A 228309-nucleotide genomic window follows, 5' to 3' on the forward strand; every position below is an offset into this window, starting at 1 on the left:
TCGGGAACTCGTTCCACTGCAGTGCATGCGGCGTCGACGTAGAGTCGGAGTGTACCGTCGTCGCCCTCGAAGACTGCTGCGACATGCGACCAGGAATATTTGGGAAGCGGTGATTCCGTCTGGACAGCCACCCACGTGTCTCCCAGTCCGACTTGGAACGAGCACCGGCCGTGTCCGTCGAGTCCAAACTCGAATCCGCGGTTATCGTCGACCGAGTGGTTGCTGATAATCGGGGAGAGACGCTCTGACGACTGACCCTCGAACGCGCGGGGGGCGATCCACGCTTCGACCGTGAGCCGGGTCGTCTCTCCGTCGAGAATCTGCCGGTCGTGTTCGATTTGCGTGGAGTAACCGTCGAACAACAGTCCGCTTCCCGTGACGCCGTCGATCCACCGCGGATCACTATCCGATTTGAACCGTGCGTCCGCGAACGCGTGCTCGATCGCATCCCGGCGTCCGGACACGACTTCCTCGGCGGACGAGCCCTCGCTTTCGTCGAACGGCCAGTACGCTACGACACGGCAGTCATCGCTATCGTCTCGGTCGGTCATATCAGATAGAATGCCTCGTGATCATAAAAATACCACCTGTCTGTCGGACCATCGACGGTGCGCCCGCAGCGGCGACAGCAGAGCGCGCGGACGGTTCCAACGTCGGTACTGACACTCACAAACTACTATACTCCTCTAGTTCTTCGACAAGAGTATGAGTGGGTATGAGAACCTCGACGAATCCGAAATACGCAATTCGCTGCAACGCCACGTCGATATGTCGGAGTACGAGTCGCAGGTGTATCTCGCGCTCGTTCAAAACGGAAAGCAATCGATGCGAGATCTATCCGAGGCGAGCGACGTCCCAAAACAGCGCGTATACGACATCGTCGAGGAACTCAGGGAGCAGGGCTTCGTCGAACTCGACGACAGTTATCCCAAGAAGGCGTACGCGGTCGATCCCACGAAGACGCTTGGCCCGATCCAGACGCACGTCGAACAGGTCCAAAACGCGCTCGAGGAGTTTCACAAGTCGGTGTCCGACGTCGATAGCGGCGTCGCACAGTTCAGGAACCGGTCGACGATCGAGAAGTACATCTCCGAACTCCTCGACAGCGCCGAACGGACGATCTTCCTGATGACGTCCGTCGATCGACTGCGGATCTTCGAGGACGCGCTACGTGACAACTCAGACGTCCAGGTCCGCGTCGTACTCACTGGTCTCGACGAGGGGCACGTCGTCGACGACCGTATCGAACTCAACAGTCCCATCCGCGAGTTTGCCGACTACGTCCGGGGGACCGTTCGTAGCGAACCGCTCGTACTCAGTGTGGATCGAACTGCTGGGTTCTTTTGGCCGAGTACTACCGACGCACGTCGCCAGCCTCAGGAGGGATTCTACGTCACCGATGAGGAACTCGCGTTCATGTTCGATCGGTTCCTCTCGGACACGGTCTGGCCGCTCGGCTATCCGGTCAACCCCGATCAGCGCCGTTCCATCACGCTTCCGCAACGGTACTATCGAATCCACGATTGCCTCTCCGACCTGGAGGTACTCACCGACTCCGTTCCCCTCCGAACCCTGACGGTCCGATTCGAGGGGTACGACAACGTGTCCGGCCAGCAGGTCTCCCGAGAGGGCCGACTCGCCGGGTACTACGCACCGGAGTTCGATGACCAGGCGTACCTCGAAGTCGACATCGTCGAGGGCGACGATGAGCAGTCTCCGACGGTGACAGTCGGCGGCTGGCACTCGCGGCGGGAAGACTACATGGCGACGAGCATCGATCTGGAGAAACACGAAGACTGGTCCGCTGAAGAACTCGATGACGAGACGCTCGCACACATCGAGACGTGCCGGACGGAGCTCCCCGAGGAAATCGCCGGCGAGGTCATCGTCGGCTTCGACGGTTACATCGACTATATCAGATCGCTGGTCGGGGAACGGAAGAGTCCTCGGATGTACGACGAGATCAGCGAGTTCGACACGTTGCGCGAGATGATCACGAGGGCGTCGGCTCAGGACAAGACGCTCCAGTTCGAGTGGGTCGAGAGTAGGCGGTTGCCCGGCGGCCACACCGCCCACGTCGGACAGGTGCTCGATACGGCCGGATACGATACGGAACTCGTCGGGTTCTTCGGGCAGCCGATCCGGGACGAGTTCAGCGACGCGTTCGACGAAAACGCGCTCCTCAGCCTGGGACAGCCGACCGTGACGGAGTATCTACAGTTCGGCGACGGGAAGGTCCTGTTCACCGACTCCGGTGGACATCAAGCGTTGAACTGGGAAACGCTCAGAGAATACGTGCCGCTCGAAGATATCGTCGATCGCCTCGACGAGACTGATCTCGTGAGCATCGGCGGCTGGGCGCTCATCCCCGAGATATCGACGATCTGGGAGGGGATCTACGAGCAGGTGTATCCGCTGCTCTCGTCGCCGCCCGACGACATCATCGTCTGTACGAGCGACGTGCATCGCCTAACGGAGACGACGCTCCGGTCGGATCTGGAGTCGTTGAGCATCCTCGACGATGCGATCCCGGTGACGGTCGTGACGACCAGCGAACAGGCCGCACACTTGAGTGACGCTCTTCTGTCCGGCGACCGGGGGAAGCGAGCGCTCCACGCAACGGCAGAGTCGCTTTGCCGCGAGATCGGCGTGTCTCGGGTCGCGGTGACCGCTGCGAAAGAGTCCGTCCTCGCCGGCCCCCACGGGAGCCAACGGATCCGATCGGCCCTGATTTCCGACCCGGCAGAGGAAGGGACGTTTGAGGATCACTTCAGTGCAGGTATCGCCCTAGGACGCGTCGAGGCTCTCTCGGACACATCGACACTCGCCCTCGGAAGCGCAGTAGCGAGTTACTTCAAGCAGTACCAGGAGACGCCGTCTCTGTCTGATATTCGGACGTTTCTCGATACCTACGAGAATCAGGGCCCGGCCTGAGACGGCACTAGTACTCGGTTCGGCCTGCTGGTTTTGCGGGATAATAGGATCTCGATCAGCGGTCTGTGACGACGAGGAGACCCCAGAGAGCCATGACGACGAGGAGACAGATCCCGAGCGCCAGAGCCGCCGCGCCGAGTAGCCCCGCAGTCTGGTGGGCGAGCTTCGTGCTGTCGGTCAGTGGGCCGGACGCAGCATCGACTGTCGCTCCGAGAACGGCCAATAGGACAGTCACCCCGAAGGTGTACAATAGCGCCCGGTACTGATCGAGCAGGATACGGAACCGGCTGCGCTCCCGGCCACCTTCGGTGTCCCAGTCGGTGTCGTTCACGCTCATCGATCCTCTCTCCGTACGTCCTCGGAGTGATCGTCCGAGGTCCGCTCGCCGCCGTCCGGTGCCGCGCGTTCTTCGGGCGGACAGTCGGGTCCGAAGATGGACTCATCGCCATCGACACTGTCGAGCGGTTCGCTGTCCCAGTAGGGATGGTCACTATCGCACTCGCGGAAGCAGGCGATCGCGTGATCGTCCGAACCCCCGCTCACCGGATCAAGTGACGGACACTCCTCGGTACAGTGTTCGCGGGCTTTCGGACACCGCGTCTGGAACGAACAGCCGCTCGGGGGATCGACGGGATCCGGGATATCGATGTTCCGCACCGGTAGTTCCCCACTGCTATCGTCCGGGTCGATGTCCGCCGTCGACCAGCGAAGAATCTTCGTGTAGGGATGACGCGGATTCTGGATGATTTCCTCGGCGGGACCGATTTCGACGATGTTTCCGAGGTACATCACGCCGATCCGGCCGTCGACCCTTCCAGCGAGATACCGCGCGTTCTCGAAGTTGTGCGAGATGAACAGGTACGACGTATCGAACCGCTGTTGCAGTTCGAGCATCAGATCCATCATTTCGACGCGGAGCGATACGTCCAGTGCGCTCACCGCTTCGTCAGCCAGGATAAGGTCCGGATTCATGAACAGTGCGCGCACGAGCGCAACGCGCTGTTTCTCGCCACCGGATAGCTGGTGTGGGTAACGTTCGGCGTAGTCACGTGCCGGAGAGAGGCCGACGTATTCGAGCATCGCGATGATCCGTTCCCGTCGATCCTTGAAACTGAGGTCGTTTTGAGCCTGCTTGAGCGGTGTCTCGAGGATCTCCTGAACGCTCCTGTTGGGATTTAGCGAACTTCCCGGGTCCTGGTGGATAATCTGTAGCGACGAGCGGATCTCGTCGTAGGCGTCGTCGCCGCCGTCGCGGGCCTCCCAGACGTCGACTCCCCGATGTGAAACCCTCCCACTGGTCGGTCGTTGGACACCGATAGCGGTCTTTCCAAGCGTCGTCTTGCCACAGCCAGATTCACCGACGAGCGCGACCACGTCGTTCTCGTAGATATCGAGGGTAACGTCATTGACAGCGTAGACAGTCTCACTGTCGCCAGTGAGTTTCGACCAAAGCCCCGAGCTCTGTTCGAAGTGGACGTCCACGTCGTTGAGCGAGAGTACCGGATCATCTGACTGGCGACCTGTCACGACGTCTGTTTCGACCTGTTTGGGGCTTTCGGTCTGATCGAACGGGATCTCCTCGCGCGCTCTCTCCCAGTGGTGACAGGCCGTCTCGTGGTCAGCACTGACATCAAAGAACGGCGGGTCTTCGGATCGACACTCGCCGGTTGCCAGCGGACACCGAGACACGTACCGGCAGCCGGTCGCCGTGTTGACCGGATCGGGTGCCTGTCCCTCGATCGGTGTCATCGAGTCTAGTGGTGTCTCGAGGTTCGGGACGGCGTTGAGCAGGTCCCTCGTGTATGGGTGGGCGGGATCGCGGAGGATTTCGTCGGTCGGGCCGACCTCCACCATCTGGAAGGCGTACAGGACGCCGATCCGGTCCGCTAGGCCAGCCACCAGTGGGAGGTCGTGAGTGATGAACACGACGGTGAGATCGTACCGCTCCTGGAGGTTCTCCAGAAGGCCGAGGATCGATCGCTGCATCAACAGGTCGAGCGCCGCGGTCGGCTCATCCATCACCAGCACTCGCGGTTTCAACACTAGCGAGAGCGCGATGAGTGCTCGCTGCTGCATTCCGCCACTCAGTTCGTGGGGGTACGCATCGAGCACCCGATCGGGATCGAGGTGGAGTTCTCGCAACAGCTTACGCGCGTGGTCCATCCCTGACTTGAGGGTATGGTCGTGTGCCTTCAGCGTCTCCGTGAAGTGATCCCTGATCCGCTGGGTCGGATTGAACGAACTCATCGCGCCCTGAAACACCATCGAAATTTCCTTCCAACGGTATCGTTTCAGCAGATCACGATCGGCATTCGCAATGTCGACCGGATCGCCGTCCTCGGGGTGATAGATCACTTCCCCGGTGAGTTGACCCGGATCGACGACCGCGTCGAGGAGCGCCGAAGCGAACATCGACTTCCCGGAGCCCGACTCGCCGACGACGCCGAGGATTTCGCTCTGGCGGATATCCATCGAGACGTCGTCGAGGACCCGCGACGTCCCGCGGCCCATATCGAACTCGACCGAGGCGTTTCGAACCTCCAAAATCACGTCTTGGTCAGCCGACTCTCCGTTCATTTGTCGTACTACTTCGCGTTCGTGTGTTTCGTAGTCGGAACTCATGAGTACACCTTCGTTTGCGACGAGTGGCTATCTGCCGTGACCGTCCATTCGAGCGCAATCATCACTTAGCCTCCCCGCCTTCGTGGCGGTCGCGAACCCTGACATTGACGACACGGTCGAGCCCCTGTGAGAGCATGATGAGTCCCCACGATAGGAGCACGATCGTCAGGAGTGGCCACAACACCGTGTAGTACAGCTGTGGCGACGTGACTGCACCGGCGTTGTACGCCTTCTCCAGCATCACCCCCCAGTTGACGCCCTCGACCGGAAGCACCCCGAGGAAGTACAGCGCTACGGAGTTGAAGATCACTCCTCGCCCCGACATCACGAAATTGACGAGGATGAGCGGGAGGAGCTGCGGCGTGATGTCCTTGCGCAGGATCGATCCGGTCGAGACGCCCATGATCCGCGAGGCCTCGACGTACGCCTCTTCCCGGATCGTGAGGACCTGAGATCTGAGCGACCGCGCCGTCCCGGCCCACGCGTTGATCGACACGAGGATACCGACAAGGATCGGACTGGTCGGCTCCCAGATCGCGCCGACGATGATGATCAGCGGGAGCCCGGGGATCATCATCGCCGTGTCGGTCAGCGTCATCAGTATTTCGTCAGCTCGCCCGCCTTTGTAGCCCGAGACGATACCGACGAACGCTCCGATCCCGGTAGCGAACACTGCCCCACCCATCAGCATTAACAGCATGTCTGGAGTCGCGTGGATCAACAGCGCGGCGATGTCTTGTCCAAACTGGTCGGTGCCGAGCGGGTTCTCGCCGAAGTAGGACGGACTGTCCCACTTATTCCCGTCCTGATACGTCGGTGACTCGACGAGCCAGACGCCGACCGTTCCGGCAAGGACGAACCCGAACAGGATCAGGAATCCGGCCTTGAAACGCCAGTCGGACCACGCCAGCAGGAACGTTTCCCAGTGTCCGCGAAGGTCCTTGGCGATCTGATCGCGTCGGGTGACGTCCTCCACGGAGACGCTCTCAAGCGGGATCTCCGCCGCGTTGATATCGCCGCCGTCGGCCATCGGATTCCTGTCCTCGTCAGTAGGCTTCACTGGAATCACCCCCGGCACCCGCACGCGGATCGATCAGCCCGTAGGTGAGATCGGCGATCGTGACCGCGATGACGACTGCGACCGATATGATGAGGAATCCACCCATCATCAACGGATAGTCGCGCGCCGTGATCGCGTTGAAGAAGTAGTACCCGACGCCCGGATACTGGAAAATGTCCTCGAGGATGATCGAACCCCCGAAGATGAACCCGATCTGGATGACGAAGCCGGTGTAGATCGGGAGGATTGCGTTCCGAGCCACGTACTGGTTCGCGATGCGACTTGTAGGGAGCATCCGCAACCGTGCGACACGGATGTAATCCTCTCCGAGTACTCTGATACTGTTGCTCCGCATCGCGAGCGTCTGGACGCCGAAGCCCGTGATAATGACCGAGAGCATTGGCAGGGTCGCGTGTCGTAGCACGTCTACTATGAACGGGAGGTTGAAGCCCGGTGTGACGCCGAGGCTCGTTCTGCCGGAGAGCGGATACATTCCTAGGTTCGTGACGAAGATCGCGATGAGAACAATCGCCGCCACGTAATAGGGGACGGAGTTCATCACGATTGCGACAGTGCTTACGGCCGAGTCAAGCCGACTCCCCTCCTTGTAAGCGAGGAGCGCGCCGAGCGAGATCGAAATCGCGAACGTCACGAGCATCGCCGTTCCGAGGACGAACAGCGTCCACGGGATCGCCTCCGCGTAGATCTGAGCGACCGGCTCGTTATAGTACGTCGATTCGCCGAGGTCGCCCTGAAGGACGCTGGTGACGTAGTTCAGGTACTGCACGTAGATCGGTTCGTCCGGCTTGACACCGACGTACGCCTGCACCATCTGGTCGATCTGCTCGGACGGCATGTTCGGATTTTGCTTGCGAAGTTTCGCTCGCATGTAATCGACAGGGCCGCCGGGCATCAGACGTGTCAGACCGAACGTGATCGTGATGACCAGCACCAGAGTCACGAACGATCGGATCACACGCTTTACGTAGTAGTTCATCCGCGGCGCCCCTCCGTCGTATTTTTCACTCTCATAGTGCTATTAGTTGTGACAGGCAGAATCACACGATGAAACGGTATATACTTAACGGTCATTATATCAATCAAGGTTTATTTCGGGGTTTGAGGCCGCCTCGGCGCTCGAGCCGTCTGTGAACGCGGACTCCAGCGACCACATGTCTGCAGAGTAGAGTTCGACGGCTCCGCCGACCGCCTCGAGCGAGACGCCGGTGCTATCGGCCCGAGTCGGGTAGATTCGGCTGCTCACACTGGTTCGATCGTTGACGAACACTTCGATGACCGAAGCGTCGATGAGCACGTGCAGGTGAACGATGCCGTCGTCGGACTGGGGTACCTCGTCGATTGACTGCGGATCGGAGTTTGCGGCGTCCGAGAGGCTGGAGTGTTCACGATCGACGATCAGACGATTGCCGTCCGTGTACCGGATCGATGTTCGTTCCTCGCCGTCATCGGAGCACGCGACGACGAGCTCGAACGCGTCAGCACCGTCGAGTTCCAGTTCGAGTTGAATTTCCAGCGCGTCGCCGGAGACGCCGTCACACGGTGACGGATCGTCCGGGGAGAGCGTCTGGCGGTCGATCGTCTCGCGTTCTCCCCGAAGACGAGTGAGTTCCTCGGCCGGCTGCACTACAAGAGTACCGTCGGACGAAAGGGAGAGCGAACGAGGGACAGACATGGCACCAGACCACCCCGCGTCCCACTGCGCGGACGCACTGCGATCCTCGCGGATCCAGCCCCACGAGAGGTACCGCCCGTCGCCGTCGGGGATCGATTGGGCGGCGTAGTAGTTCCCGTGATCGAGCGTCCCCGAGTCCTTTCGGTCGAACGTCTGACCGTCGAACGTTCCGAGAAAGTACGCGACCTTGTCGTAGTTCGAGACCTGCAGCAGCTGCAGGTCACCGAAGTCGAGTAGTTCCGGGCACTCCCAGATCGGCCCGTCTTCGTCGCGGTCTCCGACTAGGATTGGACCGACGTACGCCCAATCGAGAAGGTCGTCCGACTGATACAACAGCGCCGTTCCACCGGCATCCTCGGTCCCGGAGCCGATGAGGTGATACCAGGTTCCGTCCTCCTTCCAGACGTCGTGGTCGCGAAACTCGGCGTTCCAGTCGTCGTTCGCGAGGATCTGCGGCCGCTCGGGAGGGTCGGTGATGATCGGATTCTGTGGGGACTTCTGCCAGGTATCGAGGTCGTCATCGGCCGCGCGAGCGAGACAGGGGAGCTGATCATGTCCGTCGCCGCCGGTGTAGACGAACGTGGGGACGTCGTCATCGAGTACCGTACAGCCCGACCAGCACCCGTGCCGGTCCGGTCCCCCTGTGTCGGGCTCTAGCGCGATGGGCCTATCCTCCCAGTGAACGAGGTCGTCGCTCACCGCATGCCCCCAGTGGATCGATCCGTGGTACGGTCCGGCCGGGTTGTACTGGTAGAACAGGTGATACTCGCCGTTCCATTTGACTAGTCCGTTCGGATCGTTCATCCAGTTTGCCGGCGGCGTGAAATGGTACGAGGGGCGGTGAGGATCGTCGTCGATCTCTGTCCGGACCTGTGTCAGTTCCGCGCCACTCCGCGGTCGAGTGTACATCGCGGCCTCCCCGCGGGCGATGTGCTTGATCGTCCCGCGAAGAATCGTCCGCAGTGTCGTCAGGTACTCCGACGGTACGCCATCGAACGTGAAGTGTTGGCCGATACCGACGACGGTTCCCGCCCCGACTTGCCAACCGATGACGCTGTTCTCTCGGGGGACGTCCGTCTCACCGACAGCGGCGCTCGCGAGAACCGTTCCACGCTTCGGGATCCGGCGTCCGTAGGCCACTCGAGGTGTCGATTCGCTACGGGACGGCTGCGTGTGAACGCGGTTTCCGTCACATGACTCGAACAGGTCGGCGTCGGCGAACCGCGAACCGATCAGGAACCCCGCCGGGCGCTGACCCCACTTGTGGACTGGTTTGTACGTTTCGTCGATGAGGTCCGGCGGCTGCGGATCGATCCCCAGCTCCTTGACGGTCGTGACTCCGTGTAGACTCAACAGAAGTCCGCCGCCCCCGTCGAGATACGCCATCAGTGCGTCGACCGCACCGGAAGGGAACGTTTCGTCCGCGAAAGAGAGATCGCGGTGCCACCAGAGCGCGTCGAACGACGACAGCGATTGTTCCGTCGGTAGATCCTCGAGTGAAACACAGTCCACGCCCGCAATGTCCCGTACAGCTCGAAGCGCTGCGCACTGTTCGTCCGTCAGTTCACCCGCGGTCAGAAACCCAAGGCTGGGAGAGTCTTTCGACTCTGAGTCCTCAGCTTGCATATCTATCACACTGTGTTTATGGTACAAAAGTATTTTGGCGGCTATTGGAATCCGCGCAAAGGTCGCCCCAGGTGCCGGTTTTCATGGGGGAGATAACGATACCTGCGATGTTTAAGTTCTTAACGGGTGCAGCAGCTACTCCACACCGAGGGGCGGTCGGAATCGAGAGCGACACGCTCATGTAACCGATCGTTGCGAGCCGGGACGTTCGCTTATTCGTTGGGCGTCGGCTGGCCCTGGCGGACGGGCCAGTCTTGCACACTCGGTGTCTTCATGATCGCGCTGTCGTTTGCGGGCCAGTTCCAGTTCTCGGTGTTGTAGTACTCAGAGGCGATGTACAGTGTCCATGGTCCCCAGGAAGCGTCCATCCAGTTCCAGGACCACGCTAGCTGCTGGATGTGCGGCCGCTGTTCTTCCTTGCTCTGGCCTCGCGCGATCGCCTGGAGGCGTTCCCGGATGTCCATCTCTCGAAGCTCTCCGTCGGGCTCACCGATCGGCGGAACTTCGACGATGAACTCGCTGGTACCCTCGCCGTTCCACTCCGAGACGGAGGGTACGCCGAGCGGATACGCGGTCACCCATGCCTCGTTGACGAGGTGATTCTGGAACCCCTCGTACGGAAGCGGTGCGGACTGGCCGACCCACCAGTTAGTGAGATCGTAGTCCCGCTCGGGGATCGTCTGTCCGAAGTACGTGGTGTCCTCAACGATGATCGCTTCGGTCTCGATACCGAAGTCGCTGAGGATCCGCGACGCGGTTTCCGTCCGGTTGCTGTGGAAACCGGCGTCTCTGAACGTGAGCGTGAACTGCTCGCCGTCGGGCTTGTACCACGTACCGTTCTCCTGGGTGAACCCTTCGTCCCGAAGGAGTTCGGTAGCTCGTTCGGTCCCGCCGTCGAACTGCATGAACTGACCTTTGACGTCTCCGAGCCACTCATCGATAAGCGGCTGTGACATCCCCGCGGACAGATTGACGCGCTCCTTGTTCACGTCCGAGAGTGGCAGGTTCTGCATCAGCGTGTCGTGGCTCGCTTGCAGCACGTTCGAGAGCGCCCACCGGACCTGCTGGTTGTCGAGAGGCTCGCGGCGACAGTTGAATGAGATCGACTCGCCGCTATGGCTGTAGAACCTGACGGACTCGTAGTTGTCCGGGATCTGGTCTGCCTGCGCCGAGTTGAACGCCACGTTGTGAAGCGCATCCACCTCGTTATTGCGCAGCGATCGGAGCTTCTCCTGAGGCCCCTGGAGCGGCAGCGCCTCCATCGTATCGAACGCGATGTCGTCCGCCGTGATGTGGGGGTTCTGGTAGTCCTCGTACTTCTCTAGGAGGAGCTGGTTCGCCGTCGCCTCCGACGGCATAAACGGCCCGTTCCCGAGCCCTTTCTCACGAGCCTCGTTGAGAGAAACGTTCCACTCGGCGAGTTCTTGGAGGATCGTACTCCGGTCTTCGTCGGACCCAGCATCTTCCATGCGCTCGAGGTAGTCCCTGAAGACGTCGAACTTGAACGTCCAGTTGGTCGGGGCGTCGCCCATCCCGAACAGCGCGTTCTCGAACAGTTGGGTGTCGATCTTCTCTGCGAGCGTCATCTCGACGCTGTATTCGCCCGTCTGCTCGACATCGTCGAGAAAGTCCCAGACGGCATCGTTGTTCACGTTCCGCCAGCGCATTTGGCCCACGAAGTCCTCGGCCGTGTACGCGTCTCCGTTGAACCACGTATACGTATCAGACAGGTCGAACCGAACGGTCGCCCCAGACTGGACCGTCGACGGGTATTCCCAGTTCTCGACGAGTAGTGACACCCATTCTTCCTCGTCGGCATGCCACCGCGCGCCTTGCTCGAAGATGATCTTGTTCAAGACGCCGGGGGTCTGCTGTCCGAAGGGGTTGTAGTTGATCTGATCCGGCTGATTGGCCATCTCGACTCGGAGTCGATCCGAACCTGTCTCGTTCCCATATCCGAAACAGCCAGCAATTGATGCAACACCGGCGCCTGCGATACCTTTCAGCACCTGTCGACGACGAGAGCGCACATGCTCCCTCCCGTCATCTGAGTTACCATCTACCATACACGTATGCGATACTTGTTCATCCCACTTATAAATTTGGTCTGATAATCAGACATCCAGACGTCCGGGTTCGGTACGCAGATCTGGTTTCCCGGCGAGAACGAGACTGATCAACAATATTCACTACGGCTGTGAATCAATGTGATGGTTACTGGACAATCTCCTTCCTCGGGTGAGTGAACTTCTCACCGTCCGGCGCATATCGGAACGTACAGCGCCCGAAGGCCGATTCTAACCTTCATCATAATCAAGGTTGATTATGTATCGTGTAGAATGGGTGTATTCACTGTCTCGAGCAAACTCCTCAGTACGGCGAGAAAGATCGTTCCGCTCCCGGTCGAGAATTACATAAACACAGGTGTAAGACTTCCTCGAATGACGCTATCCAACTGGCTCTCGTCCGATGGGGGCACGGAAAGCGGTACCGGAGACCAACCACTTGACTCTACTGTAATATTATTCCTGCCGCGATTCTAGGTGGGTTTCGGAGATAATCGCGATAAACAATTGCTCTCTCCTTGAATTCCCTGTACTCAGTTTCAGCAAATCATCCATTTCGATGTTTACATAGGTACTATTGTAACGGTAGTGTTTCATCGATAGGTATCCGTTTCATGATGACTACTGTGTGACTGAGTTCATAGTTCGTGTGAACACCTCGTCAGTGTGAATACTGGAATTGATAATCCAGTGAACGAGAGGACGGACGATAATCTATGCTCTCTAGCCTATCACTCACCGGTTTTCCAATCTCCATCTATCTAGTTCTCAAGGGCAATACAACTCATCCTACGTTTTCACGCCTAATTAGAATTATGTCGTCTCAACCGAGGTACTCGCATCTTTTAGAGGTGTTTACAGAAATCACGATCGGTACTCTCCGTCTTTACCGACAAATAGACGAGAATTCCCCGTCCTCAAGGGACGAGGCAAAGCAGAGCGAGTAGGTCAGGGTGGTTCACGGGCTCAAGTCTGGTATTGGAAAGATCCTCTGAGATCGATCTCACCACTCGATTAGTGGCGGTCTGCCTGCAGTTCGTGACCCCGTGAACCGCTCGGGGTCAAACCCCGAGGCACTCAGCCTGCTCCGCCTGTAGATCCGGGCTCTGCTACCTTTCGAGAACCGAACTCAGGTAGGTAGCAGAGCCTTCCGGAGCTAACTCGTTCCCTTACTGATTATTTCCGTTCGTCCCCTTGTTCGATCCACCCGAGGGAAGAAAGTGGCCGTCATTGAGTTCGCTGACGATCCGCGTTTTAGTCCCCTCGAGTTGTAGCTTCAGGCTCGGTGCAAGCGTTCCACCGAACAGTTCCTTCTGCTCTTCGGGGGGCAGATGGCCGACCTCGTCGAGGCTGATCTCGCCCCGAGACGTGTCGTCGAGCCCGCGGAAGTTCTCGAAGCTTTCGATCAGCACGTCGTTCCCGTGGGGCATCGCCAGCCACGAATACGCTTGGAAGGGCGCCGACTCGGGGTTTGCGAGGACCAGTCCGCTCCCGTTGAGCGGTTCGTATTCTCCGTAGAGCGAATCGCTCACGAACCCGTACAGCGCGTCGGGACCGCTGAGGCCGGGAGCGAACGTAAACTCGTGGCTGAGGACGAACAGATACCACTTCCCGTTATTGAAGACGTAATGCGGGCGTTCCAACTGTTGGTTGACCTCGATCGCCTCCAGGTTAGGCGGGAGGAGCTCCCACTCAGTGAGTTCGTCGTTGGTCGCTCGCATTACGCCAACGTTCCCGTTGTAGCTTTGCGGATCATCTGGGCTATCGCCTCCCGTGGGCGTGTTCCCCTCGAACACGACGAGATCCTCGCCGGTCTCGGGATGCTCGAAGTACCACGGGTCACGGAACGCGTAGACGATGCCCTGTTCTCGGGACTGCTCTAGGGTCTGATAGAGGTCCCCGTCGGCTTCGCCGATGATAACGTGCTCCTGGTCACCGGTCAGCTCGACGCCGTGCGGACTGGTCCGGAGGGACGCGCCCTTGCCGAGTGCGAGTCGCTGGCGGAACTCCGGTTCCGGGCTGGTCGCTGTGTAGAAGTGGTAAATCTGGTCCTCGCTCTGATCGTACATCGCAGAGCCGGCCCACTGGTGGTGCCCAAGCGGGTTCTCGAAGGCCGTCCCGCCCTCCTGCCAGTCGTGACCATTCCGGGAGTAGAAGTAGCGAATCGTCGCTTCATTGTGCCGAGCGCCCGGTACGAGGTCCTTTGACGCCGTGAGGGAGAAGACGACCTGCCAGCCGTCGATCTTTGCAATCGAGCCGTCGCGGTATCGAAGCGGCCACGTGTCCCAGATCCAGTAGTCGTCCGAGATTACGTCGGAGTTCTCATCGATGACCGGAGCAGTCGTATCGTCTGTAAGTTCGATACTGTTTGCGTGTTCGCGAGTCCACTGGCTCGCTTCACCTGTCTCGAGAGCGGCTCCGGAGCCAGTCCCAAACGGTAGCGCGAGACCGGCCGCACCAATTGCGCCAGTTGTTTTGAGTATACTGCGCCTGCTTAGCTCAAGATTAGTACTCTTATCTACCATCGCATCTGAGTATTAACTCCCATAGTACTAAAAGATTTCTGGATAGATGAACCATGGAGTATGATCATTATATAATCAATTTACATGCGTTTACACAGCTATGGATTATATTTTAGCCATTCAAATAGTATCTATATGCCAAAATCAAATGCCAAATACGTGTGTTAGCGAACATCATTGAGCACACTAGACTTATATAACTACCTCGTTATAGCATGGATTATGGACGGTAGAGATCTTAGAACAGCTCTTAAGCGATTCGGACTCTCTGAGAAGGAAGTAGCAGCATACCTCACCTCCATCGGGCATGGTAAAATTAAGATGAGCGATCTAGCTGATGAAGCAGACATTTCAGTTCGACATGCGTACAAGGTCGCCGATCAACTTGAACAGCGAGGTCTCATAGTCGTCAATGACCATAGCACACCGACAACATTGAATGCAATCCACCCTTCTGAGGCAATATCTCAATTGAAGGAAAACCTTTCAACAATTGAGTCAGAACTTAACACACGTTTCGAAGAGGCTTCGTTCGAGTCGAAGACAGAGGTCTACAAATCTAAACCAACCCTTTTCAAACGTCTCCGGGAGAGTATTTCGAAAGCAGAAAATGAGGTTTTAGTATCACTTCCAGTCGAAGCGGTGCCTGACATTGCTGATGACCTACGAAGAGCGCTTGACCGAGGTGTATTTATCCTTCTGTTAGTGACTAATACAAAAACAGCAGTCTCTGGGGACAGTACAATCGCATCCGTTATGCGTATATCTGAAGGTGATTTTCCTGCGATGATGTGTGTTGACCGTAGGGATGGAATTTTTTCACCGCCAGACCTGCTCCGCCATGCCTATTCATCTAAGCAAGGTATCTCTCTTCAACAAAACTCCTTCATACCAATTCTAATCAGTGCCTTTCTAGGTAACTTCTGGGGTGCAGGATACGAAGCCTACATTAGTCGGCCGAATGATCTTCCCCAAGAATACACCACGTTTTGTCACGCAATAGTAGATGCTACGTGCAAATTGAGGCAAAATACAGAACTCTACGCAGAAATAAAAGCCCGGGCTGTGTCTGCTGCTGACGGATTTGAAACCATTCGTGGACAAGTTACTAATGTGCAACAGTCAATCATTGCCCCAGAGTCAAGTTCCCGCGCTATCAAAAATACTCTTTTTATAGAGAGTGAGAATACTGTAGTATCTATTGGTGGACCGGGAGCATTTATGGAAGATTTTGAAGCAAAGATGATCAGGTTATCGACAGATGTAGGGACTAGGTGAACTGAATCACTCAGTTGACCCCTTCTCAGTCGCAGGTGTAAGCTTGTAGCGGAATTGTTTCTACATTCGTAGCTGTGATAGTGACGACGAGTCAAAGAAGGTGTTTGGCGCTTCCGGGTCAATTGCCTTGCTGAGCGGCGGCAATTCAGTAGGATCAGAGTCCGTTACTTCTGCAACTGCAGTGATGACTGCATGTACTGGCGTTCCCTCAGCCATTACCTGTAGTTCATCTCTTATTTGACCCCCAACAGATCAAACTCTCCATATTGGGATCTTTGAGACGAGAGTACACTCATAAGATATTATATAAAAGAAGGCAATGGTATCAGTGGAAGAGGAGAGAGCATATTTACACACGTACGTATGTAAATACTCCCTACACAGGAGAGTGAGTACAGATGCCCAACTTGTTGTATGATCTATACTATTATACAGATTTATTCTTTATTTCTACCTATACAAATCATTCATTTTATATTCATATATAATAGCGGGAGTCAGTCGCTAGTTAGCTCTTGAAGTATAGTATCAAACATAAACTCGAAACCAAGTTAATTTCTTAGGCTTATGAGGAGACCAGTCACTCTTTGGTACTGTCTAGTTTAGCACCTTCGCTGGCGTCTGTCCGTTAAGTGATTGGTGCGGTCGCTGTGTGTTATAATAGTGTACGGACTGTTCAAGCCAGTCTCTGACACTCGCCCGACTGCCCACCCACGAGTTGTGGAAGCGATCAACACGCATCTTAACTGTGTGGAACCACTTTCCGATCAACATAGTCGAGTTGACCGCTCAACCCTAATCGAGAGAGGGCAGTCAGATATCCATAGCCATCAACGAGAAACACAGTGTCGGAGAGGTCGTGTTTCTCGGTCAATCGATGGAGAAACGCAGCAGCTGGGTCGGTGCCTCATTGTCTGAACACTGCGACATCGAGAATGAGCCGTGAATCTAGATCTATTGCGGCATACGCCCAAGACCGGTCGGTGTTAATCTTGACAGCAGTCTCATTAATGGCGACCCGTGACAGCTTCGCTGTCGGCGGGTCTGAACCGCTGTCAGCCAGCCGAGGTACCCAGTTCCAGATTGCTTGATGAGTGCGTTCTATGCCAATCAAGCGAAGAATTGCTTGTGTCTCTCGAAGTGAACAACCGGTCGCATGAAGCCGGACGGCGAACGTCCTGACGCAATCGCCGTCCGTTCCTGCTCCCAACCTTCATCAAATTCCTCCGCGTAGCACTCGCTGAGCAGGTCTGTAAGCATCCTTCCAAACTAACTCCACGACCTGCTCGTTCCTCAAACTGACCTAACTAGACACTGCCCACTCTTTGGTCGTAACGTCTCGTCTAGAAATAGAGACATAGTCGCTATAAGGCGGTGTTTTAGCTGAATAGTGTCTTCTTCTCCCTTCAACCATCGTTTCATACTGATGCTACAGTAACGACACTGATGCTCGAACCGAGCTCCGTCTAATTACGTCTGATTTGGAGTCCGGCCGCGGATATGACGGTCTCTATCACTCAGAAGCGAAGCGTGGAGAACCGCATTCCACGCCTACGCGCCCCTCTACGCATGCGTGAACAATTACTACACCTCGGCGATGCGCCGTCTCACCGGCGGCGAAAGATCTAACGAGACAACTGTTGTTCGTCGTGCTCACCCTGCAGAGGTAGGGGAAGATACCGGACGTCCAGACGCTGAGAGAATTACAAAGAAATCACGTACTGCGTTCTCGGACGCGGTCAGCCAGCGTAGCACCAGGTGAGACCTGCGATCACGGTAAACTGTGCCCGAGCAGGTCCGGTATGGTCGACGCGAGTTCGCCAGCGCTGGCTGTTTCGGTGGCGAAATCATAACTATAACTATAGTGAATTCATAGTAATTTACTTACCGCTCGGAAACTATTTTCCACTAAGCATGAACGAAGGATCATACTCTAGAGAGCCGTCACGCGAACCCGAACTACGAACAATTCTGCTCGGCGTTGGCGGGCGCGATGACTCCCGTGTCGACGCACTCGTGGATGTCGTCAAGGAAGTAGCCTCCAGTAACACCACGGTAATCATCGTCCACGTTTTCGATACGGATTCCTACAAAGAAACGGTCAAGCAGGTAGCGGATACGGAGGACGAACACATCGAACCTGACGAACTAGCTGCTCAGATGAGCACTACCGAGGAGATTACCGGCCGCTTGGAAGCTGATTCGATCGATTACGAGGCTCGCGCGACGACCGGCAGAAAGGGAGATGGGGTCGTCGAGATCGCCGAGGAGGTTGACGCTGATCGCGTGATCATCGGCGGCCGGCAACGCTCTCCCGCCGGAAAGGCACTCTTCGGGAGCACGGCGCAGAAAGTCATGCTGAACGCGCCCTGTCCGGTCACGTTCGTCCGCGATCGAGAGTGAGATCGCGATTCTCCTGACGCGCCCGTATTGCGGACCCGGTATCACGGCTCCGAAACCGTACTCATCGCTGTTATCCGACTGAGTTTTCGATCAGCAGAGACGGAGAATGCTCGGTACGTCCCGAACGAATTGATCAGCCAGTGACAGGTCACGACCGCACGAGTGCACATCGCCCAGAAACGCTGGTGCTGACGCCGTTTCGGGATCGACCCGGTTAGTCGTCCGATTTCACGGTGTTAGAGCGCCCGGCTTTCTTGCCGATGGTGGTCTCGCGCAGATTGGATTCGATCTCCTCGAGCGATCGGCCCTTCGTTTCGGGGACAAGCTGGTAACAGAAGACCAGTGCGATGAAACAGAGCCCGCCGTAGAGCCAGAACGTGCCCGACTGGCCGAAGACGTCGACTAGACGGAGGAACGTCAGCGACACGATCAGGTTCGCAGCCCAGTTGAGGACCGTAACGGTCCCCATTGCGGTTCCACGGACCTGCATCGGATAGATCTCGGAGATCAGCAGCCAGAACGCCGGTCCGAGTCCGATTGCGAAGAACGCGACGTACAGCATCAGGCTCCCGGTCGCGACCCAGCCGATGATGCCCGAGAGGCCGGGTAGGAAGAACGTGAAGCCGAGGGCGGCGAGCATCAAGGTCATTCCGCTGAGTCCGCTCAGCAACAGCGGTCGGCGCCCAACCCGGTCGATGAGGAGGACGGCAACAATGGTCATCACGACGTTGACAACGCCGATTCCGGCAGTCGCGAGAATCGAAGCGGTGTCTTCGAAGCCAGTGGACTCGAGGATCGTCGGAGCGTAGTAGATGACCGTGTTGATGCCGGTCACTTGCTGGAATACCGCCAGTCCGACGCCGACGATCAGCATCGGGCGGACCCACGGCTGGAACAGATCACGAAACGAACTGGACTCGACCTGGACCGTTTCTTTGATTTCGCTGAGTTCGGTACCGACCTGGCTTTCGGCGCGGGTTCGGGACAGGACCTCGCGGGCATCCGTCTCACGGCCCTGTTCGTAGAGCCAGCGCGGACTTTCCGGCATGAAGAGCATCCCGACGAATAGGACGGCTGCAGGGACCATTCCGAGACCGAGCATCCAGCGCCATTCACCACCGCCGGCGAACGCGAGATTCACCAGATACGCGATGAGGATACCGCTTGTAATGGTTAACTGGTTCAGCGAGACCAGCGATCCCCGTATCTTCGGGGGCGAGATTTCGGAGATGTAGAGTGGACCGACTACCGACGCGAAGCCGATCCCGACCCCGTCAAGGATGCGGCCGACGATTAGTATTTCGACGGTCGGTGCGATCGCCATGATGAGCGAGCCGACGAAGAAGACGACTGCGCTGACGAGGATGAGTCGGCGTCGACCGAGCCGGTCGGCGAGACGACCGCCGAGCGCTGCGCCGATGATTGCGCCGACCATTGCTCCACTGACGATCACCCCTTCGACGTAGGACGGATTCATCGTATAGCCGAACACTGCGGTGAGTTCGAACGCATCCCGAATGTAGAGCATTGCACCGGAGATAACGCCGGTGTCGAAGCCGAATAGTAAGCCGTTCAGTGCGGCTAACGCCGCGACTACGTAAATAAACGAGTTCTGTCCGTCGGCAGTATCTGTGTGTGATGTCGGCATGGGTGAAGCCTGTAACTATTTATCCAGATTAGAGTTAATAGTGTTTTCGTTCCCAAGGAGGATGCAATAGCTATCTCGAGGTGCACGAAGTCCGTAAATAGATATCGGCGGTCCATACCCCAGTCATCTTCGCATTTGCTCGCATTTCACTGCTGACGATCGTTCGGAGCGCCTCGCGCCGTGCACTCTCTCTTCGCAGTGAGACAGGGCGCTGTTTCGTTAAGCGTGGATAGTGAGGCGGCACGATTTTGTGGTATCCATGCCAAAAATCGCCCGCCTCAGCGGGTATCGCGACTGGATCGATTTGAGTTTTGTAGAGCGAGAGCGGACACCGCGTCAACTGATGGTGCTCGGTATTCAACGCCATCTTGCTGTTTTCTCGATTTTGTATACAGTTCGGCTATTATAGAATTTCGGTGTCGAACGCAGTCACAGGGCAGTCCATGACTGGGTTCACAAGTGCGATCTCCGGTCGACAGAGGATGAGAAGTCAAATCACGTCGCGCTTAACGAGATGGTGATTCAACTTGATGAACACCACTATTGACTGTATACTTCGGTTGATCCATAAACGAACAAATCCACCATATACGGTTGTATTCAACGACTACGACCGCGTTGACAGAGCGATTCCTGCAGGAACTCACGGAGAATCATGATCTTGATGATGCCGTGTTTCTCGTCGATAGAGCAAAACGTCGCCAGACTGTACTCCGTCAATCTGGGTTCCGGTTTCGATACGAAAAACATAGAAATCGGACGCTGCTAAACGTATCTGTCACAAGATAAAACGATGGACCTCTTCGTTCTTAAACTATTTTAGCCACGAAACCGCCAACAGCCGAATCGTGTCTCCAAGCCTTCGCCGTCTGGCACAATGCTACAAACTAAATACGACCGGGAAAGTACTGAAGAGACTGTTGTTTAGTTCAACATCAGAGGCTAATTTCGGTCCAGCACGTCATTCAGGAGGTGCCGCCGGTCTTGGCCAATATGCTTCATACTATACTTTACCTGGCTACAGCGCTCGGCGAAGCAGCCATCGTCCTGACAGACTCAGAAAGGGCGAGGCCGTCTCGGCTATCTCCCGACTCCGCAAGCACCGCAGGTACGAGGAGTGCAGCGGTGGTCGCGGGATGCCGAGCGGCCGAGGCTTTCAAGTGAGGAAGCCGTCGCCCGGACAGTGGCCGAACTGGCAATATCCGCGACCAACTGGCCGTCGACGATAACCCACACCCACAAGACGACCTTGAGCCACGTACCCAGCGCGCTGTAAACGAAGCGATAGACATCTCGTACTCTCGAAAGGTGGTCGGTACGAGGTGCAGTCCGCATTCGGGCTCGAGGTTGCCTGCGAGAGCGCGATCGGCCGCGTCGTGACCGCTCGACCAGGGGAGGGGGGTGCGAGCGGGAGTCGTGGCACTACTCTCCGACCCGTGAGCGCCCACTGGCCGGGTCGAACGTCTCAAGCGCCTGCTCGAGGGCGGTGTCGAGGTGGCCCGCGGCGAGCAGGTCCGCAACGGCGTCGATATCCGGATGGAGTGGTCGGTCGCCGGTGAGCGGCGGAACGACCTCGCGGATCAGGTCGCGAACTGCGCGTGTTCCGACGCCGAGCGAAAGGTCGGTGGCCTCGAACGCGTCGTCGACGTACTCGGTGGCTTCGGTTCCACAGACGAGTTCGGCAGCGACGACACCTCTCGCGTTCTCGATTGCAGTTCGGGCGTTCAGCGCGGCTTGGGCGCTCATACTGACATGATCCTCCTGGTTGCCGCTAACGGGGGTGTTGTCCGCCGAGGCGGCACCGAGCGAGCGCAACTCGTTGACCAAGGCGGCGGCGCTGTACTGAGCGATCATGTAGCCCGATTCGAGGCCGCTCTCGACCGCGAGAAACGGTGGGAGGTGGTCCTCCTGAAGGTTCGGATTGAGGAGCCGATCGATCCGCCGCTCGGAGATCGCCGCGAGGTCGGTCAGCGCGAGGCGGACGTACTCGAGGCGGAGAGCCAACGGGGCGCCGTGGAAGTTACCGCCCGAAAGGGCCGCGCCGCGATCGGTTCCGGAAGCGCGGTCGTCGACCTCGGCCGCCGGGAAGATCAACGGGTTGTCCGTCGCACTGTTGAGTTCGGTCGTGACGCCCTCGCGGAGGTGGCACACCGCGTCCCGGACGGCGCCATGGACCTGTGGCAGACACCGCAGCGAGTAGGCATCCTGCACTCGATCGCAGTTTCGGTGGGCCTCGACGATCTCACTGTCGGCGGTGAGCCGGCGGACCAAGTCCGCGCTTTCCTGCTGGCCCGTGTGGGGCCGGACGCTCTGGATAGCCGGGGCCGAGGTCGCCGTCGTTGCGAGCGTCGTCTCAGTCGTCAGCGCGCCGGCTGCGTCGGCGGCGCGGACGAGGTGCTCCCCGTCGACGACGACCAGAGCCGCGAGCGCCGCCGTCAACTGCGTGCCGTTGATGAGTGCGAGTCCCTCCTTCGGGGCGAGATCGAGCGGCTCGCGATCGATAGTCGCGAGGGCGTTTTGCCCGGACAGCCGGCGAGTCGCCCCGGCTTCCGTGTCGGCACCATCGGTGCCGCCGGCCTCGTCGGCCTCGTCGCGCTCGTCTCGCTCATCGATAGCGACGTCGACGACCGCTTCGCCCTCGCCGATCAATACCAACGACATATGCGCCAGTGGAGCGAGATCGCCGCTGGCGCCAAGGCTACCCTGGGCTCTGACGACAGGGTGGACGCCCGCGTTACACATCGCCACGAGATAGTCGATGACGCGCTCGCGAACCCCCGAGTAGCCCTTGACGAGGGCATTGATTCGAGCGACCAGCATGGCCCGGACTTCCTCGCGCGTGAGTTCGCGCCCCGTGCCGGCGGCGTGGCTGCGGAGGAGGTTGACCTGTAACTGCGCCAAGTCTTCGGACGGGATCCGTTCATCGACTAACTGGCCGAAACCGGTGTTGAGGCCGTACACGACGTTGCCACTCTCCACGATATCCTCGACGCGGGCACGGCACTCGCGAACCCGCTCGCGAGCCGATTCCGGTACGCTGATCGGTTCATCGTCGCGAGCGACTGCGACGACGGCGTCGGGCGTGAGGCTCTCACCGTCGAGTTCGACAGTCACGGGGACTCACCTCTCGCGGTGTCCCATCGATCGAGCGACGATACGTGGGTCACGTCCCTACCTCCCTGCCGTTTTTGACGACCGTCTCGATGGCCGTGGTGTCGAACCGGTACGCGAGGTGGACGTACGATGGCGCTGCCAGCACCGCGGCATCCGCAGGGGCCCCTTCGCGAAGCGTCCCAGTGCCGTCGTCTCGGTCGATCGCGAGTGCCGCGTTGCGCGTCGCTGCGAGCAGCGCTTCGGCCGGCGTGAGGTCCATCTTCATGACGGCGAGGGTCTGGACGAACTCCATCGTCCGTACGTGACAGTTTGGATTGAAGTCTGTCGCGAGCGCAACGGAAGCCCCCGCCTCTAGAAACGCTCGCGCGTCGGCGTACGCTGCACCGAGGCCGAACGCCGTCCCGGGCAAGAGCACGGGAACGACGGCTGCCTCGACGAGCGCCGCGACGTCCTCGGCCGTCGCGTGCAACAGGTGATCGGCGCTCGCAGCCTCGAGCTCGGCGGCGAGCTGTGCGCCCCCGAGACGGGTAAACTCCTCGGCGTGGATTTTCGGCGTGAGTCCCGCGGCTGCACCCGCCTTGAGCACGCGCTGAGACTGGTCGACATCGAACACATCCGCCTCACAGAAGACGTCACAGAACTCGGCGATCCCTTGGTCGGCGACGGCGGGGAGCTGGTCCGAGATGACGCGGTCAACGTAGTCTTCGGTGTCCGTGTCCGCCGGAACCGCGTGTGCTCCCATGAACGTCGGTACGAGAGTGATCGGGTGTTTGGCGGCGGCGCGATCGATCGTCTCGAGCAGTCGGAGCTCGGTCTCGGCCTCGAGGCCGTAGCCGGATTTGACCTCAACAGTAGTGGTCCCGTGGGCGAGCATGACGTCGAGGTGTGATCGCAGGTTCGCGAGGAGGTCGTCGTCGCTCGCGTCGTGGACCGCACGGACGGTTCGGAGGATCCCGCCACCCTCTGCGAGGATCTCCTGGTAGCTCCGGCCGCGCACCTTGGCCGCGAACTCGTCCGATCGGTCTCCCGCGAAGAGAGCGTGCGTGTGCGGATCGACGAATCCCGGGACGACGGCGTTCCCGTCCGCGTCGATCGCGGTGGCGGCATTGTCGGGCGGATACGCCCGCGTGATCTCGTCGGTTGGGCCGACGGCGACAACCTCGCCGTTGATCGCGGCGAACGCCGCATCCTCGCGAATCTCCAGCGGGCCGTCGGTGCGCGCGTCGTCGGCTGGTGCCGTGTCGGCTGTGTCATCGACCGGCCCAACGACGAGTTCCCCCGCGTTGTACACGATACAGAGCGGCCCCCTGGGGTCTGGTGTCGCGGCAGTCATTGTTGTCCCCCCAGAAAGCCGGCAAGGGCGTGCGCAACGGCACGGGCCGCCGCATCGGTCGTCAGTCCATTCCGGTCGAGCGGCGGGGCACATTCGACAACCTCGAACCCCGCGAGTCGCTCGTCGCTCGTAAGCAGTCGCAGGCAGCGAAACAGCTCTCGCGTGGTGATGCCGCCCGGCGTCGGCGCACTCACGCCGGGGGCTGCACTCGCGTCGAGTACATCGCAGTCTACGCTCACGTAGAGTCGATCGACGTCACCCATCGCATCGAGTGCGTGCGTCGCCGTCTCAACGGCGTCATCCGCGACTTCTTCGGCCGTGATGACCGCGCCGCCACGCTCACGGACGAACTCGTGGTACGGGGTTGCCGTCTCGAAGTGTCGCGCCCCGAGGCAGACGTATTGATCGAGACCGGCTGCGAAGAGCTGTCGGTACGGCGTGCCGCTCGTCGGTTCGCCCCGGACCTCGCGGACGTCCAGATGCGCGTCGAGATTGATCACGCCCACGGAGCTCTGTTCGAGTAGCGGGGCGACGTTCGGGTACGTCAGAGAGTTGTCTCCCCCGAGGAAAATCGGTACCGCGTCGCACTCGTGCACGCGGGCCGTCGTCTCACGGAGCGTCGACTGAACGACGGCGACGGACGAGTCGGTGCCGGGCGTGCCAGCGTCGACCAGCGAGCGAACGTCGCCGAGGTCACCGAGTACCCGAAGCGGGCCACAGTCGAAGTGGTGGGTTTTCGTTCGCACAAGCGAGCGGCGGATCTCGGTCGGCCCCTCGCGCGCCCCCGATCGACTGATAACTGCACCGTCGTACGGTTCGCCCACCAGCACCGCGTCGACGTCGGCGTCGTCGACGGCCTCGAGTGTCATTCCCTCGACGATATGGCCGACCAGTTCGTCGTTCGGGTCGGTCGATTGAGCCATTCCGCGCCATTCGTCGTCGGTCCAGTCGGGGGAGATCGTGAACTCGTTCATCGACTCCTCGGTGTCGGTCATAAGGAGTACAGCGCGGATACCACAGGCATCAGCCCGTGTAGGAAGCGCGTCGAATGCGCACCGGCTACCGCGCTCTGGCCGGTGTTGGTTTCACTGGCTATTCGTGTTTGACCGTGGTCCGTGTTCCCACGGATAGTATATCGAGGCCACAAGCGTCTCGGTGTACGGGTTGCCAAGCCACCCCTCGAAGCCGGGAACGTCAAACTCGATGGGACGGAGTGGTCCCGTTCGAGGGGGAGTCCACCGGTAACTAGACGGCGGTGAGACGAACACCGAGGTCGTCGTGAACGTAGCCACGGTCTGTCGCAGGTCGGTAGGGTGAAACCTGTCATGGGTGGAACGTCATGGCTTTCAGGCCGTGGTAGCTTACTTGCGACTCTCCATCGGGATGTGAACGGCCGACTCCTGTGCCTCTGCGAGCGCCTCCTCGTAGCCAGCATCGACGTGGCGGATCACTCCCGTTCCGGGATCCGTGGTAAATACGCGGCGGGCCGTCTCGGCGGCGAGGTCGGACCCGTCAAGGACGACGTGGTTGTTCGCATGGATGGCGTTTCCGATACCGACGCCCCCACCGTCATGGACGCTCACGATGTCTGCGCCGGCGGCGCAGTTGAGCAGGGCGTTGAGGATCGGCCAGTCGGCGATCGCGTCGGAACCGTCAGCCATGGCCTCGGTCTCACGATTCGGACTTGCGACTGACCCCGCATCGAGGTGATCTCGCGTGACGACGATCGGGGCCGAAATCTCGCCGGCGGCGACGAGCTCGTTGATCCGGAGGGCGAAGCGAGCCCGTTCCGTCAATCCGCCCGAATCGTCGGCGCTGGCGTCGTCGCTGCCATCGGTTCGAGACCCGGTCTCCTGTGGAGCCTCACTCGTCTGATACCCGAGCCAACAGACACGCGCCGGCAACCCTTGGAACTCGACTTGTTTCTGTGCGAGATCGATCCAGCGGTGCAGGTGGCCCTTCTCGGGAAAGAGCTCTTTGATGGCTTCGTCGGTACGATGGATATCGGTGGGATCACCCGACAGCGCCACCCAGCGAAACGGCCCCTTCCCACGACAAAAGAGCGGACGAATGTACGCCGGCACGAACCCCGGATAGTCGAAGGCGTTCTCGCGATCGCAGTGCTCTGCGACCTGTCCGCGGATGTTGTTCCCGTACTCAAACGCGATCGCGCCCTGGTCCTGCAGCTCGAGGATCGCGTCCACATGGCGGTCCATCGTCGCGAGGCTCTCCGCAACGTACCGATCGGGCTCCTCTTCACGGAGCCGATCGGCCTCGGCGACCGTATATCCAGATGGGTAGTACCCCTCGAGTTCGTCATGAGCACTGGTCTGGTCGGTCACGACATGCGGAACGAACCCTCGATCGAGCATCGCCTCGAGCATGTCGGCCGCATTCATGTGGACGCCGACGCTGTAGGGCTCACCGGCATCGGCAGCGTCTTCGGCGCGCTCGATCGCCTCGTCGAGGTCGTCGGTTTTCGCCTGACAGTAGCCCGTCTCGATGCGACGGTCGATCCGTGTCGCGTCGACTTCGGCAGCAATGCAAACACCGTGGTTCATTGTTACCGCGAGCGGCTGGGCACCACCCATCCCACCGAGCCCACCGGTGACGACAATCTTGCCGCGTAACCCGTCAGAATCTGGGTAATTTTTGTTTGCCAGTTCCGCCAGCGTCTCGTAGGTCCCTTGAATGATGCCTTGGGTGCCGATATACGCCCACGAGCCGGCAGTCATCTGGCCGTACATGATCAGCCCTTTCGCTTCGAGTTCGTGGAAGTGCTCCCAGTCGTCCCACTTTCCCACGAGATTCGAGTTGGCGATGAGGACCCGAGGGGCTCGCTTATGGGTCTTGAACCGGCCCACGGGTTTGCCGGACTGAACGAGCAGCGTCTCGTCATTGCCGAGGTCGCGGAGTTCGTCGCAGATCGCATCGTATGCGTCCCACGATCGCGCCGCCCGACCTGTGCCACCATAGACGACCAGCTCCTCGGGCTTTTCGGCCACCTCGGGATCGAGGTTGTTGTTCAACAGGCGAAGGGCGGCCTCCTGACGCCAGCCGCGACACTCCCGATCGGTTCCCGTCGGTGCCCCGCGATACTCGCGCCACTGGTCGCTCGGTTCGCTACCGATCGACGCTTGAGATTCTGATTCGCCCATGCGTTCGGTGTTTGACACCAATCCACAAGGTCGTTGCGGTGGCTACACCTATGGAGAAGAGTCCCATGTCACGACCGACCCCTGTAGCTCGGGACGAGCGATGCCTATAGCTTCAACGAGCTCGTCGCCCTGCTCAACGCCGAACTCGGGACGAATATCGAGCCGGAAGACGCCGAGAATCCGATCCCAGCCTAAACCAGTAATCTGGCCAGTAGGCGTGACAGAGAGATCTTAGTTCCGTTCCGCTGGTGGAGGGTGCTGGCCGGAGGAGCCATCCTGTCACTCTTGCTGATGGGGGATTTTTTTGGAACTACAAATATCCCAACGCTTGGGATTCCCACGTCTTCAGGCGCGGTTGGGTGTTAATAAGGAGTACTCTCCTAAGTGCAATTTCGTAACCGATCTTCTATCTATACACTCCGATATTCGGTACTATTATTCGAACCTGAGATAATACCTACCTATGCGACGACGCGCGATACTTGGAGGTGCCGGAACGGTGCTCTCAGTTACGCTGGCTGGGTGCGGAGACCTTATCGAACCAATGGACGACGAAAGCGAAGAGAGCCCCGAACAAAACAATGCGACTGACGAGAACAACGAGGACGACACTGAAAACGAAACTGAACCGGCCAGCGAACCAAGCGACTTAGATGATGATGACTCCAGCAACGAGAGTGATGACTCCGGTAATGAGAGTGATGAATCCGTCAATCCGGCTACGCTGATAATCGACGACTTCGAGGACTACGATAGCGGCGGTCAGCTGGGTCCATGGACACGTGACGGAACCGGCAGTGTTGGCGTCTCCTCGAGCGCGGCCTTACACGAGGACTCGAGTCAGGGTATTCGGCAAAACGGCGACTCGAATATCCGTTCCTTCCCTGGTCAGGGGCTACCGAACTATCCCGAAGACGGCCGCGTGGTTTCGGTACTTATGCGTCCTGACTCGAACACCTCCCAGCCCTGGATCCTTCTCGGAATGGAGGACAACGTGTGGGCCACAGAAACTCCAGGGTGGCGGCTTATTGTTGACCCGAACGGTGGAATTCGGATTGCTCGAGAGACAGGGAATGATGTTGTAATTCTTGACAAGAACACGAGACTTCCAAATTTGGTCGATAGAACTGTTGACTGTCAATTTGTTGCTGACAGTTCTAACGGGGTCGGATTCCGGATCAAAGACCTCGACGGTACCGTACTCGGCACCGTTAGCACAAGTGTGACGGATGGCATCGCGGACGAAATGAGTATTGGCTTTCGGTCGTCACAAGGCGTTGACTGGGATCGGCTGCGATTCGTCGACAGCGAGAGTGACGGCTGAGCGACACAGCTCAACATTCACGATCGTCTCGAGTAACTTCACCAGCGGTCTCTTGGCACCGTCTAGTTAGTCCAAGAATAATGGATCCAATCCATACTGTGACCGAGTATTCTTCTGTCAGACCGTCACTACTGATCTCTACCCCAGATGGTTTCTGTCGGATCCCACACTCTGGGCAAATCTCTGCCTCTTCCCGTATTTCCGCACCGCAGCCCCGACAGTACACAAACCGCTCCTCTTGTTCTATCTGAAGATTTCATATCTGTTCTATCTATTCTTATAAACAAACCTATAACTATGCGGGGGTCTGTTACTACTGTCTCGAACGTCCTTGACGGTCCCGGCGCCGTAGATCGGCTCATCGGTCGATATCGGCCGCGATCCATGCACCGACTCGGTTAACCTCACTGAACAGATATCGGTCACTCTCGCGCTGGTAGAGTCGAAGCGTCGGGCGGTCGTTGAACTCGTTTTCCCGCAGCTGTTCATTCGATCCGATAACCCTTTTCAGTACCGTCAGATGATTTCATGGTCGTTCTCTCCGGTCACACTCGGGCGGTGCTGTGACACCGTTCGGCTTTTCCATACCTCACAAGATAGCCGATCGTGCAGCCATTCCCTGTGACGGAATTGAACCGCCGCAAAGTCCAAACGCCCCCGAGCCGACGCCCCAGCTGAAATGTCACGCCGAGCCGCCAAACCTCTCTGTCAATTTGGTAGGTCCAGTAAAGATAATCTTGTATAGCGTGCGTTTTAGTAATCACGTATAAAGCTCAGCGAGATAGCCGGCCAATCACACTTGAGTTCCCTGATGATCACATGTAGAGTCAGCTGAACTGGAATTCAGTTATTACCGCAACACTCGAGGATGGGGACTCTCAAAGTCCGAATCGCACACTTGTTGGCCAGTCAGCTACGCAGTTGGGGCCGCTTAGTCTCACTCGCTGGCAGGACGTCAGCGAGGATCGAAACAGCACTGGTCAGCGCGAATAGACCTGTGATGAGCGTCACGAGGAACAGCCCAGGGGTCGCTAAAAGGCCACTCACAGTAGCTCCCAGCAGGCCCAGACTGATGCCGAGGGCTATGTGGTAATATCTGGGGAGGGCACTGGAAGCGGACGCACGCGCTGGCTGCTCGCTCTCCCTCTGCAAAGGCTGTGCCTCGAGATAAGGGCGGATCTCCTCAAGGCGATCACCAGGACGCACAATTCCGCGTGTCTTCTCGTATTCGATGATCCCTTTCTTATCAAGTTTCGGCAGGTGTGACTGATAGAGGGGAATGTACACCCGCTGGCGCTGGGTCGACGTTAATTGCTTGACCGTGGTATCGTGCTCTTTCGCTGCAATGTGCTCAGCGATATCGCGCATTCGAACGGCTCTTTCATCCTCGTGATCCAGCAGATAGCGGATACTCTCTCGGCGGCGGTTCGTCTGAAGAAGATGAAAGGCATCGTCTTGGTTAAGTTCCTGTGACTTGTCAGACTGGGACTCGCTGGAGGGCGAACCCGCCGAACGGGACGGATAGTCTAATTCAGGCATAATTTTCTGAACGAGTGATTAGAGTATTCCGACATAAGTTTTATTGTTTGCCTAAGGACTAGATGATACTACAATATAATAAATTAATCAAACAACCACGAAAGATAATATATGTTTCGGAGACATTGTGGAGAAGATATTTTAGTCTCAGAGAAATCCTGTATCCAGTGGTCTGTTGGGGTGAAGGGTTCCCTATATCAGAGAATGTGAGTAACGGATAATAAACAGCATACCACGGAAATTTGGTTTATGTAATAATCTCTATCGTAGGTGTGTAGAGCCGATAATGAAATTTCACATCAGTATTCAGATCAGGAGATTAGTGTTGAAATGACTGTTGAGGAGTACAATATTTCGGTCGAGAGCGACGGGACGATTGTAGTTAGCGATCCCACCGCTGATTCTGAACTCTCAGAGTAGCCAGCGTCCAGCCGAAGATTGGATAAACATCAGCAGCCCCTGCTGTAGGCGGGCAAACAGTACGTAAACAGATTCAGAAACCCGAGATAGATCGACGAGACCAATCTTCTATATTCATGCCATTAACAGCACGCGAGAAAGACGGGAATTGCTGCACATGTACTTTCGATGAAAAAGGTCATGCTGAGATCGCTCGCGTCCCGCGGTAGCCCTGTGGAGTGACGGCTTCGCGTCTTGTCTACCTCGACGGCTATCTCACTTGAGTGAGATACCGTCTTTGTTTATCTCGGTGAATCACTCCGCGCCTGGCCCGTAACCAATTCTACTGGGAACTGAAACGAGTGGCTGTCCTCGGCGACTGTCTGTTCGAGTTTGTCGAGGTCCCACCGGAGGACGAACTTACGTTCCGGGTTCAGAGAGCCGTCGAGAGCGACGTCAAATGCCGGGATGCTGACCGCAAGAGCGGGGAGTTCGCGACTGCTCTCAAGGTAATTCAACTTCGAAAAGCCGACTGCTCGTAGCGGGAGATCGCCGACGAAACTTGTGTTATTTCTGTAATATTGACAGAGTCGTGCTGAATAAAGGGCCTGTATCTCGCATGGAGCAGTGTTCGGAATCGAGGCCGTACGATCGACCTATTCAGGGCTCCAGAAGCGCGACGAACAACATTCTTGTCTCCCTTCTGGGATCATACGGTAATCTCCTCGCTGGGCGATTTATAGCGGTCGTATAACTAATTTTTCATCTTTCAAAGTGACGATTCTGTCAACGGAACCCTTTTTGGCAATTAGGGATGTCTTGAGGATATGAGTTCTGTCTCCCTATCGCCCAAACAGGTTTTAGAGGTGTTTGAAACCCTCGCACCCCCCGGGACACCGCTGACGACCCCAGAAGTCGCCGCCGAGTTCGACTGTAGCCACCGGACCATCTATAACAAACTAGAGACACTCGTCAACAACGGCTCACTCGAAACGAAGAAAGTCGGAGCACGTGGTCGCGTATGGTGGCGACCCCTACAGGAATGCGATCATGAGGATGAAGACGAAGACGAGCGGTTCTATCAATCATTGTTCGATTCGATCGACAAGGGCATCTTCCTCGCAGACGTGATCTTCAACAGGGATGGCGAACCGATAGACGTCCTCTATCGTGAGGCCAATACAGCAGCAACGGAAATGGTCGGCGAAAACTTCGAAGGCCGCTTCTTAACCGAGATTGATCTAGGGTACGAGGACCATTGGTACGAGACCTTCGGCCGGGTGACTAGCACCGGCGAGGGAGAACGTCTTGAAGTATATGCGGAACCGGATGGGCACTGGTATGACGTCTACGTGTTCAAGCCGCCGAACGACGGCAATCGGCGTATCGGAATCATCTTCCAGGATATCACCGAGCGCAAGCGTGCCCGACAGAAATTGGAAGAAGAACGGGATATGTTCGCCGACGGACCGACGGTCGTCTTCCGGTGGACGCCCGAGGCCGATGAGGGATGGCCGGTCGAGTACGTCTCCGAAAACGTCGAGGACGTGTTCGGGTACACGCCTGCGGAACTCGAATCCGGAGATATCCCGTATACCGACCTCCTCCTCGATGAAGAACTCGACCGGATCGCCAGCGAGGTCGCGGAGAACAGCGACGAAACGACCGAGCGGTTCAGTCACGAGCCCTACCGGATCAAAACCAAAGGCGGTGACATCCGGTGGGTGAAAGACATCACAAAGATCGTCCGGAACGGTTCCGGGAAGATTGTCAACTATCTTGGGTACCTTGTTGACATCACCGAGCGCAAGCAGGCCGAGGAAACGCTGAAGCAAACGAACCGATCGCTCAAACGACTCAATAGGGCGAGCGCCGACCTGTTCGACGCCGAGCCGGATGCCATCGCTGACCGCGTCGCCGAACTTACCCAGCATGTCCTCGACATCGAGTACGCCGCGCTGTGGCGCTACGACGAGACGACCGGCGAAATCCGGGAGTACGCCACCTCCGTCGATCCCGAACTGGACGCAGATAGCGTTACGCCTTCCGAGGGATTCCATAACCAGGTGTGGAAGACCTTCATCAGTAACGACGTATCCGCCGATACCGATCTTAACGTCCCCAACAGCGGGGTGATCGAAACAAAAGCCCCACTGCGAAGTTGTGTTCTCGTCCCGCTGGGACGACACGGCGTCATTTGTGCTGGTTCGACGCGAGTCGAAGCGTTCAATGGCCGCGTGGCCGATCTCGCAGAGACGGTCGCGGCGACGATTAAGGCCGCGTGGGACCATGCCGAAGGCGAACAGCAGTTGACCGACCGCAACGCGGAACTCGAACGTCTTGACAGACTGAACGGGCTCATTAGGGGCATCGATCAGGCATTAGTGGATGCTGAGACACTCGAAGCGATCGACCAGTCCGTGTGTGAACTCCTCGCGGACTCCGAGCTGTACGAGTTCGCCTGGATCGGCGAGCGTGATCCAGGCTCTGACACAATCCGGCCCAGAGAGTGGGTCGGTGTCGATCACGGCTACCTGGAAACACTGTCAATTTCGACCGACCAGCATCCCTCAAACGAAGATCCTGTCGCCGCCGCCGTGCGAACACAGCACGTGCAGGTGGTCGAAGACGTTGCCATCGACCCGCGTGCCGCCGACTGGCGAGAAGCAACGCTCGACCGCGGGGCGCGCTCGTGTATCAGCATTCCGCTGGTCTACAACAGATCGCTATACGGTGTCCTGTCGGTATACGCCGCGCAGCCGAAACCCGACGAGCGCGATCATGCGGTGCTTGCCGAACTCGGGGAGACGATTGCCCACGCGATCAACGCCGTCGAAACCAGACGGACGTTGTTGACCGACAGCGTCACCGAGCTCACGCTCGAAATTCACGAGGCCGACGACGTCCTTACCAAACTCGCTCGGAAGACCGACACCGAGATCGAATTCGACGGGCTCGTTCCCCAGAGCGACGGTGCACCCCACCTCTTCTTTTCTGCGCATGATGTCATCGCCGAGGACGTGCTCGCTGCAGTACGACACCTACCTGAAGTAGCGGAGATAACGCTGATCAGGGAGGAGGAGTCACGGTGCGTCTTCGAAGCAACGGTCACCGAGTCCACACTCATATCATATGTCGAGAACGAAGGTGTCGTTCGCTCGCTTTCAACTACACCTGAAACAACCACTCTTATCGTTGATCTCCCTGCAGCCGCGACCGTTCGGGAGTTCGTCGAAACTATCCAAGAGATCTATCCAGGTACTGAACTTGTGACTCGTCAGACATGTGAACGGGAGATTACGACGCGTCAGGACCTGCGCGACGCCCTCACTGAGCGGTTCACTGACCGACAACTCGAAATCCTGGAAACCGCCTATCGGAGCGGGTTCTTCGAGTCACCGCGCGTACGGACGGGGAAGGAATTGTCCGAGGCGCTGGGGATTACGCAATCGACGTTCTCCTACCACCTCCGGGAAGCCCAACGCCGTCTCTGTGAGATAGTGTTCGAAAACTCCTGATCAGCGTCCTAGCCTCGTACCGGATACCTAGCTTTACTATTTCACACCGGAGATTTCCCACACCGTCAGAGAATACCAACGAGTTGGTCCCTATCTAGCGGCCTGAGCGGCGTTTTCGAGGGAGTCCGTGAAGAAAACCACTATCATCGGTCTAGATAATACGTATAGATGTCCGCGACAGTGAGAAAAGTTCGAAATCAGGCTTTCCTTCGTCTCGTTCTTCTTCTGGAGTGATGATCTTGGATGGGACCAAGAGTGCAACTCAGACATCAATGGATACCGTACTAGACATTTTGGCAAACAAGTACCGTCGTAGACTTCTATTCGCCTTACTGGAGCACAATCCACAGGAGGACGATGATATACAGATTCCCTCCGATATCCACATCGAAAATGAGGATCTGAAGGGGCTCAAGACCGAGATGGTGCACGTGCACCTACCCAAGCTCGAAAAGGCGAGCTTCATCATGTGGGACCGGGAAGTGCACGAGGTGCGAGAAGGATCCCAGTTCGAGGAGATTCGGCCACTACTTCAGTTGATGCGCGACAACCCCGACAAACTCCCTGAGGGCTTGCTCTGAGCCCAATCACCGAGTTCAGATAGGCCTGGATCACAGAGCTAACAACCGCCCTGGTTAGGCCGCCCAGCGGCCAGATTCGGCCGACGTAGTTGGCGTATTCGATCTGACTGCCCATGCTGAATGCATCCTCTGTATTCAGTACGTGATTCTTGGCAGTTAGCATATAGATTGATAGCCTTGCTGGTAACGCTCTCTTCTGAACTTAGCAGTAGGGATCTATACCTGTCTCTCACTATACGCGCCATGTGTCGCCGTTTTTCGAAGCCACGAGTCGTTGCTGTTGTTCGTAGTCCTCGACCGCAATCAGGTCGTCCTCAAGGTCGAGTTCAATATCGGCCACAGGTTAGTGTTCAATTATTTGAGAATCGAATGTATCGATAAGTAATCCGTAGGCCAGATCAGTCGCTGCCTACGACGTCGTCGATGACGTTTGCGACGTCCTCGTTTTTGATATCGCTGTAGGCTTCGTGGGTCGTTTCGATTGACTGGTGCCGAAGGGCCTGCTGGGCGTACTCTGGCTTCCCACTGGCGTACAGTTCGTGGCCGAGTCTACGCCGGCCACCGTGCGGTTTCAGGTACTCGCCGTCGATTTCGATGTTCGCCTCGTTGCAGAGCGTTTTCATCACACGACGGCCACCGTTTTTCGTAAGCGCAGGTGGCGGGACCTCCTTTTTACGGAGTAGTGCGTCGAGGATTTCGGTTTTCGTCCTGTCACCCCCATCCTCGAGCCACCGGGATACTGTCTTCTCGTCGTACTCGTCGATCAACGCCTGTCGTTTCGAGTTGTAGTGGGGGCCGTCCGCGCGTTCGAGAGTGATGGTCAGATCGCCGGACTCGTAGTCGGTGTCAAACTCAATGGCAAATGCCTCTGAGTCGTAGGCCGCGTGGTAGGCCCGATACGGTTCGAGCGAGCCGGTCGCCTTGAAGTGGAAGAACGCTGCTGCGATGTAGGGTTTGCTCTGCGTTTCGATCCGCGCCTCGACTGGGGCCGGAAGCGCTATCTGGACGTGTCGGTGTCGATACTGACTGCGAACGCACGCGCCTCCTCGACGGTCGCTTGCGAATGCGCCGGGGTCTCACCGGTGAGCACGTTCACCGGCGTGTCTGTCTCGTCGGTGAATAGGACGTCTTCGAATGTGCGCGTCCCGAGAACCGCGTCGAGGGCCAACTCGCAATCGTTGAATGGAAGTTCCTTTTGGGGTCATCAAATCAGGAGCCTACAGCGGGGCTCAGTCGTTTCACCCCCCGAAAAACAACTTCCGCTGTGAGTACCAGAAAACGGTTCACATTATTCGTGTTCGGCATTCCCGAATCGGTCAGTACAGATATATACGTGGTCGGCCGTTACTACTTTTCTATCTCGTTCACAGGTCGAGTTTGACGCGCTGTCCCCTCTCAGCGGATTCGTAGAGGGCACGGATGACGCGCATGTCGACCATACCGTGTTCGCCGTCGGGTTCGGGGTCGAGACCACGCTGGAGGCGGTTAGCGAAGTAGTCGAACTCCTCGCGCATCTGGTCGACCGGCTCCGGCTGATACTCGCTCTCGATGTCCGTTCCGGATACCCGGAGCACTTTCTGGGTGTTCGGGAAGAAGAGCCCCTCGATGCTCAGTTCACCTTCGGTGCCGACGAACCGGAGGCTCGAGGTCACTGTCGCGCTGTGCGTGACTGTACACGAGGCGAGCTTGCCGTCGGGGAACTCTAGCTGGAACGCTGCGTGCTCGTCGGTTCCCTCGTAGGCGGGCTGTTCGGACTCCGTCCGAGCGTACACCGCTTGGGGATCTTCCTCCAGGATGAACCGGATCGTGTTCAGCGGGTAGATCCCGATGTCGTTGAGCGTCGTCCCGCCGGCGAGGTCGGGGTCGAACCGCCAGCTCGTCTCGTCGGCGGCGTCGAGGATCGTGTCCGACATGTGCCCGAGTATCGAGACGACATCGCCGATTGCGCCGTCCCGGATCAGTTCTCGGGCGCGGCGGGCCACCGGTTCGGTCTGGAGCCGGTAGGCGACCATCAGCGGGACATCAGCTTCCCGGCAGGCGTCGACGAGCGCCTGAGCGTCCTCGACAGTCGCTTCCAGGGGCTTCTCGCAGAGGATCGCCTTATCGCGCGCGGCCGCGGCTTCGACGTGGTCCCGGTGGAGTCCGTTCGGCGTGCAGACGTACACTGCGTCGTAGGCATCGGTTGCCGCGCCGTCGGCATACTCGTCGTAAGTGAGGGTTCCCTCGATCCCCTCCAGGTCAGCCGCGACCTCCTCAGCCTTCTCCGTACTGGAACTGACCAGGACCGTCGTCGCACAATAGTCCGCGTTTTCGACGGCAGGGATCGCGTGCTCGCGCGTCCACCACCCGAGTCCGACCATGGCGAACCGGACCGCATCGGCGTCTGTAGGGCGTTCCCAGTCGCGAGCACTGAAGCTGTCGAGATCGAACTCCATGAGCGAGGATTTGCTGCCCATAACAGATAGTCTTCACGCACGAGGAGCCACCTATCGAGTAGAGACGATTCCTGGGAGCGTATCCGATAATTCAGTCTCCGACGAGTGCGGTCGTAGTACTCGAAGGCCTGAGTACAACGCCTCAATATCGTGCTTCGCGGCCCACTGTAACGAGTTTGCCATGCACTCAGGACACGACGGTGTCGATTGCGACTGTTGCGATGCATCTCGAGTAGAGCGACTGCTGACAGTCCGGTCTGGAGCCATCATTTCTCCAACGAGGCCGCTGACTGGTCGCTCCGCCGTCCCTCCTCGGTGTAATAATTCTCTCTGAGGATGCTACTGGGCTTGACCCGTAGTGGAACCTACCTGAAGGAGAAACTCAGACGGCAACTGACAGTACCGTCTAGTTAGCGCGGTTTGAGATGCGAGCAGGTCGTAGAGTGAGTTTAGGATAATGCTCGCTGAGCAGGTCTGCAAGCTGCCTGTCCAACTCCAACTATGCACCGTGCCTTAGTTTTGATTCCGTTTGGTAGCTGACGTAACTATGATGGCGCTTGTGCCACGACGCAGAAGGGGATCCGCAACTCGGGCTGGCAAGTATACCGTCGTGCACCGAACCTTCTCGTCCAACTCGACTCTGGCCTTGATAGTCTGTTCCTCATTCGAGATTACAACGAGATCCTGATCTCCAATATTTCGGTCTTGGGCGTCTTCTGGATGCATTCTGAGTCGGCGTTTAGCCTCGCTATCATCCCCTTGTGTCTCTCCGACCCGTCCGCCAGCGATCAAGGAGAGCCCACTTGCGGAATCGAAGGTGAATCTCGATTGGTCGTTACTGAAAACTGCCCGTCCGTCAGACGTCTCGAAACTGTCGCGGTACAGTGTCGAGTCGGAGTTGACTGGCCACTGTCGACCGGATAGTCCAAGCTCGGCGAAGGAAAGTCCTTCATACGTAGGTGCGATACGGGTCAATTCATCGAACACGTCGGCTACCGTTTGGTATTCAAAGGCGTTCGAATCGGGGAGTAACAGTGTCCCGAGATCACGAAGGATTTCGAAATCTGAGCGGGCCGAACTAGGAGGGTGTGTCATTGGCGAAAAGCGTTGGACTCGTCGTTCGAGATTTGTTATAGTTCCCCGTTTCTCGAATCCAGCAGCGGCTGGGAGCACAACGTCCGCGTTGCTTGCAGTCTCGCTGAGAAACAGGTCGAGGACAACGAGATGGTCGAGTGTATCGAGCCGCTCACAAGTCCAATCAGGATCGCACTTCGAAATAGCCGGATTCTCGCCAACGACAACCGCTGCGCGGATTTCCTTGCCGCAGGCCGTAAGCATCTCCCGCGCATTCTTCCCATGGTTGGATGGGGGTATCATACCCCACTCCTTAGCGATCCGTTCACGAGCGTCGGTCGCAGTCACCGATTGGTGACCGGGCAGACGATCTGGGACACAGCCGGTATCAGTCGCTCCCTGCTCGTTCGCGAGGCCGCGGAGCACGTACAATCCAGCACCGGGGCGTCCGATGTTCCCAGTGAGAAGGAGGAGGTTGAGGAGCGCTTCGGGGGCATTTGTGTTGTCGCCCTCAATACCTGTTCCGACTAGCGCTGCGACCCCGTCAGCCGTCGCGACAAGTTCTGCGAGGCGATCGATTTGTGTCTCGTCGACACCTGCCGCTGACATTGCTTCTGTTGGATTAAGTCCTCGTATAGATGCTGCGAACGGTTCGAACTGTCGGGTGCGCTCGTGGATGAACTCTCGGTCGATATCATTTCCATCGAGGAGCTGAGTACTCAACAGATCGAACACCAGTGCATCGGTTTCTGGACGAGGAGTTATATGAATCTCTGCGAGGCGAGTCGTTGCATTCCCGATCGGATCGATGTGGACGAGCGTCGCACCGTTATTGACCGCCGGCCGGACGAAGCTATTGAACGCGATTGGCTGCCGTTTCGCGGGATTAGCCCCTGCGATTATAATTACGTCAGCGTCGCTCAGTTCAGCGAGTCCATTCGTTGATGCTGGCCATCCAACACGGGTCTCGAGACACCGAGTCGTCGATTCGTGACAGAGACGGGCCCGATTATCGATGTTGTTCGTTCCAAGCATCCGTGCCAGCTTTTGCAGGAGATAATTCTCTTCGTTGGTACAGTGTGGCGCACCGAAGAACCCCATTGCGTTGGGGCCATGCCGGTCGAGCGTAGCTTCGATCCCGTCGACGATCCGTTCATAGGCTTCGCCCCACGACGCTGGCCGGAGTTCTCCCCGATCTCGGAGTAGTGGTTGCGTAAGCCGATCTTCCGTGTCGACGTCAAGTGCGTTAATGCCCTTTCGGCAGAGCCGACCGTTCGGATTCATTGGACCCGAAACGCCGTTAGCACGCGATCTGTCACCGACTCCCAGCCGACAGCCGACCGCACAGAGTGGACAGACTGTCGAGTGATCGAGATCGTCGTCGTTGGTGGTCACTGCTTAGGATCGGTCCCTAATGCGCTGTCCTTTGGCCTTCAGGAAGCTGATGAGGTATCCGAGGCTGAACCGAATGTCCCGATTCAACAGCGCCGACAACGTTCCCATCGGGCCAATCGGCTCGGAGTCCCGCTGGGCATCGCCGATCGCGCCGAACAACTCGTTCATACCGCGGGCAGCATCCTCGTCAATCTCCAGCGCTGAGAGCGTCTTTGCCGTCTCGGCGAGGTCGTCGAGGTGGCCCTCACGTTGGAGTTCCAGTACAGTCTCGAGGATGGCGACGAGTTCTGACCCGTTGTCTTCGAGCAGTGTCGACAGCTCCTCGATTTCTTCGGGCGAGAGCGATTCGGAGACCGAGGAAGCGACGGTCACGAGGTCTTCAAGGTGGCCCTCGCGCTGGAATGTGAGTATGACGTCGAGCGACTCCGAAAGCGTGTCGGCGTTCTTACCTAACTCGTCTGCGAGCTCCGCTGCGCCGTCGGTCGAGAGGCCGTCAGCGGCGGCGACGAGGTTAGCTGCCGAGTCCGTGACGTGGCCGACCTCTTCGTCGTCGGCACTTGCGATCACGAGGATCGCGGTTGTGATCGCGTCTGCGAGTTCGTCGCTTTGCTCGATCGCTGCGGCGATGTCGTCACCGTGGGTTGCGAGGGCATCCTTAACGGCCGCTTCGCCGTTGCTCTCGGGACGTTCTTTCCGCGCTCCGTTAGTCGCTGACTCGGGGTAGGACGACTGTGGTTTTGCCATCTCAGTCGTCCCCCATTGTCTCGACCGCTTCCGTTCCGGTTCGGTCGATATCGTCCTCGACAGCTGCGATCTTCACGGCTGAAACCTTAAATTCTGGCGTCGATGCGGCCGGGTCGAGGCGGTCTTCGTCGGTGAGGCGGTTCACGGCACTCTCGGCGAAGTGGATCGGAACGAAGAGGTTCTCGGGGCCGACGCGGTCAGTCACCTGTGCGGGGACAGTCGTTTCGCCGCGTCGGGATTCGATCCGAACCGGATCACCGTTCTCGATTCCGTACTCGTTAGCGGTCTTAGGGTTGATTTCGACGAAGTCACTCGGGTTGTACTGCATAATGCCCTCTTCGCGGTGGGTCATCGTTCCGGTGTGATACTGATACAGGACGCGGCCGGTAGTGAGCGTGAACGGGTACTCATTGTCCGGCGTCTCCGCAGGTTCGCTGTATCCGATAGCGTGGAGGTTTGCCATTCCGTCCTCGGTATCGAATTCTTCCGTATAGAGACGCTTTGTACCGGGATGGTCTTCGTCCCAGCACGGCCACTGAAGGCCGCCCTCAGCTTCGACGCGCTCGTGAGTGACACCGCCATACAGTGGTGTGAGAGAATTAACTTCGTCCATAATCTCGGCCGCTGAGTCGTAGTCCCACTCGCGCCCCATCCGGTTTGCGAGGTCTTGGAGAATCTGCCAGTCTGGCCGGGATTCGCCCTTTGGTTCCATCACTTTGTTGACCTTCTGGACCGTTCGGTCCGTGTTCGTAAACGTTCCCGTCTTCTCGACAAACGAACAAGCGGGGAGGACGACGTCGGCGTATCGTGCAGTCTCGGTCATGAAGAGATCCTGAACCACGAGGAAGTCGAGATTTTCGAGAACGTCCTCGGCATGGTTCACCCCGGGCTCTGAGAGCGCTGCGTTCTCGCCGATAATATACATTCCTCGGACGTGATCGTCGTCAGCTTCGAGGAACATCTGGGTGGTATAGTAGCCGTACTCTGGCGAGATTTCGCAGTCCCAAGCGTCCTCAAACTTGGCACGAACCTCGTCGTCAGCAATGTCCTGATACCCCGGGAAACTGTCCGGGAGTGGACCCATATCGCCGCCCCCACCTTGGACGTTGTTCTGGCCCCGGAACGGCGAGACCCCCGCACCGGGCTTTCCGAGATTGCCAGTGATCGCTGCGAGGTTTGCCATTGCCATCACGTTCTCGGTGCCGTGTGAGTGTTCGGTGAGTCCGAGCGTCCACCCGAATATACACCGATTTGCCTCGGCTATCGTCTCTGCGGCGGAAGCGATCGCCTCGGGGCGGGCACCTGTTACCTCCTCAACGCGCTCCGGTGTGAACTTCTGGACTGCCTCCTTGACATCTTCGAAACCAGTGGTCCGTTCCTGAACGAATTCCTCGTCGTAGAGGTCATTGTTGATGATGTAACGAGTAATTCCGTTGATCCAAACGGCGTCGTATCCGGGTTTGATTTGGGTGTACTGCGTTGCGTACTCGGCAATCTGGACCTCCCGCGGATCGAACACGATCAGATCGCCGCCGTCTCTCACGTTCTGTTTGATCCGCGTTGCAAGGACGGGGTGGGCCTCGGTAGTGTTCGACCCAGTTAGAAGGATACAGTCGGCAAGTTCGAAGTCGTCGGTACTGATTGACGCTGCCCCATATCCGTAGGTTTTCGCCAGCCCAGCGACCGTCGAGGAGTGACACAAGCGATTGCAGTTGTCGACACTATTGGTGCCGAGAACCTGTCGAGCAAACTTGCCCATCAGGTAGTTATCCTCGTTTGTCGCCTTCGAGGAGGCGATGACCGAAAGTGCTTCGCCGCCATGTTCGTCGCGGATACTGCCGAGCCCTTCGGCGACCCTCGAGAGTGCTACGTCCCACGTCGCCTCGCGGAACTCACCGGATTCGTCACGGACCAGTGGCGCAGTCAGCCGGTCGTCGGAGTTGACGAAGTCGTAGCTGAACTTCCCTTTCACGCACGTCGAGATACCGTTGACGGGTGCGTCCTCGTCGGTCGGACGCGCTGCGAGGACTTCTTCGCCGTCGGAGTAGAGATCAAACCGACAGCCGACCGCACAGTAGCCACAGGTGGTGTCTTCGACGTTCAGTTCCTCCAGCCGTTTGTCACCGATCGACTGCGCGATCTCGAACAGTTTGCCTTCGGGAAGCGTCTCGGCGGCGACACCCTCGGCGACGTGTTCAACGTTCTCTATTGCCTGGTCCTTAGCTTGCTGCATATATCCCGCGACACCGTCGAGGTCATCGTTCACAACCAGTCACCTCCGCTCTGGGCGTCGTCCCATGTATCGCTCAATGTGTCGTCATCAGTCGGAGAGTCGACCATTTCAGTCGTGGGGGTCTCGAGTCTGTGTTCGGTGCGCTTCTTCGGCGTCATCGGTCCCTTTGACGTTCCAGTGCTCTCGTAGGTCTTCCCAACGCTGTTCTTCTGTGTGAAGCCGGGGAGGGGGATCGTCGTTGCGTTCTCGATCCCTTTCTCAACGAGTGAGCCAGTCGGACAGACGGTCACGCAGTGTCCACATGAGACACAGGTTGACTCCTCCATCGTCTCTGCGTCGCTCTGGAACCCGATTCGGGTGTCTTGTCCAGAACCCTCCATCCGGAGGACACCTTCGACCTGCACATCGTTGCAAGCTTCGACACAGCGGTTACAGAGGATGCACTTGTTGCGATCGATTTGGATGAACGACGAGGAGTCGTCGATCGGCTCGTAGTCGTCGCGGTCGTCACGGACGCCGTACCGCGGTTCTTCGACGTCTTGTTCGATGGCAGCGTCCTGCAGTTCACACCGTCCGTTCTTACCACAGGTCGTACACCGAAGATTGTGATCTGAGAGGACAAGATCGAGGTTGACATCGCGAGCCTCGGCGGCGTCGGCTGCGCCGGTCTGAACGGTGAGGCCATCCTCGGCCGGGAAGCTACACGCCGGTACGACGCCGTGTTCGTCGGTTTCGACCATACAAGTTCGGCATTCACTCCGTGGGCCGATCTCGTGGCGATCGTAGCTACATAATGCTGGGACGTAATCGTCAGTCTCGACCGCTTCGATCGCATCTAGAAGCGTTGCACCGGCCGCCACGTCGATGGTGGTTCCGTCGACGGTCACGGTTGCCACGTCGGTACTCCCAACTGGGGGGTCCGTCGCCGTTCCGGGCGCGATTTCCTCTGTCAGTGGCGGTGCATCGATCTGTTGTGGGTTTTCCGAACTCATAGGTTAGGCCTCCAGTGGCTCGAGACAGGTTCCCGCGGGACAGCGACCCTCTGCGTGCGCCTCGAACTCCGATGTGAACGCTTCGATGGCGGTCCGGGCGGGTCGACCTGCCCGCTCACCGAACGCGCAGATGCTTGAACTAGCCATCACACGACCCAGTTCATCAATGGCTTGAGCGTCGAAATCGCCGTCGTAGACGTTCCGGAGCAACAACGTCAACTGCGCCGTTCCCTCCCGACATGGCACGCATCGGCCGCAGTTCTCCTCGGCAGCGAAGCTCGCACGCTGGCCGACGAACTCGACCAGACACTGGGCGTCAGAGAGGACATCGACGATTCCATCGGTTCCGAGGTCGGCGTTATCGAGGGCTTCTAATCCAATCTCGACATCAAGGTCACGGGTGATCCCGCCGAATCGGCCGCCGACGCAAGCGGCCTTGAACGATCCATCAACACCGACAGTATTGACTAGTTCCGACAGCTTACGTGTCTCCGAGAGCTCCACCGTCGCAACGGCGTCGACATCGCCGCGGACGGTCATCACGCGCGTTTGTTCTTCAATGCCTTCGCGCAGGCCCACGGCGAGGTGTGCAAGCGTCCGCGGCGTATGAACGAGCGTCGGCCGACCGTCGAGCCCCAGGCGTTCTGGTCCTGGAGGTCGGAGGCGAGCTTCCAGTCGGTGGTTCCCCTCTATGGCTTCGATCGCCATCGTCGGCTCGGCTGCCCGGTACTCCTTGGGACCGGTGACGACCTCCATCGGGGCTGCGGGATCCGGGTAGGTGTCGACTGCTGAACTAGCTGTCTTGACCGCAGTATCGTCCTCCGACGACGCGTAGACGACGATTCGGTCGGCGGCGACGGTGTTCGCAAGAACCGACGCGCCGTCAAGGACCTCAAACGGCGCGCTGGAAAGCAAAAGCGTGTCAGCGGGTGATCCGTGACCGTTCACCACGACAACCGGATCGCCATCTGTCGCGCGGGCTGTTCGCCACGTCTCGGCGAGAGAGTCGTCCTGACAGAGATCTTCCCACCCGCGACCGTTCAGGGAGCTGCCGACATTCAATACCGTTTCCGCATCACTCGGAGCGAATCCGCCGGCGGCCTTGTGGTCTGCGACGCTCGTCGGACGTCGCCAGCCGCACGCCCCGAGCACGCGTCGATCGCCAGTTCGCAGTCCCGATAACGGTGCGGTCGGCAGTCGGTTTCGATCCGGAGCGTGCGAAACGACGGCATCTGGGTCTGCACCGTCGATATCCCCAGTTTTCTCGACGCTCGCTGTGATCGACTCGAGATCGGCTGTCGAACAGCGTATATAAAACGCAGTCCGGCCTGCGGCTGTTACTGCGATAAGCGGTTCGAGTGCGGGCACTCCAGTTGGGCCGACGTTGACGATCGAACCGTCGAATCCAGCGGTGGACGGAGAGGGATCACCGTCTGGATCGCCGGAAGCGACCCGGATAACTCGATGGTCGCCCGTTGTGATGGCTGTCATTTGCTTTGTTCTTGGTAGCCCATTGTCGTTCTGTATGATAAATCACTGGGGTGTGAAGAGCGTTTGTTAACCATACATGGTTTCATAATACGTACTAGAACATAAATAGTTTGGATATTGTAACCTATACCGGTATCCATATAAGATATATTATTATACGGTTGCGTAGGCACGGTTTAGTTGAGTCTGTTTGAGAAGTGAGCAGGTCGTTGAGTTTCTTGTCCAAAGATTCTCGCAGACCTGCTCAGCGAGAGCTATGCGGCGGATTTAGAAGAATCGTGGGAGAACGAGCGGACGGCGACGCCCGTCAGGGCGTTCGCCGTCCGCCTCCACGAAACTGGCTGTTCGCTTCGGGAGACAACAACTATTTTAGCTGAATTAAGCGTTGAACGCTCTCATGGGGCGGTTTGGAGTTGGGTACATCGGTTGGCTGATAGTAATTCCGACCCGCCGACGGCGAAGCCGTCAAGGGTCGCGGTTGACGAGACTGCTGTCAAAATCAATGGCGAATGGTCTTGGTTATACGCTGCAATAGACATCGAGACAATGTTGATTCTCGATGTCTCGCTGTTTGGTCGGCACGGCACTGATCCGGCGGCTGCGTTTCTGCATCAACTCAACGAGAAACATGATCTTTCGGAGGCTACGTTTCTCGTCGATCGATTTGGCCATCGGACTGCCCTCTCTCGATTGGGATTGAACGGTCAGGTTAACTATACCGAGCGAAACCTGATCGAAACGTGGTTTCATACTCTCAAAATGCGGATCGACCGCTTCCGTAACTCGTGGGTGGGCAGTCGGTCGAGCGTCCGCGAGTGGCTTGAACAGTTTGTGCATACTATAACCGTCAGAGACCACACCAAGCTCTCGGTGGAAAGACGCCGATTGAGGTGGTGCAGAACTAGACAGTGCCAGTTGCCCTTCTGCAGAAGTGGTGAAGAGAACACAAACTCTTGAGGGGATAGGGATCTATCTCTGATGAGCAGCCACGCTACGTACGGTGACTTAGCTACCTCCGTTGCGGTATTCAAAATTAACTTCTACAGACCGTCGACACCGAGAGCTCGGTCGAACTCAGGAGTGTCCTTTGGATCAGGCCCATCTGGCGTCATCGGTCGAGCACCTTGACGTCGGGATTCGAACCGGCTGGACCAGCGACCGCTTCCGCACGCTCGAGTTCGCGGAGTTCTCGTTGAGTCTGCCGTTCGAGGGCGATTGCCCGATAGCAGCGGTTGATTCTCTTGTTCTCGACGACGTCGTCACTGAGCGCAAACCGTTTGCCACGGTGGTCGATCTGCTCGAACATCAGGGTGCAGCCTCCTGAGCCACGTCTCGAGCGTCCGCCTGTCAGTGTTCGTACCAGACCTCACAGCTGTCCGAGCAGAAGCGGCCAGTGTATCCTGTCTGATCGCGAGCGAGTGCCGAACATTCGGCACCCGACACGCGTTGTGGGTGGTCATCTGACGATACCTCGCTCCCGGAATTGAGTCGTCTCCGCGTCTGGCGACGCTGTCGCTACATCAGTTGTTCACATGGATTGCTGTAGCGGGCGTCAGTCGAGCCCCCGAACCCTCTCTGGGGCGACAAACTATCTCAAACGAACTACCGGTGTAACTCGCAGTTTAGCAGTAGATAGTGGAACAGATGCTTTATCTAGAACGGTCTCTGAATAAGATCGCCCGATTCGGTAACGACAGATGCACGTAGCACCGGAAAATCAACTATAATCAGTCGAGTTGTACCATCTGTTTGTTCGAGGCCTCCGTAAGCTGGATCGTCCGATCCGACTCGCTCGAGCGGTAGATCGCGTCGATCACACGCTGGACGGTCAAGGCCTCCTCAATCGTGTTCGTCTCCGGGACACCTGCCGTTGCGATCGCCTCGAGAAACCGTCCGTCTTGCTCGCCGTAGCCAGTCACAGTGGAGTCACCGTTCAGATTGACGTCAGCGTAATGATCACAACCGGCCGTTCCAGCTTCGAGAATTTGCAGATCCGTATCGCCGATGGTGAACTGAGCCCCTGACTGCGTGCCGCGGATGCGGAAGTCCATGCTCTCTTCACGGTTGGCCGCCCAGGCGGCCTCGAGCGAGATGGTCTGACCGTCGGCACAGCGGATAAAGGCGCTGACGGAGTCGTCGACCTCGTAGGTCTCGCTCTCGGCGTCCCAGTTGTCGCCGAAGCCCTCGGGGTCGGCGTACTCCTCGCTGGTGCCGAACGCAGTTCGTGTGACACCGCTCACTTCGACGACCTCAGGGAAGTCCAGCGCGTAGAGCGCGAGATCGAGCGCGTGGACCCCGATATCGAGCAGGGCTCCGCCGCCGGCGAGTTCGGGACTGGTGAACCAGGATCCGGGGCCGGGGACGCCGCGTCGGCGCACGTAATTGGCTTCAACGTGGGTGAGCTCGCCAAAGCGGCCACTCGCGTGCTGTTCGTCGAACATGGCCATCGACGCGGCGTGGCGATTGTGAAAGCCGACCATACAGATGCCGTCTTCCCGGGCCGCTGCCTCGGCGATCCGTTCGGCACTTTCCAGCGTGTGTGCGAGCGGTTTCTCGACGAGAACGTGACAGCCAGCCTCGAGGGCTGTGACGGCGATCGGTTCGTGAAACCGGTTGGGAGTCGTCACGATGACTGCGTCGACCGCCCCGTCAGTAACGAGTTCTTCGTGGGTCTCATACGTCCGTGCACCGAACTTGTCTGCGAATTGATTGCGCTGTTCCGAGACGAGGTCTGCGCCAGCGACGATAGTAGCGCCGAGTTCCTGTACGCTTCGAGCATGGAGATTGCCCATACCGCCGAGGCCGACGATTCCGATCCCAATCCCGTCGCCGATCATGGCCACACCTCCGATTTCGTCGCACCAGCGATGGAAGCGCACTGGAAAACAAGCCATTTCGACAGTATTTGTTCCCATTCCTGTTCGAGGGAGAACGCGATCAGCGGTCGAAAGAAGGGTAGTGATTGGTTCACCATACTCACTACTAAGCACTACGTGCTTGTGAGTTAGCCCGGTCAGTGGCTCCGGGTTTTAAATAGCACCCTCTCTCGACGCCGAGTAATACCTGCAGATTCTCCACTGAACGCGAGTTTCACAGCTAGCACTGAATAAAGAAAGCGTGCTACTGTCTACTGTTATAAGCGGTACTGTTCAGTCGGCGTTCGCTTCGCTGGGTTCGTCTGCGAACTCTGGTAGCGGACGGAACTCTGATCCCCCACAGGACGCACATTCCTTCCGATTCCCAATCGGACAGATACCGCCGTCTGACATTTCAAAAGAAGAATACACCGATCCACAGTCATCACAAGCCGCCACGAGTCGCCTATGTTCTCCGCCTCTCGTTTCCTCTGAGTTCGAGAACAGCCCCGAAAAGCATTCCGTGAGGCCAAGCGGAGTAACTCGCCTGCTTGTCACAGCAGTAACAACAGGTAGTCGATCACTTCAGCCGGATAGTGACCGAGATCAGTCAGGAAATCCAACGCGAAATAAAGGAAGGACTCCTGATGTCGAGTGAAGCCTCGAGCAGTTCGAAGGAGGTGTATCAACGTGACTGAGGAGACGTTCGTCATCGTCGGCTGCGGCGACAACAAGCGCCGATACAGGACTATCTTTATCGAACTTGCCAACTTGACGGAGCGGTTCGACGCCCTATCTCCGTATGATGACCCATCACGGTGAACTCAATTACCTACGAAAGGGGTATTGTCGGCCCAATTCCCCCTCGAGTAGTGACCACGGATGGTGGTGGGTCTGACCTGCCTTCGGGAGTTATGGGACCGCTCCGAAGACAGGTCGACCAATCTTTGCTAACCATTCACATAGTGGTTGGGGCTACTCTTCGCATGGTGGCTTTGTAAGGGGAGTTCTTCTCGAGCAGAGAAACCTGCTCATCTCAAATTGGTGATTAGGACGCAGAGACGGGGATGCTGGGAGCACGACGGAAGGCAGTCTGGAACCGGTCTCTCAGCGAACCACCCAGACAATTACCCTTCAACACCATCCCCGTCACATAGGACTACCACGCCCTAATCGTTCATAGTTGGCACGCCACACCCATGACTATAGATGCTCTCTCTCTTTAAGTGGTTCTGGGCACAAGGTCATGCTATAGCAGGGAGTCGTTCTCACCCAGGTTCTACGGTCGGTAGTCGCAACTCTCCGACCGGCGTCCTCGAGTAGCAGGACTGATTTTCAACTGAGTTTTAGTTCAGAGTGGTTTATATGCTCTAATACGCTAGTTTGACAACGTACCTGTCATGACAGCAGGGGAGTGTACCGAGTCGGTTTCTCCTGTGCTGATCGCGCCTAATTAATACAAATATGGCTTCGACTTACCTCTGTGAGTGGAGACGCTATTAGGCGATGAGAATTTTGTTCTTTCCCCTCAAATTTCTAACCTTCTACTCAGGAATCCATTCTGACTAAAACGAGAGAGTTCATATATCTCTATGTAGTTTAAAGGGCGTCCTCAAGCGGCTGAAGACTGACTCAATCGCGCGTGCAACGTTCGGCGCGATCTGGACTAGCTTCGCGGTATGCGTGCGAGTTCGTCAACTGCAATCAGAGCTCTCCTCACGCTCGCTACCAGCGAGTAGCCTGTCTTCCTGACGTTCAATCTCTCGCCGCTTTGCGAGACGCTTCGAACCGGGCTCCGAAGTGAATACGGATTGACCAGATACCAAAATAGAGGACTTTATCGACGATCCGACCGGCTGAACGTGTTCGAAGCGCTCCGTGAGTGCAGGTTGATGCCACCGTCGATCATGACTGTAGTGTGCTGACGTGGACGCCTAGCTGTGCCATTCGTGAAATTTTGACAACCTACATTCAGATATATGAACGTGATGAGATGCAAGTCAGTACCGTTGCGAAGAAAACGGATTCACAAACATCTCCGAAACACGATACGGTACGATTACCGTCAGATCTCCGTGATTTGGGTGTCCTCGTCGACCGCCTGGGCGTCCTCGTGCAGCAGCGCCACGACGAGATAGGGCACGTGGGACTCGAAGTACTCGAGCAGCGTCGCAATCCGTTCGGCATCGATCGCCTCGAGAGAGTCGAGTAGCATGAACGGCAGCGTCTCGTAGACGTCGTGGACGAGGTACCCCGCGAGCGCGAACACGAGGCCGATTATTTCGCGTTCGCTCTCGCTCAAGTGCGTGATCGTGTCCTCGTAGGCCGCACCGGAGTCGGTGCTCCGCACGATTTTGAGATCGAACGACGACTTGGTGACTTTCCGGCGGCCCTCGCGGACCTCCTGCGTGGTGCGGTCGATCCAAATCCGGTCGAGGTTTTCGTACTCGAGGATCTCGAGGAGGTTCTCCATGTGCTCGTTGAAGCTCTCCACGGCGGTCTCCTCGATCTGGTCGATCCGCGTCCGGAGATCCGTCAGTTCGTCGGTGACGTCCTCGCGGCGGGCCTCGAGCGTCGATCGCTCCTCAAGCCGCTCCTCGATCGATGCGATTTCGTCGGTAATCTCGTCGCGTTCCCGTTCCTTACGCTCGAGTTCGAACTCGAGCTGGTTGACTTCCTTTTGTTGGTCGAGCACGTCGCTCTGGTCGGGACTCTCGAGGTCGTCAATTTCGGCCTCGAGGTCGTCGATCTCGGTGGTGAGTTCCTCGCGGTCGGCGGTCAGATCGTCGATCCGGTCGTGGCGACGCTCGATCTCGTCGTCGATCGAATCGAGGCGCCGCTGGGTCTGGCGGTACTCGGTGCGATTTTCGTTGATCTTCGACAGCGTCTCCCGGCGCTCCTCGAGTTCGGAACTGATCTCTGAGCGCTCTTCGAGACGTTCCTTGCGGACTTTCTGGAGCTGGTCGACGGTGGTTTCGATCTGTTCCCGGGCGACCGACGAGCCGCAGGTCCAGCAGGTGACCGTCTCCTCCTCGGCGACCAGTTGATCGGTGATCGAGCCGTCGCTCTCAGTGTCGGTACCGCCGTCGGTTTCCGGCAGGACCGACTCACCCTCCTCGAGGAGTTGGTTATTGAACTGGATGGTGCTTTGGAGCTGGGAGATCTCACCGGAGAGTTCGGCCTTTTCCTCCTGGAGCGTCTCGATTTCTGCCTCAATGCGACCGATGTCGTCGTCGTCGCCCGTCGAGAGCGACTCGAGTCGTTCCTGAACCTCCTCTCGTTCGTCCTCGAGGGCATCGATGCTCTCGCGCTCGGTCTCGATGCGCTCGCGGACACGGTCGAGTTCCGAGCGCGTCTCGCGGAGGTCCTCGAGTCGCTCCTCGAGTTCGGACTGCTCCTCGCGTCGTTCGTCGACGTCGACGTTGGCCTCCTCGAGTTCCGCTTGCGCAGTCTCGAGTTCGTCCTCCAACGATTCGATCTCGTCGCTGACGCGCTTGCGCTTTGCCTCGAGATCGGGGAGCCGTGTTTCGAGTTGCTCGAGTTCCTCGAGTTGATCGTCGATTTCGCGTTTGCGCCCCTCGAGACGTTCGATTTCGGCCTGAATTTCGTCGGTATCGACGGGCCGCATGATCAGTTCCTGGAGGTCGTCACCGCGGGCGACAGCCTGTCTCGCCTCGTTCGTCTCGAGCAGGAACGCGAACAGGTCCGCGAGTTCGGGGTCCTTGAGGTAGGGGTCGCCGTCAGTGACGACCGTGCCGTTGCGCCGCTCGAGCGTTCGTCGATAGATTTCGTCACCGAACTCGAGCGCTGCGTGGCCCTCGTCGGCGTCGGCTTTGAGACTGACGCGTTCGCTCCCAAGTGCCGCCATAAGTCCCTGAAGGAGTGACGTCCGATTCGTCGCGTTCCGACCGGCGAGTATCGTCACTCCATTTTGGAACGTCACCTCTGTTTCGTCGATTCCACCGATATTAGTGACTGAAAGCGTCGTACTCCTCGACACGTCCTGTTTCTCTTCGTTCGATTCGTTCATCATACATCGTGTGTCTCACTCAACTATATAGACATTTCCAATTTTATCCTACAAATAATTACCATTCCAGCACGTGATATTACTGAAATCAAGACGCTGTCTAGCTAAGCCAGTTTGAGAAGTGAGTCGGCCGTAAAGTTATATTAATTGCCACTCATAAATTTGCTCGGCGAGAGCTATGAGAAGGATTTAGAAGAATCTCGAGAGAACGAACGGACAGCGAACGCCCCAATGGGCGTCGCTGTCCGCCTCTACCAGACTGACTGTTCGTTTCGGAGATGACAACAATTCTCGATTAATTAGGCGTTGAGAACTCTCACAGTGCGGTTTGGAACGGAATACATCGGCTGGGTGACAACGAACGCGACCCACTGACAGCTGTGCCGTTGGCGGGTCGCTGTCGACGAAACCGCTGTCAAGATTAGCGGTGAGTGGTCTTGGCTATACGCTGCAATAGACACCGAGACAACGTTGATTTTCGGCGTTACATTGTTCAGTCGATATGGCACTAATCAGGCGGTTGCGTTTCTGTAGAAACTCCGCGAGAAACACCATCTCTTCGATGCTTAATTTCTCCCGATCAGTTTGGCTATCGGACTACCCTCTCTCGAGTAGGAGTAAATAGTCAGTTCAACTGCGTCGAGAGAAAGCTGATCGAAAAGTGGTTTTACGCCCTCAAAATGCGAAGCGATCGCTTCCATAATTCATGGATGGGCAGTCGATCGAGCGTCCGAGAGTGCCTTGAACAGTTCGAACATTACTACGACCACCGAAGACCGCATCGATCTCTTGACGAGAAAGTACTAGTAATGGAGATGCAGAACTAAACGGTGCTGTCAGGAGCAATAAGGTGGTCTTACTGATCCATCAACTAATAAACCCGTCGTCGACGCGATACACTGCGCCGTTGACGTAGGACGCCTCTTCGCTCGCGAGGAACGCAATTACGTCCGCAACCTCCGCGGGATCAGCGGCTCGTCCAGATGCGATCCGGTCGTCGGTCACTTCGCCATCATCGATGTGTTCCTCGTACAGCTGGGTATCGACGTATCCTGGCGCGACTGCGTTTACCCGGATTGATCGATCACCGAGTTCACGGGCGACTGCCCGCGTGAGCCCAATCAGACCGGCCTTGCTCGCGGCGTAATTCGCCTGCCCCGTCCACCCGCTGAGCCCCGCGACGCTAGCGACGTTAACGATTCGCCCGCCTTCGCCGCGGAGCATCCGCCGGGCTGCCTCGCGGGTACAGTAGAACGCCCCCGTCAAGTTGGTCTCGAGGACCGATGACCATTGCTCGGGACCCATCCGAACGACTAATCCGTTGTCCATTCGTCCGGCGTTGTTGACTAGCACCGTCGGACGGCCGTGTTCGTCCGTGATTCGCTCGAAAGCCTCGATGACCGACTCGAAGTCGCTCACGTCGAACTGTTTGACTGCGGTCGGTGCGTCGTAGGAATCGAGGGTAGCCGCGGCGTCCGCCGCAGCCTCCTCGTTCGAGTGGTAGGTAACGATTGTCCGTGCTCCGCCGGCCGCGAGGCGTTCGGCGGTCGCTAATCCGATCCCGCGGGTACCGCCGGTGACGACTGCGACCTCACCCGCGAAACGACCCTCACTCATCGGGGGACACCTCCGATGTCGTGTCCCATGGGATAGGCGGTGCCTCGTCGACTTCACAGGCAATCGTCGTTCGCAGCCCTGCTTCTTCGAGGGTAAACCGGGTGATACGGCTGCCACCACGTTCTTCACTATAGAGTCTGTCCTGGGTTTCGGTTCCTATGGTTCCGAGAGGCATCACGGCGCCGAGACCGGTAATCGCGACTTCTCGTTCCATCAGTCACGCTCGCCTGACGACGTCCGCCTTGAGTTCTCCGACAGCCTTCAGATTAGCCAGATCGTCGGGAACGTGGATCTCTACGGTCGCTTCGATGGCCTCGGTGGGCTCTACGGTGTCCAATGACACGACACCGAAATCCTCTACGAAGTGCGTCCTGTCGCCAGATCTCTCCCACTCCAGCGAGAGTCGATCGGCGACGACCTCGTTATCTGTTGATTCGACTTCGGTTGACATACCTATATTGTCTCCGTATATGGCCAAAAATGTTACTTTACATGGTAGATCGGAAACTGATCCTCGATTACGGAACTAGCACCAGCTTGCCGCGGCTCTCTCGCTGCTGGAGGCGTCGATGTGCCTCGCTTGCCCGAGAGAAGGGGATCGTGTCTCCGACGACGACCTCGATAGAGCTATCAGAAACGGAATCAACCAGTTCCGGGATGGCCGAGAGCACCTGTTCGGGTGCGCGTTCGAGCGCCTCTTCGAGGTGATACCCGATGACCGACTTATTCTGAAAGAATAATCGCGGCGTCGCAACCGTCGGGACGCGACCGCTGGCCATCCCGTACGTGACGATGCGCCCGCCAGGGACGAGCGCCTCGACAGCATCAGTAAACGTCCTGCCGCCGACGCCGTCTAGCGCGAGGTCGACCGATACGCCGTCGATCGCCGAGTATTCAATGGCTCGGTTCGCGCCGAGATCGCGGACGAGATCGCGCTTCTCTTCGCTGCTCGCCGCCGCGATGACTGTCGCTCCGGCGGTAGCCGCAAGCTGGACTGCTGCCGTTCCGACGCCGCCCGCACCAGCGGTGATCAGCACGCGCTCGCCGGACCGCAACCCGCCCCATTCAAACAGCACGTTGTGTGCAGTCAACCACTGAACTGGAAGCGCAGTTCCCGAAGCGAACGAGAGCCTTTCAGGGTATGGGACGATCGCGTCGGTTGAAACGACCGTATACTCGGCGTATCCCCCGCTGGACGTGAGTGCTGCAACGCGATCGCCGGCTGCGAGGTCGGTACCAGATCCTGTCGCCTCGACAACGCCAGCAACCTCCATCCCTGGACGGTACGGTGGAGTCGGTCCGTCAGGATAATTTCCTCGTCGCTTCTCGATGTCAGCGAAATTAACTCCTGCTGCGCGAACATCGATCCGGACCTCCCCGTCATCGGGATCGGGAATCTCGACATCAACGAGCTCCAAGACCTCCGGACCACCGTACTCAGGAACATGAATTGCGTCCATACTATGTCCTCTTGGATGGTACGACTCCGACCTGTTCAAGCCGCCGGTCGCGCGCTGTGTCGATCCTGTTGAGTATCCCATTTCGGTCCGCACCTATGCTGCCATCGCGGACCATCTGGTCGATCGTCGTCTCAACTAGTGGCACGAGTTCGTCTATCGTTTCAACAATCGTCTCCGGGTCAACGCCTTTGTCGACTAGCTTGCGAACCTTCGTCACGCCGAAGCTGACGTGCCGTCCCTCGTCGCGACGGAGGTACCTGAACCCGTTCACTAGACCTGGAAGTTCGGGGACTGCTTCGAGTTCTCCACTATATCGTGTTTCGACCCACCTGTAGGCGGTCTGAGCGAGGATTCCTTCGACTGTGAGGTGATAGTGACAGAACGCCCGAGCACGAGTTTCGGAGGTGTCCCGTTCTAAGAGTCGGGCCATCGCATTGGACGTTCGGTCGAACAGCTCCCGATAGTCGTCGTGACTCCATCGGTCAGCCATGGGTTCAGTCGGGATGAGGCCGCGTGATTCCTCCTCCGGCCGGATAACTCTCTTCCAGTATCGATCGAACAGTTCCGTATGTCGGGCTTCGTCGTATAGCTGTGTGGCGATATAGCGCTGCTCATCGGAGCCGTCAAGGACGACTGCCAACGGTGCGAGGTCCGTGGTTACGGCCCGTTCGCCCGCTCCGAATTGTGCGAGCAGCCCGCGTAATCGAGTGAACTCAACACGAGATAACTCACTGACTGCCTCTTGATCCGCCCTAACGTCGATCGCTGCCGGGTCCCAATGGTATTCGATTGCCGAGCGGACAAGCCGTTTGGGGTGCTCGTTCAAGCCCGATGATTCTAGAGGTGAGACGGGGGATTCCTCGGACATGTCTCTACACTCGAGAACTGTCATCAAATATGCTGTGTTCACAGCCCGTGGGAAGCCAAGGAGAGGTCCTTCCTAATTCAAGAGGATGCACCGACATAGGAGAGCGGGTTAGTCGAAATCGAGTGTGATAGGATGAAACCAATTTCAGTTTCAAAGCGTCTCTGGCGGAGGCCGTTTTCACCCCGAAGTCTCGCCGAAACCGCTCGCACATCGAGGCGGGTGATCGCCGGTACCGTGAGATAGGCGACCGAGATGAAAAGCCGGTGGCATCGAAAGATCGGACGTTACCAACAGCTCTGAGCACGTAGTTCACTCGAACTATCGGACAGCAGTGACTGTATCTCAGGGAGTGCATGGCCTACGTAGTCGAGATACATCGTCACGTGTCCGTCGAAAAACGCGCGCGTCTCTCACTATTTTCGCATTGTGTCTTCGTCTCGTCGTCGCGATCACCAATATGAACGGAGAGATAACCCAGGCAGCACCGTCAGCACGGTGTGACGAGACTTCCGTGATACCCTCTACAGAGCGGGAAGTCTCACCTCAGTACTGGTTAAAATCACCGCCACCCCGTGGAGTTTTCTCCGAGTACACGGAATAACGATCGATGGCCGCTAATGAACAGCAAGTAAAGCGGTATCAATTTGCTTCGAGTATCGATCTCAGTGCCGCATTCTCGGTGTTGGACATCGAATATCTGACTGTTACTGAGAGTCGTGCCATTACGATCTACATCCGGTCCGTCCTCAACATCGAAACGGTAGAGGGGGATCTGGAGAACGCACGTATCCTCGACGTGGAGGTGCTAGATCGCTCCTCGAGAGTCGGAAGCGACGATCCGAACGATCTCGTCGAAACGATGGTAGCTCAGATCAGCGACGTCGTAGGTGTTGACTTCCGAGAAATCTCGTAGGCAAGCTATCGACCGATTTTGACTGGTACTCACGCCCTCACTTCGCATCGTGATGTTGGACTGGAATCAGTATTTCACTCAGCCCCGAAATATCAGAATACGGTCTTCGGTGTGAACTGGCGTGCGCTTCTCGAGGAACTCGACGAACCGTTAGCAGGTGCAGAACTCGTTACGCCATCGTCACGCAGGCGGTTGTAAGACGGACAGGAACACCGTATCGTCCTCGAAATCAAAGGCGACGACGAGAAACAGCAACTCTAACGTGGGCAACGTTCCCGGACCTGCCCATCACTCGCTCACTTGCCCTGACCGAAGCAAGAGTGGCCTCTGACGGACTGATGAATCGGGCGACCGTCAGAAAAGTCATCCTCGAGCCGTGAGGGGGTCTCGCTGTCGCCGACGATAAACGAGGTTATTTTACTCGCGGATATAGAAGCACGAGACATGGTTGATACGACTGACATAGACGCGCAAATCGAAACGATCATCGCTGACAGACTACGTGTTGACCCGGACTCGTTCGACGATTCGACCGCGTTCGAGGGAGAGACGCTGAACGTCGAATCGCTCGATATCGTCGAACTCGCTGAAGCGATCGAAGCAGAACTCGGCGTCTACATCCCCGACGAGGATCTCGCGGATCTCGAGAGAGTGGGTGACCTCAAAGAGTACGTCAGAGAGCGCATCTGAGCATGGACCGAGACGTCGTCGTGACCGGCATCGGTATGGTCACACCACTCGGAATGACCGCTGACGAAACCTGGGAGGATGTGTGTGCAGGTACCACCGCCACGGGGCCAATTACGCGGTTCGATCCCGACGAAGCGGCCATTCAATCGCGGATTGCGTGCGAAATTAATGGCAGTCTGGCGGAGCAGACGAGCAATGACCGGATCGATGACCGGACGATGGGCCGGTATACCCAGTTCGCCGTTACCGCGGCCGCGGAAGCGATCGCCGATGCCGGGTTCGATCCCGATGCGCCCTCGTGGAGACCGAGTCGAATAGCTACCAGTATCGCTTCGACGTTCGGCGGGCTTTCGGAAATCGAGGCGGCCACCGGCCAGCGTCCGTCGCCACGTTTTCTCATCACCGCACTTGCAAATCTCGCGGCCGGCCACGTTAGCATGTGTTTCGACGCACGGGGTCCGAACCGATCACCTGGGACGGCCTGTGCAGCCGGTACTCACGCGATTGCCGATGCAGTCGCCGACATCCGAACGGGACGCGCTGACGTTGCGATCGCCGGGGGTACCGAGGCCCCGATCACCCCGCTCGGCGTCGCGGGATTCGACGCGATGCGGGCGCTCAGCACCCGAAATGACGTGCCGGAACGAGCAAGTCGTCCGTTCGACGCCGATCGAGACGGGTTCGTCCTCGCTGAAGGGTGTGCGATTCTCGTCCTCGAAGAGCGTAGTCGTGCGGCCGAACGTGGCGTGACACCGTATGCGGCTATTACAGGCTCCGGATTGACTGCCGATGCCCATCATCCGACACGGCCAGCGGAAGGCGGGCGTGGTCTCCAGCGGAGCCTCGAGCGCGCACTCGAGGACGCAACTCTGGAGCCAGACGCTGTCGATCACGTGAACGCACACGGAACGAGTACACCGACCGGTGACGCCCGTGAAGCCGAGGCACTCCGGTCCGTTTTCGACACCGTGCCACCAGTCGCGAGCGTCAAAGGCGCGCTCGGTCACACGCTCAGCGGTGCTGGGGCCCTCGAGAGTGCAATCGTCGCTCTGGCGATCGCCGACCGGACGATTCCACCGACGGTGAACTATGAGACACCGGATCCGGCGTGCGATCTCCCGATCGTGACCGACGCTTGCGAGACGTCTCTCGACGCCGTTGTGACCACGTCTGCGGGCTTCGGTGGGACTAACGGCGCGCTCGTCTTCGAGCAATCATGACGATGAACGAGAGAGACGACAGGAACGACGAGACGGCGTTTCAGATCGATTCTGACAGTGATTCTGCGCCACTCGATGAATCCCGGTTCGGGACTCGCCGAATCAGTGACGGTGACTTCGTCGTTCGACACGGCGTTGATCTCGTTTCGATCGAACGAATCGCTTCGCTTCTCGCGGAATTCGGCGAATCGTTCCAGTGCCGCGTGTTCACAGCGTCAGAGCGCACTTATTGTGAGAAGCAGGGAACGCCACCCCAGCACTATGCTGCACGGTGGGCGGCTAAAGAGGCGTTCTACAAAACACTCGATACCGAATCGCCTGCGATTCCGCTCGATTCGATCGAGGTTATTCGTGAACGGACAGGCCCTCAGCTCAGGCTTGAACCGCCCGCCGCCAGAGCGCTTGATGAGATGCTCGACCGAAGGAACGTCTGTCCCGAGACGACAGATATTGCTGTCAGTCTAAGCCATGACCGAAGCGCTGAGTATGCCATCGGTTCCGTGACCGTCTTCGGCGTCGAAACGGGTGCCACCGATCAATGACTCTGAGACACACTATCAGACCATGAACCAAGACGAACGAAACGCAACGCTCGCGGATACGGCGTTTATTTTCCCCGGACAGGGAAGCCAAGAATCCGGAATGGGGAAAGCGTTCTACGAGGCGTGGCCGGAGATGCAAACGGCCTTCGACCGTCTCGACAGCGCACTCGACATTGACTTATACGAACTCTGTTTTCGACGGGAGACGGAAGAACTCACGCGACCACGCAACGCTCAGCCGGCTCTCCTGGCGGCCGGATACGCGACATATGCTGGTCTCACGTCCCGGTTTGCGGTGATGCCCGCCTACGTTGCCGGCCACAGCCTAGGTCACTTCACCGCCCTCGCGGCCGCCGGCGTGGCGTCACCGACCGATCTCGTTGACGTCGTTCGTCGGCGTGGGAGATTCATGGAACGCGCCGAACGAGAGGCGGGGCCGGGGACGATGCTGGCAGTGTTGCTCGCCGACCCAGATATCGTCGCCGACGCCTGTAGAGACCGCGACGACGTGAGCGTAGCACTGTACAACGGACCGCGACAGACCGTGATCAGCGGGACTACCGAGGGAGTAGAGGCCGTTCAGGCTACACTCTCTGACTCTGCGACGGTGCGGTTCCGCGAACTCCAAGTCGGTGCGGCGTTTCATTCCCCGGTCATGGCACCCGCTGTTGACCGTCTCGAGGAGGTGTTTACGGAGATATCACTAGAGGAGGCAACGATACCGATCGTCTCGGACGTTTCGGGGAAGGTATACACTGATCCAACTGTCGCCCGTCAGGATCTCACGAGCCAGATCACGGCGTCCGTCGACTGGGTTAGCGTTGTCGAAGAATTACAACAGCGCGGCGTCACTCGCTACGTCGAGTTCCCACCGGCTGGCGTCCTTACAAGTCTCGTTGACCGTATGCACTCAGATACCGAGTGTTACACGCTCGAGACGCCCGCTGACGCACAGGAGCTGTTCACGTGATGTTCAAGTAACCCTTTCGTCGCGTCGACTCTCGCCATCGCGAAACCGACTGGCTGAACGACACTATCGCTTGATAGTTACAGTCATCGACCGATTGTATTCGATCATCACGAGAGCGATGATCGTTCCCGGGTAATACGGCTATTATCGCTGCGGTTCCCCGAATGCGGAGTCTCCGTCGGTCTGCAACGAGTTCCGCGATTATCGACTTTCCTTAATGCGGGGAACCGTTTTCAGAGATTCATTTCCTTGAGCGAAGGGAGTAGCAAGGTGACGTGCTACATTGGCGTGCTATGTCATGATAATTGGGTGCGGGTAGGATGCCTGCGTGTAATAGATGCCGTCAATTCATACGTATGCGTTATAATATCGATTCTCCAGATGGCAAATACATGCGGCTTCGGCAATGATCACGCACCTTTATGGGTGAGATTCGCCTTGCACTGTATATGCCCGATTCTGGGGACTTCGACACGCGAAAAACGACTAAAACGTCACTCGCGATCGTCGAGGCGATCAACGATTTGGACGGTGCAACACTGACCGAACTGGCTGACTACACCGGCCTCGCGACCAGTACGTTGCACACCCATCTCAAAACGCTTGAGGAAGCAGAGTACGTAACACGCAGCGGCAACACGTACAGACTCGGGCTACATCTTTTCCACATCGGGGAAAACGCTCGCCGGCGCGATCCCAGATACACCTTGGCCAGAGATAAGGCGTTCGAGCTCTCGAACGAAGTAAACGAGGAGGTGAGTTTCGCGGTCGAAGAGTACGGGCGGTCGATTATCCTATACGATGAAACGCCGGTGCCGTCGGACACTGGTTTTCAGGTCGGTCGCTACTTCCATATGCACAGTTCGGCGAGCGGAAAAGCGATGCTCGCAGCGTTCTCGACGGAACGGGTCTATGAAATCGTCGACAAGTGGGGCCTCCCAGAGTATACTGAGAATACGATCACCAACGTCGATGAGCTGTTCGACGAACTCGAGCGAGTCCGCGAGCAAGGATATGCGGTGAACCGACAGGAAGAACTCGAGGGGTTGTACTCGGTCGCGATGGTGATCAACAATCCGGACGGCTCAGTCTTCGGTTCGATGGACATCTCGGGACCCCCGTATCGTCTTCCCGAAGATAGCGAAATCGCCGCACAGTTGCGCCCCGTCGTTGGTGAACTCGAGTCGAAGCTCGAGAAGCGCGATTGATTTACATAAGTACTAGTGTAAATGCTCCAACGACGGTGGTCTCTTCGGGAGCGCGATAACTTTACGACAGTACCGATGTAATGGAACTACCAACATTCCTCTCCTTGTCTGAGAGCAGCTGTATTTCTCCAATATGGGGAATTTTCCAGTTTGGGGATCTTCATCGCGGCACGTTATCCGGTGTCTGCTGGACGATCTGCTACCGATGGAGTGCACAAACTATATTGATGATCATACCTCCTCAGAACAAGCCAGTATACGGGGAGCAGAGAGAGACGGTCTATCCGACCACTAAATATAAGAATCGACGGCCAGAGATTTAGCAACAGCGAGCGATTCCAGGAACCTCGCACCAGATCGCAAGCCATGACTGTAACTCTCACTGACATCGAGGAAGCCCGAATCCGGTTAGACGACGAATCAGCCGTTCAGCAGACCCCTATAGACACGAGTCGTTCACTCGAGGCGGAGACCGGTGCAACGGTTCTCCTCAAAATGGAGCACTTGCAGCGGACCGGATCGTTCAAAGCTCGCGGCGCGTACAACAAGCTCAGACAGGTCGCCGAATCGGATCGCGAAGCCACGAGAGCGATCGCAGCGAGCGCCGGTAACCACGCCCAAGGGGTCGCTCTCGCCGCTACGAAAACCGGTCTGGAATCGACCATCGTCATGCCCAAGAGCGCCCCACAGGCGAAGATAGACGCCACGGCCGAGTACGGGGCGAACGTCGAACTGCACGGACACGATTTTCGCGATGCGATGGCCTATGCGAAGTCGATCGTCGACGATGACAGCCTCTTCATCCACGCTTACGACGATCCGCAGATCGTCGCTGGCCAGGGGACGGTGGGTCTCGAAATCCTCGAGCAGGTCCCGGATGTCCAGACAGTTGTCGTTCCGATCGGTGGCGGAGGGTTGATCGGCGGTATCGCGACCGCTATCAAGGAGCGATCGCCGGAGACGCGCGTGATCGGAGTTCAAGCCGAAGGGGCTGCTACCGTCCCGCAGAGCCTCGACAAGGGACAACCCCAGTCCGCCGAGACGGTTCAGACCATCGCCGACGGGATCGCTACCGGTGGAATTTCCCGACTCACGTACGAGTTGATCGACGAGTACGTGGACGAGGTAGTCACCGTCTCGGACACCGAGATCTCGGAGGCCATACTGTTCCTCCTGGAGCGAACGAAACAGATGGTCGAAGCGGCGGGCGCTACGTCCGTCGCGGCGATCTGTAGCGACGAGGTCGACGTGAGAGACGAAACCGTCGTTCCGGTTCTCAGCGGGGGGAACCTCGGGTTGACGGACCTCCAGACCGTGCTCACGCACGGACTGACATACCGGGATCAGCTCGTTCGGCTGCGAGTGCGGATCACGGACAACCCCGGGAAGATGGCAGACACCTCCGAAATAATCGCGAGTCACGGCGTCAACATCCACGACGTGAGCCACGAGCGGTCGGTCAAAGAGCTGAACGTCGGGGAAGCATACCTAGACTTCCGCATCGAGACGAACGGAGCCGATCAGACGAACCGTGTTATCGATTCGCTCCGCGAGGAGGGCTATACCGTCGCTCGGGTAAGAGACGAGTGCTAGGTGCTGCCGTCCGCTCGATTGGAGAAACTTATTTACCCTCCCGTCAGAAGTAACGGATGTGCCACTAAACAAGCCCCCTCTTCACGAAGTACATCGGGGTGCGGGCGCAGATTTCACCGACTTCGGTGGCTGGGAGATGCCAGTGAAGTTCGATAGCATCCGATCTGAGCACGCCGCGGTACGCGAGTCAGTCGGTATCTTCGACGTCAGTCACATGAGCGAGGTAGTCGTCACGGGACCAGATGCCACGGCGATAATGGATCGCTTGACGACAAACGACGTCCAGACTCTCGATTCCGGGGACGCCCAGTATTCGTGTATTCTCGACGAAGAGGGCGTAATCTTGGATGATACCGTCGTGTATCGGTACCCCGACGGAGACGGCTATCTGTTCGTTCCGAACGCCGGGCACGGCGAACAGATGGCCGAGCGGTGGTCGCAATACGCCAGCGAGTTCGGACTCTCGGTGACCGTCGAAAACCAGACCGACTCGACCGGACTGGTCGCCGTGCAGGGTCCGGACAGCGTCGAAACCGTCGAAGCCGTGACGAGCGATCCCGTCGGCGAACTTTCCCAGTTCTCCTGGAGGCAAACTGAAATCGCTGCGGTGGAGTGTCACGTCGCTCGAACGGGCTATACCGGTGAAGACGGATACGAGATCTTCTTCCCGGCGTCCGACTCAGAGGCTGTTTGGGAGGCGTTCGAGGATATCCAACCGTGCGGACTCGGTGCCAGAGATACGCTTCGACTAGAGGCCGGTCTCCTTCTGTCCGGCCAGGACTTCGATCCTGAGGACGAACCACGGACTCCGCTCGAAGCGGGCCTCGGATTCGTCGTCGATCTCTCGAAGGACGAGTTCGTCGGACGGGAGACGCTACAGGACCTCGAAGAAGCGGGCGTCGAAGAGCGCATGGTCGGGATACGGATCGACGAGCGAGCTATCGCCCGTCACGGGTACTCGATACTCGCGGACGGGACGGAGATCGGGCACGTGACGAGCGGCACGATGGGCCCGACGCTGAACGTCCCGATCGCTCTGGGGTACGTCGAGACGCCCTTCGCAGAAACGGGAACCGAGATCGAAGTGGAAGTGAGAGGCGAACCCGTCGAGGCGACCGTCGTCGACCAGCGGTTCCTCGACTCACTCGAATCCAACTAACAGGAGAGACCAATGTCATTCAACGTTCCGGAAGACCGACGATACACCGAATCGCACGAATGGACCGAACCCCGAGACGACGTTGTTCGAATCGGCATCACTGATTTCGCCCAGGACGAACTCGGCGATATCGTCTTCGTCGAGTTGCCGGAGGTCGGCGACGAGATTGAAGCGGGCGAGTCGTTCGGCATCGTCGAAAGCATCAAGGCGGTATCAGACATCTACGCGACCGTCTCAGGAGAGGTCGCGGCCGTGAACGACGAGATCCGAGACCAGCCGGAACTCGTCAACGACGAGCCCTTCGATGGCGGCTGGTTGATTGAGATCGAAACGAACGACGACCTGGACCACCTTCTCAGTCCCTCCGAATACAGCGAGCAGATCTAGACCATGACGATACCGCCAGATTCGATAGACGTAGATCAGGTGCATCGCGACGATACGAGCGACGGGAGCCCGTTCGCTCCCCATGACGACTCCGAAGTCGAGGAGATGCTCGCCGCCGTCGGCGTCGATACCGCCGAGGAACTGTTCGACATCCCCGAATCAGTACGCTTCGAGGGGAGCTTCGACATCGACGGAGCGTCCGAGCAGCGTGTCAGGCAGCGGTTGCGAGAGACCGTTGAACAGAACGAAGACTACACGGAGTTTCTCGGTCGAGGTCACAACTCCCATTACGTCCCCTCGATCGTGGACCGCATCTCACTGCGCTCCGAGTTCCTCACGTCGTACACGCAGTACCAGCCGGAGATAACGCAGGGGTTCCTGCAGGTGCTCTTCGAGTACCAGTCCGTGATCGCCGAACTCACCGGACTAGACGTCGCGAACTGCTCGATGTACGACGCCGCGACGGCCCTCGGAGAAGCGGCCACGCTCGCCGACCGAAGCCGGCGAGCCGACGGGAACCGCGTTCTCGTACCGGATTATATGCGCGACACGCACCGCGACGTCCTCGAGAACTACGTCGAGGGGACCGAACTCGTCGTCGAGGCGTTCGATACGGAGAACGGTCAGGTCAACCCGGAAACGCTCGAAAATGAACTCTCTGAGGACGTCGTATTGATCTACGTCGAGAATCCGACGATCGAGGGAGTCATCGAGGAGAATCTGACCGAGATCGGGGAACTCTCCGACGCGTACGGTGCCCTGTACTGCATCGGTTCGGATCCGGTCGCGCTCTCGTTGCTCCAATCGCCCGGGTCCGTCGGGGCCGACATGGTCGTCGGTGACGCGAGCGTCCTCGGGCTATCCACGGCCTACGGCATGGGACTGGGAATGTTCGCCTGTGACGAGGAGTTCCTCCGACAGGTCCCGGGCCGGTTAGTCGGCGCGTCTGAGGACAGCGACGGCACCCGCGCGTTCACTCTAACGCTCCAGACACGTGAGCAGCACATACGGCGTGAGCGAGCGACGAGCAACATTTGTACCAATCAGGCATGGGTCGCGCTTCGAACGGCGATTCACGCGGCTTCCCTGGGCCCGTCCGGGCTCGTCTCGCTGGCCGAGAAGTGCCACCGGCTGCCCGAGCGGGTCGCCGCCGAACTCGATGAGATCGACGGCGTCTCGGCCCCCGTCCGCGACTGCCATCACTTCCGCGAGTTCAAAGCACGCGTCGAGCCCGACGCACGGGAGCTCGCTGCGGACCTACGCGAGGAGGGAATAGCGATTCACGCGCTCGGTTCCGACGAGATTCAGGTCTCGATCACTGACGTCAACGAACACCGGACGGACGACTTCGTTCAGGCGATCACGGAGGTGATGAACTGATGCAACGACACGACCAAACTGTCTGGAATGATACGGATGTCGACGGTTACGAACCGCTCCTCTCCGAGAAGGGGCTGAAGGAGGTCGAGATCGACAGCGCGCTACCGGACGACCTCACGAGAGATTCGCTCGAACTACCGGAGCTGTCGGAGCCGGAACTCGCCCGTCATTACACGCGCCTCTCGCAGATGAACTACGGCATCGACAGCGGCCCGTACCCGCTGGGGTCGTGTACGATGAAGTACAACCCCAAGTTCACCGAGGACGTCGCCGCGCTCCCGGCCGTGTCGGTCCACCCGGACCGCGACGCTGAGAGTATTCAGGGGACCCTACAGGTGTTCGCCGAACTGCAGGAGTATCTGGCGGACATCGGCGGCATGGACACGGTGACGCTCCAGCCGCCGGCCGGCGCCGCCGGTGAGTTCACCGGCATCATGGTCGCGAAAGCTTATCACGAGTACAACGACGAGGGCGAGCAGCGCGACGAGGTCGTCGTACCGGCGAGCGCGCACGGTACGAACTTCGCCAGCGCCGCGATGGCCGGCTACGACGTGGTCGAACTCCCGCCCGGATCTGACGGCCGGGTCGACCTCGACGCACTGTCGGCCGCGGTCGGAGACTCGACGGCGGCGTTGATGCTGACGAACCCGAACACGCTCGGATTGTTCGAGCGGGACATCGAGCGGATCGCCGACATCGTCCACGAGGCCGGTGGGCTGTTGTACTACGACGGGGCGAATCTCAACGCGCTATTGGGGCGAGCTCGGCCCGGTGACATGGGATTCGACGTCATGCACTTCAACCTTCACAAGACGTTCGCGACGCCCCACGGCGGCGGCGGGCCGGGCGCCGGTCCGATCGGCGTGACCGAGGACCTCGAGGCGTTCCTGCCGACGCCACAAGTGCGTGAACGTGACGGCCAGTACGACCTGGTCGAACCCGAACACACGATCGGCAAGGTGCACGGGGCGATGGGGAACTGGCTCGTCTTGCTCAAGGCACACGCGTATATCAGCCGACTCGGTGACAGTGGTCTCCGTGACACGAGTGAGAAAGCCGTGTTGAACGCGAACTACCTCGCTTCGCAGATCGATCTGGAAATCCCGTTCGGGCCGTTCCACCACGAGTTCGTCGCCAGCGCCGGCGAACGCGACGCCGCTGACGTCGCGAAACGGATGCTCGACTACGGCGTCCACCCACCGACGACCAAGTGGCCCGAGATCGTCCAGGAAGCGCTCATGACCGAGCCGACTGAGGCGGAGAGCAAGACGTCGCTCGACCAGCTCGCGGCCGCCTTCAATGCCGTGACCGAAGAAGGCGAGCAGACGCTCGCCGAAGCCCCGGAGAACACGTCCGCCCGACGTATCGACCAGACCAGCGCCGCCAGAAACCCACAGCTCTCCTGGCACAGTCTGGACAGCTAACTGCTCCGCGGCCCACTAATTCGGGCGACGAACGGCTCTCCAGCGCGGTATTGCACTGAACGACTGAGAACTCCGGGGGCAACCCGGCTCGAGAGTCCGTTCCTCATACGGGCCGCTGTAAGTCGGTTTCGGAGCGACCGCGGGACGGCTCGCGGTTGCTCCGGTAACCAGTTATAACAGATCGATTAGTCGTAGATGGGGAACTCGTCGGTCAGTTCGTCGACTCTGGCTTCGACCCGCTGGGCGACGTCACCGTCGTCCGGTTCGTCGAGGACGTCGACGATGAGGTTCGCCACCTCTTCCATCGCCGACTCGGTGAAGCCGCGCGTGGTCAGGGCCGGCGTCCCGACGCGGATCCCGCTGGTCACGAACGGGGAGCGACTCTCGCCGGGGACCGTGTTCTTGTTGACGGTGATCCCGACCGCTTCGAGCGCGTTTTCGGCCTCCTCGCCGGTCAGGTCCGGATGTGAATCGCGGAGGTCGATGAGGACGAGGTGTTTGTCGGTTCCGCCGCTGACCAGCGAGAGCCCGCGCTCGCTGAACGCGTCGGCGAGCGTTTTGGCGTTCGCGGCTATTTGCTCGGCGTACTCTCTGAACTCCGGTTGGAGGGCTTCTCCGAACCCTGCCGCTTTGCCGGCGATGTTGTGCATCAACGGGCCGCCCTGGCTGCCGGGGAAGATGGCGCTGTCGATGTCATCGGCGTACTCTTCTCCCGTGATAATCATCCCCCCGCGACCCGCCCGGATCGTCTTGTGCGTACTGCCCGTAACGAAGTCCGCGACGCCGACCGGGTTCGCGTGAACGTCGGCCGCGATGAGCCCCGTGACGTGCGCGATGTCCGCGAGGTGATAGGCGTCCACGTCCGCCGCGATGGAACTGATCCGTTCGTACTCGAACTCACGCGGGTAGGCCGAGGACCCGCTGACGATCACGTCCGGTTCGAAGTCCAGCGCCTTCTGCTCCAGTTCGTCGTAATCGACGTATCCCGTCTCGGGGTCGACGCCGTACTGCTCGACCTCGTAGAGCTGGCCGGAGAAGTTCACGTGATGGCCGTGCGAAAGGTGCCCCCCGTGGTTGAGGTTCAACGAGAGGATCTTGTCGCCGGGATCGAGCATGGCGAAGTAGACGCCCATGTTCGCCTGCGTCCCGCTGTGGGGCTGGACGTTCACGTGGTCGCCGCCGAACAGTTCCTTCGCCCGTTCGATCGCGAGATTCTCGGCCTCGTCGACGTGTTCGCACCCGCCGTAGTAGCGTGCACCCGGATATCCCTCCGCGTACTTGTTAGTGAGGACGCTCCCCTGGGCCTCGAGGACGGCCTTCGAGACGTGATTCTCCGATGCGATCATCTCCAGGTTGTCTTCCTGACGCCGTTCCTCGGCGCTAATCGCCTCGTAAAGTCGCTCGTCGGTGTCTGCGAGCTGACTGCTGTCAGACATGACTGTGGAATCTACAGGAATTATAATAACTCTTTTGCCGACCGGATGTCCGCCTGCGTCCGCGACGACGACCCGCGGAATCCATAAACGCTTTTACCAGACGAGTGCGTGACAATCGGCCACGATGCGAATCATCGAGACAGACGCCGCTCCGGCAGCCGTCGGCGCGTACAGTCAGGCGACGACGAACGACGACCTCCTCTTCACGGCCGGGCAAATCCCGGCGACGCCTGACGGCGAGTTGAAAAACGAGACCTCGATCGAGGAACAGACAGAACTGGTCCTGGACAACCTGCGGGCCATTCTCGAGGAAGAGGGGCTCGGTCTGGAGGACGTCCTCAAAACGACGGTCTTCCTCGCGGACATCGATGACTTCGACGCCATGAACGAGGTGTACGGCTCGTACTTCGACGAGAGTCCGCCTGCACGCAGCGCAATCGAGGTCGGGAACCTGCCCAAAAACGTCAGCGTCGAGATCGAGGCGGTCGCGGCGCGGTCGTGATACGCCGATTTCACCTCTCGAATCCGGTCAGGAGACTCCGTTCGATGCGGCAGTAGTTTTCCCGCCTCCGTCGTCGGGAGAATGATACCGTACAGAGAAAGATATATGTCACTCTCCGACAGTCGCATGGAACGTGAGCCGACAAAAGCTACCGCTTAGCCACGGAAGAGAGCGAAATGTGAGACGAATCGCGGCCGACCGCGCCGAACCAGGTGTCAGCGAATGACCGATCGTCGCACTGACGTGCTCGTCGTCGGCGCCGGGCCGGCCGGCTATACGACCGCGATACGGCTGGGACAGCTCGGCATCGACGCGACGCTCGTCGAAGCCGACGCCCACGGCGGAACCTGCCTAAACAGGGGTTGCATCCCGTCGAAGGCCATCATCTCGGCCGCATCGGTCGCACACGAGGCCCGCACGAGCGAGGAGATCGGCATCACGGCGGAGGTCGACGTGGACTTCGAGCAGTTCACTCGCTGGAAGGACCGCGTCGTACGCCGTATGGGGAAGGCCGTCGAGAAACTCTGTAAGGCGAACAACGTCGATCTCGTCGAAGGCCGTGCGGTGTTCGAGGACCGCCACGTCGCGCGCGTTCTCGACGGCGACGGTACTGAGCTCGAACGGGTCGAATTCGACTACGCCGTCCTCGCGACGGGGAGTCGTCCCGTCGAACTTCCCGGATTCGAGTACGATCACCCGTCAGTCCTCGACGCTGCCGATGCGCTCTCGCTGTCGAGCCTGCCGAACAGCCTGGTCGTCATCGGTGCCGGCTATATCGGCATGGAACTGTCGACGGCGTTCGCGAAGCTCGGCGTAGACGTGACCGTCGTCGAGGCGCTGGAGTCGATGCTCCCCGGCTTCCCACCGGCGCTCGTCGAACCGGTCGAGTCGCGTGCCGGGGAACTCGGTATCGACTGCCACTACAAGCAACTGGCTCAGGACTGGCGGGAAACCGATGCGGGCCTCGTCCTCGAGACAGAGTCGGCTGACGGCCAGGACCAGTTCGAGCACGAGGCCGAGGCCGTCCTCGTCGCAGTCGGACGCGAACCGGTCACCGACACGATGAATCTCGACGCGATCGGCCTCGAACCGAACAACGACGGGTTCCTCGAGACGGACGACCAGTGTCGGACCGACGTTCCGCACGTGTTCGCCGTCGGAGACGTCGCGGGCGAGCCGATGCTGGCACACAAGGGTAGTGCCGAGGGCGAGGTCGCGGCCGAGGTCATCGCCGGTCGAACGGCGTCGTTTGCCGACCGCGCAGTGCCGTCCGTGGCGTTCACGGCGCCGGAGCTCGCGACCGTCGGTCAGACCGTCCAGGAGGCCGAAGATGCCGGGCACAATCCGATCCAGGGCGAGTTCCCCCTCCGAGCCAGCGGCCGTGCTCTCACGACGGGCCACACTGACGGCTTCGCGCGCATCGTTGCGTCCGAGGACGGGCGCGTCCTCGGCGGCCAGGTCGTCGGACCGGAAGCGTCCGAACTGATAGCCGAGATTGCGCTCGCGGTCGAACAGGAACTGCCCGTCGAAGCGCTCGCCGAAACGATCCACGCGCATCCGACCATGGCCGAGTCGGTTCACGAGGCGTCGGCGAACGCACTCGGCCGTGCGATTCACACGCTGAACAGGTGAGTCTCGCCACGGATCGGGGAGTTCGCCGCGAGCAACAGCGACGGCTCCCGACGATCGAACGGCCCGGACAGGCACCGGTGTTCCGTCCCGGCCTCGAGGGACTTCTCGTCGAGTGACCGCTCACCGTCGGCCTCCCCGGTCTCCGAACCGCGAATTGCAATCGATCGCTGTCGCAGGGCTGTCGCCCCGCGAGCGACGACATCCACAGGTATTTTTCCGAGGACGCACATTCGACTACTATGAGTCGTACTGGCAAGCCCGAGTGGCTAAAGATGCGGCCGCCGTCGGGCGAGCGGTTCACCGACATCAAAGAGACGCTCCGGGAGCGAGACCTCAACACGGTCTGTGAGGAAGCCAATTGTCCGAACCTCGGCGACTGCTGGTCGGGGCGCAACGGCCCCGGCACGGCGACGTTCATGCTGATGGGTGAGCGCTGTTCGCGGGGGTGTAACTTCTGTGACGTCGAGACCGGCGGCATGGAGCCCCTCGACCCGAAGGAACCCCAGCAGGTCGCCGCGGCCGTCGCAGACATCGGCCTGGACTACGTCGTCTTGACCAGCGTCGACCGGGACGACTTGCCCGATCAGGGCGCGGGCCATTTCGCCGAAACCATCCGCGAAATCAAAGACCGGGACCCGGGCATCCTCGTCGAGGTGCTCATTCCCGATTTCCAGGGCGAGGAACGCCTCGTCCGGAAGATTATCGACGCGGATCCGGACGTTATCGCGCACAACGTCGAGACCGTCCAGCGGTTACAACGGCCAGTCCGGGACCGGCGAGCGAGCTACGAGCAATCGCTGTCGGTGCTCCGGCAGGTCCACCGCGAATCCGACATCTACACGAAATCCTCGCTCATGCTCGGGGTCGGCGAATACGCCCACGAAGTCTACCGGACGCTCGCGGACTTGCGGGCAGCGGGCGTCGACGTGGTGACGCTGGGCCAGTACCTCCGGCCCTCCCTGTCGCACTTGGAAGTCGACGAGTACGTCCACCCCGACGCCTTCGACACGTGGCAACGCGTCGCCGAGGAGGAATTGGGCTTTCTGTACTGCGCGTCGGGCCCGATGGTCCGCTCCTCGTATCGAGCGGGGGAGCTGTTCGTCGATGCCCTCCTTCAGGACGGCAAATCCGTCGCCCAGGCCCGCCGCGAAGCGCGGGCGAAAGCGGACCAGTGATTCGCGGCGTTCGCGACGAGATCGGTCGAAGACCCGGTACAGAAACCGAGTAATCGTCTTCTGATTCGGGCCGTCTCGAGTTAGTTCGAGCTGTTACCAAACCACTCTTCGAACATCGCACCGAACGATTGGGCGGTCGGAAGATGTAATCCGGATCGAACAGCATACAACCGAGTACCGACCGTGACGCTCGCGCACAACGCAGCAGCAACGCTCTCGGCTCCGAAACCGACAGCGACTACCCAATAGGTACACCCGCCCAGTACCGCACAACTCGCGTAGAAATCGGTCACCAGAATGAACGGCGATCGATCCAACAGGATATCAGCGAACGCACCGCCACCGACCGCGTTGATCGTGGCGATGGCGACGACTCCGAAGCTCGAAACGCCAGCGTCTACCGCCACGATCGCGCCCGTGGTCGTAAACGCTGCCAGACCGACTGCATCTGAAATCACCGTTATCGGATGATCGTCCGGAGAGGACAGAACGCGATGTAATCCGATAGCGAGGCTAACGCCGATCACTCCGAGACTGATCTCCCCCATCGAACTCAGCGCGAGCGGAATCCGATTGACGAGAACGTCTCGAGTCGCACCGCCGGCGAAGGCCGTGGCGAGGCCGACGACAGTGATCCCGAATAGATCGAATTCCTCGCGGATCGCCTTCGCGGATCCGACCAAGGCGAACGCGACTAACCCGATCGAGTTCATAATCGCGAACGGGTCCATCAGTAGGTGACGTAGGAACTCTTCTGCCACTAATTACGACCTATTCGGGAGCCCTATTGAGCGCTACGGTTTCGCCGTTTCGTCGGTTTATAGTTTTGATTGGCTCCGTTGAAACACTCAGAGGGTTACAGGTTCGCCCCGTGATTTGACGAGATGAACGCCCCGGAAGTCACAAATTCTCCGTTTCACTGAGAAAGCGATCCGTCTGGCACGTCGAGTCGTCTCTCAGTGCTCCACGCAATTCTCCGCTTGCCCGTCAACACGGGGTCGTCCACTCATCAAGTATCGGGAGTTCACATCACTTCACAAGGCGTGGAACGAACGCTTAGACGCTGATCTCTATGGCCAACGGAGCCGATCCGAGACCGTCAACGCGACGCTAAAGCGAAAGTACGGTGCGTTCGTCCGATCAAGACGCTGGTGGAAACAGTTCCGTGAACTCACCATCGCCTGTCTCGTTCATACTATCGACCGATCACTCTGAGCAGTCAATACAGCGGACGTACTTCGCACGTGGTGAATAACGCCGACGATAATTGTCCTGCCGAGGAGCTGAAGGCGTGGAATCTGGCTGCTACTCTCCGCTGGTCCGTTGGGCGATGTATTCGCGCGTTTCTCCCTGCAACACGTACTCCGTATGCTGAAGGTCTGGGATTGACTTCGAACCGGTGACAAACATTGCTGTCCGTAGCTCGGCGATCAGATCCTCAACTCGCTCAATGACAGCGTCCGAGCCGTTAGTGGCCGGATTCAGGAACGGTTTTGCCAACCCACCGGCGAGTGCACCTAACGCGATCGCTTTTGCTACGTCCAATCCCGTCCGTACACCGCCGCTCGCAATTACGCAGTCGTGTTCGGCGACACACTCGGTCGTGCTCGCAGCGGTCGGGATTCCCCACTCCCGGAACAGCGCACCGATTCGTTTCTGCCGCGGTGCGTTCGCCGCAGCCGCGCGGTAGGCCTCGATCCCGGACCACGTCGTACCGCCTTTTCCAGCGACATCGATCGCGTCAACGCCTACCTCGGATAGCTTTCGGGCAGTCTCTCCTGAAATTCCGTTACCCGTTTCTTTAACGATGATCGGCACAGAGAGATCCTCAACTACTCGTTTGATGGCCGCCAGACAGTCCCGGCCGTCGACGTCGCCTTCGGGTTGGACGGCTTCTTGGAGGAAGTTCAGGTGGACTGCGAGCGCGTCCGCCTCGATCATCTCCACTGCGCGCTCAACCGTTTCGAGATCGTACTCTCGAAGTTGTGCTGCACCAAGATTTCCATAGATGAACGCGTCGGGTGCGGCGTCACGGACGACGGTATACGATTCGAGGACGCCGTTATCGTCGAGCTCGAGGCCCGCTCGCTGGCTTCCGAGCCCCATCGCGATGCCCGTCTCGCCGGCAGCGCGAGCCAGTGCACGATTGATTTCTGTAGTGTTTTGATGCCCCCCGGTCATGCTTTCGATGAAGATCGGAGCGGATAACTCGTGGTCCAGAAATTCGACGGACGTATCGATAGCGTCGTAATGGAGTTCCGGAAGCGCTTCGTGGACGAGCTGGACGTCTTCGAAGCCCGTTCCCGTGGTTTCGACGTCCCGTTCCTGAACGATCCGAATGTGGTCGTCTTTTCGATCTTCGGTCTCCGACGAGGGCCGTTCTGTCATTACTATACCTTGCGAAAGGGGTTGCAAAACAGTACTGTTTTATTGATTCGATTCTGCCCTATCGTTCCACTAAACGAAGAGTAGTCTATGGCCGGCTACGCGCCCTAGCTCTTGTACGACACTCCGAATAGCATCTGAAACAGGGAGGGGGCAACGGTCAGTCCGCACTCGTCAGCGACCGGCTATATCATACGATTTTGTGTCTGGAGAATGAAATCTCAACAGAGCCTTTTGATTATACCGCTGCAAGGTCATGGCATTGTCGGTATATTTCGTGAAAAGAGATCCGTGTCTCACTACCACCATTTTTATATATGGATGGGTGATAGCAACTATCATGGAGTGGTGTGAACCTCCGATAGCCGTACTGGCATATATGGATATCGCCAATAGTCGATGGTTGTGGCTTTCGACTCTACCGGTCGTCTCGGTAGTGTTGTTTCAGGCGGCGATCTTTCTCCGTCGAGCGTGGGCCGATGGAAAGGAAATGGGATTGTCAGACGAACAACTAAAGACCGGGTTCAAGACCGGGGTGATATCGGCGATCGGTCCCGCCGTAGCGGTCTTGGTCGGAATGTTGGCGCTGATAGCCACCGTCGGCGGACCCGTCGCATGGATGCGTCTCACGGTGATCGGATCGGTCGCGTTCGAACTCCCGGCGGCTGAGCTGGGCGTGAGCCAGTTTGGATACAGTCTCGGTGACGGAGATATCTCTGAGACGGCGTATGCGACGGCAGTCTGGTCGATGACTCTGGGTGGCACTGGCTGGTTGCTGGTCTCCGCCCTCGGAACGCCGCATATGGAAAAGGCCAGACAGAAGCTTGGCAACGGGAAAGAAAAACTCATTCCGATCATTAGTTCCGCCGCGATGCTCGGGGCCTTCGCCTATTTCCTGACCGGTGAAGTCGCGGCGGGAACGCCCGAAACGGGATCGGTCGCCGTAGGGGGATTGGTGATGCTGGTGCTGTTACGGATAGCCGATAAGAGAGATATACAATGGTTACGAGAATGGGCGCTGGGTACCGCGATGATCGTCGGTCTCCTGGTCGGAGTGGTACTGCAAGTGACGGTCGGGAGTTGGTGGTAAGATGTCTGAAAGTGAGATCGATACCAACGTTGCAGACGGCTCAGACAGTAGCAAAGACGTGTACGAGAACGATTTCGTCCCGTATATCAATAAATGGGGGCGGAGGACGAACCTCCTCGCCGTAGCACTCTCGTTCGGTCCCGCAGTGGCCCTACTAACGGTGTTTGGTATTCTCCCGCCGACACAGGCGGTCATCGGTGCGTTCATCTCGGTCGCGGCGACGTACGGTATCTTTTGGCTGGTCGAACCGCTCTCGTATTACCCCGTATTGGGGATCCCGGGTACGTATATGGCGTTCCTGTCCGGGAACATCTCTAACCTGCGATTGCCCTGCGCTGCCGCTGCCCAGGAGAGCGCGGACGTACAAACCGGGACGCCACAGGGAAGCATCATCTCGACGATCGCGATCGCCGCATCGATCGCCGTTAATACGACGCTGCTGGGTGTCGGGGCGTTCGCCCTCGTTTCCGCGTTCCAAGCGCTCCCTGCCCTGTGGCAGAACGCGCTCGACTCGTACCTCGTCCCGGCGGTGTTCGGCGCGATCTTCGCACAGTTCGGACGTGACTATCCGAAAGTGGCAGGTGTCGGGTTCACGCTGGCACTGGCGATGACGACGCTGTTAGAACTCGGATTCCTCAACTTCCTTCCCGGATATCCACTCTATGTGGTGATAATCGTCTCCGTCTTCGGAACGATCCTGATCGCGCGATGGATGTGGGAGAACGGGATGATCCACCCACCGGACGATTCGTGAGCGGTAGTAACAATCAAGGAGCTTCGAAGAAACGAGATATACGCTGAATCACAACCCTATGCCAACGGAAACGATATCCCCATCGGAAGCGGACCTGAAGGAGTGGAGACTGGAGTTTCACCGGTATCCGGAACCCGGCTGGTGTGAGTTCCGAACGACCGTACGGATCGTCGAGGAACTCGAACAGTTGAACGTCGACGAGATCCACATCGGGGCGGACGCTCTCGATCCCGACGAGCGATTGGGAGTTCCTGAGGAGGACGTACTTTCGGAGTGGTACGAGAAAGCGACGTCTGAAACGAACCGTACGGACGTGTTAGAGCAGATTCAAGGCGGTCATACGGGGGTCGTCGCGGTCGTCGAGAACGGTGAGGGTCCGACCGTCGGATTACGTGTCGACATCGACGCGCTTCCCATCACCGAATCGGCTGACGACGATCATCGGCCAGCGTCCGACGGCTTTCGATCGACTAATGAAGGGTTTATGCACGCATGTGGCCACGATTCCCACATTACATTCGGGTTAGGAACGATTCAGTCGGTTATTCAGAGGGATTTCAGTGGGACATTTAAAGTCTTCTTCCAACCAGCAGAGGAACTCCTCGGCGGTGGAAAAGCGATGGCTTCGGGTCCCCACATTGACGACGTCGACTATCTGTTCGGAGCCCACGTCGGCCTCGATTATCCGACAGGGACGGTCGTTGCCGGACTCGATGAAGCGCTCGCCCTCGCCCGAATGGACGTCACGTTCGAGGGCGAATCTGCCCACGCAGGGTTGGCTCCGAACGAAGGACGGAACGCGGTCCAAGCGCTCATCGCCGCTGCTCATAACATCTACGCGACCCCTCGCCACAGGGAGGGGAAAACGCGCGTGAACATCGGGGAAATCAGCGCGGACAACGCCGCGAATATCATCGCTGACCGAGCAACCGCGTCGATCGAGGTTCGTGGCGAGTCGACCGAACTGATGGAGTATATGCGCGACGCCGTGCAGCGACACGTAAACACGGCGGCGGAGATGCACGAGTGTGACGCCGAAATCTCTCTCACCGGGGAATCGATACGACAGGACTGCGATGGAGAACTCGTGGACCTGGTGAGTGAGACGGTAACTGATCGGTCGGAGTCGCTCTCACTGATTCGACGCGACGCCTTGGCCGCGAGCGAGGACGCCATGTACTTGATGAAGGCCGTGACGGAGAACGGTGGCAAGGCGACGTACATCGGCATCGGCGGGAGCAATCCCAGTGGCCACCATACCCCGAAGTTCGATATCGATGAGGAGAGCCTCTCGATCGGTGTGGAGGTGCTTTCGAAGTCCGTTCTGAAACGCCTCTCTTAGCGATCCATAGCCAACTATTATCCGAGTCAGTTCTGTCCTTCACTGCACAGATTCTCGAGTTTAGCGGCAGCTTCGCCCGAATCAATCGCTTCGCGAGCGCAATCGACGCCCGCCCGTACTGTCTCTGTGAGACCGGCGACATATACTGTCGCACCCGCATTTGCGAGAACGATGTCACGCATCGGGCCCGTTATCGACCCTGTGACGATCCCGCGAAGAGCTGCTGCGTTCTCCGCCGGCGTCCCTCCCGAAACCGCCTCGATACCACTATGGTCCAGTCCGAGCGTTTCCGGAGTGATTACGTACTCTTCGATCGACTCGCCGGTGACTTCGGCGACGCTCGTTTCCCCATGGATCGTGATCTCGTCGATTCCCTGACCGTGGACGACGAGTGCACGGTCAACCTCGAGGCGGGCTAACACCCTGGCCAGAACCGGCACCAGATCCTGATCGTAGACGCCGACTACTTGTGCGTCGGCTCCGGCAGGATTGGTGAGCGGTCCGAGAACGTTGAAGATCGTCCGGACTCCGAGTTCCTTCCGCGGACCGATAACGGTCTCCATTGCCGGATTGAATACTGGTGCGAGCATGAATCCGATTCCGTTTCGTTCGATCGCGGCTTCGACGGCGTGCGGTTCCGAATTGGTGTCGACGCCGACGACATCCAGAACGTCGGCGCTTCCTGACGACGAGGAGACCGAGTAGTTGCCGTGCTTGGCGACTGCCGTACCCGCCCCCGCCGCAACGATCGCGCTGGTTGTCGAGACATTGATCGTGTTGTAACTGTCCCCGCCGGTGCCACAGATGTCAACTAGCGGCGACCGATCGGGATCAATCGTTCGCATCGTGTTGCGCATCCCCTGAGCGAACCCAGCGATCTCGGCTTCTGTCTCACCTTTCGTGCGGAGCGCAGCGAGTACCGCACCGATCTGTGCCTCTGTAGCCTCTCTGAAGAGTAGCTGAGCAACCTCGCGCGCTCCATCGATAGTGAGGTCGTCTCCGGCGGTTATTCGATCCAAATAGACTCCAATATCATCCATCTATAGTCACGCTAAGACATCATATACTACAAGTGTTCTGTTTGTTGACCGTCTCGCAGTCGCGGAGAATCATGATGATGATGATGATGTGTGACAGGGTACCGTTTGTCTGTGTGAGTTATCCACTCTGAACGTCTGAAGCAAACATTCGCACACTTTCGTGCCAAGCAATCTGCCGACTATTTCACTCCACTATCAATGCGGAATGTTATCGTTCATCAACCGTTACGTCTCCAGTGTCTTCGACGGTCACCTCATATCCGCAGTGGACGAACGTAATCCTCCCTCGTGCTCGTGACTGACTTCCCACATTATTGAATAACTCATTGAGGGCCTCTGGATCGATCGTATCGTAGAGGGGTTCGACTTCCAGAGGACTCCGATCAGTGGCAGCAGCAATGGCTTCGACGACTGCGACAGATACCGGCTGGTTCGTTGATTCATCGGGTTGAGTCTCCATTTCCGATTAGGCAGTAGAGATCCAGATGGGAATATTCCTGGCTTCACCCTCTTGGTGGGTTTATAAGCCACTCCTCTCGAGCGGGAGTATTACAAGGGGTTCCCGTTGGCTGCAACGGAGGGGGGTCGAGAGGGCAGACGTCGAAATATCCGCTGTCGAGCAGATCGAACCACAGGTCCTACTCGTGGAAAATCTGACTCACCTCTCCTCGTATTGAACGTCAATCCAGACCTCGTTTTCGGGTTTCGGGTCGGGAAGTAGGAGAATCTCATCGACTAAACTCGTACGAACGCATTCCTCCCACGCTTCCATCGCAGTGGTGTGGTACTCCTCGACGACCTCCGTGTCGACGTTTTCCCCGTGATCGCTGCGCGCGATCGATCGCGATTCCCGTCGCGTCGGGATCGAAACCCGGGTCCGATACCGATCATAATCGTCGCGGACGCTGACGAAGGTCTCAGGACGGAGGTGGACCGCTGTGGAATCGACGTCCGACGGCGAGTCCCTGTCATCGAGAACGTGGGGTACCGCCTTCACGTCGCTTTCGAACGGTGGCGAGATACGGAGGACGTGGCGACGGTGTTCTGTCTCGTCGTCACGGTTTTGCTCGAATGCCTCAACAACGTTCGTGGGGTCAACGACGACGGTTTCGATACGGTCCGCTACAGTTCGAGGCTCGGGGCAAGTCATTCCGTAGGTGATCCATATTCTCCCGATTCATAAACCGTTACTGGTCGTTGAGACGGTGCTTGCATCTGCACGACAATAGCACAGACGCCCACGGAAAGAGCGTACCGTCATTCTTTCAAGCTCGCTTAGTTTTCCCAGTCCGGTAATCGGTTTATCGCGTCGCCCAAATCATATCAATCGTACATACTGAGATGGTGTCCAAAGAGCACACTACGTTGCTATCCGGTACTCTGTTTCGACGACTCGATCGTGTGTTCTACTGATCGTTCATTACTGCAGTGGTGATCGATCAGTAGTGGAAGGAATGTCCGGTGCTCTTTTCTATGAGAAAGGATCACCCGTAGACGATGACGCGTTATTTTGAGGACCTAGAGAGCGGCGACCGAGAATACTGTGGCCATCACGCTATCCGAGAGCGAGACATCGAGGGATGGGTGGCCAAAGCCGAATCGGAATGTCAACAGGATACGAACGAGAACGGTGAGCTGATCACCCCGAAACAGTACATCCGAGCCATCTGTGGGCGTATCCTAGTAAGTAAGCCACAGGAGATTGCTTTGAAAGGAGTAAACGAAATCGAGGAACTCGAGCATCACGAACAGCTTCGTTCGGGAGACGTACTGACCGTTGCTGTCAGAGTAGTGAATATCGATCCGGGTCAAGACGGTTCCCATTTCCCCGCAGTCGATATGAAGGTTACTGGGCGGAACCAAAGCGATGACGAGGTTATAACGTATTTCGCGAAAGCGATAGTCGAACGAGAAGGGTAACGGTATATGACTAACAGTCAGCCGAGTGGATGAAGTGGAACTGCTACGATTTAAACGGAGCTATCATCTCGTCGTCGAATGGAACAGGTGCTCCAGTTCGATCGAAGCAACCGTATTCTGTGAGTCCTCTAATATTCGTTTTCCCGCTGCTGGTAAACTTATGAGCGATCCGAATCGTCTCCTGATCAACGCGTATCACGTCACATTCGACGTGAAGTTCGGTTTCAAATTGAACGGGTGACTGAAATTCCCATTCCCAATCGCGGAGCCGATACGGCTGTTTCTCACCGGCGAGTTCGCCGATACTCGTTCCCTGCTCGGTGAGGAACTCCTCGAGGGCGATCCCCGCGAACCGGGGATACTCCTCGAAGTAGGATAGTTCCGCGCCCTCGATGTAGGGGCTCCGAATCGGGACCGACTTCAGATAAGAGGGCAGGTCCGTTCCCCCGTCCGTTTCCGTCGTCGGACCGACTTCGGGGTCTCGATCGACACACGCGTCTGCGAACGCCGACCGAACCTGCTCGGGCAACGGACGTGCACCGCCGCTTGACGATATCGTTACGTGAGTCATTCGCGCCGTCGCAAGGCGCTCGCCGTCGGCATCGAGGATCTCGTAGAGGAGTTCGACGCTCGATCTCCCGACGTCGATGGGCACCGTCTCGACGGTGATCTCGTCACCGAGTGCGGGATACCGGTGGACGGTGGTGTCGACCACGACCGGCGCGTAGGGAATGCCGTCGTCCGCAAGGATGTCCTCGAACGGATAGCCGAAGGCGGCGGCGATCTCCTGTGTCGAAATCAGCTGCCAGTCGAAGAGGACGGATCCGTGAACGAGCGGTCCAGCGAGCTCTCCAAATCGCACCTGCGTATCGCTAATCGTTTGCACACCGCGTTCGTATTTGGTCGAGAACTACTATATTACAGGAAACGGCAAACGATACGACGCGAACATGATGAGATCGGCGCCAGGAACGAGTAAAACGACTTTTATGTAGCGATCGTGATTCGCCACTATGACCGTCGACGACGGACTGATCCGAGACGAATTGTTCGACGATCCGTTCTGCAACTCTCTCGACATTACGTTCGACAAGGTCGAAGACGGGGCGGCCACGGCGCGAATGCCAGTCACGGAGTCGCATCTGAATTTCGCCGGCGTCCTTCACGGTGGCGCTGTCTTCACGCTCGCGGATGCGGCGGCCGGAGCAGCGCTTTCCTCCCGTGTCGGTACGGACGCCAATATCGCGCTTGAGGCGAATGTGTCCTTCCTCGAGGCGGTGGACGTCGGTGAGACGGTGATCGCGACCGCGGAGATCCCTCACGAAAGCCGGAAGACAGCGGAACTGACGGTGACGGTAGAGACGGAAGCCGGGTCGCGCGTCGCCTCCTATCGATGTCGCGGGTATAAATTCTAAGGCCCACGACGGTCACGCATCCTCCTGTTCGGAGCCTGAACCGACTCTTCGACGCAAAACCCCATGCAGGCGAGAGACCACCGATAGATCGATCGGAATCGCTGACGGACGGGACGACCGCTTGGGCTGCGATCATCCGAGCGAGGATGACTCGCAGAACGATAGCTCGTTCCAGTATCTCGTTGCGATTTCGCGACTACTGCGTTCGCTACGGCCATGGTCGTTCCCGTTCACACGGGGTACAGTCGCCTCGGTTAGAACGACCGTGACATCAACAGACCGGAGTCAGTCACGCGTGTTCAGCCGTTTCGTTCAGCGACCTGCCTGGGCCGGAGGACGTATTCCGAAGCACGTTACCTCCTGCCGAATCTTCGCCGGACTGATAGCAGACGGATCAGTCGTCGCTGATAGCGGCACCATCGGTAGCCGCTCCGACATCGGGCGTCCGAAGCACGTCGGCGTCGGTCTCCGGACCGAGCGGTTCGACGCGGACGCTCGAGACCTTGTACTCGGGGATCCCTGACTGCGGGTCGAACGTCTCCTGTGTGAGTTTGTTGACTGCACCGGCGGCGAAATGCATCGGGATGAACAACGTTCCCGCGTCGACGCGCTCAGTGACCTGTGCTTTGACGACGATCTCGCCGCGGCGGGACTCGACGCGGACGTACTCCCCGTCGGTGACGTCGAGTCGCGCGGCCAGTTCGGGATGGATCTCGACGAAGCTCTCGCCGACGTGGCTCATGAGCCCCTCGACGCGGCGGGTGAGCTGACCGGTATGCCAGTGATAGAGGACGCGACCGGACGTGAGCGTCAGTGGGTAGTCCTCGTCGGGGATCTCACCGGGCTGGCCGCTGTCCGCCGGGACGAAGCGAGCGCGTCCGTCCTCGAAGTTGAAGTTCCCGTCCTCGTAATCGTACAGGTACGGCGTCCCGGGGTGGTCCTCGTCCGGAACCGGCCACTGCAGTCCGTGCTGGGGTCCCTCCTCGAGGCGGTCGTAGCTGACGCCGCCGTAGATCGGGGCGAGGTCACTGATCTCGTCCATGATCTCCCGCGGATGGTCGTAGTCCCAATCATAGCCCAGACGGTTCGCCAGTTCCTGGGTGATCTCCCAGTCCTGCCGCGCGTCGCCGGGCGGGGCGGCCGTCGGACGGACGCGCTGAATCCGTCGCTCCGTGTTGGTGAACGTCCCGTGTTTCTCCGGCGACGTCGCCGCGGGGAGTATCACGTCCGCGTGTTCGGCCGTCTCAGTCATGAAAATGTCCTGGACGACGAGGAAATCCAGCGCCTCGAGGGCTTCCCCGGCGTGCTGCACGTCGGGTTCGGATAGCGCGGGGTTCTCGCCGACGATGTACATCCCACGGAGGTTGCCCTCGTGAGCCTCGCTGAACATCTCGGGGACTTTGAGACCGGGTTCGGCCGGCGGGTGCTCGCCCCAGGCGTCTGCGAACTTCTCCCGCACCTCGCCGTCGGACGGGTCTTGATACCCCGGCAGACTCCCGGGGAGCGTCCCCATGTCCCCGCCGCCGCCCTGCACGTTGTTCTGGCCGCGGAACGGCGAGAGGCCGGCCCCCGGCTTTCCGAGCTGGCCGAGCGTTAGCGCGAGGTTCGCGAGCGCCAAGATGTTCTGCGTACCGTGGCTCGACTGGGTCATTCCCATCGCCCAGCCGAAGACGACGGTGTCGGCCGCGGCGAGGGTCTCCGCAGCCGACTCGAGTTCCGCAGCCGGGACGCCCGCGACCTCCTCGACCCGTTCGGGCGTGTATGGCCGGACCTTCTCGCGGAGGTCCTCGAAGCCGGTCGTGTTCCGCTCGATGAACGCCTCGTCGTGGAGGTCGTTCTCGATCACGTAGCGGATCAGCCCGTTGATCCAGGCCACGTCATAGCCCGGCTCGGTCCGGGTGTACTGGTCGGCGTGTTCGGCGATGCCGACCTGCCGCGGATCGAACACGACCAGATCGGCGCCGTCGCGAACGTTTTGCTTGATGCGCGTCGCCAGTACCGGATGGCTCTCGGTCGTGTTCGAACCGGTGATGAGGTAGGCGTCGGCCTCGCCGACGTCCTCGTTGATCCGGTTGGTCATCGCGCCGTAGCCGAGCGTCTGCTGGAGCGCCGCGACCGTCGAGGAGTGACAGAGGCGCGCGCAGTTGTCGACGTTCTTCGTCCCCAGGACCTGTCGGGCGAACTTCTGGACGAGGTAGGCCTCTTCGTTGGTCCCCTTCGACGACGCGAGACAACTAACGGCGTCGACGCCGTGCTCGTTCTGGATCTCTCGGAGACGTTCCGCGACGTACTCGAGCGCGTCGTCCCACGAGACCGACTCGAACTCGCCGGAGTCGGTCCGGACGAGCGGCTCGGTGAGTCGCCGGTCGCTGTTCGCGAACTCGTGGCCGAACTTTCCTTTCACGCAGGTCGAGAAGTTATTGGCGGGCGCTGCGGACGGATCGTCGACCGGTACGGTACCGATCGTGTCGCCGTCTTTGCTCCACATTTCGAAGCGACAGCCGACCGCACAGAAGCCACACGTCGTCTCTTCGACATCGAGGTTTTCGAGGCGAACGTCGCTGACGAAATCGGCGATGTCGAAGAGCCGTCCTTCCGGGAGCGTCTTCGTGGCGATGTTTTCCGCCGTATGTTCGCCGGCCAGTACCGCTCTATGACCGTACTCGCTGGCGAGTTCGGCGACGCGGTCCTTGGCGCGCTCCATGAAGCGAGCGACTCGCGCCTCCGCCGCGTCGTCGCCGCCGACCGCGTTAGTGGGGCTGGCAGCGCTGCCGGGGTCGGGCGACCGATTCGGTGCAGTCGTGTCGTCTATGGTTTCCGCCTCGTCGGTCTCGACGACCGTCCCGATGGAGTTGCGATGGGTGAAGCCGGGAAGCGGCAGCGTTCCGGGGCCGCCGATTCCCTTCTCGGTGAGCGCGCCGGTCGGACAGACCGTCGCGCAGTGGCCACAGGAGACGCACTCGGAGTCGGCCATCGTCTCCGCGTCCGACTGGAACCCGATCCGAGTGTCCTCGCCGTGGCCCTCGATTCGGAGCACGCCCTCGACCTGCACGTCGTTACAGCCCTCCACGCAGCGATTACAGAGGATGCACTTGTTGCGGTCGATCTGGATGAACGAGGAGGTGTCGTCGATCGGTTCGTACTCGCTCCGCTCGTCGAACACGCCGTAGCGCGGGTGGTCGACCCCCTCGCTGATCGCGGCGTCCTGTAACTCACAGCGCCCGTTCCCGTTGCAGGTCGTACAGCGGAGGTTGTGGTTCGAGAGGACGAGATCGAGGTTCACGCTTCGACTCTCCGCGGCGTCGGGCGTGTCGGTCCTGACCGACAGCCCGTCCTCCGCGGGGAACGAACAGGACGGAACGAGACCGTGTTCCTCCGTCTCGACCATACAGGTCCGACACTCGCTTCGAGGGCCAATCTCCTCGCTCGCCGAACCGTCCCGGTCGTAGTGACACAGCGCGGGCACGTCGGCGTCGCTCTCGAGGCCGTTGGCGCCCGGATCGACGGAGACCGTCTCGTCGTCAGCGGCCTGCATCGCGTCGATGACGGTCGATCCGGGCGGAACGGTCACCGACTGCCCGTTGATCGAGAGCGTCGTCGGTTCATCGCTGGCCGTACCGGCGGGGGGATCGTTCGCAGTGCCCGTCTCGAACGTCGCTGTCACTGGCGTCTCGTCCCGTCGATCGTCGATTGTCGGTATTCGTGGAAGTGGATCGTACGTACTCATAAGTGATCAGTACACGTTCCGCTCGGACAGCGCCCGTTGGCGTGGGCGCGAAACTCGGATTCGAATTCGTCCATGGCCGTGGTTACGGGCCGCGGCGCGTGGGCGCCGATCTGGCAGTTGCTCGAGCGAGCCATGACGCGTCCCAGTTCGCGAATTCCGTCGCTTCTGAACGCGCCCGCGTAGACGTCGCGAAGCAGTTCCGTGAGCTGTTTCGTCCCCTCCCGTCCGGGGACGCACCGGCCGCTGTTGGCCTCCGAAGCGAACTGCGCGCGCTCGCCGGCGGTCGCGACCGCACAGCGCCTGTCGCTCAGCAGTTCGACGACGCCGTCGGTTCCGAGATCCGCCGCGGTGAGCGACCGTGCAGTGGGGGCGACGCCCAGATCGGTCGTGAACCCGCCGAAGACACCACCGACGCAGGCCATCTTGAGCGATCCCTCCATCGAAACGGCATCGAGGGTCGTCTCGAGCGTCGCGCTCGAGTCCAGTTCGACGATCGCCGGCGTCTCGACGTCGCCGGTCACGGTCACGAGCCGCGTTCCCGGATCCGGGGCGTCGGCGTCGATCGACTCCGGGGCGTGAACGGCCTGCCGGACCTGTGCGAACGTCCGCGGCGTGTGCACGATCGTCGGACGGCCGTAAAGGCCGTACTCGGCCGGCGTCGGCGGTTGCAGGCGGGGTTCGATCCGGTCCGCGCCCTCCATGGCCTCGAGCGCGGCCGTCGGCGCGCCGGCGCGGTACTCGTCAGGGCCGACGACGACGTCCGGCACGACCGGCAGTTCGTCTTCGATGGCGTTTGCGGCCTGTCGAACGTGTCGCTGGAGGGTAGTCTCGTGTTCGTTCAGATAGACGACCGCGTCCTCGGCGCCGACGTACTCTGCGACCGCCGCGACGCCGTCCAGGACTGCGATCGGCGCCCCGGCGAGCAGCGTCCGGTCGGCCTGCTGTCGGTCGTCGGGCTCGTTCGCGTTGACGACGATGAGTGGATCGCCGTCGGTCTCGCGGGCCCGTTCCCAAGCGTCAATGGCCGGTTCGTCGGCGATGGCGTCGCCCCGCCCACGGGCGAGAATCCCCATATCCACGGCCACACTGGCGTCGCGTTCGGTCGAACACAGTGTGTAGTCGGCCGGATCGAGCGGATTGACCCAGCCGCACGGACCGAGGACGAGCCGTCGGCCCGCAGCGAGCGGGCCAGTTTCCGGAACCGGAAGCGACGTCGCGTCCGGATCGTGGTCGACGATGGCGTCGGCGCGGGACATCGGGAGTCCATTTGATTCAAATTCCGTGACGAGATCTCGAGTCGTCGACGGGGACGGCGAGCGAAAGAACGCGGTCCGCCCGTCGTCGGTCGCGAGGACCAGCGGTTCCAGTTCGTCGACGCCGGTGGGTCCGGTTCGGACGACCGACACGGAAGCCGCGGCGTCGCGAGCGGCGGCGTAAACGCGGTCACCTCGATCCGCTGCGACCGCTGCCGAGACGCGAACGACCGGCGATCGACGAACGGCTCCTATCTCATTCGTCATCGATACTCACGGTTTGCGATCGGTCATTAAAAAACACCCGAAAGTCACCGTCTGCGAAGTCAATATCGACGCCTTGAGGACGCAGCGAACGGCTCGATAGAATGATGACGAACCCGCAATTCGATGACGTTCGGGAACGGGCCGCCGAGGCGGTTACCGAGGATGATCTCCGATCCGTGTATACCGGGCTCGTTCACGAGGACGGTCGTCACGAGTACTACTTCGCTAACGACACGGAGGAGGCGGCGGAGCTCCGGGAGGCAGCCACGATCCAACTCGGCATGTTGCTCCGCGTGCTTGCGGACCGTTCCGACAGCTCCGTCGAGGAGATCACAGACCTCGCGGTCGAGCGCGCCGAACAGATGCAGCTCCGATAATTCTCGTTCGTTCGGATCGGAAATCGCGGCAACCGCGGCGATCGCTCGTCGACGGAGCGGCCAACCATCCCGCACTCACACCCTGACGGCGTAGTAGCGACGAGCGCCCGCTCGTAACCAGCGGCCGGTATCGCGCTCCCGACAGTCCTCGGCGTACCGTCGGTGCAGTCTCTCGAGGTGTCGTCGGTCGGCCGAATCGGATCGTTCTGGACGACGATCGCTTGAGACTCTTCGTGAGTGGGACACTGCCAGACGAGCGCCTTCCGAGTAGCGGCCACGTCCGCGTCGCCATCGTGACGGTGCCCACACGCGTGCTACGGCACTGTCTAGCAAAATTTAACAGCAGCGGCGGAGTTGGTGGCGTATGATCGTCGAAGACGAGAACGGCGTGCGGACGGTCACGTTCGACCGGCCCGAATCGCTAAACGCGTTTACCGCCGATGCGGCCGAATCGTTAGCCGACGCAATCGACAGCGTTGACGCCGACGAGTACGATGCGGTCGTCCTCACCGGCGAGGGCGACGCATTCAGCGCCGGTGGTGACCTCGAGGCGATGGCCGACCGAGACGAGACGCCGAAGGAGTCCCTCGACCGGACGACCGAGACGCTCGGTCGAGTCGTCGAAGCGGCGCTCACGTCCGAGGTCCCGATCGTCGCGAAAGTCAACGGCGACGCCGTCGGCGCCGGCCTCGCGGTGACCGCCGTCAGCGACTTCGCGTACGCCGCCGACTCCGCATCGTTCAGCTGTGCGTTCGCACGGGTCGGCCTTGTTCCGGATACCGGCGGGACGTTCCTGCTGCCCCGATTGCTCGGTCTCCGTACCGCCAAACGGCTGGCGATGACCGCCGAATTCATCTCTGCGGCTGAAGCCGCGGAGATCGGGCTCGTAAACGAGACCGTTCCGGACGACGACCTCGAGGCAGCGGTCGACGACCTCCTCGAAACGCTTCGGGAGCGTCCGACAACGACGCTGGGACTGACGAAACGCGCGATCCACGAAAACATGGGACGGTACTGGCGGGAGGCGCTCGATCACGAACTCCTCACTCAATCGATCGCCTACGGCACGCCGGAGCACGAAGACGGCGTCGCCGAATTTCTCGAGCGGTGAGTCGACTACCGCGGTCGACTCGCGGATCGGACTACGGGGGTCAGCAGGCGTAGCTGTCGATCCGGACGCGGGAAACTGCGAGCCGGTTCCACCTGTCGAACGTTACCTACCATCACCCTGATTCTCGGTGTCACGTCGTTCGACCAGTTCGCGATTCTTGAGCGAGAGCACTTCGGTTCCGGACTGATTCGTTACCGAGATTCGTTCGCGGACGATTCCAGTGGTCGGATCGCCCTCGGACGGTTGCGTTTCGAGGATCGTCGTCTCTACGGAAAGAGTATCCCCCGGCCGAACCGGTTCGTGCCAGCGAACGTCGTCGATTCCGAGACCGGCGATGACGGCTCGCTCGCTCCGGACTTCGTCGACAAGACGTCGAACCGATAGGGAAAGTGTGTGGTATCCGCTAGCGATGAGGCCATCGAACCGGCTTTCCGTTGCCGCCTCCGGATCGGTATGAATCTCGAGCGGATCGAACTGCCGTGCAAACTTGACGATGTCGTCTGCCGAGACCGTTACTTCACCGCAGTCGATCGTTCGTTCCCGGATATCCTCGAGATATCGAGTTTCGCTCTCTGAATCGGTCATAGAGACGAGTCGTCCCTCCTGCCAAGTTAACGTTGGTATCTGCAGTCACCGAGACTGCAGTCCGTCTCTCCGGCGCGCGCGGGATCACATTCGTTACTTGAATCGATGAACCTGTCCGATAGGTTAGAGAGGGATTTTAGTTGTAGGCCGCTTCACTACTTGACAACGGGTATGGCAGGGAAATATATCACGTCCGAAAGCAATCTACCGGACGATCCCGAAGGGGAGGAGATCCAGTTACAGGTTAGTGACGAGGAGACGAAAGAAATTTTCAATATCCGGGCCAAGATCGATCGAGATCCCGACAATCTCGTCGATCCGGACACGCTGACCGTGGTGAAAGGCCCACACGAGAACACCGAAGAAGAGTGGTATCTCGATGTTCTCGAGACGGATAGCGGCGATCCGGTCGACACTGAACTGCTCGAATCGACGATGACCGCCCTCGAAGAGCAGTCGACCGTTATCAACACCCGCTCGAAGGAGGTGAAGACTCTCCTGCAGTATCTCACGGAAAAAGGGGAGTACGATTCCGTCTCCGAGGCGAGTCGAACGATCATGCTCGAGTATCTCTCCGATACGTATCCGGAACTCGTCAGCGAATACATCGATCTCAAAGTACAGTCGGAGCGGAACGAACTAGCTAACGAATTACACGATTACAAATGACGACCAGTAGCCTCCGGCAGTACCTCCAAACGCTCGAGACGAACGGAGACCTCCATCGAATTAGCGAGCCGGTCTCGTGGAATCTCGAGGCAAGCGCCGTCACGATGCTGCTGAACGAAGAAGACAGCGCCGTGCCGCTATTCGAGAACGTCGATTCAGCGCGACTCGTCGGCGACCCGTATCGGGGAACCCAACGACGACCCTGGGAACGGATCGCCCTGGGACTCGGATTGCCGTCGGATCTCTCGTACAGAGAGTTCTACGAAGCGGTGATCGAACGGCTGAAAAACCCGATAGAACCGGTAACAGTATCCACAGACGATGCGCCCTGTAAAGAGGAGATACAGACGGGCGACGACGTTGATCTCCTGGACTTTCCCTGGCCGTACATTCACGCGGGCGACGGCGGACGCTATTCGAATCTCCATACGCTCGTCGCACCGGACCCTGATTCCGAGTGGGTCGACTGGTCGAACCATCGAACGATGATCCACGACGGCGAGACGAGCAGCGTCCTCCTGTTGGCGGGTGAGCAAACGCCGAATCTCTACTATTACAAGTACGAGAAACGGGACGAACCGATGCCGGTCGCGATCACCGTCGGCGCTGAACCTGCCGTTCAGTACACGTCCGTGATGTGGATTCCGACGGGACGAAACGAAGCGGAATACGCAGGGGGATTGAAACAGGAACCGGTTGAACTCGTACCCTGTGAAACCAACGACCTCTCGGTCCCAGCGACGGCCGAACTCGTCATCGAGGGCGAAATCCTCCCGAACGAGCGTCGTGACGAAGGACCGTTCGGCGACTACTTCGGCTATATGCACGGCCCCAGACGGTCGATGCCTTTGTTCCGAGTGACCGGAATTACTCATCAAACCGATCCGATACTCCCGTTCTGCGTCGAGGGGACCGGTGTCGGGCATTCGGAAAACACAACCAGTTCGATGGAAATCGGCTGTGTCGGGCCGGACGCAACGCTCGGACTGCGGACCGCCGGGTTCGACGTCGAATGCTGTGCCCCTTGGAAGTCGACGCCGAGGACGATCTACGCGATCTCGACCGAGAAGACCAACCCCAGCTATCTCCACGATATGGCGAATTTCATCTTCACGACGTGGGGAATGCTCCACGTCGACTTCTTCATCTTCGTCGACGCTGACGTCAACCCGCTCAATCAGCGCGAAGTGCTCGAGGCGCTCGCCCTCCACGCGGATCCCGACGCGGATTTCCATCAGTTCGGCGTCGAGACGATGCCGAAGGTGCCGCTCAACATCTATCAGACGCCGACCGAGAAGGGGGACATCCAGACCGGAACGTCGAAAGCGAAGACGGCGAAGGCGTACATCGACGCGACCAGCGACGGAGCTGGCCGGGAGGCGCAACCGACCCACGACATCGAGCGCAGATATCGGGCGCAAAAGATACTGGAACGGGCCGGCGTCGAATCGAGCGAGCTGTCGTTCGTCGATCCCGGGGAGGCCACGCAATGACGACGGTGCGACGGCACCTCGATCGGCTTCGGGAAACGGGCGATCTGATATCCGTGACGGAACGCGTTCACTGGGAGGGCGCAGTCGCCGAGGTCGCGAGCGAGGCGACCCGGCACAACTGCCCCGTAACGCTGTTCGAGAACACGTCCGGGACGGTCCGGCCGGTGAGCGGCGTTTACGGCGGTGCCGATCAGTTCGCCAGCGCCGACCAACGGCCGTGGCAGCGAATCTCACAGGCGCTCGATCTCGGCCCGGAGTGCTCGTATACCGAACTGATCGAACACCTGGCGCGGTGGGAGACGTCCGACATCGACGACGTCACCGACGAATCGGCTGCGACCGTCCGCGACAGTGGCGATATCTATTCCCTCGGACTCCCGACGACCAGCGACGGGACGCCGCTCGTCTCCCTGGGTCTACTCGTCGTCGAGAGGGACGGTGTCACGACCTGGGCACCGATCAGAGGGCGGGCACAGCGAAGCCAAACGTTGCGACTCTCCGTTCCCGAGTCGGTCGTCGAGTGGTGTACGTCCTCGGCCGACGTGAGCGTCGTTCTCGGCGTCTCGGCTGCTCCCCTCATCGCGGCGCTTCAGGGATGGACACAGGGCCAGACGACGCCGAGCGTCCCGAACCTCGCGGCGGGACTGGCCGACGTCTCCGTGACGACGGTCGGATCGCGGACCGTCCCGTCGGACGCCGAAGTTCGCATCGACGGGCGGATGAACGCCGTCGAATCGTCAGTGACCGAGGAGACCGAACCGCGAGCCGCGTGGGAACTGACCTGCGAGACGGCGACTGTCGATGTCAACGTCGAGACGGTCGCCGTTCGCGAGGACCCGCTCGTTCCGTTCACTCCGCTCGGCGAACCGTTGACCGACGATATCCACCTGATGTGTCTCGTCGAGACGGCGAAGCTCTTTCGCCGGGTGAACAACTACTGGGGCGTCTCTCCCGTCGAGTGGATTCAGCTGCCGGTCGAAGGGCGACTCGGCTTCTGTATCGTCTCGAGTGAAATCCTGTACGCGGGGTTCGAGTGGCAACTGGCGAATACGCTCTTCTCGTTCTCCGATCTGTTCGACAAGGTGCTCGTTCTCGACGAACAGGCCGATCCGACGAATCTCGCTCGAGCGATCGACGATATGTGGGTCAAGGCCCACCCGGCCAACGACTGGATCTTCAGCGAACCGAACGCCTCGAGCGCAGCCGCCCCGTTGTATCGCTCGGACGACGAAAACGGTTCTCGACTCTACATCAACGCCACGTGGGATCCGCGGTGGGACGAGGAATACATTGCCCCTCGAGTGACCTTCGAGACGGCGTTCTCCGAGAACGTTCTGGAATCACTCATCGAGCGGTGGGAGGAACTGGGTCTCGACGACCTCCTCGACGAACGAGGGGTGAATACCGATCATGAGTGACGCCGTCCGGATCCCTGTCGGCGACGGATCACCGGAGGGAACGAACAGCGCGTACATCCTTCCGGCGCGCGGCGTCGTCATCGATCCCGGTCCACCGACCGAAACAGCGTGGACGTCCCTTCAGAACGGGATCACGGAGACCGGTCTCGCGTTCGAGGACGTCGAACACGTCTTTGTTACCCACTGGCACATCGATCACGCCGGTCTGGCGTATCGACTCATGGATCGTGCGAATGCGACGGTACACACTCATCACGACGATGCGGCTCTGATCGGCGACTACGCGTCCGCCCGGAGACGACGGCTTCGCCGCGACCGACGGACTCTCGAGCAGTGGGGCGTCCCGGAGTCGGTTCGAGACGACGTGCTGAGTCGGGATACGTCGTCCCCGCTCCCAGACTCGTTCGTAGTGGTCGGTCACGAAAGCGGTGATACCGTCGCCGGCGTCGAGTTCGTTCACACGCCGGGACATACTGCCGGTCATGCGTCACTGAAGACGGACGAGGATCTCTTCCTCGGAGATCTGTTGTTACCGACGTACACGCCAAACGTAGGGGGGAGCGATACGCGACTCGACGATCCGCTCGGGCGATATCTCACGTCAGTGAACAGACTCGAGTCGACATCGAGAGACGGGAACCCGGGCCACGGAGCAAAACTCGAGATCGAGAGCGCGAGCGCCGACGTGAGACGCCACCACCGAGATCGGGCCAGAGCGGCCTTTCGAGCGATCGCGACGTCGGAGGTGACAGCACGAACGCCGTGGGAGGTAGCGAGACAGTTGTTCGGGGATATGCGAGGGATCCACGCGAAGTTCGGCGCCGGCGAAGCGGCCGCTCACCTTCAGCGACTCGCTGAACTGGGGATCGTCGAGCGCGTAGACGGGGAAGCGGTTCGGTACCGCCCGATAGTCGATTCATACCCGGACGACCTCTCGCTGACGCCGTAGTTCGAGTCGCCGCAGATCGCCGGCTTAGGCGTTCTCACGACCGCCTCGAACACAGCAGTCTGCGAAGCTGGCTCGGATCATCAGTCGACAGCTACGTCGGAGACGCTACCAGAGCACGGATCGCTCGTTGCGGTTGAAAATATGAAAACGCCGCCGATCTGCCAGCGGCGAAACCCAGCGGTAGCGGACGTAGTCGTTACTCCTCGGCGCCCGGTTCTTTGTCCCCGAGCTCCACGGCCAGGAAGTCGGGCTCCCGATCATTGAGGAACGCACTGACGCCTTCTTCCGCGACGTCGGAACCGAGCAGTCGGTTCTGTAGCTCTCGCTCGTGGACCAGCGCGTCCTGCAGGGGCATCTCGAGGCCCTCGTTGACCGCCAGCTTGTTGTTGCCGACCGCGACGCTCGGCTTCTGGACGAGCTCTTCGGCGAACTCGAAGGCGGCGTCTTCGATCTCTTCCGGGGGGAAGATCTTGTCGAAGATGCCCTTCTCGGTCGCCTCTTCCGGCGTGAACGTCTCGCCGGTGAGCATCATCTCGAGCGCCTCGGAGCGGTCGATGTACCGAGGGAGCAGCTGGGTCCCCGCCTCGCCGGCGATGAGACCGAGGCTGATCTCGGGCATGCCGATATTGTAGCTCTCGTCGTTGCCGATGTACCGGAAGTCACAGGCGAGCGCGAGCTCGAGCCCGCCGCCCATACAGTGACCGTTGACCATCGCGATGAAGATCGTGTCGGTCGAGCGGATCTTCATCATGACTTCCTTGCTCGTCTGGCTCGCGTACCCGACCTGTCGGCCGGACTCGTCGTTCAGCTCTTGGATGTCGAAGCCGGTCGAGAAGAACGTATCGTTCGCGCTACCGAAGAGCACGGCCCGGATGTTCTCGTCGAATCGGATCGACTCAACGGCACGCTGGAGCTCCAGGAGGACGTTGATATCGTGTGCGTTCGCCGGCGGACGGTCGAGTCGGAGGATGCCGACGTGACTGTTCACTTCCGTCGTGAAATACTCGAGTTCAAGCTCGTCGAACGATCGGAGTTGCATACAGAACACTCATCGGGTCGCCCATATAAATAACTTTCCCAAATCGATTGGATTATGGCAGTAGGAGTGCTGAAGATACCGGTCGCTATGGGGTCCGAGGGCGTACTAAACGCCAACGGATCAGCTATCGACCGGTGTCCGGGTTCGCGCCGTCATATTTGATACGTTCGAATACCGTGTTGCAGTCGTTGCAGTAGTACTGGGTTTTCGAGATCTCGCTGCCGAAGGCGGACTCCCGTTCCGTATCCGTCGATTCACAGAACGGACACGTTACGGTCGGTTTCGAGAGGTGGTCGTTCATTGGCGTCAGTTCATCGCGAACAGTTCGTTCGCTTCGCCGCGGAGCTGTTCGACGTCCGTGTCACTGATCGAGCCGGTATCCACTCGTCGCCGCGTTTCGTCCCACTCCTCGAGCGCGGGCGCGTCCCAGTCGACGCCCTCGAGCGAGACGTCCGTTCCGGCGAACAGATCACGGTAGTGCTGGGCGAACGACTCGCGAATCTCGGCGATCGGTCGATCCGTGAATCCGGTCTGATACAGCGGATCCTCGTCCTCGTCGTACGCGGCCGGGCCGATGAGCGCGAGCGTCTGAGGAAGCGTCGTTTCCAGCGTCTGCTGGACCGTCTCGGGATCCTCTGCGGCCAGCGTCTCGAGTCGCGCATCGTGGTACTCGAGGTGGAAGTACTCGTCCTCGCCCATCTTGGTGATCAGGCCGGACAGATCGTCTCGGCCGATCGCGTCGATCAGATACCACGCGGCTCGGTCGGCCGGCGCGATCGACGCCATGTACGTCGTCCACTCGCCGTCGATGCGGTCGAGACAGGCCGCGTTGGCGAACTCGTCGGGATCGCGGTGACCGCTCAGCCAGTCGGCGTCCCGTCCCTGTTCTTCGAGTTCGCGCGCCAGTTGCCGAACATGGCCGATCTCCTCCTGGGCGGCGCTCGCTCCGCCGATATCGTCCTCGAGCGACGGTCCCGAGAGGCTCCACTGGGCGTACCGGTGTCCGAGCAGGAGCTTCGTGTCGTAGATCGCCTGTACGTAGTCGACCGCCGCTTCGGACCAGTCCTCACTCATGAGCGGCCACCTCGAGGTCAGGCCGTCCACCGGTCACTTCCAGCAGGTGCTCCGTTCTGGCGACGGCGAGGAAGTCCCAGTCCTCTTCGTTGAACGTGTTGTGGGCGTATATCTGTGCGAGTCGATCGCTCTTTGCGGTGACGTTACCGATGTGTTTGGTATCGTCACCTTGGTTGATTCGTGCGAATACTTCGTATTTCATAGTCATTAGAGGCTGATACCTGATTCACGCATCTTTTCACGGACGGCGTCGGTGAGCATGTCCTTCGACCAGACGGGATCCCACACGACATCGATATCGACCTCGTCAACGCCGTCGACGACCGCCAGACAGCTCCGAATATCGTTATGGATCATGTCGTAGGCCGGACAGCCCATGCAGGGAAACGTCAGTTCGACGGTGACGTGGCCCTTGTCTTCGCTGACGTCGTAAATCATCGCCATCTCGACGAGACTCACGGGAATGTGCGGATCCGGAATCTCGTCGATGATGTCCCACAGCTCTCGTTCGAACGGCGTCGCGTCGGCCCGACGCTGCTCGACGAATTCGCTGGTCAGCGACGCATTCGGCGATCCGTTCGTCGTTGATCGTACACTCGACATGATTAGACCTCGATGTCGACGGTACCGGACTGGATCATATCGATGTACTTCTCGTTTGCCGGGCCGCGGGAGCGCCATCGATCCATCACGTCGGACCACGAGATCGGTTCGCCGAAGCGCCACTCCTTGTTGTCCGCGTCGAAGGCGACCGGCAGATCGTACTCGAGGACGTACTCGTCGCGCTCGTCGTCGTAGTGGGCCGGTACGTCGAGTTCCAGTTCGTTCATCAGCGGCAACGTCCGGGACAGCCAGTCCTGCCGGAGCTCGTCGTTAGACTTCCCCTTGATGCGGTACTCGAGCTGGTCGTCGTGTTTCTTCTTGTCGTCGGGCATCCCGAACCACTCGACGCCCATCGGGAACATCCAGTCGACTGCTTCCTGCAGCTGTTGTCGGGTCTTCTCGCTGTTGTTCGCGAGCCGGCGCATCCACGTCTCGCCGTGACGGAGGTGGAACTGTTCTTCCTTGCTCACCTTCGTGAGTGCGCGCTTCCAGGGCGCGTAGGAGGTGTTCTCGTGGATATCGCCGAGCAGGACGATCCCCGCGCGGTCGAACAGCCCGTGGGCCGTCACGAGCTCGGCGAAGTTGTCGATGTGCTGGTCGAACCCGTAGGTGTTGCGGAACTCGTGGGGTTCGCGCTCGTAGATGAGTTCCTCGCGGTCCTCGCCTAAGTCTTCGAGCAGTCGGTAGGCGATGTGGCCGTGTCCCAGCTCGTCTTGGATCACGCTGATACACGAGGCGCGTGCGTCGAGCGACGGCGCATTGAGCGATTGCTCGTAGTACGCCGGTGCGCTCATGAGTTCGGTATCGCCTGAGACGGTCAGGATCTGTTTGAGGGCCTTCTTGTAGCCGTCGGTCATCTCTTCGGGCGATTCGATCATCCGTCCGTTCTGCAGCTCTTCTTTGAATTGCTTCTCGGTGGGCATGGCTCTGATCTTCCAGTAGAAGCTTTCTACTCGAGGGTTATAATTGTTTCCTGTATACGCTTCCTGTATCTACCAATCCGCGTGTCACGTCGGTCTCGCGGCCCAGCCGCGATCGTATCGGCGAATAGCGCACATCGAGTACTCTCTCGAGTTCGCTCGGCTCCGTCAGTGTCGAGACGTCGCTATCGCACGCCTCGCGCGAGGTCGATTCTCAATAAGCCGGACGACTTGAGTCCGCGTCTCGCGGACCGGAGTTCGTCCGAGTAACGTGAAGGGGACTCACTCACTCCACTAATCGCGCTGTCACGCTAGGCCGCGTCTCTCGCTGCGACCGAACTGCCGGCCTAACCCGGCAGAGTTGTTGGATGCGCTACCATATATACCAGTGCATTTTTTGGTAGTCCACCTCTGACGGTAATGTATGACGTACCAGATACGCCAGGCGACCCTGGAAGACGGTGAGGAACTACTGGACCTGTGGCACGGCTTCACGGACCACCTCTCGAAACACGACGATCGGTACGCGCACAAGGAAAGCGCCGATGACCGCTGGCTCCAGTACTTCGAAAACCAGCTCGTCGATTCGAAGTACGGCACCGTCATCGTCGCGGAACACGAGGATTCGGGCGAACTCGTCGGCGTCCTCGAGGCGCGCATCATGGGGAACCATCCGATCTTCCGGCTGCAGGACCACGGGTACATCAACGGCCACTACGTCGCGGAAAGCCACCGGGACAACGGCGTCGGCGCCGCGTTACTGGAGGAGGTCCACGAGTGGTTCGATCAGTCGGAGAAAGACGTCGACTTCTACCGCGTCGACGTGATGCACGGCGACGAGTCCGCCGAAGCGTTCTACGAGTCGAACGACTTCGAGCCGGTCGAACACGTCTTCGAACGAGCCACCGATCGAGAGCAGTAAGCAAATGGTCGAAAGTTACACTGTCGAGTTCGTTGACGAAGGACAGGCGATCGAAGTGCCGGCCAATAAACCGATACTCGAGGCGGCGGAGGAAGCCGGTCTCGCACCGCCCTATCAGTGTCGGATGGGCGTCTGCGGGGTCTGTTGTGGCTTAGTCGTCGAAGACGGTGAAGTCGACCAGACGGAGGGTATGTTCCTCTCCGACAGCGAGAAGGAGGAAGGCTACGCCCTGACCTGTATCGCGAAACCACGTTCGGATCTCCGTATTCGAACCGACGAGAGCCCGTAACGACGCGACCACGCAGATTCCCGCTCATTTTCGATTCGACCGTGACAGTCCACGAGCGCTCAGTCGTCGGTGTCTCGCGCTCGAGACCCTGGTATTGAGAGACCCGTAGATCAGCGTCCCGACGGCTATCAGTGACTCAGAGCGGTGAACGACTCCGCGAACCGCCTCCCGTTCTTGAAGCCGATCAAACGCGATCGTTTCCAGTGACCGGGTAGACCTCGACGGTTCACAAGGTGTGTATACGCGTACCGTATACGCCCTCCGCTATCCACTCTCACCTACCTTTACATCCATACGTCTGTAATGAGTTTGGGCAAGCCAGACCGATCGGAAGTTGGAAGGGCTGATGGCGAACGAGATGTTTACAGTAATACCATTGTAATGGGCCGTCAGCTCGAGATCGCCGTATCTGCCCCCTCGTCTCACACATGTAACCACATGCTTCCCAAACACCAATGTCTCATCACCGTTAGCGTATACACAAAGCGTAAACCACCTCCATATACGCGAGGCGTTAACAGTCAATCTGCTATTCAGAGAGCGGTTCACTGCGCTTGGAGTTCGCGGGCGGTTGTCTCGATCGCTACTCAGCGACTGCGTCTCAGAACCGACGCGTGTGGGTTACTCGGACGAGATCGCTCTTATGGAAGAGGGTGCGATTCGCAAATGAGTTCGTATCTCTCGGTTCGGATCGAAGAAGGCAGGAAAGATGATACGGAGGCCGCAGAGGCGATTATTGATGCTGTCGCGAGCGACGAGATCGGTACTGCTCGTTCGAAGCGATCGAACGATTCTATCGGCGCTCCAACTGTCGGAGTTCCGTCCGTCGAATCTTTCCGGTATCCGTCCGCGGGAGGGCGTTCTTGAACTCGACCTCGCGCGGATACTTATACGGTGCGAGGTTGTTCTTGACGTGATTCTGTATTTCCGTCACGAGTTCGTCTCCCTCGGAGGCGCCGTCGTTCAGGACGACGAACGCTTTCACGACCTCGCCGCGTTGCTCGTCCGGACTGCCGACGACAGCGACCTCGGAGACCGATTCGTGTTCTTCGATGACCGCTTCGACCTCGGGCCCGGGGATGTTGTAGCCGCTCGAGATGATGAGGTCGTCGTCGCGGGATTTGTACTCCAGGCGACCGTCTTCGCGCTGTACAAAGATGTCGCCCGGGATCGACCACCCGTCCTGGTTTACCTCGAGTTGTTTCTCGGGTCGGTCCCAGTATTCGATTCCGGTCGGCCCGCGAACGGCGAGGAGTCCCGCTTCGCCGCGCTCTAAGTCTTCGCCCGTGTCCGGGTCAATGATCTTACACTCGTACCCCGGGACCGGATACCCGGTCGCGCTCGGATCGATTTCCTCGTCGTGACGGTGACTGATGAAGATATGGAGCATCTCCGTCGTTCCAATTCCGTCGAGGAGATCGATTCCGTACTCGGATTTAAATTCCTCGAACGTCGTCGGCGTCAGCGGTTCGCCGGCGCTGAGCCCGAGACGGAGCGATGAGACGTCGTAGTCGTCAGGACCGTCGGGATACTGGGAGAGGATCTGATTGAATCCCGTCGGGATCGAACAGAGGATCGAAACCCCGTGGGCCTCGATCGCTTCCAGTAAATCGCCGGGATCCGCGTCTTCGACGAGACTCGTACTCGCGCCGAACCGGAGCGGGAACGTCACGAGGTCGCCGTATCCGTACGCGAAGGGGAGCGGTGGATTCCCGCCGAAGACGTCGTTCTCGGTCGGCTCGAGGCAGTACCGCGCGTAGGAGTCCGCGGTGGCCAACATGTTCCGGTGGGTATGAATCGCACCCTTCGGTTGCCCGGTCGTTCCGCTCGTATACAGCATCAGCGCGAGATCGTCGCGTTCGGTGTTGTACGCCTCGAGTTCGTCACTGGCGTCCTCGAGTAGGCCGTCGTAGCTGTGATAGCTGTGATCGATCCCGTTGCGCTCGGCGACGATGACGTCGTCGACGGTTTCGAGTTCCGGCAGCGCGTTCTCCACTTCTCTGAGGAGATCATCGTAGACGACGATGGCCGACGCTTCGGCGTCGTTGACGATGTGTTCGAGCTCTTTCGCCCGGAGGAGTTTCATCGACGGGAGAGCAACGCCGCCGATCTTCTGAACCGCCAGACACGAGATAATCGCTTCCGGTCGGTTAGGGAATCGAACGACGACCCGATCACCGGCTTCGACGCCGAGGCCGCGCAGCGCATTCCCCATTCTGTTCACGGTCTCCTGCAATTCTTCGTACGTGATCTCCCGATCCTCGAAATAGATCGCGACGTTGTCACCGCGCCCTTCGCGAACGTGGCGGTCGACCAGTTCGTCGACGACGTTGATCTGGTTCGGGTAATGGAGCTCCGGAAGCGAATGGACGTACTCCGGGGCATTCTCTTCGTCCGGCAGACGCTCCTCTGTGATAGTGGCCTGCATACGCATAACCAACTATAGCATTTAATAATATACCTATCGGTTCCTCACCCGATGTTAATTATAGAAATATTCCATTTCACGGCGGTCGGTCCGCTATTTCTGGGCTTCCCGTTCTGCCTCGAAAAGCTCGTCGCGGAGCCGTCGGATGGTATCGACGGCGTCGGTTCCCTCGGCGAAGACGTACGTCTTCGCGTCCTCGAGTTCATCCGTTTCGGCGACGATTCCGGTTGTCTCGAGTTCGGCGACGTGCGTTTCGACGGTCGACTCCTCGAGGCCGGTGATACGAGCGAGTTCGGGAATCGTAAAGTGAGTCGTCAAATCCTCCGATTCGGCGAGTAGTGCGCTGACGAGCAACGTCTTGGGATGGGTTCCGAAGACGTCAGTCAGGGGGATGTCCGTCGCAAACGATTCGGGATCCGTCGGCTCGTTTCGATCGGCCATGGTTCGTTTGACGACGGAATCCGTCTTAATCGATCGGGTTGCAATGTGTCGGGCTACGTCCAGAACCCGTCCGGATCGAACGTCCGGACCAATTCGAGTTCCTCGTCGGTCGGCTCGGACGTCGTCTTGACGGTCCCCTCACCGACGTCGTCGGCCGTCTGTACTTCCCACGGGAAGGCCGCGAGAACGCCTGCGACGTCGGCACCGGGATGAACGGTGCGGAGATAGAGTTCACCGCGTTCGTCGAATCCGAACGTCGCTTTCGACGTGACGAGCGCGCTCGGGCCACCGCCGGGAGCGGGATGGTCATCGCGACCGTTTCCATCGGCCGGATAGCCGGGGCTCGTCACGTAGTTCACTTCTTCAGCGAAGCGACGCGATTCGTGTGGCATGAGCAGGACAGTCCGATCAGCCATGCACGCGATGTCGCAGGCGCCACCGCTGCCCGGGAGTCGAATCTCCCGATCGGCGGCGGCCACTCGAGTCGTGTTCAGGTTTCCGTAGCGGTCGATTTCGGCACCGCCGAGGAAGCCGACGTCGATGTCGCCGCGCTGGAGTCGGGACATGATGTCGATCATGCCCGTCGTCGCGACGGCGCGGTTCAGGTTCGGCAGGTCGCACATCGTATGAATGAAGCCGTCCGCGGGTGCATCGCGAATGACGCCGCTCTCATATACGGCCATCGCGTTCGGCGCGTGCGTGCTGACCGCGACCTGAAACGCGATCAGTGGCAGCCGCATGCTGACGAACGCGGTCTCCCCGTCCTCGATCTCGCGGGCGGCGGTGGTGACCATCAGTTCGCGGTCCGTATAGTCCTCACTGACCATACTGCACCTCTGCGGCGACGGTCGGTTCGGTGATCTCGAGGTCAGTGTCGACGAACGTCGCGTACTCTTCGCGGCCGCTAACGCCGTATACCCACTTGCTGGCCCAGTCCTCGAACCCGTTCGCCGTCTCCGTTTGACGGTTGTACCGGAGGTAGTAATCGTTGTCCCGGTTGTAACAGCCGGTCACCGGCGACGGATGCGCTCCGAACGGGCATTCGACGACGCTGGTGACCTGGTCTCGCGTAATCGCGACCCTACTCGAATCGCTCTTGATGACGGCCGGTTCGACGATTTCCTCGGCGGTTACCAGAACGTTCTCTGCCGCACCGACCGCCGGTTCGACGATACCGGTGTTCCCCCAGAGGTGGACGTCTCCGTCCGGACTTGCACGCTGTGCATGAACGATCGCCCAATCGGGCTTGAGCGCCGGGACGAGCACGAGCGGCTCTCCGCCGAACGGATCGGTCGCCTCGGTGAATCGATCGTTTCGTTCGAAAATGTCGCTTCCGAGCAGCGAGCGCGTCGGGAGGTACGGGACACCCATCGCACCGGCCTGCAACGCGAGCGCGATACTGAAGTTAGAGTGATCTTCGACGGTAACTTCCCCGTTCTCGACGGCCTCTCGGAACCGGTAGCCGGTTCCAGCGCTGACGTTCCCGACCCACGCGGCGCGGACGTCGGATACCGCACCGCCGCCGATCAGTTGATCGAAGAGCAGGTCGCTGATCGGTCCGACCACGGTCAGTTCTCCGACGCCCTGTCGGAGGAGTTCATGCCCCACCGCGAACGGGATCGCGTGTTCCAGTGCGAGTCCGGCGGCGATTGTACTCCCGGTGTTGATACGCGATACCGCGACGTCCAGTGGCTCCATATTTGCCGTCATACACTACCAAATGTCGATAGACGTATATAAAACCCAACTGGGATAGTACACGACTCGCGGAACTCCCTGCATATGATCGGAATTTATATATATGATACTATCACACGGAAGGGTATGGTTCGCAGACTCATGGGTGAGAGTAGCAACCGGATAGCCACTGATCGGGCGTCTCAGTCGTCGATATCGAGACGCCAGTATCTAGCGAGCGGTGCAGCAGTAGGTGTCGGAGCCGCACTCGGTGGCTGTCTCGGTAGCGATGACGGATTGACTGTGGGATACGCGCTGCCGTTTACCGGTACCTACGCGATGCTCGGCGAGAGTATCGTCAACGGGTTCGAGCTGTACCTCGAGCAGAGCGACGGAGAGATCGACGGTCAGGAAGTCGAGACTGTCGAGCGCGACACCGAGGCTGACACGAACCGTGGTGTCGACGTGACCCGAGAGCTCATGGTCGAAGAACAGGCCGATGCGATCGTTGGGCCGGTCTCGAGCAGCGTCGCGATCGCCATGATGCAGACGATCGAAAACGAGGCAAGCGCGATCTGGCTGAACGCGAACGCGGGCGATTACCGCGTCGTGGAGGAGGGCTGTCTGAACTACCACTTCCGCACGTCGTTTAACGATTGGCAGACGAGCGCACCACTCGCGGAATGGGTGTACGATAACGTCGCAGACAACGTCTGTCTGGCCTACGCCGACTACGCGTTCGGGCAGAACTCGAAGAACTTCTTCCAGAAGGCGTTCGAGGAGGCCGGTGGCGAGGTCGTCGACGAAGTCGGTGCTCCGTTGGGGACTGACGACTACTCGACGTACTTGAGCGACATCGAAAGCAGCGGTGCCGACGCGGTGTTTTCATTCTTCGCGGGGAGCGACGCCGTAAACTACATTTCGGACTTCGCCGACTACGGTCTCGACGCGGAGATGACTCAGGTCGGGAGCGGGTTCCTGCTGTCGGAGGACACGCTTCCCGCACAGGGCGAAGCGGCGTTGGGTATGTACTCACTGCTCCACTACACGCCGACCCAGGAGACCGACCGGAACCAAGAGTTCATCGGGAACTATCGCGAGGCGTACGATAGCTCGGCGAATGTCTATGCCTGTCAAGGGTACGATTCCGCGCAGGCGTTCGCCGCCGCCGTCGCAGAAGCGGGCAGTTCGGACCCCGACGAGATGGCCAACGCGCTCGGCGGAATGGAGCTCGACAGCCCGCGGGGCAGTTTCCGGTTCAACTCCGAGACGCACGAGGCGATTCAGAACATGTACGTCCGAGAGGTCGTCGAAAGCGACGGGGACCAACCCGTCGAGAATCAAGTCGTCGAGACGATCGACTCGGTCGAAAGCCCTAACTGGGGATGCAACCTTGAGTAGTATGATTCGTCGAACGCACGAACGGGTCGCCGGCCGAACGCGCTGCAACCACCGAACGACTGACGTCTCGAGAGGGGGTGTGTGAGATGGTCGAGACGTTCCTTCGAGCCACGCTACTGGGCGTTCAGCTGGGTATGACGCTCGCGCTGATCGCTGCCGGCCTAACGCTGATCTTCGGCATGCTGGACGTTATCAACTTCGCACACGGCGCGCTCTACATGCTTGGCGCGTATTTCGGAGCCGTAATCGCGGTCAACCTGGGGAGCTTCTGGCTCGCACTGGTGCTCGCACCGCTGCTCGTTGGTCTCATCGGGGCCGCGATCGAAGTGCTGTCGCTTCGTCCCCTCTACGGTCGCAATCCCCTGTATCACATCCTGCTCACGTTCGGGTTCGCGATCATGATACAGGGTGCGATCGTACAGATCTGGGGCGGACAGGCCCGTCGGATCGCCCAACCGGATCTGCTCACCGGAACGCTGTCGATCGGATCGCTCAACTACCCGATCTATCGCCTGTTCGTCCTCGTAGTGAGCACGGTCCTGATCGCAGCCGTATGGCTCGCGATCGATCGGAGCAACCTCGGGATCCTCATGCGAGCGAGCGCCCACGATACGGAGATGGTAGACGCACTCGGAATCGACGTCTCGAAGGTGTTCACTAGCGTCTTCGTGTTCGGTGCGGTGCTGGCCGGTCTCGCCGGCGTCCTGCTCGGTGCGTCGCGCTCGGTCAACCCCGGAATGGGGATGGGGATCATCATCGAGGCGTTCGTGATCGTCGTGATCGGCGGACTAGGGAGTTTCCGCGGCGCTGTCTATGCCGGGCTCCTCATTGGACTGGTCACCGCCTACGGGGCGTTGATCGCGCCGACGCTGACGGATTTGTTCCTCTTCGGGCTGATGGCAGTGGTACTGATGATCAAACCCAACGGACTGTTCGGCACGACGGAGGCGGCATAAATGTCCGCACTCGATTACCTTCGACAGCGGAATACGCCGCGAACTGGAAACCAGATCCTCTCGAGATCGGGACGGCTCACGTTGCTAGTGGGGATCGCCATCCTCGCCGCGCTGGGGCCAGTCGTCCAGTCGGTCCAGCCGTTCTGGCTGAATCTCCTGGTTCGGATGTTGACCTTCGCTCTCCTGGCGCTGAGCCTCGACTTCGTCTTCGGCTACGCGGGACTGCTGTCGTTCGGCCACGCCGCGATGTACGGTGCCGGCGGGTACGCTGCGGCGCTGTTGGTCACGGAGGTGACCGCGAGTGCACTGGTCGTCCTACCGCTCGCGGTCGTCACCGGCGTCATCGTGGCCACGATAATCGGCTGGCTCAGCGTGCGGGCTCGCGGAATCTACTTCGCTATGCTGACGCTGGCGTTCGCACAGATGCTCTACGTCGTCGCGTTCACGGACCTACCGGCAACGATCGCCGGAATGGAGACGGTGACCGGCGGCGATAACGGTCTCTACGGCATTCAGCTGTACGAGCTGTTCGGGATCGACTTTCGGGAGCGGCTCAACTACTACTACTTGACCCTCGGGATCGTGGCGCTATCGCTGGCCGGGATAGTCCGGCTCGCCAACTCCCCGTTCGGCCGCGTCCTGCAGGGCATTCGCGAGAACGAAGAACGAACGGAATTCATCGGCTACGACGTCCAGCGCTACAAGGTCATCGCGTTCGCGATCAGCGGCGGCTTCGCCAGTCTCGCCGGCGCGCTCTACGTGCCGTTCCAGAGCGTCGCTAACCCCCAACTGCTCCACTGGACGGTCAGCGGAGAACTCGTCGTGATGGTCCTACTCGGCGGCATGGGCACGTTCTGGGGCCCGATGCTCGGGGCCGGACTCGTCGTCTTTCTCGAGGATCGTCTCGGCAGCGTCGCGAGCTGGGAAGTTATCCTCGGCAGCCTGTTCGTCGCGGTCGTCGTCTTCGCCCCGCGTGGACTCGCCGGGTCGATCATCACGCTCCGAAACGATCCTCGTGCCGCCATCGGAAACGCGAAGCGAGCGCTCGAAAACTACGTGCGGAAGGTGAGAGGATAACGATGAGTGAAAACGTCGACGAACTCGAGACAACCGCCGAAGACCAGCCCGATCCGTCGAACGACGTGATCCTTCGAACCGAGGATCTCACCAAGAAGTTCGGCCCGCTCACCGCGATCGATAGCATCTCGCTCGATATCCTCACCGACGGGATCACATCGATCATCGGTCCAAACGGGGCGGGGAAAACGACCCTGTTCAACACGCTCACTGGAAAGCACGCGCCGACCGAAGGCCGGATCGAGCTTCGCGGCGAGTCGATCGGGGGAAAGCCGCCCCACGAAATCGCCGGCCACGGAATCGTCCGGTCGTTCCAGATCACGAACTTCTTCTCGGAGCTCACTGCGATCGAGAACGTCCGCCTCGCGGCCCAGGCACGGTATTCCGGCTTCGGACCGTCGGACTTCCTCAGCCACCACACGGCGCTCGAGGAGCCGATCGCCGACGCGAAGCACATTCTCGAACGCGTACACCTCGACGATGTCGTGTACGAGCCCGCCTCGAGCCTCTCGTACGGCCAGCGTCGCCACCTCGAGATCGCGATCGCGCTCGCCTCGGAGCCCGAGTTGCTGTTAATGGACGAGCCGACGGCCGGAATGAGCCCCGAGGAGACGCGGGAGGTGGTCGAACTGATCGAAGACATCGCAACGGACATGACGATCGTTATCATTGAACACGATATGGATATTGTAATGGGAATCTCCGATCGGATCGCGGTGTTGAATGAGGGATCGCTACTCACGCAGGGAACGCCGGCGGAGATCCAGCGGGACGAACGCGTTCAGCGGGCATACTTAGGAGGTGGTGGTCGTGACTGATCGGCTGCTTAGAATAGATTCGATCGACACCCGTTACGGGGAGAGTCACATCCTCTTCGACCTCTCGCTCGCCGTGGACCGCGGCGAGATCGTCGCCCTCGTCGGCCGAAACGGCGCGGGGAAGACGACGACGCTCCGAAGCATCATGGGACTAACCCCGCCCACGAACGGGACGATCACGAAGGACGCCGATCGGCTCGACGGACTCGATCCGCACGAGATCCGGAAACGGGGCATCTCGTGGATTCCCGAGGAACGGCGCGTGTTCGGGAGCCTGACCGTCGCGGAGAACCTACGACTGGCGGCTCACAGCGGTGACGGCGATCAGGCTAACCGGTTCGAAGAGATTTACGCGCAGTTTCCTCGACTCGACGAGCGACGGGCCCAGAAAGCGGGGACGATGAGCGGCGGCGAACAGCAGATGCTCGCGATCGCTCGAGCGCTCCTTGGTCCCGAGACGGACCTGCTCCTGCTTGACGAACCAAGCGAGGGACTGGCACCACAGATCGTCGACGACGTCGCCGAGATCATCCGCGAATTGAACGAGCGCGGAGTCACCGTCCTTCTCGTCGAGCAAAACGCCGAGATGGCTCTCGAGTTAGCGGATCGCGCGTACGTCCTCGAGACTGGCGAAATCGTCCACGAATCGACCGCAGCAGAACTGCTCGACGACCGCGAAACGATGGAGGGATATCTCGGCGTCAAATGAGCCGTCTACGCATCGTCCGCTCGGAAACCGCGACACGGTGTGGCAGTCCAACGAGTATCTCGAGACGACCCGAACGCCTAACTGCACGGGAATACCAGTCTCGTGTACCGATGCGGTACCTGACCGACTACACTGATAGAGGTGGGACAGCGTGGACGTAGAGACCGACCGAATTCACGATCTGGTTCGCGTCGAATTCCTCACCGACGAGTCCGTCGCCCGACTGGTAATGGAACAGGGGGAGAACCCGATGAACGTCTTTCGCCCGTCGAAGGTCGAGGCGATGGCCACTGCGGTCGAGTCGCTCGCGGACGATATCGATTCGCTCGTCCTGTACGGCGAACCGGTGTTCTCCGCTGGCGCGGACCTCAGTTCGGTCAAGCGGATGCCACAGGAGATGCGCCCGGCGAAGATCGACACTATCGCAGCCGCGTCGAACCGGTTCATCCGCTCGATCAGGCAGTTCCCGGCACCGGTCATTTCGGCCGTCACTGGTGTCGCAGCGGGCGGTGGGCTCGGATTCGCACTCGCATCCGACCTGATCTACGTTCACGCTGAGGCCGTATTCGACACGGCGTACGCCCGTATCGGACTCACCCCGGATAACGCGACGCCATTTTTCCTCGTTCGGACGGTCGGTCCGTACCGGGCCAGGGAATTACTGTTCGATCCCGAACCGATCTCTGCGGCAGAGATCGTCGATCTCGGGCTCGCAAACGATCGATACGATGTCCCGGAGTCGGAGTTCATCGAGACCGTGACCCGAGACGCCATACGGTATGCGAACGGACCGACCGAAACGTACGCGCAGACGAAGCAACTCCTCGATACCGCCTTCGAGGGACGACTCGACGACCACCTCGAGGAGGAACGGTCGACGATCAAGCGAATGAGCGACTCCGATACGTTCGACGAGGGCATTTCGGCGTTTTTCGAGAAGCGCCAACCGAACTGGGAGTAGTAACCGACAGCACCGCTTGCGAGGTCGCTACGGAGTTTCGAAGACGGTGGCCGGAACTGAATCGGCCACCTCGTCCCATTTGGTGATCATCGCAGCAGGGGCCGTCATGTCGCGATGAGCGATGTGTGGCAGAGACCATCACGGCCCCTACAATCGTTCTCCGAACTGCAAGTGACCGTTCTCGAGCGAACGGTCTGCGGTTCGACGAGAGTGTGTGGGCGGCTTCGGTTTACGGCCGAAGCCGCGTTGACGTGGACGGACGATAATCGGTTTGACCGACCCGAACGAATTTCGGGTCGATCGAACCGTGGAGCATCATCTTGCCACGGGCGGGATGATATCGAGCTGGGGGTTCGATCTCGATAGTCAATCTGGCTGAGTTATCCCGCCAAGACCACTAACGCTCGCGACAGTAATAAACTCTATTAAACGCATGAATAATTCCGCTTCGAGGTGACCGCTCATCCCGGGAACGCGTTCCGTCGACGCTCGAGCGTCGGACGGGTCCGCCGGTGAGAAAGAACCAAGAGACTTCCCGCCGTTTCCCCATCCATGACGTTCGAAACGCTCGAAGTCTCCGTCGACGACGGCATCGCGGCCGTTCGAATCGATAACGATCCCGTCAACGCGATCGACCAGCAGATGCGCCACGAACTCGCCGACACGGTCGATATCCTCCGGGAGGATCGAGTTCGAGTCGGGATCATTACCGGACGCCCAGACGTGTTCTCGGTCGGGGCCGACGTCGGCCTCTTCGAGGAGGCCCAGGAGTGGACCACCGACGAGTTCCGTTCGAACTCGCGGATTCTGGGCGGCGCGTTCGATGCGATCGAACGCATGGAAAAGCCCGTACTGGCCGCCATCGACGGCACTTGCGTCGGCGGCGGCCTCGAACTCGCGTTAGCCTGCGACGTCCGGATTGCGAGTCCCGATGCGACGCTCGGCTTCCCCGAACACAACATCGGTCTCATACCCGGCCTAGGCGGGTGTTCCCGCTTCGTCCATCTCGTCGGTCCCGGGACGGCGAAGGATCTCATCTTCAGCGGCGAACTGGTCGACGGTGAACGCGGTCGCGAGATCGGGCTCATCGAGCGCGTCGCGGACGATCCGGAGTCGGCTGCTCAAGCGTACGCGGACGACCTCCTCGAGCAACCGCCGCAGGCGCTCGGACTCGCGAAGTGCGTCGTCAACGCCGCCCGCGATACCGACACCCAGACCGCGGGCGTCCTGGAATCGCTCGCCCAGAGCACGCTCCTCGAGACCGACGATCACCGGGAGGGAATCAAGGCGTTCCGCGAGGACCGCGATCCGGAGTTTACCGGCGAGTAACGTCGAACTCGGCGGAACCGATTCGTCGCCGCTACCCGGATAGAGTCCATATCGGTTCGCCGACTGTGCCGTGATCGATCATCGGCCTATTTACAGTTCGAACGATAACTGGTACCTATGATCGAGATACTGATTCCCATCGACACCGACGAGAGCCGTGTCGAGCGGCAGATTCGAACGATCCTCGAATTACCGATCGAGACCGATACCGTCTCCGTAACGGTGCTGCACGTCTTCTCGGACAATCCGGCCGGTGCATCGATTTCACAACTCCAGACGGCGCGATCCGCCGAAGAGCGACTCGAGGCCGCCGGGATCGACGTTCGTCTCGATGAACGAAGCGGCGATCCGGCGCCGGAGATTCTCGCCTACGCGGACGAAATAGACGCAGATCTGGTCTGTCTGGCCGGCCGAAAGCGATCACCGACGGGGAAGGCCCTGTTCGGGAGCGTCACGCAGGACGTGATTTTGAGCACCGACCGGTCGGTCCTTATCGCCGGGAGCTCCGAAACGAGCCGTTCGTAACGGCGTCAGACGCGATCCGCAGGCGGTCGCCGGAGCCGCCGGACGAGCGAGTGCTCGAGATCGAGTTCCATTTCGAGTTCAGAGAGCTTCCGTTTCGTGACGTCGAAGCCGACGTTCTCGTACACCGTGATGGCACGTTTGTTGCCTTTCGAGACCTCCAGCGTGAGTCCGCTGTGGTCCCTGTCGTCGGCATAGGCGATGAGTTGCTTGATCAGCTCGGTCCCGATACCGTGATTCTGGTACGCTTGATGGACGAAGATCAGGAACTCCGGCTCGCTCGAGTCCGCGGGGACGACCGCGACGTGACCGATCACCCGATCCCCGTCGAGCGCGATCAGGCTCCACCCGTTCGAGTGTAATCGCTCGAGCCAGTCTTCGATTTTCGGTACTGTCGCTGGTGGCAGCCCCATCGACCGGCTGTACTGATCGAGATCGGCGTACATCGAGACGAGCGCGTCCCGATCGTCGGACTCGTATGGCCGAGTCAGAAACAGCGTGTCATCTTTTCCCTCGAACCGCGGACACCGCGGCGGGCAGTAGGGCGTTCCCTGGCACTCCGAGTTGTCCCAGGCGGTACAGGCGGCGCCCGTCGTACCAGTATTCGCGCTCATATCGATTCGTTCTCCCGACAGCCACGTAACGTTCAGCGCGAACATGTTTCGGTTCTCCCGGTCGGAATCCGGCTCGAGAACTCCACTGGACGGCGAGAAACGGGCGTTCACCCGGGCGCGGCTACCGTCCGATGAACTCGGGATCGCGACCCTCGAGGAAGGCCTCGATCCCTTCGTCTTTGTCTTCCGTGGCGAACAACTGGGCGAACAGTTCGGCCTCGTACTCGATACCCTCCTCGAGCCCCATCCGGGAACTGGCTCTGATGGCCTTCTTGGCGAATTCGAGGGCGATGGGACTCTTCGCGGCCATCGAACCGGCGAGATCGTCGACGCGCTCGTCGAGTCCGTCCTCGTCGTGGACTTCGTCGACGAGACCGATCTCCTGGGCCTCCTCGGCGTCGACGAGTTCCCCAGAGAGGATCAGCTTCATCGCCTGGCCCTCGCCGACCAGGCGGGGGAGTCGCTGGGTCCCACCGCCGCCCGGGATGATCCCCAGGTTGATCTCGGGCTGACCAATCTTCACACCGGACTGGGCGATCCGAACGTCACACGCCGTCGCGAGTTCGCAGCCGCCGCCGAGTGCATGGCCGTTGATCCGCGCAATGACGGGGATAGAGGCGTCGTCGACGGTTTCGTAGATCCGCGGGCGCTCACTGGCCTCGCGCTGTTCGACTACACCGCGCTCCCGGAACTCGGTGACGTCCGCGCCGGCGACGAACGCGCCGGATTCCTCACTGCCCGTGACGACGAGCACGCGCACGTCGTCGTCCGCGTCGGCGGCGGTGACGGCGTCTTTGAGTTCGGAGCGGACGTGTCCGTTGAGCGCGTTGCGGGCGTCGGGACGCTCGATAGTGACCGTCGCGACGCGGTCGGCGCGCTCGCCAATTTCGACCGAAAGAAGTTCGTACTCGTCCGAGAGTTCACTCATCGCTCTCACCCCAATCGCCGCTCGTGCCGACGCGCTCGCCGTCCTCCCAGACGTAGTAGCCCTCGCCGGTCTTCTTGCCGAGCTTGCCAGCCCGGACCTTCCGGCGCAGGGACTGTGGTGGCTTGAACCGCTCGCCGAGTTCCTCACGGAGGTGTTCGGCGATGTGCAGGCGGACGTCAAGCCCGACGTGGTCGGTCAGTTCGATCGGCCCCATCGGGTGACCGTAGCCGAGTTCCATCCCCGCGTCGATGTCGGCCGGGCTGGCGACGCCCTGCTCGACCATCCGGATCGCCTCGAGGCCGAGCGCGACGCCCAGCCGCGAGGTCGCGAAGCCGGCCGTGTCGCGGACGACGACGTCCTCCTTCTCGATGCCCTGCACGTAGTCGACGGCGAAGGCCTCGGTGCGTTCGTCGGTCTGTTCGGCGATCACGATCTCGACGAGGTCCATGATATGGGGCGGGTTGAAGAAGTGCAGTCCCACCGCGCGCTCGGGGTGCTCGAGTGCGCTGGCCATCTCCGTCACGGAGAGCGAAGAGGTGTTCGACGCGATGACGGTCTCCTCGCCAGTCGCCGCCTCGACGTCCGCGAAAACCTCCTGTTTCAGGTCCATCTCCTCGGGCACCGCCTCGACGACGAGGTCCGCGTCGTCGACGGCCGCCTCGAGGTCGGTCATCCCCTCGATGCGTGCTACCGTTTCATTCATCTCGTCTTCGGTGAGCTTGTTCCGATCGACGCCGCCTTGGAGGTTCTCGCGGATCCCCTCGAGGCCGTCCTCGACGAGGTCGTTTTCGATGTCCCGCAAGACCACATCGTGGCCTGCCATCGCCGAGACCTGTGCAATTCCGTGGCCCATGCTTCCGGCTCCGAGTACTGTGACCTGCATATACGGACCGACTCGAGTATCGATGAAAAGTGTTTGTATCGATCGGTCGCGTGACTCCGCTGCGAGTGGTCCCGTCCTCACGTCGAATCCAAGGCGCGAAGACAGCCGAGAAGCGCCTCGAGACCCTCGTGGCGTCGATACCGAATCTCTCGCGAACGGACGTCGTACTCGACAATTCCTTTCTCCGATAGCATCGGCAAGTGAATGTGAATGATCGCGATCTCGAGACGATCGCGATCCGACCGGTCGTCCGATTGCCGGCTTTCGCGATCGACGAGATGCGTCGTTACTCCGTCGATAGTCGCCGTCTCGTCGGACGCGTCGATGAGGTACTGCAGGATCGCTCGTCGATAGGGATGCGTCAGTAGTTCGAGTATCGCATCCGTTGAGAGGGATCCCTCGAGGTTGGTGAAATAGCACTCTGCTTCCGTCGCGCTACCGTCGCTGTTACAGTCGTTGTGGTCCATTCGTAGTCGTTTCCGTCCGTTAACTTCCATGTGCTCCCATCCTCGACGTTACTCCCGGGTATCGGTCCCGTCACTTCGACGATGGGACGCTGTCACGATCAGGTTACTGTGCTATACGGCTGCCGTTCGAATCCGTCGCCGCGTCTGGCAACTGTAACGTTCGTAGTCCTACATAAATGTGGTGCTTCGTTACTACACACCACACTGAACGCGTGGAACAATGCTTGATACTCGCAAAAGACCGAATCTCTATTCACCCCGTTAGATAGCTATGTGGCGGGTCATCGCCAGTTCGACGAGCGGTACCGCACTCGTTCGATTGCCGCTCGTTTCGTCTCCGAACGACGGGAGTCGTACCTCTCGTCGATGGAACGCCGACTCGAGCGAGTGTCCGCGTCGACCGACCCAGCGCTCGAATTCGACAACGAGTTCGCTTCGGACCGGTTCCCCGTCGATCGGCAGTGATCGACGACGCAGTTGGAACGAGAAATTCATTGACAGGAATATCCGTTCTCCGTCCGTTGAACGTAGTCGTTTGCGACGAGCGACGCGAGTAGCGGGAAGAGCGTGAGTTTGGACAGATCGAGTCGGTGCTGAAGTTCTGACGCCGTCGCTGCGTCCGTCTGCCGGAGGGCGAGATAGACGAGTTTGGCCTGTGGCGATTCGAGATCGTCCGGAACTGCGAACTGCTGTTTACTTGTGGACATCATCCAGTACATGTGGCAACGGAATCACATATGAATGTTCTGTGTAGCGTGAGAACACTGGACAATGATACTGGATCGAGGAGACTGCGAGACTGGGACGATGTGAAAATTGAACATCAGTACGGTGTAGAGAAGGCTATTTCTGCCCGTTACAGATCGTCGGCGTCAGCGTCACCGAACAGCTGATTCAGCGTGTAAGCGCCACCGCCGATCCGGACTGCAACGAAGCACTACTGTCGCGTGCGATCGCAGTCCGGTGGTCGACGTCAGTCGCTACCCTCGTCGGTCGGCCTAAACTTGACGCCGTACCGCGGGACGCCTTCCTGCGTGTATATCCGACGGATCGCGGCCTCGACGGTGTCGTCGACCGACACCGATTGCGGATCGACGTCCGTGAGCTGGGCGGGGAGCGTAACCGAGCCGTGTTCTGTCTCGAGTGCCACGATCGCGACGGCGTACGCGCCGTCGCGTTGCTGGAGGTCCGCGAATTCGGGCGGGGCACCGCCCTGTTCGATGACGGTCACCGCGCGAACCGTCCCGGTTCGGGGTGCTTCGAACTCCTCGAACTGGACACGTGCGTGACACTCCTGACAGGCGCCGGCGGGCGGGAAGGTAACGCCACCGCAGTTCGGACACGCGCCGGCGACGAGTCGGTATCGGTGATCGAGTGACTGCTGCCAGTTCGGCAAACTCACGTTCGCACCGCCGCCGGCGACCTCGCCGTCGACGATGTATCCGCGCTCGCGGAGGTACGTCGAGTAATCGACCGTCTCCGTCGACTCGAGGTCGTCGATTCCGCGAACCGGAAGCGATCCCTCGCAAGTGAGCGCGGCCGCGCTACCGCCGCCGAAGAAGGCGGCGACGGTCAGTTCGTCGGTGTCGGCTCCGTCCAGCGCCGAGAGCAGTCCAACCGGGACCGTCGCCGCGCCGGCGTCGCCGATCCGGTCGGCTACCGTCCCCGCGGCCACGGCCTCGGACGAGACCGAGAGATCGCTCGAGATCCGATAGGGGAAGCCACCGTCACGCTGGTGCACCGCCGCACCGGTCGCCTCGGCCGCGTCGATCTCGAGCGACGACACTGCCGTCGTTACCGCCTCGCGAACCGCGTCCCGCTCGTACGTCGTGACTCCCAGGGAGTCGACGTCGCGGTCGCCGCGCTCGCGGAACCGAATCCCCGGCGTCTCGTCGCTGTGCCACGCGACGTCGTCGATTGGAACGATCGGATCGTCGTCGATCACGAACGCTGCCCCGGCGGCGCCGAACGGATGGTCCGCGTCGGCCGGCTCCCCTTCGGGACAGTCGGCGGCGATGACAACGGCGGGCCCGTCGGCGTCGAGCGCACGCGAGAGCGCTTCGGCGCCGGCCGCAGTGTGGTGGGTCGTAGTCATCGTCGCTACGCCTGCAGGGAGATCGAGCGCTCGAACCAGTCGCGGAACGAAATCGCCCTCCTCGAGCGGCGGAGTGGTCGTCGCGACTGCGACGGTCTCGATCGCCGAGCGATCAACGGCGGCGTCAGCGAGCGCCCGTTGGGCCGCCACGACGGCCATCGTCAGCGAGTCCTCGTCCGCGGCCGGAACGGCCTTTCGTTCGACGCCCGCGGCGTGACTCGTCTCCCACGCGGCCTCGAGGTCGTCGGCCGAGAGTCGGAACCGAGGAACGTAGACCCCGGCGGCGACGAGTCCCCTCATGCGAGGACCTCCTCCTTTTCGAAGATGTGAACGGTGACCCCGCCACCGCTCCCGCCGACGTTGTGTGTGAGTCCGTACCGGGGATCGTCGACTTGGACGTAGGCCTCGCCGCGCAGCTGGTCGAAGGCCTCGACGATCTGTCCGGTGCCGGTCGCCCCGATCGGATGACCTTTCGACTTCAGTCCACCGCTGGTGTTCGCCGGGAGTTCGCCGTCGGGATCGGTCACGCCCTCTCGGAGCAACCGTCCGGCCTCTCCTCGATCACAGAAGCCGAGGTCCTCGTAGGCCAGGAGTTCGGCGATCGCGAAACAGTCGTGGACTTCGGCGAAGTCCAGCTCCGACGGGTCGATTCCGGCGTCCTCGTATGCGTCTTCGCCCGCTCGGACTGTGGCCGGGATGGACGTTAGCGACTCCCGCTGGAACAGCCCCACTCGCCCGCTCGAGGCACCGGTGCCCGCGACCCGGATCAATTCGTCGCTGTGCTCTCGAGCGACGTCTTCGCTCGCAACGAGAACCGCGCTCGCGCCGTCGGTCGTCGGACAGCAGTGATAGAGGTTGAGCGGATCCGCGACCGGCGGCGCGGAGACCGCGTCCTCGAGCGAGCACTCGAAGCCGAGGTGCGCTTTCGGATTCTGCGCCCCGTTACCGTGATTTTTCACGGCGACGCGGCTCAGATCTTCGACGGAGGCATCGTATTCGTCCATGTAAGCGCTTGCCATCTGTGCGTAGACGCCGGAGAAGGTGGTTCCGCTCATTCGTTCCCACTCGGTCTCTCCGCTGACGCCGAGCCACCAGCGAGTGTGATCGGAGCTCGCATCGGTCATCACTTCGTATCCGCCGGCCAGCGCGACGTCGACCAGACCCGAGCGGACCGCAGTCACTGCCTGCCGAAACGCGTAGCCGCTCGCGGCACAGGCGTTTTCGACTCGGGTCGTCGGAACGCCGTGAAGTCCGACGTGTTCCGTTACTGCCGGTCCGGAAAGTCCGATCTGACGGCCGCCGACGCCGAGCGTTCCGAGGAACGCCTCGTCGATCACGTCCGGTGATAGTTCCTCATCGACGCTGTCGATCGCCGCATCGAACGCCTCATCGAACAGGGAGAGGTACGTTCGATCCGGAAACGAACCGAACGATGACTGTCCAGCTCCCAGGACGTATGCATCTCGCATGAGTCAAAATATCTGTGCGGGTAACTTATAGATGACCCACGACGGCCGCCTCCAATGTGGCCGGTATCAAACGCTTTTTATCGATCCGTCGGAAAAAACGATGTTGTATGAGTTACACCGGTCCGACAGACCTGTATATCGACGGCAAATGGACTGCCGCGACGAGCGGCGAAACGTTCGCAACCGAAGACCCGGCGACGGAGGACGTCTATGCGGACGTCGCAAAAGCGTCAGCAGAAGACGTCGATCGCGCAGTCGGCGCGGCGTCCGACGCAGTCGATCGGGACGGCGACTGGCGCTCGCTCGATCCGCGAAAGCGGGGCGCGTATCTGCACGCCATGGCGGACGCGATCGAAGAACGAAAGGATGAGATCGTTCGCGTCGAGTCCCGCGACAACGGGAAGACGCCGTTCGAGGCCACTCTCGACGTGGACATGGTCATCGACACCTTCCGATATTACGCCGGCTGGACCGACAAAATCGAAGGTGATGAAGTGCCGGTTCCCGGAGACCGGTTGAACTACACCGTTCGAGAGCCGGTCGGCGTCACCGGCCACGTGATCCCCTGGAACTATCCCTTCCAGCTCGCCGGACGAAGTCTCGCGCCGGCGCTGGCCTGCGGGAATACGGCGGTTCTCAAACCGTCCAGCACGACGCCGCTATCGGCGCTGTACTTCGCCGTCGCGGCGGAAGAAGCGGGACTACCCGACGGCGTGGTGAACGTCGTGCCCGGTCGCGGGAGCACCGCCGGCAACAGACTCGTCGAACACCCGGACGTCGATCACATCGCGTTTACGGGAAGCACGGGCGTCGGGAAGGGCGTCATGGAGAGAGCCTCGCAGAACGTGACCGGCGTGACGCTCGAGCTCGGCGGCAAAGGACCGAACATCGTCTTCCCGGACGCCGACCTCGACGCGGCCGCCGCCGGCTGTCACTACGGAATCTTCATGAATGCCGGGCAGATGTGCTGGGCGGGCTCGCGGCTGCTCGTTCACGAATCGGTCGCCGACGAGGTGGTCGATCAGGTCGTCGAACGCGCCGAGTCGACGCCGCTCGGGAGCGGAATCGACGACGACGGACGGATGGGACCGCTCGTCAGCGAGAGCCACCGACAGGAAGTTCTCGATTACATCGAAACCGGGAAAACCGAAGGAGCGACGGTCGCAACCGGCGGCAGCGTCCCCGACCACAAGGAAAGCGGCTACTTCGTCGAACCGACCGTCTTCACCGACGTCACGAACGATATGACGATCGCTCGGGAGGAGATCTTCGGTCCCGTGCTCTCCGTTATTGAGTTCTCCGACCGAGACGAAGCCATCGAAATCGCCAACGACTCTCCGTACGGCCTCATGGCCGGTATCTGGACGTCGGATCTCCAGACGGGCCACGAGGTCGCGGAGTACCTCGATTACGGCATGGTTAGCATCAACGAGTACCCGGTCACCCAACCGCAGACGCCGTTCGGCGGCTTCAAGCAGAGCGGCCACGGACGCGAGCAGGGAACCGAAGCGATCCACGAGTACACCCAGACGAAAAACGTCAACATCAATCTCGAGTAAGCGTTCCGGCGGTCGATCGTGTATTCGGCGCTCGAGAGGCGAGTCGATATCGGAATCGCTGGCCGATAGTCGAGATCCGATCGACGACCCGCGGAACGCTCGCGAACTTTTATGGGGATGCATCCCGCGCATAGCACTGTATGACGCTAATTGAGAGTGTCCTCTCGGACGAACACCGCGAGTTCCGCGAGCGGGCGGACGAATTCGCAACCGACGTCGTGGAACCGGAGGCCGAACGGATCGAAAAGACCGACGAGTTCCCTCGAGACGTGATCGAGAAAGCGGGCGAGCGAGGATTGCTCGGGATTCTCCTTCCGGAAGAGTACGGCGGTCAAGGCTCGGACTTCCTCTCGTATTGTCTCGCGGTCGAACGGATCGCGCAAGCGAGCGGTGCCGTCGCCGAGACGATCCAGGGACACACGTTCGCAGCGCTCCCGATCGCGAACTTCGGAACCGAGGAACAGAAAGCGGAGTATCTCGAACCGATGACTCGGGGTAGAAGCATCGGTTCGATGTTACTAACGGAACCCGACGCGGGGAGTTCACCGAGCGAGCTCTCGACGATCGCGGAAGTCGACGAGACCGAGGGGGGCTATCGGATCACCGGCGAGAAGTCGTTCGGAACGAACGCCGGCGTCGCGGATGTTCACCTCGTCGTTGCGCGAAAACGACCGGCGCCGGCGGAAGGACACGGCGTGAGCGTGTTCATCGCCCCCGGCGTCGACGATCGAGAGGGGTTTACCTTCGACCGCGCGGAATTCATGGGGATGCGCGGACACGTTACCGGCGATTCGACCTTCGAGAGCGTCTTCGTCGACGAATCCGCCCTTCTCGGTGAGATCGGCCACGGATTCCGAATCGCAATGGGAACGATCGACATGGCACGTACCGGACTCGGTGCGATCGGGACGGGAATCGCCAGGGCGAGTTTCGACGAAGCGGTCGAGTACGCTGGAGGCCGCGAACAGGGCGGCAGTCCGGTCGGTGAGTACCAGGCAGTTCAGGTGTTGATCGCCGACATGGACGCCCAACTGGATTCGGCGCGCCACCTCGTTTACGACTCCGCGGCAGCGATCGCCGACGGAAACGGCGACACGCGGAAATCGAGCAAGTCGAAGTACGTCGCCAGCGAAGCGGCGGAGTTCGTCACGCGAAATGCGATGCAGATTCACGGTGGGAACGGATATCGGACCGATCTCCCCCTCGAGCGATACTACCGCGACGCGAAAATTCTCAGCATCATCGGTGGGACGACGGAAATACAGAAGACGACGGTCGCAACAGAAGTTATGGATATTTGACTGATTATCGCGGCAGTATCGATATCCGGCCTCTAGTTCGCCAGTACTCGAAGCGAGCCGCGAGCTTTTTTCTGCTTCGTTCGCTATCGCTACGAGATGACGGTATCTGAACGAGAGATAATCGACGTTCACGTCCACATGAATCCGTTCTGGCGAATGGACGCGGACGCCAAACGAACGCTAGAGGAACACTCCGCGGATTTCGAGCGAAAAGTCGAACTCGCGCGGAATCCCGAACGATTCCTCGAATACCTCGACGAGCAGAACGTCGCGACCGCGGCGATCATCAATTACGTGAGCCCGATTCTCGGCTATACCCACGCCACAAACGAGTGGGCCGCGGCGTTTCGCAGCGAGGCCTCCGAGTCCGAACGCGTGCTCGCGTTCGGTGGGTTCGATCCGCGAGTTGCCGACGATCCCACAGCGGAACTCGATCGAATCCTCGACGAGTTCGAGCTCGACGGAGTCAAGATCCACCCACCTCATCAGGGTATCTCTGCGAACGATTACCGGGACGATCCGGATACCCGCAACCTCGAGGAACTGAGACAACTCTATGCACGCTGTGCCGAGGCGGACGTTCCAGTGATGTTCCACACTGGAACGAGTATTTTCTCGGGCGCTCGGTCCCGCTACGCGGATCCGATGCCGCTCGATGACGTCGCTGTCGACTTCCCGGACCTCAACATCATCATGGCCCACGGCGGTCGACCGATGTATACCGAGGAGGCGTGGTTCCTGCTTCGCCGTCACGAGAACGTCTATCTCGATATCTCGTCGTTTCCACCGTCGAACCTACTCGAGTATTTTCCGGAAATCGAACGCGTCGATGATCGTGTTCTGTTCGGCAGTGATTGGCCTGGACCGATGGTACCGGATATCGGCGACAACGCCGCGATCGTCGAAGAACTTGAACTGCCGGAGAATACGATCGATCGTATTCTTCGGACGAACGCGGAATCTGTGTTCGATATATAACTGATCTCCCGATACGAACTGCTCTTTATGCAAAGAGCATGGTATACGCCATTCGTATACACAATTCGAATGGCGGCCACGACCTTGATAGGAGAACATGTCAATAAATGCCCTATTATGACCGGGTTCGATTAATTACAAATGTACTGGTGTAAATAGTCGGAAAATGAAAACAACCGCCGTATACGATACGCCGATTTGCGCTTTGAGCGATTATGGGGGGACGGTATCGGGTCGCTGGTAGCGTACCAGACTCGCTGATGTCCACGAGAGTTTGACTCTCGTACGACCTCCTGGAGTGCTTTGTACTCCAATGCTCGACGAATCGAACATTCGTCTCGACAGCAGAACGCAATGCGTTCTGAGGATGGCGAAGCCGCTACAGATTATGATTGATGAAACTCCTGTCAGGATTACTGGCAATTGGTCTTGGGCATACGATGCAATAGAACTCAACCCTAAGTTGCTCCTCGATGTCGAGTTCTTTGGACGACGAGGTACCAATATAGCTACCGCGTTGCTGTATGAAGTAACCGAGAAACACAATCTCCCTGCTGCTGAGTTCCTCGTTGGTGGTGCCAGATATTTGACCGCCCCTCTCGATTAGGATTGGTCGGTCGCCCTGGCTACGTCGATCGAAATCGCATTGAAAAGTTGTTTCATACCCGTAAATTACGGGTCGACCGCTTCCATAACTCATGGGTCAGCAGTTGGGCGAGTGCTAGTGGTTTATTTGTGTATTTTACACACTACTATAGTACACAACGACCGCACCAGTCACTCAACGAACAGACATCAAGAGGAGTGCGAAACTGGACAGTTCCTTCCCACCCCGATATAAACATGCGGGTGATTGTGTTCTTTGAACTGATTTTCCGGATTTGATTTTAAGATATAGTTAAATCCTCTCCCCAATCCTGTATTTTATTTAACAATAGTCGATATATGGTGGATATTTGGGGCATATGTCAAATATTTATTAGTAAGGCATATATTGTCTAAAATCCGTATAGAATCTATGTCTCTCATTGGGAAGATGGAAATAGGGCGTCCGGTGGGCCAAAAGGCATTGAAAGCCGTTCCAGATATGATACTCGAGATCGAGGATATTCGTTCGTTGGCCGACGAACCGTTTAAATTCATTTTTTGGGCGTCAAATGACGATTTTCAGACATACGAATCTGCACTAACCGATGACCCTTCGGTTTCTGACTACAAATGCCTCACCGAATTACCTGAGCGACGCCTCTACCAGATACAACTCTCAGAAGAAGGCCAACAGAACACGCTTCAACCCATTGCCGTAGAGCAGGATATTGTTCCTATTAGTCTGACGATGACGGTTGAAGGCGTAGAATTCGTGGGTCGGTTCCCGTCCCGAAGTGCGATAATCACTCTTAAAGAAAAGTGTGAAGAGCTAGATAGACATTTTAGATTGATTAATCTGTACGAGGAGAAACCCGTTGAGAAGGATGGTGGCCGTACCAACAGATACGGCGTTACAAGCAGTCAACGTGGTGCCCTGATCGCGGCGTTAGAAAAAGGATACTTCAACGTGCCGCGGGAAACGCGGATGGAAGATATCGCCGATGAACTCGACATCTCGACGTCCGCTCTATCGGCTCAACTGCGACGCGGACAGAAAGCACTGCTTCGCCACACCTTAGCTAATGGGTCATCGATATAACGAACCGAACTCCCCAATAGTGATATTATTTATATAATTTTGAACTACTGTTCATCGCGGCACGGCCTAGTTCTGTATCTCCTCGGCTGGTGTTTTTTCATCGAGTGCTTGATTCGATTTCTGCTAGTCGCAGTACTGTATGAACTATTCAAGACACTTGCGGACGCTCGCCTGACTGGCTACCCTACGAATTGTGGAAACGGTCGTCCCGAATTCGAGAGTGAGAACCGTTTTTCGATATGGTTTCGGTCAGTGTAGTTGACCCAATATTCAATCCTAACTGAGAGAGAATAGTCCGATAACCGAATTGATCGACGAGAAACTCAGCATCGGAGAGATCATTTTTCTCGCAGAGCTGACGGAGAAATATAGTTGCCGTATCAGTGCTATGCCGGCCGAACAGCGCGATATCGAAGAGCAACTCAGGATTGAAGGATATTGCAGCGTATACCCAAGACAACTCGGCGTTGATTTTGACAGCTGTTTCGGTCACTGTGTTATGTCATACACCTACGAGTACAGCGAGTTGACTTCAATGACATTCGCTGTTTGAGCGATCTTTTCCTGCAGGTCGTTCGTTATTCGCTCGTCAGTCATTCGTCGAGACGGACCGGAGATACTCAGCGCACCGATAGCTTCCGTTCCCGGCACGTTCACTGCTGCCCCGATACAGCGAATGCCCGGAATATTCTCTTCGTCGTCAATCGAATACCCTCGCGACGAGGTTTTGTCGAGTTCTCGGTACAGGTCTTCGACGTCGGTGATCGTGTTTTCCGTTCGCTCGGGTAACTCGTATTCTTCTATGATTTGGTCGGCCTCATTACGAGGTAATTCGGCCAGAATCGCCTTTCCGAGAGACGTCGAATGCATCGGCATCTTTTCACCAATTTCGGAAACGGTTCGAACCGCTGAATCGCCTCGACCTTTTTCGAGGTATACGACGTGCCCCCCTTCTTTTGCGCCGAAGTGGACGACCTCACCAGTGGTATCCGCGAGTTCTCGGACTTCCTCTCTCACCGTATTCGTGTCCGCCACCCAGTTCCTGACGGATTCGGAAATACGCACAAACTGCAGACTGAGCCGATACGTGTGATCGTCTTTGACGACTAGCCCTTCGTTGTTCAATGTCGCGAGATGGCCGTGTACGGTGCTTTTCGAGATCCCCAACTCGTTCGCAAGTTCTGTGACCCCTATCTCACCCTTTTTTCGCAATATCTCTATTATTCTGCAGGTCTTTTTGGCCGAATCGACCTGTCGAGGAATCTCCCTAACCATATGTAGAGTAACGGTGGTACAACACATATTTGTCGTAGTTCTTTGCTCGAACCATTTATATAGGGGTGCGGTATCGACTACGAAGTCCGCGTACTATAGGGACCGCAGCGTATATTCATTCGACCTCTCCCTCTAAACCACTGATAAGGGTATCGGGTCCGTATCCGTTTCGATATATGTAAACCGTTTAACTATCGCTAATGAGACGTGCTACCAGTTCGATCGGTACAGTAGATCAAAATTAGAAGTCACTGGAGCCGATAGTTCTGACGTGCTGGTTTCCGCACGGTTCCTATTGTACTATCGGTCGAAACGATCCGCCATCGATTGGACCAGGAGGGACAGCACAGCGGACAGCGGTCCGTTGATCGGGCTCGAGGTCGGATCTCACAGCCACTGAATACAGACCGGGTCCGGAATCGATACGTGTTCGCCTATCGGTACTAACGATCCAGTTTCGCCGTCAACCCTGAACCCAGTGACATCGTCGCTGTGGCGATTCGCCGCGAAAAGGTAGTCTCCGTTCGGATCGACTGTGAAGTGCCACGGCCACTCTCCGCCGCTCGAGGACGTCGCGACGCGCTCGAGGCGTCCATCATCGATAGCGAACGTCACGATCGCGTCCTGACCGCGATTCGAAGCGAAGATGTATCGTCCGGACGGATGGACGGCGATTTCGGCTGACTTGTTCTGTCCGTAGAACTCGTTCGGGAGCGTTGAAACCGTTACTTGGGCGACGAGAGAGCCGTCCGAGCGTCTATCGAACTGAGTCACCGTCGAGTCGAGTTCGTTGATCACGTACAGCTGGTCGCCGTTCGGACCGAACGCGATATGCCGCGGACCGGATCCCGGCTCGACATTGGTCTCGGCGCATCGCTCGAGTGTTTGTTGGTCTCGATCGATCCTGTAGGTGATAATTTGATCGGTCCCGAGATCGGCAACGTAGACGAATTGATCGTCTGGTCCAGGCGTGATCGAATGTGGATGCGGTGCGTTCTGGCGTTCGTCGTGGACGCTCGAGCCGTGATGATCGATGACTGCGGTCGGACTCTCGATACTACCGTCATCATCAATGGGAAGCATCGAAATGGCACCACCGAAGTAGTGGGCCACAAACAGAAACCGTCCCGTCGAGTCAACACTGCAGTGGCACGGACTGAATGCGCCGCTTTGCGCCGCGTTGACCTCGTGCAATACGCCCGTGTCTCGATTCACAGCGAATACTTTGATGACTCCTTCCCCTTCTTCGCGAACGGCAGCGTACAAGTACTCTCCGTTCGGATGAGGAGCGACGAACGTCGGGTCGGGCCCAGCAACAGCACTATCAAGTGGTTCGATTGAACCCGTTTCTGAGTCAACTGCAACGGTGTAGACTCCGTCAGCACTTGTCGAGCTATACGTACCAATGGCTGCTAAACGCGTCTCGGGTGTCACATTATTTCGATAGAACCGTCTGGCTTTTACTGTTTTGATATTCAGTCAGAGGGAGAATAGCGTATGATCGTGCCGACTTCGTTTCCATCGAACTGCCTCCTCTTCTGCGTTAGCCGCTGGATCGTATCCGATCCGATCACTGACCTTGCGGACTGAAACCCATCGCCGACGTCGTAGAAGACGCCGAATTCGATGGAGATCATCCCAAAGACAATACTCGATCTGACGAGCAAGGTCCCGACGAGACTGCCACATCGCCTTCACGTCGCTATCAACGTCGGCGAGTACACGTGTGCACGCTGGCGTACATCAACGGTTACCGCCCGCTCGCCCGGGTTTCGACTCGAACTCGCTTTCGGTCGTTACTCGACTGCCAGCTTCGAGATTCATGGTGACAGAGGGCCTCCATTTCAAGATTCTACCGGTCTCAAGTATCCGCGCAAGACGGATTCTTCGAATTTCGTACGTAACACCTCGATATCCATGAGACCGTTCTCTGCTGTCGAACTGTTCGATCTATGATGTGCTTTTCTCGCTGTCACAGAAATCGACCCGTTCTCGAGGCAGTCTACGACGAGATACTGAGACGCGTTCGTTGTTCGACCGATCGGTATGATTCGTCCGAAGGCTACCGAGCGTTTACTGGCTGTTTGAACCGGTTTCCACGGAAAGTAACCGCACGAGAGGTGTTCTTTCCTCTCGAATTGCGCCGTACAGTCGCTCTCGGGCAGAGAATGACGAACTTCTAACCCACTCTCGAAATGGTCTACGAGTCCAGAACGGTTCGAATCCGAACTAGCATCTGTGCTGTCACGATTCCGCTGAGTTGCCGCGTATGCTCTATCGATCCGCTGTCGGTCCGATTACGAGTCACTCGTGTAAGCAGCCCATTTACGACAGTACTTTCGTAAAGAGAACGCAATCGTCGGTCTACCGAGTGCGGGATCCTCTGTTGTCTGTATTCAACAGAGACGTTCGACATCGTCGAACATCCCGGTTTGTGGCCTGTGTCGGCTGCCAGCACTATCATACAACGACGAGAAATGAGAACGAAGCGTACGACGACACCTATTGTAGATGCACACGCCAACCGGACGAAATCGTCGAATCGACCGAAAGGATGTCCCATTCTCAGCTATCGAATAGAGCCGTGTTCGACTCTCTTGAGAATGCCACCGACAAAGAGACTCGGAGACAACTTGTACCGTCCTCGCTCTGCAGCCGGTGTTTTTTTGTAACCGAGTGCATAGCGTATTGCATGGGGTTCCTTGGAGACAGATATCTGCTCGACTCGGAGACCGCTGAAGAACTGTACGCCGATATCGAATCACTGCCGATCGTCGATCCGCATACTCACGCGGATTTGACCGAAATCATCGCTAACGACGGCTGGTCCGATATCTGGGAGGTCGAAGGGGCGACTGATCACTACGTCTGGTCGATGATGCGAAAACGGGGCATCCCTGAACGGAAGATCACGGGTGAGGCCTCAAACAGGGAGAAGTGGCTCGCGCTCGCCTCGGAATTTCCCAATTTCGCCGGCAATCCGAGCTACGAGTGGATCCACCTCGATCTACAACGCCGTTTCGGTATCGAGAAACCGATCTCCGAGGCGACGGCCGAGGAGATCTGGACCGAGACGAAAGCGCAACTGGCGACGCCCTCGATGCGTCCGCAGCGACTGCTGGAGGAAATGAACGTCGAGGTGTTCTGTACGACAGACGACCCAACGTCGACGCTCGAGAATCACGAACGGGCCGAACGAACCATCGAAAGTGTCGACATCCGGCCGACGTGGCGGGTCGACCGCGCATTGCATGTCGGTCGGGACACTTGGTACGAGTTCGTCGACCAATTGGAGCAAACGACCGGTACCGGTACCGGTTCCTTCTCAGGGTTTCTGGAGGCACTCGAGGAGACTCACGACTACTTTGCTGCTCACGGCTGTCGGGCGAGCGATCTCAGCCTCGAACAGATCGTGACACGACCTGTGAGTCAGCGGCGAGCGCGAAACGTCTATCGCAGGGCACTAGAGGGACGAAATCTCTCGGTGAACGAAGTCAAGGACTTTCAGGCGTTTCTCATCGAAATGGTCGGTCGGCTCAATGCCGAGAAAGGGTGGGTCACTCAGCTCCATTTCGGTGCGGTTCGTGACTATCGCGGTCAGTTGTACGACACCGTTGGTGCCGACGCCGGGGGCGACGTCTCGACGCAGTCGATCGAACTGACTGACAATCTGGAGTACTTCCTGAATGAGTTCGACGATGAGACGGAGATCATTCTCTATACCGTCGATCCGACCCACTACCCGACGATCGCAACGATCGCTCGAGCATTTCCGAACGTGAGTGTCGGTCCGGCGTGGTGGTTCAACGACAGTCCGTACGGGATCGAGGAACAACTGAAGTACGCGGGTTCAGTCGATCTGCTTTTCAATCACGCCGGAATGGTCAGCGACTCGCGGAAACTGATATCGTACGGATCCCGATTCGAGATGTTTCGTCGGACGCTCGCGAACGTGGTCGGCGAGATGGTCGATCGAGAACGGGTCCCGATGGCTCATGCGGAGCATCTCGTGAGACACCTCGCGTACGACCGGCCGAAGTCGCTCTATGGGTTCTAGTAGTTCCGCAGTACCAGTGTGAAATCCAACGCGCTGTCGTGCCCACCACAGTGATTGGCGGCAACGAGGACCTATCTGGGTCCACACAAAGGGCGACTCTTCGTGAGAGCCGGCAACTGACGCTCGGGAATGTGCCTTCGATCCGATATTCAGTACTTACCGAACGTCGAGTTCCGGGAACACGGAAAATACATACAGCTGCGTTCTAACTGTTCTCGTACGGAGCTACGATGAGTATGACTAATGACTTCGCTATCGACGGCAAGGTGTGCGTGATAACGGGCGGGTCCGGCGAACTCGGATCGGCAATGGCGAAAGCGATCGGTGAAAACGGCGGGAAGGTCGTTCTCCTCGCCCGCGGTGAAGAAAAACTACAGCAAACCAGCGCCGAACTCGCGGAACAGGACATCGAACACAGCGCGATCCCGGCGTCGGTTCTCGACCGCGCGGAACTGGACGCGGCCGCCGAGACAGTCATCGACGAATACGGTCGCATTGATGTTCTCATCAATGCAGCAGGAGGAAACAACCCCGATGCGACGACAGGTCCAGATACGTCCTTTTTCGAACTCCCGAAAGAAGGCCTCGAAGACGTCGTGAACGTCAACTTCGTCGGGACGGTCCTCGCGTCGCAGGCCTTCGGCGAGTACATGGTCGAACAAGGAGAGGGTAGTATTCTGAACGTCTCGTCGATGAACGCGTTTACGCCGCTGACCAAGATTCCGGGCTATTCGGGTGCCAAAGCTGCCGTCTCGAACTTTACCGAGTGGCTGGCCGTCCATATGGCTCAGAACTACACTCCCGATATTCGCGTCAACGCGATTGCACCCGGGTTCTTCCTTACGGAACAGAACCGCTATCTCTTGATCGACGAAGAGATGGACGAGTACACCGACCGCGGTCAGGCGATCATCGATCACACTCCCCAACGACGATTCGGTACTCCGAAGGACCTTGCGACGACCGTGCTTTGGCTGATCGCACCCGGTTCCGAATTCGTCACTGGGACGGTGATTCCGGTCGACGGGGGGTTCTCGGCGTTTAGCGGCGTCTGATATGATCGATCCTGAGGTGATAGATTAGGAATCCAGGTGAGATGTGCAGGTCGTCAGTTACCCACGTGCTACGGCCAGTTGGATTGAGGGGAGACATCGCAATCATCTCAGCCACCTCATCTAGTGTAGACGTCCGCTCGTCGATTTTGAAGCGTTAGAGATACGTTCAGTAGTAGTCGATCACTGCGATCATCGGGCGGCAGAACCAATGTAATCTCAGAGAGACAGCGAGTCAGTCGTCTGTGAGCCACAGACTTCGAACCTCTACCCACTCTAGCGTTATTTCACCCTCTATATATACCCCGAATAGAGTTAACGCGAGGAACTTCGTGTATTGGCATCAAAGTAGTACTTGATGTCAGCAGCAATAGAATACAAAGCAGAGAACCCTCGGTTGTCAGTGAAGGTAGTAGAAGCTATAGCTGCATACGCAGACCAGAGCCCGGTTGTGGTGTCTGAGGACGGAACTGACGGGATTGCACCGCTATACCAAACCATCGATCCGGACGCACTGGATGCGCTGTTTCAGAATACGGCTGGCGAAGAACCGATAGGAACGGTCGAGTTCGTCCACTGTGGATATAAGGTAACCGTTGAAAGCACCGGCGAAATAACCGTTACTGAACGATAACCGACGGTCAGGAAGCGGTAACTCGCGACGAAGATCTCGCTGGTGAATTTCGTAGGTGGAGAGTCATCCGTGCGACTACCGATTACTCGGAGCGAACTGTTACAGCGAATCCGATAGACCGCGCATGTATCCGATAGCGAAGAGACGTCCCTTCATGTGGTAGCCGGGATTAGAATTGTCCTCTCCGGCCATCGTTGGGACGTGATCCGGCCGCATCGGTACGTTGTCGCTGACCGCCTCGTCGTATGCCGCCATCGCTGCGTGCATATCAGTCGGCCCGTTGTCGTGCCACGTTTCGACGAACCGGTCGGCATCTCCTTCGACGTCTCGGAAATGAACGAAGTTAATCTTTTCACCGAAGCGACGGATCGTTGACGGGATATCAACTCCCATCGCTGCGAAGTTTCCTTGGCAGAACGTGATTCCGTTATATTCGCTATCGACGACGTTCAGTATTCGTTCGTAATTCTCGACACTATTCGCGATTCGAGGAACACCACGAACCGATTCACGAGGCGGATCGTCGGGATGAAGTCCTAGTCGAACGTCTGCCTCCTCGGCAACCGGAACGACTTCCTCGAGGAAGTACGCCAAGGCCTCGAAAATCTCCTCGTGGCTTTTCGCGGAAGCCGGTACGGTCGGCCCGCCCTGCATTTTCGCGTTATCGTAGCCGGTGGCGAGCGAGTCTCCGCGAGCTTCGACATGCGCTTCGGTACGCGCCCAGCGAACGCCGGCCATCCAATCGTAACAGACGACGGGGATCCCGAGATCACCGCAGTTTCGAAGGAATTGTTTGAACTCCTCGATATCCTCGTCACGCCCGTCGAGACCGAGTCGAATACGGTCGGTCAACGGAACGCTTCCTTCGAGAACGGAGAACTCGAGCCCGGCATTCTCGAGCCAGTTTTGTAGTTGCCGGAGTTCGTCGTACGTCCATGTCGTTTTGTCGTTACCAACCTCTAACGGGTGAATCACAGCGTCTGTAACACCCATTTGCTTTGCTAGTTCCCATCGTTCGTCAGGTTGCGGTGGTAGTACTAAAGCTGGCTGTACCATAGTTATCGCTAGGACACATCTCATATATACGTTTGGTTCTACGGAGGAGGCAGACCGAGTGCCTCGGGATCGTTCGGAAATCAGAGGTCTCCGTGATAACGAGGTTTGTGTGAAATTCAGTTGAAAGAGCGACACCGGGAATTACCGGCTGAACACCCGTCATCACGAGCAAACTGACAAGCGGCACTCGAGAGCGCTATTGCGTTAGAACCCTCGAACGCGCAGCTGCAAAAATAGCGGTGGGGTTTGTTCTTTGTCAGCGCATTAGCTACTTGTCGTGTCCGCTTTCACCTCGTTAGGACCGTTTTTCCTGATAGAACCCCCGGAGTACGTGGAACGCCTGCTTCTTGCGGCCGTGTTGATCAACGAGACCCTTGCGATTGTAGCCGCGCTGGTGGTCGTTCTGCCGCATCGGAGCCCGGAAGTCGAAGAGGATCCACGGAGCCATCCCGGCGATCTGATCGTTTCCGTCGATCGCATCCGTTTGTCCGCGATAGATCGCGGCCTGGAACTCCTCGGTCCAGCGCTCGTCCTCGTCACCGTGGTGGCCCCACTTCGCACCTCCACCGGTCTCGGAGATCAGGACCGGCGTCCCATCGGGGTTCTCCTGGAACTGCTCCATGTCGTCGGCGTCGCCGTAGTACCAGCCGTAGTACTGGTTGATCCCGACCACGTCGAGGTGCTCTTGCAGCGGATCCTTGAGAACGATTCCATCATCGGTTTCGTCGACGAAGCACGCGGCGGTGACGAGCCGGGTGTCGTCTAGTTCGCGGACGTAGTCGGCCATCTCCGGGAGCACTTCGTTTCGGGTATCGTCCTTGTGGTCGGTTTCGTTGGCGATCGACCAGAGGGCGACCGACGCCCGGTTCCAGTCGCGCTGGATCAGCTCTCGGAGCTGCTGACGGTACAGCTCCTGGATCTCCTCGTCACCGAAGTTGATGTGCCAGTAGGCCGGGATCTCTTCCCAGAGGATGAGCCCCTCCTCGTCGGCTTTCCGCGCCATCGCTTCGGTGTGCGGGTAGTGCGCGAGCCGGGCGTAGTTACAGCCGAGCTCCGTGATCCACTCGAACCGCTCTTCGACGTCCTCGAGGTTGAGCGCACGCCCCTTTCCGGCGGACTCCTCGTGCAGCGCGATCCCCCTGAGCCAGATCTCCTCGCCGTTGAGTAGCAGATCGCCGTCGACGACGTCGACTTCGCGAAGCCCGACCTCGTCCTCGATCGTATCGTCGTCGGCTGCGACTCGAACGGTGTACAGCTGCGGATCCGAGGGGCTCCACAGGGTGACGTCATCTCGAGAGAGCGTTGCTTCCCCGGTGAAAACCCCGTCATCGTCAGCGGTTAGCTCTATCGATACGTCCAGTTTGGGGAACGAGGCCGTCACTTCGGTATCGTCGACGGCGTTTTCGACCCACGCGTCGAGCTGGAGGTCGACGCTGTCTTCGGACAGCTCCGTCTCGAGCTTGTAGTTGCGAACGTATGTCTCCGGCACCGAGACGACCTCGACCGACCGGTTGATCCCGCCGAAGTTGAACCAGTCGGTGCTGGCGTTGGGGATCCCGTCGTCGTAGCGCTTGTTGTCGACTTTGACGATTAGCAGGTTCTCTCCGTCGACCAGCTCGTCGGTGACGTCGAAACTGAACGGCGTGAACCCCCCTTCGTGTTCGCCCAGTCGTTCGCCGTTGAGCCAGACTTCCGCTCTGTAATTGACTGCACCGAATTTGAGGTGTGAGCTATCGCCGGCCGTATCGGCGTCCCAGTCGAACGTCTTCGCGAACCAGACCCAGCCCTCGTAATGGCGGAACTCGGTGATCTCTTCTCCCCAGCTCGCCGGGACATCGACGGAATAGCCGTCGTGGACGTTGAAATCGACCGGCATCCCCTCTTGCTCGGAGGCGCCGAGTTCGTAGATCGATTTGGGTGAAAATCCGGCAGGGTTATCGTCGTCGTCGTCATCGACGAAATCTTCGAAGTAGCCGTCGTACATCTCATACTGGTCGGGGATCGCTTGCCACGTTCCGTCGAGCGAGACGGACTCCCGTGGGTACGATAACAAATGCATCAACCGATTATCCGCAACAACACAATAAAAAAGTACCGGTACAAACGATTCTATGGTTCCAGTTTTAGAGGGGCTGGCTCCGTCGGTATCACTTGTAGTCTGCCTTTTATGTTTCTCGCGAGTACTTGACATGGTATGCGATAGAACGATGGATATTCGGAGCGCTTCCGTACCAAGCTGATCGCTCGGATCGGCCGATCAAACCGGCCGTTCAGCGGATCTTCGAAACGTAGACCGGAACACTGGGTGTGAACGTGTGGAACTGTTCCGGAAGCGCTGAGTCGGTGTTCGAACAGACCGAACCGGGCTCCGGTGAGTGATCGATCTCCGGATCAGTACTGCCAGTTCAGCACGATCGTGGCTACAAGCCGTCGCCACACGTCACACTGCTACGCTCTCGAGTTGCCATCCCTTGCGAGGGGGTTGTCCCTCGAGGGCCTTATGGAGCGTTCGAACACATCCCACGAGCGGTTTGACGCGTCAGGATCCGACCGACGAAACGACCGATTCGACAGGTCCGAACGATTTTGGTGGGCGACGCCAGAGTTGAAGTACTGCGATTGCCGAACTGACAATCAGATCATTTACACCAGTACTCTTGTAATAGTATAGATGCGCATCTGGAACGAGATCGCTATCGGGCCGGTAGAGGGACGGTAGCTATTCTAGGGACGTGTGACAGACCGACGACTAGTTGATTCTACAGCCTGGAACGGTCAAGTTGGATTCGAGGTTCGATCTGGAAGTGCGCTATCCTCCCTCTCAGAGGCCTGTACTGAAACATTCGATAGGAGAGAACGGCAGTCACGTAGTCGCCCCACCGAAGAGATTCTGAGCGAACGCCGATGATCGTTCGGACGATCGCCTTGAATAGCCACGTTACTGGAGTACCGCTGGTCAACGGGAGCATCGAGTGAATCCCGTCACGTGCCTGCGGCCGTCCCGAAGACGGATCGGTTCTCGAGATCGTACAAGGAACACGCACAGAACCTCCACGACTCCGATTCGATGGTGGTAAACGATGGATATCGAGCAATCGAACGAGGACTCGGCAGTCCGACTCGAGTCGAGAGAGCGAGTATCAAAACCTTTCTAACGGAGTAGGATAAGTTCCACGTGCGAATGGCAAGCAGCTACGAGAACTTCGTAAACGGACAGTGGGTCGAATCTGAGACGAATGCAACCTTCGAGGTTAGAAATCCGGCACGGACCGACGAATTGGTCGGCGAATACCAGGACTCGAGTCTGGCAGACGTCGAGGCCGCCGTCGAGGCGGCCGCCGACGCACAGGACGACTGGGCCGGCACGCCGGGCCCGGAACGGGGCGACCTCCTCAAGCGAGCGGGAACGCTTCTCGAGCAGCGCAAAGACGAGACGACCGAGGCGCTCGTCCGTGAAGAGGGGAAAACGCGCGCCGAGGCAGCCGGCGAGGTTCAGCGTGCAATCGACATTTTCGCGTACTACGGACAGAAGACACGCGATCTCGGGGGGACCGTCAAATCTGCAAGCGGCCGCAACACGGAACTCACGACCAGACAGGAGCCGCTCGGAACGGTCGCATTAGTGACCCCGTGGAACTACCCGATCGCGATTCCGGCATGGAAGCTCGCGCCGGCGCTGGCCGCCGGAAACACGGCGGTCGTCAAGCCCGCTTCGGAGGCCCCTGGCATGGCACGGGTTCTGTTCGAGTGTCTCGAGGAGGCAGGGCTCCCCGACGGCGTGGCGAATTTGGTCACGGGATCGGGGAGCGACGTCGGCAGGCCGCTCGTCGAACACCAGGCGATCGACGGCGTCTCGTTCACGGGGAGTACGGCCGTCGGGACGCAGGTCGCACAGACGGTGACCGACGACCTCAAACGCGTCCAGTGTGAGATGGGCGGGAAGAACCCGACGGTCGTGATGCCGAGCGCCGACGTCAACGAGGCGGTGGAGATCGTCGGCCAGGGTGCGTTCGGAACGACAGGCCAGTCCTGTACGGCCGCCTCTCGAGCGATCGTCCACGACCAGATTTACGACGAGTTCGTCGACACAATGGTCGAGTACGCCGAATCTGTGGACATCGGTCCCGGACTCGACGACCCTGATATGGGGCCCCATGTTTCCGAGTCGGAACTCCAGTCGACGCTCGAGTACGTCGAGATCGGCCGAGACGAGGGCGCGACACTCGAAACCGGCGGGGAACGCCTCACGGACGGGGAGTACGCGGATGGCTACTACGTGGAACCCGCCGTCTTCTCGGACGTCGACAACGAGATGCGGATCGCACAGGAGGAGATCTTCGGACCGGTACTGGCGGTCATTCGCGCCGACGACTTCGAGGACGCGCTGTCGCTTGCGAACGACGTCGACTACGGGCTTTCGGCGAGCATCGTGACGCAGGATACGACCGAAGCCAACGAGTTCCTCGATCGCATCGAAGCGGGCGTCGCCAAAGTCAACGAAAAGACGACCGGGCTGGAATTACACGTCCCCTTCGGCGGCTACAAGAATTCCTCCACGAACACGTACCGAGAACAAGGCGACGCCGGATTGGACTTCTTCACGACGACGAAGACGATCTACCGTAACTACTAAGCTAGACTAACATTCGCGCTTGACACGGCTGAGTTGAACGCCTCGGACGCCTGCTGTAGCCGCTGAAGCAGGAGGCACGGTCTCGAGAGATCTGTCCCTGCCGCTCGGAAACGAGCGGACCACAACGACAATATTTTATAATAATAAGCGTTACCGACTACTCGATGTCATTAGCGACTGCAGAAGTCAAGGAGCGGCTACGAGGAGTCGCCGTCGGTATCCTCACGCCGTTCGATCAGGACGGCGAAATAGAGCACTGGAAGATCGAAGAGAACGCACAGTCACTCTACGACGAGGGTATCAGAACGTTCCTCGCAGCTGCGAACATCAGCGAATACCACTCGTTGGCCGATCAAGAACGGATCGACGTCACCGAGGCGGCCGTAACCTCGCTTCCGTCGGACGCGTGTGTCCTCGCCGGCGTCGGCGGGAGCACGAACCAGGCACAGGACTTGATTCGGGCGTACGATCAAATCGGCGTCGACGCGATGATGGTGATGCCGCCCGACCACACGTATCTCCACGAGCAGGGATTACTGGAGTACTACCGGTCGCTGGCTGACGCAACGGAAACCCCGCTCGTCCCGTACGTTCGCGGCTTCGATCCGTCCGTCGAGTACCTCGCGCAACTGACGAAACTGGACGGCGTCGTCGGGATCAAATACGCGCTGACGGATTCGGTGAAACTCGGGGCCGGAATCAGCGCCGGTGCGGACGACGTCGTCTGGGTGAACGGCCTGGCAGAACCGTACGCAGTTTCGTACTGGGCCGAAGGCGTCGAGGGCTTCTCGGCGGGCGTCAGCAACTTCCGCCCGGAGATCGGTCTCGAACTGTACGATGCGCTGGCGAACGAAAACTGGAGCCGCGCCCGCGAACTGCGCGATGTCAGTCTCCCGTATCAGAGCTTCCGAGAGAAAACCGGACAGAACAACACGATCGCCGGTGGTGTAAGCGTCCCAGCCGTCAAGAAGGGGCTCGAACTTGCCGGCCTATACGGCGGTGATGTCCGGGAACCGATCCGCTCGCTGACGCCGCAAGAGGAGAAGCGCGCCGAAGAACTGTACGATCAACTGAACGACAAACTCGAACAGCTACTCTCCAATGACACCGTTGAAAAAGCTTAAATACGAGAAAGTAAGAGGCTACTCCAGATGAGTCAACGTAAGACGCTCGAGACTGACGAAGAGCAACTCCCACTCCGGACCGGATTGCGAACGAGAACGCTCTCCGACGAGCGGCTCCAGTTCTGTCGACAGATCGGCGTATCCGACATCTTCTTGGATCACCGGGATCCGCGGGGAGACGTCTTTGCCGACGAGGGAAGTCACGACGACGAAACGATCACGATCGACGAAGGCGTCGTCCCCTCGGTTTCCGAACTGGTGCAAGCTCGTCGACGCGCCGAGGACGCCGGACTCCGTCTCATGGGGGTTCAGTCACTGAGCTACAACGTCTACGGGAAGATCATGCTCGGGAAAGAGGGCAAGGAGACTCAGCTCGAGACGATCAAGGAGCTGATCCGTAACATCGGGCAGGCGAACATTCCGATCCTGGGCTACCAGTGGAATCCCCGCGGCGTCGTCCCGATGCGGACCTCCCAGTCGGCCCGAGTCCGCGGTGGCGCTCGCGGCCGCGAGTTCGACATCGACGATATCGACCAGCCGTACGAACGCGCCCCCGGTGTGGAGCGAGAATACACCGAGGAGGAGCTCTGGGACAACTACGAGCAGTTCCTCGAGGAGGTGCTCCCGGTCGCCGAAGAAGCCGGCGTGCAGTTGGCTCTTCACCCGGCGGATCCGCCGACGGTCGAACAACTCGGCGGCATTCCCCGCCTGTTCCGCAACAGGGAAGCGTTCGAACGGGCGATGGAACTCGTTCCGAGCGACAACCACGGCCTCAAACTGTGTCTCGGTTGCTTTTCGGAAATGCCCGAGACGGACGTCACGGACGTGATCGAACACTTCGGTCGAAACGACGACATCGTCTTCGTCCACTTCCGCGACGTGCTCGGCACGTGGCCGCGGTTCACCGAGACCTTCCTCGACGATGAGGAGAGCAATTACAATGCGTTAACCGCGATCAAGGCGCTTCGCGACGTCGGTTTCGACGGTGTGATGGTTCCAGACCACGTTCCCGAGATCGTCGGCGATACCGAATGGGGGCACCGATCGCGAGCACAGGCCGTGGCGTACCTCAACGGTTTGCTCTCCTGTTCGGACGCCGACTCGACGTAGCGCGTTCCGATACTCGAACTCGTCGGTCACTCTGGTCACCGCTTCTCGCCGCTCGGCCCTCTGGTGATCGGATTCCCGACTTCGCTCCCTTGCACTAACAGCCTCTGTGGACGCTTCCGGCAAGTGACGGGTAATCATCGGATCGGAAGTTTATTTTCGTTGTCGCAGCATCGGTCCAGTATGAACGTGCTTGTTACCGGTGCGTACGGCCGGTGTGGTACCGCAATAATCGATCACTTGGACGAGGACTACAACATCACTTACCTGAACCGGTCGGATCGTCCGGCCGATCATCCGTACGGCGACTACGACACCTACGTCGCCGACGTGAGCGACTACGATTCGATCCGTCCCGCGTTCGATGGACAAGACGCGGTCATCCACCTCGCCGCGTATCCGTACGTTGACGGAAACTGGACCGACGTGTTCGAGCCGAATATACTCGGCGTGTACAACGCTCTCGAGGCGGCGCGCGACGCTGGCGTTGAGACGTTCGTATTCGGTTCGACGAACCACGTGATGGGCCAGTACGAGGCAAAGCACGCGCCTGAAATCTACCAGCCGGAGCACGGAATCACGATCTCTCCCACTGACCCGGTTCGACCCGATTCCTACTACGGTACGACCAAGGCCTTCGGTGAAACCCTCGGCCGCCAGTACGTGGAAACTGAGGAGTTCGAGTATCCGAGCCGATTCTACGCGCTTCGTATCTGTACCGTCAATTCCAAGCAGTACGATCATCCGTACGGCGATGCGGAGTTCGGCGTTCACAACGGCGATTGGGAGCGCGGGAGCGAGGCGTACGAGCGAGCCGTCGGCCGGATGAAAGCGATGTGGCAGTCCCGTCGTGACTTCGCGCATCAAGTGAAGTGCTGTCTTCTGGATAACTCCGTCGAGTTCGGCGTCTTCTACGGTGTCAGCGATAACGACCGGCGGTGGTTTTCGATCCGTAATGCTCGCGAACGGATCGGCTACGACCCGGTGGACAACGCGGAAGAGTGGGACGAACCGCCGGAACTGAAACCAGCGTGACCGCACCTGGTATCCACCTGTCCGTGATCGACGAACTCGACTCGACGGTGACTCAGTTCGATAGACGCTCGGATGGCACTCTCGTCGCCCGAGCGACGATTTCGACGCTCCTCAATGAGTTCCACGGACAGAACAAGACGGCCGAAATCACCGTTCATCCGTCGGGGCGATACGTCTTCGGTTCGAACCGCGGTCAGGACCGATCGTGACGTTCGCCGTCGACGACGGGGGCCTCGAGCGCGTCGCGACGTCCTCGAGCGGCGGAGAGTGGCCGTGGCACTTCACAGTCGACCCGACCGGTGACTTCCTTTTCGCGGCGAACCGCCGGACGGCCGTGGTCTGCACGGCGCGGCGTCTGTGAGACTCCAGCCGTCGTCGCCTTACTCGAGAGTCCGTCGGCAGCATCGTCTTTGACCAGTCACTGCGTCTCGTGAGTCTTCCTGCCCCGTCGTCGCCGAAGGCGGTGATTCTGATCACGACCGTTCGTCATCCGCTGATACGGCCTGATCGCGATTTACCGGTGCAACCGCGACCCGTCTGCGGTCGCGCTGAAAATGACTTTCGACGGTTCGTCCGATGACGGTCGGATCGGGCAGGCCGAAACGATCGTCTCATGTTACTGTGCACGTAGCCTGCGCCCATCACGCATGGAAAAATATTTATAATGGTCGTATCATTGTTTATTCGCATGCCACAGGCTACCTTACGGACTAGACTGACGAACGAACGTGGTCCAGAGAACGGCACAGACGCCGGTGAGTGAGTATGTCGACGGACTACTCGGAGTCTATCCGCTGGCCGATGTTGATAACGCTGGTGCTGATCGGCTTTATCCCGGCTTTCTCGGGGGCACTGATCAACCCGACCATCCCGGCGATCCAGGAGACATTCTCGCACGAGCCGTACTCGGAGACGTTGGCACAGCTCGTCAGTTCGATGTCGGCCTGGATCGTGATCGTCGTCGCACCCCTCACGGGATACGTGCTGGACAAGTACGCGCGCAAGCCGATCCTGATCGGGGCGGTCATCGTCTACGGGGCCGGGACGAGCATCGCGTTCTTCCTCGACTCGATCTACCTGATCCTGGCGACCCGCGTGCTCGACGGCATCGCCGTCGGCGCGCTCATGGTGACGGTGCCGACGCTCATCGCGGACTACTACTCGGGCGGCCGCCGCGAGTCCATCATGGGCTACTACAGCGCCGTGACGGCCGCCGGCGGCGCCATCGCCGCGGTCATGGGCGGCTACATCGCGGGGACCCTCGGTTGGCGGTACATCTTCCTCGTCTTCGCGGGGGCGCTCCTGTTCGTCCCGCCGATCCTCCGGTTCCTGCCGGAACCCGACGTGGAGGAGTCGGCTAGGGACGACGGCGTCGGCCGCCTCGAGGCGATCAAGAAACTCCTGCGTGAGTCGCCCGTAAAGCTGGTCGCCGGCATCTACGCCATCGTGTTGGTGGGAATGCTGGTGAACAACCTCGTCATGATCGAGGTGCCGTACTATCTCCAGAGCTCCCTCACCGTGACCGATTCGCAGACCGGCCTCGTGATCTCGGGTGTGATGATCGGCAGCTTCGTCTCCGCCTCGATGTACGGTCGGATCAAACAGCGCATGCGTCACGTCACGGTGATGGCGCTCGGTTTCGTCATCGCAGCGATGGGATTCCTCCTGTTTACCGCCGCTGATACCCTCCCGGTCGTGATCGCCGGCGTCATCGTCAGCGGGGCGACGGGATTCGGCATCATCCAGCCCACGGCGAACGATTGGGTCGCGTCGGTCGTCCCGGGAGAGGTCCGCGGTCGCGCCCTCAGCGGCGTGACGATGATGATGTACGGTGGGTTCGCGCTCTCGCCGTTCGCCCCGATACCGCTGGTCGACGCGTTCGGTCGTAGGGGGATGCTGCAGACCGCCGGCTACGTCATGCTCATCGTCGGGGGCGCCCTCCTAACGGTCTGGTTCGTCAGTCGATCTACCGTCGACTCGACAGCGAAGGTGTCATCCTCTGACGACTGATCGCGAACAGACCGCAGACACGACTGACGGTCAGTCGCAGTAGCGCGACCATCTTTCTCCAGGCGGCGTCGTATCGGGCTGATAGGTTTCACACTCCGACGAAGTGTAGATATGTAAACATTTATGTGTCTGGTGGGCGTAGACATTCTCATGCCAGTTGAGACAGTTTTGCTTCCCGTCAGCGACTCGGACGAGGACCGGATACACCACCTCGTCGATGCCGTCTTGGAAACCGCCGCTCCAGTCGATGCCACCGTCGTGGTCGGTCACGCTATCCCGAAGAACACCGGCGACATTACGCCGGCAGTCACTCCGATAACGGGCGGTGGTTATCCCCAACTCCTTTCGAAGTCCGAATACGATGACCTGCTCGAGGAGCACTCTCCCGACGAAATCGCCGCTGAACACGATACGGTCCAGTCAGTGATCGATCGTCTCGAGGCCGCCGACGTCGACTACGACATCCGTGGCGCGGTCGGCGACCCCGGCGAGGCGTTTCTCGACCTCGCGGACGCGATCGACGCCAACCGGATCGTGGTCGGCGGACGCCACAGATCCCCCGCTGACAAGGCGATCTTCGGAAGCGTCGCGCAGACGCTGATACTGGATGCGTCCTGTCCCGTCACGTTCGTCCAGAACGACGACTGAGCGACGACGAATACCGATCCCGGATCCCGACCACAGGCTCGAGGGACAAACGAGCAACCGAACGGTACGCGTGCGCGATTCGATACCCACCCCATACCGTCGACGGATATCGGTCGACGGGACGGTACAGACCTACTCTTCATTCGGAAGTGCGTCGTCCCCAGATGATGGCGATCAGCGCCGAGCCGACGACGCCGACGAACGAAAACGCGATGACGGTCGTGAGCACGTCCGGATCGGAAAAACTGGTCATGGCGATGAACAATGCGATCGCCGCGTTTCGAGCGGCGGTCGTCGTCGCCAGCACCTCCCGTCCGTCTCGAGCCGGCCCGCCGAGGACGTAACCGAGCAGCAGCGACGCAGCGACGACGACGCTCGAGACGAACAGCGTCCCCGTGCCGAGTAGCGTGAGCATGTCGCCGGCGTAGACGAGCAACAGGAGCACGAGCAGGAAGACGAACGAGGCGTCCGAGAGTCGCTGGACCGGCGGATACAGCCGGTCGGCGACGGACGAATACCGGGACTCGAGGCCGAGGCCGACGACCAGCGGGACGAGCTGGATACCGAACACCAGCCGGCCAATCGAGAGCGGATCCACGGCGACGGCCCCGGGCAACAGCAGCGCGAGGGTCGCCGGAATAGTCACGACCGAGACGACGCCGAGGACGGCCATGAGCCCGTTCGCGAACGCGAGGTTACTGTTCGATAGCTCGGCGAATTTCGGGCCGAAGGGCGCGCCGGGTGACACGGCGATCAACAGAATACCGACGGCGTAGCCCGGCGCTACTGAAATCGCACGGACGAGTACGTACGCGACGATCGGAACGACTGCGAGATTCACGACGAGGGACTTGCTCACGAGTCGCGGCTCGTCGATCGCCGTCAGTAGCTGATCGACGGACAGGCTCAGTCCCATCGCGAGCATCGTCGACAGGACGAAGATCGCAGTCCCGACATCGACGACCGCACCGGCTGTGGCTGCTCCCATCGTTCAGTTACACTGTTTAGGGATCACAGCTATTTGATTGCTACTGTTCGTTGGCAGTTGTGATCCGTCGGCCGATTCACCCGCTCATACCCGGAAGACCTCGGGAGGCGTCCGTTTGGCGGTAGACGGACCTAAACCGTCCGAATCCGAATCGAAATCTCGTCCGGGTCGGTGACCTCGAGGGAGTCGCCACGGTCGGTGGCCGCGATATCGGCGTCCTCGAGTCGTCGCCGAACCGTCGCGAGCGTCTCGTCGTCCGGGACGACGAACTCGAACCATGCCAATCCGCGGCCGCCCGCCGGCTGGGACCGCCCGTTCCACGTATTCACGCCGAGGTGATGGTGGTAGTCCCCGGCCGCGAGAAACAGCGCCGAACGCGCTTCTGTCTGCACGCGGAGCCCGAGCGTTTCGGCGTAGAACTCGCGTGCCGTTCGGATCGAGGACGCTTCTAGGTGAACGTGTCCGACCGTCGTTCCGGAGGGAACGGTCGTCTTCCCGTTCGATTGCGCGGCGATATCGGCAAGATCCAGCGAAACCGTTCCGATCTGAACCGTGCCGCCGGACGCACGCGGCCACTCCTCTCGCGGTCGGTCTGTGTATATCTCGACTCCGTTGTCCTCTGGATCAGTGAGATACAGCGCTTCGCTGACGTAATGATCGGACGCGCCGTCTAACTCCCAGTGCTCGCGTATTCGGTCGAGCGCTGCACCTAACGCAGCGCGTGATGGGACCTCGAACGCGTTGTGGAACAGTCCCGCCTGCTCTCGATGCCGGGACGCTGCAGTCTCGTCCTCTGTCAACACGAGTAACGGCGTCTCGCTAGTTCCGAGCGTCGCCTCCGTTTTCGTTCGCCTGCGAACCGAGAGCCCAACGACGCCTCGATAGAAATCGACCATCGCGTCGAGATCGGCCACGACAAGCGAAGTCCGCCCGATTCGTGCCGTCTTCGGAATGATCGGATCGGCGGTCATCTGCGACTCTCCTCTGCACCCGACTTCCGGTCGGTAGTGCCTACCGCCATTCTTCTCCGCTGACATTCCCTCCCAGCCGTTTCGAGGTCGACGAATCGATTCGCATTGGGCGAGTTCGTATCCCTGATCAAACGGGTCACGAGCATCGGTTGAATATTCACTTCCACCACGTTATCTAATTCGGTTCCGAATCCGTATATAGTTCTGGGAACGATCGTGTGACCAGGTTACGTCGACTCAACCGGTGGAAAACTACAAAGGGAAGACCAGGCAACTCGACGTAACTGATCGACCCTCGAGTTCGGTACCCCTCTCATCTCCTTCGAACCAGTATCCGTCGAGTAGTTCATCGTATTCGTTCTGCGAGGGAACGTGCGGATGGTGTGATCCGATGATCGGAACCGTAGCGTTCAGGATTCCACCTTCGTCTTCGGGGATCACGTCGCAGTAAGAAGGGGCCGACGGCATCGAACAAGGGGTTCGATAGCGTAGAACAAGTTTAGATATATACTCAGGTAAGGTGATTGCAGCAGTACGGGGGATTCGAACGCGCTATAGTCGGCCAACAGAGATCGATCAGCGAAATCGGAATCGCAAAACAGTTCTCTTACTCTCGTAGTAACCGGTTCCCAAGGCTCGTAGCGCTCCATTCGACACGTGCAAACGAAATAGGGTAAGGAACGGATTCGGACTAACTGATTCGTACCGAGCACGATAGTGCTCGTCCCCTCTCGATGTTTTACAACAGTATTACTGTAATCTAATTACAAAAGTACCTCTGTAAACGATCGAAATCGACGATCCGAGTACCGTCAGCCATCACCGAATCTATGAATCGACGTACAAAGAACAGATCCCGCACAGGCTCGGGGCAAGAACTCTGTAGTGCATGATTCGACAGGGGCGAATGATTGAACGGCGCTCAAATCGAAATAGTCGGTATGAATCCGGTGCACGGAGGCTCTCTGGGCCCTTGAGCGACAAGGAATATCTACTGCGGCCTCAGGACGATGTTGACTATCCCAATAGAAGAGAGATGAACGATATTCTTCAGAAGGTCGGTATCGAACGTCCTACAAATGGTCAGGTCGCCGAACTGGCTGTGTGTAGTTGGGCGTGAAAAGTGAGGCGGCACGATTTTGTGGTGTCCATGCCAAAAATCAACCGCTTCAGCGGGTGTAGCGACTGGATAACTTTGAGTTTTGTGGAGCGAGAGCGGACACCGTGTCAGCAGATGGCGCTCGGTATTCGATTCCATCTTGCTGAATTGTCGATTTTGAATACCGTTCTGAAACTCGAGAAGTTCGGCGTCGAGCGATCGCACAAGGTTGTTCACGATTGGGTACAGAAAGCCGATCTACAGCCAGTAACTGATGCGAATCCGAATCACGTTACGTTTGACGAAACTGTGATTCGGATCGACGGTCGCCAGTATTGGCTGTACGCTGAAGCCGATCCTGAAACGAACAAGATACACCATACACGGCTGTTTTCAACGACTACAACTGTATTGACTGAACGCTTCCTGCGAGAATCAATCGAAAAACATGACGTCGAAAACGCTGTGTTTCTCGTCGATGGTACACAGCATCTCCAGTCAGAACTCCGTCGACGCGGACTCCGATTTCGATACGAAAAACAGGAAAATTGGGACGCAATCGAACGTATCTTTCGAGAGATAAAACGATGTACCTCTTTGTTCTCAAACTGTTTCAGCCACGTCAAACCATCAACCGCAGAATCGTGGCTCCAATCCTTCGCCGTCTGATAGAACGCTACAAATTAAACACGACCCTTGGGAAACACGAGCAATTTTTCAACGAGGTGATTCGGTGGCAGCGATAAGTGCGACTACGGAGAAACCTCGAGTGCGGTCTCTTCCGTCCGCTCGAACGCCTCGAGGTACGCTTCGGCGTCGAGCGCTGCCATGCTACCGGTTCCAGCGGCAGTGATCGCCTGTTGATAGTGCGGATCGGCGACATCGCCGGCGGCGAAGACGCCCTCGACCGTGGTTTCGGTCGTTGCGCGGCCGTCGGCGGTTCGAGTATGGAGGTAGCCGCTCTCGTCGCGGTCGACGGCGGTCCCCTCGAGGAACTCGGTGTTCGGCGTGTGGCCGATCGCGTAGAACACGCCGCCGACGTCGACGGTCTCTCGGTTTACGTCGACGCCGGTCGCGACCTTCTCCGCGGGATAACCGTCGGGATGGGAGACGAGGGTCGCGCCGGTGACGCCCTCTTCGTGCGAACCGTGGATCGCCTCGAGTTCGGTGTTCCAGCGGAACTCGATGTCCTCGTGGTCGCGGGCGCGGTCGGCCATGATCTCGGAGGCGCGCAGATTCTCGCGGCGGTGAACGACCGTGACGCTGTCGGCGAACTTCGCGAGGAAGAGCGCTTCTTCCATCGCCGAATCGCCGCCGCCGATCACGAGGACGTCGTCGCCGCGGTGGAACGCGCCGTCGCAGGTCGCACACGTCGAGAGTCCGTAGCCCATCAACTTGTCCTCGTTGTCGGCGCCGACCCAGCGAGCGCTCGCGCCGCTCGCGACGATCAGCGCATGCGTTCGCAGCGTATCGCCGTTCGAGAGTTCGAGTTCGAACGGCCGCTCCTCGAGCGTCGCGTTCTCGACGGTTCCGTGCGTGAATTCGGCGCCGAACGCCGTTGCCTGATCCTTACCGTTCTGGATCAGCTCCATCCCACCGACGCCCTCGGAGAAGCCCAGGTAGTTCTCGACATCGGTCGTCAGCGTCAGTTGGCCGCCCGGTTCGGGTCCCTCGAGCACCAGCGGCTCGAGGTCGGCCCGCGCGGCATAGACGGCCGCCGAGAGGCCGGCGACGCCGGAGCCGACGATCACTACGTTGCGAACGTCCGCGGTCGTGTCTGTTTCCTCGTTCATTCGGTGTACCCCTCGATCAGGCTACGAAGTCGGTCTTCCGGCAGCGCGCCGGACTGCTGTTCGACCTGCTCGCCGCCTGCGAAGAGGACCAGCGTCGGCACGCCGCGAACGCCGAACGAACCCGCAAGTTGCTGGTGCTCGTCGACGTCGACCTTAGCGATCACGGCCTCGGTCGTGCCCGCTAGCCGTTCGAGGACGGGATTGAGCATCTGACAGGGGCCACACCAGTCGGCGTAGAAGTCCACGAGGACGACGTCGTGTGTCGTCGTGACGTCCTCGAGGTGACTTCTTCCATCGATGTAGATCGGTTCGTCGAGCGATTGTGCCGAAACGTCGTCGCGTGCATCTGTTGCCATCACCACTACGTATGAACCGACGGCGTTTAAAGGTTTTGTGTGAATTGCACAATACAGTAACACGCAATTTCCGGAAAGATTCTGGAACGAGCATACTCCGAGAACGAATGTGTTCGAGGGAGGCGAATACACTGGTTTGAGAGTGTGGGTGAGCTGGAGCGGACTCTCCTCCGATCGAAATAGGCACTTAGTTTTGCACCTATACCTAACAACCAATCATTCGACAGAGTCGTCCGACCGTTCTGAGACACCCGCGTCGAAGCGGGCGAAATACCCGACTCGCGTTCCGACGCGCGCGTCGAACGCCAGTCCCCGCTGTTCGATACGGTGTCGCAACCCTTCGAATCTGACGAAATGCGGGTCGGGGAGCGACTCGCCGACGACGAGTCGACCGTCAGGTTTCAGAACCCGCTCGAGTTCGTCGAGCGCCCGCTCTTGATCGGGAATCTCGCCGAGGACTAAGACCAGATACGCGGCGTCGAACGTGTTGTCCGGATACGGAAGCGATCGTGCGTCGCCGCGAATCGGTTCAACATTCAGGGTCCCCTCTTGTTGCATTCGCGTTCGGAGGTGTTCGACCATCTCCGATTGGACGTCTACAGCGTGCAGTGTCCCCGACGGTTCGATCGCCCGTGCGACCATCCCGGTGTAGTAGCCGGTTCCCGGTCCGACCTCGAGAATACGCTCACCGGGCTGGGGCTCGAGTACGTCGCGCAGTCGGGAGCGAGTGATGACCGGACGCAGGAGGTCGATCGCGTGGCGCTGAGCGTACGGGCACGGCGACGGGTTTGATCGCCACCGGAGGGCGTATCCGAGTCCGGCGAGCAGCGTGAGCCCGAGCAGGGCGGCGATCGCTCGTACGGTACGACGAGAAACCATAGTGATACCTTCACCGCGGACGGACTACAGTCTTCCCCGAACTGACGCACATGCCGCGGGCTTGCCGTTGCTACCCCAACTACGACTGTTCTCGAAATCGGTCGTACAGTATGTCCTATACGCTTCGTACACAAGTCGACGGCGAGTTCGACGACGTCGTCGAGAAAACAATCGACGCCCTCGAGGACGAGGGGTTCGGCGTGCTCTGCGATATCGACGTCCAGGAAACGCTGAAAAAGAAACTCGACGAGGACTTCCGACAGTACAGAATCCTAGGTGCGTGCAATCCGCAGTTGGCCCATCAGGGACTCGAGCACGATCTCGAACTCGGGACGTTGCTTCCGTGCAACGTCGTCGTCTACGACGATGACGACGGCGTGGTCGTCACTGCGGTCGACCCGCAGCGTCTGATTGGCGTCGCTGACGACGACGAGCTCGACCCGATCGGCGACGACGCGTACGAGCGCTTCGAACAGGTTCTCGAGTCGCTATAGCTCGGGGCACTGGTATAATAATGCGTTCCGTCGAGTCGGCGGCTACCGAACCCCAAGGACGGGAACCGGCGGACGCCGGCGGCGACGCGATCGATTCGCCCGTTGACGCCGTAGCCCGTCTCCGATTCGTGATCGTCAGGCGCGACACACGCCCGTCCCAGGTTCGCAAGCGACTCGCGGAACTCGTAGTCGCGACACTCGATCACGACGTTTCCATCGTCAATACGGGACCTTCGGCACAGAGCGACGAAAGCACTCCGGTCGGCTTACGTAAGCCGATGCTACCGTGGTGTACTGCACGTTCCCCGTATACCGTTGTTATCAGCGACTCAGGCCGCGCAGTTGTTCGGACCCAGTTCGAGTTCCTCGTCCTCGGACTCGTCGTCTGGACCGAATGGAGGGTTCTCGGCCTCGTGGATCTGCCACCCCTCGTAACTGTCTTCGGGACGTGTATCGATGAGCGTGAACGACTCGTCTGAATCGAGCATATCTGCGAGCCGGTTGGGATAAGTATGGCTTATTATTGGAATTATAATACAATATTGTCTGGCACGAGTCGGCCAATAGTTCTCACCCTCGCATGAGCAGCTCAGCTATCGATATCAGTTCTGATCGGCTTCGATGAAGACGATCCCTGACGGGATCAATCGCGTTTTGTACTACTCCCCACCACTAGCATAATTGACACACGATCGAAGAGCCGGGTACAGACCGTCGGCAGGCGTGTTCTGTATCCACCTGCCGCCATCGGACACACGAACGAATAATCTGCAGGTTATGTCCCGTTCAGATTACTGGAGGTGAGTAAACGTCGCGATCTACCCCGATACATCTCCAAATCGTGTACACATATTATATACTCAGACGCCCTATATAGAACTGGTGAACAAAATTATGCAAAAAAACGTCGGTGGATATGACCGCGGCGCCCGGTTCGTCTTCGGACCTCTCCTCGCGATCATCGGTATCGCGGCTCTCGGCGGATTAATTTCCTTGGCGGCGGGGACGGTCGGATTCGCTCTCGCAGCTATCGCTCTCGTCGTTGGCGCGGTGCTGACTATCACTGCGGTCACTCAGAAATGCCCCATGAACGGCCTCCTCGGTATCGACACGTATCGAGGCGGAGTCGAGTCTCGCTCTGAGGGCGGGAGAGACGAAAACCGCAGGGCTGGGCGGCTAAGCTGAGATCGAACTACCCCTTTTTCGATGAAAATACATGAGTTCCATCGTTTCTCGTTCCACAGCGGTCCATGTGATCGAGAAGGGATTCTCGCTGAGAGCGCGTGTCGGGTCCAACGACTAGTGCGGGTAGCGAAGTACGATCTCAGCGTGGCACTCAGGCGCGTGTCATCAGCGTCGTTCTCATCACGGTGAAAGTACGGCCCGCTGTGACAGGGTACTTTTTATCTCTACATCGTGTGAGACGATATGCAGGGATTGCGCTGGCTTCAAATGAGCGAGGAGGAGATAAACGAATTCCTCGGCCGAGGCGGAACGGGTGTCATTTCGTTTTCTACGGATCCGGACGAACCGCCGGTTTCGATACCCGTTTCGTACGGATACAGTGCGGACGTGAAGCACTTTTATTATCGACTCTCCTTCCCCCAGGATAGCAGGAAAGACGATCTCGTAGACAGGCCCGTAACCTTCGTTACGCACGGCAAGACTGACAGCGGATGGCGAAGCATCGTCGCAACCGGAAAACTATCTGACACCTCCGACGCTCCGTACGAGTCAGCCGAAATACAGGGAATGTGGGCGATTCAGATCCCGCTAGTCGACATTTTCGAACGACCACCGAGGGAAACGACGTTCCGGTATTTTAGTCTCGATCCCGTGACAATGACGGGACGGAAAGAGGCGATGGGTGACTCGTAGCGCCTGTACACAGCGCAAAGAACGTAGATAGTGGCAAAGCAGAAGACTAGAACGCTGAAACCAGCCGTCTAACGATCGACGTTACACGGAAGTACTGGCGTAGACGGACCACCGTGACTACTGAACTAACAATCCGGATGGTGACTTCTGAACGTTTCCGGTCATCCGGTGTGAGTGTACCCGCCGTCGACGACGAGTGACTCACCGTTCACGTAACTCGAGAGGTCACTCGCGAGGAACAGAGCGGCTCCCGCGATATCCTCGGGGTCTCCGATCCGCCGCGACGGAATCGCCTGCGTGAATTGTTTGAGCGCCTCGGGTCCCATGTGTGCGTCTTCCATCATCGCGGTTTCAATCCCGCCCGGGTGGATCGCGTTCACGCGAATTCCGTCTGGACCGAGGCGATGGGCTGTCGCGTACGTCAACAATCGGACTGCACCCTTGGAAACGCAGTAAGCCACGTAGCTACCGTTTCCGACTAAGCCGGCGATACTCGAGACATTGATGACACGTCCGCCCCCGTTTTCGATCATCCGCTGGGCCGCGAGCTGCGTCCCGAAGAACGCTCCTCTCACGTTCACGCTCATGAGTTGTTCGTACTGGTCGGCGGCCACCTCGAGAAATTCCTCCGCATGAAAGATACCCGCGTTATTGACGAGCACATCGACGCCGCCGAACTGCTCGGCTTCGTCGAGCGTCGCCTCGAGATCGTCTACGCTCGAGACGTCGCAATCGACGTACGTCGCCGTCGCCTCGGTTTCGTCGGTGATCAGTTCGTGAGTCGGCGTTCCGCCTTCTCGTGGCTCTTCGCGCACGTCGGCGACGACGACGTCGGCTCCGTGTTCGGCGAACGTCCGCGCTATCGATCGTCCGATTCCGCTCGATGCACCGGTCACTATGGCCGTTTGCTCTGCGAGTAGGTCCGGCATGCCCTCGGGTACCACGTCAACCTACTTGCTTCTATCACGGGTGGCCGTTGGGCGAGTGATATCGTCTTCCCGTCATAATCGCTTTCTCGATCGGTTTCGGTCCATGAATTCTCGCTGTCTACGCGGCCAAAGACCGACGGACTGAGGACTGAAGCGGATCGACGCCACTGGCGCTGAACATCGGGGGTCGGTTGAACTATCCCCGGAACGAAGCGTTCCCCAAGCAGTAGAGAAACGTCACCCATCCGCGGAAGAGTTCAGCAATTATTCCGAGAGAATCTCCCAACTTTACGCTGTTTCTGACAGCTTTCGGAGAGACTGATTCGGGGCTTGCAAGAAAGATTGTGCGTGTCACTCACAACGACTCAGTGAACTGACTTACTATCCGATTGAATCGCTCGGGTTCCTCGAGGGTCGGACAGTGTCCACTCTCTTCGAAGAGTTCGAAGCTACCCTCTGAGACGATCTCTGCGACGTGTCTGGTTGACGCAACGGATCCTCGTTTTTCATCTGCACCAGCACAGACAACCGTTGGCACGTCGATCTCGTGGAGGACGTCCCGATAATCGCGCGTGAGCGCGTCGAAGAGGATTGCGCTCTTGATCGGCGCTGGTACTCGGGAAAGTTCGTCGAACACCATATTTCTTGTTTCGGCTGAGGGTGGCTCCTTGAACACCTGCTCGGTGATCCGTTCGATGAGAGTCTCCTGATCCTGCTGGGCCAATGTGAGTGTGGTTTGAAGGCCGTCCAGATCAGTGAGTCCGTATTCATAGTCATCCCACTGGAATCGAGAGGCTTCCATATCGACGTCCACCAGCCCTCGGATATCCTTCGTCCCGAACTGATCGACGTACTCCCACGAGACGAGTGCACCCATTGACCACCCGACCAAGACGACGTTTTCGCGCTCGTGCTGGCTTAGAAAGGCCTGAAGGTCGCGAGCGTACTGCGTGACCGTGTGCCCCAACTCTGTCTTCTCTGACCGGCCATGGCCCCTGAAATCGACGGCGATCGTTCGGTACTCTTTCGAGAGGGCTGTCAGCTGGGGCTCGAAGAACCGGTGGCTCGCCATGACGCCGTGTAGAAAGACGATCGGTGGCCCCTCCCCGTGGTCCTCATAGTAGAGGTCCGCCCCGTTGCACTGGATGTACGGCATAGCGATGATCGTACGGGAAACTCGATAATAAGCCTACCCGACAAACCAACGATATACTGGCGAAAGACAATGCAGCGTCAGAACGTTCGATCGTCGGTAGGGTATCGATGCAGGAAGTGGGTATAGACACGGGACTAACTAGCGTTCCAGAAACGGTTCTAGCTGTCTACCGGATTGGTTCTCTCTGTGACCCAGTAATTCGGTCATCCCCGCGACAAAGAGGATTCCACCGACACTTGCGAGAAGTATTGCTACAATCGCCATCGAGAGAGCGCTTACGAGGAAGTTACCGAATAGTGCTCCTGCAATAAAGCTAAGCTGAGTTACGATAACGCTCGCAGTACCCCAACTTCGGCTGACCGGAGCGTATAGGCCGCCGACGACGATTGTCTCCGCGATCGCGTGTCCCGTGAGGATAGCCAAACCAACCAGGCCGAGTGCTGCGCTCGCTGCATAGACGCTTGCGATGATCGCTCCTTCAGTAGCTCGGTGAACAAGTATCGCTCCGAACGCTGCGTCTGCACAACCGTCGTGTGGCGATATGCCGTGAGCACGGCTAATCCAAGCAATCGCCCCACCGCCAATTCCGCCGACGACTGTAAGGGTCCATAGCTGAGTAACGGACGACGCGAGTGCTATCAGTCCTAACACTGTCACCGCTATCGGTACCCCTATCGGTGTCAGTAGACCGTGACCGCGTTCGACAATGCGGTTCGGTTGCCAGCGCGCGACTGCGTAGAAACCAACCACGACGCTGACCAGTGCAGAGAACCCGATTACTACGACGAACGGAACCGATAAAGCGTGGGTTCCGGCGTCCCTAGCGGTGTCGTGGGCACTAACGACCACTGGCCACGCGAAGAGTGCAACGAGCAGCGTTGACAGAACTGCGACCGTCACACGGCTCGTCTGTATCACGTCTCATCAACTCGGGAAGCGAAATTCATACGATCCTACTTCCGTTGTTTCTGCCGACTTATTTCGGCGGTGTCGCCCGTCGTCGATCGGCAGAACCGACGACAGACAGCTACTCGGGCGTCACCGACGGACCGATCGATGGCGGCGACGCTCGCTCGCCCTACATCCAGACGTCGCTGGTGCAGTCGCCGTCGGGCCACCGAATCTCGTGGGCGCGGGCCGGGCCTTCGGGAAGCGTTCCGAAGTCGACGAGGAACTCCTCGTCGAGGGTCATCGTTCCCTCGCGCGGGTTCACGTCGGCTTTGAGCATGACAGACCCACGCTCGCCCTCCTCGGGGAAGAATTGGTCGTCCCACGAGGAGTACAGCGAGGTGGTCCAGTAGAGGCGCTTGCCGTCCAGCGAGAGCTGAAGCATCTGCGGCCCGGCGGTGATCTTCCGGCCCTTCACCTCGCGGACGTCGCCGAAGAGGCCGCCTACCGAGATCGTATCGGTCAGCCGCGGGTTCGACGGATCGGAGACGTCGTACATGCGGACCTCCCCGTGGAGCCAGTTCGCGAAGAACAGGTACCGATCGTCCATCGAGACCAGCAGATCGGTGATCAGCCCGGGAACCGGCATGTCCCAGTCCTCGTGTTCGCGCGGCTCGACGTCAATGACCTTCGTCGCACGCCACTCGTCGCCCTCCTTGAACAGGTGGAACATGTTCGACGAGAGCGCGGCGCCGACGTAGGCGTGTTCGGATTCGGGGGTGTGGAGGAAGCGCACCTCGAGGGGCACCAGTCCCTCCTCGCCGAGGTCGATCGTCTGTTCGACCGTCTTCTCGTCCCAGTTCCAGACGTGGAGCCGCTGTCCGTACTTCCCGGCTTCGACGTCTTCGAGATCGAATCCCGGTTGGTAGGTCTTCGGCGCGGTCCACTCGCTCGAGACCATCACGTTCCGACGGGGCTGGTACCAGAAGTCGTAGTTCATCTCGATGTCTCCGGGCTCGTCCCAGCGGCCGTCGATTTCGAAGTCCTCGTTCAGCAGGAGGAAGCCGCCAGGGAGGTCGCCGTCGGCGTTCCCGAGCATGCTGATCATGATCTTCCCCTCGGGGATGCAGTGGACGGTGTGAGGGGCGGAGAGGTCGTGCTCGAAGACGTCTTCCGGTTCGATGACCTTCACGAGTTCGGGGTGCTCCCGGTCCTCGGTATCGACGATGTGGATTCGCGACGAGCGGTTTCCGGGAACGACGAGGTACCGCCGCTCCGCTCCCTCGACGTGGCAGGACGACGAGCAGGCGTTCCAGCCGAAGTGATGCAGTTCGTCGCCTTTGGTCGGCATCTCGATCCGGTCAACGATCTCGCAGTAAGTCGACGAGTCGGGGTCGACGTCGACGACGGTCAGCATGTCGGGCGCGTCGATGTCGGTCCCCACGTAGAGGGCCGGAACGTACGCGAGGCGCTCGCGAGCGGACTGTTCGATAGCGGCTTGCGGGGTGTCGTATCCGACCGCCCCTGCGTGGTGTTCGTGGGCGTGGCTCTCAGGGGTGTGGTGTGAGTCAGAGCTCATGACGTATATTACGACCCAATATATAATAAATAATCTCGTGGGAAATCATGTACATCTTCCCAGTCATATGTTTCTGAGAGGTCATTTCCGGGAGGAGTCGGGAGACGCGCGACCGGTCCCGGCCGGACTGCATTGGATGCGACGTCGCCGTTTTCGGAATTCGGGTCCAGTGCCGAGATCGAAATCCAGCAGTCCGCGGAGCGGACGGTTCGGTCGTTCGCTACTGGCGGTCTCTACCCGCCGGCAGCACGGAGGCCACGAGCCGAGGAAACGTGAGACGAACGGGGAGTCCGAATCCGCGACCCCGCTTCTCGGAATAGCGCGACTGCCGTCGGGTCACGACTCGTTTCGTTCGCCGATCGGGTCGGAGCGGTCTCGATACGTCTCGAAAACGCGTTCGGCCCAGCCGCGGGCGATCGCGGAATCGGAGTCGACGAACACGCGCATCATCCCGGTCTGATTGTCGTATCCGGCGACACCGACGCGGTCGTCGAAGATGGCCAGCCCGTACGGGAGCGACTCGCGCGTCCGGAGGGTCAAGTGACCCGCTTCCACGGCCTCGTGAACCTGTTCGGGGTGGGTCTCGAGAAGGGACTCGACGACCTCTGGGAGGTAGATGAGTTCCACGTCGCGTCCGTCGAACGGCCGGTCCGACGGTTCCGCGAGCGCCGGCGGAACCATGTGAGTCGTGTTGAACCCGCGAAACGTGTCGCTCTCGCGCAGTAACTGGACGAACCGGGCGAACGGTGCGTACGGATCTTCGGGTGTCGCAGTCGTCACCGCCCCGTCGGCGAACGGCGCGACGACGAATTCACGGTGGGCCTCACAGATCGATTCGAGCAACGGAGCGAGCGCTGTCGCGGCCCGCAGGTCCCGCTCAAGGCGGACGACTGCGTCGCCATAGGCCTGCCCCTTCCCCGTCAGCGCGAACCGATTGTCGACTCGGCTCGCGAGGCCGTGATCCTCGAGCCATCGGGTGAACCGGTGGCTCGTCGCTCGGGAGACGCCCAGTCGCGCCTCGAGGTCGTTCCGATCGAGCGGCTCGGTCACCAGTGCTTCCAAGAGCTCCCGGTGACGGACGACGTCGAGCAGTTCGTCGGTCGCCATTCGCTCGCCGAGTTCGTGTGCCGATACCGAAGTGGAGTCCAACTCGCGAGTCGTCTCCAGGATTTCGTCGAGGACTGTGGTTCCCATGTCGATCACGTCGGTTCAGACGATTACTGAAGGTACGCGCCTCACCCGGATAGCTCTGTCTCAGGCGGTGAGATGCGTCGAATTACGTGATACCGAACTTCGGATTCGATATCACGCTCGGTAAATGACTACACGAGGGTTGGTCGCGTTTATTCGCACATGGACCACGGAATCGAATCTGGCGGACGAGCGGAATCGACGGACGAACCGAGCGGGACCGTGCCGTGGGGATCCCGGACGGTCCAGATCGTGTTGACGAGTACGGCGCTCGCACCGCTCGGCGTGCCACTCATCAGCCCCGCACTGCCGGTCTTTCGCGACGTGTTTGGGATCACCGACGCACAGGCGAGCCTCCTGGTGAGCACGTACTTCCTCGTCGGGATCGTCCTCTCGCCGTTCATCGGCGTCCTCGCCGATCGAGTCGGCCGAAAGCGGGTTCTGGTCGGGGGACTACTCGCGTTCGGCGTCCTCGGCGGTGCGATGGCGCTCGCGCCGACGTTCGAAGCCCTGCTCGCGCTGCGCGTCGCACAGGGGACCGCAGCGGCGGCGATCTTCATCACGACCGTCACGATCGTGGGCGACGCGTTCGACGGCGTCCAGCGAAACGCAGTCCTGGGGGCAAATGTCGCGGTCCTCTCGGCTACCGCCGCGCTGTTTCCCGTCCTCGGCGGGTTCCTCGCAGGAATCGCGTGGAACGCGCCGTTTCTCGCGTACCTAGCCGCGATCCCGATCGCCGCGTTCGCGCAGGCCGCGCTGGACGAACCACAGCGCGTCGACGACAGAGACGGGGTTTCGTACCTCGTCGATGCCGCACGAGCGGTTCTCACGCCGGCGCTCGCGGCGCTGTTCGCCGTCGCGTTCCTCACGGAGTTCCTGCTGTTCGGCGTGATCTTCACGGCGATGCCGTTTGTCCTCGCGGCGACGCTCGCCCCCGTACTGATCGGGGTCGTGATCCTGGTCTCCGAGACGGCGTCGATGCTGGTCGCGCTCTCGAGCGGCCGCCTGGCGCGGCACCTCTCGAACGAGTGGGTGATCGCGACTGGATTCGCCTGCTACGCTATCGGGTTCGCGGCCGCGTGGGCCGCGACCGGACTCGTCGGTACGATGGGAGCGGTCGTGGCCATCGGCGTCGGCGTCGGACTCCTGATGCCGGTCGTCGACGCCGCCGTGAGCGATCGGGTCACCACCGAGTACCTGGCCGGGGCGATGAGTCTGCGCAACAGCACCACCTTCCTCGGACGGACCGCCGGTCCGATCGCGTTCGCTGGCTTGGCGATCTCCACCGGGATCGGATACGAACCACTCCTGCTCGCCTCAAGTCTCGTCGCGGTCGTCGCGACCGGCGTTGCCGTCATCGCCGGACCCGTTCGCCTCGCTCGAGTGACTGCTCGCCAACCGTCGACGTGAGGGTGCTGCCGCGTTCTCGGTGGAAAGACGATGTGCACCGTCGTCGACGTGGAGTGACCTGCGACTCGGTTCGCAGCGACGAACTCGAAACCTACAGCAAAAAACGCCGGCGGCCCGGCACCGCATTATCGTATTCGAACGGAATCTCGGGGTACTATAAGGAACGTATCAATTTAAATTCGTTATCGTGTGTTAGCGCGACCCTTACGTCCGTCGGACCCGTATTTTCTCGTATGAAAGTACCTAGATTCCTCAGAGAGGCCGATCAAGGAGGAGCAGTCGTCCGAACGTACGACTACGACGACGAGAGCATTATTGTCGTCGATCTCGGGCAGATGAGCGATATCGAAACGGATCTCGTCGGGAAGACAGCGATCGTGGTGATCGGTGATCGACAGTTCGAGTTCGAACTCCCTCCCGACGCGAGCGATATATCGATCAAGAACGGGATTCTCACGATCACAGAGTAATATAGCGCGCTCGTCACACCGACTATCGGACGGTTTTTCTAACGGCTGATCCCGATTTTCAGACTACGGCGCTCGAGGGCAAATCACGGATTCTAAACCTCCGAGCGGCCGAGCGCCGACTCGAAGAAGAACGGGTTCCTGTCGGATCACCTAACGTCGACGCTCCCGTCTGCCCATACTGTGACGTCCCGCCCACAGAACCGGAATTTGACGACCCCCGATCGTCGCTCGTGCTTCGACATCGGTTCGAACAATTTATCCAACGCGGTGGGATCGATCACATCCGCTAACAGACACTCAAGGTCGGTCGGGTCGACGCCGTTTTTTGCCGCGACTGCCTCAACGACGGCGAGACTCGGTGGTTTTTCTGCGGGACCGTCGCGCGACATACGCACTAGTTCCGGTGTTTCTCGACCGTCTCCGACAGCGCCGACACGTCGAGGATTCCGGTCGGGTCCGGTAACGCTTGGGAGAGGAGATCCAGAATAGGGGTGACCGTAACGTTCTCTTCGACTCGGTCCCACTCGACGACTCCCGATTCGGAAAGCATCGGCAGATGAACGTGCTGCAGCTCGAGGAACGCTTCGTATTGCTGGTCGGCAGTCACGTCTTCGCTCGGAATCCCGCGTTCGAGTGCGGCGATCTCGGCAGCTAACCGGAAAACTGGCACTCGATCACGGCGAGTGAGGAGATACTGAAGCGCGTTTCGACGGGACGCGTCGGCCAAAATGACGTAAACCGTGTCGAGGAATTCGGGGCTTTCCAGTCGGTCGACGCTGAGTCGTTCAACCATGCTCGGTAATGGAGTAGAATTGCGAAAGCTTTCGCGCCGTACTACTCATGACCTTTATCTTCGTAGTACTGCTTGTCCTGAATATCGGTATTACGGGTTCCCACTCCCGGATTGAAGCAACGCAGCGCGAAGGACTTTGTCCGCTCCCCGACGTACTCGTTCGGAGAGTGCCTGCACTGAGACGTCGAGTTCAGCGGCGAGTTCGTCGTACTCGACTTCCCGAGGGACTTTGAAGTAGCCGCGCTCGACTGCGAGTGCGAGCGCGTCGTACTGTGCGTCGGTCAGCCCGAAGTCGTGACCGTTGGGTGGACGCTCGGCGAACGAGGAAACGCGGTTGAGTCGGTACGTAATATCGTGTTCGGCGCAGTACTGGTTGAACCGCGCGAGTCCGGAGTGGTCTTCGAACCGGATTCGAAAGAGCCACTCCTCGTCGCTGTGGGCCTCGAGTATCGTTGCATCGGTGTCGATGATCCCGGTAATCAGTTGTTCGGCCGGATCTTCCCACACGATCTTGTAGAGTGCCCGATCATCGTACTGATCGAGAACGGAAATCGATTTGACGTTCGAACTCCCGTCCATCGCGGCCTCGAACGTATCGAGATCGTTCCCGTAGCCCCAGATATAGGGCATGATCCGTTTTTCGGCGGGCACCACACGTTCGAGTTCGACCGAGAGTCCGTCGTGTTCGGCGATGATCTGTCCGAGGAGAAATTGATCGGCTTGAATCGAAATTTCGGCGATAATAGTCATAGGATGGATAGGCGTCAATAGGTAATAGACCCTCCCTCACTCGTTCAGAACGATCGACTCGGGTTCGTGCTCGGTCACCTTACTGTTGGACGGTCATGCTCTGGTCGATAATACAGTGAGGCTTGTGCTGGCGACTGGTTTCGAAAAAGTCCTGACTAGAAGCACAAACAGGGGGGAACTGCACGGTTCTCGTCCTCTGATTCGATCTGATAACTCTAAATACGATGCCAATCATCTGTTATCATCACTGGATACTGCTGGGCAACAAGAAGCCGAGTATTGCTCCGAAGCTTCAATGGCACATAACAGGCCTGCAGTTCGGTTTTCATACTCTATAAACAATACTCTCTAAAGAAGTCGTAACAGGGTCACCGTAGATTAATCGAAGACGCGACCAGCCGTCTGGACAAGAAGTCAAGGAAGAAATCGAGATATATTACGAGACCGAGATTAACCACGGCCGGCTCTACCCGAACCTCGACATGCTCGTCGACAACAAACTGGTTGAGAAGGGACAGCTCGATCACCGGACGAACTACTACGCCATCACCGATGCAGGGATAGCAGAAACCGAGGAGCGGCGGGAATGGGATTTTGACAGATACTCGGAAGTTCGTTAGGTCGGTGCAAGATATACAGCGCTTATGCAGCACGAAGGGAATCTCCGATTCTATTTCCGGGTTGAAATAGACAGAGCTGTCGGTTCCGAAGTGCCATTGACGGAACCGCTTTACGCGTGGCTCGACTTAGAGCGAGTATGTCGTCATCGGGTTCTTCGGGGGATGTCTATGCTGAAACGCTCGCCGTCTTCGACCAGCGCGACGATCCCTATGAACCATTCACGACGCCAGAGGTGGCAGACTCGCTCAATACCGCCAGACGAACTGTCTACAAACGCTTGGAGAAGCTGGTGAACCGCGGTGATCTAAAGACGAAGAAGGTAGGTGCCAACGCCCGGATCTGGTGGAAATCAACAAGCCCGCCCGGAAATCACACACCAAAGAAGGCAAAGCACCAGCGTACCGAGTTTGAATCTATCGTCGAAAACGTGCTGGAACGAAATACGGATGGATTCTACAGCCTCGACGAAGACCTTCAATTCACGTATGTAAACACCCGAACGGAAGAGCTACTGGACTTGGAGGAGTCCGCTGTTCTTAGTCAGAACATTCACGATACACCCCTCTTGACTGATGCGTTCGAGGCTGCGCTTCACGAGGCGTCCGAGACCCGGGAGCCTGTCATTGTAGAAGACTACTACGCCCCATTCGAGGTGTGGTTCGAGAACGCCATTTACCCATCAGAAACGGGTCTGTCGGTCTACTTCCGAGATATTTCGGACCGAAAGCGCTTGGAACACGACCTTCAAACGGAGCGAGACCACTTCCGCGTAGTAATCGAAAATTCACCGATCGTTGCATTCCGAATGGACTCGGACCTGCGGTACACCTGGCTTTACAACCCGGACCAGGACTTCGAAGATGTAGACGTAACGGGCAAACGCGATGATGAGCTATTACCGCCTGAGACGGCAGAAATGCTCATGGCCCCGAAGCGAGCCGCTCTCGAAACGGGCGAGCAGGTCCGAGAGGAACGGACCTACGAGTTACCGAGTGGTGAGGTCACGTACGATCTCACGGTTGAACCTGACCGCGACGAAACGGGTGAGATCGACGGCATATCGTGTGTCGCCGTGGATATTACCGACCAAAAGCAGCGCGAACGAGATCTCAAACGCTACGAGCGGATTGTCGAGACCGTCCCGGACGGCGTCTACGCCCTGGATTCCGACGACCGGTTCATCCTCATCAATCAGGCGTTCTGTGAGCTCGTGGGATACGACCGCGAGACGCTGCTGGGCGCTCACTCCACGCTGATCGAGAACCAGGCAGTGAACGATACTGCGAACGCCCTCCAGGCGGAGATCCAGGCAGGTGAGCGCGATGTCGGCGTGATCGAAGCAAAGTTCGAAACCGCCACCGGTGAGACGGTTCCGGTGGAGAGCCGAATCGCCCCATTCGAGCACGCCGATGGCCGCGTCGGTCGGTGTGGGGTCGTCCGCGACGTCACCGAGCAGATACGACGAGAAGAGGAACTCACCGCGCTGAACCGCCTCAACTCTGTGTTTCAGGACGTCACACACGCTATTGTTGAGTCGTCCTCACGTGAGGAGATCGAGCAGACGATCGCAGAGCACCTCACGAACTCCGACTCCTATGAGTACGCCTGGATAGGCCACCTCGACCGGCACGGCGAAAGAATCCTCCCACAGATCGTCGGTACGAACGATGTCGAGCTCCCCGAGATACCTCTCTCCTCCGCGACCGATAATTCGACGAGTTACCCACCGGCCGCTGAAGCAATGCGGACCGGAAGAGTTCAGGTCACAGACGATAGCATCGCCGATCCCGTGCTTAACCAGTGGAAGCAGTCCCAAGACATCCGCCACCGGGCGGGAATTTCAATTCCGATTGCCTATGAAGAGCGCGTCCACGGCGTCCTAAATGTCTACACGGCGCGAGAGAACGCATTCGATGAAAACGAACGCCGCATCGTGAGACGAATCAGTGAGGTCGTTGGGCACTCAATCAGTGCAATCGAACGGAAGCGGGCCCTACTGGAAGACCGCGTCCACGAAATCACGTTCCGATCTCACCGGTTTACAGAGACCCTCACCGATGCTGCTGGTGACGAGTCGTTCACCGTCTCTATCGAGAAGTCCGTTGCGCTCCCTGACGACCAGAGCATCGCATACTACTCTCTCGATGGGCTTGATCCGGCGGTTTTCATTGACGTCATCGAACAGTACAATCCCGACGGTGAGTACCACGTGACCGACGAGGAAGGGTCTCGGGCTCGCGTCGAAGTCCAACAGAGTAACTTGACGCTTGCAGCCGAACTCGCCAAGTACAACAGCTGGATTGCAGACGGAACTCTCCAGAACGGGGAGTTTCGACTCAGAGTCCAAGTGCCACAATACGCCCAAGTCCGAGAGGTGAAAGACATCGTTACGGAAGCGTATCCGGACGTCGAGGTCCTCGCACAAATTGAAGTCGAGCGAGAAAGTACACGTCTGAGTGATGTCTTTTCTGACCTAGACGACCAATTGACCGAGCGACAGCGGACTGCGCTGGAAGTAGCGTACTACTCGGGGTATTTCGATTGGCCACGCGCAATTACGGGTGAAGAGTTAGCCGAGCGGTTAGATGTAACTCCAGGCACTGTCTCCCATCACCTTCGGCACGGAGAACACAAGTTACTGTCCGCATTTTTTGACCTCGCAGAGTAGTCCAGATACGACTCAAACCCTTTTGAAGACCCTCTTAAGATGGTGGCGTTACTTAGAATCGTGTAATGGAGGAGATTGCCGACGACTTCAACACGGTTCTTGACCTCTGCCAAGACCGGTACCGCCGAATCGTTCTCGCAGTGCTCGTAGAAGAGCAACGCTTGTTAACGGTGAACGACCTCACGAAGACGGTACTCAAACACAATCACCAGACGTCAATTATTGAGGGTTGTATAGGGAGACTGACGAAGATCCAGCTCTCGCTGCTTCACACACACATTCCGAAGTTAGAAATGGAAGGGGTCATCGAATACGACCGAGAGCGCCAGAAGGTAAAACCGACGGAACAGCTCGACCAGCTACAACCGTACCTGTCTGCGATTATTAATCTCGATCCCGGTCTTGAAGAACCAGTTGGGCTGTGATTTCGTGCGTGCTCCGCTCCATCACATTGTGATGCGTCTATGGTTTCCTCGCCGTCAAAACGGGGGTGATGAATAGTACGCATATCTACTGATCGACTAACTCAGCGCAGATCGATTGAGACAAACGAAGTCAATCTGCTCAATCCCCCCTCTATATTCAGCACCGGGCTTTGGCAACTTGCAGATAGATTGGTAGCCCCTCCAGTAACGCTTTCGCCTATACTGATTATCTCACCCCTCGGAGCCAGGCGCTACTCTGGCTGCTGAATATGCGCTCTGTATTCAGCAGGCCGATCTTGACAGAGATTGATTAGAAGGCTCAGTCATTGCTGAATAGAAGCGCGTGTCTGCCGGAAACAAAAAGAGGAGCATATATCGGTGTAGAAACGTAGAATTCCTTCGACCGGGGACGACAGCTCTCCATACCGGCGAGATAAAACGACTCACTGCTAGTTTATCTCGTTGTAAGCCGTCTATTCGTGTGATGAGTTCGCAAACCACACCCAGTGATAAGTACGACGTCGATCTCGGTGAACTGGGCGCGAAACTGGAGATCGCTCGGACTGAAAACGAGGCGGACGTCGCCATCGTCGAACATACACTTCCGCCGCACACGCTCGCCGCCCCACTGCACCGACACAGCCGGGAGGACGAGATCTCTTACGTACTGGAGGGAGAGATGACCGTGCTCGCTGGCGACGAAATCTGGACCGTCCCTGCGGACGAGGCTACCGTCAAGGGCCGGAACGTCTGGCACACCTTCTGGAACGCGAGCGACGAACCACTCCGGTTCCTCGAGATCATCGCACCGGGCGAGTTCTCGGAGTTCTTTATGGAGATCTCACAGGTTTACCCGGTCGACCCCGCCGACGAGGAGGCGCTCGCTCGCTTCGAGGAAATCTGCGAGCGGTACGGCTTCGAGGCCGACCTCGAGAGCGTTCCGAAGCTCTGCGAGGAGCACGGTCTCCAGATATAAGAGGACCATCGACCGGTCGACTTCAAGGACTCTTGCTGTATCGAGCCTCTGTAGTCAACCACAACGACCATCGAGGAAAACGAGCGTCTCGTCCGTGAGCAGTTTGACCGAGTCAGGAAGTAGGACGTGTTCGACACAGACCACCTCACTGACGAGCATCACGAACTGGAAAGACCGAGTCGACAGACAACGCATTCATTCTCGTCGTGGACCGACCAAGATAGTCGAAAATTCATCGGTCTGGTGTGCGACTACGGCTTCGCTTCGAAGACCAGACTGGTCGGTGTCTCAGCCGCACGGCGGAAGCGTGTAAACCCACCTTCGGTGATAACTTCACGGGTGCGTTCCTCCCCTGCTTGTGCGCCGAGACCGTAGCCGACATCCTGACTGAGCGAGTTCGGCGTACAGGCCACCGTCGAGATCGAGTACGCGAGGCGACCAAACGGGGTAAGGTTGTCTTCGACCCGGTCCTCCGCATAGGGTTCGACAATCATCCACGCCCCGTCGTCGGAGAGCGTCTCTCGGACGTGAGCTGCCACACCGACGGGATCGCCCATATCGTGGAAGCAGTTGAACATCGTGACGAGGTCGTAGTCGGTTCCGTCGTACTCCCTTGCGGTCGCCACCTCGAAGTCAACACGGTCGGCAACGCCCGCCGTTTCCGCCCGCTCGCGCGCCACCGCGATCGATTCTTCGTGGTAATCGATGCCGACGACCGTCGATTTGGGGTACGCCTCGGCCATGCGGATCGTCGGTGCGCCGTGGCCACAACCCACGTCGGCGATCTGTCCGCCGGCTTGCAACGTCTCATCGACCCCGTCGAGCGCCGCGATCCAGTCGAGCAGAAAGGCCCCGTAGGATGGTCCGAAGAAACGTTCAGTGCCGTGAAACACGTCTTCGTCGTGTTCGTGCCACCCGATGCCCTCGCCCGTTCGAAATGCTTCGCAGAGCTCGGGTTCGACTTTAGATGCTGACGTGACCAGTTGAAACGCGCCCGGCATGAACACTGGGCTCTCCTCGTTGGCTAAGACGTACGCCTGCTCGGGGGAGAGCTCGTAGCGGTCGGTCTCGGGGTCGTAGGTCACGTACCCGCCGGCAGCCTGCGCACGCAACCACTCACGGACGTAGCGTTCCGCGGTATCTGTTTCCTCGGCGACCTCGTCGGACGTGAGCGGCCCTGCCTCGTCCAGCGCCGTGTAAAGGCCGAGTTCGTCGCCGATGACGGCCAGCGCGGCGTGGACCGTCGCGCCGAGGTCGACGAGTGACGTTTCCACGAGCTCGTTCAGTTTCTGTTCGTCGATCGGGTCCGCGTCCTCTCGAGTGTCTGTGGTCATAGTTTCGTTGCTACACGAGTTGTAGCCGTTTACGCCGGAGTTCGTCGTCCGTGCAGTCCTTCCTGTGAACGTCGCGCATGTGGATTTTCAGCAATTCGATTGCTTCGTCTTCGTTTTCCGATCGAATAACGAACCGGCAATCGGCGGCAGTTGCTTCACAATCGTGCCTCTGTGCTTGTGCCATCTCTGTTGATCCCCGCGACATCTTCGACGGCTATCGAGATAAAAATAACTATAAATAATTATATTGCGGAGGGATTCTAACTTACAGTACCTACTCTCCGTGTCATCCGATATCCGGTAGTTTGTATCGGCAGAATCTAGCCAACGCTGTCAGAAGTGGATGCTGTATACAGGGCACGCATCTAGAAGACTACTAATAAAGAATGGTCTCCAGGACGAGGTGTTTATGACCGTAGTATTTCCGATGAGCTACCACTAACCGGTGCTATTCCCCGGTCAGCAGCAAGCGAGTTTAGTTGGCCGGTTTGAACACGCGCCATATATGACTCGGACGCAGTAGCGTGGTCGGTGGTTGTTCCATCGTCAGTACCCGAAAGAACGCACTGGAGAGCATGCTATCGGTGTGTGCTTTCCGAGTCAATCGGGAGAGATACCATCTGATGATGTCCGTGCCGCGTGGTTTGGGGCCGGTTGTTTGTGGAAACGCGAAGTCACCGCCTGCCGCCAACATCCAGGCCATGTCGATTACCTCTTCGGCGTGATCGAAAAACCGAAGCGCGAGACCTTCACGGTCGCCCGTCGCTAGGGTCTGGTGGAGCACGAGCGCTTCCAGAGCCGCCACCGACATGCCCTGGCCGTAGATGGGATTGAAGCTCGCGATCGCGTCACCGATGACGATCAATCCATCGGGGAACTGGTCGAGATCCCCGTAGTGGTACCGCCTATTGGTCGGGAACGGGTACTGCTCAATGTCCGCAGAGACCTGTCGATGGTCGTCGAAGAGGTGCTTTACTTCAGGGGTCAAAAGGCTCGCTGCGAATTCTCCGAATCCAGCAGCGTCCGTTGGGGGATGGTCACCGTGGACGCCGTGTACGCTCACCACCCAGCGGTTTCCTTCGACGGGCGCAGCCATGCCACCGCGCGTGTGCGGCGCAGACGGTGGCACGAGAAACGTGCGAAGGTCGTCGGCAGGTCGCTCGATAAAGGTAGTGCTGTAGGCCACGTCGATGTGTACCTCTTCGACTTCCGGTGGTGTGTAGCCGTGGTTTTCGAGCCACGTCGGCGTGCGACTCGTCCGCCCAGTGGCATCCACGACCAGATCGGCGGCGATTTCCTCTCGCTCATCATCTTCACGGATGACCGCGCCTTCCACGGCCGTCGCTGTGTCGTCGATTAGGTAATCGATGACCTGGCAGTCCGAGCGAATGTGGACGCCATCGAGATCGGAAACGCGCTGTCGCGCGATCTGCTCGATCAACGGCCGCGTTGCGGAGCACGTCTCCATTGGTGTTAGACCGTGAGCAAGGAATCCTCCCTCGCTGTAGAAGTTCACATCGCTGGCGAAATCGACGACGACGCCTCCAGCCGAGACGAGATCGTCGCCGTACCCTGGAAACAGGTCTTCCAACGTGGCCCGTCCGGCTTCGAGCAGCGCGTGGGGATGTGCACCTTGCGGCACTCCTCGGCGTACGACTGGCTCGGTGGGTAGTTTATCTCGTTCGATGATCGTCACGTCGGTAAACCTATCAGCTAAAATGCGGGCTGCGAGCAGGCCGGCCATACTCGCTCCACTCACCACTGCTTTCCCGCTTCTCTCAGCCGGTTGGTGGCCGTTGTATCGTGGAACAGTTGTTAATGTCATGATGCTCGCTCCCCTATCCGTTGACCTTCGTGGCCAAGAGTGTTAATTGTTACCACATGTATTCAGTGGCGCGTTCGTATCCACTGATATTCTTCGCGATAGTCTCGAGCGAGGCGACCGAAACCGATCATATCGTAGCGTCCTCTCGAACAGTTCGATATCCGCCCGGATAGCTGTAAGTGCGTACCGATCGAACGTGCCGTATGTTCGACCGTATCCTCGTTCCGACTGACGGAAGCGGCCCCGCCAACGCCGCCCTCGAACTGGCCAGTCGAATCGCATCGCCGACGGCGACCATTCACGTGCTATTCGTTTCGAATGACGATCACGACGCCAATTCGTCGGACGTACTCGATCGGACGGCCGAAGAAATACTCGCCGACGCTCGAGAGACCGCGATCGCTGACGTCGAGACTGTCGTTACCGAGGCGCAACGGGGCGATCCCCGGGATCGAATCCTCGAGTACACCGCCTCTTCGGGGATAGAGCTGGTCGTTATGGGGGCCCACGGACGGCGAAAAGCTGAACCTGTAGTTCTGGGACGCGTAACTGAGGGAGTCGTTCGTAACGCTTCGATCCCCGTACTCGTCGTTCGTGCGAGCGACGATATCCAGTCTCGCTACCCGTTCGACCGCATCCTCGTACCCACAGACGGGAGCGAGCACGCACGCGTCGCAGTGGAACGGGGCGTTGAAATCGCTGCCGAGACGGAAGCGGCGCTTCATCTCTTGTCAGTGGTGAACGTAACGCGTTACGGAACCGAGTCCGAAACCGATGCACTGGTCGACCGTCTCGAAGAAAACGCGAAGCGCGACCTCGAAGCAGCGGCCGAAAGAGCGGCCGCCGATGGGGTCGACGTCCGCACAGCAGTTACCGTCGGAACAGTCTACAGAGAGATCTCCGCATACGCGGAGACCGAAGATATCGATTTGCTGATCATGGGGACGCACGGCCGAAGCAATCCCGAGCGAGAGTTGCTCGGAAGCGTCACGGAGCGCGTCCTCCGCATTGCACCGGCACCTGTACTGACTGTCCGCGCTCGAGAGATGGCGTAACGGGTTCGTCCACGGCTCCGAGTATGGGTTTTCTCCCAGACGTTCCGTCCCGCCCCGAAGTTATTGACCGAGGAGTAGGGGCGGAACGTATGACGTTCGTCGTCCCGATCGATGAATCGGAACTCGAGGAAGCCGCCCTCGTCAGGGCCGTCGAGTACGGCGTTGCACTCGACGAATAGATCGCGGCCGTCTCGTCCCGGAGCGAAAACAGTACGCATGAGAGAAGAGGTGGATCGACGAGAACGAACCGTACTCGAGGTGACGGAAAAGGCTGAGACGCCCATTGACGGATCGACGTGAGTCACCCGGAGAGGTCGCGCCGTTCGAAGTATTCACCGCTGACGACGACGAGGACGACGACGGCGACCAGAAGAACGGAGAGATCGGACCACGAGATTTCGCCGCCGACGAGAATCGCACCGGGGTCGAAGTGTCTGGAGAACGCAATGTAACCCAGCCACTCGTAGTCGGTATCGAACGTAAACGTATCGAGCAAGAACAGACCGAAGACCGATCCGGCACCGACGGTCTGTGCACGGCGGACGGAATCGAACGAGACGGAGGCCAAGAGTCCGACGCCGGCGCAGGCGAGCAGATAGACGACCGAATACGCGTGCACAGCGAACAGGTAGGTGACATCGATCGACTCGTCGATGAATTCCACGCCGAGAACGACCGCAAGGAACGTGATCGCGTTCACGAGGACGACGCCGGGGACGAGCGACAGGAACTTGCCGACCACGACTCGGGTTCGCGTCACCGGTAACGACAGCGTCAGTCCTACCGTCCCGCGTTCGACCTCCTCTGCGACCGTCGAGGCCGCAGCGTACGCGTAGTAGACCGCGAGCAGTAACACCCACCCGAACTGGTAGAGCTGGGAGACGAGGTAGCCTTCGATCGTGGTCAGCGTCGTCACGTTCCCGACGAACGCACGCGTCGCTTCGGGCGGCAGCGACTCGAGATACGCATCGAGATCGGCGCCGGTTTCCTGAATCGACGGAAAGAGTGCGACGGTGAGGACGATCAGCGCGACCATCGCACCGGCGAGTAACAGGGAACCCCGAAGTCGGCGACCGGCTTCGAACGAGGTGATCTCGAGCATCGGATATCAGGGGTCCTGTCTCCCGACGGGAGCCAGAACCTTATACGTGAAGCGCATCCGCTCAAGGTAACGAGCACTTGTCACGACAACGGTCCGGTAATCGGCGCTTCAATGACGGGAACGAGCCGGACTATTTATCCGCGGATCGACCGTTTCACGGTGGACATGGGCGGCCGAGAGGCGACCTCGAATCGACGGCGTCGAGCAGCCGTACGGTGGGCGTCCTCTCGGTCGTCGTCGCCCTCGCGCTCGGACCCGTCGCGGCGACGGCCCCGGTCAAAACGGGGCCGGCCACGCCGCTACAGAACGAGTCGCGCAACGATACGGACGCGAACGGATCGATCGACGATCCGAGTGCCGACGAGAGCGCGCCGCCCGCCGATACGGCCGGAGACGAGTCCACGCCGCGGTCGCCCGTCGAGAACGACATGTCCGCACCCGAACCGCCGCTTGCCGTACCGACGACTGATCCACAGATCGTCCAGGCGGCCGACGGGAACGTCACCGTCGCCGTCGCGGAGAATCAGTCGGTTCGTGCGGGCGAAACGACGCCGGTCACGCTCGAGGTGACAAACGACGGCGATCGACAGGCGACCGACGTCGTCGTGACGGTGCGAGCGGTCGACGGCGCCGTGACGTTCGGGCCGCCCGACGCACCGCAACCGACGCGGTCAGTCGTCGTCGATGACATCTGGCCCGGCGACACCGAGACCGTAGCCGTCGACGTCGTGGTCTCGGACGTCGATCCGGAGACGTATCCGCTGTTCGCGTCCGTTCAGTATCAAATCGACACCGAAGGCCCGGCCGACGACGAATTTCGACTGAACGAAACCGACGAGACGAACGACACCCGAATCGACGGCGATGGCGACGAAGAGACGGTCGTCCGGACCGACGGTCCGACGCTGCTCGAGCTCCCGGTCGACGGGTCCCGAGCGTTCGACGTGACGCCCGTCCGCGACGAGCTCCCAGTCGACGGAGCGGGCGTCTACGAGGTCCGAATCACGAACGATGGGGATGACCCGGTGACCGGCGTCGTCGCCGCGATCGAGGTCGGGCCGCCGCTGACGAGCGAGTCGCCGACGGCGTACGTCGGCGCGCTCGAGCCGGGAGAGTCGGAGACAGTGCGGTTCGCTCTCGAGTCGTCCTCGGACGCGGTCGAAACGACGACCAGCGTCGCGCTCGCGCTCTCGTACGACGCGGGCTCCGGGAATCGAGCGAGCGCGAATCCCGTTCAGGTTCCGGTTTCGATCGCCGAAACGGACGAGGACACCGATGTCGATTCAGTCGCACCGTTCGTCGCCGTCGCGGTCGTGTTCGCGCTGGCGGCGATCTGGTGGTTCCGGAGGCGTTGAGAGCCTGAGCGGCGACGGCGTGCGCTTGCGTGCTCGAGTTAGGGTGTCGCGCCGTTCCCGCTCGCTGGCGAATCGGGGTTCTCGTCCGTTCCTCCGTAAAAGTGCATGAACACGTCCTCGATGGACGCCTCGCGAACCTCGAGTTCGAGGACGGTGTACTCGCTCAGGCGCTCGATGAGAGCGTCGAACTCCCGTGCGAGGACGAGCCGGTACCTGCCGTCGCCGTCCCGCCGGTCGACGCGCGCGACCCCCGGGAACTCGAGGGCCGCTGGCGGCGGCTCCTCGGCCAATCGAACGGTCGCGACCGTACCGCCTTCCGCGAGGATGTTCTCGACGGTGTCGAGTTCGATCAGCCGGCCGTTCCGAATGATCCCGACGCGGTCGCAGACGCGCCGGACCTCGCTCAGGATGTGCGAGGAGAAGAAACTCGTTCGGCCCGCGTCCCGTCGCTCCTCGAGCAGTTCGTAGAACTCGTTCTGGACGAGCGGGTCGAGTCCCGACGTCGGCTCGTCCATGATCGCCAGGTCGGGTTCGTGCATGAACGCCGCGACGATGGCGAGTTTCTGCCTGTTGCCGCTCGAGTAGGCCTTCACGGTCCGATCGAGCGGAACCGGAAAGCGCTCGAGGAGTTCCTCGCGTCGCTCGTCGCCGCGCAGCCGCCCGAAGTGGTCGAGCACCGCCGCGCCCGTCACGCGATCGTAGAAGGTGACGTCGCTCGGGAGGTAGCCGAGGCGCCGCTTCGCGTCGCGTAGTTCCGTTCGGTCCGTCACGTCCCGACCCAGCAGCGACGCCGTTCCGTCGGTCGGCTTCAACAGTCCGAGGAGAACGCGGATGGCCGTCGACTTGCCCGCGCCGTTCGGGCCGAGGAAGCCAAAGATCTCGCCCCGGTCGACGGCGAACGTGAGGTCCTCGACGCCCCGAATGTCGCCGTAGTACTTCGTCAGGGACTCGAGTTCGATCGGCTGTGACTCGATGCTGCGCACGCGCCGACCGACGACGCCTCGAGCCTTATACGGTCGTCTTCGATCGTCTCCGGATGGACGCTGTCGCTGTCGTATCCGATTCGCGTTTCGATCACGTAGAGCGTGCAGCGTCGCATCGTACGTCGCCGCGAGGTCGATCGCGTGGGTCGTCGCCGCGCGTGCACACTCGCTCCCGTCGGTCGCGAGAAGGACGTTCGAGTATATCTGTGAGTACACGTCGCATTGCATCCCTTATGATTTCGAGGGGCCGAAGACGCGACTGAGGGAGCGACGACCGCCTGTCTATCGTAATTTCCGTGGTGGAGACAGTCGACGGACCCGGTGATTATTGATCCCGTCGACGAACGACGCGGTATGTACGACCGTATTCTCGTCCCGACCGACGGACGCGAGAGTACCGAGCGGGCGATCGACGAAGCGATCGACCTCGCCATCGAGCACGATGCGACGCTCCACACGCTGTACGTGATCAATTCGGCCGCAATCGCCCCCGGTATCGAGTTCGGCGATCTCGAGAAAATCGGTCGACAGGCGGTCGATTACGTCCGCGATCGCGCGACGAGTGCCGGAGTCGGACGCGTCGACAGTGAGGTCACGCACGGCCTTCGTCACCGCGCGATTCTACAGTACGCCGACGATCACGATATCGATCTCATCGTTATCGGTCGGCATCGAGAACTGGACCACCTCGTTCGCGGCAGCGTGTCGAAGCGCGTTTCCGAGCAGGCGTCGGTCCCAGTGCTAATCGTCGAGTGAACAAGTACCTGGGGTGATCGAGTGTAGTCAAGCGAATGCAGCTATCCGGCCCGAAACTCACGAGACTCGTCTTCGATGCGATCTCAGGAAGTGATAGAATAGCATCGTAATACGGGTAATTGCACGATTCCGTCGATGAGATCCAGCAGAAGTAATTGCACCCCGTCAAGCAGCCAGACAATGGACCACCGTAATGTATGTCATGCCAACGAAATGTAAGACAGGTTTCCAGAATATTGTGAAAAGACTACGGACCCTACGAATAGCCCGCTCCCAGTAACAGAAGTGTTTATCTCCCAATTGAAGTTCGATGTACACGTGCAACACGCTCGTGGCAGTCCCGAGAACGACGAGAAGAACGCACGACGGTGCGCCCACTCTATCTGCCGCTGGATCGGCCGTCCCGGACTGAACTCCAGGTCGCTCATCACGCTCGGTGTTTCGTCACACAGTTCAAAGATGGGCAGACCACCCCAGGTACGGCGACGGTCTGCCGTCCAATTGGGTTTTGACCTACGAGTGGAACTGACCGGCTCGCCGCAGGCACTGCTGTCGCCCGCTGCAGTCCGTTCGCACTCGAGTGCCGTGTGGAACTGCGACTATAGTCAATCGAAACTATCAGATAATCCAAAATAATCTCTCTGTTCACATTCCGTCCGGTTCGAGACTAGGTGGCAGTCCTTGGTGTTTAATTCCCGTCTGTTCGTCGATTTGGAACTCATAGACTCTCACGTCTCCCGACAGGGTAGCCGATTCGAAAACGGCAGGCCGCCAGGCGGCATGTGAAATCTCGTCGAGTGCATCCCACTCGGTTTCTGGGATGGCAGAAAGTTGACCAGTCAAAAGGACGCTTTGCCAATTGTACGGCGTATCCACCTTGTACACGAGGAATCTCGCGGTGTCGGTTGCCTCGCTTAACGTTCCCTTCCGGCTGTTCGAGCCGAGGAGATACGTGAAATAGAGCCGGTCGTGCCCGTTGTACCCATAGGATATGGGAAGCAAATATGGGCCGTCTTCCGCTGGAAGCCCGAGCACGCCAGTCTTCTGACTCGAAAGGAACCCCTCGATTTCGTTTTCGTCCATTTTCACCAATCCATACTCCTGCAGTTCGTCGATGGACATAGGTGGTCTATCGACGACGGCAACGAAAACCCCCCTCCTACTGATAGTCAGACGGATAATTCCGGGCGAAGTTACTGTCTTCTTATTGAGCCTCTAATCGGATACAACCATGTATTCATGCTTCTCGCGAATCGTCGATGAGCACGACGGCCTGCCCCTCGATTACGCGTTCGCCCTTCGAATCGACGACGTCGGTCGTAAGCTGATACTTGTCTCGGCCGATATCTTCGATAATCTCACAGATCGCGGTCACTCGGTCGCCGATTTCGACCGGTGAGAGGAAGGTAAGATTCTCCGACACGTAGATCGTCACCCCGGGAAAGCGAGCCAATGCGGCGCTGATCACTCCGCCGACGAGCGTCCCGTGGACGATCCGGCGACCGAACCGAGTGGCGCGCGCGTACTCGTCGTCAAGATGAAGGCGGTTCGTGTCTCCGCTGGCCATAGCGAACGCCCGAACATCGCGTTCGGTGAGCGCCTTCGTGAACTCGACGCAATCGCCGACAGTAATGCGGCTGTCGGAGAGACCGATAGCGTCAGCTTCCCAGTCGGATAACTCGTAGGCGGTTTCAGAGGGGATGCGTCTCCGGATGCTGTCGGGCCGAGTATAGTCAAATTCGTAGCGTCGGAAGATCTGGGGAACGTATCGAACGATATCGTTCGAACTGACGGAGCTCCTCAAGGGCGTGTGGCGGCCGGACGTCCTCGCGTCGGCGGACCTGTCGGGGGTCTCGCGGTCTACGAATTCCGGATCGACGACCGCAGAGGGATCACGCACCGGGGACTGCCGCCCGCCCTCGAAACAGAGGACGAGTAGCGACGTTCGAACGGCCGTCGTGGGTGAGAACCACGGTCACCTGACGACCGTTACCGGTGCAGACGACCGCCGGACGATCTGCTCCGCGACGCTTCCGAGCAGGATACGCGTTCCGCCGTCGTGGCTGTGACTGCCGACGAGAACGTGGTCGGCCTCGATCCGGTCGGCGTACTTGAGGATGACGCGCGAGGGGGGTCCGGTCTCAGTCGTCGATCGGAGATCCGCATCGCTATCGCCCGCGATCGAGTCCGCAATCCCCAGAACGCGGTCCGCGTTCCGGTCTGCTCGTTCGTGCCACGTACGGACTGCATTGTACCACTCCTCGAAATCCGGGTAGTCGCCGCTGCGTACGCCCACGTGGTCGAGATCGTCCACGAACGGATACCGTACGTAGAGCACGTACACCGTCGCCTCCGGAAACGCGTCAATCGCATGTTGTAACGCGTTACACGCCGGAGATGATCCGTCGAAGGGAACGAGCACCGTTTCCAGGGACGCGTTCCGTCCGTCGTCGACCGCCGATCGAAGGACGGTGACCGGAGCCCGCGTCCGGCGAACGAGCGTTTCAGGCACGTTTCCGAGCGAATCATCTGCCATATCCGCTCGATAGGATCCGTCTATCACGATCCGATCGATCGTATACAGATCGACGTGTCGCAGAATCGCGTGAATCGCGTGCCCGTAGACGAATTCTGACGAGATCGTCGTCGAGCGGTCGTCTGCTACGGCGGGTACGGTTTCGAGGACATCCTGTGCCCGTTCGTATCGCTCCCGTGCCTGTTTCTCTGAGTCTGGAATCGTCGCGAACGGATCGAGGATGTGGAGTGCGGTAATCGTCTCGCCATCAAAGACGTCCGCTGCGTATCGCAGTGCTGACTGCGAGTGCTGCGATCCGTCGTACGGAACGAGAATGGAGTGACCCATACCCGAAGACTCTACGGACAGCGCAAAAATAACGTGGGCAGGAATCAGTGGTACATCACCAATCGGTCGTCACCTCGACACGAGACGACTATTATCGTCTTCATGCCGTTATTGTTCAGTCCGAGTCGCAATTACTCCCTCTCGAAGGGTGTTTTCACGACCGTACCGGTCGCTCCAATATCCGGACGACGCTTCCGAGCAACCGCTAGTACTCGCCGGACCGGTTAGTCGATCGTTCAGTCGATGCCCAGACTCATGTCGGTTTGAATGACAGTCGATCGTACATAGCCGGGTCGTCACCATCATCGTACACTTCTTTAGCGGACGAAATGATAAATATCTCCTTCGTGATCGAATGAATACAATCGAACCCGGCAACTCGAGAAGTGGGCCTGGTCATCACGAAATGGTAAACTGGCGTTCGAGTATGAGTCGTTTATTCTTCATAGTAATATTATATTGTCGCATCGCTTATCAGGTAATGATAGGATTCTACTGGAGAGTCATTACGTACGTACAGTTGTAATATTTGAAATCAGAAACCGACATATGACGGGGCCGACGGGTCTGGTCTGAAACGGTCGAATAGAAAACACTTACACGTAATATCGAGTGAGTGTGCCGGTTCGCGATTGAGTCGATTAAAGGGCGACACCCGTGTTTGACCGCGACGAAAGTCGGATTCGGCTTAGAACTCGCCGACCGTCACGTAGCTGTCCTCACGATTAACCCACGGGGAACCGAAGTCCTCGTCGATGCCACCAACAATTGATGCGGTCGATTCGGTCCTCCTACCGACGGACGGAAGCGACGGCGCCCTCGCGGGGGCGAGACGTGGCATCGACCTCGCCGAGACGGCTGATGCGACCGTTCACGTACTCTCGGCCGTCGATACGTCAGAGACCGACCGCGTCGCGACCCTTCTCGGGGTGGACATCGACGAGCAGCGGACGGCGCTCGAGGCCGATGCCGAGTCGGCAGTCGAGTCCGTCGAAGCGATGGTCTGAGACCGGAGTCCGGACCTTGAGGTCACGACGGCGACTGAACGAGGAGCGCCATATCGAGTCATTGACTGCTACGTGGAAGCGAACAGGAGCCACGGTCGTGAGGGGATTTCGCGCATCCTGCTCGGGAGCGTTGCGGAAAATGTCGTCCGTCGGTCGCCGATTCCCGTCATCGTCGTCCGGTAGCGTCGTCTTTCGATCGAGGTGGAAGCCGAGCCGATCATGGTCGAGGGACCGCCGTCGGGAGGAATCAACGGTACGAACGGGCCGCAGGTATCGTGTTGCCGACCATCGTGAACCGTTCCGGTGTAAGCCAGTCGCGCGTCTGGCCCAGGGGCTGCCGGATAGTATTTTGAGACTCCGCGAGGTACGCGGGATCGATGGCTCAGCAACTACTGGTTCCCGTCGACGGATCGCCGCTGTCTAAACGAGCCTTAGAGCACGCGTTCGAGGAATACGGAGACGCGTCCGTCATCGCGCTCCACGTACTCGATCCCACCGATCCCGGGTACAGCTCACCGACCGATGTCGACGTCAGAAACGAACCGCCACACGGGTCCGACGAGTGGTACGAGCGGGCGAGCGAGGAGGAGGAGAAAATATTCGACGACGCGCGCGAGCTGGCGAGCGAATACGACGGGGCGCTCGATACCGAGACCGCAATCGGCGAGCCCGCACGCGAAATCGTCGACTACGCCGAGGAGAACGAGATCGATCACGTCGTCATGGGCAGTCACGGACGAAGGGGAGAGACGCGACTGTTGCTCGGCAGCGTGGCCGACATGGTCGTCCGGCGGTCGCCGGTCTCCGTCACCGTCATCCGCGACTGAGCGGATCGGCAACTGTCGGCCGTTCGAGTGATGCGGCCGGCTGTCCTTTTATACTCGTGCTCGGGGTAGGGGCACCGATACGATGGTATCGTTTCTCGTCCTCTACGGCAGTGGTGAGGGACAGACGGAGACCGTCGCCGCCCGTATCGCCGAGACGCTCGACGAACGCGGACACGATGCGACGACGCTCGACGTCGACGACCTCCCAGCTACGTTCGACCTCAATGAATTCGACGCGGTCCTCGTCGGCGCGTCGATCCACGCCGGTAAACACCAGTCGTCGATTCTCGAGTTCGTTCGATCGAATCGGCCGGCCCTCGATACGATACCGACGGCGTTCTTCCAGGTGTCGCTGTCGTCCGCGACCGAGGTGGGTCGTGCGCAAGCGGCGGGCTACTTCGAGGAGTTCGTCGCGGAGACGGAGTGGCATCCCAATCGGGTCGGGTTCTTCGGCGGCGCACTCCGCTACTCGGAGTACGGTTTCCTCAAGCGGTTGCTGATGAAACAGATCGCCAAGCGGACCATCTCGGACCTGCCCGAGGCCGACGCGTCGGGTGACGTCGAATTCACGGACTGGAAGGAAGTCGAGGCCTTCGCCGCCGACGTGGCGGCGTTCGTCGAAGGACGGTTAGGCGTCGCGCCGCCGGGTGCGAACGGACGGACGGAACTCGAGTGAATCGATCGGCGGAACTCCGAGGCAGATGTATCGGTACGTACGTTTGCGGGCGTATTTCGACGCCTAAGAGTACTCGCTATCGGTTTACAGAAAGCCGTTCTTCGCGGATGTTTTGCATCCCGAGGTAGAGAACTAGTGCGCTTAACACCAGCGCCCCTCCGAAGAGAAACACCAAACTGAGCGTATGCAGCAGTTCGACGCCGTACGTGTGACTGACGGTTTTACTCGCTACGGAGACGCTCCCAACGAGTAGCATGACGCCGAATGTCGTTCTGAGTTCGGCGTCGTCGAGATAATCCGTGAGTACGGCACCGATTCGGGTCCCGACCGTACTGCCGATAAGCAGGGGAAGTAACATGGCGAAGTGAATCGATCCCCGTTGTCCGTACACGAACGCCCCATAGGCGCTGGAAACAGTGATCTGCATGATATCAGTCCCGACGGCGACTGCACCCGGCATCGCAAATCCGTACATGAGTACGGGAACCATCAGGAATCCGCCGCCGACACCGAGGAAGCCAGAGAGGATTCCGACTAGTACCGCGATCAAGAGTACGATCCAGACGGAAACGTCGACGTTCTCGAGGAAAATCAGCGGCGGAACGGTGATCCGCTCGAACCGGTCGGAGACGGACGACTGAGTCGCATCGACGCCCTCATCGTCGATTGCAGGATGGTGCCCGTCACGGATGACGAACACGCCGACTGCCGCGAGGAGTACGACGTAGAGGAAACTCACTACGAGATCTGCAAGTCCGATATCCACCAGCGCGAGTAGCCCGCGACTCCCGATTTCGATGCCGACTGTCATCCCCGTGAGCAGCAATAGACCGAGTCGATAATCGATGTGATCGAGATCGCGATGAGAGAGCGTCGCGATGAGTGACGTCCAAAATACGAACGCAAGTCCAGTTCCGACGGCGGTAGGGGCGGAATGTCCGAGAACGAGAAGAGCGGGGGTGACGAAGAAGCTCCCGCCCATGCCGAAAAACCCAAAGAGAATTCCGACGGTCAGGCCGAACACGACGAACAGGACGACAAGCGGGATGCTCACTTCGAAGAGACTCATACATTCACGCACGATCCAAGAGGCTACAGTTGTTTCTCTCACCGGGATATCTGGGACCGCTGTGTGTCCGGAATTCGTGCCGGCGACTCGCAACGGGGCTGAACCGAACGAGACCGCCTCTCGAGCGAGCGTTTTTGTACGACGCGCTCGTCGAGAGAGCCAGGATGAGGCTCAGGCCCGCGTCGACAGACCGTGACCGGGCAGACCGATGATCGACGAAACCAGTCTCGAGAACCGACGGGGATTCGACGTCTGGGGGTTTCTGCTGTTCTCCCACGGCTGGACGTGGTGCTGGTGGAGCGTTCCAATCGTCGCCGGGTGGCACGTCTTCCGGTTTCCGGGGATCCCCTTTCTGCTCGTCGGTGGGGTCGGCGTCACGCTCGGCGGGATCGTCATGTCCTGGCGGATCGGCGGTCCGGTCGGGATCGCGGATCTGTGGCGGCGGCTGGTCGACGTCGACCGGATCCCGCTCGGCTGGGCGGCGGTACTCGCAGGGCTCTGGCCGGCGCTCGCGTTGCTCGGTGCCGGGATCGCGGCCGTCGTCGACGGCGAGTCGCAACCGCTCACCGCGGCCCCGTTGCTCGAGTTGCTCGGTGACCCGGTCGCGCTCCTGGGGACGGTAGCGGCGATCTTCTTGCTCGGACCGTTCCACGAGGAGATCGGCTGGCGGGGCTACTGGCTTGACCGGCTCCAACTGCGCTGGAGCGCGCTGACCGCCAGTCTCGTCCTCGGCGTCGCGTGGGCGGCGTGGCACGCGCCGCTGTTCCTGATGGTCGGCTACTTCAGCAGCTGGGACTTCGCGCCGGATCCATCGTGGTTTGCGTTCAATATTCTCGTCGGCTCGGTTCTGTACACGTGGCTGTACAACAACGCGAGTCGGAGCGTCCTCGCGGCGATCCTGTTTCACTTCGCCGGCAACGCCACCGGACAGCTCCTCGAGCTCTCGCCGGCGGCGGATCGGTATCAGACGATCGTGACGACGGGACTCGTCCTCCTCGTCGTGCTCCGGTGGGGGGCGAGGGATCTCCGTCGCGGGGAGGAGCGCCCGCGGCCGCCGTACTGACGGGACGTGGTACTGAGCGCGTCGAAAATCCGGATCAAAGCGCACTCACGACGTGCTCGATGTCGGCGTCGGCCATCGCGAGAATCTCTCCGTGGGCGGTGCCGGTTCGGAGGTGGAGTCGAAGTGTGACGGTCGTCCGGTAAGCCGCGACGGATACCGTCGACTGCGATCGGTCGGCGTCGCACGCGTCCTGTTTTTCGGCCGGTCCCGGATCGATTAGTGGTGATCGTGGTCGTGGGAGTCGTCCGCATGTACCATCGGTCGCTCGGTCGCATAGGTGCCCGGCTCCGCTTCGAACGTCTCCTTGCACGTCTCCGAGCAGAAGTAGTAGGTCGTTCCCTCGTGCGTGGCGGCTGGCTCACTGCCGTCAGTCCGCATGCCACAGACCGGGTCGCGGTACGGTCCGGGCGCACCGAGACCTCGGCGGTAGACGTACAGGAGGAAGCCAGAGAGTGCGAACGCGATGAGGTTGAGATAGAAGGTGTAGTCGAGTTCGAAGTACGTCTGATCGGTCGCCGTCTCGCCGCCGGCCAGGTTAGGGACGATCCCGAGCGCGTCGAACAGCAGTTCCATGAGAAAGCCCGTGAAGGCCATCGTTACGAAGAAGACGCCGAGAATGTACAGCATGACCTTCCAACCGTAGTACTTCCGATAAATGTTCAACACGGGGATCGTGATGAGGTCGGCGTAGACGAACGCGATGACGCCCGCGAAGCTGATACCGCCGCCCCAGAGCGCGACCGCGAACGGAACGTTTCCCATGCTCCCGACGAAGCTGATGACGGCGATGGCGACGCCCATGATCGCGTTCTCGGCGGTCACGAGCAGACTATCCCCCTCGAGGAACAGCGCGTTCCAGACCCACTGGGGGACGAACACGATGACGAAGCCCGAAATGAGAAATCCCGCGACGACGTCCGTCCAGATCATCGACCACTCCTTGCGATACTGGTTCCCGACCTTGTACCAGCCGCCCCACGAGCGGAGTTCCTCGCGCCAGCCGCCGCGACTCGAGGTTTGCTGCCGATAGGTCTCCAGACACCCCTCCGAGCAAAACTTCAGCGTCTCGCCGCCGTCGGTCGCGATGGTATACTCGTCGTTCCCTTCCATCCCACAGGTCGGATCCTCGGTGGTTCCCGACTCGCGGTCGCGCTCCTCGAGTGTTTGCCGAACCTCGTCGAAGAGTGCCTCAGGCAGCGTCAGATGGACGATCACCGCCATCACCGCGATGAGAACGACTCCACCGAGGAGTTCAGCGAGAAGGAACTCCCAGCCCAGCAGAATGAGGATCATCAGTCCGAGTTCGACGATCAGGTTCGTCGATGCGAACATGAACGCGAGGAAGTTCACCACGTGTGCGCCCTTCTTGAAGAGTCCTTTTCCGATGGCAACGGCACCGAAGCTACAGCCGCTGCTCGCCGCGCCGAACGCCGTCGCTTTCGCGAGGCCGGCGAGGGTTCCTTCTCCCAGCACTGCTGCCATGCGCTCTTTCGAGACGTAGACCTGCACGAGGCTCGTGATTATCAGCCCCATGATGATCGCCCACGCCCCCGTCCAGAGGAATCCGACGCCGATACGGAGCGACTCGAGGACACCTTCGACGAGCGTTGCCTCCATGGTTGACACTTCGTCGGAATCGGCTATTGCACTTGTCCTTTAGAAATATAGAGTTACGGCCGCAGTGGACAATGGATTCGAAAGTCTATCGGGCCCATCCGTTATTCTTCCCCTTCGGTGTTCGCTTCGAGGGCGACGATAGCACAGGAACGATGGGACTCGCCTCCCAATAGTTTCGCGCCGAGTCGATGTGCCCGCCTCTCGAGTCGGCGTCGAATCAACGGTCTCCCGACTGTCCTCCCCGTCAGTCTTCAGGCGCCGCGCCGTGTGGCGTCTCCGGAGCCGGTGCCGGCGGTTCGTGCGTGCCGAATTCGGGATGGGTCTCCTCCATCCACACGTACACGACGGCACCAGAAAGGAACATCAGGATCGCGGTCATGTAGAATGCGGCTTCGGCGTTCACGAACTCCATCGAGAGGCCGATCAGGATCGCACCGACACCGTAGCCGGCGTCGCGCCACATCCGGTAGACGCCCATGCCGGCCGACCGCCACGTCGGATGAGCCGCATCGCTCGGCACCGTCATCAGGTTCGGGTAGAGTAGCGCCATCCCCAGCCCGGAGACGCCAGCCAGAACAGCCCACGGGAGGTAGCTCTCGACGAACACCATTCCGAGAACGCCCGCACCGGCGAGGAGCATTCCCGCGACGACGGGCGGGCGGCGGCCGATGCGATCGGCGAGGCCCCCGGTTCCGATCTGGAGGAAGTACATCGCGCTGTGGACGCCGACGACGACGCCGACGGCTTCGATCGCGAGCCCCTGACTCGTGAGATACAGCGGCACCGCGATCCAGAACAGCGTGTCGACGAAGTTCTCGACGTGGCCGGCCTGGGCCGCCGCGAACAGCGTCTTGTCGCCGTAGGTCGCTCGCTTGAGCACCTCGTCGAACGGGAGGTTCGCGTCGCGGTGGTCGTCGTCGGCCTCCATCTGTGCGAGCTGGACCGTCTCCTTGATGAGGAAAACGGAAACGAGGAACGCGAACACCACGACGGCCGCGAGGAAGTAGAACGGCTCCGGCCGGAGGCTGGTCTGGCCGGCGATGACGCCCGTAATCCACGCGCCTGCCGCGACGCCGGTGTAGCCGAACGCCTCGTCGATGCCGACGGCGAGCCCGCGCTGGTCGGGTCCCGCGAGATCGATTTTCGCGTTGATCGCCATGCTCCAAGTCAATGCCTGATTGATCCCAAGCAGGACGTTCCCGACGGTGATCCAGCTCCAGCTTGGGGCGTAGATGAGAACGATCGGGATCGGGAGGGCGGTGAGCCAGCCGAGCACGAGCACCGGTTTGCGACCGTACTCCTCGCCCCACTTGCCGGCGTAGAGATTGAGCAGCGCCTTGACGAAGCCGAACGAGACGACGAACGAGCCGATGACGAGGAACGACTCGACGCCGAGCACGTCCTCGCCGAGGACGGGGACGACGGTACGCTCCGAACCGATCGTCAGCCCCGTCGCGAACACCAGCAGGACGTGCAGCGAGAACTGCTCGAGGTGTTCGCGAATCCCCTGTTTCAGTTCAGTTCCCTCGCTCATTGGTTACTCGGCAGCACAGCGGTTCGGACCCAGTTCGAGTTCGGACAGTTCCTCGCCGGGGACGTCCTCCCGCCCGACGTTCGCGCGCTTGACACGCTCGAAGTTCGGCGGATGGTCCGGGATGTCCGAGGCGAGCGTCTCAACGAACTTCTCGCGGTCGCGTTCGAGGTCCGCGTTCCGTTCTCGGACCTCGCTCAACGTCGCCGCCACCGGCGGCTCCGGCGACCCGGGATCGTGCGCCGGGAGGACGACCGCGTCGTTGGGGCGGTCAAGCAGGCGCTGGAGGCTCTCGTAGAGCGTCGCAGCGTTAGCTTCGACGTCGGAATCCTCGAGTCCGGCCTCGACGCCGAGTTCGACGCGGCCGACGCTTTCGTGGAAGAGCGTATCGCCTGTGAGCAGGGCCTCGCCCTCGAGATCGAACGAGACGCTGCCCTCGCTGTGGCCGGGCGTATGGATTACCTCGACATCGACCGACCCGATCGCGATCGATTCACCGTCCTCGATCGGATTCGCGTCGATCTCGAGCGCATCTTTCGGATGGAGGGAGTACGGAACATCGTGTCGCTCGGCGAGTTCCGCACCGCCGGAGACGTGGTCGGCGTGGGCGTGCGTATCGAAGACGGCGACGAGGTCGGCGTCGTAGTCCTCGAGAATCGCTTCGTACTCCTCGTGGTAGTGCGAGGGGTCGAACACGGCAGCCTCCCCGTCCGAAATCAGGACGTGAGAGAGACATCCCTTCCCCGGACGGGCGACCTGGACGAGCGTTCCGTCGAGGTCGGTCGGGACGGGGTCGCTCCGGTGAACGCGACTCCATCCGTTCATCCCGTCGGCCAGCGTCTCGGCATCGTAGCCCAGCTCTCGCAGAACGTCCGTCGCCGTCTGCGAGATGACCCCTGCGGCGCAGACGGTGACGATCTCTCGATCCTCCGGGAGATCCGCGAGAGTTTCTTTCGCCGCCTCCGTGTCGGCGGTCAGGTCGTCGTAGACGTCGACGTTGACGCTGTCGGGAACGTGCCACTCTTCGTAGTCGTCCCGGTAGCGGATATCGAGCACGAGCACGTCTTCGTCGTCGTGTAACCGGTTGCCGAGTTCGGTCGGATTAATTTCGGTCATCGATACGTGTTCGTATGGACGGGACTGGAATAGCAATGGTGCGGGACATGACCGGCACCGTTAATCACTCCGAGATCGAACGGTGGCGTATGAGTCTGTACGAGGCCTCGTTTCGACTGAAACACGAGTGTCCCTACCGTGAGATTTCGGAGCGCTATCCCGATCTCACGATTCGCGAGTGGTACCTGAGCGACTGCCAGGTGCTCGAGATCACTTCCGCGGAGGCGCCGACCGACGAGTTGCTCGAGGAGATCAACGGGATCGGAACGGTCCTCCACGAGTCGATCGACGACTCGGGGCTCCACATCGTCACCCAGTCCTGTCTCTGCTCGCTCGAGGGGTCGATCCTGGAGCGGTTCGAGGAACACGATTGCCTCTATCAGCCGCCGACGATTCACCGGCAGGGCTGGGAGCATTACACGGTGATTGCGTTCGACGAAGCCGATGTGCGGGCGCTGTTACGGGATCTCGAACGGGACCGGGATATCGAACTGCTCTCCAAGACCGCCATCACGGAACAGCAGATCCCACACAGCATGTTGGCGCCGGTCGATCAGCTGTTCGAGGACCTCACCGACCGCCAGCTGGCAGCGTTACAGCTGGCGCTGGAGAACGGCTACTACGAACAGCCTCGAGGGACGTCGCTCAGAGAACTGGCGTCACAGACGTCGGTGGCCCGCTCGACCTACGAGGAACACCTGCGGAAAGCGGAGAACAAGCTGATGACGAACGCCGGCGCGTATCTGCGGTTGGTGACGTCGGGGTCGGCAGGGAATCCGCTGCAGTCGGGCCGGTCGGGAACGTCCGAACAGCGCGCTGACTGATCGCTCGAGCGTCCGCACGCGTTTCTGTCGGCGGCTCGCTTCGCCGTCGACGGCGTACCACGCGATCGGTGAACGGATGCGACGATCGCGTTCGAGCAGGCAGTCAGTCCAGACGAGGACCATCGCTCGTCTGTCTGCGTTCGACGCCGGTGAGAAGGGAAATGCATCGACCTGCGAGGACTGCAGCGAGAAGGATCGGGAACATCGTGAAGACCAGCGTCGTGAGCGGCACCGTTACGTCCCCCTCGAGGGCGATCGCGATTGTCATCCCAGCGATCGTCGGGGCGAGCAGGGCGCCGAACACAAGACCGACGCCGGCGAAGACGTAACCCCACGGCCGGCCCTGCCAGAGCCAGCTGCCGGCGATCGAAAGCGCCGGCACGACGATCGCGAGATCGACTTGGTCTCGTCCCAGAGCGGCCTGCCCATCGCCGCATCACCACAGAAGAGCGTGCTATCGTCCAGGAGGACGGAGATCGAGTCCGGGGTGCGCTCATCTGGGTTTGTTTCGCCAGTATCGGCGTGTTCGGGCGCGAAGTGCTAGCGGGCCGTGCGGTGGGTGTCGCCCCCTGTCGTCGACCCCCGTTCTTCATGCTGATTGTGGGTGTTCGTTCCGTATGGATCGAGTCGAGTACGTCTACACGATCGGAATGTCCGACGAAGAGATCGAAGAACGCCTCGAGCGCGTCGAAACCGGGGTACTCGCGCTCGCGGCCGATGACGACGCGTACGCGATTCCCGTCGCACACCACTACGAATCGGGCTCGCTCTACGTCCGGCTGTCGACCGACGGCTCGAGTACGAAGCTCTCGTACCTCGAGGACACGGAGACTGCGTGTTTCACGATGTACGACGTCGGCGAGTCCGGCGACTCCTGGAGCATCGTCGTCACCGGGCCGCTCCGGAAACTGACCGGACGAGAGCGGACGCAGTTCGACGAGACGGCGGTCAACGAGTCGTTCCTCGAGCTCCGGATCTTCGACGAGGACGTCGCGGCGGTCGATCTCGAGATCTACGAGATAGAGACCGAGACGGTTACCGGTCGGCGGACCGGCGAGTGACGCTGCTTCGCGACGGGGGCGAAGACGGCGAATCGAGGCTACCGATTTACGTTCGCCGTCGTCGCAGTGATACGGTGACACAGAGCGATGACACGAAACGCCTTCACGAGCGATCCGTCTGTTGGCTCCGACTCGTCGATGCTGATCGACCGGTACCTGGCCGAGTACGACGTCACGACGATCCGCCACGCGGTCGTCGACGCCGATCCCGAGACGACCTACGAGGCGATGCTTACCACCGACCTGCTGGACACCGGGCCGATCGTCCGCGCCCTCGGGGCGCTGCGAGCCGCGCCGATGGCGATCGCGCGCCGAATCCGAGGGGATTCCGGGGCGCCGCCGCCCGAGCGGATGCGGTTCGTCAACGTTCCGGAGACCGACGAGTGGACGCTGCTCGACGAAGCGCACGGCGAGGAGTTCGTCTTCGGTGCGGTCGGGACGTTCTGGAAACCGGAGATCGAGTGGCGACGGATCGACTCGGCGGAGTTCTCGGGGTTCGACGAGCCGGGGTACGCGAAACTCGCGATCGGTCTGTCGGTCCGCCCATACGGCGAGGGGCGAACGCTGCTGTCATACGAGGCGCGCACCGCGACAACCGACGACAGCGCCCGCCGGAACTTCCGACGGTACTGGCGCGTCATCGGCCCGTTCGCGGGCTACCTGATGTCGCGCGCGCTCGAGCGGATCGAGGCCGACGCGGAGACCCGAGCGAGCGGGGAATCGACGGAGTCCAGTCCCGAGGGCGAAAAACGAGGTCGCGGGAACGAGACCGGCCGACGAGTCCTTGCCACAGCCGCGGTCCTCTTCGCGGGCGCCTACCACGTCGCGATCCGACCCTGGCACCGTCGCTGGGGTGCGACCGAAGACGAAGCGCGAGGGCCGCTCCCTGGCGACGACCTCCTCCCGGACGCGTCGGAGCAGGTCACCCACGCGATCGAGATCGACGCTCCCGCCGAGGCGGTCTGGCCGTGGCTCGTCCAGATCGGACAGGACCGCGGCGGCTTCTACAGCTACGACTGGCTGGAGCAAGCCGTCGGCGCGGATATCCACAACGTCGATCGGATCGTCCCGGAGTACCAGGACCTCGAGGAGGGCGACGTCGTCAGGTTGGCGCCCGAGGACTATCCCATCTCGTCGCCCGAATCCGCGCCGGAGGTCGCACGGTTCGACCCCGAGCGAGCGCTCGTCCTCAGGCCGTCCGGCGACTCGCCGGCGTGGACCTGGGCGTTCGTCCTGAAACCGATCGACGAGGGGACGACGCGACTGCTCGCTCGCATGCGTTCGAATCCACGCCGGTCGTCGATCGGGTCGCGGGCGGCGCATCCGATCCTCGGCGAGGCGGTCGACTACCTCTTCTGGGAACCGGCGCACTTCCTCATGGAACGAAAGATGCTTCGGGGAATCAAACGCCGCGCCGAACGGGTAGACCGAACGGAGTCACCCACGATGGCCTGAGGGTCCGTCGGCTGCCTATCGATTCGCGCCCGGTCCCGTGCGATTGACGGGACGTTCGAGCCCGCGGTCGCAAAAGCCATTTCAACGGTGCTCGGTGTACTAGATTCCAGCGAACGGAGAATAAAAGCCATGGAGCCGAACCGACTCCGGGCCGTTTCTCGCGAGAGTCCGGTACCAATCTAGAGCCGGACCGAGGTTAGCCACGGGACTTCTCGCGCTCGCCGTCGGACTGGCGGGAAACTCGCTTCTCGGTCCGCTGGGCGCCGACATCGTCGAGTATCCGCTCTCGGAGACGCTCGTGAACCAGACGATCGGACTCGAGGCCGTCTCGCTGCTGATCGTCGCACCGTGGAGCGCTGCGGCGGCAGTGCTCGTAATTCGTGGCGACCGTGCGGGATCGGTACTGGCCGTTCCACCGGCCGCATACGCGGCGTACATGTTCCCCCAGTACGTCGTCGGCCCGCAGTACCTCGAGTACTCCCCTGTGATCGCGCTCCACCTGTCGATCTTCGTTCTCAGCGGTGGCGTCCTCCTGCGTGCGGGACCCGTATCTCGGTCAACCACCTGCCGGCACTGTCACGGCGGAGAGAACGGCTGCTTGCGGCCGTGTTGATCCTTCTCGCAGGTTTCACGCTTTCCCGTTACGGCTCCGCGCTTCAGGGGATACTGACCGGGGGTTCGTTCCCCGAGGAGTACGCCGCCGATCCGTCGACGTACTGGTCGATCTTCCTGCTCGACCTCGGCGTCGTGGTGCCGGTCACGCTCGCGGCCAGCGCGGGCCTCGTTCGAGGGGCGGCGTGGGCCGAAAAGGCGCTGTATGAAATCGTCGGCTGGTTCGTCCTCGTCCCGATCTCCGTCTCGGCGATGGCGATCACCATGCCGGTCAACGACGATCCGAACGCCGCTATCGGTAACACGGTTGTACTCGGTATCGTCGCCCTGCTGTTCGCCGGATTCGCCGCTCGGCTGTACCGTCTCCTGTTCCGTGAGGAAACGGGGGACACCCTGTGAGCCGGACGCGGCGATTCGACACGGTAGACGATCGAACGGGAGGTCTGACGCAGTAGTTTTATTTCACTATTCGTCGTATGTGATTCGATGGCCTGGTCCGCTATCGACGAGCTGCGCCCGGCGTTCGAGGCGACGAGAGGACTGTTGCTTCCGTTCGATCTGCGACGGTGGCTCGCGCTCGCGGTGATCGCGTTCTTCGTATCGGGCGCCAGCGGTGGAAACCCCGGCGTCTCGACGACGGCCGGGGATACGCCGCGGGACGAGTCGCCGGTTGCCGAACCGCCACCGCCGATCGACGGTCCCATCGCGATACCCGAAATCAATCTCGGCTGGATCATTCTGGCGATCGGAATCGCTGCGGCGATCGGGCTCGTGCTACTGTTCTTCGGCGCGGTCATGGAGTTCGTGTTCGTTCGAGTCGTCACCGACCGCGACGTTCGATTGCGAACGCATACGCGAGAAAACGTCTCCAACGGTGCGACGCTGCTCCTGTTTCGAATCGCGCTCGTCCTCGGCATCGCGATACTGATCATAGTCCCGGCCGTCGTTTCCTTGTTCTTGCTCTCTCCGCTCTTCCTCGGGCTGCTAGCGATCCTCTTCGTGCCGATTCTCATCGCAGTCGCGATCGGTATCTGGCTCGTCCACCGGTTCACAGTCGACTTCGTCGTTCCGGTGATGCTCCTCGAGGACAGAGGGATTCTCGAGGCGTGGGGTGCGTTTTGGCCGGCCCTGAAGGAGGAGTGGAAGCAATACGGCGTGTACGCGCTCGTTCGCCTCGGGCTCGGCGTTGTCGCGGGATTCGTCGCGGGCATCGGATTCGTCGCTATCGGTCTCGTCCTCGCCGTCCCGTTCGGAATCGTCGCAGTCGTCCTCTATCTCGTCTTCGAAACGGCGCTCGGATTACTATCGATCGCGATCGGCGCACTGGCAGTGATCGCCCTCTCGTATGTGCTGTCGGTACTCATTGCGGGGATAACGCTCGTTCAGGCCCCGATCCAGACCTATCTTCGATACTACTCGCTGTTCGTGCTCGGTAGCATCACCCCGCCGTTCGACGTAGTGCGTTCGCTTCGGTCGACGGAGACGGATCAGACCGATGCGGGGTAGCCTCGATGTGCGGTCGTTCGTTCCCAACGGATCCCGTCACAGCCGTCGGCCGTAACGCGGATCGATCTCGGCCGATTATCGGCATCTTTTCGAACGGAGGTCCAGCCCCGCAGGTTCAAAGAACCGGCTCCAGCGCACGAGCCGCGGCTTCAGCCGGGCAGGAACAGGTTCAGAATCGCGACGACGATCCCCGCGAGCCCCATCCTGACGCCGGCGACGATCCAGTTCTGTTTCGAGATCGAGCCGAGATACGCACCGAATGCGAACAACACGCCGACGCCGACGGCGATGGCGAGCAGCGTCGCCTCGAGCATGGAGACGACGACGCCCTCCGCGAGGAAGGGAATCAGCGGCAGGAGAATGCCGATGAGCGGGCCGATTCCGCTCGCCACCGCGTTGACCTTGCGAGCGCCCGCCCGCCGCTGCTGGACCGCCGTGTCCTCGAGGTCGGTCAGCATCGCTCGCTCGAGCTCCATCAGTTCGGCCTGTTTCTCGGCGCGTTCGATCTCCCAGACGCTCCAGATCCCCGACGTTCCCAGTCCGACGGCCGCGCCGAGACCGATCGTGATCACGGTGAGGCCGTCGGAAACGCCCGACAGGTAGGCGCCGACGACGACGCCGATGCTCGTCAGGGTACCGTCGAACCCGTTCGAGATGAAGTATCGCCGCGAGATCGATCTGACCTCCTCGTCCTCGAGGAGACCGCGAAGGGCATCGAGGCGGTCGCGAAGCCGAGTCACATCGCTCACCGCCTCACCGATCCTGCGGCGTGTCGATCTGTTCGACGAGGTGCTCGCCGCAGACGACCTGATCGATCGAGTGAATCGTCCCGCCGAGGTCGGTGATCGCCTGCTCGAGCGCGTCCGCATCGATGCCGTCCCCTTCGATCGTGAGCTTGAGGTTCTGAACCTCGCGATCGGTCTCGACCAGAACCACGTTGACGCCGTCGGCGCCCGGGCAGTCGGCGGTAACGTCGGCGAACTCGAGGATGTTCGGCTCCTGTGGTTTCATGACGTCGAGGACGAGCCGTCGTATCGGTGGCGACATACCCTGATGCTCGCGGGCGATGCCCTTAGTGGCGGGGGACGATCTGCAACCGCGTTTACGGTACTCGTGCCTACGACGAATGGCAGTTTATAGAGAACGGGGACGCGTCGGATCTCGCTGCTGTCCGCGTTCCCCGTGTTGACCGACCGCTTACGGCTCGAGTCGCCCGACGAGCACAGCGACGGCGAGATACGCGGGGAGACAGACGACGACCTCCGCGGCGATGAGTCCCCAGTCTCCCGCATCGAGGGGCACCGTTCCGAAGTACCGGTTGAGCGGCATGTAGAGCACCGCGAGCTGGAGGGCGATCGACGTCGCGACGGCGGCAGCGCTCGCACCCGCCGGGCGTGACGCCGCGCGCGTCAGCGACGTGGGCGACGGGGTCGTCACGGCCGCGGTCCGAGAACGAGGGCGACGACCGCCCGGAGGCGTCACGACGACGTCGACGAAGCGGCGACACGGGTTCCACGGGTCCGACGGCTATTCCGTCGATCGGTTCTGTCCGGACCTCGACAACAGCGAGTCGAACACCTTTCGCTGCGCCTTCCGAAGGTGCTGATTGAACGTCGGCGGTGCGATTTCCAGCGATTCGGCGACCTCCTCGCCGGACGCGTCGCGCGGCCACTCGTAGTAGCCCGCGTGGTATGCCGCCTCGAGGGCCGATCGCTGGCGATCGGTGAGGACCGCCGTCAGCGCGTGGCGAGCGCGGTCGGTCGTGTCCTGCCGTCGTTCGAGCTGACGGTGTTTCAGTAGTTCCGCCGTGGGGTAGGCGTCCTGCACGACGTTGACAACCTGTCGGACTTTCGCACCCGACGCCACGTGGATCGTCATGCGATAATCGCCGCCTTCGATGACGGCGCTCTCGACCGACCCGCCGAGCGAAGCGACCGTCGACAGCACCGGCGGCTCGGAGAGTCGGAGTTCGAACCGCGTCGCTGCGTCGCCGCCTCGATACGTGACGGCTTTCCAGTGGGGAAGCGTTTCGACGATCGCCTCCAGGCCGTCGATCGCGTCCGGAGTCGCGCTCCCGTAAACGAGGAACTCGTCGTCCTCGATCGGGACCGTGTGGTCGAGCGTGATCCGTCCGGCCGACGGAACGTCGAGGTCGAGTTCGTCCAACAGATCTCTAATTCGGAAGTCGAGTTCGACGACGTCGTCGCTCATCAGGGCACGCTTGCGCTCTGTCGAAGCGATGGCGTGACCGATCACATCCCCCAGTTGGCCGAGCACGGCGCGCTCTCGACCATCGAACGCGTTCGGCCGATCGGCGTAGACGCTCAACACGCCGTAGATGGTCTCTTCGTGGACGATCGGGATCGCGGCCGACGACCGGATCTCGTACTCCTCGAGGTGGCCCCGCCAGGGTTCGTATCTGGAGTCGTCACGGATATCCTGCGTGGTCTGGATCTCGCGTTTCCGAACGGCCCTGCCCGTCGCTCCGCCGCTTCGCTCGTCGTCCGGATCGACGGAGATGGCGATCCCCTCGAGGTACTCCGCCACGCCGCCGGCCTCGGTTCGAACGTTCACCGTCTGATCGGCGGCGTCGACGTCGCCGATCCACGCGAACAGATACGAGTCCGTCGCGGCGAGGTGCTCGCAGACGCTCCGCTCGATCTCCTCGCGCGTCGACCGGTCGATGGCCTCATCGATGATGTCGCGGACGACGCCGTTGAGGGAGTCGAGCGCGGCGAGTTGTTCGTGCTGGCGCTTCAGTTCCCGCTCGCGATCGTTCCGGTCGATGGCGGTCGCGAGTACGTTCGCGACCGACTGAACGAAGGCGACGTCGTGTTCCGAGAACGCCCGGTGATCGGTGTCGTGGACTCCGAGGACCCCCCAGGGATCCTCACTGGAACCGATAATGACGCTGATACCGCTCGTGACGTCGTGGTCGGTCAACAGGTCGGGCCCGCTGAAGCGCGACTCCGAGTCGAGGTCGTCTACCAGGACCGGATCCCCAGACGCCAGCGTATAGGCGGCCTGTGACTCGTCTTCGATGGCCGAGACGGTCGTCGTTCCGACGACGTTCGGATCCCAGCCGGAACCCTGTCGCAACCGGAGTTCGTCGGCGGTCCGATCGAGAACGAGCGCCTTGGAGTAGTCCGTCTCGAGCGTCGTGGTGAGCAGGTCGGCCGCGTCGGCCAGCAGTTCGTCCAGGTCCCGGCTCTCGAGCGCCCGCTGACCGAGGTCCGCAACGACTTCCTGTTGCCGGATCCGTCGTCTAAGCGTCCGTTCCCGTTCGATGCGATCGGAGACGTCGCGAACCACGCCGCAGCGGCCGTCGGTTTCGCCCAGCGGGAACGGGGCCAGCCTGCTCTCACACGGAACGGTCGCTCCGCCGTCGGTCTGTAGATCGAGCTCGATGGTCGCGGAACCTCGTTCGCCCGTCGCGATTTCCTCGGCCAGCGACTCGGCCCGCGTCGTGATCTCGGCGTCGTGGACGGTCGTCGCGTGCGCCCCGAGGAGTTCGTCCCGGTCGTATCCCGTCAGTTCACAGAAGCCGTCGTTGACCGCGACGAACCGGGCGTCCTCGTCGACCGCGTAGACGCCGTCGGGGACGGTCTCGACGAGCCGCTCGTACTGTTCGAGTTCCCGTTCGCGCGACGCGCGCTGCTTCCGATCGGTGACGTCGTGGTAGAGTTCGATCCGTCCGCCCGCGTACGCCCCGGTCTCGATCGGCTCGCTGCGGTGCTCGAGCCAGCGCGGTTCGCGCTCCTCCTCCGCCGTCACGCGACACTCGAATCGTTCGGCGTACGTGTTGTCGTCGTAGGTCGCCAGAACGGTGTCGACGAACGCGGTCGCGTCGTCGACCGCGGACGCGATGTCGGTCTCGACGAGTCGGCGTTTGTTCCGCCCGAGGACGCGCTCGCGGTCGAGATCGAAGTATCGCTCGGCCGTCTCGTTGAGCCACGCGACGTTGAACGACTCGTCGAGGACGAACACGCCGATGTCGGTCCTGTCGAGAGCGGCGGCGAGCAGGGACTCGGCTTCGACCGGCCAGTCTCCGGAACCGAGCGGTCGATCGGTTCTCGCCGACGGGGGCCGCCACCACACCCGGGCGCTCGCCCCGACGCGCTTGGTCTCGAGTTCGCCGCGTTCGACGAGTCGCTCCAGTCGCTCGTACGTGCTCCGTCGACCGAGTTCGAGATCGTCCGCCAGTTCGGTCGTCGTCCGCGGGATCCCGGCCTCGTCGAAGAGCGCGAGCGTCTCCCGAAGGGCCTCCGTCAGCGATCGAGACGTCATTACGGGGGATTAGCGACGCGGGCGCATTAACCCTCCGCCGGTGGAGGCAACTCGGGGGCGATTTCGCGCTGACCGGGATCGAAGTCCGGAGTCGACGCGAACCGCGTCGGACTTATCGAGTCGGCGCGCGGATTTCACCTATGTGGTTTTACCGTGGTCTTACGACCGACCGTCTGCTGAGTGTGACGTATGGTGACCTCGCCGGTCGACCGGAGGACGTTCAAGATGATCAACTCTGTACGCGCCGCATCCGATGCGGGCGAACTGACCGCGAGCGAGTGCCATCGATTACTCGCGGACGAGCGACGTAGAATGACGCTCGACGTGCTCGCGGGGCGAAACGATCCTATCGACCTCGCCGAGTTGGCAGTCGGGATCGCGGCACGGGAAGACGGTGTGAACGAGGTAGACGAATCGACCGTGACGAGCGTGGCCCGCTCGCTCCACCACGTTCACCTCCCGAAACTCTCCGATCACGGCGTGATAGAGTATAATTCGGACGCGAACCGCATCGAGTCGTGTCCGCACCGACTCGACGGACTGTTTTCGGACGGCGAGTAACGACATTCGGTTCCGCGCAAGAGCGAGTTCGCTCGGTCGACGTCGCCGGTGGTATTGACCGCGTAGATGGACGCCCGAACGGCGTTCAGCGACGGCAGCGATCGGACGACGATACCGTCGGCGGCGAGGCGCTCGATTCCGCGACCGGCAGTCGCGTTCCGTGGGTCCGCGTGCCTGCGCTGAAACAGGCGAGTTTGGCATCGGCGATGGTCTCGCCGAATCGCTCGAGATCGATTCGGCCGGCGTCGGTCTCGACGACGCGAACGTCGACGACTCCCACTCGAGACACTGCCACGGGAGGACGCCGGTCGGATGCTCGAGATCCGTCCGGACGATGACGTCGCCTCCTGGAGAGCGGAATAGCCGCCCGGAGTTCGGTCGGCGTCATCGCCGTACTCGGTTGCATGTGCTCTCCAACGAAGCCAGAAAATGATAATAATCTTGAACATGCTATGAAATGCTGGTGCTGGCCACCATGACCGATCTATTCGCCAACGAGCGATGGCAACCGCGCTCGTCATCCGTGAGAACAGCCCGGGTTGAATCCGTTTCAGCCCTGCTTCTTATCCGTCGATTCGCACCGATAGTGGGAGATCTGAAACGGACGAGTGCGCGCGCTACGAATTGGGCTCGGGACAGCGACACTCGTGACCCTGAGAAGAGCGACCGATGACGAAGGCGTGGATTTCGCTGGCGAGTGTATACATCGCTTGGGCCCGTTCCGCTGAGGCGAGTCCGTCCTGATAGTACGTTTTCGCTCGATGGTTGCGCCAGAGATCGGCGAGATCCTCGGCTGCGGGTTCCGAAAAAATGCCGACTGCAGCCGCCTCTCGGTACACGCCCGGATGTGTTCCGGGGAGATCATCCGGTTCCATCGTGCCGCGCTCGAGGAGTCGGAACTCGACTGTCCGTTCGATCGCAACGAACGAGGCTTCGATGACAAGCGTATAGTACGCAGCGTCGTGCAGGGCTTCGGCGCCGGCGAGCAACCGACAGGCCTTCCGCAACTGGAGGAGCGCCGCGTCTTCCACGTCGAGTCCGGGTTCGACGTCCGCCGGTCGCCGGTCGAACGCCGCCTGTGCGTTGCCGATGAGCTGTTCGATTCGCGTGCTACTCATCGGTGATCACCGCCTTGCGGATGGAGTGGAGTCGTTCACTGCCATCCACCGTCACGCCCTCTGTGAAGATTTCACGGAGCTTTGGACCCGCCCGCCGCGCACTCTCCGCGGATTCGACGTACGGTTCGAAATCGAATCGATCGCCGTCGAATCGTCGTTCGCTGAGATCGGCGACAATATCTGACACGACGCGTCGCGCACTCGTCCGATCGCCGTCGACGACGACGAACAGATCAATGTCGCTCTGTCGATCCGCTTCGCCTCGAGCGACGCTTCCGAACACGATGATGCCGAGAACGTCTTCGATGGCGTCAGTCTCGCGAACTGCTTCTCGGATGCGGGTTACGAAGGCTCGAATCGGTTCGTGGAACTCCGATTGCTCGATCGCGAGTATCGGATCGTCTTTTCGGAGTCGATCCGGGTCGATCGAGACGTAGTTTCGTTGCGGAGTTTCTCGAATCCGAACGGCACCGATACTCTCGAGGAGGTCGACCGCCCGCCAAACCGTCGATCGAGTGACGCCCGTCGCGTCGACGAGGTCAGGGATCGTAAACTCGGTCTCGTGGGCATCCGCGAGCAGTCGGAGGATATCGTCTGCGGCTCCGATGCGGAAGACGTCAGTCTCCGCACCCGGATAGGCGTCGATGCAGACCGTTATATCTCGTCCCGCCATTTCAGACACTATCTGATCTTGTGCAACGACATTTAAATAGCTGGCGGCAGCAGCCGCCGGAGCGACATCGAACACCTGTATGATCGTCTTTCGGGAGGCCGCCATCGACGACGACATGTCGTTGATATGAGGTCGTCGCACGACATCGGGAGCGATGTCAGTCGAATCAGCACCGCCCGGCTGCGTGTTTCCGTCGAACGTTTGCTGTGGATTTCGTTGGCAGTCGGACTCGAACAGCCTCTCAGTCGGTGCCAACGCGATTTCCCGATCTACTATCCCGGTCCGAAGACCGCGATATCGGCGCCCGCCGTCGCCAGTGCGTCAGCGGGGTTCGGATCGCTGTCGGCCAGATGCGTGTACCGGTGGGACAGGATGCTCGACAGCGTCGCCGCGACGCCCTCGCTGTACGTCTCGACGCCTGGTTCCGTCTAGTCGTCGCCATCCCAGACGTCTCGGATGACCGTCATCGAACCAAGATTGATCGCGCTGGCCGATCTCGTATACGATGCGCTCCTCGAACTCGCGCGGTCAGCCATCGGGGCGTCATCGGGCTCGCCGCGTGTCCCGCCTGCGTCGGACCGATGTTCGCCCGCTGCTCGCGGGCGGCGTCAGCAGTTCCTCGGTGGTCTTGGTAGCGGGACGGTGGGAAACGAAATCGCGACGGTCCTGTTTCTCGTCGCGATTTCGATCCTCTCCCATCGACGGCGTCTCTGGCGTCTCTACAGACCGCCCGGAGCTGAGCGAACTCCCGACGAGTAACGGCGCTCGCCGGTGAACACCGGTACCCCGCAGCGACCGACGAGCGGCCGGTCTCGACAGCCGGACCGGGACGAGATTCGGAAGTGATTTTCGTTGTGACCCCAATACTGTACACGATGACATTGCCTATCGACCCTGCCCAGATCGAGCCGGACGATATCGGTGCGAAACAGACGACCCTCGAGATGGACCACGAGGAGGCGATCGAACGCGTCCGCGAGGTGTTCACCGACGCGGGGTTCGGCGTTCCCGTCGAGTTCTCCCCCTCGGAGTTGCTCAACGAGAAGGTTGACGCCGACCGCGACCCCTATTACGTGCTCGGTGCGTGTAACCCGGCGGTGGCCGACCGAGCGCTCGATGCCACTGACGGGAAACTCGGTGCGCTGTTCCCGTGTAACGTCGTCGTCTGGGAGGAAGAGCCCGGTCGACAGCGCGTCTACCACGTCTCGATCATGCGAATCGCGCGACTCGTCGGGATGGCACCTGACGACGACGAGATGGCGGACATCGTCGCGGAGACCGGCGAACTCGTCGATAACGCATTCGAGGAACTGTAACCGTGGGCTACCACACGTTCGACGCAGAGCGGGCGGACAAGCTGGAACGGGCCGGACGGCGATACCGATTCCTCTCGGCCGAGGAACTGCTGTGGGCGCTCTCGCTGTCGCCGGACGACACCGTCGCCGACCTCGGCAGCGGCACCGGCTTCTTCACCGACGACGTCGCACCCCACGCCGGTAAGGTCCACGCGGTCGACGTCCAGGAGGCGATGCACGAATACTACCGAGAGAAAGGCGTCCCGGAGAACGTCGCCCTCGCGACCAGCGACGTGAGCGACCTCCCGTTCGACGACGACGCGCTCGACGCCGCGTTCTCGACGATGACCTACCACGAGTTCGCGAGCGACGACGCGCTCGCGGAGATTCGACGAGTCCTCGCGCCCGACGGCCGACTCGTCGTCGTCGACTGGGCGTCGACCGGCTCCGGCGAGGATGGTCCGCCGGTCGACGAGCGATACAGCGCCGAAGAGGCGACGAATGCCCTCCGCGACGCCGGATTCGTCATCGAACACGAGGCCGTCCGACCGGAGACCTTCCTGCTGATCGCGACGCTCGGGTGAGAACGCAAGCGATCCGTGCGGGAGTGGCTCCCGGACGGTTCCGAGGTCACGTTTCGCAGACGCAGACCGAGACCGATATGTGGTGGCATGCCCCTCATTTTTCATCGCGGTCGTGGACGGTTCTGTGATGGACGACAACGATCGAACCGTTCCACGACGGCAGGCGTTGCGTATCGGCGGCGTGACGCTGTTCGGGACCGCGGGACTCACGAGCGGGATTGGATCGGCCGCACTCGAGCGGACCGCACAGGAGAACGAGGACGACGAGGCTGGAGACAACGGCGGCGGACTCGAAGAAACGCTGGTCGCCTCGAGCGGGGAAGTCGACGTCGGAGCGGACGAGAGCACCGAGACGTGGGTATACGAGGAGCAGCTTCCCGGACCGGAACTCCGCGTGAGCGAGGGAGAGACGCTCCGCGTTTCGCTCGAGAACCAATTGCCCGAGGGGACGACGATTCACTGGCACGGCGTTCCCGTTCCGAACCCGATGGACGGCGTTCCCGACGTCACGCAGGACCCCGTCTCGTCCGACGGGACGTTCGAGTACGAGTACGAGGCGTCACCGGCGGGCACGTACGTCTATCACAGCCACGTCGGGCTGCAACTCGACAGGGGACTCTACGGGCCGTTGATCGTCGAGGAGGAGTCACCGCACGTCGAGTACGACCGCGAGTACACGCTACAGTTCGACGATTACCTCGCGGAGGAGCCGGCGCTGGACTCGATCGGAGCCCCGCCGGGCGGCGGTGACGGAATGGGGCCTGGCGGCGGACCGGAGGGAGATGGCGACGGCATGGGTCCCGGCGGTGACGGGATGGGCCCCGGCGGTGAAGGTGGTGGTGGTGGCCCAGGCAACGGTCGTGGTCCCGGCGGCGACGGCATGGGTCCCGGTGGCGGACCTGGCGGAGACGGCAATGGAATGGGACCTGATGGCGGACCTGGCGGAGACGGCGACGGTATGGGCCCGGGTAGTCAGATGATGAGTCAGCGACCGCCGTACGAGGGACTTCTCGTCAACGGCCGCCTCCCGTCGGAACCGCCGGTGTTCGAGGTCGAAGAGGGCGAGCGCGTTCGGCTGCGGTTCATCAATCCGAGTAGCACCACGACCTATCGCGTCGGCGTCGGCGGCCACTCGTTGACCGTCACGCACGCCGACGGCCGACCGGTCGAACCCGTCGAAGTGGACTCGTTCGTGATGAGCATGGGCGAGCGCTACGACGCGATCCTCGAGGCCGACTCACCCGGCGAGTGGGCCGTCGTCGCCGAACCCGTCGTCGGCGACGAGGACCCTGCGGAGGCGAGACTGCGCTACGAAACTGCCGACGATGGCTCCGCCGAACGGCCGGGGTTCGACGGTCGAGAACTCGAGTACGGCGACCTCGCGACGCTCGAGCCGCTGGAACTCGACGGGGAGCCGGACCGGACGTTCGACCTCACCCTGTCGGGCGGGATGATGGGCGGCGCCGACGCTGACGCGTGGACCATCGACGGCGAGGTGTACCCGGACGCCGACCCGTTCGAGATCAGCGAGGGCGACCACGTCCGCGTGCGGATGGTGAACCGCAGTCCGGCGATCCACCCGATGCACCTCCACGGCCACTTCTTTCAGGTCGGCGACGCGGTCAAGGACACCGTCCTCGTCGCGCCTCACGGCGATCAGGTGACGTTCGACTTCCGCGCGGACAACCCCGGCGACTGGCTGTTCCACTGTCACAACGTCTACCACCTCGAGCGGGGGATGGCTCGCGTGTTCGAGTACGACTGAGCGGGCCCGACGGTGGGTTCCGGAGCGCGGTCACCGGACGGCAATCGCGATCACGTCGGCCGATCGTCCGTCGCGCGCTCGTCTCGAGCGCCGGCGACCGACCGTCCGTCGAGCCGGATCACGGCGTAGCCGCCGACGATGAAAAGCGCGCCCGAAAGGAGGAAGGCGACGTCCCAGAGGAGGACGCTCCCCGGCCCCGCCGGCCAGACGTGGTGGATTCCGAGAAGCTGGTGGTTCACGAGTCCCTCGAGGAGGTTGAAGACGCCCCAGCCGAGGATCGTCGACCCGAGGAGCGCTCGTCCCGAGGGCGGAACGTCCGACCGTCGCCACGCACGAACCAGGAGGACGATCCCCGCGATCGTGAAGAGGTAGGTGCCGACGTGGAAGAGGCCGTCGGCGACCACGTTCAGCCGCAGATCGCTGAGAACGGTCGGATCCGTCCGGGCTGACAGCATGTGGTGCCGCTGCAGGATCTAGTGGAGGACGATCCCGTCGAAGAAGCCGCCTAGACCGATCCCGAGGACGATACCCGCTCGAACGAGCGGTTTCACTCGCTCGTGTAACCCGAACCACGTCTCTCCGTCACTGGCCATACCGAATGGTTGCGATTGAGGGAAAATCGTGCACTGCTATCTGCTGCAAGCGTGATCCGGACCGCACGAAATAAGACCCGCCTGAAACCGGAACCGCTGGGTCGGTTCGCTCTAGTTGGCCATGTTGCGGCACGACTCCGCGCACTCCGGCAGGACGTCCGCACACACCTGACAGTGCTCGTGATCGAACTGCTCGCACTCCTCGGCGCACGCCTCGCACGCGTCGGCACAGACCGCCGCCAGGTCGCCGTGATAGTCCGAGTCGCGAGCCATCAGTCGCGCGTGCAGCGTCGCCAGATCCGCCACGTCGCGGCAGAGCCGAATGCACTCGGCCATCTCCTCGCCGTGGTCGGCGCAGGCGTCCGCACACCACTCGCAGGCCTGTGCGGCCTCGAGACAGTTGTCGATGCACTCGTGCATTTCCTCGTCCGCGTGTGCAAGGTCTTGCAATGACATTACAATATTATCTCCGTTACGCGATTCAATCAAGGTCGCGCATGCCGCTGCAAGTCGCCGGCCCGGAGCAGTGTCCCTCACGCGTCCTCGATCCGTTCGATCGCCTCCTCGAAACGTTCCAGCGGCTGTGCGCCGACGAGCGATCCGGCGGCCTCGGACTCCGGATCGAAGACGACGAACGTCGGCGTGCCCGACACGCCGAGTTCGGTCGCCCGATCCGCATCGGACTCGACCGCGTCCTCGAGTTCCGATCGTCGGTCCTCGAGACACGACTCGAGGGCGTCCGCGTCGACGGCGTCGACCGAACGGGTGTACTCGAGGAGGTTCTCGGTCGACGCCCAGCCCGAATTCTTCTCGCCCTGTTGGTCGAATACCGCAGCGTGCCAGTCCCAGTAGGCGGACGAGTCGTCGTTGCGGACCTGCTCCCAGACGCACTTGCTCGCCACCGCGGCGGTCATCGAGTCCGCGCCGAAATACGGCAACGCGATCAATACGATGCGAACGTCGCCGGGGCCGACGTAGTTCCGGACCAGCTCGGGGAGCGTTTCGCGTTCGAACCGCTCGCAGAACGGGCACTGGAAGTCCGTCCAGTAGTAGATCTCGATCGGCGCCTCGGGCGATCCCATGATCGGCTTTCCGGCGAGGTCGACGCCGAACGCGGACGTCTCATCGCTCGAGTGAAACGACGGGGAGAGGTCGTGAGCCGCGTCGTCGGATCGCGAGAGATAGTAGGCGCCGCCGGCACCGACTGTCACGACCGAGCCGGCGAGGAAGGCGCGACGGGATGGCTGATCGAGTCCCATTGATCGAACTCGTTATCACGTTCACACCGCCGGGCCAAAACCGGTCCGTGGATTTGCTGGGTCAGCAAAACGACGCCGAACGGCGTCGCTACGAGTCGACGACCTCGAGCGTCCAGTCGCCGTCGGCCTCGACGTCGAGCCAGACGACCCCGCCCGCCTTGTACGACCGCGAGTTGTCGAACGGCCCGGTCCGGTGGACGAGTATCTCGCGACTGCCGTCGGCGCCGTGGCCGTCGACGATGAACTGCCCGTCGCCGTCGTGGGTCGCGACGACCCTGACGTCGCCCTCGGTCCACAGCGGCCCGACGAACGCCGATCCCGTCCCGGACGCCTGTACGGGGAGGTCAGCGAGGTCGTCGGCCCGGACCGCCGGCTGGGAGAGTTCGATCGACCACGCGCCGTCGGCGTCGACCTCGAGTCCGTACGACCCTCCCTCGACGGCCATGATCGACTCGCCGGTGGCGTTCTCCGCCGTCGTCAGCAGGTTCTCGCTGCGGCCGCTTCCGTCGACGCCGGTCACGTCGACGGCAATCGCCGACCCGTCGTGAGAGACGTTCGCGACGAGGACGCCGTCGTCGAGGCCGACCGTCTGCGAGTCGGTCGATCCGGATCCCTCGAACGCGTGGGACTGGCCCGCCTCGAGGACGACGCCGCTCGGACGCTTCGGGCTCGTCGTCTCGTTCTCGCCGTCGGCACGCTCGAAATCCCCGTCGACGAGATCGGAGGGCGTGACGACGTCGAGACCGCGGTGCTCGAGGTGATCGAGGAGCAGTCCGAAGTCGTCCAGCGACATCCGGTTCTCGTCGACGCCCACGTCGTCCTCGTCGACGATCCGCGGAACGCGCACGACGGTCAGCAGGCCGTACTGATCGGAGAGGTTGGCGTGGCGGCGAACGCCGGTGTGGAGCGCGGGCCCCCAGATGTACGGAATCATGTGCATCTCGGTCGGCGGCACGCCGGTCGTCCCGGAACTGTACAGGAACGCCGATTCGTGGACGTCACGGGCGACACCGTAGGTCTCCGCGTCCATGCGTCCGTCCGGAACGAACAGGTGGCGTGCTCCGTCCTCGAAGCCCTCGCTCGCGAGCGCGTCTCGAGCGCTCGCGAGGACCTGCCGCTGGCGGTCGGCGGGCTGTTCCGGAAGAGGGGTCGATACCTCCGGGAGCGAACAGACGTCCCACCCGCGGTCGCGGAGGTCGCGGAGTTCGTCGAGTCCCATCCGTCCCGCCTCGCCGATCTGCTCGGGGGAGACCGGAACCGCCGCCGCCCAGTCGCGCTCCGCGAGCATCTCGGCCGCGACGTCGTAATGGGACTCGTGCCCGCCGTAGAAGGCGAGAATCACCGCGCCGTTGGCGGCCGACTCGGTTCGGCGGAGATCGTCGACCAGCAACTTAGTCGGTCCGTCGTCCGGCCCGTCCGCGGTAATATTGAGACCGGTGACGTTCGATAGGTCCGGATCTTCCCCCGGCTTCTGCTGGTAGCCACAGTCCATTCGGAACCAGCCGTCGTACCCGTCCGGGACGATTCGAATACTGGTGAGTCGCTCGCTCCGCGTCGGTGCGAGGAACTCAACGATGATTCGATCGGCGGATTCCGGTTTGACCGCCAGTGAGGCGTCCCAGCCCTCGAAATCGATTCCGTCATCGAACCGAATCTCTAGACCGGCCGTCGCCTCATCGCTCTCGATGACCGCCGCTTGCGATCCGAGTCGCGCCTCGTCGGGAGCGGCCGAGAGTTCGCCAGTCCGGGGGGACCACTCGTCGAGATCCTCGAAGTCAAAGAGTCCCTGCCCCGCCTCGATAGCGGGCCAGTGCGGGGGGCCGGAAGCCATCTCCCTCTTGCCGACTCCATTGCCGTTCGCTTCGGATTCGCCGTCTGATAGCACGTCCATACAGCCAGCGAGAGTAGTCGATACGGCACCGAGTGCAGTGAGCATTCGCCGCCGAGACGAACCATCGTTTGCGTCACGTTCGTGATCCATTGTCGATAGGTTACTCATCGTTACGTTCTCTCCGATAGCGTAAACGGAACCGGTGATTTGCTGACCCAGCAAATCGGAGCCGAAAATTTCAGTCAGTCCTGCATCAGTGCAGATAGATGTTCACGAGCGATTCGGTCAATGGGCACCTGATGAACCTCTCCGAAGCGGTCTCGTACCCATTCGAGACGTGGCGAGGGACGATTGGACTCGTCGTCGTTGCGTTTGCCACCTACATCCTCCTGATCCTGAGTACGATGCCGGGGTTCTCGCTCCAGATGCTCGGCGATGGCCTCCACTGGTTCGAGTACGTCGTCGTCTCGCTCACGGAGACGGTGTACCGCACCGACGGCTGGACGGGACTTACGGTCATCGTCCTCTACGCCCTGCTCTCGGGCATTGCGGTCGTCAACGCCGTCGCCCAACTGCAGATCGTCGGTCTCTCGAGTCTCACCGACCTCTCCGGCGTCGTGCCCGGGCTCCTCGCGTCGGGTTGTGCGAGCTGCGGTGCCGGCCTCCTCGGTTTTCTCGGGTTCGCCGGGGCTCTCTCGGCACTGCCGTACGACGGCGCGTTGCTCCGTTTCGGCGGTCTCCTGTTGTTACTGTTCTTCCTCGGACGGGCGGGCCATCCCGAACGGTGTGCGATCGCGACGGAGAGAGCGAAATGACGGTACAGGACTTCCTCCGATCGATCCGATCGGACCGGCGAGCAATGGCATGGGGAACGGCCGCCGGAATCGGCGTGTTCCTGCTGTTCGGACTTGTCACCGGGCTCGTCCCAAACCCGCTTTACGTTCGAATGGTCCCGCGGACGCCCATCGACTACCTGTTTCTGGTGCTGACCGCGCTGCTGGCGGGCGTCTACACCGCACAGCGGTTGGCGACAGAGGTAGTCGAATCCGATTGCATGGACACCGACAGGAGCGGAACCGGCGACTCACGGAGCGAGGATCGCTGGGTACTCGGCGGTCTCGTCGGTGGGTTCCTAGCGGTCGGCTGTCCGATCTGTAATGTCATCCTGCTCGCACTGTTCAGTTCGTCCGCGCTCATGACGTACTTCGATCCGTTACGACCCGCTCTCGGGGCGCTCTCCGTGGCGCTTCTTACGGGATTGATATACGTTCGCCACAGTCGGTCGTGTCCGACTTGCGCAACGTGATGGGTTCCACCGCCGGTCACCATCGAAGCGATCATACTATTGTAGAGATAATCCACATTATCGCAATATTCAGCGAGCTACTGTTGCAAGCCAATGATTGACCGACGATCCGTCGAGGCACTCGTCATCGATCCGAACAGTGAGGACGTTCGGCTCCTTCTCGAAGCACTCGAGGACGAAACGAACGCGAACACCGTTTCGACCGCTGCCAGCGGCGCCGAAGCGCTTGAGTTCGTTCGGCAGTGTAACTCAGATCCCGACCGTTCCCGTCCGAACCTCGTGTTGCTCGATATCGACCTCCCGAAGATGGACTGGCGAACGCTTCTCGAGAAGTTCGATGCCGACCCCGAGTAGACGGACGTTCCCGTCGTCCTCTTCACTGCAGTGGACGAGCGAAAATCTATCGCACAGTCGTACGCGAATCACGCAAACGCGTATGTCCGGAAGCCGGACGATCGAGACAGGTTTGTCGACGTCGTCCGCACACTCGGGAAGTTCCGGTTCGACGTCGCCTGGGTACCGCCGAGAGACGAACCGAATGACAAGCGCTAGTAGTATGGCTCCCTGAGAAGGAGACAAGACAGTGACGGTGATTTGCTGGGTCGGCGAATCGTGGCCTATTTGCCGCTGAACGACGGGGGTTATCGTGTGCAACACGGTGGCTCCTCGGACTCGGCGGAAATCTTTCAGATCCTCGCGGACGAATACACACGGAAGATCCTCCTCGCCGCTGATCGAGACGGACCGAAGACCGCGAAAACGCTCAGCGAGGAGTGTGACGCCTCGCTCACGACGGTCTACCGCCGTGTGTCGACGCTCCAGGAACACGACCTCATCGAGGAACGCAGAACCGTCGACTCGGACGGCTCCCATCGGAGCGAGTTTCAGACGGCGCTCGAGGAACTCCACGTCGACATCACCGACGGCCAGCTCTCGCTGACGGTCGAGACCCGCGACGAGCTCGCGGACAACTTCACGTCGCTCTGGAGCGGTCTCCGAGGTGAGGACTGATGGAGGCGTCGTTCCTGATCGCCAAACTGATCACGCTGGTCCTGAGCCTCGCGATCGCGTATCTCGCGTATCACGGCTATCGCCGGAGCGGACAGAAGCCGATGCTGTACGTCTCCAGCGGGTTCGTCTTCATCGGCGCCGGCGCGATCTGTGAGGGACTCATCTACCAGATGTTCGGGACGACCATCGCGTCCGCCGCCCTCGTGCAGGCGGTCATCGTCTCGAGCGGGATGGTGCTCGTCCTCATTTCATTGACGAAGTGATTCCGCGGCCCCTCGAGCGCACCGCCGTCCCGTTTTTCCCTCCGCTGGTACTTTTTCCGACTCGAGGAATCGCCGTACAGGGTTTACGATCGCCACCGAAATATCGACCCACGAACCGGCGTCTGTTTCTCCGATCGATCGCCGCCTCGAGTATCGGTGTCGCTGCGGGCTGTCTGGATACTCTCTCGAGCGGTGACGAGGGTGCGAACAACAGCGACGGTAGTGAGCGGGAGCGCATCGACGGGGCGGTCCTCGAGCCGCCGGAACGGGATTTGAGCGAGGCGTCCCATCCGAGTTACGGCGACGAATTTCCGGCAGTCGAACTACCCAACCCGCTGAACGGCGAGACAGTCTCGACCGACCAGTTCAAGAACGATCGGACTGTTCTGATGACCTTCTTCTACACGTCGTGACCCGACGGCGTCTGCCCCGCGCTCCTGCTGCGGTTGAGCGGCGAAGCGGACACACTCGAGCGTACTCTCGGGGTCGTATCGCGAAATCTGACCGTCACAGATAGAAGCGATATGTTCCGCAGACCTCGCGATCGGCAGAACGCTATCGTCGACCGACCGACGTTCGTCGATCGACGCAGTAGTATTGTACAATACACACATAACACTAAAATACGTCCGGCCCCTAACATCGGTAATGACTGAACCGACAGCTTCGGAGCCCACCGACGACGGCCGGCCGGCGCAAAAACCCGTCCAATTGAACGACGTAGCCGACTACGAGGACCTGCTCGAGGAACACGACCTCGTCCTGCTCGAGTTCGTCACGTCCGGATGCGGAATCTGCGCGTCGATGGAGCCGGTACTCGGCGCAGTCGCACGCAGCGCGCCGGGTGCCGTGGCGACGGTGAACGCTGGCCTCGTTCCGGCCCTTACCGCCGAATTCGGCGTCCAGCGCGTCCCGACGCTCGTCGTCCTGAAAGACGGCGAGGAGGTCGCTCGCCTCGACGACGGCTTCCAGAGTGCCGACACGATCGTCGACCTGCTCGAAACGCACGCAGCACACTGAATCTGCGCTAACCGACCTCGAGGAGCGGTTTCGCTACTGTTCCGGGATCGGAGTTGATCCGTCGCTCTCCTCGAACGAGAGCTCCGAGTCCCAATCCGTTTTCGACGTTCTCTTTTCGATCACGAAGTCCTCGAGGACGAGCACGTCGAGCCCCATCCCGTAGAAATCCTTGATGGCCTGCGTCGGCGTCCGGACGATCGGTTCGGCGTGATCGTTGAACGAGGTGTTCAGCACGACCGGCACGCCGGTGATGTCGGCGAACTCGGAGATGAGCCGGTGATAGCGCTGGTGCTGGTCCTCGCGGACGGTCTGCGGGCGCGTCGAGTCGTCGGCCGGATGCAGGACTGCCTCGAGGTCGTCTGTCTTCTCGGGCCGGACGTCGTAAGCGTCGATCATGAACGGCGACGGGCCGCCGCCGATCAGGTACTCCGCGGCGGCCGACTCGAGCATCGATGGCGCGAACGGGCGCCACTCCTCGCGGTGTTTGACGAACCGATTCACTCGATCGCGAGACGCGGCGGTGCGGGGATCGGCGAGAATGCTTCTGGCACCCAGCGCCCGCGGCCCCAGTTCCATCCGTCCCTGGAACCAGCCGACGAGATCGCCGTCCGCGAGCCGTTCGGCGACGTACCGCTCTACGTCGTCCGGCTCCGCGTACGCGAGCTTGTTCGTCTCGAGTATCGATCGGATCGCCGCTGTGTCGTACTCGGGTCCGAGGTAGACGTCGGTCTGGCGGTCGACGGCCGACGGCGGCTGCTGGGACCAGCCCGCGCCGAGCGCGAGGCCCGCGTCGTGGGCGACCGGCTGGACGAAGACGTCGTCGACCAGCGGCGACTCGCGCACGCGCTTGTTCAGCTTGCAGTTCAGTGCGACGCCGCCAGCGATCGCGACGTTGTCCGTCCCCATCTGTTCGATGGCCGTCTCCGCGATAGCTACGACCGTCTCCTCGAGCAGTTTCTGGGCGGTGTGTGCGAGGTCTTTCTCCCACTGATCGAACTCGCCGGGCGTCTCGTTACGCGGACGGTCGAACGCGTCCTCGAGCACCCCGACGCCGTGGCCGGTCCCCCACCGTTTCGTCAGCGCGGTGACGTCGTAATCGGCGCCGGTGTCGATCAGGTCCCGTAGAACACCCTCGATCTCCGGGTTGTCTTCGCCGTAGGGAGCCAGCCCCATCACCTTCCCTTCGCCGTTGAACATGCGGTAGCCGAGGTACTCCGTGACGATCGCGAACGAGAGGCCGAGGCTGTTCGGATGCTCGTAGGTGCGGGCCCGCGTCAGACCGTCCTCGTCGGCGTGCCAGACGACCGTCGAGTCGTACTCGCCTTTCGCGTCGATCGTGAGGACGACGCCCTCGTCGAATCCCGACGGGTGGAACGCGCTCGCGGCGTGACAGCGGTGGTGAGGGATCGTCTCGATCGGCGGCACCGGCGCGCTGATGGACTCGAGGCGGTTCTCGATCTGTCGGGTCGGGACGAACCGACTCCGAGCCTGCGTGACGAGCGTCTCCTCGAGCGCGGAGAGTTTCCGTGCGCCGCCGGGTGCTCGGATCGCGTCGGTGACGTAGTGCGGGGCGATTTTGCCCCGGAGCCGCGGCTCGTACGGGAGGAGGATTCGATCGACGTTCGGGAGCGTCAGATCGCGGTGGTCGAGACAGGCTCGAATCGCGCGCTCCGGAAAGGAGTTCGTCGCGTGTTTCTCCCGCGTGTATCGCTCTTCCTCGACGCCGAAGACTGGCGTGCCGTCTTCGAAGAGGACAGCGCTCGGATCGTGCTGGCCGTAGAGTCCGATTGCGGGTTTGAACGCGAGTCGATAGTCAGTCATGGCTCGTGAAAGTAACCGTACTCTACCCGAACTCAGACGACGGCAAAACGGCAGTGACGATTTGCTGACCCAGCAAATCGTCGAATATATCGCCGTGCGGACGACGGGCGCCTCCGGACAACAGAAGCCCATCGCCGCTACGCACCTAAGACCGTGCGTATCGGCCGGATATCGTCGACGACGCTCGACGTGGCTGCCTCGAACCACTCGAGCGAGCGCGTTCCGGTCTCGGATCCGACGAGAAGCGCTGAGTCGCCGAGCGAATGCCGTTCTCGTACGTCTTGTCGGAAGCCCCGCCAGTTAGGTAGGCGAGGACGTCACACGAGCGTGACTGGTGCCATCGCCACGACACCCGCACCGAACCCGATGAGCAACTCTCGACGACCCCTGTTCGGGAGGTCCGCGCCGGTCTCGAGCGCCTCGGGAATGAACTCCGTCGCGACCAGATAGACCATCGCACCGGCGGCGAATCCGAAACCGAACGGCAGGAACGCCTCGGCCCACGAGACGAACACGAACGCGATGACCGCGCCGATCGGCTGGGGAAGGCTCGAGAAGACCGCCGCGCCGACCATCCGCCAGTTGGACAGTCCCATCGTCCGCATCGGAATGGCGATGGCGGTTCCCTCCGGAACGTTGTGGATCGAGATGGCGATCGTCATGAACACCGCGAGCAGCGGGATCGAAAATCCGAGTATCGAGACGCCGCCCTCGAGTCCAAGTTCGGCGAACGAGACGCCGACCGCCACGCCCTCGGGGAAGCTGTGGACCGTTAGAATGCCGAGGATGAGGACGAGTTTCTTTAGGTCTCTCTCGGCGAACGCCGTCGCCTCGATCGGCGCACCGCCGTGACCGGCGCCGTTCGCCCGGACCTCGCTCGAGTCCGTCGCCTCGAGATCGTGTCCGTGTTCGTCGTTGTGGGCTCGTTCACGGTCGTGCTCGTGTTCCCCGTTTCCGTGGAGGTCGACCCCGTCGAGGACCCTGTCGGAGAGTTCAACCAGCGCGACGCCCGCGAGCAGGCCGCCGACCATCAGCGTCGGAAACCCGCCCGAAGCGTACGCGAGTCCCTCGTCGACGAGACCGAACACGGAGACCGTCACCATGATTCCCGACGCGACCCCCCACAGCCCCACGTTCCAGCGGTCGCTGAAGTCGTCGACGAAGAAGAACGGCAACGCGCCGATTCCCGTCGCTAACGCGGTGATAAAGCCCGCGACGAATACGACGACGAGGTTTTCCGCGAGTGCCATATGCAACGTATGAACGTGGCGGCAAAGAGTTTTTCTAAAACAGCAAATTTATTTTGGCTGGCCTAAAACAGGGTGGCGAAACGATCTGGCAGTGGTCGCCTCCGGTCCGTTGCTCGCGTCGATCGAGTTGGGAGCGTCACGCCGAATCGAACCGTGTCCCTGCTCGCGAACCGAACCGGGTGCGATCTGTGTCGGGATTCGATGTGGATGTTAGTTGGCTGCGCAGTTGTTCGGCCCGAGCTCGAGCGCCTCGACGTCGCCGCCGGGCTGCTCTTTGCCCCAGTTGATCTGCTTGATCTCGTTGTAGTTGGCCGGTTCGTCCGCGAGGCTCTCGACGATGGTCTCGACGAACGCCGCTTCGTCACCGTCCGTGACGTAGCTCAGGAGTTCGTTGGTCGTCTCCGCTCGGAGTTCGCCGAGTTCGGTCGCGAGCGGGCGAACCGATTCGTCGCTGAAGTGACCGGGCAACACGACGGTTCCGTCCTCGAGGCCCGTCAGCCGCTCGAGGCTGTCGAACAACTGACTGGCGGCCTCCCGAACGGCCTCCTCTGCGCCGTCCTCGAGGTCGGGACGGCCGACGCTGCGGAGGAACAGCGTGTCGCCGGAGAGCAGCGCGTCGCCGTACCGGAGTGAGACGCTGCCGGGCGTGTGACCTGGCGTGTGGAGTACCTCGAGGTCGCGTTCGCCGACGGGAATCGTCTCGCCGTCCTCGAGTCCCGTCACGTTCTCGAGGTCGCCGGCGTCGTCCCCGTGGAGGTAGTACGGCACGTCCAGTTCGCCCGCGAGTCGGCGGGCCCCCGAAACGTGGTCGGCGTGGGCGTGGGTGTCCGCGACGCCGACGATCTCGAGGTCGCGCTCGTCGGCCGCGTTCAGGTACTGATCGATGTACTGGCTCGGGTCGACGACGATCGCCTCGTCACCGTCGTGAGCGAGATACGAGACGCAACCCGTTCCGGGACGGACGACCTGAACGACGCCCTCGACACCCGAACGCTCCTCGAGGTCGTACTGGCGGTGGACGCGACCCCAGCCGTTCATGCCGTCGTCAATGGATCTCGCGTCGAACCCGTGTTCGCGCAGGAACTCCGCCGCTCGCGCGGACGTGATACCGGCGACGCAGACGACCGCGATCTCCGTGTCTTTCGGGAGGTCGTCCAGATGCTCCTCGAGCCCGGAGTAGTCGTACTCCAGCAACTCGTCGTAGATCGGGACGTTCGTGCTCCCGTCGATCCGCCACTCTTCGTAGTCGTCTTCGTTCCTCACGTCGAGGACGAAGAGGTCCTCCCTGTCTTCTTCGATGCGCCGTGCGACCTCCGCCGGATCGAAGTTAGTATTGCTCATTATACCCAATTCTACACGACGACACTCCTTAAGTTCGTTGGTCGGCTCGAGCGAACTACGCGACCGATTCGTCCGCTCAGCGGGCCCGATAGTTTCACATGACGATTTCGTTCCGATATGGGGTACGTCGGAAGTCTGGAACGGGCCGCGCAATAGGGCTCGTTCGACGATGTCCCTTGTTCCGATTCCGATACCGTAGGAATCGGCCGGACCCGCATATACCGGGCATTCATAGGTGCAACCGTACCATGGGTGATCAGACTGGGTCGTCCGGACCGAGCGTATCGCGCCGCGAACTCTGTATTGGGGCCGGCGCCGCGAGTATTTCGGCTCTCGCGGGCTGTTCGACGACTACGACTCCGCCTCGAGCCGAGAGCGCGACGACGATAACGGACCACTCGTCGCCGGAGCTCGAGAAGTGGGTTGACGAGGTCCCTCGACCGGGCGTCGCGGAACCGTCTGGAACGAAAGACGGACATCCTCACTACGAGATCGAAATGCGCGAGGTCGAGCAGAAGGTCCACCGCGACCTCCCAGCGACGACCGTCTGGGGCTATGACGGACAGTTCCCGGGCCCGACGATCGAAGCCGAGCAGGGCGAACCGATCTACGTCCGATGGGCGAACGACCTCCCGGACGAGCACCTTCTGCCCGAGGACACGACGATTCACGACGACATCATTCCGTACGATACGCCGGGCGTCCGGACCGTGACCCATCTCCACGGCGGCAACGTCGAGTCCGAGAGCGACGGCCACGCGCAGGCGTGGTACACTCGGGATTTCCAGGAGACGGGCCCCGAATTCGAGAAGAAAGACTACTACTACGTAAACGACCAGCCGCCGGCGACGCTGTGGTACCACGACCACTCGCTCGGTATCACGCGGCTCAACGTCTACGCCGGGCTCGCGGGATTCTATCTCCTGCGGAGCGAGCACGAACGGAGCCTCGGTCTGCCCGAGGGCGAGTACGAGATCCCGCTCGTGTTTCAGGACCGGAGTTTCGAGGCGGACGGGTCGTTGTTCTATCCGACGGAGATCTCGGACGAGCAAGGCGGCAGCGACGAGTCGCACCCCGACCCGAGTATCGTTCCGCAGTTCTACGGCGACACGCCGGTCGTCAACGGGAAGGCCTGGCCGCGGCTCTCCGTCGAACCCAGGTCGTATCGGTTCCGGCTCCTCAACGGGTCGAACAGCCGATATTACACCCTCAAATTCCACCAATACGACGAGTCGTCGGGCGAAACCGGCGGCGACGGGCCGTCATTCGTCCAGATCGGGAACGACGGCGGCCTCCTCTCAGCGCCGGTCGAGATCGACGACCGCCTCGAGCTCGGCGCCGGCCAGCGCGCCGACGTCGTCGTCGACTTTTCCGAATACGCCGGCGAGACGCTGCTGCTCCACAACGACGCACCCGCCCAGTATCGTGGTGGGATGAGTTCGAGCGACGACGACATCGTTTCGCTCCCCGAGATCATGCTCGTGGACGTGAGCGACGACGGGGACTCGGCGGACGCTCCCGAACTCCCCGACGAGCTGACCCGCGTTCCGGACATCCCCGTCGATTCGGTCGACAACGAGCGCTATCTCACGCTCAACGGTGGCGCGACCGACGACTACGGTCGGCAACTCTTCCTGCTCGGAACGGAAGCCGAACGCGACGGCCTCAAGATCGATGCCCCCGTGACCGAGGAGCCCGCGCTCGGTGACACCGAGATCTGGAGTTTCGCCAACCGAAGCGCGATGTCCCATCCGATGCACCTCCACCTCGTCCACTTCCAGATGCTGGGACGACAGTCGATAGGGGACTACGATCCGGACGAGGACGACCTCGACCTCGACGCGCTCAAGGCTCCCGAGCCGTACGAACGAGGATGGAACGACGTGATCACCGTTGATCCCGGTGAGGTAGTCCACGTGATCGTTCACTTCGGAGAACACGACGGACTGTTCAACGATCAGACGGGAACGTACATGTGGCACTGCCACATGATCGAACACGAGGACCACGACATGATGCGGCCGTTCACCGTCCTGCCGACCGATAACGACGGCAACGGCGACGACGAGGGCGACAGCGACAACAACGAAAACAACGGCGGCAACGATTCGACAACCCGCGGCTGAAGCGGTGGGCTCGACGAGAGACTCCCGTCAGCGAACCGACCTCGAGAGCGATTCGGGGGGAGCGAGCGTGAACGCGAGTGGCGGCCGGTAGACGATTAGCTCTGGGCTGGGATTTCGGTGCCGGCGTCGGTGTGTTCGTACTTGTCCTCGAACTCCTGGATGAGCTGGCCCATCTTCGCGTACCAGTCGTTGAGCATCCGCTGCATGTCGCTTGCGATTTGGGTCGGATCCGTCGGATAGTAGACGTGGTAGTAGCCGCCCTGCTCGTAGTTGATCTGCTCTTTCTGGATGAAGCCGCTCTGGAGCAGTCGCTGGATCGAGCGGTACGCGGTCGAGCGTTCACGGTCGACCTGGTCGGCGACCTCGTCGATCGTCAGCGCGTCCTCGCTCTCGACCAGCACGCGAAAGCACTCCTTGTCGAGTTGCTTGAGTCCGTGGATACACTCCAGCAGCCCTTCGCACTCCATATCCTGCTGCAGTTGTTCCGCCATCGAGTTAGCCATTTTACTATCCGCTGATAGGGACCACACCGGTATAAGGGTTGTGTGAATATTGCGCAATCTCAATGCGCCGCGGTCAAACGCGGTGAGCGGCGTCTCTGACGTCAGTCCGCGGACGCCGCCGACGCCTTCGACTCCGCTCGCATCGTCGCGATCGTGCTGTAGATCACGGCCCCGCTGACCATGAACGCCGAGAGCAGGATCAGCGCGAAGCTGATCGTACTCAGGACCTCCATCCCGAGGTAGTCGCCGGCCTGGCGGAACGCGACGGCGATCGATCCACCGAGCAACATTAGCCCGAAGTAGATCTTGATGTCGCCCTCGTCGACGATACCGGTCGCGGCCGACCCGATGCGAGCGCCGAGTGCGCTCCCCGCGAGCAAGGGCGCGACGATCGAGAGGTCGACGCCGCCCTCCATCCCGTAGAGGAACGAACCGATCCCACCCGAGAAGACGATCTCGAACAGGTCGGTCCCGACCGCCACCGGAACGGGGACCCCGATGAGGTAGAACATCGCGGGCATCCGGATGAATCCGCCGCCGACGCCGAGGAAGCCCGACAGCAGCCCCGTCGCGAACGCGACGCCGAGGACCATCCACAGCGAGACCTGGATGCCGCCCGCGATCGTCATCATCGGCGGGACGCGATACGCCTGGATCTTCTTCGCGATGTCCGGGATCGCGTCCGGATCGATCTCCTCGTTCGCGGCGTCGTGGTGGCCGCCGCCCGAATCGTCCGCACCGTCGTTTCTGAGCGCGTTACGCGTGACGAACACGCCGATCGCGCCCAGCAGGACGACGTACGTGACGCCGATGACCCCGCTGGCGAGACCGAGCTCCTCGAGGTAGAACACCCCGATCCGCCCGATCTCGATGCCGACGGAGGTCCCGACGATCATCAGTCCGCCGAGTTTGTAGTCGACCTGTCCCAGGTCGTGGTGCTTGAGCGTCGCGATGACCGCCGTCCCGAAGACGAAGGCCATGCCGCTCCCGACGGCGACTCTGGCGGGATACCCCATCACGAGCAACGCGGGCGTGACGAGGAACGAGCCGCCCATCCCGAAGAAGCCGAACAGCACGCCGACCATGAAGCCGAAGCTCACGAACAGTACGAGCGTCGCCAGTGCGATTCCGAATAGCTCCATTATGCGTGTTTCACCCGCTCGATGATCGGCATTGCGACTCGCTCGAGCGCGCCGTACCCGACGTAGAGGGCGATCGCCTCGAGGAGGACGGCGCCGACGAGGGCGCCCGCTTGTGCTGCTGACGAAGACGCGGCGAGGTCGATCATCGCGATCGACCACCGCCGATCGGTTGTGTGCATCTCATGGGTTTCTGCTCACTATCGTCTACCCGGAGAGAGGTTATAACGCTTTTGGGAATGTCGCACAATATTACTGCAGTCTATCTCACGGCTATCCTACGGAGATATTCGAATAACTTATCGGGATATACGGATCGTGGCGCGAGCCGTCTGTACAGTTCGCGCGCGGTCGAGGCGACTATCTCGCGCGGTTCTATCGGGCACGCCGGTGACGTCTTCCCGGCCGAGGGTCGCCGATGTTCGGGCCACAGCCCGCATCGCTGCGATCGGTTGTCCGGCCCCGGTATTGGACACCGGAAACAATATCATGTCCTCGGCCCTACGAATAGTATGAAAGCGATCTGTGCAACCGACCTCTCCGCCGCCAGCGAGGCGACGATCGAGAGCGAGACCTGCCTCGAGTGCCTCGGCCGAATCGGCGTCGAGGAGATCCACCTCGTGACCGTGATCCCGTCGAACGTCCACGCGGGTATGCCCGGGATGGACTTCGAGGGACGACGCGAGCGGGCGCTCGAACGCTACCGTCGCGTCATCGAAGACGCGGGCTTCGACGTCGAGGCGCACGTCGTCCGCGGCACGCCCCACCGGCGAATCAACGGCGTCGCCGAGGCGATCGGCGCCAGCCTCACCGTCGTCGGCTCGCGGGGGAAGAGCCCGCTCGAGAACCGTGTCATCGGCTCGACCGCGCGCAACCTCGCGCGGACGACGGTCGTCCCGCTGCTGGTCAACCGGATCGAACGCGGCGCGGACGAGCCGGACGTCCTCCGCGAACACCTGTTTCAGCGGATGCTGTACGCGACGGACTTCTCGGCGAACGCCGATCGGGCGTTCGAGGCGTTCTCGTACCTCCGTCACGCGACGCGTGAGGCGACGCTGGTCCACGTCGAAACGCCGAAGGATCCGGCGCTTCCGGAGGACGCCGATCCCGAAGCGCGGCTGGCGGAGCTGGCGGCGCAACTCGAGGAGTGGGGGATCGAGACGCGAACCGAGGTCCGGCAAGGTGATCCCGCCGACGAGATTCTGGCCGCGGAGGAGGAGTACGAGCCGACGACGATCCTCGTCGGCTCGCGCGGTCACAGCCGGCTCCGCCGACTGTTGCTCGGGAGCGTCTCCGAAGACGTCGTCGCGCGGGCGGACGGCAACGTCATGTTGATCCCCCCGGACCGAACGGCCTAACAGGCGACCCGAAACCGGAACCGTCTCCGGCCCGATCCACTGTGAGCGTTCATCAGACACGCACACGAGAGCCGACGTATTCGTCCGCGAACCAGCGGGCGATCGCGCTCTCCGCGCGGTGTAAGACGTCGCTACAGGTCGACTTGGTCACGCCGAGCGCCGACGCGACCTCCGTCAGCGTCGCCTCGCGGGGAACGTCGTAGTACCCCGCCTCGAGGGCGGTACGGAAGACCTCGAGCTGTCGATCCGTCAGCGGGTTCTCCGCGCGACTCGCGTCGACGGCGCGGACGTACTCGATGCGATACTCGACGCCGCGCTCGTCGAACGCGTCGCCGAGCGTCGACAACCGATCCGAACTGGTCGTCAGCTCCCACGTCACCGCACCGTTTTCGACCGAGAACGGGGTCTCAATCGGAACGCCCGCCCGCTGCAGGGGAACGAGCAACAACGGATTCGACGTCTCGACCTGCAGGAGTGCCGTCTCGTCGTGTTTCCAGAGCAACTCGAGGTCTCGAATATCGCTCTGATCGTCGATCGCGGCGAGTATCGGGACCGGATTCGGCGCCGCCAACTCGATGACGCCGATCGCGACGTCCGATCCCGGCAGCACCGAACTGACGCGGAACGTCGTGTCGGGATAGGCCGTCGAAATCTCGTGAATCCAGAGCGATTCGGGGAGGGAGACGGTGAGTTTCGCTCGCGGCATGTATCGACGGAAGGGTTCGAACGCCGTAGCGAGAACTTCGAACATGTTCGAACCGATCCTCGATGTTCGCGAGAACCGATTCACGGCCGCCGAGCGAACGAACGTGTATGATCGATACGAATCCACACGAATCACGTCCGACTGACTCCGAACGGCAGTCCGTACCGACCGACACTGAACAGCGGTCTGCTCGCCGATCGACGGACGGTCCGCCGCTCTCGATGACGCCGTTTCACGTCGCCGGTATCGGGTTCCTGTTCGTCGGGTTCACGCTCGCCGTCTACCAGGGCCTCCAGCAGTTCGAATTGGTCTCCGCCGTCTCGTGGATCACGTGGACGCACATCCACTTCGTTACGATCGGCGCGTTCACGCAGCTACTCTTCGGCACGCTGCCACAGTTGACGGCGCGAAAGCTCGAGCGTCCGGGACCGTCGACACCGGCTCTCGGAGTCATCTTCTTCGGCTTGAACGGCGCTCTACTGCTCGCTTGGTACGGACGCGCCTACGGCGAACCGCTATTGTTCGACATCGGACTCGGGACGATCTGGTCGCTCACGGTCTGGCTGTTCGCTGTCGTTTTCGTGATGGTCCTCCGAAGCGAGGGCCGGCGAGCGCGCGACGCGACCGTTGGCTTCTACCTCCTCTCGCCGTTCGTTTATCTGATCGGGCTCACGTTCGCGTTCGGGCTGTACAGCCATGGCTGGGACGTCCCGGGCAGCTGGTACGGACTCCGGGAAGCGCACGTCCACGCCAACGCATGGGGCTTTCTGGGCCTCGCGGCGATCGGCACGCTGTACGACCTCTTTCCGCGGTTCGTAGGTGCGGAACTGTATAGTGCCCGCCTGAAACGTTACTCGTTCCCGCTCTTCGCACTCGGTATCGTCCCGCTCGTCGTCGGACCGGTACTCGGCATGGGGAAGACGGTGACTGCGGTCGGACTGGTGCTGTACGCCGCCGGCTACGTCCTGTACATTTACACCCTCGTTCGGACCTACCGAGCTGGTACACCGAACGGGACGGCGCTCTCGGTGCTCGTCGCGCAGGTGTGGATCCTCGGCCCGGCGAGCTTCGCGCCGTTCATCCTGTTCGGCGTACCGCTCGGCGTCCCCGAGCCGTGGATCGAGACCGGGGCGCTGCACTTCTTCTTCCTCGGCTGGGCGCTTCCGATCGCGCTCGCAGGCTCGCTGCTCGTCGCCCGCTCACTCGAGTGGGCTCCGGAAACCGAACGGCGTAACGGAAGTGACGGCCCCGTCGGCGGGCTCGTCCCCGCGACACATCTCCCGTCGGTCGTCGGACCGTGGTCCGTCCTCGCCTGGAACCTCGCGGTGCTCGCAATCGGAATCGGCTTCTTCTATCAGGACCAGTCGTGGTCGGCGCTGCTTCACAGCTCGGGATTCGCTATTATCCTCGTCCTCTGGGGGCGGTATCTGCTGAAGATCGTCGAACAGCGGTGGGCGATTCGCGAACGCACGTCGCCGGCCTGAGCACGGTTTCCGAGTCGGCCGGCCACGGAACTCGGCATTATCGCGACCGTAGCCATTGAAACGATGTACACTGATCGCAACGCGATCACGCGACGGGTGCGCAGTGACGTTCAGTGGCTACGGTAGCAGACGGCGATCCGACGACAGAGCCGGGATGTCGCGATCGAGAGCCAAGAGCAGTGATGCAGGTGACCGCCTGATACCGTACGGAATCAGTCACAAACGGACGGGTTCCCGTGCGTCAAAGACGGCGCACCCGTCACTGTTAGTGACAGAAGCGTGTAACTTATTCCGTATTATCCGCCGGATAAAGAATATGGGGCTGGCATATCTCTATTTCGACGACAACGATGAATGATCAGCTATCCCGACGAACCGTACTCGGCGTAACTAGCGGTGCAATCGCGACCGGCGTTGCCGGATGTCTGACCGGGAACGACCAGCAAGAGGACGACGACGGGCAAGACCCAGACTCCTCCAATCAGAGCGGCGACGAGGACGTTCACAACGATTCTCGCGACGAGAATACCGATGACCACGACCACGGAAGCCACAGTGCGGACCTCGACGGCCCCTCGGCGGATGCGGAGGTGGCGATGACTACTACCGAGTCCGGAGACCACTTCGAACCGCACGTCGTTTGGATCGAACAGGGTGGAAGCGTCAACTGGACGAACGAGAGCGGCAGTCACTCGACGACTGCCTATCACCCGGACAACGACGAACCGTCGCTCGTCCCCGACGAGGCGACCGCCTGGGACAGCGGCGTTCTCTCGGAACCGGAGGCGACCTTCGATCACACGTTCGAAACCGAGGGTGTGTACCACTACTACTGCACCCCTCACGAGACGGCCGGAATGATCGGGAGCGTCATCGTCGGTCGACCCGACCCGGAGACCCAACCTGCACTGGCGGAACCACCGTCAGAGAAGTCGGAGACCATTCGCGAGAAGCTCGCGGATCTGAACGAGACGGTGACCGGCGCGCTCGACGGCGGTACTGCCGACGATGACGGCCACGGCGGTGACGACGACGGCCACGACGATCACGATCACTGAGGACAGCGTTGATGACCGATCTGAGTCGACCGAAAACGACCGCAAATCCGAGCCAGTGACCCGCTTTCACTGCTGATTTCGCGGTTCGGTAGACCGGTGGCGTTTTTCCTTCCAGTTACCGGCGTACGACGCCGAAACGCCGTAACCATTGGTGCTCTTGTCTCTTCATGAGCCGGGAGTACGTTCTATATCACGGCCCGTCTACGGTCTGAAGAACCTCCCTCGAGTTGGACGCGAATCGCGGAGCGATCGGTCAAAATGAATCTCGCCTATCTCACGCTCGGTGTCGCCCTTCTCGCTGCCACTGTCATCGATATCGTCTGGACGACACTCTGGATCGAAGGGGGTGCCGGTCCGCTCACGTCTCGACTGATGGTGTGGACGTGGCAGACGTTACGACGAATAGGCGGCCAGAACGCCGGACTGCTCAGCCTGTCCGGTGCGTTGCTCTTCGTGCTGAACCTCACGGTCTGGATCGTGCTGCTCTGGGTCGGTTGGACGCTCGTCTTCGCCAGCGCCGAGAACGCCATCATTGATACGCTCAATCGAGGGTCCGTCTCGTGGTCCGACCGGCTCTATTTCACCGGTTATACGATATTCACATTGGGTAACGGAGACTTCGCACCCAGAACGGGACGCTGGCAGATCGTCACGATACTCGCAACGGGGAGCGGCCTACTCTTCGTCACCCTGAGCGTCACCTACGCGCTTTCCGTCCTCGAGGCGGTCACCCAGAAACGCGCGTTCGCCAGCACCATGAGCGGGTTCGGAACGCACGGCGAGGAGATCGTTCGAACGAGCTGGACCGGCGAGGAGTTTCGCGGGCTCGAGGTACCGCTCAATTCCGTCGCGTCGCAACTCGCGACCCTCACCGAGAATCACAAGGCGTACCCGATCCTCCACTACGTTCACAGCGCCCGGCCGGATCGAGCGCCGATCGTCGAAATCGTCGTTCTCAACGAGGCGTTGACGCTTCTCCGGTTCGGCGTTCCGGAACGACAGCGGCCGAACGAAATCACCGTCCGAAATGCGCGTACGAGCGTCGAACACTACCTCGAGACGCTTCACGAAGGATTCGTCGGACCGGCTGACGACTCTCCGCCCTCGCCCGATCTCCGCTCCCTCCGCGAGGCGGGCATTCCGACTGTTTCGGACGACGAATTCGAGACCGCCCTCGACGAACTGGAGACGCGACGGCGACTGCTGTACGGACTCGTCGAATCCGACGCTCGAGAGTGGCCGTCGAGGGAAATCGACTGATTTCCCTGACGCAGACAGACGACCAGTTTCCGGCGATCGGTATCCACCATACCGTTCAAGACTCTGGCAACCAAAGAAGGACATATGGCAACCGATGATTCTCTAATTCGGACGCTGTTGATCGTTATCGCCGCGATCCTTCTCCTGCCGGTTCTCATGATGGCGCTCGCGATGCCCATGATGGGCGTCTGGGGCGGGGGCCACATGTGGGACGGCGGGATGTGGAACGGCACCGGCGCCACGTGGATGTGGCTCCTCATGTCGATTATTCCGTTGCTGGTGATTCTCGGCCTCGGATATCTCCTGTACAGCGCGGTTCGCCAGTCCAGCGGGGAACGGACGGACCCCGCACTCGAGGAACTGAGGACTGCCTACGCTCGTGGTGACCTCACAGACGAGGAGTTCGAGGAGCGTCGTGAACGCTTGCGACGGGAGCGGTAGTACGCGGGTGGACGCATTCTGGGGCGGACGCCGCCAGTTCTGGCCGGCAGTGCCTCCGTTTGCGGTCGGGCTCCGATAGTCGGTACGATCCGTCTCTGAACGTCACAGTTGTGTCGAGAGGACCCTTCTCGAGCGGCCATCGTGGCGTGTGATCCTTCGGTTCATCTGTATAACCCAACCGGAACAGATGCTGCGGAACACCATCGCCGATCGCTGCCAGAGTCCCGAGCTCGTCTCGTTTTTCCGGAAGTTCCAGAATCTGGCTCATCGGGTGCGTGGCAACCGAGTTAGCACTGGCAGCGAGCGCCAACCGTTCGTATACTCGCCCGGTTTTGATCCGTGCTGCTGGAGCATCGGTTTCCGTGACGAGGAGTCCGAGGACGGGTGCACTACGAATCAGCTTCGAATTGTTCTGACTTTCGCGATTCCCGAGGTCGAACGTGGTCACGACCGCTTGTGCAATACGAGCCATAAGCCACGACTGGCCCAGTGCGCCGATCCCGAGCCAGTAGCCGAGTTCTTTCCGGTACTCTCGGTCGTCCATCAGACGCAGATCTGCCGCGGCCTGTAACTCCCCGATCGATCGCTTCCGGTCCGAGTCCTCGATCAAGTGGAGCGAAACGTCGCCGTCGAAGACACACTGACGGAGGATATCTCGCGTTGACTGCGGAAGCGGCCGATCTTCGAACAGATCGTGGCTCGTATATCGCTCCGTGAGTTGGTCGAACAGTCCCGGTGGTCGGGTATTCGATGGGGTCCCGTCGGGGTGAAGCGTTACGGTGGCGATGTGGTCCCCATCGACGGCATCGATGGTATCGTCGTACTCGACTCGATAGCCGAATCCGAAGTGCGCTGCCGCAGTGCAGAGGTTCTCGATGGCGCAGCCGAGACTGATCTGTAACTCGCGTTTGTCGTGATCGGCCACCTCGAGCCACCGTGCATCGTCGGCGAAAATCTGGATTCGACCGTCGCGTACGGCAAATCGCCACGGTTGCGAGTTGTGACTGGACGGAGCGAGGATCGCGTATCGAAGCAGGAACTGCGCCCATTCTCGGATCGACCCGTCAGATGGGAACTCGTCCTCATCTAGCTCCCAGACCGTGGTCGTTAACTCGTCCGAATTCATGGGGCGACGTCATCGACGGGGGACATAACGCTCCGGATCGATCCGCTGACGGAACTCTCTGCGACAACGCTAGGTACGCCGAACGGGACGGTCAATGAGCGGTCTCGGTGCTGCACGCACGGTATGCCCGCGACGAGGGAAAGAATACCGGGGCGTTCGTATCGAATCGGATCTCGGGTTCAACGGGGCCGGTAGCGTCGGGGTGACGAAGCTATATCGCTGAGTCTCGTCGCTACGTGTGTATGAACGATCGAGAACGACTCTCTGCAATCGTTGCCCGTATTCAGGACCGCGCAGGCGTCACCCAGGTGTACGGCGATCCCATCGTACACGACGGGAAGACGATCGTTCCCGTCGCAAAGGTAGCGTACGGATTCGGTGGAGGGTACGAATCGGAAGGCGGCGAGGTCGATACTGCAGACGAGAAACGAGAAGACGGCGAGGAAGGCGGACTGGGCGGTGGCGTCTGGGCAACTCCGACTGGCGTCGTGGAGATAACGAACCGGGGTACCCGATTCATTCCGTTCGATGACCCAGAGAAACGTGCGGCAGTGGCTTTTCTGTGCTTTGCCCTCGGGTATTTACTCGGCCGGAAGTAAGGATCGTTCACACTGTCGTGTTGAGAACGTGAACGGTATATCGACTGTCCCGTGGATCACCGACTTCGTTTATGATCATCTCTGACCTACTACTACTGTCAGGAGGGGGAGGACGGAACAATGAATCGAGAACGACGCGCGGTGATCGATGAACTGGAAGCGTGTGAGAAGGGACTCGGTGATGCGATACCCGGCAACGGGGCTGCCATCGAGAACAGAACTATCGAAACATGAGCGAGACAGCACATCTCACGATCGGCACGACTTCCGTCTCTGTCGCAAATCCGTGGCTATTCTTCGGCGTAACATTCCTCATAACGTGGAGCTTCTGGCTGTCGGCTATCGTCCTCAGGGTGAGCTTCAACAGTGCTGTCGGCCTCGTGTTGCTATTAGCGGGACTCGTTGGCCCCGGGATTGCGGGTATCGGGTTCGTGTATCTCGTCTACGGTGAACGAGGTCGGTCGGATTTTTGGAACCGCATCGTCCAGGTTCGCCGAATCGGCGTCAGGTGGTTTCTGGTAATTCTTCTGCTCCCGCTGGTCGTGACGATCACCGCTGCAGTAGTCGATCTGCGATTGGGCGGCCCGGGCGCAACGTGGGGCGAAGGGGTGCGGGAATTCGGCGTTAATCCGCTCGCGATCCTGCCAGCGCTATTCTTTGCGTCGCTCCCACCCATCCTCGAAGAGTTGGGATGGCGAGGCTATGCGTTGGACCGACTTCAGATGAATTGGTCCGCATTGAGCGCCAGTCTGCTTTTGGGAGCGGTGTGGGCGGTCTGGCACCTTCCGTTGTTTTTCATTGCCGGGACGTTTCAGCGGGAGATGGTTGGGTTCGGGACGTTGGGATTCTGGCTGTTCATGAGCGGGACTGTGGCGCTCTCGGTGGCATTCACGTGGGTGTACAACCATACGTCGCGTAGCATCCTCGGCATCATCCTGTTACACGGGTGGGTCAATTTCGTGTCCGAAACGATCGAAGTCGCGGACGTATTCTACTATCTTCACTGGATACTGCTCGTCGTTCTACTCACAGCGATCTGGGGTACAACGACCCTCACGAATACCGAAGAAGTGCCACGGCCACCGCTTCCGCCGAACCGATAGCGCCATTGGGAGTGTCGTCGTCCCCGGTCCGGTTCGGCCGTGCAGAGGGTGTCGTCAATGTCGAAAAACGGTTCGTCGAATCGAGTACGACGCCTGCTCATCCAGCCGCAGTGGCCGTAATTACAGTCCACAGTTCGAGACTGTAACCCGTTCCCGTAACTCTCCGCGGTGTCCAACGGGGCTACTATATCGTCTCGAGGAGCGAACTAGCGATCAGTGACCACAGTATGACTCAGCGTACCACTTACGGCCAGATCACCGATGAGAGCTATGGAACGGCGTCGGATACGTCGTGCTCATGGCGGTGGGTGATGCCGGCAATGCGGCGGCGTTCGGCCGGATCGGACACGGAGGGACCGAACGGATGATCGTCTACCCGGTTATGCTCTGGCTGGTAGCCCTCGGCGGCTATCTGCTCGGGAGTCCCGAACGACCCGATACACTCGCCCATCGAGGCGAATGAGTTACAGTACGAGGGACTCCGTTACGCGCCGGGAAGTACTGGGTGGACTCGCAGTCGGTGCTGCTGTCATCTCGACGCCCGTAGCTGCCAGCACGGATACCGCGAGTGGAGCCGTTGCCCAGCCTGATGCGGGACCGCTCGCGGATCAAGATGCCTTCGCATCATTCCTCGATGAATTCGTGAGTTCGCAACTGGAGGAACACGATATCCCCGGAGCGACAGTCGCCGTCGTCGACGGTGATTCGGAGGTCACGAGGGGATACGGCTTCAGTGACATCGAGTCAGAGACGCCAGTTCGGGCCGATGAAACGCTCTTTCGTATCGGCTCCCTGTCGAAACTGTTCACGTGGACCGCCGTGATGCAGGGCGTCGAACGCGGGCGATTTGATCTCGACACCGACGTAACCCAGTATCTCGACGAGATCGACGTTCCCGCGACGTACGAGCAGCCGATCACGCTCGAGCATCTCGGGACGCATACGGCCGGGTTCGAGGATCGCGTTCACGGGACGTTCGTGGTGGACGAAACCGACCTCCAGCCGCTCGAGCAGTCCCTAGCCGAAGAGCGGCCCGCTCGCGTTCGACCGCCGGGGCAGTTCACCGCTTACTCGAACTACGGCGCGGCGCTGGCGGGCCACATCGCTGCAACGACTGCCGGGACGTCGTTTCGGAACTACGTCGACGAGGAGATATTCGAGCCGCTCTCGATGGATCGGAGCACGTTTGCCCAGCCGGTCCCGGACGTGCTTCGCGCTGATCTCGCAACGGGGTACACGGCTGCAGACGGCGGGTTCGAGGACCGTCCCTTCGAGTTCGTCGGAATGGCGCCGACGGGAGCGATGAGCGCGACCGCGACCGACATGGCACGGTTCGTCCGGGCACACCTTCAGGGTGGAACCGTCGATACCGAGCGGATCCTCGAGTCGGAAACGGTTGCAGAGATGCACCGTCGGCGGTTCGCCAACGACGAACGGGTGAACGGGATGGCCTTCGGCTTCTACGAGATGAGTCGCTACGGGGTACGCGTGATCGGCCACGCCGGTGATACGCCGTCGTTTCACAGCCTCCTTTTTCTCCTTCCCGAACACGACGTAGGGGTATTCGTTTCGTACAACAGCCCAGGCGGAATCGACGCCAGAGAGGAATTCATCGACGAGTTCGTCGATCGATACTTCCCCACGGAAGAGCCGCCGGGAGCGGTCCCAGATAGCACGCCGACGCGCGGATCCGATCTGGAGGGCACGTACAGAGCGCTCAGGATGCCCCACACGACCTCGGAGAAGTTCATCGGTTTCAGCGAAACCGTCTCGGTTTCGATCGACGATCGGGGGCGACTGGTCACAACGCACGCGGGTGAAACGAAACGATGGGTCGAAGCGGATCCGCTCTTCTTCCGGGAAATCGACGGCCCCGACCACCTCGCATTTCGTGAGACGGACGGGGACGTTACACACCTCTTTCTGGGGAGTCGCCCGCCATCGGCGTACGAGCGGCTCTCGATCGCGGAGCAACCGCGGATTCACGGTGCGATCGTCGCCCTCTCGGTGCTCGTGTTCGTGACTGCTGTCGTCGGATGGTCGGTTGCGGCCGTCTGGCGCCGGTATCGCGGTGTGAGCCGACCGAAAGCGGATTCTCCGCTCCGATATGCACGCTGGGCGGGTGGTATAGCGGCCGCCTGTTTCCTCCTGTTCACCGTCGGTTTCGCGGGAGCGCTAGTGATGCGACCGACCGCGTTTCTGTACGGCGATCGGTTCCTGTTTCGGATCCTCACGATCCCCTCTCTCGTCGGGGCGGTCGCGAGCTGTGTGACGGCCGTCTTCGCCGGTGTCGCCGTTCGGAACCGAGCGTGGGGGCGCTGGAAGCGGATCTACTACGCCTTCGTCGCCCTCGCCGCGATCGCGTTCACGGTATTGCTCTGGTACTGGAATCTCCTCTGGTACCAGATGTGAGGTCACTCAAAGCCCGTGAGCGGCCTCGAGAAGTTCTTTCAACCGCTGGACGAACCGCGCAGCGGGCGCCCCGTCGACCACATCGTGGTCGAACGTCACTGTGAGGCTGAGGTACTCCCGGGGTTCGATCTCCTCGTCGACGATACCCGGCTTGGTGGCGATCCCGCCGACCGTTAGCTGGAGCGTGTAGTTCGTCGGACTGATTCCCCAGCCGCCGCCCTCGCCGAACATTCCCACGGACGTTACGGCGACTGTGCCCGCGATGCGTTTCCAGCGTCGCGGAAACAGCTGCGGAAGTCGCCAGAACTGTCGCCGGACGACCCCGGGGAGCCGCATAGCCAGGGACGCCCACGGCGGCTGCGTTCCCCCGTCCGGGTTCCGCTGTCTCGTCCGAATCTCCTCGTGAATCGACCGTAGTGACCGGCGATTCGCCGCCCTGATGACGTGGGGGACGCCGATGCGCTCGCCGTCGATCGCCGTTTCGATTATCACGTTCACGTCGACGTCGTCGAACGAGATGATCCGACCCCGCCAGTCGCGGTACGCTTGGACGTGCGGATGGTCTTCGATCGCTCGCGCCAGACAGTACATGAGAAACGCGGTGAACGAGAGGCCCTCTCCCGTTTCCTCTTTTCGCTCGCGGATGCGTTGTCTGGCCTCAGTTACGTCGATCTCGACGAGTCCGTGAACGACGCTGCGCCGGCCGGCCACCCGCATGTAGTCGATCGTCCCTCGACGCTGGAGGGGGAGTGGCTCGACTGCCTCGCCCTGCTCGTCCATGAGGCCTCTAGGGAAGGAAGGACCATACCTCTTGGTTCACACCGACCGTTCTCGTCGCTCGAGTCCGCGTCCTCACCGAGGTCACTACAGCAGGCCAATACCGCGATCGCGAGCGGTGCTGCCGCGCGTTCGAGCAGTCGCCGTCGGGACGGATCGGTTCCGGTCATCCGTCACAGCGACGGCTAGATCGTCTCGTCGGGGTCGTGTTCCTCCACCATGCGCGTCGCCTCGGCGGCGTACCGTTCTCGCTCGTCCGGGTCCGCCACGCTCGAGAGGTCGTCGAGAGAGACGTCCTCGGTTGCGGTTACCGAGTCCAAATCGATCGCTCGTGCCGCGAGTTCCCGCCGGAACGCCCGAGTCCCGTCGGGCGTCGCGTACGTCGGGACGATGAGATCGCGATTGTTGTAGTCGCGCTCGACGAGCCACACGCGCACGTCGTCCGACTCCGATGGCATGAGAGCGCAAA

The 228309-nt window shown here is 60.2% G+C and carries 206 protein-coding genes and 18 pseudogenes (1 of these 224 only partly in view); 108 read left to right on the forward strand and 116 right to left on the reverse strand.

What is annotated here, in order from left to right; all coding sequences use genetic code 11:
• On the reverse strand, positions 1 to 551 hold the start of the coding sequence (locus tag HTUR_RS20075) for a GH32 C-terminal domain-containing protein (protein ID WP_012945166.1). Its footprint begins 1714 nt before the window's first position; the window shows 551 of its 2265 coding nt (coding positions 1-551); the start codon lies at positions 549 to 551; the stop codon falls past the left edge of the window.
• Between the two features lie 154 nt (positions 552 to 705).
• Here HTUR_RS20075 and HTUR_RS20080 point away from each other — a divergent pair, with 154 nt between their 5' ends.
• Entirely contained in the window at positions 706 to 2934 is a 2229-nt protein-coding gene (locus tag HTUR_RS20080; RefSeq protein WP_012945167.1) for a TrmB family transcriptional regulator, read from the forward strand.
• A gap of 55 nt (positions 2935 to 2989) precedes the next feature.
• Here HTUR_RS20080 and HTUR_RS20085 read toward each other — a convergent pair whose 3' ends face one another.
• The 7 genes from HTUR_RS20085 to HTUR_RS20115 all read right to left on the reverse strand — a co-directional run bounded on the left by HTUR_RS20085 (position 2990) and on the right by HTUR_RS20115 (position 14526).
• Positions 2990 to 3271: a hypothetical protein gene (locus HTUR_RS20085; protein ID WP_012945168.1), complete on the reverse strand. Its 282-nt coding sequence runs from the start codon at positions 3269 to 3271 to the stop codon at positions 2990 to 2992.
• A complete protein-coding gene (locus HTUR_RS20090) occupies positions 3268 to 5511 on the reverse strand; it encodes an ABC transporter ATP-binding protein (protein ID WP_012945169.1) in 2244 nt (747 codons plus the stop codon). The genes HTUR_RS20085 and HTUR_RS20090 overlap by 4 nt, the downstream gene beginning before the upstream one ends.
• 106 nt (positions 5512 to 5617) lie before the next feature.
• Positions 5618 to 6616, reverse strand: a complete 999-nt coding sequence (locus HTUR_RS20095; protein ID WP_226377518.1) for an ABC transporter permease — start codon at positions 6614 to 6616, stop codon at positions 5618 to 5620.
• Positions 6603 to 7613, reverse strand: coding sequence for an ABC transporter permease (locus HTUR_RS20100; protein ID WP_012945171.1), 1011 nt, complete (start codon positions 7611 to 7613; stop codon positions 6603 to 6605). The genes HTUR_RS20095 and HTUR_RS20100 overlap by 14 nt, the downstream gene beginning before the upstream one ends.
• Positions 7614 to 7712: 99 nt before the next feature.
• Positions 7713 to 9821, reverse strand: coding sequence for a glycoside hydrolase family 32 protein (locus HTUR_RS20105; protein WP_226377519.1), 2109 nt, complete (start codon positions 9819 to 9821; stop codon positions 7713 to 7715).
• A 326-nt stretch (positions 9822 to 10147) separates the two neighbouring features.
• The gene (locus HTUR_RS20110) at positions 10148 to 11851 is read right to left on the reverse strand and encodes an ABC transporter substrate-binding protein (protein WP_012945173.1); all 1704 of its coding nucleotides are present in this window, start codon (positions 11849 to 11851) and stop codon (positions 10148 to 10150) included.
• A 1319-nt stretch (positions 11852 to 13170) separates the two neighbouring features.
• On the reverse strand, positions 13171 to 14526 hold the full coding sequence (locus HTUR_RS20115; protein WP_012945175.1) for a glycoside hydrolase family 68 protein: 1356 nt from the start codon (positions 14524 to 14526) through the stop codon (positions 13171 to 13173).
• A gap of 222 nt (positions 14527 to 14748) precedes the next feature.
• On the opposite strand from HTUR_RS20115, the gene HTUR_RS25765 reads away from it, so the two are divergent.
• Complete coding sequence (locus tag HTUR_RS25765) at positions 14749 to 15804, forward strand: TrmB family transcriptional regulator sugar-binding domain-containing protein (RefSeq protein WP_012945176.1); 1056 nt, start codon at positions 14749 to 14751, stop codon at positions 15802 to 15804.
• A gap of 60 nt (positions 15805 to 15864) precedes the next feature.
• Here HTUR_RS25765 and HTUR_RS27580 read toward each other — a convergent pair whose 3' ends face one another.
• Both HTUR_RS27580 and HTUR_RS20120 read right to left on the reverse strand, forming a co-directional pair.
• Positions 15865 to 16020 (reverse strand): HalOD1 output domain-containing protein, encoded by a 156-nt coding sequence (locus HTUR_RS27580; RefSeq protein ID WP_187291492.1) that lies wholly within the window; start codon positions 16018 to 16020, stop codon positions 15865 to 15867.
• Positions 16021 to 16401: 381 nt separating this feature from the next.
• Positions 16402 to 17064: pseudogene (locus tag HTUR_RS20120) on the reverse strand (IS6 family transposase).
• 654 nt (positions 17065 to 17718) lie between these two features.
• Here HTUR_RS20120 and HTUR_RS20125 point away from each other — a divergent pair.
• Positions 17719 to 18207, forward strand: coding sequence for a universal stress protein (locus tag HTUR_RS20125; protein WP_012945177.1), 489 nt, complete (start codon positions 17719 to 17721; stop codon positions 18205 to 18207).
• A 214-nt stretch (positions 18208 to 18421) separates the two neighbouring features.
• Here HTUR_RS20125 and HTUR_RS20130 read toward each other — a convergent pair whose 3' ends face one another.
• Positions 18422 to 19855: a sugar porter family MFS transporter gene (locus HTUR_RS20130; RefSeq protein WP_012945178.1), complete on the reverse strand. Its 1434-nt coding sequence runs from the start codon at positions 19853 to 19855 to the stop codon at positions 18422 to 18424.
• 259 nt (positions 19856 to 20114) lie between these two features.
• Between HTUR_RS20130 and HTUR_RS25770 the strand changes: the two are divergent.
• Positions 20115 to 20746: pseudogene (locus HTUR_RS25770) on the forward strand (IS6 family transposase).
• Positions 20747 to 21277: 531 nt separating this feature from the next.
• Here the strand turns inward: HTUR_RS25770 and HTUR_RS20140 are convergent.
• The 4 genes from HTUR_RS20140 to hutU all read right to left on the reverse strand — a co-directional run bounded on the left by HTUR_RS20140 (position 21278) and on the right by hutU (position 27460).
• Positions 21278 to 22969, reverse strand: a complete 1692-nt coding sequence (locus tag HTUR_RS20140) for an HAL/PAL/TAL family ammonia-lyase (protein ID WP_012945179.1) — start codon at positions 22967 to 22969, stop codon at positions 21278 to 21280.
• Between the two features lie 49 nt (positions 22970 to 23018).
• Positions 23019 to 24302: an imidazolonepropionase gene (hutI, locus tag HTUR_RS20145; protein ID WP_012945180.1), complete on the reverse strand. Its 1284-nt coding sequence runs from the start codon at positions 24300 to 24302 to the stop codon at positions 23019 to 23021.
• Positions 24299 to 25297, reverse strand: coding sequence for a formimidoylglutamase (gene hutG, locus HTUR_RS20150; protein ID WP_012945181.1), 999 nt, complete (start codon positions 25295 to 25297; stop codon positions 24299 to 24301). The genes hutI and hutG overlap by 4 nt, the downstream gene beginning before the upstream one ends.
• Positions 25298 to 25663: 366 nt before the next feature.
• Entirely contained in the window at positions 25664 to 27460 is a 1797-nt protein-coding gene (hutU, locus tag HTUR_RS20155) for a urocanate hydratase (RefSeq protein ID WP_012945182.1), read from the reverse strand.
• An 87-nt stretch (positions 27461 to 27547) separates the two neighbouring features.
• Here hutU and HTUR_RS28105 point away from each other — a divergent pair.
• Both HTUR_RS28105 and HTUR_RS20160 read left to right on the forward strand, forming a co-directional pair.
• Positions 27548 to 27649: pseudogene (locus HTUR_RS28105) on the forward strand (NAD-dependent epimerase/dehydratase family protein); the annotation flags it as partial.
• A gap of 355 nt (positions 27650 to 28004) precedes the next feature.
• Positions 28005 to 28784, forward strand: coding sequence for a hypothetical protein (locus HTUR_RS20160; RefSeq protein WP_012945183.1), 780 nt, complete (start codon positions 28005 to 28007; stop codon positions 28782 to 28784).
• A gap of 10 nt (positions 28785 to 28794) precedes the next feature.
• Here the strand turns inward: HTUR_RS20160 and HTUR_RS28620 are convergent, their stop codons facing one another.
• Positions 28795 to 29010, reverse strand: coding sequence for a zinc-ribbon domain-containing protein (locus tag HTUR_RS28620; protein ID WP_343122707.1), 216 nt, complete (start codon positions 29008 to 29010; stop codon positions 28795 to 28797).
• A 683-nt stretch (positions 29011 to 29693) separates the two neighbouring features.
• Entirely contained in the window at positions 29694 to 30323 is a 630-nt protein-coding gene (locus tag HTUR_RS20165; protein WP_012945184.1) for a DUF7344 domain-containing protein, read from the reverse strand.
• Between the two features lie 761 nt (positions 30324 to 31084).
• On the opposite strand from HTUR_RS20165, the gene HTUR_RS26895 reads away from it, so the two are divergent.
• The 3 genes from HTUR_RS26895 to HTUR_RS20180 all read left to right on the forward strand — a co-directional run bounded on the left by HTUR_RS26895 (position 31085) and on the right by HTUR_RS20180 (position 34821).
• Positions 31085 to 31264 carry a hypothetical protein gene (locus HTUR_RS26895; RefSeq protein ID WP_148225423.1) on the forward strand — a complete coding sequence of 60 codons (180 nt, stop codon included), beginning with the start codon at positions 31085 to 31087 and terminating at the stop codon, positions 31262 to 31264.
• A gap of 285 nt (positions 31265 to 31549) precedes the next feature.
• A complete protein-coding gene (locus HTUR_RS20175) occupies positions 31550 to 34240 on the forward strand; it encodes a bacterio-opsin activator domain-containing protein (RefSeq protein ID WP_012945185.1) in 2691 nt (896 codons plus the stop codon).
• Positions 34241 to 34473: 233 nt separating this feature from the next.
• Entirely contained in the window at positions 34474 to 34821 is a 348-nt protein-coding gene (locus tag HTUR_RS20180; protein WP_012945186.1) for a hypothetical protein, read from the forward strand.
• A 398-nt stretch (positions 34822 to 35219) separates the two neighbouring features.
• On the opposite strand, the gene HTUR_RS25780 is transcribed toward HTUR_RS20180, so the two are convergent.
• The 8 genes and pseudogenes from HTUR_RS25780 to HTUR_RS20220 form a co-directional block, all read right to left on the reverse strand.
• Positions 35220 to 35588, reverse strand: a complete 369-nt coding sequence (locus HTUR_RS25780) for a tyrosine-type recombinase/integrase (protein ID WP_187291507.1) — start codon at positions 35586 to 35588, stop codon at positions 35220 to 35222.
• Between the two features lie 30 nt (positions 35589 to 35618).
• Positions 35619 to 35989: pseudogene (locus HTUR_RS27585) on the reverse strand (hypothetical protein); the annotation flags it as partial.
• A gap of 196 nt (positions 35990 to 36185) precedes the next feature.
• Complete coding sequence (gene gfo6 / locus HTUR_RS20190) at positions 36186 to 37256, reverse strand: D-xylose 1-dehydrogenase Gfo6 (RefSeq protein WP_148225425.1); 1071 nt, start codon at positions 37254 to 37256, stop codon at positions 36186 to 36188.
• Between the two features lie 513 nt (positions 37257 to 37769).
• Complete coding sequence (locus HTUR_RS25790; RefSeq protein ID WP_226377520.1) at positions 37770 to 39614, reverse strand: molybdopterin oxidoreductase family protein; 1845 nt, start codon at positions 39612 to 39614, stop codon at positions 37770 to 37772.
• Between the two features lie 114 nt (positions 39615 to 39728).
• Positions 39729 to 40469, reverse strand: a complete 741-nt coding sequence (locus HTUR_RS20205) for a DUF1641 domain-containing protein (protein ID WP_012945189.1) — start codon at positions 40467 to 40469, stop codon at positions 39729 to 39731.
• Position 40470: 1 nt separating this feature from the next.
• Positions 40471 to 42702: a formate dehydrogenase subunit alpha gene (fdhF, locus tag HTUR_RS20210; protein ID WP_049942017.1), complete on the reverse strand. Its 2232-nt coding sequence runs from the start codon at positions 42700 to 42702 to the stop codon at positions 40471 to 40473.
• A gap of 29 nt (positions 42703 to 42731) precedes the next feature.
• Positions 42732 to 43694: a 2Fe-2S iron-sulfur cluster-binding protein gene (locus tag HTUR_RS20215; RefSeq protein WP_012945191.1), complete on the reverse strand. Its 963-nt coding sequence runs from the start codon at positions 43692 to 43694 to the stop codon at positions 42732 to 42734.
• 3 nt (positions 43695 to 43697) lie between these two features.
• Positions 43698 to 44846, reverse strand: a complete 1149-nt coding sequence (locus tag HTUR_RS20220) for an NADH-ubiquinone oxidoreductase-F iron-sulfur binding region domain-containing protein (RefSeq protein WP_187291493.1) — start codon at positions 44844 to 44846, stop codon at positions 43698 to 43700.
• 567 nt (positions 44847 to 45413) lie between these two features.
• Between HTUR_RS20220 and HTUR_RS25795 the strand changes: the two are divergent.
• A pseudogene (locus HTUR_RS25795) lies at positions 45414 to 46090 on the forward strand (IS6 family transposase).
• Between the two features lie 203 nt (positions 46091 to 46293).
• Here the strand turns inward: HTUR_RS25795 and HTUR_RS20230 are convergent.
• Complete coding sequence (locus HTUR_RS20230) at positions 46294 to 46491, reverse strand: hypothetical protein (protein WP_012945194.1); 198 nt, start codon at positions 46489 to 46491, stop codon at positions 46294 to 46296.
• A 421-nt stretch (positions 46492 to 46912) separates the two neighbouring features.
• Entirely contained in the window at positions 46913 to 48022 is a 1110-nt protein-coding gene (locus HTUR_RS20235; protein WP_012945195.1) for a Gfo/Idh/MocA family protein, read from the reverse strand.
• Between the two features lie 708 nt (positions 48023 to 48730).
• Here HTUR_RS20235 and HTUR_RS28480 point away from each other — a divergent pair.
• On the forward strand, positions 48731 to 48862 hold the full coding sequence (locus HTUR_RS28480; protein ID WP_264183116.1) for a hypothetical protein: 132 nt from the start codon (positions 48731 to 48733) through the stop codon (positions 48860 to 48862).
• Positions 48863 to 50105: 1243 nt separating this feature from the next.
• Here HTUR_RS28480 and HTUR_RS20240 read toward each other — a convergent pair.
• Positions 50106 to 52073, reverse strand: coding sequence for an archaea-specific SMC-related protein (locus HTUR_RS20240; RefSeq protein ID WP_012945196.1), 1968 nt, complete (start codon positions 52071 to 52073; stop codon positions 50106 to 50108).
• A gap of 144 nt (positions 52074 to 52217) precedes the next feature.
• Here HTUR_RS20240 and HTUR_RS25805 point away from each other — a divergent pair.
• Positions 52218 to 52897: pseudogene (locus HTUR_RS25805) on the forward strand (IS6 family transposase).
• 40 nt (positions 52898 to 52937) lie between these two features.
• Here the strand turns inward: HTUR_RS25805 and HTUR_RS20245 are convergent.
• The 5 genes from HTUR_RS20245 to HTUR_RS20260 form a co-directional block, all read right to left on the reverse strand.
• Positions 52938 to 53687: an SDR family NAD(P)-dependent oxidoreductase gene (locus HTUR_RS20245; RefSeq protein WP_012945197.1), complete on the reverse strand. Its 750-nt coding sequence runs from the start codon at positions 53685 to 53687 to the stop codon at positions 52938 to 52940.
• Positions 53680 to 53901, reverse strand: a complete 222-nt coding sequence (locus HTUR_RS25810) for a 3-oxoacyl-ACP synthase II (protein ID WP_012945198.1) — start codon at positions 53899 to 53901, stop codon at positions 53680 to 53682. Before HTUR_RS25810 ends, HTUR_RS20245 begins: the two co-directional genes overlap by 8 nt.
• Before the next feature lie 3 nt (positions 53902 to 53904).
• Complete coding sequence (locus tag HTUR_RS20250; protein WP_012945199.1) at positions 53905 to 54138, reverse strand: hypothetical protein; 234 nt, start codon at positions 54136 to 54138, stop codon at positions 53905 to 53907.
• Positions 54139 to 54205: 67 nt separating this feature from the next.
• Positions 54206 to 55147, reverse strand: coding sequence for a quinone oxidoreductase family protein (locus tag HTUR_RS20255; protein WP_012945200.1), 942 nt, complete (start codon positions 55145 to 55147; stop codon positions 54206 to 54208).
• A gap of 1 nt (position 55148) precedes the next feature.
• The gene (locus tag HTUR_RS20260) at positions 55149 to 56015 is read right to left on the reverse strand and encodes a ribonucleotide-diphosphate reductase subunit beta (protein WP_187291494.1); all 867 of its coding nucleotides are present in this window, start codon (positions 56013 to 56015) and stop codon (positions 55149 to 55151) included.
• Positions 56016 to 56622: 607 nt separating this feature from the next.
• Between HTUR_RS20260 and HTUR_RS20265 the strand changes: the two genes are divergently transcribed.
• The 11 genes from HTUR_RS20265 to gcvPB all read left to right on the forward strand — a co-directional run bounded on the left by HTUR_RS20265 (position 56623) and on the right by gcvPB (position 67501).
• Positions 56623 to 56928 (forward strand): hypothetical protein, encoded by a 306-nt coding sequence (locus tag HTUR_RS20265; protein WP_012945202.1) that lies wholly within the window; start codon positions 56623 to 56625, stop codon positions 56926 to 56928.
• Positions 56929 to 57372: 444 nt separating this feature from the next.
• Positions 57373 to 57618 carry an acyl carrier protein gene (locus tag HTUR_RS20270; RefSeq protein WP_012945203.1) on the forward strand — a complete coding sequence of 82 codons (246 nt, stop codon included), beginning with the start codon at positions 57373 to 57375 and terminating at the stop codon, positions 57616 to 57618.
• Positions 57619 to 57620: 2 nt separating this feature from the next.
• The gene (locus tag HTUR_RS20275; protein WP_012945204.1) at positions 57621 to 58838 is read left to right on the forward strand and encodes a beta-ketoacyl-[acyl-carrier-protein] synthase family protein; all 1218 of its coding nucleotides are present in this window, start codon (positions 57621 to 57623) and stop codon (positions 58836 to 58838) included.
• The gene (locus HTUR_RS20280) at positions 58835 to 59380 is read left to right on the forward strand and encodes a holo-ACP synthase (protein WP_012945205.1); all 546 of its coding nucleotides are present in this window, start codon (positions 58835 to 58837) and stop codon (positions 59378 to 59380) included. Before HTUR_RS20275 ends, HTUR_RS20280 begins: the two co-directional genes overlap by 4 nt.
• Positions 59381 to 59402: 22 nt before the next feature.
• A complete protein-coding gene (locus HTUR_RS20285) occupies positions 59403 to 60350 on the forward strand; it encodes an ACP S-malonyltransferase (protein ID WP_012945206.1) in 948 nt (315 codons plus the stop codon).
• Between the two features lie 449 nt (positions 60351 to 60799).
• A complete protein-coding gene (locus tag HTUR_RS20290; protein ID WP_049941976.1) occupies positions 60800 to 61558 on the forward strand; it encodes an IclR family transcriptional regulator in 759 nt (252 codons plus the stop codon).
• Positions 61559 to 61924: 366 nt separating this feature from the next.
• Complete coding sequence (gene ilvA / locus HTUR_RS20295) at positions 61925 to 63151, forward strand: threonine ammonia-lyase (RefSeq protein ID WP_012945208.1); 1227 nt, start codon at positions 61925 to 61927, stop codon at positions 63149 to 63151.
• Between the two features lie 58 nt (positions 63152 to 63209).
• On the forward strand, positions 63210 to 64310 hold the full coding sequence (gcvT, locus tag HTUR_RS20300; protein WP_012945209.1) for a glycine cleavage system aminomethyltransferase GcvT: 1101 nt from the start codon (positions 63210 to 63212) through the stop codon (positions 64308 to 64310).
• Between the two features lie 12 nt (positions 64311 to 64322).
• Positions 64323 to 64697: a glycine cleavage system protein GcvH gene (gene gcvH, locus HTUR_RS20305; protein ID WP_012945210.1), complete on the forward strand. Its 375-nt coding sequence runs from the start codon at positions 64323 to 64325 to the stop codon at positions 64695 to 64697.
• A gap of 3 nt (positions 64698 to 64700) precedes the next feature.
• Positions 64701 to 66077 (forward strand): aminomethyl-transferring glycine dehydrogenase subunit GcvPA, encoded by a 1377-nt coding sequence (gene gcvPA / locus HTUR_RS20310; RefSeq protein WP_012945211.1) that lies wholly within the window; start codon positions 64701 to 64703, stop codon positions 66075 to 66077.
• Complete coding sequence (gene gcvPB, locus HTUR_RS20315) at positions 66077 to 67501, forward strand: aminomethyl-transferring glycine dehydrogenase subunit GcvPB (protein WP_012945212.1); 1425 nt, start codon at positions 66077 to 66079, stop codon at positions 67499 to 67501. Before gcvPA ends, gcvPB begins: the two co-directional genes overlap by 1 nt.
• 185 nt (positions 67502 to 67686) lie before the next feature.
• Here gcvPB and glyA read toward each other — a convergent pair whose 3' ends face one another.
• Positions 67687 to 68937 (reverse strand): serine hydroxymethyltransferase, encoded by a 1251-nt coding sequence (gene glyA, locus HTUR_RS20320; protein ID WP_012945213.1) that lies wholly within the window; start codon positions 68935 to 68937, stop codon positions 67687 to 67689.
• A 124-nt stretch (positions 68938 to 69061) separates the two neighbouring features.
• On the opposite strand from glyA, the gene HTUR_RS20325 reads away from it, so the two are divergent.
• The 3 genes from HTUR_RS20325 (at position 69062) to lipA (ending at position 72246) form a co-directional block, all read left to right on the forward strand.
• Positions 69062 to 69439 (forward strand): RidA family protein, encoded by a 378-nt coding sequence (locus HTUR_RS20325; RefSeq protein WP_012945214.1) that lies wholly within the window; start codon positions 69062 to 69064, stop codon positions 69437 to 69439.
• 222 nt (positions 69440 to 69661) lie between these two features.
• Positions 69662 to 71071, forward strand: a complete 1410-nt coding sequence (gene lpdA / locus HTUR_RS20330; protein WP_012945215.1) for a dihydrolipoyl dehydrogenase — start codon at positions 69662 to 69664, stop codon at positions 71069 to 71071.
• Between the two features lie 200 nt (positions 71072 to 71271).
• On the forward strand, positions 71272 to 72246 hold the full coding sequence (gene lipA / locus HTUR_RS20340) for a lipoyl synthase (RefSeq protein ID WP_226377551.1): 975 nt from the start codon (positions 71272 to 71274) through the stop codon (positions 72244 to 72246).
• Between the two features lie 80 nt (positions 72247 to 72326).
• Here lipA and HTUR_RS20345 read toward each other — a convergent pair whose 3' ends face one another.
• Positions 72327 to 72977 carry a trimeric intracellular cation channel family protein gene (locus HTUR_RS20345; protein WP_012945217.1) on the reverse strand — a complete coding sequence of 217 codons (651 nt, stop codon included), beginning with the start codon at positions 72975 to 72977 and terminating at the stop codon, positions 72327 to 72329.
• Positions 72978 to 73245: 268 nt separating this feature from the next.
• Here HTUR_RS20345 and HTUR_RS25815 point away from each other — a divergent pair.
• Positions 73246 to 73461: pseudogene (locus HTUR_RS25815) on the forward strand (IS5/IS1182 family transposase); the annotation flags it as partial.
• Between the two features lie 90 nt (positions 73462 to 73551).
• Here HTUR_RS25815 and fni read toward each other — a convergent pair.
• Positions 73552 to 74634 (reverse strand): type 2 isopentenyl-diphosphate Delta-isomerase, encoded by a 1083-nt coding sequence (fni, locus tag HTUR_RS20350; protein ID WP_012945218.1) that lies wholly within the window; start codon positions 74632 to 74634, stop codon positions 73552 to 73554.
• A gap of 337 nt (positions 74635 to 74971) precedes the next feature.
• On the opposite strand from fni, the gene HTUR_RS20355 reads away from it, so the two are divergent.
• Genes HTUR_RS20355 through HTUR_RS20365 form a run of 3 tightly spaced genes read left to right on the forward strand, consistent with a single transcriptional unit; the run spans position 74972 to position 77817 of the window.
• Positions 74972 to 75721: a DUF5058 family protein gene (locus HTUR_RS20355; RefSeq protein WP_226377522.1), complete on the forward strand. Its 750-nt coding sequence runs from the start codon at positions 74972 to 74974 to the stop codon at positions 75719 to 75721.
• 1 nt (position 75722) lies between these two features.
• Positions 75723 to 76475, forward strand: a complete 753-nt coding sequence (locus HTUR_RS20360; protein ID WP_012945220.1) for a hypothetical protein — start codon at positions 75723 to 75725, stop codon at positions 76473 to 76475.
• 58 nt (positions 76476 to 76533) lie between these two features.
• Positions 76534 to 77817, forward strand: a complete 1284-nt coding sequence (locus HTUR_RS20365) for an amidohydrolase (RefSeq protein WP_012945221.1) — start codon at positions 76534 to 76536, stop codon at positions 77815 to 77817.
• Positions 77818 to 77843: 26 nt separating this feature from the next.
• Here the strand turns inward: HTUR_RS20365 and trpD are convergent, their stop codons facing one another.
• Together trpD and HTUR_RS25820 are read right to left on the reverse strand one after the other, a co-directional pair.
• Positions 77844 to 78857: an anthranilate phosphoribosyltransferase gene (gene trpD / locus HTUR_RS20370; protein WP_012945222.1), complete on the reverse strand. Its 1014-nt coding sequence runs from the start codon at positions 78855 to 78857 to the stop codon at positions 77844 to 77846.
• Positions 78858 to 79065: 208 nt separating this feature from the next.
• Entirely contained in the window at positions 79066 to 79317 is a 252-nt protein-coding gene (locus HTUR_RS25820; protein WP_081443508.1) for a HalOD1 output domain-containing protein, read from the reverse strand.
• 321 nt (positions 79318 to 79638) lie between these two features.
• Here HTUR_RS25820 and HTUR_RS27590 point away from each other — a divergent pair, with 321 nt between their 5' ends.
• Both HTUR_RS27590 and HTUR_RS25825 read left to right on the forward strand, forming a co-directional pair.
• Positions 79639 to 80040 carry a hypothetical protein gene (locus HTUR_RS27590; RefSeq protein WP_187291495.1) on the forward strand — a complete coding sequence of 134 codons (402 nt, stop codon included), beginning with the start codon at positions 79639 to 79641 and terminating at the stop codon, positions 80038 to 80040.
• A gap of 401 nt (positions 80041 to 80441) precedes the next feature.
• On the forward strand, positions 80442 to 80777 hold the full coding sequence (locus HTUR_RS25825) for a hypothetical protein (protein WP_148225427.1): 336 nt from the start codon (positions 80442 to 80444) through the stop codon (positions 80775 to 80777).
• 43 nt (positions 80778 to 80820) lie between these two features.
• Here the strand turns inward: HTUR_RS25825 and HTUR_RS20380 are convergent, their stop codons facing one another.
• Positions 80821 to 81663, reverse strand: coding sequence for a thioesterase family protein (locus HTUR_RS20380; protein WP_012945225.1), 843 nt, complete (start codon positions 81661 to 81663; stop codon positions 80821 to 80823).
• Positions 81664 to 81790: 127 nt separating this feature from the next.
• Here HTUR_RS20380 and HTUR_RS20385 point away from each other — a divergent pair, with 127 nt between their 5' ends.
• Positions 81791 to 82192 carry a PaaI family thioesterase gene (locus tag HTUR_RS20385; RefSeq protein WP_012945226.1) on the forward strand — a complete coding sequence of 134 codons (402 nt, stop codon included), beginning with the start codon at positions 81791 to 81793 and terminating at the stop codon, positions 82190 to 82192.
• 394 nt (positions 82193 to 82586) lie between these two features.
• Here the strand turns inward: HTUR_RS20385 and fdhF (HTUR_RS20390) are convergent, their stop codons facing one another.
• Together fdhF (HTUR_RS20390) and HTUR_RS20395 are read right to left on the reverse strand one after the other, a co-directional pair.
• Positions 82587 to 85919 carry a formate dehydrogenase subunit alpha gene (gene fdhF, locus HTUR_RS20390; protein WP_012945227.1) on the reverse strand — a complete coding sequence of 1111 codons (3333 nt, stop codon included), beginning with the start codon at positions 85917 to 85919 and terminating at the stop codon, positions 82587 to 82589.
• A complete protein-coding gene (locus HTUR_RS20395) occupies positions 85916 to 87439 on the reverse strand; it encodes an NADH-ubiquinone oxidoreductase-F iron-sulfur binding region domain-containing protein (RefSeq protein WP_012945228.1) in 1524 nt (507 codons plus the stop codon). The genes fdhF (HTUR_RS20390) and HTUR_RS20395 overlap by 4 nt, the downstream gene beginning before the upstream one ends.
• A gap of 101 nt (positions 87440 to 87540) precedes the next feature.
• Between HTUR_RS20395 and HTUR_RS20400 the strand changes: the two genes are divergently transcribed.
• Both HTUR_RS20400 and HTUR_RS20405 read left to right on the forward strand, forming a co-directional pair.
• Entirely contained in the window at positions 87541 to 87816 is a 276-nt protein-coding gene (locus HTUR_RS20400) for a hypothetical protein (RefSeq protein ID WP_012945229.1), read from the forward strand.
• 364 nt (positions 87817 to 88180) lie between these two features.
• A complete protein-coding gene (locus HTUR_RS20405; RefSeq protein ID WP_012945230.1) occupies positions 88181 to 88927 on the forward strand; it encodes an enoyl-CoA hydratase/isomerase family protein in 747 nt (248 codons plus the stop codon).
• A gap of 102 nt (positions 88928 to 89029) precedes the next feature.
• Here HTUR_RS20405 and HTUR_RS20410 read toward each other — a convergent pair whose 3' ends face one another.
• Positions 89030 to 89512 (reverse strand): MaoC/PaaZ C-terminal domain-containing protein, encoded by a 483-nt coding sequence (locus tag HTUR_RS20410; RefSeq protein ID WP_012945231.1) that lies wholly within the window; start codon positions 89510 to 89512, stop codon positions 89030 to 89032.
• Between the two features lie 171 nt (positions 89513 to 89683).
• Between HTUR_RS20410 and HTUR_RS20415 the strand changes: the two genes are divergently transcribed.
• Genes HTUR_RS20415 through HTUR_RS20430 form a run of 4 tightly spaced genes read left to right on the forward strand, consistent with a single transcriptional unit; the run spans position 89684 to position 94041 of the window.
• Positions 89684 to 90181, forward strand: a complete 498-nt coding sequence (locus HTUR_RS20415; protein ID WP_012945232.1) for a hypothetical protein — start codon at positions 89684 to 89686, stop codon at positions 90179 to 90181.
• Positions 90178 to 91674: a UbiD family decarboxylase gene (locus HTUR_RS20420; RefSeq protein ID WP_012945233.1), complete on the forward strand. Its 1497-nt coding sequence runs from the start codon at positions 90178 to 90180 to the stop codon at positions 91672 to 91674. Before HTUR_RS20415 ends, HTUR_RS20420 begins: the two co-directional genes overlap by 4 nt.
• Positions 91671 to 93092, forward strand: a complete 1422-nt coding sequence (locus tag HTUR_RS20425) for a UbiD family decarboxylase (RefSeq protein ID WP_012945234.1) — start codon at positions 91671 to 91673, stop codon at positions 93090 to 93092. Before HTUR_RS20420 ends, HTUR_RS20425 begins: the two co-directional genes overlap by 4 nt.
• Entirely contained in the window at positions 93085 to 94041 is a 957-nt protein-coding gene (locus tag HTUR_RS20430; protein ID WP_012945235.1) for an MBL fold metallo-hydrolase, read from the forward strand. Before HTUR_RS20425 ends, HTUR_RS20430 begins: the two co-directional genes overlap by 8 nt.
• Before the next feature lie 196 nt (positions 94042 to 94237).
• Here HTUR_RS20430 and HTUR_RS20435 read toward each other — a convergent pair whose 3' ends face one another.
• The 6 genes from HTUR_RS20435 to HTUR_RS20455 form a co-directional block, all read right to left on the reverse strand.
• Positions 94238 to 95080, reverse strand: coding sequence for an enoyl-CoA hydratase/isomerase family protein (locus tag HTUR_RS20435; protein ID WP_012945236.1), 843 nt, complete (start codon positions 95078 to 95080; stop codon positions 94238 to 94240).
• Between the two features lie 124 nt (positions 95081 to 95204).
• Positions 95205 to 95381, reverse strand: coding sequence for a PaaD-like zinc ribbon domain-containing protein (locus HTUR_RS28815; RefSeq protein WP_449271834.1), 177 nt, complete (start codon positions 95379 to 95381; stop codon positions 95205 to 95207).
• 5 nt (positions 95382 to 95386) lie between these two features.
• A complete protein-coding gene (locus HTUR_RS20440; RefSeq protein WP_012945237.1) occupies positions 95387 to 96154 on the reverse strand; it encodes a Phenylacetic acid catabolic protein in 768 nt (255 codons plus the stop codon).
• Entirely contained in the window at positions 96147 to 96356 is a 210-nt protein-coding gene (locus HTUR_RS20445; protein ID WP_049942018.1) for a phenylacetic acid degradation PaaB family protein, read from the reverse strand. The genes HTUR_RS20440 and HTUR_RS20445 overlap by 8 nt, the downstream gene beginning before the upstream one ends.
• A 5-nt stretch (positions 96357 to 96361) precedes the next feature.
• Positions 96362 to 96757 carry a metal-sulfur cluster assembly factor gene (locus tag HTUR_RS20450; RefSeq protein WP_012945239.1) on the reverse strand — a complete coding sequence of 132 codons (396 nt, stop codon included), beginning with the start codon at positions 96755 to 96757 and terminating at the stop codon, positions 96362 to 96364.
• A gap of 2 nt (positions 96758 to 96759) precedes the next feature.
• The gene (locus tag HTUR_RS20455) at positions 96760 to 97680 is read right to left on the reverse strand and encodes a Phenylacetic acid catabolic protein (RefSeq protein WP_012945240.1); all 921 of its coding nucleotides are present in this window, start codon (positions 97678 to 97680) and stop codon (positions 96760 to 96762) included.
• A gap of 421 nt (positions 97681 to 98101) precedes the next feature.
• On the opposite strand from HTUR_RS20455, the gene HTUR_RS20460 reads away from it, so the two are divergent.
• Positions 98102 to 98599 (forward strand): GNAT family N-acetyltransferase, encoded by a 498-nt coding sequence (locus HTUR_RS20460; protein ID WP_012945241.1) that lies wholly within the window; start codon positions 98102 to 98104, stop codon positions 98597 to 98599.
• Between the two features lie 4 nt (positions 98600 to 98603).
• Positions 98604 to 98888, forward strand: a complete 285-nt coding sequence (locus tag HTUR_RS20465) for a 2Fe-2S iron-sulfur cluster-binding protein (RefSeq protein WP_012945242.1) — start codon at positions 98604 to 98606, stop codon at positions 98886 to 98888.
• A 793-nt stretch (positions 98889 to 99681) separates the two neighbouring features.
• Here the strand turns inward: HTUR_RS20465 and HTUR_RS20470 are convergent.
• From HTUR_RS20470 to HTUR_RS20485, 4 genes are all read right to left on the reverse strand, one after another.
• Positions 99682 to 101322: an acyl-CoA synthetase gene (locus HTUR_RS20470; RefSeq protein ID WP_012945243.1), complete on the reverse strand. Its 1641-nt coding sequence runs from the start codon at positions 101320 to 101322 to the stop codon at positions 99682 to 99684.
• Between the two features lie 87 nt (positions 101323 to 101409).
• The gene (locus HTUR_RS20475; RefSeq protein WP_012945244.1) at positions 101410 to 101757 is read right to left on the reverse strand and encodes a hypothetical protein; all 348 of its coding nucleotides are present in this window, start codon (positions 101755 to 101757) and stop codon (positions 101410 to 101412) included.
• 53 nt (positions 101758 to 101810) lie between these two features.
• Complete coding sequence (locus HTUR_RS20480) at positions 101811 to 102584, reverse strand: CoA-transferase subunit beta (RefSeq protein WP_012945245.1); 774 nt, start codon at positions 102582 to 102584, stop codon at positions 101811 to 101813.
• A complete protein-coding gene (locus HTUR_RS20485) occupies positions 102574 to 103467 on the reverse strand; it encodes a CoA transferase subunit A (RefSeq protein WP_012945246.1) in 894 nt (297 codons plus the stop codon). The genes HTUR_RS20480 and HTUR_RS20485 overlap by 11 nt, the downstream gene beginning before the upstream one ends.
• 270 nt (positions 103468 to 103737) lie before the next feature.
• Here HTUR_RS20485 and HTUR_RS20490 point away from each other — a divergent pair, with 270 nt between their 5' ends.
• The 8 genes from HTUR_RS20490 to HTUR_RS20525 all read left to right on the forward strand — a co-directional run bounded on the left by HTUR_RS20490 (position 103738) and on the right by HTUR_RS20525 (position 111210).
• A complete protein-coding gene (locus HTUR_RS20490) occupies positions 103738 to 104835 on the forward strand; it encodes an ABC transporter substrate-binding protein (RefSeq protein ID WP_343122708.1) in 1098 nt (365 codons plus the stop codon).
• A gap of 86 nt (positions 104836 to 104921) precedes the next feature.
• Complete coding sequence (locus HTUR_RS20495) at positions 104922 to 105791, forward strand: branched-chain amino acid ABC transporter permease (protein ID WP_012945248.1); 870 nt, start codon at positions 104922 to 104924, stop codon at positions 105789 to 105791.
• Complete coding sequence (locus HTUR_RS20500) at positions 105792 to 106868, forward strand: branched-chain amino acid ABC transporter permease (protein ID WP_012945249.1); 1077 nt, start codon at positions 105792 to 105794, stop codon at positions 106866 to 106868.
• Positions 106869 to 106870: 2 nt separating this feature from the next.
• On the forward strand, positions 106871 to 107686 hold the full coding sequence (locus tag HTUR_RS20505) for an ABC transporter ATP-binding protein (RefSeq protein WP_012945250.1): 816 nt from the start codon (positions 106871 to 106873) through the stop codon (positions 107684 to 107686).
• Positions 107679 to 108395, forward strand: a complete 717-nt coding sequence (locus tag HTUR_RS20510; protein ID WP_012945251.1) for an ABC transporter ATP-binding protein — start codon at positions 107679 to 107681, stop codon at positions 108393 to 108395. Before HTUR_RS20505 ends, HTUR_RS20510 begins: the two co-directional genes overlap by 8 nt.
• 151 nt (positions 108396 to 108546) lie before the next feature.
• Positions 108547 to 109356 carry an enoyl-CoA hydratase/isomerase family protein gene (locus HTUR_RS20515; RefSeq protein WP_012945252.1) on the forward strand — a complete coding sequence of 270 codons (810 nt, stop codon included), beginning with the start codon at positions 108547 to 108549 and terminating at the stop codon, positions 109354 to 109356.
• Between the two features lie 552 nt (positions 109357 to 109908).
• Entirely contained in the window at positions 109909 to 110685 is a 777-nt protein-coding gene (locus tag HTUR_RS20520; RefSeq protein ID WP_012945253.1) for an enoyl-CoA hydratase/isomerase family protein, read from the forward strand.
• Positions 110686 to 110802: 117 nt separating this feature from the next.
• The gene (locus HTUR_RS20525; RefSeq protein ID WP_012945254.1) at positions 110803 to 111210 is read left to right on the forward strand and encodes a universal stress protein; all 408 of its coding nucleotides are present in this window, start codon (positions 110803 to 110805) and stop codon (positions 111208 to 111210) included.
• 5 nt (positions 111211 to 111215) lie between these two features.
• Here the strand turns inward: HTUR_RS20525 and HTUR_RS20530 are convergent, their stop codons facing one another.
• The 8 genes from HTUR_RS20530 to HTUR_RS20565 form a co-directional block, all read right to left on the reverse strand.
• Positions 111216 to 111821 (reverse strand): GNAT family N-acetyltransferase, encoded by a 606-nt coding sequence (locus HTUR_RS20530; RefSeq protein WP_049942021.1) that lies wholly within the window; start codon positions 111819 to 111821, stop codon positions 111216 to 111218.
• Positions 111822 to 111942: 121 nt separating this feature from the next.
• Positions 111943 to 112749: an enoyl-CoA hydratase/isomerase family protein gene (locus HTUR_RS20535; protein WP_012945256.1), complete on the reverse strand. Its 807-nt coding sequence runs from the start codon at positions 112747 to 112749 to the stop codon at positions 111943 to 111945.
• Positions 112742 to 113632 carry a 3-hydroxyacyl-CoA dehydrogenase family protein gene (locus HTUR_RS20540; RefSeq protein ID WP_012945257.1) on the reverse strand — a complete coding sequence of 297 codons (891 nt, stop codon included), beginning with the start codon at positions 113630 to 113632 and terminating at the stop codon, positions 112742 to 112744. The genes HTUR_RS20535 and HTUR_RS20540 overlap by 8 nt, the downstream gene beginning before the upstream one ends.
• Positions 113633 to 113709: 77 nt before the next feature.
• On the reverse strand, positions 113710 to 114099 hold the full coding sequence (locus tag HTUR_RS20545) for a DUF7344 domain-containing protein (RefSeq protein ID WP_012945258.1): 390 nt from the start codon (positions 114097 to 114099) through the stop codon (positions 113710 to 113712).
• A 261-nt stretch (positions 114100 to 114360) separates the two neighbouring features.
• Positions 114361 to 114594 (reverse strand): HTH domain-containing protein, encoded by a 234-nt coding sequence (locus tag HTUR_RS28570; RefSeq protein WP_049941979.1) that lies wholly within the window; start codon positions 114592 to 114594, stop codon positions 114361 to 114363.
• A complete protein-coding gene (locus HTUR_RS20555; RefSeq protein ID WP_081443515.1) occupies positions 114591 to 114806 on the reverse strand; it encodes a transcription initiation factor IIE, alpha subunit in 216 nt (71 codons plus the stop codon). Before HTUR_RS20555 ends, HTUR_RS28570 begins: the two co-directional genes overlap by 4 nt.
• Before the next feature lie 266 nt (positions 114807 to 115072).
• A complete protein-coding gene (locus HTUR_RS20560; protein WP_012945260.1) occupies positions 115073 to 116494 on the reverse strand; it encodes an OB-fold domain-containing protein in 1422 nt (473 codons plus the stop codon).
• Entirely contained in the window at positions 116491 to 117663 is a 1173-nt protein-coding gene (locus HTUR_RS20565) for a thiolase C-terminal domain-containing protein (RefSeq protein WP_012945261.1), read from the reverse strand. The genes HTUR_RS20560 and HTUR_RS20565 overlap by 4 nt, the downstream gene beginning before the upstream one ends.
• Before the next feature lie 107 nt (positions 117664 to 117770).
• Here HTUR_RS20565 and HTUR_RS20570 point away from each other — a divergent pair, with 107 nt between their 5' ends.
• The 5 genes and pseudogenes from HTUR_RS20570 to HTUR_RS20590 all read left to right on the forward strand — a co-directional run bounded on the left by HTUR_RS20570 (position 117771) and on the right by HTUR_RS20590 (position 123188).
• Positions 117771 to 119222 carry an aldehyde dehydrogenase family protein gene (locus tag HTUR_RS20570; RefSeq protein WP_012945262.1) on the forward strand — a complete coding sequence of 484 codons (1452 nt, stop codon included), beginning with the start codon at positions 117771 to 117773 and terminating at the stop codon, positions 119220 to 119222.
• 140 nt (positions 119223 to 119362) lie between these two features.
• Entirely contained in the window at positions 119363 to 120523 is a 1161-nt protein-coding gene (locus HTUR_RS20575; RefSeq protein WP_012945263.1) for an acyl-CoA dehydrogenase family protein, read from the forward strand.
• A gap of 96 nt (positions 120524 to 120619) precedes the next feature.
• Positions 120620 to 121501 carry an amidohydrolase family protein gene (locus HTUR_RS20580; protein ID WP_012945264.1) on the forward strand — a complete coding sequence of 294 codons (882 nt, stop codon included), beginning with the start codon at positions 120620 to 120622 and terminating at the stop codon, positions 121499 to 121501.
• A gap of 370 nt (positions 121502 to 121871) precedes the next feature.
• A pseudogene (locus HTUR_RS28110) lies at positions 121872 to 122314 on the forward strand (IS6 family transposase); the annotation flags it as partial.
• Between the two features lie 205 nt (positions 122315 to 122519).
• Positions 122520 to 123188: a helix-turn-helix domain-containing protein gene (locus tag HTUR_RS20590; protein ID WP_012945265.1), complete on the forward strand. Its 669-nt coding sequence runs from the start codon at positions 122520 to 122522 to the stop codon at positions 123186 to 123188.
• Between the two features lie 123 nt (positions 123189 to 123311).
• Here the strand turns inward: HTUR_RS20590 and HTUR_RS28685 are convergent.
• The 3 genes and pseudogenes from HTUR_RS28685 to HTUR_RS20600 form a co-directional block, all read right to left on the reverse strand.
• Positions 123312 to 123681: pseudogene (locus HTUR_RS28685) on the reverse strand (IS6 family transposase); the annotation flags it as partial.
• Between the two features lie 17 nt (positions 123682 to 123698).
• Entirely contained in the window at positions 123699 to 124463 is a 765-nt protein-coding gene (locus HTUR_RS20595) for an IclR family transcriptional regulator (protein ID WP_012945266.1), read from the reverse strand.
• A 387-nt stretch (positions 124464 to 124850) separates the two neighbouring features.
• Positions 124851 to 125897 carry a lactonase family protein gene (locus HTUR_RS20600; protein ID WP_012945267.1) on the reverse strand — a complete coding sequence of 349 codons (1047 nt, stop codon included), beginning with the start codon at positions 125895 to 125897 and terminating at the stop codon, positions 124851 to 124853.
• Between the two features lie 1258 nt (positions 125898 to 127155).
• On the opposite strand from HTUR_RS20600, the gene uxaC reads away from it, so the two are divergent.
• The 3 genes from uxaC to HTUR_RS25835 all read left to right on the forward strand — a co-directional run bounded on the left by uxaC (position 127156) and on the right by HTUR_RS25835 (position 130206).
• Positions 127156 to 128520, forward strand: a complete 1365-nt coding sequence (gene uxaC, locus HTUR_RS20605; protein WP_012945269.1) for a glucuronate isomerase — start codon at positions 127156 to 127158, stop codon at positions 128518 to 128520.
• A 230-nt stretch (positions 128521 to 128750) separates the two neighbouring features.
• The gene (locus HTUR_RS20610) at positions 128751 to 129575 is read left to right on the forward strand and encodes an SDR family oxidoreductase (RefSeq protein ID WP_012945270.1); all 825 of its coding nucleotides are present in this window, start codon (positions 128751 to 128753) and stop codon (positions 129573 to 129575) included.
• Positions 129576 to 129930: 355 nt separating this feature from the next.
• Positions 129931 to 130206, forward strand: coding sequence for a HalOD1 output domain-containing protein (locus HTUR_RS25835; protein ID WP_012945271.1), 276 nt, complete (start codon positions 129931 to 129933; stop codon positions 130204 to 130206).
• A 99-nt stretch (positions 130207 to 130305) separates the two neighbouring features.
• Here the strand turns inward: HTUR_RS25835 and HTUR_RS20615 are convergent, their stop codons facing one another.
• Positions 130306 to 131262 (reverse strand): mannonate dehydratase, encoded by a 957-nt coding sequence (locus HTUR_RS20615; RefSeq protein WP_049941981.1) that lies wholly within the window; start codon positions 131260 to 131262, stop codon positions 130306 to 130308.
• A gap of 295 nt (positions 131263 to 131557) precedes the next feature.
• Positions 131558 to 133321: a glycoside hydrolase family 2 protein gene (locus HTUR_RS20620; protein WP_012945273.1), complete on the reverse strand. Its 1764-nt coding sequence runs from the start codon at positions 133319 to 133321 to the stop codon at positions 131558 to 131560.
• A 1122-nt stretch (positions 133322 to 134443) separates the two neighbouring features.
• Between HTUR_RS20620 and xacF the strand changes: the two genes are divergently transcribed.
• From xacF to HTUR_RS20655, 7 genes and pseudogenes are all read left to right on the forward strand, one after another.
• Positions 134444 to 135895 carry a 2,5-dioxovalerate dehydrogenase gene (gene xacF, locus HTUR_RS20625; RefSeq protein ID WP_012945274.1) on the forward strand — a complete coding sequence of 484 codons (1452 nt, stop codon included), beginning with the start codon at positions 134444 to 134446 and terminating at the stop codon, positions 135893 to 135895.
• Positions 135896 to 136059: 164 nt separating this feature from the next.
• Positions 136060 to 137019 (forward strand): dihydrodipicolinate synthase family protein, encoded by a 960-nt coding sequence (locus tag HTUR_RS20630; RefSeq protein WP_012945275.1) that lies wholly within the window; start codon positions 136060 to 136062, stop codon positions 137017 to 137019.
• A 27-nt stretch (positions 137020 to 137046) separates the two neighbouring features.
• Positions 137047 to 138129 (forward strand): mannonate dehydratase, encoded by a 1083-nt coding sequence (locus HTUR_RS20635; RefSeq protein ID WP_012945276.1) that lies wholly within the window; start codon positions 137047 to 137049, stop codon positions 138127 to 138129.
• 180 nt (positions 138130 to 138309) lie between these two features.
• On the forward strand, positions 138310 to 139161 hold the full coding sequence (locus HTUR_RS20640; protein WP_012945277.1) for an NAD-dependent epimerase/dehydratase family protein: 852 nt from the start codon (positions 138310 to 138312) through the stop codon (positions 139159 to 139161).
• Between the two features lie 47 nt (positions 139162 to 139208).
• Positions 139209 to 139522: pseudogene (locus HTUR_RS25840) on the forward strand (lactonase family protein).
• A 404-nt stretch (positions 139523 to 139926) separates the two neighbouring features.
• A complete protein-coding gene (locus tag HTUR_RS20650; protein ID WP_012945278.1) occupies positions 139927 to 141171 on the forward strand; it encodes an MFS transporter in 1245 nt (414 codons plus the stop codon).
• A gap of 150 nt (positions 141172 to 141321) precedes the next feature.
• Positions 141322 to 141819, forward strand: a complete 498-nt coding sequence (locus HTUR_RS20655) for a universal stress protein (protein WP_012945279.1) — start codon at positions 141322 to 141324, stop codon at positions 141817 to 141819.
• Positions 141820 to 141958: 139 nt separating this feature from the next.
• Here HTUR_RS20655 and HTUR_RS20660 read toward each other — a convergent pair whose 3' ends face one another.
• Both HTUR_RS20660 and HTUR_RS20665 read right to left on the reverse strand, forming a co-directional pair.
• The gene (locus tag HTUR_RS20660; RefSeq protein ID WP_012945280.1) at positions 141959 to 142807 is read right to left on the reverse strand and encodes a bile acid:sodium symporter family protein; all 849 of its coding nucleotides are present in this window, start codon (positions 142805 to 142807) and stop codon (positions 141959 to 141961) included.
• A gap of 131 nt (positions 142808 to 142938) precedes the next feature.
• Positions 142939 to 143778 (reverse strand): VOC family protein, encoded by an 840-nt coding sequence (locus HTUR_RS20665; protein ID WP_012945281.1) that lies wholly within the window; start codon positions 143776 to 143778, stop codon positions 142939 to 142941.
• Between the two features lie 1150 nt (positions 143779 to 144928).
• On the opposite strand from HTUR_RS20665, the gene HTUR_RS25845 reads away from it, so the two are divergent.
• A complete protein-coding gene (locus tag HTUR_RS25845) occupies positions 144929 to 145546 on the forward strand; it encodes an IS6 family transposase (protein WP_012945282.1) in 618 nt (205 codons plus the stop codon).
• 83 nt (positions 145547 to 145629) lie between these two features.
• Here the strand turns inward: HTUR_RS25845 and HTUR_RS20670 are convergent, their stop codons facing one another.
• From HTUR_RS20670 to HTUR_RS20680, 3 genes are all read right to left on the reverse strand, one after another.
• On the reverse strand, positions 145630 to 146670 hold the full coding sequence (locus HTUR_RS20670; protein WP_012945283.1) for an NAD(P)/FAD-dependent oxidoreductase: 1041 nt from the start codon (positions 146668 to 146670) through the stop codon (positions 145630 to 145632).
• Positions 146667 to 147026 carry a thioredoxin gene (gene trxA, locus HTUR_RS20675; protein WP_012945284.1) on the reverse strand — a complete coding sequence of 120 codons (360 nt, stop codon included), beginning with the start codon at positions 147024 to 147026 and terminating at the stop codon, positions 146667 to 146669. The genes HTUR_RS20670 and trxA overlap by 4 nt, the downstream gene beginning before the upstream one ends.
• A 216-nt stretch (positions 147027 to 147242) precedes the next feature.
• Positions 147243 to 147905: a class I SAM-dependent methyltransferase gene (locus HTUR_RS20680; protein ID WP_012945285.1), complete on the reverse strand. Its 663-nt coding sequence runs from the start codon at positions 147903 to 147905 to the stop codon at positions 147243 to 147245.
• Positions 147906 to 148015: 110 nt separating this feature from the next.
• Between HTUR_RS20680 and HTUR_RS20685 the strand changes: the two genes are divergently transcribed.
• Positions 148016 to 148399, forward strand: coding sequence for a DUF302 domain-containing protein (locus HTUR_RS20685; protein WP_012945286.1), 384 nt, complete (start codon positions 148016 to 148018; stop codon positions 148397 to 148399).
• A 77-nt stretch (positions 148400 to 148476) separates the two neighbouring features.
• Here HTUR_RS20685 and HTUR_RS28820 read toward each other — a convergent pair.
• Together HTUR_RS28820 and HTUR_RS27595 are read right to left on the reverse strand one after the other, a co-directional pair.
• Positions 148477 to 148605 (reverse strand): annotated as a pseudogene (locus HTUR_RS28820) (DUF7542 family protein); the annotation flags it as partial.
• 123 nt (positions 148606 to 148728) lie between these two features.
• Positions 148729 to 148887: a hypothetical protein gene (locus HTUR_RS27595; RefSeq protein WP_012945287.1), complete on the reverse strand. Its 159-nt coding sequence runs from the start codon at positions 148885 to 148887 to the stop codon at positions 148729 to 148731.
• Positions 148888 to 149293: 406 nt separating this feature from the next.
• Here HTUR_RS27595 and HTUR_RS20690 point away from each other — a divergent pair, with 406 nt between their 5' ends.
• Both HTUR_RS20690 and HTUR_RS20695 read left to right on the forward strand, forming a co-directional pair.
• Positions 149294 to 149584, forward strand: coding sequence for a YgaP family membrane protein (locus HTUR_RS20690; protein WP_012945288.1), 291 nt, complete (start codon positions 149294 to 149296; stop codon positions 149582 to 149584).
• A gap of 243 nt (positions 149585 to 149827) precedes the next feature.
• Positions 149828 to 150277, forward strand: coding sequence for a pyridoxamine 5'-phosphate oxidase family protein (locus HTUR_RS20695; protein WP_012945289.1), 450 nt, complete (start codon positions 149828 to 149830; stop codon positions 150275 to 150277).
• Between the two features lie 161 nt (positions 150278 to 150438).
• On the opposite strand, the gene HTUR_RS20700 is transcribed toward HTUR_RS20695, so the two are convergent.
• From HTUR_RS20700 to HTUR_RS20715, 5 genes are all read right to left on the reverse strand, one after another.
• Complete coding sequence (locus tag HTUR_RS20700; RefSeq protein WP_012945290.1) at positions 150439 to 151206, reverse strand: SDR family oxidoreductase; 768 nt, start codon at positions 151204 to 151206, stop codon at positions 150439 to 150441.
• A 355-nt stretch (positions 151207 to 151561) separates the two neighbouring features.
• A complete protein-coding gene (locus HTUR_RS20705) occupies positions 151562 to 152362 on the reverse strand; it encodes an alpha/beta fold hydrolase (RefSeq protein WP_012945291.1) in 801 nt (266 codons plus the stop codon).
• A gap of 138 nt (positions 152363 to 152500) precedes the next feature.
• Positions 152501 to 153280, reverse strand: coding sequence for a hypothetical protein (locus HTUR_RS25850; RefSeq protein ID WP_012945292.1), 780 nt, complete (start codon positions 153278 to 153280; stop codon positions 152501 to 152503).
• A 160-nt stretch (positions 153281 to 153440) separates the two neighbouring features.
• Positions 153441 to 154829 carry a selenium-binding protein SBP56-related protein gene (locus tag HTUR_RS20710; protein WP_012945293.1) on the reverse strand — a complete coding sequence of 463 codons (1389 nt, stop codon included), beginning with the start codon at positions 154827 to 154829 and terminating at the stop codon, positions 153441 to 153443.
• A gap of 336 nt (positions 154830 to 155165) precedes the next feature.
• On the reverse strand, positions 155166 to 156023 hold the full coding sequence (locus HTUR_RS20715) for a helix-turn-helix transcriptional regulator (protein WP_012945294.1): 858 nt from the start codon (positions 156021 to 156023) through the stop codon (positions 155166 to 155168).
• Positions 156024 to 156182: 159 nt separating this feature from the next.
• Here HTUR_RS20715 and HTUR_RS20720 point away from each other — a divergent pair, with 159 nt between their 5' ends.
• Both HTUR_RS20720 and HTUR_RS20725 read left to right on the forward strand, forming a co-directional pair.
• Positions 156183 to 157430 (forward strand): MFS transporter, encoded by a 1248-nt coding sequence (locus HTUR_RS20720; RefSeq protein ID WP_012945295.1) that lies wholly within the window; start codon positions 156183 to 156185, stop codon positions 157428 to 157430.
• Between the two features lie 233 nt (positions 157431 to 157663).
• Complete coding sequence (locus tag HTUR_RS20725) at positions 157664 to 157900, forward strand: DUF7127 family protein (protein WP_012945296.1); 237 nt, start codon at positions 157664 to 157666, stop codon at positions 157898 to 157900.
• Positions 157901 to 158046: 146 nt separating this feature from the next.
• Here HTUR_RS20725 and HTUR_RS20730 read toward each other — a convergent pair whose 3' ends face one another.
• The 3 genes from HTUR_RS20730 to HTUR_RS20740 all read right to left on the reverse strand — a co-directional run bounded on the left by HTUR_RS20730 (position 158047) and on the right by HTUR_RS20740 (position 159443).
• Positions 158047 to 158289, reverse strand: coding sequence for a HalOD1 output domain-containing protein (locus HTUR_RS20730; RefSeq protein ID WP_012945297.1), 243 nt, complete (start codon positions 158287 to 158289; stop codon positions 158047 to 158049).
• A 5-nt stretch (positions 158290 to 158294) separates the two neighbouring features.
• Positions 158295 to 158693, reverse strand: a complete 399-nt coding sequence (locus HTUR_RS20735; RefSeq protein ID WP_012945298.1) for a DUF7344 domain-containing protein — start codon at positions 158691 to 158693, stop codon at positions 158295 to 158297.
• Between the two features lie 90 nt (positions 158694 to 158783).
• Positions 158784 to 159443 carry a helix-turn-helix domain-containing protein gene (locus HTUR_RS20740; protein ID WP_012945299.1) on the reverse strand — a complete coding sequence of 220 codons (660 nt, stop codon included), beginning with the start codon at positions 159441 to 159443 and terminating at the stop codon, positions 158784 to 158786.
• Between the two features lie 377 nt (positions 159444 to 159820).
• On the opposite strand from HTUR_RS20740, the gene HTUR_RS25855 reads away from it, so the two are divergent.
• From HTUR_RS25855 to HTUR_RS20755, 4 genes are all read left to right on the forward strand, one after another.
• Positions 159821 to 160063, forward strand: coding sequence for a helix-turn-helix transcriptional regulator (locus tag HTUR_RS25855; RefSeq protein WP_081443510.1), 243 nt, complete (start codon positions 159821 to 159823; stop codon positions 160061 to 160063).
• Between the two features lie 137 nt (positions 160064 to 160200).
• Positions 160201 to 162732, forward strand: coding sequence for a PAS domain-containing protein (locus HTUR_RS20745; RefSeq protein ID WP_012945300.1), 2532 nt, complete (start codon positions 160201 to 160203; stop codon positions 162730 to 162732).
• 65 nt (positions 162733 to 162797) lie between these two features.
• Positions 162798 to 163157, forward strand: a complete 360-nt coding sequence (locus HTUR_RS20750) for a DUF7344 domain-containing protein (protein ID WP_012945301.1) — start codon at positions 162798 to 162800, stop codon at positions 163155 to 163157.
• Between the two features lie 484 nt (positions 163158 to 163641).
• Entirely contained in the window at positions 163642 to 164133 is a 492-nt protein-coding gene (locus tag HTUR_RS20755) for a cupin domain-containing protein (RefSeq protein WP_012945302.1), read from the forward strand.
• 251 nt (positions 164134 to 164384) lie between these two features.
• Here HTUR_RS20755 and HTUR_RS20760 read toward each other — a convergent pair whose 3' ends face one another.
• The 3 genes from HTUR_RS20760 to HTUR_RS20765 all read right to left on the reverse strand — a co-directional run bounded on the left by HTUR_RS20760 (position 164385) and on the right by HTUR_RS20765 (position 167292).
• The gene (locus HTUR_RS20760; protein ID WP_012945304.1) at positions 164385 to 165467 is read right to left on the reverse strand and encodes a class I SAM-dependent methyltransferase; all 1083 of its coding nucleotides are present in this window, start codon (positions 165465 to 165467) and stop codon (positions 164385 to 164387) included.
• 10 nt (positions 165468 to 165477) lie between these two features.
• Complete coding sequence (locus HTUR_RS25860; RefSeq protein WP_012945305.1) at positions 165478 to 165651, reverse strand: DUF1059 domain-containing protein; 174 nt, start codon at positions 165649 to 165651, stop codon at positions 165478 to 165480.
• A 291-nt stretch (positions 165652 to 165942) separates the two neighbouring features.
• A complete protein-coding gene (locus HTUR_RS20765) occupies positions 165943 to 167292 on the reverse strand; it encodes an NAD(P)/FAD-dependent oxidoreductase (protein ID WP_012945306.1) in 1350 nt (449 codons plus the stop codon).
• 203 nt (positions 167293 to 167495) lie between these two features.
• On the opposite strand from HTUR_RS20765, the gene HTUR_RS20770 reads away from it, so the two are divergent.
• Entirely contained in the window at positions 167496 to 168347 is an 852-nt protein-coding gene (locus tag HTUR_RS20770) for a universal stress protein (RefSeq protein ID WP_012945307.1), read from the forward strand.
• A gap of 301 nt (positions 168348 to 168648) precedes the next feature.
• Here HTUR_RS20770 and HTUR_RS20775 read toward each other — a convergent pair whose 3' ends face one another.
• Positions 168649 to 169449: an ABC transporter permease gene (locus tag HTUR_RS20775; RefSeq protein WP_012945309.1), complete on the reverse strand. Its 801-nt coding sequence runs from the start codon at positions 169447 to 169449 to the stop codon at positions 168649 to 168651.
• Between the two features lie 215 nt (positions 169450 to 169664).
• Between HTUR_RS20775 and HTUR_RS20780 the strand changes: the two genes are divergently transcribed.
• Positions 169665 to 170804: a COG1361 S-layer family protein gene (locus HTUR_RS20780; protein WP_012945310.1), complete on the forward strand. Its 1140-nt coding sequence runs from the start codon at positions 169665 to 169667 to the stop codon at positions 170802 to 170804.
• A 38-nt stretch (positions 170805 to 170842) separates the two neighbouring features.
• Here the strand turns inward: HTUR_RS20780 and HTUR_RS20785 are convergent, their stop codons facing one another.
• Both HTUR_RS20785 and HTUR_RS28485 read right to left on the reverse strand, forming a co-directional pair.
• Positions 170843 to 171787, reverse strand: a complete 945-nt coding sequence (locus HTUR_RS20785; protein WP_049942023.1) for an ABC transporter ATP-binding protein — start codon at positions 171785 to 171787, stop codon at positions 170843 to 170845.
• Between the two features lie 144 nt (positions 171788 to 171931).
• A pseudogene (locus HTUR_RS28485) lies at positions 171932 to 172015 on the reverse strand (hypothetical protein); the annotation flags it as partial.
• A gap of 126 nt (positions 172016 to 172141) precedes the next feature.
• Between HTUR_RS28485 and HTUR_RS20790 the strand changes: the two are divergent.
• Positions 172142 to 172543, forward strand: a complete 402-nt coding sequence (locus tag HTUR_RS20790; protein ID WP_012945312.1) for a universal stress protein — start codon at positions 172142 to 172144, stop codon at positions 172541 to 172543.
• A 645-nt stretch (positions 172544 to 173188) separates the two neighbouring features.
• On the opposite strand, the gene HTUR_RS20795 is transcribed toward HTUR_RS20790, so the two are convergent.
• The 3 genes from HTUR_RS20795 to HTUR_RS20805 all read right to left on the reverse strand — a co-directional run bounded on the left by HTUR_RS20795 (position 173189) and on the right by HTUR_RS20805 (position 175406).
• On the reverse strand, positions 173189 to 173665 hold the full coding sequence (locus HTUR_RS20795) for a pyridoxamine 5'-phosphate oxidase family protein (protein ID WP_012945313.1): 477 nt from the start codon (positions 173663 to 173665) through the stop codon (positions 173189 to 173191).
• Positions 173666 to 173780: 115 nt separating this feature from the next.
• Positions 173781 to 174443 carry a MaoC family dehydratase gene (locus HTUR_RS20800; RefSeq protein WP_012945314.1) on the reverse strand — a complete coding sequence of 221 codons (663 nt, stop codon included), beginning with the start codon at positions 174441 to 174443 and terminating at the stop codon, positions 173781 to 173783.
• Between the two features lie 75 nt (positions 174444 to 174518).
• Positions 174519 to 175406, reverse strand: coding sequence for a universal stress protein (locus HTUR_RS20805; protein ID WP_012945315.1), 888 nt, complete (start codon positions 175404 to 175406; stop codon positions 174519 to 174521).
• Between the two features lie 755 nt (positions 175407 to 176161).
• Here HTUR_RS20805 and HTUR_RS28120 point away from each other — a divergent pair.
• From HTUR_RS28120 to HTUR_RS20820, 3 genes and pseudogenes are all read left to right on the forward strand, one after another.
• Positions 176162 to 176596: pseudogene (locus HTUR_RS28120) on the forward strand (universal stress protein).
• Positions 176597 to 176790: 194 nt separating this feature from the next.
• Complete coding sequence (locus HTUR_RS20815; RefSeq protein ID WP_012945317.1) at positions 176791 to 177240, forward strand: universal stress protein; 450 nt, start codon at positions 176791 to 176793, stop codon at positions 177238 to 177240.
• Between the two features lie 82 nt (positions 177241 to 177322).
• Entirely contained in the window at positions 177323 to 177916 is a 594-nt protein-coding gene (locus tag HTUR_RS20820; RefSeq protein ID WP_012945318.1) for a flavodoxin domain-containing protein, read from the forward strand.
• A 76-nt stretch (positions 177917 to 177992) separates the two neighbouring features.
• Here HTUR_RS20820 and HTUR_RS20825 read toward each other — a convergent pair whose 3' ends face one another.
• The gene (locus HTUR_RS20825) at positions 177993 to 178985 is read right to left on the reverse strand and encodes a sulfite exporter TauE/SafE family protein (RefSeq protein ID WP_012945319.1); all 993 of its coding nucleotides are present in this window, start codon (positions 178983 to 178985) and stop codon (positions 177993 to 177995) included.
• Between the two features lie 208 nt (positions 178986 to 179193).
• Here HTUR_RS20825 and HTUR_RS20830 point away from each other — a divergent pair, with 208 nt between their 5' ends.
• Complete coding sequence (locus tag HTUR_RS20830; protein WP_012945320.1) at positions 179194 to 180048, forward strand: CPBP family intramembrane glutamic endopeptidase; 855 nt, start codon at positions 179194 to 179196, stop codon at positions 180046 to 180048.
• Positions 180049 to 180264: 216 nt separating this feature from the next.
• On the opposite strand, the gene HTUR_RS20835 is transcribed toward HTUR_RS20830, so the two are convergent.
• From HTUR_RS20835 to HTUR_RS20845, 3 genes are all read right to left on the reverse strand, one after another.
• Entirely contained in the window at positions 180265 to 181665 is a 1401-nt protein-coding gene (locus HTUR_RS20835; protein WP_012945321.1) for a permease, read from the reverse strand.
• A 244-nt stretch (positions 181666 to 181909) separates the two neighbouring features.
• On the reverse strand, positions 181910 to 183199 hold the full coding sequence (locus HTUR_RS20840; protein ID WP_012945323.1) for an MFS transporter: 1290 nt from the start codon (positions 183197 to 183199) through the stop codon (positions 181910 to 181912).
• Between the two features lie 3 nt (positions 183200 to 183202).
• The gene (locus HTUR_RS20845) at positions 183203 to 184312 is read right to left on the reverse strand and encodes an MBL fold metallo-hydrolase (RefSeq protein WP_012945324.1); all 1110 of its coding nucleotides are present in this window, start codon (positions 184310 to 184312) and stop codon (positions 183203 to 183205) included.
• Between the two features lie 89 nt (positions 184313 to 184401).
• On the opposite strand from HTUR_RS20845, the gene HTUR_RS20850 reads away from it, so the two are divergent.
• Positions 184402 to 185136, forward strand: coding sequence for a helix-turn-helix domain-containing protein (locus tag HTUR_RS20850; protein ID WP_049942024.1), 735 nt, complete (start codon positions 184402 to 184404; stop codon positions 185134 to 185136).
• Between the two features lie 103 nt (positions 185137 to 185239).
• On the opposite strand, the gene HTUR_RS20855 is transcribed toward HTUR_RS20850, so the two are convergent.
• The gene (locus HTUR_RS20855; RefSeq protein WP_012945326.1) at positions 185240 to 185518 is read right to left on the reverse strand and encodes a hypothetical protein; all 279 of its coding nucleotides are present in this window, start codon (positions 185516 to 185518) and stop codon (positions 185240 to 185242) included.
• Positions 185519 to 185753: 235 nt separating this feature from the next.
• Between HTUR_RS20855 and HTUR_RS20860 the strand changes: the two genes are divergently transcribed.
• The 5 genes from HTUR_RS20860 (at position 185754) to HTUR_RS20880 (ending at position 189770) form a co-directional block, all read left to right on the forward strand.
• Positions 185754 to 186197 carry a pyridoxamine 5'-phosphate oxidase family protein gene (locus HTUR_RS20860; protein WP_012945327.1) on the forward strand — a complete coding sequence of 148 codons (444 nt, stop codon included), beginning with the start codon at positions 185754 to 185756 and terminating at the stop codon, positions 186195 to 186197.
• An 87-nt stretch (positions 186198 to 186284) separates the two neighbouring features.
• Positions 186285 to 187652, forward strand: a complete 1368-nt coding sequence (locus HTUR_RS20865; protein WP_012945328.1) for a hypothetical protein — start codon at positions 186285 to 186287, stop codon at positions 187650 to 187652.
• A 298-nt stretch (positions 187653 to 187950) separates the two neighbouring features.
• On the forward strand, positions 187951 to 188265 hold the full coding sequence (locus tag HTUR_RS20870) for a hypothetical protein (RefSeq protein ID WP_012945329.1): 315 nt from the start codon (positions 187951 to 187953) through the stop codon (positions 188263 to 188265).
• Positions 188259 to 188663, forward strand: coding sequence for a hypothetical protein (locus HTUR_RS20875; protein WP_012945330.1), 405 nt, complete (start codon positions 188259 to 188261; stop codon positions 188661 to 188663). The genes HTUR_RS20870 and HTUR_RS20875 overlap by 7 nt, the downstream gene beginning before the upstream one ends.
• 87 nt (positions 188664 to 188750) lie before the next feature.
• A complete protein-coding gene (locus HTUR_RS20880) occupies positions 188751 to 189770 on the forward strand; it encodes a DUF7544 domain-containing protein (protein ID WP_012945331.1) in 1020 nt (339 codons plus the stop codon).
• Between the two features lie 149 nt (positions 189771 to 189919).
• Here HTUR_RS20880 and HTUR_RS20885 read toward each other — a convergent pair whose 3' ends face one another.
• The 4 genes from HTUR_RS20885 to HTUR_RS20900 form a co-directional block, all read right to left on the reverse strand.
• On the reverse strand, positions 189920 to 190519 hold the full coding sequence (locus HTUR_RS20885; RefSeq protein WP_012945332.1) for a VIT1/CCC1 transporter family protein: 600 nt from the start codon (positions 190517 to 190519) through the stop codon (positions 189920 to 189922).
• 4 nt (positions 190520 to 190523) lie between these two features.
• Positions 190524 to 190817: a DUF211 domain-containing protein gene (locus tag HTUR_RS20890; protein WP_012945333.1), complete on the reverse strand. Its 294-nt coding sequence runs from the start codon at positions 190815 to 190817 to the stop codon at positions 190524 to 190526.
• A 150-nt stretch (positions 190818 to 190967) separates the two neighbouring features.
• Positions 190968 to 191207, reverse strand: a complete 240-nt coding sequence (locus HTUR_RS20895) for a cation transporting ATPase C-terminal domain-containing protein (RefSeq protein ID WP_012945334.1) — start codon at positions 191205 to 191207, stop codon at positions 190968 to 190970.
• A 90-nt stretch (positions 191208 to 191297) separates the two neighbouring features.
• The gene (locus HTUR_RS20900) at positions 191298 to 194057 is read right to left on the reverse strand and encodes a bacterio-opsin activator domain-containing protein (RefSeq protein WP_012945335.1); all 2760 of its coding nucleotides are present in this window, start codon (positions 194055 to 194057) and stop codon (positions 191298 to 191300) included.
• Between the two features lie 225 nt (positions 194058 to 194282).
• On the opposite strand from HTUR_RS20900, the gene HTUR_RS20905 reads away from it, so the two are divergent.
• Positions 194283 to 194618, forward strand: a complete 336-nt coding sequence (locus HTUR_RS20905) for a DUF7344 domain-containing protein (RefSeq protein WP_226377523.1) — start codon at positions 194283 to 194285, stop codon at positions 194616 to 194618.
• Between the two features lie 136 nt (positions 194619 to 194754).
• Here the strand turns inward: HTUR_RS20905 and HTUR_RS20910 are convergent.
• The 4 genes and pseudogenes from HTUR_RS20910 to HTUR_RS28125 form a co-directional block, all read right to left on the reverse strand.
• A pseudogene (locus HTUR_RS20910) lies at positions 194755 to 194963 on the reverse strand (aminotransferase class V-fold PLP-dependent enzyme); the annotation flags it as partial.
• A 272-nt stretch (positions 194964 to 195235) separates the two neighbouring features.
• Positions 195236 to 195736 (reverse strand): hypothetical protein, encoded by a 501-nt coding sequence (locus tag HTUR_RS20915; RefSeq protein WP_012945337.1) that lies wholly within the window; start codon positions 195734 to 195736, stop codon positions 195236 to 195238.
• On the reverse strand, positions 195729 to 196409 hold the full coding sequence (locus HTUR_RS20920; protein WP_049941984.1) for a nucleotidyltransferase domain-containing protein: 681 nt from the start codon (positions 196407 to 196409) through the stop codon (positions 195729 to 195731). The genes HTUR_RS20915 and HTUR_RS20920 overlap by 8 nt, the downstream gene beginning before the upstream one ends.
• Positions 196410 to 196681: 272 nt before the next feature.
• Positions 196682 to 196891 (reverse strand): annotated as a pseudogene (locus tag HTUR_RS28125) (ribonuclease HI family protein); the annotation flags it as partial.
• A 393-nt stretch (positions 196892 to 197284) separates the two neighbouring features.
• Between HTUR_RS28125 and HTUR_RS20930 the strand changes: the two are divergent.
• The 3 genes from HTUR_RS20930 (at position 197285) to HTUR_RS20940 (ending at position 200053) form a co-directional block, all read left to right on the forward strand.
• Positions 197285 to 197725 (forward strand): DUF302 domain-containing protein, encoded by a 441-nt coding sequence (locus HTUR_RS20930; protein ID WP_012945339.1) that lies wholly within the window; start codon positions 197285 to 197287, stop codon positions 197723 to 197725.
• Between the two features lie 2 nt (positions 197726 to 197727).
• Positions 197728 to 198288: a class I SAM-dependent methyltransferase gene (locus HTUR_RS20935; protein ID WP_012945340.1), complete on the forward strand. Its 561-nt coding sequence runs from the start codon at positions 197728 to 197730 to the stop codon at positions 198286 to 198288.
• A 127-nt stretch (positions 198289 to 198415) separates the two neighbouring features.
• Positions 198416 to 200053 carry a multicopper oxidase family protein gene (locus HTUR_RS20940; RefSeq protein WP_012945341.1) on the forward strand — a complete coding sequence of 546 codons (1638 nt, stop codon included), beginning with the start codon at positions 198416 to 198418 and terminating at the stop codon, positions 200051 to 200053.
• 50 nt (positions 200054 to 200103) lie between these two features.
• Here the strand turns inward: HTUR_RS20940 and HTUR_RS20945 are convergent.
• The 4 genes and pseudogenes from HTUR_RS20945 to HTUR_RS20960 all read right to left on the reverse strand — a co-directional run bounded on the left by HTUR_RS20945 (position 200104) and on the right by HTUR_RS20960 (position 203886).
• Positions 200104 to 200646: pseudogene (locus HTUR_RS20945) on the reverse strand (DUF2243 domain-containing protein).
• 111 nt (positions 200647 to 200757) lie between these two features.
• On the reverse strand, positions 200758 to 201102 hold the full coding sequence (locus HTUR_RS20950; protein ID WP_012945342.1) for a four-helix bundle copper-binding protein: 345 nt from the start codon (positions 201100 to 201102) through the stop codon (positions 200758 to 200760).
• Positions 201103 to 201179: 77 nt separating this feature from the next.
• Positions 201180 to 201905: a DsbA family protein gene (locus HTUR_RS20955; RefSeq protein WP_012945343.1), complete on the reverse strand. Its 726-nt coding sequence runs from the start codon at positions 201903 to 201905 to the stop codon at positions 201180 to 201182.
• 88 nt (positions 201906 to 201993) lie between these two features.
• Positions 201994 to 203886, reverse strand: a complete 1893-nt coding sequence (locus tag HTUR_RS20960) for a polysaccharide deacetylase family protein (protein WP_049941986.1) — start codon at positions 203884 to 203886, stop codon at positions 201994 to 201996.
• Positions 203887 to 204002: 116 nt separating this feature from the next.
• Between HTUR_RS20960 and HTUR_RS20965 the strand changes: the two genes are divergently transcribed.
• From HTUR_RS20965 to HTUR_RS20995, 7 genes and pseudogenes are all read left to right on the forward strand, one after another.
• Complete coding sequence (locus HTUR_RS20965; protein ID WP_012945345.1) at positions 204003 to 204551, forward strand: hypothetical protein; 549 nt, start codon at positions 204003 to 204005, stop codon at positions 204549 to 204551.
• On the forward strand, positions 204548 to 205042 hold the full coding sequence (locus HTUR_RS20970) for a hypothetical protein (RefSeq protein WP_049941987.1): 495 nt from the start codon (positions 204548 to 204550) through the stop codon (positions 205040 to 205042). Before HTUR_RS20965 ends, HTUR_RS20970 begins: the two co-directional genes overlap by 4 nt.
• A 93-nt stretch (positions 205043 to 205135) precedes the next feature.
• Positions 205136 to 205396 (forward strand): response regulator, encoded by a 261-nt coding sequence (locus tag HTUR_RS28130; RefSeq protein ID WP_012945347.1) that lies wholly within the window; start codon positions 205136 to 205138, stop codon positions 205394 to 205396.
• Positions 205397 to 205690: 294 nt separating this feature from the next.
• The gene (locus HTUR_RS20980; protein WP_049941988.1) at positions 205691 to 206053 is read left to right on the forward strand and encodes a winged helix-turn-helix domain-containing protein; all 363 of its coding nucleotides are present in this window, start codon (positions 205691 to 205693) and stop codon (positions 206051 to 206053) included.
• Positions 206053 to 206316 carry a DUF7521 family protein gene (locus HTUR_RS20985; RefSeq protein ID WP_012945349.1) on the forward strand — a complete coding sequence of 88 codons (264 nt, stop codon included), beginning with the start codon at positions 206053 to 206055 and terminating at the stop codon, positions 206314 to 206316. The genes HTUR_RS20980 and HTUR_RS20985 overlap by 1 nt, the downstream gene beginning before the upstream one ends.
• Positions 206317 to 206384: 68 nt before the next feature.
• Positions 206385 to 206726, forward strand: a pseudogene (locus HTUR_RS28135) (hypothetical protein); the annotation flags it as partial.
• Positions 206727 to 206964: 238 nt separating this feature from the next.
• The gene (locus HTUR_RS20995; RefSeq protein ID WP_012945351.1) at positions 206965 to 207336 is read left to right on the forward strand and encodes a thioredoxin family protein; all 372 of its coding nucleotides are present in this window, start codon (positions 206965 to 206967) and stop codon (positions 207334 to 207336) included.
• 33 nt (positions 207337 to 207369) lie between these two features.
• On the opposite strand, the gene HTUR_RS21000 is transcribed toward HTUR_RS20995, so the two are convergent.
• From HTUR_RS21000 to HTUR_RS21010, 3 genes are all read right to left on the reverse strand, one after another.
• On the reverse strand, positions 207370 to 209157 hold the full coding sequence (locus HTUR_RS21000; protein WP_012945352.1) for a carbamoyltransferase family protein: 1788 nt from the start codon (positions 209155 to 209157) through the stop codon (positions 207370 to 207372).
• A 317-nt stretch (positions 209158 to 209474) separates the two neighbouring features.
• On the reverse strand, positions 209475 to 210407 hold the full coding sequence (locus tag HTUR_RS21005) for a ZIP family metal transporter (RefSeq protein ID WP_012945353.1): 933 nt from the start codon (positions 210405 to 210407) through the stop codon (positions 209475 to 209477).
• A 210-nt stretch (positions 210408 to 210617) separates the two neighbouring features.
• Positions 210618 to 211748 carry an MBL fold metallo-hydrolase gene (locus tag HTUR_RS21010; protein ID WP_012945354.1) on the reverse strand — a complete coding sequence of 377 codons (1131 nt, stop codon included), beginning with the start codon at positions 211746 to 211748 and terminating at the stop codon, positions 210618 to 210620.
• Between the two features lie 248 nt (positions 211749 to 211996).
• Between HTUR_RS21010 and HTUR_RS21015 the strand changes: the two genes are divergently transcribed.
• Entirely contained in the window at positions 211997 to 213874 is a 1878-nt protein-coding gene (locus HTUR_RS21015; protein ID WP_012945355.1) for a multicopper oxidase family protein, read from the forward strand.
• A 95-nt stretch (positions 213875 to 213969) separates the two neighbouring features.
• On the opposite strand, the gene HTUR_RS21020 is transcribed toward HTUR_RS21015, so the two are convergent.
• The 3 genes from HTUR_RS21020 to HTUR_RS21030 form a co-directional block, all read right to left on the reverse strand.
• Positions 213970 to 214377, reverse strand: coding sequence for a helix-turn-helix domain-containing protein (locus HTUR_RS21020; RefSeq protein ID WP_012945356.1), 408 nt, complete (start codon positions 214375 to 214377; stop codon positions 213970 to 213972).
• A 101-nt stretch (positions 214378 to 214478) separates the two neighbouring features.
• Positions 214479 to 215519: a sulfite exporter TauE/SafE family protein gene (locus HTUR_RS21025; protein WP_012945357.1), complete on the reverse strand. Its 1041-nt coding sequence runs from the start codon at positions 215517 to 215519 to the stop codon at positions 214479 to 214481.
• On the reverse strand, positions 215519 to 215665 hold the full coding sequence (locus tag HTUR_RS21030; RefSeq protein WP_187291496.1) for a DUF7512 family protein: 147 nt from the start codon (positions 215663 to 215665) through the stop codon (positions 215519 to 215521). Before HTUR_RS21030 ends, HTUR_RS21025 begins: the two co-directional genes overlap by 1 nt.
• A gap of 363 nt (positions 215666 to 216028) precedes the next feature.
• Between HTUR_RS21030 and HTUR_RS21035 the strand changes: the two genes are divergently transcribed.
• A complete protein-coding gene (locus HTUR_RS21035; protein ID WP_012945359.1) occupies positions 216029 to 216874 on the forward strand; it encodes a universal stress protein in 846 nt (281 codons plus the stop codon).
• 52 nt (positions 216875 to 216926) lie between these two features.
• Here the strand turns inward: HTUR_RS21035 and HTUR_RS21040 are convergent, their stop codons facing one another.
• The gene (locus HTUR_RS21040; RefSeq protein ID WP_012945360.1) at positions 216927 to 217625 is read right to left on the reverse strand and encodes a helix-turn-helix domain-containing protein; all 699 of its coding nucleotides are present in this window, start codon (positions 217623 to 217625) and stop codon (positions 216927 to 216929) included.
• Positions 217626 to 217801: 176 nt separating this feature from the next.
• Here HTUR_RS21040 and HTUR_RS21045 point away from each other — a divergent pair, with 176 nt between their 5' ends.
• The 4 genes from HTUR_RS21045 (at position 217802) to HTUR_RS21060 (ending at position 221823) form a co-directional block, all read left to right on the forward strand.
• The gene (locus tag HTUR_RS21045; protein WP_012945361.1) at positions 217802 to 219064 is read left to right on the forward strand and encodes a hypothetical protein; all 1263 of its coding nucleotides are present in this window, start codon (positions 217802 to 217804) and stop codon (positions 219062 to 219064) included.
• Between the two features lie 350 nt (positions 219065 to 219414).
• Positions 219415 to 220122, forward strand: coding sequence for a cupredoxin domain-containing protein (locus tag HTUR_RS21050; protein ID WP_012945362.1), 708 nt, complete (start codon positions 219415 to 219417; stop codon positions 220120 to 220122).
• Positions 220123 to 220380: 258 nt separating this feature from the next.
• Complete coding sequence (locus HTUR_RS21055; RefSeq protein WP_012945363.1) at positions 220381 to 221382, forward strand: potassium channel family protein; 1002 nt, start codon at positions 220381 to 220383, stop codon at positions 221380 to 221382.
• Between the two features lie 84 nt (positions 221383 to 221466).
• Positions 221467 to 221823: an SHOCT domain-containing protein gene (locus HTUR_RS21060; RefSeq protein ID WP_012945364.1), complete on the forward strand. Its 357-nt coding sequence runs from the start codon at positions 221467 to 221469 to the stop codon at positions 221821 to 221823.
• On the opposite strand, the gene HTUR_RS21065 is transcribed toward HTUR_RS21060, so the two are convergent.
• Positions 221771 to 222949 carry an Acg family FMN-binding oxidoreductase gene (locus tag HTUR_RS21065; RefSeq protein ID WP_012945365.1) on the reverse strand — a complete coding sequence of 393 codons (1179 nt, stop codon included), beginning with the start codon at positions 222947 to 222949 and terminating at the stop codon, positions 221771 to 221773. The two genes, HTUR_RS21060 and HTUR_RS21065, sit on opposite strands and share 53 nt — an antisense overlap.
• A 242-nt stretch (positions 222950 to 223191) precedes the next feature.
• Here HTUR_RS21065 and HTUR_RS21070 point away from each other — a divergent pair, with 242 nt between their 5' ends.
• From HTUR_RS21070 to HTUR_RS21080, 4 genes and pseudogenes are all read left to right on the forward strand, one after another.
• A complete protein-coding gene (locus HTUR_RS21070) occupies positions 223192 to 223548 on the forward strand; it encodes a spore germination protein GerW family protein (RefSeq protein WP_012945366.1) in 357 nt (118 codons plus the stop codon).
• Positions 223549 to 223778: 230 nt separating this feature from the next.
• The gene (locus HTUR_RS21075) at positions 223779 to 224651 is read left to right on the forward strand and encodes a CPBP family intramembrane glutamic endopeptidase (RefSeq protein ID WP_012945367.1); all 873 of its coding nucleotides are present in this window, start codon (positions 223779 to 223781) and stop codon (positions 224649 to 224651) included.
• 277 nt (positions 224652 to 224928) lie between these two features.
• Positions 224929 to 225114 (forward strand): annotated as a pseudogene (locus HTUR_RS25885) (DUF998 domain-containing protein); the annotation flags it as partial.
• A 179-nt stretch (positions 225115 to 225293) separates the two neighbouring features.
• A complete protein-coding gene (locus HTUR_RS21080; RefSeq protein WP_264183121.1) occupies positions 225294 to 227063 on the forward strand; it encodes a beta-lactamase family protein in 1770 nt (589 codons plus the stop codon).
• 6 nt (positions 227064 to 227069) lie between these two features.
• Here the strand turns inward: HTUR_RS21080 and HTUR_RS21085 are convergent, their stop codons facing one another.
• On the reverse strand, positions 227070 to 227843 hold the full coding sequence (locus HTUR_RS21085) for a 2-oxo acid dehydrogenase subunit E2 (RefSeq protein ID WP_012945370.1): 774 nt from the start codon (positions 227841 to 227843) through the stop codon (positions 227070 to 227072).
• Between the two features lie 182 nt (positions 227844 to 228025).
• Positions 228026 to 228298, reverse strand: a complete 273-nt coding sequence (locus HTUR_RS21090) for a hypothetical protein (protein ID WP_012945371.1) — start codon at positions 228296 to 228298, stop codon at positions 228026 to 228028.
• Positions 228299 to 228309 lie beyond the last annotated feature (11 nt).

Source organism: Haloterrigena turkmenica DSM 5511, from assembly GCF_000025325.1.
GTDB lineage: Archaea > Halobacteriota > Halobacteria > Halobacteriales > Natrialbaceae > Haloterrigena > Haloterrigena turkmenica.

What these genes read in the sequence shown, in the direction of transcription:
- ilvA (WP_012945208.1), top strand. Translation starts at nt 61,925, where the DNA reads ATGACTGTAACTCTCACTGACATCGAGGAAGCCCGAATCCGGTTAGAC.
- fdhF (WP_012945227.1), bottom strand. Translation starts at nt 85,919, where the DNA reads ATGAGTACGTACGATCCACTTCCACGAATACCGACAATCGACGATCGA.
- HTUR_RS20915 (WP_012945337.1), bottom strand. Translation starts at nt 195,736, where the DNA reads ATGAGTAGCACGCGAATCGAACAGCTCATCGGCAACGCACAGGCGGCG.
- HTUR_RS21055 (WP_012945363.1), top strand. Translation starts at nt 220,381, where the DNA reads ATGAATCTCGCCTATCTCACGCTCGGTGTCGCCCTTCTCGCTGCCACT.
- HTUR_RS25860 (WP_012945305.1), bottom strand. Translation starts at nt 165,651, where the DNA reads ATGGCACAAGCACAGAGGCACGATTGTGAAGCAACTGCCGCCGATTGC.
- HTUR_RS20670 (WP_012945283.1), bottom strand. Translation starts at nt 146,670, where the DNA reads ATGAACGAGGAAACAGACACGACCGCGGACGTTCGCAACGTAGTGATC.
- HTUR_RS20440 (WP_012945237.1), bottom strand. Translation starts at nt 96,154, where the DNA reads ATGAGTGAGGACTGGTCCGAAGCGGCGGTCGACTACGTACAGGCGATC.
- HTUR_RS20205 (WP_012945189.1), bottom strand. Translation starts at nt 40,469, where the DNA reads ATGGCAAAACCACAGTCGTCCTACCCCGAGTCAGCGACTAACGGAGCG.
- HTUR_RS20495 (WP_012945248.1), top strand. Translation starts at nt 104,922, where the DNA reads ATGGTCGAGACGTTCCTTCGAGCCACGCTACTGGGCGTTCAGCTGGGT.
- HTUR_RS20755 (WP_012945302.1), top strand. Translation starts at nt 163,642, where the DNA reads ATGAGTTCGCAAACCACACCCAGTGATAAGTACGACGTCGATCTCGGT.
- HTUR_RS20815 (WP_012945317.1), top strand. Translation starts at nt 176,791, where the DNA reads ATGGCTCAGCAACTACTGGTTCCCGTCGACGGATCGCCGCTGTCTAAA.
- HTUR_RS21050 (WP_012945362.1), top strand. Translation starts at nt 219,415, where the DNA reads ATGAATGATCAGCTATCCCGACGAACCGTACTCGGCGTAACTAGCGGT.
- HTUR_RS20995 (WP_012945351.1), top strand. Translation starts at nt 206,965, where the DNA reads ATGACTGAACCGACAGCTTCGGAGCCCACCGACGACGGCCGGCCGGCG.
- HTUR_RS20280 (WP_012945205.1), top strand. Translation starts at nt 58,835, where the DNA reads ATGACGATGAACGAGAGAGACGACAGGAACGACGAGACGGCGTTTCAG.
- HTUR_RS20385 (WP_012945226.1), top strand. Translation starts at nt 81,791, where the DNA reads ATGACCGTCGACGACGGACTGATCCGAGACGAATTGTTCGACGATCCG.
- HTUR_RS27580 (WP_187291492.1), bottom strand. Translation starts at nt 16,020, where the DNA reads ATGGCTGAGGGAACGCCAGTACATGCAGTCATCACTGCAGTTGCAGAA.
- HTUR_RS20180 (WP_012945186.1), top strand. Translation starts at nt 34,474, where the DNA reads ATGATCTTGGATGGGACCAAGAGTGCAACTCAGACATCAATGGATACC.
- HTUR_RS20660 (WP_012945280.1), bottom strand. Translation starts at nt 142,807, where the DNA reads ATGGGAGCAGCCACAGCCGGTGCGGTCGTCGATGTCGGGACTGCGATC.
- HTUR_RS20285 (WP_012945206.1), top strand. Translation starts at nt 59,403, where the DNA reads ATGAACCAAGACGAACGAAACGCAACGCTCGCGGATACGGCGTTTATT.
- HTUR_RS20610 (WP_012945270.1), top strand. Translation starts at nt 128,751, where the DNA reads ATGAGTATGACTAATGACTTCGCTATCGACGGCAAGGTGTGCGTGATA.
- HTUR_RS20850 (WP_049942024.1), top strand. Translation starts at nt 184,402, where the DNA reads ATGAGTCTGTACGAGGCCTCGTTTCGACTGAAACACGAGTGTCCCTAC.
- HTUR_RS20175 (WP_012945185.1), top strand. Translation starts at nt 31,550, where the DNA reads ATGAGTTCTGTCTCCCTATCGCCCAAACAGGTTTTAGAGGTGTTTGAA.
- HTUR_RS20270 (WP_012945203.1), top strand. Translation starts at nt 57,373, where the DNA reads ATGGTTGATACGACTGACATAGACGCGCAAATCGAAACGATCATCGCT.
- HTUR_RS20485 (WP_012945246.1), bottom strand. Translation starts at nt 103,467, where the DNA reads ATGACGGCAAATATGGAGCCACTGGACGTCGCGGTATCGCGTATCAAC.
- HTUR_RS20525 (WP_012945254.1), top strand. Translation starts at nt 110,803, where the DNA reads ATGATCGAGATACTGATTCCCATCGACACCGACGAGAGCCGTGTCGAG.
- HTUR_RS21015 (WP_012945355.1), top strand. Translation starts at nt 211,997, where the DNA reads ATGGGTGATCAGACTGGGTCGTCCGGACCGAGCGTATCGCGCCGCGAA.
- HTUR_RS21025 (WP_012945357.1), bottom strand. Translation starts at nt 215,519, where the DNA reads ATGGAGCTATTCGGAATCGCACTGGCGACGCTCGTACTGTTCGTGAGC.
- HTUR_RS25765 (WP_012945176.1), top strand. Translation starts at nt 14,749, where the DNA reads ATGGACGGTAGAGATCTTAGAACAGCTCTTAAGCGATTCGGACTCTCT.
- glyA (WP_012945213.1), bottom strand. Translation starts at nt 68,937, where the DNA reads ATGTCTGACAGCAGTCAGCTCGCAGACACCGACGAGCGACTTTACGAG.
- hutG (WP_012945181.1), bottom strand. Translation starts at nt 25,297, where the DNA reads ATGACCGACACCGAGGAGTCGATGAACGAGTTCACGATCTCCCCCGAC.
- HTUR_RS20665 (WP_012945281.1), bottom strand. Translation starts at nt 143,778, where the DNA reads ATGACCGCCGATCCGATCATTCCGAAGACGGCACGAATCGGGCGGACT.
- HTUR_RS20690 (WP_012945288.1), top strand. Translation starts at nt 149,294, where the DNA reads ATGCAAAAAAACGTCGGTGGATATGACCGCGGCGCCCGGTTCGTCTTC.
- HTUR_RS28130 (WP_012945347.1), top strand. Translation starts at nt 205,136, where the DNA reads ATGATTGACCGACGATCCGTCGAGGCACTCGTCATCGATCCGAACAGT.
- HTUR_RS20460 (WP_012945241.1), top strand. Translation starts at nt 98,102, where the DNA reads ATGACGTACCAGATACGCCAGGCGACCCTGGAAGACGGTGAGGAACTA.
- HTUR_RS20710 (WP_012945293.1), bottom strand. Translation starts at nt 154,829, where the DNA reads ATGAGCTCTGACTCACACCACACCCCTGAGAGCCACGCCCACGAACAC.
- HTUR_RS20425 (WP_012945234.1), top strand. Translation starts at nt 91,671, where the DNA reads ATGACGACGGTGCGACGGCACCTCGATCGGCTTCGGGAAACGGGCGAT.
- fdhF (WP_049942017.1), bottom strand. Translation starts at nt 42,702, where the DNA reads ATGCAGCAAGCTAAGGACCAGGCAATAGAGAACGTTGAACACGTCGCC.
- HTUR_RS20725 (WP_012945296.1), top strand. Translation starts at nt 157,664, where the DNA reads ATGAAAGTACCTAGATTCCTCAGAGAGGCCGATCAAGGAGGAGCAGTC.
- HTUR_RS20765 (WP_012945306.1), bottom strand. Translation starts at nt 167,292, where the DNA reads ATGACATTAACAACTGTTCCACGATACAACGGCCACCAACCGGCTGAG.
- HTUR_RS20580 (WP_012945264.1), top strand. Translation starts at nt 120,620, where the DNA reads ATGACGGTATCTGAACGAGAGATAATCGACGTTCACGTCCACATGAAT.
- hutI (WP_012945180.1), bottom strand. Translation starts at nt 24,302, where the DNA reads ATGACTGCCGCGACACCAGACCCCAGGGGGCCGCTCTGTATCGTGTAC.
- HTUR_RS20530 (WP_049942021.1), bottom strand. Translation starts at nt 111,821, where the DNA reads ATGAGCGCGAATACTGGTACGACGGGCGCCGCCTGTACCGCCTGGGAC.
- HTUR_RS20100 (WP_012945171.1), bottom strand. Translation starts at nt 7,613, where the DNA reads ATGAACTACTACGTAAAGCGTGTGATCCGATCGTTCGTGACTCTGGTG.
- HTUR_RS20555 (WP_081443515.1), bottom strand. Translation starts at nt 114,806, where the DNA reads ATGTCCACAAGTAAACAGCAGTTCGCAGTTCCGGACGATCTCGAATCG.
- HTUR_RS25820 (WP_081443508.1), bottom strand. Translation starts at nt 79,317, where the DNA reads ATGGAGACTCAACCCGATGAATCAACGAACCAGCCGGTATCTGTCGCA.
- HTUR_RS20920 (WP_049941984.1), bottom strand. Translation starts at nt 196,409, where the DNA reads ATGGCGGGACGAGATATAACGGTCTGCATCGACGCCTATCCGGGTGCG.
- HTUR_RS20890 (WP_012945333.1), bottom strand. Translation starts at nt 190,817, where the DNA reads ATGTCGCCACCGATACGACGGCTCGTCCTCGACGTCATGAAACCACAG.
- HTUR_RS20355 (WP_226377522.1), top strand. Translation starts at nt 74,972, where the DNA reads ATGGAGTGGTGTGAACCTCCGATAGCCGTACTGGCATATATGGATATC.
- HTUR_RS20880 (WP_012945331.1), top strand. Translation starts at nt 188,751, where the DNA reads ATGGCCTGGTCCGCTATCGACGAGCTGCGCCCGGCGTTCGAGGCGACG.
- HTUR_RS20410 (WP_012945231.1), bottom strand. Translation starts at nt 89,512, where the DNA reads ATGACCGATTCAGAGAGCGAAACTCGATATCTCGAGGATATCCGGGAA.
- HTUR_RS20655 (WP_012945279.1), top strand. Translation starts at nt 141,322, where the DNA reads ATGCCAGTTGAGACAGTTTTGCTTCCCGTCAGCGACTCGGACGAGGAC.
- HTUR_RS20620 (WP_012945273.1), bottom strand. Translation starts at nt 133,321, where the DNA reads ATGCATTTGTTATCGTACCCACGGGAGTCCGTCTCGCTCGACGGAACG.
- HTUR_RS20545 (WP_012945258.1), bottom strand. Translation starts at nt 114,099, where the DNA reads ATGGACCACAACGACTGTAACAGCGACGGTAGCGCGACGGAAGCAGAG.
- HTUR_RS20750 (WP_012945301.1), top strand. Translation starts at nt 162,798, where the DNA reads ATGGAGGAGATTGCCGACGACTTCAACACGGTTCTTGACCTCTGCCAA.
- HTUR_RS21075 (WP_012945367.1), top strand. Translation starts at nt 223,779, where the DNA reads ATGAGCGAGACAGCACATCTCACGATCGGCACGACTTCCGTCTCTGTC.
- HTUR_RS20805 (WP_012945315.1), bottom strand. Translation starts at nt 175,406, where the DNA reads ATGGGTCACTCCATTCTCGTTCCGTACGACGGATCGCAGCACTCGCAG.
- HTUR_RS20540 (WP_012945257.1), bottom strand. Translation starts at nt 113,632, where the DNA reads ATGCAGGTCACAGTACTCGGAGCCGGAAGCATGGGCCACGGAATTGCA.
- HTUR_RS20160 (WP_012945183.1), top strand. Translation starts at nt 28,005, where the DNA reads ATGGACGACGAAAGCGAAGAGAGCCCCGAACAAAACAATGCGACTGAC.
- HTUR_RS20110 (WP_012945173.1), bottom strand. Translation starts at nt 11,851, where the DNA reads ATGGCCAATCAGCCGGATCAGATCAACTACAACCCCTTCGGACAGCAG.
- HTUR_RS20465 (WP_012945242.1), top strand. Translation starts at nt 98,604, where the DNA reads ATGGTCGAAAGTTACACTGTCGAGTTCGTTGACGAAGGACAGGCGATC.
- HTUR_RS20825 (WP_012945319.1), bottom strand. Translation starts at nt 178,985, where the DNA reads ATGAGTCTCTTCGAAGTGAGCATCCCGCTTGTCGTCCTGTTCGTCGTG.
- HTUR_RS20085 (WP_012945168.1), bottom strand. Translation starts at nt 3,271, where the DNA reads ATGAGCGTGAACGACACCGACTGGGACACCGAAGGTGGCCGGGAGCGC.
- hutU (WP_012945182.1), bottom strand. Translation starts at nt 27,460, where the DNA reads ATGGGCGAATCAGAATCTCAAGCGTCGATCGGTAGCGAACCGAGCGAC.
- HTUR_RS20570 (WP_012945262.1), top strand. Translation starts at nt 117,771, where the DNA reads ATGAGTTACACCGGTCCGACAGACCTGTATATCGACGGCAAATGGACT.
- HTUR_RS20240 (WP_012945196.1), bottom strand. Translation starts at nt 52,073, where the DNA reads ATGATGAACGAATCGAACGAAGAGAAACAGGACGTGTCGAGGAGTACG.
- HTUR_RS20470 (WP_012945243.1), bottom strand. Translation starts at nt 101,322, where the DNA reads ATGCGTATGCAGGCCACTATCACAGAGGAGCGTCTGCCGGACGAAGAG.
- HTUR_RS20275 (WP_012945204.1), top strand. Translation starts at nt 57,621, where the DNA reads ATGGACCGAGACGTCGTCGTGACCGGCATCGGTATGGTCACACCACTC.
- HTUR_RS20860 (WP_012945327.1), top strand. Translation starts at nt 185,754, where the DNA reads ATGGATCGAGTCGAGTACGTCTACACGATCGGAATGTCCGACGAAGAG.
- HTUR_RS20705 (WP_012945291.1), bottom strand. Translation starts at nt 152,362, where the DNA reads ATGCCGTACATCCAGTGCAACGGGGCGGACCTCTACTATGAGGACCAC.
- HTUR_RS20595 (WP_012945266.1), bottom strand. Translation starts at nt 124,463, where the DNA reads ATGGTTAGGGAGATTCCTCGACAGGTCGATTCGGCCAAAAAGACCTGC.
- HTUR_RS20235 (WP_012945195.1), bottom strand. Translation starts at nt 48,022, where the DNA reads ATGATCGGCGACGGGATTGGGATCGGAATCGTCGGCCTCGGCGGTATG.
- HTUR_RS20080 (WP_012945167.1), top strand. Translation starts at nt 706, where the DNA reads ATGAGTGGGTATGAGAACCTCGACGAATCCGAAATACGCAATTCGCTG.
- HTUR_RS20905 (WP_226377523.1), top strand. Translation starts at nt 194,283, where the DNA reads ATGATCAACTCTGTACGCGCCGCATCCGATGCGGGCGAACTGACCGCG.
- HTUR_RS20215 (WP_012945191.1), bottom strand. Translation starts at nt 43,694, where the DNA reads ATGAGTTCGGAAAACCCACAACAGATCGATGCACCGCCACTGACAGAG.
- HTUR_RS20435 (WP_012945236.1), bottom strand. Translation starts at nt 95,080, where the DNA reads ATGCAACTCCGATCGTTCGACGAGCTTGAACTCGAGTATTTCACGACG.
- HTUR_RS28815 (WP_449271834.1), bottom strand. Translation starts at nt 95,381, where the DNA reads ATGAACGACCACCTCTCGAAACCGACCGTAACGTGTCCGTTCTGTGAA.
- HTUR_RS20840 (WP_012945323.1), bottom strand. Translation starts at nt 183,199, where the DNA reads ATGAGCGAGGGAACTGAACTGAAACAGGGGATTCGCGAACACCTCGAG.
- HTUR_RS20760 (WP_012945304.1), bottom strand. Translation starts at nt 165,467, where the DNA reads ATGACCACAGACACTCGAGAGGACGCGGACCCGATCGACGAACAGAAA.
- gcvPB (WP_012945212.1), top strand. Translation starts at nt 66,077, where the DNA reads ATGCAACGACACGACCAAACTGTCTGGAATGATACGGATGTCGACGGT.
- HTUR_RS20325 (WP_012945214.1), top strand. Translation starts at nt 69,062, where the DNA reads ATGCGAATCATCGAGACAGACGCCGCTCCGGCAGCCGTCGGCGCGTAC.
- HTUR_RS20965 (WP_012945345.1), top strand. Translation starts at nt 204,003, where the DNA reads ATGTTCACGAGCGATTCGGTCAATGGGCACCTGATGAACCTCTCCGAA.
- HTUR_RS27595 (WP_012945287.1), bottom strand. Translation starts at nt 148,887, where the DNA reads ATGCTCGATTCAGACGAGTCGTTCACGCTCATCGATACACGTCCCGAA.
- HTUR_RS20090 (WP_012945169.1), bottom strand. Translation starts at nt 5,511, where the DNA reads ATGAACGGAGAGTCGGCTGACCAAGACGTGATTTTGGAGGTTCGAAAC.
- HTUR_RS20500 (WP_012945249.1), top strand. Translation starts at nt 105,792, where the DNA reads ATGTCCGCACTCGATTACCTTCGACAGCGGAATACGCCGCGAACTGGA.
- HTUR_RS20360 (WP_012945220.1), top strand. Translation starts at nt 75,723, where the DNA reads ATGTCTGAAAGTGAGATCGATACCAACGTTGCAGACGGCTCAGACAGT.
- HTUR_RS20520 (WP_012945253.1), top strand. Translation starts at nt 109,909, where the DNA reads ATGACGTTCGAAACGCTCGAAGTCTCCGTCGACGACGGCATCGCGGCC.
- HTUR_RS20560 (WP_012945260.1), bottom strand. Translation starts at nt 116,494, where the DNA reads ATGAGGGGACTCGTCGCCGCCGGGGTCTACGTTCCTCGGTTCCGACTC.
- uxaC (WP_012945269.1), top strand. Translation starts at nt 127,156, where the DNA reads ATGGGGTTCCTTGGAGACAGATATCTGCTCGACTCGGAGACCGCTGAA.
- HTUR_RS21010 (WP_012945354.1), bottom strand. Translation starts at nt 211,748, where the DNA reads ATGAGCAATACTAACTTCGATCCGGCGGAGGTCGCACGGCGCATCGAA.
- HTUR_RS20590 (WP_012945265.1), top strand. Translation starts at nt 122,520, where the DNA reads ATGTCTCTCATTGGGAAGATGGAAATAGGGCGTCCGGTGGGCCAAAAG.
- HTUR_RS21035 (WP_012945359.1), top strand. Translation starts at nt 216,029, where the DNA reads ATGAAAGCGATCTGTGCAACCGACCTCTCCGCCGCCAGCGAGGCGACG.
- gcvH (WP_012945210.1), top strand. Translation starts at nt 64,323, where the DNA reads ATGTCATTCAACGTTCCGGAAGACCGACGATACACCGAATCGCACGAA.
- trpD (WP_012945222.1), bottom strand. Translation starts at nt 78,857, where the DNA reads ATGGATGATATTGGAGTCTATTTGGATCGAATAACCGCCGGAGACGAC.
- HTUR_RS20430 (WP_012945235.1), top strand. Translation starts at nt 93,085, where the DNA reads ATGAGTGACGCCGTCCGGATCCCTGTCGGCGACGGATCACCGGAGGGA.
- HTUR_RS20735 (WP_012945298.1), bottom strand. Translation starts at nt 158,693, where the DNA reads ATGGTTGAACGACTCAGCGTCGACCGACTGGAAAGCCCCGAATTCCTC.
- HTUR_RS21030 (WP_187291496.1), bottom strand. Translation starts at nt 215,665, where the DNA reads ATGATCGACCTCGCCGCGTCTTCGTCAGCAGCACAAGCGGGCGCCCTC.
- HTUR_RS20475 (WP_012945244.1), bottom strand. Translation starts at nt 101,757, where the DNA reads ATGGCCGATCGAAACGAGCCGACGGATCCCGAATCGTTTGCGACGGAC.
- HTUR_RS20245 (WP_012945197.1), bottom strand. Translation starts at nt 53,687, where the DNA reads ATGAGTGAGGGTCGTTTCGCGGGTGAGGTCGCAGTCGTCACCGGCGGT.
- HTUR_RS20535 (WP_012945256.1), bottom strand. Translation starts at nt 112,749, where the DNA reads ATGAGTGAACTCTCGGACGAGTACGAACTTCTTTCGGTCGAAATTGGC.
- HTUR_RS20455 (WP_012945240.1), bottom strand. Translation starts at nt 97,680, where the DNA reads ATGCCCACCGAGAAGCAATTCAAAGAAGAGCTGCAGAACGGACGGATG.
- HTUR_RS20700 (WP_012945290.1), bottom strand. Translation starts at nt 151,206, where the DNA reads ATGCCGGACCTACTCGCAGAGCAAACGGCCATAGTGACCGGTGCATCG.
- HTUR_RS20265 (WP_012945202.1), top strand. Translation starts at nt 56,623, where the DNA reads ATGGCCGCTAATGAACAGCAAGTAAAGCGGTATCAATTTGCTTCGAGT.
- HTUR_RS20865 (WP_012945328.1), top strand. Translation starts at nt 186,285, where the DNA reads ATGACACGAAACGCCTTCACGAGCGATCCGTCTGTTGGCTCCGACTCG.
- HTUR_RS21040 (WP_012945360.1), bottom strand. Translation starts at nt 217,625, where the DNA reads ATGTTCGAAGTTCTCGCTACGGCGTTCGAACCCTTCCGTCGATACATG.
- HTUR_RS20615 (WP_049941981.1), bottom strand. Translation starts at nt 131,262, where the DNA reads ATGGTACAGCCAGCTTTAGTACTACCACCGCAACCTGACGAACGATGG.
- HTUR_RS20395 (WP_012945228.1), bottom strand. Translation starts at nt 87,439, where the DNA reads ATGACGAATGAGATAGGAGCCGTTCGTCGATCGCCGGTCGTTCGCGTC.
- HTUR_RS21060 (WP_012945364.1), top strand. Translation starts at nt 221,467, where the DNA reads ATGGCAACCGATGATTCTCTAATTCGGACGCTGTTGATCGTTATCGCC.
- HTUR_RS25790 (WP_226377520.1), bottom strand. Translation starts at nt 39,614, where the DNA reads ATGAATCCGAACGGTCGGCTCTGCCGAAAGGGCATTAACGCACTTGAC.
- gfo6 (WP_148225425.1), bottom strand. Translation starts at nt 37,256, where the DNA reads ATGGAGTTCGATCTCGACAGCTTCAGTGCTCGCGACTGGGAACGCCCT.
- HTUR_RS20575 (WP_012945263.1), top strand. Translation starts at nt 119,363, where the DNA reads ATGACGCTAATTGAGAGTGTCCTCTCGGACGAACACCGCGAGTTCCGC.
- HTUR_RS20820 (WP_012945318.1), top strand. Translation starts at nt 177,323, where the DNA reads ATGGTATCGTTTCTCGTCCTCTACGGCAGTGGTGAGGGACAGACGGAG.
- HTUR_RS20685 (WP_012945286.1), top strand. Translation starts at nt 148,016, where the DNA reads ATGTCCTATACGCTTCGTACACAAGTCGACGGCGAGTTCGACGACGTC.
- HTUR_RS20290 (WP_049941976.1), top strand. Translation starts at nt 60,800, where the DNA reads ATGCCCGATTCTGGGGACTTCGACACGCGAAAAACGACTAAAACGTCA.
- HTUR_RS20415 (WP_012945232.1), top strand. Translation starts at nt 89,684, where the DNA reads ATGGCAGGGAAATATATCACGTCCGAAAGCAATCTACCGGACGATCCC.
- HTUR_RS20635 (WP_012945276.1), top strand. Translation starts at nt 137,047, where the DNA reads ATGAGTCAACGTAAGACGCTCGAGACTGACGAAGAGCAACTCCCACTC.
- HTUR_RS20125 (WP_012945177.1), top strand. Translation starts at nt 17,719, where the DNA reads ATGAACGAAGGATCATACTCTAGAGAGCCGTCACGCGAACCCGAACTA.
- HTUR_RS20845 (WP_012945324.1), bottom strand. Translation starts at nt 184,312, where the DNA reads ATGACCGAAATTAATCCGACCGAACTCGGCAACCGGTTACACGACGAC.
- gcvPA (WP_012945211.1), top strand. Translation starts at nt 64,701, where the DNA reads ATGACGATACCGCCAGATTCGATAGACGTAGATCAGGTGCATCGCGAC.
- HTUR_RS25845 (WP_012945282.1), top strand. Translation starts at nt 144,929, where the DNA reads ATGCCAAAAATCAACCGCTTCAGCGGGTGTAGCGACTGGATAACTTTG.
- HTUR_RS20230 (WP_012945194.1), bottom strand. Translation starts at nt 46,491, where the DNA reads ATGTTCGAGCAGATCGACCACCGTGGCAAACGGTTTGCGCTCAGTGAC.
- HTUR_RS21065 (WP_012945365.1), bottom strand. Translation starts at nt 222,949, where the DNA reads ATGAATTCGGACGAGTTAACGACCACGGTCTGGGAGCTAGATGAGGAC.
- HTUR_RS20790 (WP_012945312.1), top strand. Translation starts at nt 172,142, where the DNA reads ATGTACGACCGTATTCTCGTCCCGACCGACGGACGCGAGAGTACCGAG.
- fni (WP_012945218.1), bottom strand. Translation starts at nt 74,634, where the DNA reads ATGACAGAACGGCCCTCGTCGGAGACCGAAGATCGAAAAGACGACCAC.
- HTUR_RS20345 (WP_012945217.1), bottom strand. Translation starts at nt 72,977, where the DNA reads ATGGACCCGTTCGCGATTATGAACTCGATCGGGTTAGTCGCGTTCGCC.
- HTUR_RS20680 (WP_012945285.1), bottom strand. Translation starts at nt 147,905, where the DNA reads ATGGTTTCTCGTCGTACCGTACGAGCGATCGCCGCCCTGCTCGGGCTC.
- HTUR_RS20165 (WP_012945184.1), bottom strand. Translation starts at nt 30,323, where the DNA reads ATGCCTGAATTAGACTATCCGTCCCGTTCGGCGGGTTCGCCCTCCAGC.
- HTUR_RS20745 (WP_012945300.1), top strand. Translation starts at nt 160,201, where the DNA reads ATGTCGTCATCGGGTTCTTCGGGGGATGTCTATGCTGAAACGCTCGCC.
- HTUR_RS20445 (WP_049942018.1), bottom strand. Translation starts at nt 96,356, where the DNA reads ATGAAATACGAAGTATTCGCACGAATCAACCAAGGTGACGATACCAAA.
- HTUR_RS21000 (WP_012945352.1), bottom strand. Translation starts at nt 209,157, where the DNA reads ATGACTGACTATCGACTCGCGTTCAAACCCGCAATCGGACTCTACGGC.
- HTUR_RS20775 (WP_012945309.1), bottom strand. Translation starts at nt 169,449, where the DNA reads ATGCTCGAGATCACCTCGTTCGAAGCCGGTCGCCGACTTCGGGGTTCC.
- HTUR_RS20900 (WP_012945335.1), bottom strand. Translation starts at nt 194,057, where the DNA reads ATGACGTCTCGATCGCTGACGGAGGCCCTTCGGGAGACGCTCGCGCTC.
- xacF (WP_012945274.1), top strand. Translation starts at nt 134,444, where the DNA reads ATGGCAAGCAGCTACGAGAACTTCGTAAACGGACAGTGGGTCGAATCT.
- HTUR_RS20695 (WP_012945289.1), top strand. Translation starts at nt 149,828, where the DNA reads ATGCAGGGATTGCGCTGGCTTCAAATGAGCGAGGAGGAGATAAACGAA.
- HTUR_RS20420 (WP_012945233.1), top strand. Translation starts at nt 90,178, where the DNA reads ATGACGACCAGTAGCCTCCGGCAGTACCTCCAAACGCTCGAGACGAAC.
- HTUR_RS20720 (WP_012945295.1), top strand. Translation starts at nt 156,183, where the DNA reads ATGGACCACGGAATCGAATCTGGCGGACGAGCGGAATCGACGGACGAA.
- HTUR_RS21070 (WP_012945366.1), top strand. Translation starts at nt 223,192, where the DNA reads ATGAACGATCGAGAACGACTCTCTGCAATCGTTGCCCGTATTCAGGAC.
- HTUR_RS20830 (WP_012945320.1), top strand. Translation starts at nt 179,194, where the DNA reads ATGATCGACGAAACCAGTCTCGAGAACCGACGGGGATTCGACGTCTGG.
- HTUR_RS20835 (WP_012945321.1), bottom strand. Translation starts at nt 181,665, where the DNA reads ATGGAGGCAACGCTCGTCGAAGGTGTCCTCGAGTCGCTCCGTATCGGC.
- HTUR_RS25835 (WP_012945271.1), top strand. Translation starts at nt 129,931, where the DNA reads ATGTCAGCAGCAATAGAATACAAAGCAGAGAACCCTCGGTTGTCAGTG.
- HTUR_RS20770 (WP_012945307.1), top strand. Translation starts at nt 167,496, where the DNA reads ATGTTCGACCGTATCCTCGTTCCGACTGACGGAAGCGGCCCCGCCAAC.
- HTUR_RS21090 (WP_012945371.1), bottom strand. Translation starts at nt 228,298, where the DNA reads ATGCCATCGGAGTCGGACGACGTGCGCGTGTGGCTCGTCGAGCGCGAC.
- HTUR_RS20450 (WP_012945239.1), bottom strand. Translation starts at nt 96,757, where the DNA reads ATGTCGAGTGTACGATCAACGACGAACGGATCGCCGAATGCGTCGCTG.
- HTUR_RS20950 (WP_012945342.1), bottom strand. Translation starts at nt 201,102, where the DNA reads ATGTCATTGCAAGACCTTGCACACGCGGACGAGGAAATGCACGAGTGC.
- HTUR_RS20115 (WP_012945175.1), bottom strand. Translation starts at nt 14,526, where the DNA reads ATGGTAGATAAGAGTACTAATCTTGAGCTAAGCAGGCGCAGTATACTC.
- HTUR_RS20260 (WP_187291494.1), bottom strand. Translation starts at nt 56,015, where the DNA reads ATGTCCGAGGAATCCCCCGTCTCACCTCTAGAATCATCGGGCTTGAAC.
- HTUR_RS20565 (WP_012945261.1), bottom strand. Translation starts at nt 117,663, where the DNA reads ATGCGAGATGCATACGTCCTGGGAGCTGGACAGTCATCGTTCGGTTCG.
- HTUR_RS21085 (WP_012945370.1), bottom strand. Translation starts at nt 227,843, where the DNA reads ATGGACGAGCAGGGCGAGGCAGTCGAGCCACTCCCCCTCCAGCGTCGA.
- HTUR_RS20955 (WP_012945343.1), bottom strand. Translation starts at nt 201,905, where the DNA reads ATGGGACTCGATCAGCCATCCCGTCGCGCCTTCCTCGCCGGCTCGGTC.
- trxA (WP_012945284.1), bottom strand. Translation starts at nt 147,026, where the DNA reads ATGGCAACAGATGCACGCGACGACGTTTCGGCACAATCGCTCGACGAA.
- HTUR_RS20400 (WP_012945229.1), top strand. Translation starts at nt 87,541, where the DNA reads ATGATGACGAACCCGCAATTCGATGACGTTCGGGAACGGGCCGCCGAG.
- lpdA (WP_012945215.1), top strand. Translation starts at nt 69,662, where the DNA reads ATGACCGATCGTCGCACTGACGTGCTCGTCGTCGGCGCCGGGCCGGCC.
- HTUR_RS20940 (WP_012945341.1), top strand. Translation starts at nt 198,416, where the DNA reads ATGGACGACAACGATCGAACCGTTCCACGACGGCAGGCGTTGCGTATC.
- HTUR_RS20795 (WP_012945313.1), bottom strand. Translation starts at nt 173,665, where the DNA reads ATGTCCATCGACGAACTGCAGGAGTATGGATTGGTGAAAATGGACGAA.
- HTUR_RS20740 (WP_012945299.1), bottom strand. Translation starts at nt 159,443, where the DNA reads ATGACTATTATCGCCGAAATTTCGATTCAAGCCGATCAATTTCTCCTC.
- HTUR_RS20505 (WP_012945250.1), top strand. Translation starts at nt 106,871, where the DNA reads ATGAGTGAAAACGTCGACGAACTCGAGACAACCGCCGAAGACCAGCCC.
- HTUR_RS25810 (WP_012945198.1), bottom strand. Translation starts at nt 53,901, where the DNA reads ATGGAACGAGAAGTCGCGATTACCGGTCTCGGCGCCGTGATGCCTCTC.
- HTUR_RS20255 (WP_012945200.1), bottom strand. Translation starts at nt 55,147, where the DNA reads ATGGACGCAATTCATGTTCCTGAGTACGGTGGTCCGGAGGTCTTGGAG.
- HTUR_RS20480 (WP_012945245.1), bottom strand. Translation starts at nt 102,584, where the DNA reads ATGGTCAGTGAGGACTATACGGACCGCGAACTGATGGTCACCACCGCC.
- HTUR_RS20970 (WP_049941987.1), top strand. Translation starts at nt 204,548, where the DNA reads ATGACGGTACAGGACTTCCTCCGATCGATCCGATCGGACCGGCGAGCA.
- HTUR_RS20930 (WP_012945339.1), top strand. Translation starts at nt 197,285, where the DNA reads ATGACATTGCCTATCGACCCTGCCCAGATCGAGCCGGACGATATCGGT.
- HTUR_RS20640 (WP_012945277.1), top strand. Translation starts at nt 138,310, where the DNA reads ATGAACGTGCTTGTTACCGGTGCGTACGGCCGGTGTGGTACCGCAATA.
- HTUR_RS20730 (WP_012945297.1), bottom strand. Translation starts at nt 158,289, where the DNA reads ATGTCGCGCGACGGTCCCGCAGAAAAACCACCGAGTCTCGCCGTCGTT.
- HTUR_RS20715 (WP_012945294.1), bottom strand. Translation starts at nt 156,023, where the DNA reads ATGGGAACCACAGTCCTCGACGAAATCCTGGAGACGACTCGCGAGTTG.
- HTUR_RS20960 (WP_049941986.1), bottom strand. Translation starts at nt 203,886, where the DNA reads ATGGATCACGAACGTGACGCAAACGATGGTTCGTCTCGGCGGCGAATG.
- HTUR_RS21020 (WP_012945356.1), bottom strand. Translation starts at nt 214,377, where the DNA reads ATGGCTAACTCGATGGCGGAACAACTGCAGCAGGATATGGAGTGCGAA.
- HTUR_RS20405 (WP_012945230.1), top strand. Translation starts at nt 88,181, where the DNA reads ATGATCGTCGAAGACGAGAACGGCGTGCGGACGGTCACGTTCGACCGG.
- HTUR_RS21005 (WP_012945353.1), bottom strand. Translation starts at nt 210,407, where the DNA reads ATGGCACTCGCGGAAAACCTCGTCGTCGTATTCGTCGCGGGCTTTATC.
- HTUR_RS20250 (WP_012945199.1), bottom strand. Translation starts at nt 54,138, where the DNA reads ATGTCAACCGAAGTCGAATCAACAGATAACGAGGTCGTCGCCGATCGA.
- HTUR_RS20650 (WP_012945278.1), top strand. Translation starts at nt 139,927, where the DNA reads ATGTCGACGGACTACTCGGAGTCTATCCGCTGGCCGATGTTGATAACG.
- HTUR_RS20130 (WP_012945178.1), bottom strand. Translation starts at nt 19,855, where the DNA reads ATGCCGACATCACACACAGATACTGCCGACGGACAGAACTCGTTTATT.
- HTUR_RS21045 (WP_012945361.1), top strand. Translation starts at nt 217,802, where the DNA reads ATGACGCCGTTTCACGTCGCCGGTATCGGGTTCCTGTTCGTCGGGTTC.
- HTUR_RS20630 (WP_012945275.1), top strand. Translation starts at nt 136,060, where the DNA reads ATGTCATTAGCGACTGCAGAAGTCAAGGAGCGGCTACGAGGAGTCGCC.
- HTUR_RS20365 (WP_012945221.1), top strand. Translation starts at nt 76,534, where the DNA reads ATGCCAACGGAAACGATATCCCCATCGGAAGCGGACCTGAAGGAGTGG.
- HTUR_RS28570 (WP_049941979.1), bottom strand. Translation starts at nt 114,594, where the DNA reads ATGAATTTCTCGTTCCAACTGCGTCGTCGATCACTGCCGATCGACGGG.
- HTUR_RS20985 (WP_012945349.1), top strand. Translation starts at nt 206,053, where the DNA reads ATGGAGGCGTCGTTCCTGATCGCCAAACTGATCACGCTGGTCCTGAGC.